Genomic DNA, 225,633 nt, shown 5'->3' on the forward strand with positions numbered 1-225,633 from the left:
TGAAGATTTCATAGGTGCCCTGGATGACGCCCTGGCTGCCGATATATTGCCAGGCGCCAGCTGTGAGCCCGCCCCAGCAGATCAGACCCTTGCGCTGTAGCTCATAGAAGACTTCGGCCTTCGCCCATTGTCCAACGATGTTGCAATTCGCCATGATCACCAGCGGTGCTTTCGCATGCGTGCGCACCAGCCCGATCGGCTTGCCGGATTGGATCAGCAGCGTCTGGTCCTCATCCATCTCGGTCAGGGCCTTGACGATGCCCTTGTGCGCAGCCCAATTGCGTGCTGCCTTGCCGAGCGCAGCATAGACCACGAGATTGTCCGGATCTTCGCCGACCGAGAGTACGTTTTCGAGCAGTCGCAGTAATGCCTCCTGCCGCCAGCCCTTGGCGCGCAGCTCAGGACCGCCCGGGATAGGGAATTTCGGATGACGTGGATTGGCTTTCGGCATGGAATTCCCTTCCCTGATTGATCGTTATTTCGGAAGCTTTTTATTTCGGAGGCAAGGCTTCGGCGAAATCCAGTGCCGCAATCAGCAGCCGCTTGCGCAGCATGTCGTTGCCATAGGCCCCAGGGCCAGCGCGCACCCAGCCCTGCATCTCACGCGCGCCGGACAGCATCCGCTTGATGTCGGGCAGCGCTAGCGCCCAGGCGTCGTTGCCCTTGCCGAGGCGCACCAGCATCCCATCCTCGCGCGCGCCGCAGAGGAGATGGCCGTTGAGAAGAAAGGCCCGGCCGCCGAACATCGCTTTTTCGCTGAGCCCCGGCCGTTGCCCGAGTTCCTCTCTCAGCAATTCCTCAAGACCTGCGTCGCGGGCCATTGCCTTCTCCCCGTGTTGTCAGCCTCTCTTGCCGGCGAGGGCGTATTTGGCGATCTCGATGCCCATCGCCTTTTCGACAGACGGATAGACGGTCGGATCCAGCACGCTCGCCGAGAGCGGGATGATGTCCATCGGCACATGCAGGATGAAGACGTGCATGCCCTCATGCAACTGGCCGACGCTCAAGGGCTCGCCCTCTGGAGACAGCGTGGTGATGACCGAGGGGAATGTCGCCAGGCGCTTACCATTGGCATCTTCGACCGCCATGTATTCGTTCATCACATGCATGGTGACGGCCTTCTCGCCGGCACCGACCGTGATGGTGCCGATGTCGAAGGCTTCCTTGGTATAGACAACGTCCTTTTTGCCGATCGTGCCTTCGGCGAGGATATGACCGCCGGTCGTCTTGCAGATCGCGTCGATGACGGCGCTGCCCCCCTTTTTCTCCGCCTCGATGATCGCTTCGCCGAGCGACAGCGCCATGGAGATGCCGCCGAGGGCCGCGTGGGTGCGCACATAGGAGGCGCGCAGCGGATTGCGGCAGGAGGCGATGAAGCCGCCGGACTGGTCGGAGGCGGCGCGCAGAATCGGCGAAATCTTCGCAGTCGCACCTTTCACCACCAATTCGATATAGCGGTTTTCGGCGCGGTTGCCGCCGACGGCGGTCTGGATCATCTGCTCGGGCGAACCGGCCATGCCGATCGAGCCCATATCGCCGGTCGGATGCGCGCGGATGTCGCCGACGGCGTCCACGACCTTGGTGCCGAGAATAGCCGAGGGTAGCCAGCCGTTCAGCGTCGACGACCGGCCGTTCTGGCCGATGATCAGGCCGGAAAGCTTCTCGCCGAGTTCGTCCTGCAGGAGCTGGACGGCCTTCACATAGTCGATGCCCTGCATCTCCCAGGGCGTGGTGGACGCCGGCGCGCCGATGGCAGCCGCCGTCGCGATCCAGTCGTTGTCGTCGAGCTCTTCGATCGACACCAGCTCCGGCTTGCCGACATTGACGGCCGCATAACCGAGCATGCGGCCGTGATCGGCCCAGCCGCCACCACCGGCCGCATAAACGGAGCCGCCTTTGACAGCCGCCTCGACATCCTTCGCAACGAGTATGCGTCCCATTTGGCTACTCCTGATCTCAGCCGGTTTTCTTCAAGGTTTTGTCCATGTCGCGCACCGCTTCAAACAGCACGGCGGCGCCCATGGCGATGTCGTCATTCTCGGCCCATTCGTCTGCTGAGTGACTGCGGCCATCCTTGCAGGGCACGAAGATCATCGCTGCCGGCGCCACCTTGGCGATCCAGGCCGTATCGTGGCCGGCGCCGGACGCCATGCGCCGATGCTTCGCCCCAACCGTTTCGCATGCTCGCTCCAGCGTTTCGAGCAGGCCGGCATCGCCCGGCGTCGGAAAATTGTCTGAGACGCGGACGGGCGGCTTGATGGTCACTCCGTAAGCCGTAGCTATCTTTTGCACAGCACCATCGATCCAGGTTAAGAAGAGTTCCATGTCCTCGCGGATCTCGGCGCGACCGTCGATCAGCAGCACGACTTTGGACGGCACCACGTTAGCGGCATTTGGCTCGATGCGGAATTCGCCCACGGTGGCGGCGAAATGGCCCGGCGTCTGCGCCTGCTCCGCCGCCCGCTGCCTGATGTCGAGTACCAGCTGCGAGGCTGCCACCAGCGCGTCCGCGCGCCGGTCCATCGGCGTGGTGCCTGCATGATCGGCACGACCTTCGACGGTGATTTCGATGCGGGTGATGCCGGCGATCGCGGTGACGATGCCGATATCCTTGTTCTCCGCTTCCAGCACCGGTCCCTGCTCGATATGCAGCTCCAGGAAGCCTGCGAGATCCGGGCGCTTCTGGGCGAGGAGCACCGAAGGGTCGCCGCCGACCTCAGCAATGCCTTGGGAAAGCGTGCGGTCGCCGCTGGTGCGGCTGAGCCATGCCTCGGGAATTTGCCCGGTCATCCCACGGCTGCCGATGCAGGAGACTCCGAAGATGCTGACTTCCTCGGCGAGGAAATCAACGATCTCCAGATCATGGTCCAGTTGAATGCCCTGATCTTTCAAGGCGCGCGCAACTTCCAGCGCCGAGATCGTGCCGGCAATGCCGTCGAAGCGGCCGCCATCGGGCACGGTGTCGGAATGCGAGCCGACCATGATCGTGCCGAGGCCGGGTTTTGCGCCGGCGCGGCGGCCGATCAGATTGCCGCTGGCATCGATGCGGGTTTCCAGCCCCGCCGCTTTCATGCGCGCCTCGATGTAAGCACGGCCTTCCAGAAACAGCGGCGAGAAAGCGCGTCGTGTCCAGGGGTGATCGGGTTCGGTGATCCCTGCCAGCGCTTCGATATCTTCGGCGATGCGATCGGCGTTGACGGGCAGATTGTGGCGTTTCGATTGGTTCATCAGGCGGTCTCTCCGGCGATAATCTGGCGAGGAAGCGGGCGGACAAATCTGCCGCTGCCCGGCTCGGCCAGCACTGTGTTTTCGTCGGTAATCCGCTTGCCTCTGAGATAGGTGGCGGATACCGACCAAGGCAGGCGGATACCGTTATAGGGACTCCAGCCGACGACATTGTTGCCGCTCGAAGCGGCGTCATAGACGGTTTCGCGCGGTTCCAACACAACGATGTCGGCATCCTTGCCCGGCGTCAGCGCGCCCTTGATATGGTCGAGGCGAAAATGTTTGGCGGGGTTCTCCGCCATGAGCTTCGCCGCCCAGGTGAGCGGCACACCGCGTTCCAACGCGCCTTTGACGAAGAGCGGCACCATGACTTCCAGGCCCGGCACGCCCGATGCATTCGCCAGCATATCCGGGTTGGTCTTGCGGTTCTCCGACCAACTGACGTGGTCGGTTGATACCAACCAGACATTGCCTTCCGCCACCTTGCGCCACAATGTCTCCACTTCGGCGCGCGGGCGGATCGGCGGATTGATCTTTGCCTTGCCGCCGAGGCGCTTCACGTCGTTTTCCTCGTCCAGCGTCAGATAGTGGATGCAGCACTCCACCGTCGCCTCGAAACCGTCGCGGCGGTAGGCGCGGGCGATATCGTAGCCGCGGCCGAGCGAACAATGCACCACATGCGCCGGGCAGCCGGTATTCGCGCCCGTTTCGAAGATCGTGTGCATGGCAAGCAGTTCGGTGATTGGCGGCCGGGACAGGCCGTGTGCGCGGTAATCTGTGATGCCGCTGGCCTTCACCTGTTCCATGTAGGTCCGAACCGCTTCATCGTCCTCATTGTGCACGCCGGCCGTCAGCCCGGTCGGTGCGATCGCCGCAAAGCAGGCGTCGAGCAGGGCAGGGGGGATGCGCGGGAAGCGCTTCGGGTCCGTGCCGAAGGTCGAGAATTTGAAGGCAGCGACGCCGGCCTCGACCATTTCGGCTATGCGCGCCACGCCTTCTTCCGGGTCGACCGTGCCGTAAAGCGCGAAGTCGACGCGGGCTTGTGGCGAGGCGTGATCGATCTTCTTCTTCACGGCTGCCGCCGAACAGACGAGATTGCCTTCGTCATAGGGCATGTCGACGATGGTGGTGACGCCGCCCGCCGCTGCCGAGCGGGTCGACCAGATGAAGTCTTCCTGGTTCTTTTGCGAGAGCGAATGCACTTGGGCGTCGATCGCGCCGGGCAAGATCAGTGCTTTTCCGAGCAAATGCCGTTCGCGCCCTCCGGGCGGGGTGCCGATGCCGATTTGGACGACCTTGCCGTCTCGCACGGCGACATAGCCCCCTTCCACGATACGCTCGGGCAGAACCACCGTGCCCTGCAAAACGAGATCGAAGTCAGCCATATCCAGTCTCTCCGTTCACCGGTTTGTTCAGATCGCGACGGCTTCGCGATAAAGCCGTTCTTCGACCCGCTCGAGCGAGCCGAGGGCGAAGAAGTCATCATAGGCGAGGATCGGCGCATGGGCGATCATCTCGGATACGAAGGCCTCGGAGGCCAGTTCCTCTTCGATCGCTTCGACTTCAGCCGAAAGTGGCCGGTCGACGACATAGAAGTCGGCATGTTTGCGCACGACGTCGTAAAGCATGCGGGCCACGCCTTCCGGCTTGTCGCCGAGAATGTCTATCGCCTGCGCCGAGAGCAGGGCTTCCAGCGCCGCAAGGCGTTTCAGTGCACGCATCTGCCGCTCGAAACGTTCGATGACCAGCGGCAGGAAAGCGGCTTCATCCTCCATGCCGGCGGCCACGACCAGCGACTGCGCCGATACCGGATTGGACATGGACAGCACCCGCGAGAAGATCTCGCCGGCAAGCTTGATGATTGGGCCGAAGCCGGTAGCGATTTTGCCCTCCGGCACGAGGTTGACAGGCAGGCCGCGCCGTTGACCGTTGCCGAGCAGGACGCAGCGATTGAAGGCATTGCGCGCCGCATGCGCCATGCAGATGACCGCAGCCTCGAGCAGGATCGTCACATCGAGCGGCAAGGAGCCACCTGACGTCATGACCCGACCGTCGACGATGACGGGATTGTCGTCCGAGCGACCGGTCGCCGCCAGGATCTTGTGGCCGGCGGTCAGGAGATTCTCGATCACCGCACCGAAGACCTGGCCGATCATGCGCAGGCTCAACGGGTCCTGTATATGCGTCGCCACGGGCCAAGGCCATTCTTCGGAGGCATTGCAGAGCCAGGAGCCGATCAGGGCCTCGCGCGCCGTGCCAACGTGGCGCACTGCGTACCAGGGATCACGCGAGGAACCGAGGGCACCGGCCGCCATCATGCCGGTCGCGAGCAGCACCCGGATGGAAGAAGCAGCATTGCGGGTCGTCTCGGCCGCAGCCGCGAAGCTCACGGCGTTGACACTGAGCGAGGCCAGGCTGTCGCGCGGCAGCATCCTCACAGGCTTGATGCCGGCCGCTGCGAACGCATCGGCTGCCTGCATGCGCCGGCCGTGATAGACGGCCTCGCCGACCCCGGTCAGCACTGCGCCGATCTGGCCCATCAGGCCGATATCGGCGCAGCCGATCGAACCGGTGCGGCGGACGACGGGAATGACATCCGAATGCAGGAGCTGGAGATAGGCGTCGATCAGCTCCGAGGAGCAGCCGACCTGGCCGGTCAGCGCCGTATTGATGCGAATCGCCATGGCATTGCGCACGACGGACATGGAAAAAGGCGCGCCGGTACCGAAATGATGGGCGCGCACGAGGCCGAGATTGAAGGTGTCGAGGTCTTCGGGCGACCACTCCACATCCTTCATCGCCCCGACGCCGGTGGTCGAGCCGTAGACGGGCATTCCGGACTGGATCGTGCTTTCGAGAACCTCGCGCGCCGCACGCACGCGAGCCAGGCCGCTTTCCGATGCCGTAGGCATCACGACCCCAGCGCCGATCCGCACCAGATCGCTGAACCCCAAGGGCTGTCCGGTGAGTTCGATGCCGGCTTTCTGACGCTCCATGTTGCTATTCTCCTTTCCTGCAAGGCTATGCGAGCATCATTGACAATGGGATATCCCAAATGGCGAACACCTGTTGTGCCGCGTATGCAAAAGCACGCGCAAAACCCGCTCAGCGCCTTCAATGACGCACTACAACCGAAAGGGGGAGGTATGCATTTCCATTAAACGGCATAGCCGTAGAAATAGGTCAGCTTAAATGCCATGCAATATAAAGCAGCGCGAGCGCGATGATCCAGAGCGCCAGGCGTCCCGAACGGCCGTGCTTCGCTTCCGCCTTGCCGATTGCTTCCGCCGTCTGCGGGTCGAAGCGCAGGCCGTTTTCGCTCATGGCGAGAAGTTCGTGATGGAATTTCTCGGTTTTCGCGGCGATTTCAGGGGCGGCCTCCGCCAGCTTCACGGCCGCTTTAAAACCGTCTCGCAGGTCGGTTACGATACGCTTGGGACCGAGATTGGTACGGATCCAGTCGCCGACGACGGGTTCCGAAGCCTTCCACATATTGAAGCGCGGATTGAGCATGCGCGACACGCCCTCGACCACGACCATGGTCTTTTGCAGCATGACCAGCTCCGGCCGCGTCTCCATATCGAAAAGTTCGGTCACTTCGAAGAGCAGCGTCAGTAGCTTGCCCATGGAGATCGTTTCCGCCGGCTGGCCGTGGATCGGCTCACCGATGGCCCGGATCGCCTGCGCGAAGCTTTCGGTATTGTGATGCGCAGGCACGTAGCCGGCCTCGAAATGCACCTCGGCGACGCGGATATAGTCGCGGGTGATGAAGCCGTAGAGAATTTCGGCAAGGAAGCGGCGTTCCTTTTTGCCGAGCCGCCCGACGATGCCCATGTCGACCGCGACGATCTCCCCTTCGGCATCGACGAAAAGATTGCCGGGATGCATATCAGCATGGAAAAAGCCGTCGCGCAGCGTATGCCGCAGGAAGGACTGGATCAGCGTGTCGGCGAGCACATTGAGGTCATGGCCGGCTGCCTTCAGCCCCTCGACATCGGACATCTTGACGCCGTCGATCCACTCCATGGTGATGACGTCGCGGCCGGTGCGCTCCCAATCGACTTTGGGGACCCGGAAGCCGGGATCCTTCTCGGTGTTTTCCGCTATTTCGGAGAGCGCTGCCGCCTCCAGGCGCAGATCCATCTCGACCTTGGTCGTCTGCTCCAATGTCCGCGTCACTTCGACGGGCCTTAGGCGGCGACTCGACGGCATGAAGCGTTCCTGCAGATGGGCGACAAGATACATCGCTTTGATATCGTTGCCGAAACGCTGTCGCACACCCGGGCGGACCACCTTGACGGCAACGCGTTTGCGGCCCTGCGGTGTCTGCACTTCCGCCGGATGCACCTGCGCAATCGAAGCTGCGGCAATCGGTTCGTCAAAGCTTACATAAAGGTCGTCGATGGGGCGGCCAAGCGAACCCTCGATCGCAGCCTTTGCCGCCGCATGCGGGAAGAAAGCCATGCGGTCCTGCAGTTGCGACAGGTCGTTGGCCATGTCGACGCCGACGACATCGGGTCGCGTCGCCAGGAACTGGCCGATCTTCACGTAGGAAGGCCCGAGCCGCTCGACGGCCTTGGCCAGGCGGTCGCTGCGCGCCTGGGTCTTGGCGCGCTTGCGGGCAAAGATGCTGACAAAGGATTTGGCCAGGCTGACGGAGGGCGGCAATCCTTCCGACGGAAGCGCAATGACCACGCCTTCGCGCACCAGCACCCAGCCGACCCTGAGGAGGCCGAAATATACGTTGAAAGCACTCATCGGGTCTCAAGGTCTCGCTTGATGCCAGCCGAAAACCGCTTCAAACTTTTCGGTGTCATGCGTCAGAGCTTCCAGCCGGAGTGCAGGGCGGCGATGCCGCCGGTATAGTTGGTAAAGCTCACGCGCGAAAAGCCGGCCTCGCGGATCATCGTCGCAAAATCCTGCTGGTTCGGGAATTTGCGGATCGATTCCACCAAATACTGATAGGGCTCGGCATCGCCGGTGATCGCCTTGCCGAATTGCGGAATGGCATTGAAGGACCAGGCGTCGTAGACGCGGTCGAGCAGCGGTAGGTCGACTTCGGAAAATTCCAGCACCAACAGCCTGCCGCCGCGCTTTAGCACGCGATAGGCCTCCTTCAGCGCCACATCGATATGCGGCACGTTGCGGATGCCGAAAGCGATCGTATAGGCGTCGAAGGAGTTCGGCTCGAAGGGCAGCTCTTCGGCATTGGCTTCGACGAAGGTGAGATTGCCGGCAAGTTTCTTCTTCTCCGCGCGCTCGGCGCCGACGCCGAGCATCGAGCCGTTGATGTCGAGCACGGTCGCATGCGCCAGCCGGTTCGAGGCTTCGACGATGCGGAAGGCAATGTCGCCCGTGCCACCGGCGACGTCGAGGACCTTATAGGCCGCGTCCTTGCGCGGGTTGAGCGCCGATATCATCGCATCCTTCCAGGCCCGGTGCAGGCCCATGGACATGACGTCGTTCATGATGTCGTAGCGCTTGGCGACCTTGTGGAACACCTCGTTGACGAGGCCTTGCTTCTCGCCATCGGCCACTTCGCGGAAGCCATAGGATGTCTCCATACCGCCATCGGCGGAGGTGCGGCTTTCTGCCATCAGCTCAACTCCGTTACACAAATCTGCGACGGACCATAGCGAAATCGCGTTTGCCACGCTATCTCATGAGCCAGGTCACCAACCGCAACGCCTTTGGGCTATAGCTCAGATCATAAGCGGTTGAAACATAAAGATGGATAGCGATGCCGGAATTACCAGAGGTCGAAACCGTCAGGCGTGGGCTTGCGCCCTCCATGGAAGGCGCGCTGCTTGCCGAACTGGAGCTGCGCCGCAACGACCTGCGCTTTCCCTTTCCGCTCGAGTTTTCGCGCCTTGTTTCCGGCCGCGGCATCACGTCGCTGTCACGACGTGCGAAATATCTTCTGATAGATCTCGATGACGGCATGACGATCATATCGCATCTCGGCATGTCCGGCTCGTTCCGCATCGAGAATGGGACGATTGCCGATATGCCAGGTGAGTTCCATCACCCGCGCTCCAAAGACGAGAAGCATGATCACGTCGTCTTCCATTTGAAGGGTGTCAACGGCGATGCGCGCGTCATTTACAATGATCCCCGCCGCTTCGGCTTCATGGACATCGCCCGGCGCGCAGATCTCGCCAGTCATCCGTCCTTCCGCGATCTCGGCCCTGAGCCGACAGGCAATGAATTGAGCGCCGACTATCTGGCCGAACGCTTCTCGGGCAGGGCGCAACCGCTGAAGAGCGCGCTGCTCGACCAGAAGAATATCGCCGGCCTCGGCAACATATATGTGTGCGAGGCGCTATGGCGTTCGCATCTGTCGCCGCTGCGCGCCGCCGGGACGCTGGTGACCGAAGCCGGCGGGCCGAAAGAGGAATTGTTTCGGCTGGTCGGCGCGATCCGCGAGGTCATCGCCGATGCGATCGCCGCCGGTGGTTCGTCCTTGCGCGACCATATCCAGACGGATGGTTCGCTGGGCTATTTCCAGCATTCCTTTTCCGTCTACGACCGTGAGGCTAAGCCTTGCGGCACGCCCGGCTGCGGCGGTACGGTCGCCCGCATCGTCCAGGCGGGGCGCTCTTCTTTTTATTGCGCCTCCTGCCAGAGCTAATGTGAAGGGAGAGAGTCATGGCCTACGAAACCCTAATCGTCGAAACGCACGGGGCTGTCGGCCTCGTCAGGCTCAACCGGCCGCAGGCGTTGAATGCGTTGAATTCGACCGTACTTGCTGAGTTGAAGGAGGCTTACGCCGCCTTTCATGCCGATGAGGCGATCGGCGCGATCGTCTTGACTGGCTCGGAAAAGGCTTTTGCAGCCGGCGCCGATATCAAGGAGATGCAGCCGCTCGATTTTGCCGATGTCTATAAAGGCGATTTCATCAGCGGCTGGGACGAGATCGCCAAGGCGCGCAAGCCCGTCATTGCCGCCGTCAGCGGCTTTGCGCTCGGCGGTGGCTGCGAGCTCGCCATGATGTGCGATTTCATCATCGCTGCGGATACCGCAAAGTTCGGCCAGCCGGAGATCACGCTCGGCATCATCCCCGGCATGGGCGGCTCGCAACGCCTGATGCGCGCAGTCGGCAAGGCAAAGGCGATGGACATGGTCTTGACGGGCCGGATGATGGATGCCGCCGAAGCGGAGCGTTCCGGCCTGGTGTCGCGCATCGTGCCGGCCGACAAGCTGATCGAAGAGGCGCTGGCCGCCGCCGCCAAGATCGCCTCGCTGTCGCGCCCCTCGGTGTTGATGGCCAAGGAGGCGGTCAACCGGGCGCTGGAAACGACGTTGGAAGAGGGCTTGCGCTTCGAGCGCCGGCTTTTCCATAGCCTGTTCGCCACCGAAGATCAGAAGGAAGGCATGGCGGCTTTCATCGAGAAGCGCAAACCCGACTTCAAGAACAGGTGACGCGAGATTCCGGAATTGCGCGGGTTCCGTGAGAATCCGCGTTGACGCCGTCGCTCATTCCGGTTATATGCCCGCCACAGTTTGGAAAGCCGATCTGGTTTTCCGCAATTGCTCCCGCATTGCTGGATGAAGAGGCCGCAAGGCCCGCACTGCATTGACGGAGTTATGTTCGAATTCTAAGAGAGGCATACATGGCCAATACCAGCTCGGCGAAAAAAGCGACCCGCAAGATCGCCCGCCGCACCGAAGTCAACAAGGCTCGTCGCTCGCGCGTTCGCACCTTCGTCCGCCAGGTTGAAGAAGCCATCGCATCGGGTGATGCGGATCGTGCGAAGGAAGCCTTCCTGGTTGCGCAGCCGGAACTGGCTCGCGCTGCCACCAAGGGTGTCATGCATGCCAACACTGCTTCCCGTAAGGTCTCGCGTCTTGCCAAGCGTGTTAAGGCGCTTTCGGCTCCGACCGCGTAAATCTTTCCTTAACGATTTAATCGTTAGACTTGAGCCCGGCCCTTGCGCCGGGCTTTTTGGATTCAACCGGAATCGACCCGTATCGTTAAAATGTAGCCGGCTGATCATGTCACTGAGGTGACAGAAAAATTTGTTTAAAAACAAATATTTATGGCAGGATGTCTTAATGTTGCATGATCTGCGTGACGGGCTGCAGGCTCGCAAGTGAGTCAAGGGATTTTTTATTTTTTTTGTTTTCAAACCTGTGTGAATCGCGCTCAACGTGAATCTCCTTGATTCAAAAGCGATTCTTTTTTGACGGGGTTGTGACAGTCAAAAACGACTTCCAGAGTCAAGGACCGCCTCTTAATTTTGTGTAAAATTCATCGTTGATCTCTGCATTCGATCCTGCCTAAATGGCTTTCAACAAGGGGCGCGGACATCATCTGAAACGGCTTCGGCGAACACTGCCACTAAAGGCAGCGGTGGTGGTTTTTTGTTCCTTGTGACGGAGCGGTTCGGTTCCGTTTTTTCAAACAGTTGACGAGTTAAGGCCGTAAGCGGTAACGCCTGCGGAACGAGGAAACTTGTCTGCTCTTTGCAGCCTTAAGTCCCAAGCGTGGCTGCGGGGAGGGGAGAAAAATTAACAGCCGTTTGGCGCAGCCGGTCGGAATACGAGGACCGAGTGACTGCGCCAGATGCAGACACCAAGACGAAGGCCGCTCGAGGAGCAGTTTTCGCCAGGGTGTTTTGCGTAAGGTCCGTTTGGCTGGACCCGGCTGATGAACCGGTATGCGGCGAAGCTCAGAACAACGAGCGCGACCGTCATGCCATGGCGTAGACCTAAGGGCGGCGGTAATCCAATTTCCGCCCTATAAAAAGAGACTGTGGAAGGCGGCATTATGCAGATGATTACGAGAACGACGGGTGCATTGGATAATGGGGACAATGCACAGCAGGCGTTCAGTACGGTTTGCCTTGAAGCGGCGGGGGAAAAGGGAGACATGAAGCATAACGTGTTGTTCGAGCGTGTCAGTGCACGCTTGAAGGCTCAGGTCGGTCCGGATGTTTATGCCAGCTGGTTTGCACGGCTTAAGCTGCACTCGGTATCGAAAAGCGTCGTCCGGCTAACTGTTCCGACGACCTTCCTGAAATCCTGGATCAACAACCGTTATCTCGATCTGATCACCAGCCTATTCCGGGCAGAAGATGCTGAAATCCTGAAGGTTGAAATTCTGGTGCGCACGGCGACTCGCCACGGTGCGAAGCCCTGCGCTGATGAACAGGCGGCTGTTCCCGACGCAGCTTCGGTGGCGCCGATCCGCCGCCCTGCGGCTCAGCCTGCCGGTCAGGTCGTTGCCCAGGCGGTCAGCGCGGCTGCTGCCGCCCGACCGGCGACGGTGGGCACGCCGCTGTTCGGCTCGCCGCTCGATTCCCGCTTCACCTTCGATACATTTGTCGAAGGCAGCTCGAACCGCGTCGGCCTCGCCGCCGCCAAGACGATTGCCGAAGCCGGCTCCGGCGCCGTGCGGTTCAATCCGCTCTTCGTCCACGCCACGGTCGGGCTCGGCAAGACGCATCTCTTGCAGGCGATCGCCAATGCCGCCGTGCAGAACCCGCGCGCCTTGCGTGTCGTCTATCTGACGGCGGAATATTTCATGTGGCGCTTCGCCACTGCCATTCGCGACAATGATGCGCTGACTCTGAAGGACTCGCTGCGCAATATCGATCTTCTGATCATCGACGACATGCAGTTCCTGCAGGGCAAGATGATCCAGCACGAGTTCTGCCACCTGCTCAATATGCTGCTCGACAGCGCCAAGCAGGTCGTCGTTGCGGCTGACCGCGCGCCCTGGGAGCTGGAATCGCTCGATCCGCGCGTGCGCTCCCGTCTTCAGGGCGGCGTTGCCATCGAGGTCGAGGCGCCGGACTACGAGATGCGTCTTGAAATCCTCAAGCGCCGGCTGGATTCCGCCCGCCTGGATGATCCATCGCTGGAAATTCCGGCCGAACTTCTCTCGCATGTTGCCCGCAATGTGACGGCGAGCGGCCGCGAGCTGGAAGGTGCTTTCAACCAGTTGATCTTCCGCCGCTCTTTCGAGCCGAACCTGACGGTCGAGCGCGTGGACGAGTTGCTTGCCCATCTGGTCGGCTCAGGCGAACCGCGTCGCGTCCGTATCGAGGATATCCAGCGTATCGTGGCACGCCATTACAATGTCTCGCGCCAGGAGCTGGTCTCCAACCGTCGCACACGCGTCATCGTCAAGCCGCGCCAGATCGCCATGTATCTGTCGAAGACGCTGACGCCGCGCTCCTTCCCGGAGATCGGTCGCCGCTTCGGTGGTCGCGATCATACGACGGTATTGCATGCGGTGCGCAAGATCGAGGAGCTGATTTCCGGTGACAGCAAGCTGTCGCATGAAATCGAGCTGTTGAAGCGTCTGATCAACGAATAATCCGCGACGCTAACTGCATTTTGTCCACGGCCGGCTTCATCGCCGGCCGTTTTCATTTATGCGGCTTTTATTCTATAGATGTCTGAAATGCTGAATCGGATGCCCGGCCGGAGGAGGCCGGGGACGCCGACGGGGGAGGATGCCTATGGGTTTTGACAGAATTGCCGTTCTCGGCCTCGGCAAGGTCGGGCGGCTCGCTGCCACATTGCTGCATGAAAGCGGTTTTGTCGTCACCGGCGTCGATGCGCGTTTGCCTGCGGAGGCCATGCCTTTCGCCTGCGAAACGGGCGATGTCTCCGATCCGGTGTTGATCGGCAATCTCTTTTCCCGCGTCGACGCCGTGCTCTCCTGTCTGCCGTTTCATCTGAACGCCGAACTGGTGCGCTTAGCCCATGGCGCCGGCATTCATTACTTCGACCTGACCGAGGATGTACCGACCACCAACGGCATCATCGAACTTGCAAAGAGTGCCGGCGCTCTGATGGCGCCGCAATGCGGCCTGGCGCCCGGTTTCGTCGGTATTGTCGGCGCAAGTCTCGCCGACGTCTTCGATCGCTGCCGCTCGATCCGCATGCGCGTGGGTGCTTTGCCGCAGAATCCGACCGGACTGTTGGGTTATGCCTTCAATTGGTCGCCGGAGGGCGTCGTCAACGAATATCTGAACGACTGCGAAGTCATCGAGGGCGGGGTGCGCAAGCTGGTCTCGCCGATGGAATGGCACGAGACGCTTTATGTGAATGGCGTCAAGCTCGAAGCCTTCACCACCTCGGGCGGCCTCGGAACCATGTGCACCACCATGCTCGGCCGGGTGGAAAACCTTGATTACAAGACCATGCGGTATCCCGGCCACATGGAGTTGATGAATTTCTTCTTCCATGAGTTGCTGATGCGCGACCGCCGCCAGCTTGCCGGGGAAATCCTGACCGAGGCGAAGCCGCCGGTCGATGACGATGTCGTCTATGTTCATGTCTCGGCCGAAGGTACGATCAACGGTAATCTGCGCCGGCGGGAGTTCGTGCGGGCCTATTATCCGATCGAGATCGCCGGAGAGAGCCGTACCGCCATTTCCTGGACCACCTCGGCTTCCGTCGTTGCCGTTATCGAGCTAGTGCGCGCCGGCCGGCTGCCTTCGACCGGCTTCCTGCATCAGGAGCATATTCCACTCGACACATTCCTCGAGACGCGGACCGGCAGCCTGTTCAAAGGCGGCATCACGCATCACGGTTGACGTGCGCCACTATGCCGGCGGCGTCCCATGCGAGACTTCGGAAAACAGCCAGGCGCGGAAGGCAGCGATGGCAGGCCGTTCCAGCGCTGCCGGGGGATAGACCAGATGGTAGGCCAGTGCGCTGGCCAGCCCCATCGGGAAGGGCGCGACAATCGTGCCGTCAGCCAATTCCTTTTCCATGAAAGAGCGGCGCATCAGTGCGATGCCGAGTCCTGCCTTCATGGCATGATAGGCACCGGTGCCGTCGGTGAAGATCGGTCCGCGCGTGGCGTCGACCTCGGTTGCGCCCGCCGCCTCCAGCCAGAGCTGCCAGTCGCGACGATACACATCATGGATCAGGATCAGGCCGGCCAGCGCGTCGGCTGCGGGTGACAGGCCAAGGGTGGCTGCGACCTCAGGCGTGCAGACCGGCACATATTCGTCGTCGAGCAGCCGCTCGCTCGCCAGCCCTTCATAGCCGCCGAGGCCATGGCGGATGGCGATGTCGATGCCATCGCGGTGGAAATCCATCATCCGGTGCGAGGCGCTGATCCGAAGATCGATCTCGGGATGCGCCTGTTCGAAATGCCTCAGCCGCGGCACCAGCCAGTGCGTGGCGAAGCCGGCTGTGCAGGTGACGGTCAACACCGTATCGCGCGTCCGCATCGTCAGCGCGGCCGTCGCCTCTCGTACCAGGCGGAAGGCAGTGCGCAGCGTCGCGAAATAATCCGCACCGTCAGTAGTCAATGCCAGGCCGCGTGCACGACGTTCGAAAAGCCGGACACCGAGTGCGGTTTCGAGGTCGCGCACCTGCAGGCTGACGGCGCCAGGGGTCACATGCAACTCCCTCGCGGCGAGCGTCATGCTCAGATGTCGCGCCGAAGCCTCGAAAGCGCGCAGCGCCGAAAGTGAAGGCAATTGATCCATGATGATTGAGTTAAACTAAACAATTGAACGAAAAAGACTCGTTTGCATGAGCCCCGTAATCGCGAGATTATTCCATCAATCTCGACTGTTGGCAAGAAAGTGCATTTTTACCACCATCGAGCACAACTCAATAATCTGGAAGGCAGGAGGATATCACCATGGCGCAGAAATCGATGGGTGCGGCGGAATGGAGCATGCTGCTGGGGTTGTCGGTCCTCTGGGGCGGCTCGTTTTTGTTCAACGGCATCTTGGTGCACGAACTGCCGCTCTTCACCATCGTCACCGCGCGTGTTGCATTGGCGGCGGTAGCGCTGCATGTCATCGTGCGGGTGACCGGGCAAGCGATGCCGCGTGATCGTCAGGCCTGGGCCGCCTTCTTCGGCATGGGTTTCCTCAACAACGTCATCCCATTCCTGCTGATCGTCTGGGGCCAGACGCATATCGCCAGCGGCCTGGCCTCCATTCTGAACGCGACGACACCGCTTTTCGCCGTCGTGGCGGCGCATTTCCTGACGACAGACGAGAAAATGACCGGCAATCGCCTGATCGGCGTTATCGTCGGCTTTGCCGGCGTTGCGCTGATGATAGGCCCGTCGGTGCTGAGCAGCCTCGGCTCGAACGTGCTGGCTCAGCTTGCCGTGCTGGGCGCCGCCTTCTCCTACTCGCTCGCCGGCATCTTCGGCCGCCGCTTCCGCCGCATGGGTCTTGCCCCCATCATTCCCGCGGCGGGGCAAGTGACTGCCTCGACCGTCCTGCTGCTGCCGGTTGCCCTTTTTGTCGACCACCCATGGACGCTCAGCATGCCTTCGACCGAGACCTGGACGGCACTGGCCGGCCTGGCGGTCCTCTCGACAGCGATCGCCTATGTCCTGTTCTTCCGTATCCTGGCAACGGCGGGCGCCACCAACCTGATGCTTGTGACCTTCCTCATCCCCGTCAGCGCCATCCTGCTTGGCGCGCTGATCCTCGGCGAACAATTGCAGCTGAAGCATTTCATCGGCATGGCGATGATCGCCGTTGGCCTTGCGGCGATCGATGGACGGCTATTCGCCTTCAGGAAGAGAAGTGTGGCGGCGGAGTAGGATAGACGGTTGCCTTCTCAGCACGCCAGATCCGCAACCACGGAATCGAGGATCAGCATGCCCGCCGGCGTGCAGCGCAAGCGGGAATTGCCGAGGCGCTCGATGAAGCCATGCTCCAACAGGAGTTGCTCGCGCTTCGGATCGGGCTCCCTGCCGGAGAGCTGTTGCCAGCGCACGAGATCGATACCCTCTTTCAGGCGCAGGCCCATTAGCAGCAACTCGTCAGCCTGCTCGTCGAAGCCGAGCATCTCCTGTTCGATCATACCGTGGCCGTCGCGCTCGACCAGCTCCAGCCAGCTTTCCGGCTTCCGCTCGGTGGACGTCGCCAATTTCTTGGGTCCGTGCGTCAGCCGGCCGTGGGCGCCCGGGCCGATGCCGGCATAGTCGCCATAGCGCCAATAGGTGAGATTGTGACGGCTCTCCGCGCCCGGGCGGGCATGATTGGAGACCTCGTAGGCCGGCATGCCCTCGCGTTCGGTGATCTCCTGTGTGGCCTCATAGAGCAGCGCGGACTGGTCGCCGTCCGGTACGATCAGCTTGCCCGCCTTGTGCAGGCCGAAAAAGGGCGTGCCTTCCTCGATGGTGAGCTGATAGAGCGACAAATGGTCGACGGCATAGGAGATCGCCTCCTTCAGCTCTCGCTCCCATTCCTCGACGGTCTGGTTCGGGCGGGCATAGATCAAGTCGAAGGACATGCGCGGAAAGATCTCGCGCGCCAGCTTGATCGCCTTCAACGCATCGGCGACATCATGCAGACGACCCAGGAATTTGAGATCGCGGTCATTCAGCGCCTGGACGCCCATCGACACACGGTTGACGCCGGCGGCGCGATAGCCGCGGAAACGCTCGGCTTCGACGCTGGAAGGGTTGGCCTCCATGGTAATCTCGATTCCGCCAGGCACATGCCAATACCTGGAAATGCCGTCGAGAACCGCGCCGACCGTCTCCGGCTTCATCAGCGAAGGCGTGCCGCCGCCGAGGAAGATGCTGGTCACCGTCTTCGGACCGCTGATCGCCCGCATCGATGCCATTTCCTTGAGGAAGGCAGCGACAAAACGCTCCTGGTCGACCGGCTGGTGGCGGACATGGCTGTTGAAATCGCAATAGGGACATTTGGCCGCGCAGAAGGGCCAATGCACATAGACGCCGAAACCAGGCTCACCGGTATCGGGCAGCAATTGCGCCTCACGCGTCATCTCTTGCGAATCCATGATGTCCACGGGTTTGAGCCTACGCCTCCAGGCAGGTTTCGACAAAGATCTTGAAGGCACGGGCCCGGTGCGACAGTGCCTGCGGTTCGCCAGGCTTCCAACCATGCTTCTGCGCGGCGCTCATCTCGCCAAAGGTCACGTCGTAACCCTTTGGCTGAAACACCGGATCGTAGCCGAAGCCCTGCGTGCCGCGCGGCGGCCAGACGACAGTGCCCTCGACTTCGCCGCGGAAAAGCTCGGTGTGCCCGTCCGGCCAGGCGAGGCAAAGCACACTGATGAAGCGAGCCGTGCGGCTCTCCGGCGACGTGGCGCCTGCGGTTTCCAGCGCGGTCTCGACCTTTTGCATCGCCATGGCGAAATCGCGGGTGCCATCCGGTCTTTCCGCCCAGTTGGCGGTATAGACGCCGGGATCGCCGCCAAGGGCATCGACCACCAGACCGGAGTCATCGGACAATGCCGGCAGGCCGGAGGCATGGGCCGAGGCCAACGCCTTGATCGTCGCGTTTTCCTCGAACGTCGTACCGGTCTCATCCGGCTCGATGAAATTGAGATCGGCGGCAGACTTGGCGGTAAAGCCGAACGGCCCGATCAGGTCCTGGATTTCACGGATCTTGCCGGCATTATGGCTGGCGACGACGATAGTCTTGGTATCGAGCTTGCGCATATCCTGTCCTGTCAGATGCCCCAGATCCGGGGTTCGGCGCATTCCAGGCTGTTGCCGGCCGGATCGCGGAAATAGATCGAGCGGCCGCCGTTCGGCCATTGAAAATCGGCCTCGATGGCGACCTCGGCAGCTCTCAGCTTTTCCGCCATCGCTTCGATATCGTTGCCGCTGACCCGAAAGCATACGTGCCCGTTGCCTTTCGTGCCATGAGGCGGCACCGGCAAGGAACTCGATTCCGGCGGCTTCAAAGTCTCATGGCTGTTGAAGATCAACAGTACGCCCGGCCCGCAGCGATAGAAGACATGGCGGTTACCGGCCCGCGTGATCTTCTGCAGTCCGAGAATGCCGCCATAGAAGGCTTCGGCCGCATCGAGGTCATCGGCATAAAGCGCAGTTTCCAGAATGCCTTCCAGCAACGGATTCATCGGTTGACCGCCTCTCCGGTCAGGCAATCGCTTGCTTCTGCAGTTCCACCAGCTCGGCAATGCCGTTCTTGGCGAGGTGCATCAGTGTGGTGAATTCTTCTTCGCTGAAGGGTGTGCCTTCCGCCGTGCCTTGAATTTCGACGATGCCGCCGGTACCGGTCATGACGAAGTTGGCGTCTGTCTCGGCGGACGAGTCCTCGAGGTAGTCGAGGTCGATCACCGGCTGGCCGGCGAAGATGCCGCAGGAAATGGCGGCGATATGATCCTTCAGGACACGGTCCGTCTTGATCATGTTGCGGCTTTCCATCCACTTCAGGCAGTCGTAAAGCGCGATCCAGCCGCCGGTGATCGAGGCCGTGCGTGTGCCGCCGTCGGCCTGGATGACGTCGCAGTCGAGGGTAATCTGACGTTCGCCGAGCGCCTGCAGGTCGACGACTGCACGCAGCGACCGGCCGATGAGGCGTTGGATCTCCTGCGTGCGACCGCCCTGCTTGCCGGCGGCGGCTTCGCGCTTCATACGTTCGCCGGTGGCGCGCGGCAGCATTCCGTATTCGGCCGTGACCCAGCCCTTGCCGCTATTGCGCAGCCATGGCGGCGTCTTTTCTTCCAGGCTTGCCGTACAGAGCACATGTGTGTCGCCGAATTTGACCAGGCACGAGCCTTCCGCATGCTTGGAAAAATTGCGCTCGAACGACACCTTGCGCATCTGGTCGGTTTTTCTGCCTGAAGGCCGCATTCTACTCTCCTGAACGGTTATCGACCGCTTCTACGATCCACCAGCGGCTTTTGCAAAGGAAAAGCAGGATGGAGGGCTTCGTTGTGGCAGCCTTGGCATTTTTCCCTTTTGCCATTGCTAACTGAATGATTATATTTTGACTAAGGCTCAACAGAACGGGTTTGACAGCGAAATGGGGTTCACGACATCGTCGGTTTCGGATGCCATTGCCGCGTTGGACGAACGCTCGAAGGAAATCTTCCGCCGTATCGTCGAAGGTTATCTTGAGAATGGCGAACCGCTCGGCTCGCGCAACCTCTCGCGCTTGTTGCCGATGTCCTTGTCGCCTGCCTCCGTGCGCAACGTCATGAGCGACCTGGAAGAGCTCGGCCTGATCTATTCGCCGCATATCAGCGCTGGCCGTTTGCCGACGCAGGTCGGTCTGCGTTTCTTCGTCGATGCCTTCATGCAGGTCGGCGATCTTTCGGCGGAAGACCGCGCCACCATCGACCGTCAGGTGCGCGGCAGCAATCGCGATCAGCCGATGGAATCGGTCATGACCGAGGCGAGCAGGATGCTTTCGGGTATTTCGCGCGGTGCCGGACTGGTGATCACCTCCAAGAGCGATCCGGTATTGAAGCACGTCGAATTCATCCGCCTGGAGCCGACCAAGGCGCTCGCCGTGCTTGTCGGCGACCACGACCAGGTGGAAAACCGCATCATCGAATTGCCGGCCGGCGTTACGTCCTCGCAGCTCACGGAAGCGGCGAATTTCCTCAACGCTCACATGACCGGCCAGACCCTGCCGGAGCTGCGTCGTCAGTTGCAGACGTTGAAGGAGAGTGTGCGCCAGGAACTCGATACGCTGTCACGCGAGCTCGTCGAACGCGGGATCGCTGTCTGGTCGGGCGATGGCGATGACAGCAAGCCGACGCAACTCATCGTGCGCGGCCGCGCCAATCTGCTGGCAGAAGTGGGCGGTGCTGAGGATCTGGACCGGCTACGCCTGTTGTTCGACGATCTGGAAAAGAAGGACAGCCTGATCGAGATCCTGAACCTGGCCGAAAGCGGGCCGGGCGTACGTATCTTCATTGGCTCGGAGAACAAGCTCTTTTCCCTCTCCGGCTCCTCGCTGATCGTTGCGCCCTATCGTGATGACGATGACCGTATCATCGGCGCCGTCGGTGTCATTGGCCCGACGCGGCTGAATTACGCCCGTATCGTGCCAATGGTGGACTATACCGCCCAACTCATTTCCAGATTGTCGCGGACGGGGATTTGACGAAAAGCGGCCGGAGCGCCGTGCGTCCGTTTAAACGCATGAAGATTGCCCTAGTCTGGAAGCAGGATACCCGATCCACCCATCTCCGCCGGCATGTCTTTTTGTTTTGGCAGGCCGTCCGTCATGTGCAGCACGGTGTTCTCGTAGTTGACATGAAGCATCGGCCGAAAGTCGAGGGTGGGAATAATGGCGGCGTAAACGTCGGTCACGCCCCATAAGGGATGCTCGGTCAACAGATGGCCGCCGCAAATCTCGCACCATTTGCGCACGCTCGTTTCGCTTCTCTGATAGCTGCGGATGTGATCGGCGCCTTTGGTGACACGGACGGCTTCCGGCGGCCAGAGCGAGAAGGCGTTGACCGGCCCCGCCGACCATTCCCGACAGGAGTCGCAATGGCAGTAACCCATCGCCGCCGGTTCGCCACTGACCGCGATCTCCACCGCGCCACAGAAACATTTGCCCGAATGGGACTCGTTGCTGGACATGGATCATACCTCACGGATGTTGAAACGGCGTCGACTATACCGGGAAAGGCTTTTGGATAGTAGAAGCCCCAACGGGGGAGGCGCTCTCACCCGATTGGTATTCGTGCAAATGCGACCGGATTGCCGGGAATTGCCTGTTCTTCGCGAGAAAGCCTTGATTTTTTCCGGCCAAACCTCGATATCGGGCACATTCAAAAAGACAAAGCAATTCGGAGACCGTCATGACCGACGAAACAACGAAAACCGGACCTGACGCCACGGCGACTGACAATCCCGCGGGCTTTGCGCAAGAGGATGCTGAAACCGTGGATACTGCCCAGCCCTCTCAGCCGGATCCGGTCGAGCTGCTTAAGGCCGAAAATAGCGATCTGCGCGACCGCTATCTGCGCCTTGCCGCCGAGATGGATAATTTGCGCCGCCGCACCGAGCGGGACGTCAAGGATGCCAAGTCCTATTCCGTCGCCAGCTTCGCCCGCGACATGCTCGCCGTGTCGGACAATCTGCGCCGCACGCTGGAGGCCATTCCGGCCGAAGCCCGCGCGGAGGCCGATGCTGGCCTGAAGACGCTGATCGAAGGCGTGGAGATGACAGAGCGTTCCATGCTGTCGGCACTGGAGCGCCATGGTGTCCGTCAGATCGAGCCTATCGGCCAGAAGTTCGATCCCAATTTCCACCAGGCGATGTTCGAGGTGCCGAATACCGAAGTGCCGAACAATACGGTCGTGCAGGTGGTGCAGGCCGGCTTCGTCATCGGCGAGCGCGTTCTGCGCCCGGCCATGGTCGGCGTAGCCAAGGGCGGCCCCAAGGTTGCCGAGATTTCCGAACCGGGCGCCAATAGCCCATTCGACGAAAAAGACGCCTGAACCTCAAGTCGTGCATAAAAACAAGAGCCGGATGACCCTTCGTCATTCGGCTCTTGTTTTATCAGCGTTTAAGTCCGGGTCGATCCCTCAGGCAGCGTTGGACGCCTGCTCTTCATTGAGGAAAGCATAGATCGCGGAGGCGGATTCCGTGGCGCGCAGCTTGGCGACGAGATCCTGGTCGCGTAGCACGCGGGCAATCCGCGACAGCGCCTTCAGATGGTCTGCGCCAGCGCCCTCGGGGGCAAGCAGCAGGAAGACGAGGTCGACGGGCTGGTCGTCCAGCGCCTCAAAATCAACGGGCACTTCCAGGCGCGCAAAAATACCGATGATGGATTTGATGCTGGTGAGCTTACCGTGCGGAATGGCGATGCCGTTGCCGACGCCGGTGGAGCCCAGGCGTTCGCGCTGCAGCACGACGTCGAAAACCTCGCGCTCGGGCAGTCCGGTCAATTTGGAGGCCTTGGCTGCCAGCTCCTGAAGCAGTTGTTTTTTGGAATTTGCCCTCAAGGCGGGGATGATCGCATCTTGGTGCAGCAAATCTGCCAATGCCATTCTCTTTATCCTTCGTGTCGCCGAGATCCGATGACGGAGGAGCGGCGGCCAGCTGATTGTATAGGGCCGCCGCTCATCTTCTTTTCTCAGCTTTTGATATTGGCTGCGTCGATCCAGCCAATGTTGCCGTCCTGACGACGGTAAACGATGTTCAAATGTTCTTTGCCGGGGCTGCGGAAAAGCAGCAGCGGCTCATCGGTCATGTCGAGCGCCATCACCGCGGTAGCGACCGACATGGTCTTTAGCTGTTTCGTGCTCTCAGCGACGATCGCCGGCGCGAAATCGGCAGGGACTTCGTCGTCGTCGTCCGGTACGCCGTCCATGACGGTATATGCGACTTCGGCGAGGCCGTTTGTGTGGTTGCCGGCCTGGTGATCCTTCAGTTTGCGTTTATAGCGGCGCAGCCGCTTTTCGATACGCTCGGATGCCGCATCGAAAGCCAACTGCGGATCCATCGCCTCCCCGGCGGCATGCAGGACGACGCCGCTATCGAGATGAACTTTGCAATCGGCTGCGAAGCGGGAGCTGGATTTCTGCACCGTCACCTGGCCCGAATACCCCCCGTCGAAGTATTTCGTCACGGCCATACCGATCTGGTCTTCAATACGTTGGCGGAAGGAGTCACCAATTTCCATATGTTTACCGGAGACACGCACACTCATGGAGTTTCCCTTCTTGTCGTGATTATTGCGCGTACCAGTTTACGCCAAGCCTCAAGCTCATCCAAGCACTTCAGGCGGTCAAAGACAAATTGCGTTTATCTGGCGCCCTGGGGATGATGGGGATAAGTTCATGGCAGTGATGTCCTGCACTGATTGCGGCGGGCTTCTAGCCCCACCACACCAGAAAGTCAACCATATCTTAACGATCTGTTAGAGGATTTGCAGGCTGGGGTTGAGGCTGAGCAATTGCTAAAAGCTGGCGACTTTTGCCAATGCGCGTTTCTCCCGGCGTCGTTGCACGGAGGAAGGGATGTTCATCGCCTCGCGGTATTTTGCAACCGTCCGGCGAGCCAGCTCGATGCCGCCCTTCTTTAGCGTATCGACGATGTCGTCGTCGGAGAGCACTGCGTCAGGGCTTTCGTGCGAGATCAGCAGGCGGATCTTATGACGCACGGCTTCGGCTGAATGGCTGTCGCCACCCTCGACGGCACTGATCGAGACAGTGAAGAAATATTTGAGCTCGAACAGGCCACGCGGCGTTAACATGTATTTGTTCGAGGTCACGCGGCTGACGGTCGACTCATGCATCTTGATGGCGTCCGCCACGGTCTTCAGATTGAGTGGGCGCAGATGATCGACGCCGTGAATCAGGAAGGCATCCTGCTGCCGGACGATCTCGCTGGCCACCTTCATGATCGTCTTGGCGCGCTGATCGAGACTGCGCGTCAGCCAATTGGCGTTCTGCAGGCATTCTGACAGAAAGGCGTGATCCTGGCTCGTCTTGGACACGGAGGTGAAATAGGACTGGCTTACCAGGACGCGCGGCAGCGTATCGGGATTGAGCTCCACCAGCCAGCTTCCGTCGGAGGATGGGCGTACCACGATGTCGGGCATGATCGCCTCGGATATGCCGGTCTCGAAGCCGCTGCCCGGCTTAGGGTTCAACTGGCGGATCTCCGCCAGCATATCGAGGAGATCTTCCTCGTCGACACCGCAGAGCCGTTTCAGCGTCGCGAAATCGCGCCGGGCGAGAAGCTCGAGATTCTGGATCAGCCGTTCCATGGCCGGATCGAAGCGGTCTTTCTGTCGAAGCTGAATCGCCAGGCAATCGCTGAGAGAACGGGCAAAGACGCCTGGAGGGTCAAGCAACTGCAACGTGCCGAGGACGCGCTCGACATCCGCAGGGCTGGCGCCGAGGCGTTCGGCGGTTTCGCTCAAATCGGCCTGCAGATAGCCGGCATCGTCGAGCTGGTCGACGAGATGCTGAGCGATCAGCCGGTCGGTCATGTTAGGCAGGGAAAAGGGGATCTGCTCGTTCAAGTGATCGCGTAGAGAAACCTGGCCGGCGACGAAGTCATCGAGATCGTAGCTTTCACCGGCTTCACCGCCGGGCATGGATTTCCACTGGCTTAGCAGTTCGGGCGCATCCGCGCGTTGCGGGCCGCTGTCGTCGGGAAAGACATTGCTGAAGTTGGTATCGAGCTCGTCGTTCAGCCGGTCGGCATGGCCGGTATTCTCGCTCTCATACCAATCGCTTGTGAGGTCGCCGCTGTTGCGATCGAAATCATCGTCGCCATGGCTCTCCTCAGAAGTATCGAATCTTTCATCCTTCGCCTCGCGGTCGCCACTGCTGCCTATATCCTCGTCATTTGACGTAAATTCGAGCAGCGGATTTTTTTCGACTTCCTGGGCAATGAATTGGGTGAGTTCAAAATGCGTCATCTGCAGCAACTGGATGGATTGCATCAGTTGCGGTGTCATCACCAGGCTTTGGCTTTGGCGCAGGAAAAGATTGGCCGATAATGCCATGGCGGACGCGAGACTCCCCTTGATCTCTTCGGGAATCCGCGTTTTCTTTTGAGAAAAATCCACAGAATTCCAACTGGCCCAAAAATTGCTTTTTTATTGGGTTTGGTCAAGCGGAACTGTGACGGGAGGATGAATTTCCGGAACGCCGCGCCTTCTAGTAAGGCACGAAAACGTCCCGGTTCAACCTAAGCTCATCAAAGGCTGAAATTGTCGCCAAGATAGAGTTTACGCACTTCCGGATTGCTGACGATGTCGTTGGCCCTGCCATGGGTCAGCACTTCGCCAGCGTGAATAATGTAGGCGCGGTCGATCAGACCGAGCGTCTCACGTACGTTATGGTCGGTGATCAGCACGCCGATGCCGCGCGCCGTCAGGTGATGCACGAGGTTCTGGATATCGGCGACCGAGATCGGGTCGACGCCGGCAAAGGGTTCATCGAGCAGCATGAAGGTCGGATCGGTGGCAAGTGCGCGGGCGATTTCCAGACGCCGCCGCTCGCCGCCCGAGAGAGCGATCGCCGGCACCGTGCGCAGATTGCGAATGTGGAATTCCTCCAACAACTCGTCGATCTTCCGCTCTCGCTTCTTCTTGTCCTTTTCATGGACTTCGAGCACGGCGCGGATGTTCTCCTCCACCGTAAGGCCACGGAAAATGGAGGCTTCCTGCGGCAGATAACCGACACCAAGGCGAGCGCGGCGGTACATCGGCATCGACGTGACATTGTTGCCATCGATCTCGATCGTGCCTTCATCGACCGGCACCAGCCCGGTGATCATGTAGAAGCAGGTCGTCTTGCCGGCGCCGTTCGGCCCAAGCAGGCCGACGGCCTCGCCACGCCGCACGACCAGCGAGACGCCGTTGACGACGCGCCGTGTGCGGTAGGTCTTTGTGAGGCCGCGCGCAATCAGGGTGCCCTGATAACGGGCTTTGTCTGCGGTCGGCGTGCCGGATGTCGCAGTCGATCCGGACGTGCCGGGCAAGATGGGTGTGGTCGATATCGTCACGAGGAGACCGGGATCAGTTCTTTTTTTGCTGTTGCTGCTGCTGCACTTGCTGCGACTTCGGATCGAGCTGTATCTGGACGCGGCCCCCGCAGGCATCCAGTTGCGCTTCGCCCGTGGCCATATGCACTGTGAGTTGGCAACCCGTGAAAACGTTAGGCCCGTCGGTCAATACGACCTTCTGGCCCTTGAGAATGGCAAGCTGATTGGCCATGTCGAACGAACCGTCATCCGCCGTCGCCGTCTGCGTGCCCGAAACCAGGTAGACTTTGTCGGTGACCAGAATGTGGTCGATGTCGGCATCGCCGGAGACCAGCGACTGGTTCTGCTGCTTGGCAGCATTTGCCACCGGATTGTCGGTTGTCGGTTTGGCATTGGCGTCGGCAGGCTGCTTCTTCTTGTAGAAGACCGTCATCTTGCCGGCTTGCATCGTCGTGGTGCCCTGGACGACTTTGACGTTGCCTGTGAACACCGCTTGGCTTTCCTGGTCGTGGATCTCCAGCTTGTCGCTTTCGATCTGGATCGGCTGATCCTTGGAAAGGGTCAGGCCGGGCATATTACTTGTGGTCGTCTGGGCGCCGGCTTCAGCCGCCGCAAAAAATGCAAGCGCGCCAAAGGCGCAGAAAAGGCCCGCCTTGCGCAGGCCAGAGTTGAAAAGAGAATGTCGCCAATCGTTTGTCATGAACCGCCCGGCTGTTGTTCGCTAGCTGAATTATGGAGTGCGGCGGGATCGATATGCATCTGAACCTGCCCGTCGAATTCGATTACGCTCCCCTTATCCGTCATCTTGAGCGACTGTGCAACAACCGACATGCCCCCTCGGTATATTGCAACCTGTTCCTGGCTGGAGAGGTCACCCTTCTTCACATCGAGGAACGCTGTCTTGAATTCGGCACGTAAACCGTTGTCCATCAGGATGGTAAAGGGTGCTGTGAGCTTCAGCGTGTCGGCCTGGCGGTCGAAATCCGCGCTCTGGGCCGTGACATGCGCGATCACCTGGTTGTTGACCGGCATGGACGCCTTGATGGTCTTGAGCGTGATCATATTGGGATTCTTGATATCCTGCAGCGCCTTTTCGGCGAGCATGGAATAATTGATGCCGTCCTTGTTGCGGCCCGCGATGGCCGGACGTTCCATCACGACCTTGCCGTCCTCGATCTTCGCGCCCTCGATCTGAATGTTTTCCGGCAGATATGCCCGCGCGACCGATACCGCGATGAAGATCAGCGAGACGATCAACGCGGCTACCGGAAGCAAGACCTTCAGTTTTCTCACGCGCGCAGAATGAAAGATCGCGTCTTTATACGCATTTCTTTCTAGCTCGGAGCCGATCACCTGGCCGGAAGTCTCGATAGTATTGAGCATGCAACAGGTCCGTCTTCTCTGATCCGGAAAAACACGTTCGAGTCATGCACAGACTGTGCCAACAAGCCTGCCAGATCGTTTCGCATTATTGCATTGGCTTGCCAATATGGATTTTTTTCTGCAACAAGCAATTTTAGCAGAAAAATATAATGCGTGACCGTTTCGTCCGATCGGGTATCGCCCTATTTGACGAAGCGCCGGACGGAAGGCCTCGAGCATAATCCCGAAAAATTGAAGTGGATTTTCGCGAAGGATTATGCCCGTTTCAAGGTGTTGTATATCCGGTTCTTCGTGTATCCAATTTATGACAAGGGGAGAGATAAGGCGTCATGGACAGTTCTGCAATCGCAGACCGGCGGCAATTGCGTCGCAAGCTTGGCTTCTGGCGCGTTATCGCCGTTCTCCTCTTGGTGGCGCTTGGCTTTGCGCTTTACCGTTTCATCGCCGGTGATCTGCCTGCCATTCGTGGACCGCAGATCGCCCGCGTCACGATTTCCGGGCTTATCCAGGACGACAGCGAGCTTTTGGAGCGGCTGAAGAAGATCCAGGACAACGGCCAGGTCAAGGCACTGATCGTATCGATTTCATCGACCGGCGGCACCACCTATGGCGGCGAACGCATCTTCAAGGCCATTCGCGCCGTTGCTGCGAAGAAGCCTGTCGTCTCCGATATTCGCACCGTGGCGGCGTCGGCAGGGTATATGATCGCGACGGCAGCTGACGATATTGTTGCCGGCGACACTTCGATCACCGGCTCGATCGGCGTCATCTTTCAGTATCCGCAGGCAAAAGACCTGCTCGACAAGCTCGGCGTCTCGTTGGAAGACATCAAGTCGTCACCGCTGAAGGCCGAGCCGTCGCCTTTCCATCCGGCGAGCGAAGACGCCAAGAATATGATCCGCAACATGGTCATGGACAGCTACGGCTGGTTCGTCGATCTCGTCGCCGACCGCCGCAAATTGCCGCGCGAGGACGTGCTGAAGCTCGCAGACGGCAGCATCTTTACCGGCCGACAGGCGTTGCAGAACAAGCTGATCGACACGCTCGGCGGCGAGGACGAAATCCGCGCCTATCTCGACACGCGCAAGGTCAAAAAAGACTTGCCGATCGTCGATTGGAAGGCACAGGACAAAACCTCATCCTTCTTTTGGCCAGTCGCCGCTTCCTGGTTGCTAAATCTCTTCGGTTATGATGATTTTATGAAGGGAGAGGATCTCCAGAAAATTATGACCGAGAAGTTGTTTCTTGACGGCCTGCTTTCTGTTTGGCAGGGTGCAGCCAATTGATAAATCAATGATTTAAGGGGGCAACCGTGATTAAGTCGGAATTGGTGCAGATTGTTGCGGCACGTAACCCGCATCTCTATCACCGGGACGTCGAAAATATCGTCAACGCTGTCCTCGACGAGATCACCGATGCGCTTGCCGCCGGAAATCGGGTGGAACTACGCGGTTTCGGCGCTTTTTCCGTCAAAAACAGGCCCTCGCGCTCTGGTCGCAACCCACGCACGGGCGATACGGTGTTCGTCGAAGAAAAATGGGTTCCCTTCTTCAAGACGGGCAAGGAGCTGCGCGAGCGCCTCAATCCGGGCGCAGGCGACGAAGAGGACGACAATTAATAACCGTTTTTACCGCTATCCTTCGTGGAAATAGCTGGCGGACATCGTTGCGCCGCGGCATGGCGGTACTTGAACTTCGCCCTGTCTTTCTTATTCTGCGGTTAGAGCAATCCCAGGAAGGTGCGAAGCGGTTTTCCGTCCGGAATTGCGAAAAAATGAAAAGATGGAGCGGTTCTGCGACCCCTGAAAAGCTGGACCGCTCTAGAGGCGATATCGGCGCATCGCACTGATATGCCGAGACAGAGGAGCGTGGGCAATGGCCAAGAAGATCATCAACCTGCTGATATTGCTGCCGCTCGGCGTTATCCTAATCATCTTTTGCGTCGCCAACCGGCAGTCGGTCACGCTTGCGCTCAATCCGTTCCGGCCCGAGGATCAGGTGCTGTCGCTGAACGCGCCGCTTTTCGTCCTTCTGTTTGTCGCACTGATCGTCGGCATGGTGGTCGGCGCGGCAGTCACATGGTTCAACCAGGGTAAACACCGCAAGCGCGCCCGCAGCCAGTCACGTGAAGCTGTGCGCTGGCAGACGGAAGCCGACAAGCATCGTAGCCGCGCCGAGCAGATTGCCGGCCAGCTTCCGTCAAAGTGACTAGAGCGCCGTGCGTTCATTTGAACGCACAAAGGTCGCTCTAGCTTTTTGAATCTAGAGCATCTTATCCGCTTTCCGGTAACCTGAAAGCGGGATGCTCTAGTCGCCGCTGAGCCGCATGTCCTTGTAATCGCCCTCCGGCGATGAACCGTCACCAAAAATCTCGAAACCGAGGGCGTGGTAAAAAGCCATGGCGCGCGTGTTCTTCACCAGGCACTTCAGGCGGTAGCGCCGCTTGGGCCACTCCGGCAGCGCGGCGAGCAGCGCCTTGCCGGCGCCGCGGCCCTGAAATTCAGGTAGGATATAGAGCATATGGATGAAATCATCCGGCTCCCACAGCGCCATGAACCCGGCGATTGTCCCGCGCTCGCCCTCGCAGACGAAGATGCGCTCGCCCTGTGTGTGACCGACGAAATCCTCGATATGGAATTTGCCGGGATCGACCCAGAGAAACGTCATACGGCGCACGCAGAGATAGATCTCAGCAAGTATTTCCATATCCCGCTCGCATGCCGGCCGGATGGTCCAAAGATCTGATTTTGACGTCATGAGCGGTCTTTGGGGCGTCGGGTGACGATCGCAATCAAGCGGTGGCTTGGCCATTGATGGCCGCGGTGAAATCGGCAAAGAACTGCTGCGCCAGTTTCTTGGCGCTGGAATCGACCAACCGCGAGCCGAGTTGGGCGATCTTGCCGCCGACCTGGGCCTTGGCCTCGTAATGCAGGATCGTTTCGCCGCCTTCCTCTTTCAGGGTGACATCGGCCCCGCCCTTGGCAAAGCCGGCAATGCCGCCCTTTCCTTCACCGGAGATCGTATAGCTCTCGGGCGCATTGATGTTGGAGAGCGTCACTTCGCCGTTGAACGAGGCGGAGACCGGGCCGATCTTCAATTTCACAGTTGCAGTCAGTTCGGTCGGCGAAATCTTTTCCAGGCTCTGACAGCCGGGAATGCACTGCTTGAGAATATCAGGGTCGTTCAGCGCGGCCCACACTACATCCCTCGGCGCGGCAATTCGTTCTTCGCCGGTCATGTCCATGCGCAATCCTCCCGATCTGGCTTTTGTCCGGGGATAATCGCAGATCGGAAAGCGCTTTGCCAAGTGGCGGCCAGATGCTATTTGCACGCACATATCAATTTTGAGACAAGCATGGTGAAACAGAAGGAACGCCGGCCCGGCCAGAAAGCCGCAGGCAGCCCCGGCACAAAGCCCCAAAGGGATGCCCGGCGTGACGCGCCTATCAAGACCGGCAAGCCATCGGCAAAGCCCGCACGTGATGCCGGCGTGAGGTCTGCATCGGCTGTGCGTGATCGCGGCGAGCGGACGGCGGAGCCGCGGGCTGCGGCATCTGTTTCTGTAGCGCCCGAACGCCCGCTGATCGTGCGAAGCGGCGAGCGCCCGGTGGAGCGGGTGCCCGTCATCCTCGAATCGCTGGGCGCCGGGGATTTTCACCTGATCGACAGCGGTAACGGGTTGAAGCTCGAGCAATACGGCTCCTATCGCATCGTCCGGCCGGAGGCTCAGGCGCTGTGGCAGCCCTCGCTCGCCACCCATGTCTGGGACAATGCCGATGCGATCTTCACCGGCGATACCGATGAGGACGGCATGGGGCGCTGGCGGTTTCCGCGCGAAGCGCTTGGCGAGACCTGGCCGCTGCAATTGCTCGGCGTCGATTTTCTCGGCCGCTTTACCGCCTTTCGCCATGTCGGCGTATTCCCGGAGCAGATTGTCCACTGGGCCTGGATGAAAGAGCAGGTCGAAGCCGCGAACCGGCCGATGAAGGTGCTGAACCTCTTCGGCTATACCGGTGTCGCGTCGCTGGTCGCCGCAGCCGCCGGCGCGGAAGTCACCCATGTCGACGCCTCGAAGAAGGCGATCGGCTGGGCGCGGGAGAACCAGGCGCTTGGCCGCATGGAAAAACTGCCGATCCGCTGGATCTGCGAAGACGCGATGAAATTCATCCTGCGTGAGGAACGGCGCGGCAGCAAATACGACATCATCTTGACTGATCCGCCGAAATTCGGCCGCGGCCCGAATGGCGAGGTCTGGCATCTCTTCGAACATCTGCCGTCGATGCTCGACATCTGCCGCGAGATCCTGTCCCCCAAGGCGCTTGGTCTGGTGCTAACAGCCTATTCCATCCGCGCCAGCTTCTATTCGATCCATGAGCTGATGCGCGAAACCATGTGCGGTGCCGGTGGTGTCGTCGAATCCGGCGAGCTGGTCATCCGCGAGGCGGGCCTTGACGGCAAAACGCCGGGCCGGGCGCTCTCCACATCCCTGTTCAGCCGATGGGTGCCGAAATGAACCAGGATTTCCGTAATGACGGCCCCCGCAAGGTCGGACATGTCAAGGAGGTCACCTCGCTTGCCAATCCGATCATCAAGGACATCAAGGCGCTGACCAATAAGAAGTCGCGCGAGGAGAGCGGTGCTTTTCTGGCCGAAGGCTTGAAACTGGTTATCGACGCCTTGGAGCTCGGCTGGATCATCCGCACGCTGGTCTACGCCAAGGCCGCCAAGGGCAAGCCGCTGGTCGAGCAGGTGGCCGCCAAGACCGTTGCAGCCGGTGGGCTGGTGCTCGAAGTCAGCGAAAAGGTCATCGCCTCGATCACCCGCCGCGACAATCCGCAGATGGTGGTCGGCATTTTTGACCAGCGCTGGAGGCAACTCCGGGACGTCAAGCCGAAGTCCGGCGAGACCTGGGTGGCGCTCGATCGCGTGCGTGACCCCGGCAATCTTGGCACCATCATCCGGACCTCCGATGCAGCCGGTGCCTCGGGTGTCATCCTGGTTGGCGAGACGACAGACCCGTTCTCGCTGGAAACCGTCCGGGCAACCATGGGCTCGGTCTTCGCCGTCCCCGTCGTCAAGGCGACGCCAGAGGAGTTCCTGGCGTGGAAGAGGACGGCGGGCGTATCGGTTGTCGCCACCCACCTGGCAGGCGCCGTTGATTACCGGACGATCGATTACAAGAAGAAGCCCGTCGTGCTACTGATGGGCAATGAACAGTCCGGCTTGCCGGATGCCCTGGCGAAGGAGGCCGATGCGCTTGCCCGCATCCCGCAGGCCGGCCGCGCCGACAGCCTCAATCTGGCGGTGGCAACGGCGGTGATGCTGTTCGAAGCCCGCCGCCATCTTTTGACCCTCAGCGAGACGCGATGACCGACAGCGAGATGAACGAACAGGCGCCCGCAAAACCCGCTCTGTTTTCCCGGCCCTTGCCGATCCTGATTTTCATTGTGGTCGCCGTCGTTCTCGACCAGGCCGTCAAGGTCATGGTCGACAACTGGCTGCCTTTGCAGGAGATGGTGCCGGTCATTCCGATGCTGGCGCTCTACCGGACCTATAATCTTGGCGTCGCCTTCTCGATGCTGTCGGGCATGGACGGCTGGTTCATTGTCGGCATGCGGCTCGTCATCGTCGTCTTCGTGCTCTGGCTCTGGCGGAGGACGCCCAATCACCGCTGGCTTGCCCATCTGGGCTTTGCGTTGATCATCGCCGGTGCGCTAGGCAACCTGATCGACCGGTTCCTCTATGGTCATGTGATCGACTACATCCTCTTCCATACCGAGACCTGGTCGTTCGCCGTCTTCAATCTCGCCGACAGTTTCATCACTGTCGGAGCGGGTTGCGTCATTCTGGACGAGCTGCTTCTGCCAAAAAAGGCGAAATCGTAAAATTCTAACGAATCCCTGAAGGCATCGGGAAGAGTGCGCATGTTAGCAAGACTACATGAGCACTCTGGCAAATCTGCAGGAAAAGCTTGTCGCCGCCATTGCCGACGACTACACCGAGCCACGCGAACGGCCGGTCAACGACGCGCGCCCCATAACCACTAATCCCATCGAGATTTCGCCGGCTAATATAAGGGATACGTCGCAATCCGCGCTTCCTCAATGGCTGCAACGCCATTGGCTGAATGGCGGCGGCTTGATCGCCGGCGTAGCGCTCATGTCGGTCGGCTATGCGGGTGGCCCGCTGGCGCTTGCTGCGCTGCTGGGCCTGATAGCGCTGACGATCGTCGTCGCCGGTGTCTTCCGCAGGCGGAATGCTGCCCGCAAGATTTTGGCGGATGCACTGAGCCTCAGCGAACACGAGCATGATCGTCTATGGGAGAGCAACGAAAGCACCAGCCTGCTTGCCACCATCCATGATGCGCTTGGCGATATCACCGTAACGCGCGACATCGAACGCCGCATCATCCATGCCAATGCCACTTTCCGCAAACTGACCGGAAAGTCGAACCCGGAAGGTCTGACGCTGGAGGAGGCAGGTCTTGTCTTCCGCACGGCGACAGCCCCTCAGCGTCAGGATGCCGAGATTTCCGCGCCGGAAGGCCCGCGTATCTTCGCCTGGCACGATGTCATGTTCCGCGATCCTGTCACCGGACAACTGATGATCCAGAGCGTCGCCCGCGACGTGACCGAGGAGCGGCAGGCCGCGCGCCTTCGCGAAGAGGCGCGGCTGAAGGCAGAATATAACAGCGCCGCCAAATCGCGGCTGCTCGCCACCGTCAGCCATGAGATCCGCACGCCGCTGTCGGGAATTCTCGGCATGAACCATCTGCTTGCCCAGACGCCGCTGACGCTGGAGCAAGCCAACTACCTGACCGGCATTCGCCAGTCCGGCAATGCGCTCGTTCAGTTGGTCGAAGATTTGTTGGATTTCTCGACGATCGAAGTCGGGCGCTTCCAGCTTCGCCCGCGCACCGAACATCTGCGGCCGTTGCTGGAAGGCGTTGTCGAGATGCTTGCCCATCGCGCCCATGAAAAAGGCATCGAGATCGCCGCGACTGTCGCGGCCGACGTTCCCGAGACAATGGAATTCGATCCCGCCCGGTTGCGCCAGGTATTGTTCAACGTCATCGGCAATGCCGTGAAGTTTACACAGACCGGCGGTGTCCTGATCCGCGGCGGCCTTGATGGCGATGATCTGGTGATTTCGGTCCGGGATAGCGGCCCGGGAATGACCGAGGAGGAGCAGGCGCGGATCTTCGGCGAGTTCGAACAGGCCGGCAACATGCTCGACAGAAGCGCCGGCACGGGCCTGGGGCTGGCAATCTCCGCTCGCATCCTGCGGGAGTTTGGCGGCGCATTGAGCGTCGCCAGCGAGTGGGGCAACGGCAGCGAATTCACCATCCGCTTTCCGGTTTCCGTCGTCGCCCGAGAAAACGAACATGGCAGGCGCAGTGACCTGCTCAAAGGTTCCCGCGTCCTGCTGCTGGCACCAGAGGGGGCGGCAAGCACCGCAATTGCCGAGACCATCCGCACGCTTGGCGGTCAATGCCGCTTGATCGGTCCCGACGACGTGGAAAACCTGGTACACGCCGCGCCCCATGGCAAGGATGGGCCGCTGACGGATCTCATCGTCGATCATCGCATGGCGCCGTGGTATTTCCGGGAAGGGAGCGAACTTGCCGCTCCCGGCCTGCGCAAGATCTTTCTGGTCAATCCGGAGGAGCGCAACACGCATCCGCTCGATCTTTTCGATGCCTGGCTGATCCGCCCGCTGCGCGAACAATCGCTGATCGATGTGATGAGCGGCCGGATGCAGGGCATGGAGAAGCGCGATGTGCTGAGCGACAGCCCACATGGGTTCGGTCTTATGACAACGGAAGCGACGGATATCGCTCTCAACGTCCTGCTCGGCGAAGATGATCCGGTCAACGCTATGCTGGTGCGCGCCATGCTCGCCAAAGCCGGCCACAGGGTTCGGCTCGTCGAGGATTTCGGCGGCCTGCTCGCCCGCGCCGAAAATAGCGAGAACCGCCCGGACGTCGTCGTCACCGATCTCACCATGCCAGGCGGTGACGGCGCTGCGATGCTCGCACAACTGAGGGCGCTGGAGCGCCGGTACGGCCTTTCGCCCCTGCCTGTGATCGTGTTGACCGCCGACAGCCGCGACGCCATCCGCCGTCAGGCCCTGCTGGCGGGAGCCGATGCGGTCATCGTCAAGCCGGTCGACCCCGACCGCCTGATTGCCGAGGTACAAGGCCTGTCGCGGCAGGCTCTCGAACGTGCCTAGGGCGAATAATCGGCCCTTCGAATCACCGCCTCTCGCCTTTTATTCGCCCGATGGCGGTCATGTCTGAAAGCCGATCTGTACCTTCTAAGAGTACCCCCTGGAACTCAAGGACTTCGTCCTGAATTGAAGCTTGAAACAGGCACGGTTCTTGCTTTTCGCAACGCACCATGTCACTTTCCTGTCGCACGAATTTGCTTTATGGCGCTATATCAACCCGTCGGGGGGAGAATCGCCATGTCCATCGAAATTTTGAATCGCGAAGCTCAGGGCGAAATGGTTCAGTCTTCAAAGGCAACGGTTGCGCCGGTTGCCAGCGATGTGCTCGGACGCATCGGAAATCTAGAAACGCGCCTCGCTCGCACGGCGCGGGAGATCGATGCGGCTCAGGCCGTCCGCTACCGCGTTTTTGTCGAGGAGATGAACGCCCAACTACCGGCCGACGCAATGCGCCGCCAGCGCGATATCGATAGCTGGGATTCGATTTGCGATCATCTGCTGGTGCTCGATCGCTCGTTGGAAGGTGATTCGGAAGATCAGATCGTCGGCACCTATCGCTTGCTGCGTCAGGATGTGGCGATGGCGAATGGCGGTTTCTACTCTTCTTCGGAATTCGACATCGACGCTCTACTCGTCCGTCACCCTGACAAGCGCTTCATGGAACTCGGCCGCTCCTGCGTGCTGCCGGAATACCGCAACAAACGTACGGTCGAACTGCTGTGGCAGGGCAATTGGGCCTATTCGCTAAAGCACGGCATGAACGCCATGTTCGGTTGCGCCTCCTTCCCCGGCATCCGTCCGGAGCAGCACGCACTGGCTTTGTCCTTCCTCTACCACAACGTCATTGCCAAGGACGAATGGGCCGTCAGCGCGCTGCCGTCGCTCGCCCGCACCATGGACCTGATGCCGGTCGAAGCGGTCAATTCCAAGAAGGCGCTGATGGCGCTGCCGCCGCTGATCAAGGGTTATCTGCGCCTCGGCGCCATGGTCGGCTCCACCGCGGTCGTCGATCATGCCTTCAACACGACGGACGTCTTGATCGTCCTGCCGATCGCCAGCATTTCGGACCGCTACGTGAATTACTACGGCGCGGATGCTGGTCGGTTCGCGAGCTGACTGACTCAAGCCGGTCTGGTTTGGCAGCTGCCATCCTCAGGGAATCGCAAAAATATCGATCTCATCCGTAATGCCGCGAAGCGAGACGTGATGGGACATCGGCTTCAAACCATGTGTCGTCAGCAATTCGGTGGCGCGAGGATTGTCGAGCACGGAGCCGGTGGCGAATATCTCGCGTGAGTTGGCGAGATGTTGCACGCGAGAAGCGATGTTCACCGTCTGACCAAAGTAGTCCTGCCGCTCGTTCAGACTGACCGCAATGCACGGTCCCTCGTGGATGCCGATCTTTAGAAGAAGATCGTCGTTGCCGCGCTCCTTGTTGAAGCTGAGCATTGCTTCGCGCATCCGCATTGCCGCGACCAATGCCCGGTCCGGGGTTGGAAACGTGGCCATGACTGCATCGCCGATGGTTTTCACGACAGCACCTGCCTCCCCACCGACGATCTCCTGCAGGATGCTGAAATGGGTTTTGACCAGATCGAAAGCGGCAAGGTCCCCGACCCTTTCATACAACGCCGTCGAACCGCGCAAATCGGTGAACAGAAAGGTGAGGCTCGTGATCTTCAGCCGTTGGTCCACGTCGATTGTGTCCGTGCGGTGGATGTCGCGGAAGGTTTGATTCGAAAGCAGTCGCTTGGCGGTCAGGAATGGACGTCGTTGGCCCAGCAGGTCATGAAGTACGTCGTTGGCCAAACAGATTGATGGCAGTGTGCGGATCTCTGCGTGATTTTCCATCAGAATGCGCAGGGGGCCGGGTCGCAAGGTGATGGGGTCCCGATGCCGCTGCATGCGATCGAACACCAGCGAGATGGTCTGCCGTTCCTTGGACGGTTCGCCTTTTACGTCCAGGAATTGCGCCGCGTGCGTCACTGGTTCGAAGATGATGACGTATTCAGCCGGCAACTGAAGCGAGACGACAGCTTTTTCTCCGGCAGGCAATTCCAGCGCCTCCAGAATGAATTGGTCGACCGTCGCCTCGTAACCCTCATTGGGAAGATCGACGCCCGAGCCCCAATAGATCTGACGAAAGTATTCGAGGGGTGGCAATTCGTGGGGATTGTGAGCCTCGATGTGGCGTATGCGCGGGCTGACGGTGAATGTGACCTCGACCATCTCGTCGAGGGTCGGCTCGTAGCCGGCAGCGCAAAGCGCGCAACTGTAACTGTCGCCCTGAACGGTCTTCAGTGAGGTATTGGCGTCTAGCACCCCACCGCAACCGGGGCAAAGAACGTTCCAAGATATGTCGAAGAGGCCGAGGCGAGATGCATGCAGGAACGCGTTGATAGCCTGCTCTTCATCGAAGCCGTGGTCGGTTGCGAAGGCAAGCGCATTCACGCGGTTGAGCTTGCGGTCGGGTGCCTCAAGAACGAGCCGCTCAATGGCGTCGACAATATCTGGCCGCACTGAATGGCGCAGCACTCCGAATAGGGATTGAGCTTCACTCATCTGTGCATTTTACACGGAATTGGCCCGGCAGCCATCGCCTTTCTCCGGCCGCCGGCCCAACTATGCAGGTTATCGGTTGCTATCCGGCTCCATAGGCGGCAATTGCCGCCATATTGACGATGTCGGAATCTTTTGCCCCCATCGAGGTGATCTGCACCGGCTTGTCGAGGCCGACGAGAAGTGGGCCGATGACGGTGGAGCCGCCGAGTTCTTGCAGCATCTTTGTGGAGATCGAGGCCGAATGGAAGGCCGGCATCACCAGCACGTTGGCAGGACCGGAGAGGCGGGAGAACGGATATTGGCTCTCGATGATCTTGCGGTTCAGCGCCACATCGGCGGCCATTTCGCCGTCGAATTCGAAATCGACATAGCGCTTATCGAGGATGTTCACCGCCTCGCGTACCCGTTCGGAGCGTTCGCCTGAGGGGTGGCCGAAGGTGGAATAGGCGAGCATGGCGACGCGTGGCTCGTAACCCATGCGCCGTGCGAAGCCGGCGGCCTCCTCGGCGATATCGGCGAGTTCCTGCGCCGTCGGCATGTCATGGACGGCAGTGTCGGCGACAAAGACGGTGCGGCCGCGGGCAAGCACCAGCGACACGCCGATGACGCGGTGCCCCGGCTTGGCGTCGATGCAGCGGCGCACGTCGTCGAGCGCGGTCGAATAGTTGCGCGTCACTCCCGTCACCATGCCGTCGGCATCGCCAAGCGCCACCATGCAGGCGGCGAAGTGGTTGCGGTCGTTGTGGATCAGCCGTGTCACGTCGCGGTGCAGGTAGCCTTTGCGCTGCAGCCGGGCATAGAGATAATCGATATAAGCGTCCACCCGCCTGGAAATGCGGGCATTGACGATCTCGAGGCCCTGCCGGTTGAGGTCGATCCCGGCGCGCTCGGCGGTGGCGTGGATCAGGTCCTCGCGGCCGAGCAGGACGGCGGTGCCGAGCCCCTGGTTGGCATAGGACAAAGCGGCGCGCATGACCTGCTCTTCCTCGGCCTCGGCGAAGACGATGCGCTTTGGATGCCGGCGCACGCGTTCGTAAAGCTGTGCCAGTGTCGAGGCGATCGGGTCACGCCGGGCAGAGAGTTCGCGGGCATAGGCAGCCATGTCGGGCATCGCGCGGCGAGCAACGCCGCTTTCGATCGCCGCTTGCGCAACGGCAACCGGGATCGCCGAAATCAGGCGCGGATCGAAGGGCACGGGGATGATGTATTGCGCCCCGAAACGCGGCCTCGCGCCCTGATAGGCGGCAACCACATCGTCCGGCACGTCTTCGCGCGCCAGGCTCGCCAAGGCCTTGACGGCAGCGATCTTCATTTCATCGTTGATCGTCGAAGCGCGCACATCCAGCGCGCCCCGGAAGATATAGGGGAAGCCGAGGACGTTGTTGACCTGGTTCGGATAGTCGGAACGCCCTGTCGCCATGATGGCGTCGTCGCGGATGCGGGCGACTTCCTCCGGCGTGATTTCCGGATCGGGATTGGCCATGGCGAAGATGATCGGCTTGTCGGCCATGGAGCGGATCATCTCGGCGGAAAAGGCATCCTTCTGCGACAGGCCGAAAACCACGTCGGCGCCCTTCATCGCATCTTCCAGCGTACGGCTGTCGGTTTTCACCGCATGCGCCGATTTCCACTGGTTCATGCCTTCGCTGCGGCCCTGGTAGATCACGCCCTTGGTGTCGCAGAGCACGATGTTGTCAGGGTTGAAACCCATCGCCTTGATCAGTTCGACGCAGGCGATTGCCGCAGCACCTGCGCCGTTGCAGACAAGCTTCGTTGTCTTGAGGTCACGGCCGGTCAATTCCAGTGCGTTGATCAGGCCGGCGGCGGCGATGATCGCGGTGCCGTGCTGGTCGTCGTGGAAGACGGGGATATCCATCAGCTCGCGCAGGCGCTGCTCGATAATGAAACAGTCGGGCGCCTTGATGTCCTCGAGATTGATACCGCCGAAAGAAGGGCCGAGATAGCGGACGCAGTTGATGAACTCGTCGACGTTTTCGGTGTCGATCTCGAGATCGATCGAATCGACGTCGGCAAAGCGCTTGAAGAGAACGGCCTTACCTTCCATGACCGGCTTGGAGGCCAGTGCACCCAGATTGCCGAGGCCGAGAATGGCCGTGCCGTTGGAGATGACCGCCACCATGTTGCCGCGGGAGGTATAATCATAGGCCGTCGCCGGATCGGCGGCGATCGCCTTTACGGGAACGGCGACGCCGGGCGAATAGGCAAGCGAAAGATCGCGCTGCGTCGCCATCGGTTTGGTCGGATTGATTTCGAGCTTGCCGGGGCGGCCCTGCTTGTGGAAGTCGAGCGCTTCCTGATCGGTGATCCCCGTTCCCGGACGCGACGTGCTGTTGGTGTCAGGCATATGTCCTCCAAACCTCCTGTGGGCGACCGGTCCCTCTTGCCCGATTGCTGTTGTCTTCTATAGCGGCGCACGGATAGGGTGGCACCTCATTTTTTGGGAAAAACTGCACCTCCGTGAACGAACGAATAATTGCCAGCATCGATGCTTTCTCGGCCGCCGAGCTTGCCTCGGAGGAAAGCCGCGCTTCGGCCACGCCGATGATGGAGCAGTATATCGAGATCAAGGCGAACAATCCCGGTTCGCTGCTGTTCTATCGCATGGGCGATTTCTACGAGCTGTTCTTCGAGGATGCCGTCGACGCGTCACGCGCGCTCGGCATCACGCTCACCAAGCGCGGCCAGCACATGGGCCAGGATATTCCGATGTGCGGCGTGCCGGTGCACGCCGCCGACGACTATCTGCAGAAGCTGATTTCGCTGGGTTTTCGTGTTGCTGTCTGCGAACAGGTGGAGGACCCGGCGGAGGCGAAGAAGCGCGGCGGCAAGTCGGTGGTCCGGCGCGACGTCGTGCGCCTGGTGACGCCGGGCACGATCACCGAGGAAAAGCTGCTGTCGCCCTCGGAATCCAACTATCTGATGGCGCTCGCCCGCATTCGCGGCGGCACCGAGCCGCAACTGGCGCTCGCCTGGATCGATATTTCGACCGGCGTTTTCCGATTGGCGGAGACGGAAGCCTCGCGGCTGCTCGCCGATATCCTGCGCATCGATCCGCGTGAGCTGATCCTGCCGGATACGATGTTCCACGATCAGGAGCTGAAGCCGGTTTTCGACGTACTCGGTCGCACCGCGGTGCCGCAGCCGGCCGTCCTGTTCGACAGCGCCAGTGCCGAGGGCCGCATCACCAGATATTTCGGCGTCTCGACGCTGGACGGTTTCGGCTCTTTCACCCGCGCCGAACTTGCCGCTGCGGCGGCTGCCGTCGCCTATGTCGAGAAGACCCAGATCTCCGAGCGGCCGCCGCTCGGGCTGCCGGAGCGCGAAAGCAGCGCATCGACACTGTTTATCGATCCCGCCACCCGCGGTAACCTCGAACTGGTACGTACGCTTTCCGGCGACCGCAACGGTTCGCTCTTGAAGGCGATCGACCGCACTGTGACGGGAGGCGGTGCGCGTTTGCTTGCAGAGCGCCTGATGTCGCCGCTCACCGATCCGGCGCGCATCAACGAGCGGCTGGATTCGATCGGCTTCCTCGCCGACGAGCCTTCGCTCTGCAACGATCTGCGGACGGCGCTGAAACATGTGCCGGATATGCCGCGTGCGCTGTCGCGCCTGGCGCTCGACCGCGGTGGCCCGCGCGATCTCTGGGCGATCCGCCAGGGACTCGGGGCGGCCGCCGGCGTTGCCGATCTGCTCGGCGGCGCATTGCTGCCCGAGGAATTAGGTGCCGCACTTGCCGGGCTCCGCGCCTTGCCCGCCGGTCTCGAAGCGCTGCTTGCCGGTATGCTCTCCGATGAATTGCCGCTGTTAAAACGCGATGGCGGGTTCCTGCGGCAAGGGGCGAATGCCGAGCTGGACGAGGTCCGTGCGCTGCGCGACCAGTCGCGTCGGGTCATTGCCGGATTGCAACTGCAATATGCCGAGGAAACCGGCATCAAATCGCTGAAGATCAAGCACAACAATGTGCTCGGCTATTTCATCGAGGTCACGGCCGGCAATGCCGGTCCGATGACGGATACTGCCGAAGCCAAGGCGCGCTTTATCCACCGCCAGACCATGGCAAACGCCATGCGCTTTACCACGACCGAGCTTGCCGATCTCGAAAGCCGCATCGCCAACGCCGCGGATAAGGCGCTCGCGATCGAGCTGGAAGCCTTCGACCGCATGGTCGCAGCCGTTGTCGCCGAGGCCGAAGCGATCAAGGCCGGTGCCCGCGCGCTATCGGTGATCGATGTCGCGGCCGGGCTGGCATTGCTTGCCGAGGAACAGGGCTATTGCCGGCCGGTGATCGACGATAGCCGGATGTTTGCGATCGGTGGTGGCCGCCATCCTGTGGTCGAGCAGGCATTGCGCCGGCAGGCGGGCGGCCCCTTCGTCGCCAATAATTGCGACTTGTCGCCGACGGCGGGTGGCAAGGATGGCGCGATCTGGCTGCTGACCGGCCCGAACATGGGCGGTAAATCGACCTTCCTGCGCCAGAACGCCCTGATCGCCATCCTCGCCCAAATGGGTTCCTTCGTGCCGGCTACCTCCGCTTACATCGGCATTGTCGATCGGTTATTCTCCCGCGTCGGTGCTTCGGACGATCTGGCACGTGGTCGCTCCACCTTCATGGTCGAGATGGTCGAGACGGCGGCGATCCTCAATCAGGCGACCGAGCGATCGCTGGTCATTCTCGATGAAATCGGCCGCGGTACTGCGACTTTCGATGGTCTCTCCATCGCCTGGGCGGCCGTCGAGCATTTGCACGAGGCCAATAGATGCCGCGGTCTCTTCGCTACCCATTTTCACGAGTTGACTGTGCTGTCGGAAAAGCTCGGCCGCCTTTCGAACGCCACGATGCGCGTCAAGGAGTGGGACGGCGACGTGATCTTCCTGCACGAGGTCGGACCGGGTGCGGCCGACCGTTCCTATGGCATCCAAGTGGCGCGGCTCGCCGGACTGCCGGCTTCGGTGGTAGCGCGCGCCCGCGACGTTCTGACGCGTCTGGAAGATGCCGATCGCAAAAATCCCGCGAGCCAATTGATCGACGACCTGCCACTCTTCCAGGTCGCGGTCCGCCGAGAGGAAGCAGCAGGCCGGCGTGGGCCGTCCAAGGTCGAGGAGGTCCTAAAGGCGCTCGATCTTGACGATCTGACGCCGCGCGCAGCCCTCGACGCACTTTACGAACTGAAGAAGACCCTCAACAAGGCCGGCTGACAACAGGCGATTTCCAAGGATAATCCGATGCATATCGAACATCTTCTCGCCGAGGTCCGCATTCTTGCCGAGCGTTTTTCTCCGATCGCCGCCCGTGGCAAGATCTGCGGCGAGGGCGATGCGCCGGATTGCGAATCCGATCGCGGGCTCCTCAACATCGCCCTGTCCTGCAGCCGGATTTCCGACATCAGTTCAAACATCGCCAAGGCCGGGTATTGGGAATGTGAACGCGAAATGTTGATGCAGATCGGCGCCCAATCGCGAAACATATTATATAGCATAAACGAACTCAGACGGTCGCTTGAGGTGCCGCAGCCCTAAAACTGCCGATTTCTGCATCAACAGCCGTTATTCTTCGTCAACTTTGACCCGATAGAACTCCCGAAGCCGCTGATTCGGGAAATTTGGCTCAGGCTAAATTATGAGGATTCGGGCGTAGAATGCCTGTGTCAATCGCCGGGCAAAGAGGCTATAGCGCATGCAGACGAAAAGACAGGCGCGCCGGCAATGGGCCGCGGTCAATGAACAGGATCCCGGTCGGCCGAGCATGGTGACGCATGACATCGATTTTTCCGCCATTCTCGACGTCTCCGCGCTGAGGGCGGAATGCGAGACCCTCGTTAAGCTCCATGAGGACAAGAAGGACGAGCGCTCCGCCCTTCTTGCCTTGTTGAAGAAGGCGAGCCAGGAAGGCCGCGAAAAGGCGCGCCGCCTGCTCTCCGAAGAGGGCAGCGGGCTCGATTGCGCGCATCGCATTTCCTGGCTGCAGGATCAGATCATCACAGTTCTCTACGACTTCACCGTCCGCCACGTCCATCCGAAGCAGAAGGGCAGCTTCGCGATCACCGCCGTCGGCGGTTATGGCCGCGATACGCTCGCACCGGGCTCGGATATCGACCTCCTCTTCCTGTTCAAGCCGAAGCCCGAGGAAGAGACGCACAAGGCGGTGGAGTTCATTCTCTATATGCTCTGGGACATGGGCTTCAAGGTCGGCCACGCCACGCGCACCGTCGAAGAATGCATGCGCCAGGCAAAGTCCGACATGACGGTGCGCACGGCCATTTTGGAAACGCGCTATATCTGCGGCAACGAACCCCTGGCGCGCGAGCTGGAAACGCGTTTCGACAAGGAAATCGTCACCAACACCGGCCCGGAATTCATTGCCGCCAAGCTCGCCGAGCGCGACGAGCGTCACCGCAAGGCCGGTGACACCCGCTACCTGGTCGAGCCGAACGTGAAGGAAGGCAAGGGCGGTCTGCGAGACCTGCATACGCTGTTCTGGATCTCGAAATATTATTACCACGTCCGTGATCCGGCCGAACTGGTGAAGCTCGGAGTGCTCTCGAAACAAGAGTATCGCCTCTTCCAGAAGGCCGAGGATTTCCTCTGGGCCGTGCGTTGCCATATGCACTTCCTGACCGGCAAGGCGGAGGAGCGGCTTTCCTTCGATATCCAGCGCGAGATTGCCGAGGCGCTCGGCTATCATGCCCGCCCCGGCCTTTCCGCCGTCGAACGCTTCATGAAGCACTATTTCCTTGTCGCCAAGGATGTCGGCGATCTCACCCGCATCCTCTGCGCGGCACTTGAGGACCAGCAGGCCAAGGCGACGCCGGGCCTATCAGGCGTCATCAGCCGTTTCGCTCATCGCTCGCGCAAGATCCCCGGCACCATCGAGTTCGTCGAGGATCGCGGCCGTATCGCGCTCGCCAATCCCGATGTTTTCAAACGCGATCCGGTGAGCCTGATCAGGCTGTTCTTCGTCGCCGACATCAACGGGCTGGAATTCCATCCTGACGCCCTGAAGCGCGTCACCCGTTCGCTGGGCCTGATCGACAACGACCTGCGCGAAAACGAAGAGGCGAACCGCCTGTTCCTGGCGATCCTCACCTCGAAGCGCGATCCGGCGCTGATCTTGCGCCGCATGAACGAGGCTGGCGTGCTCGGCCGCTTCATCCCGGAATTCGGCAAGATTGTCTCGATGATGCAGTTCAATATGTATCATCACTATACGGTTGATGAGCATCTGATCCGCACTGTCGACGTGCTCTCGGAGATCGACAAGGGTAGGGCCGAGGATGTCCATCCCTTGGTCAACAAGCTGATGCCCGGCATCGAAGACCGTGATGCACTCTATGTCGCAGTGCTGCTGCATGACATTGCCAAGGGCCGGGAAGAGGATCACTCGGAAGCTGGCGCCAAGGTAGCGCGCAAGCTTGGCCCCCGTTTCGGCCTGTCGCCGAAGCAGACCGAGCTGGTCGTCTGGCTGATCGAGGAACATTTGACTATGTCGATGGTCGCTCAGACCCGCGACCTCACCGACCGCAAGACCATCATCGATTTTGCCGACCGGGTACAGTCGCTCGACCGATTGAAGATGCTGCTGATCCTGACCGTGTGCGACATCCGCGCCGTCGGTCCCGGGGTGTGGAACGGCTGGAAGGGTCAGCTACTGCGCACTCTCTATTACGAGACCGAACTGCTGCTTGCCGGCGGTTTTTCCGAGGTGTCGCGCAAAGAACGGGCGGAAGCCGCAGCCAAAGCGCTCGAAAAGGCCCTGGGGGACTGGAGCCAGAAGGACCGCAAGGCCTACGTCAAGCTGCATTACCAGCCCTATCTTTTGTCCGTCCCGCTGGAAGATCAGATTCGCCATACGCAATTCATTCGCCAGACCGATAAATCGGGCCAGGTCCTGGCGACCATGGTGCGCACCGACAGTTTCCACGCCATCACGGAAATCACCGTGCTCTCACCAGACCATCCGCGCCTTTTGACCGTCATCGCCGGTGCTTGCGCTGCCGCGGGCGCCAATATCGCCGATGCGCAGATTTTCACCACGTCAGACGGTCGTGCGCTCGACACCATCCATGTCAGCCGTGAATTCGCCGACGATGCGGACGAGCTGCGGCGCGCCGGCACCATCGGCAAGATGATCGAGGATGTGCTTGCCGGCCGCAAGCGCCTGCCGGAGGTCATCGCCACCCGCACCAAGAACCGCCGCAAGAACAAGGCCTTCGTCGTCCCGCCCTCGGTGACGATCTCCAACAGTCTGTCGAACAAGTTCACCGTCATCGAGGTCGAATGCCTCGACCGCACCGGGCTTCTGTCGGAAATCACCGCGGTTCTTTCCGATCTGTCGCTCGACATCCAGTCGGCGCGCATCACCACCTTCGGCGAAAAGGTCATCGATAGCTTCTATGTGACCGATCTCGTCGGGCAGAAAATCTCCAACGAAAACAAGCGAGCCAATATCACCGCGCGTCTGAAGGCGGTGATGGCCGGCGAAGAGGATGAGGTGCGCGAGCGTATGCCGTCCGGCATCATCGCGCCCGCCTCCACACGGTCGCTCGCCGTTGAAAAGCTCGATACTGAAAAGAAAGCCGATTCAGCCGCATGAGTCTCGTCAAGAAATTCATCACCGTCGGCGGCGCGACGCTTGGCAGCCGCATCTTCGGGTTCGCCCGCGAAACGCTGATGGCCGCCGCCCTCGGCACGGGGCCGATGGCCGACGTCTTCTATGCGGCATTCCGCTTCCCGAACCTCTTCCGCCGCCTGTTTGCCGAAGGCGCCTTCAACGCCGCCTTCGTGCCGCTCTTCGCCAAGGAGATCGAAGCGCACGGGATCGACGGCGCCAAGCGCTTTTCGGAAGAGGTCTTTGGCGTTCTCTTCTCGGTCCTGCTGCTGATCACCATCGTCATGGAACTGACCATGCCGCTCCTGGTGCGTTGGGTCATCGCGCCTGGTTTCGCGGACGATGCCGAGAAATTCGACCTGACGGTCCGGTTGGCCGCCGTGATGTTCCCCTATCTCATGTCGATGTCGCTGACGGCGATGATGAGCGGCATGCTGAATTCGCTGCATCGTTTCTTCGCCGCCGCCGTGGCTCCGATCTTCCTCAACCTGGTGATGATCAGCGCGCTGTTCTACGCGATCTATTACGGCGCCGATCCGCTGACCACCGCCTGGTACCTGTCCTGGTCGGTGCTGGTGGCAGGCGTGCTGCAGCTGGCCGTCGTCTATATCGGCGTGCGCCATGCCGGCATCAATATCGGCCTGCGCTTTCCGCGCTTCACGCCCAATGTCAAGCGGCTCCTGCTTCTTGCCATCCCGGCGGCCATCACCGGCGGCGTCACCCAGATCAATCTGGTGATCGGCCAGGCGATCGCCTCGGGCAAGGAAGGCGCGATCGCCGCCCTGCAATATGCAGACCGCATCTACCAGCTGCCGCTCGGCGTCGTCGGCGTCGCGGTCGGAATCGTGCTTCTGCCGGAACTGGCCCGTTCGCTGAAGTCAGGCCATGTCAAGGAAGCCGCCAATATCCAGAACCGCTCGATCGAATTCGTGCTGTTCCTGACCCTGCCGGCCGCTGTCGCCCTCTGGCTTCTCTCCGACGATATCATCCGCGTGCTTTACGAGCGCGGCGCCTTTAACCCGAGCAATACAACGCTGGTCGGCTCCATCCTCGCCATCTTCGGCCTGGGTCTGCCGGCTTTCGTGCTGATCAAGGCGCTGCAGCCCGGCTTTTATGCCCGCGAAGATACGAAATCGCCGATGCGCTACACGGCGGTCGCCGTCTTCGTCAATTCGGCTCTGTCCATCCTGCTTTTCCCGGTGCTGGCCGAACGCGGCATTGCGCTCGCCGAGGCGGTTGCCGGATGGCTGAACGCTATGCAGCTCTTCGTCACGCTCTATCGCCGCGGACATCTCGTCTGGGAATGGTCGCTGGCGCGCCGCACCGTCATGCTGCTCGTCTCCTCCGCCGTCATGGGCGGCGTCATCGTATATTTGTCTCATCGCTGGGAGCCGCTTCTGGGGTCCAGCTCGACGCTGCTCGCCAAGACCGGCGTCCTGGGCTTGCTCATATTGATTGCGATGGTGGTGTATTTCGTTGTCGCCTTCCTGATCGGCGGCGTGGATTTGGGCATGGTGCGCCGCAACTTGAAGCGCAAGCCGGCGGAGCCCGTTTCGGACGCGGAGGTCGTGAACGGGGAGTAATCAAACTCCTTTACCCCGACCCCTTCCCGCAGACGGGCGAGGGGACGATTTTGTTAGATGTGGAGTTCCGATGTCCCAATCCCTCTTCCTCGTTGCTCTCGTCGTCGATGACTATGACCGCGCCAAGGCATTCTACTGTGATTGCCTTGGCTTCGACTGTCTGCAGGATGATGTTCAGCCGGAAGGCAAGCGTTGGATCGTGGTGCGGCCGGAGGGCATGGATGGAGCGGCGCTGCTTCTGGCCCAGGCCGCCAACGACGAACAGCGTGCTGCAATCGGCAATCAGACCGGCGGTCGTGTCGGCTTCTTCCTCAAGACCGACGATTTCGCCCGCGACTACGCGGCGATGATTGCAAAAGGCGTGCGGTTTCTGGAGCAGCCACGCTATGAGGTTTACGGCACCGTAGCGGTCTTTGCCGATCCCTATGGCAACACCTGGGACCTCATCCAGCATTCTTCCTGAGGCATGATCTCGAACCGAAGGACCGCGTCAGCGAAAAGTGTGTAGCGGTTTTCGAATAAGATCATGCCAAATCGAATCTGGTAGATATCCTCTTGATCCCTGCTTGTCCGCCGTGCATAAGCCCGGCCGAACACCAGGGGTCGAGCGCGAGCTCGCCCGGGCCCTCCACAAGCCTTTTGAGGACGACATGACTGAATTCAAGCCGCTCGTATTCTCCGGCGTCCAGCCGACCGGCAATCTCCATCTCGGCAATTATCTCGGCGCGATCCGGAAGTTCGTGGCGCTGCAGGCGAACAATGACTGCATCTATTGCGTCGTCGACATGCATGCACTGACGGCCCAGCTCGTGCATGAGGACATGCCGGGCCAGATCCGTTCGATCACCGCTGCCTTCCTCGCCGCCGGCATCGATCCGGAAAAGCATATCGTCTTCAACCAGTCTGCCGTCCCGCAGCATGCCGAACTCGCCTGGATCTTCAACTGCGTCGCCCGCATCGGCTGGATGAACCGCATGACGCAGTTCAAGGACAAGGCCGGCAAGGACCGCGAGCAGGCCTCCCTCGGCCTCTACGCCTATCCGAGCCTGATGGCTGCAGACATTCTCGTCTACCGTGCCACGCACGTGCCTGTCGGCGACGACCAGAAGCAGCATCTGGAACTCACCCGCGACATCGCCATGAAGTTCAATCTGGACTACATGGAGCACATCCGCCGCTCGGGCTACGGCATCGACATCACCGTGGGCGATGAGCCGGTGCACGCCTATTTTCCGATGGTCGAGCCGCTGATCGATGGTCCGGCCCCACGCGTCATGTCGCTTCGCGACGGCACCAAGAAGATGTCGAAGTCGGATGCCTCTGACCTGTCGCGTATCAATCTGCTCGACGATGAAGAGAACATCTCGAAGAAGATCCGCAAGGCCAAGACCGATCCGGACGGTTTGCCGAGCGAGATTGCCGGCCTCGCTGGCCGCCCGGAAGCCGATAACCTCGTCGGCATCTATGCCGCCCTTGCCGACAAGTCGAAGGCTGACGTTCTTTCGGCATTCGGCGGCCAGCAATTCTCGGTCTTCAAGCCGGCGCTGGTCGATCTCGCCGTGCATGTCCTCTCGCCGATCACTGGCGAGATGCGCCGCCTGATGGCCGATCCCGGCCATATCGATACCGTTCTGCGCGATGGCAGTGCTCGTGCCCGTGCCCGTGCCGAAGTGACGATGAAGCAGGTCCGCGACATCATCGGCTTTATTTACTGAGGCTTTTGATTTCTTATTGGTTGGCGCGCTGCCAGTGCGGCGCGCCAAGACCAACGAACGGATGGCCCGATCTTGAATATCTTGCGGATTGCTTCCTTTTCGGAAAACGGAGCCGGCGGCAATCCCGCCGGCGTCTTGATTGCCGATGTCCTGCCTGATGCCTCCGAAATGCAACGCATTGCAGCCGACGTCGGTTTCTCCGAGACCGCTTTTGCCTCCCCGGAAGGGCAGGGCTGGAGGGTGCGTTATTTCTCTCCTGAATCGGAAGTTCCCTTTTGCGGTCATGCGACGATCGCCCTTGGGGCGGCTCTTGCGTTGCAAGAGGGCGACGGGATTTTTGCGCTCGCGCTCAATCAGGCCAATATCACTGTCGAGGGGCACCGGAATGGCGATGTCCTCACGGCCGCCTTGCAGTCGCCGCCCACGAGCAGCAAGGCGCCGGCGCCTGAATTGTTATCCGAGGTGCTGGCATTGTTCGGTTATTCGACTGGCGACCTGAACCCGGCCATACCATCCGCGCTTATTAACGGCGGTGCCGACCACTTCGTGCTGGCTCTCAAATCCCGCCAGGCGCTTGCCGCCATGACCTACGATCTCGATGCGGGGCGTTCTTTGATGATCCGCGAAGGTTGGATCACGATCCTGCTCGCCTACGCCGAAACGCCGCAACTGTTCCATACCCGCAATGCCTTCGCATCGGGCGGGATTTATGAAGACCCCGCGACCGGCGCGTCAACCGCAGCCTTCGCCGGATATCTGCGCGATATTGCCTGGCCGCATGGCGGGGCCATCGACATCATCCAGGGCGAGGATATGGGAATGCGTTCACGTCTGCATGCCGATATTCCGGCCGCAGCCGGAAGCTCCGTCCGAGTGTCAGGCGAGGCAAGGCTTATGGACCTGTAAGTCGGCGGGCGACGATCGCCACCGGGTTCAAAACGGGGCTTGCCATGGCACGGATTTCGATGTCAGACTTGGCCTATGGTATCAAAACGTCTCTCACGGCTCGAAGGTCATCGCCGCAAGTTCATGGCGGTCATCGACGGCACCCCCGAATGCCAGCGTGCCGTCCACTACGCCGGTCGGCGCGCGAAAAATTCCAATGGCGGCCTTGTGCTCCTCTATGTGATCCCGGAAGGCGATTTCCAGCAATGGCTGGGTGTCGAGGAGATCATGCGGGCCGAAGCGCGCGAGGAGGCCGAGGCAGCAACCGCGAAGGCGGCGCAGATCGTGCGCGAGAATGTTGGCATCGATCCGGAGATCGTCATTCGTGAAGGGTCGGCCGCCGAACAGATCAATGCGGTGATCGAGGAAGACCGGGATATCGCGCTCCTCGTCCTTGCCGCCGGTTCGGCCAAGGAAGGGCCGGGACCGTTGGTGTCGTCGATCGCGGGACGTGCCGCAGCCTTTCCGATCCCCGTTACGGTGCTCCCGGATACGCTGACGAACGAGGAAATCGACGCCCTCAGTTGATCTGTTTCAGGCTATTTCTTGAGGATTGCTCTCTTGAATAGCACGGGCAAAAAGCCTATTTTCTTTTGAAGTATTCTAAAGTCGGAAGAGGGCTTCGGCCCGCCGTATGGAGATCAAGATGTTCATTCAGACCGAAGCGACGCCGAATCCCGCCACCCTGAAGTTTCTGCCGGGTAAGGTGGTCATGGAAAATGGCACCGCCGAATTCCGCAGCGCCGATGAAGCGGAAGTCTCGCCGCTCGCTGCGCGCATCTTCGATGTCCCCGGCGTCAGCGGCGTCTATTTCGGCTACGACTTCATCTCCGTCTCCAAGGAAGACCAGGAATGGCAGCATCTGAAGCCCGCCATCCTCGGTTCGATCATGGAGCATTTCATGTCCGGCAAGCCGGTCATGGGCGAAAGCTCGGTTCTCTCCGAAGCGCAGGATGCCGGCGGAGAGTTCTTCGATGAAGGCGACGAATCGATCGTACTGACCATCAAGGAATTGCTTGAGACTCGCGTTCGGCCGGCCGTCGCCCAGGATGGCGGCGACATCACTTTCCGCGGCTTTCGTGACGGCAAGGTCTACCTCAATATGAAGGGATCCTGCTCCGGTTGCCCGTCGTCGACGGCGACATTGAAGCATGGCATCCAGAACCTGCTGCGCCATTTCGTCCCGGAAGTGCAGGAAGTCGAAGCCGTCTAGGCATGATACCAAAAAGTGCACAGCGGTTTTTGGATAAGATCTTGCAAAAGCAGTTATTGGGGTGCAGTGACGGTTCAAAGATAAGTTACCGCGCTCCAAATATGGCCTTTTCGGATAAATTGTGATGATCGTACTGGCGCTCGACACGGCAGGTGTGGATTGCGCTGCCGCTGTGTATGATAGCGGTAGTGATTCTGTGATTGGGGAGGTCACGGAAACGATCGGGCGAGGACATGCTGAGCATTTGATGGATGTTGTCGACCGGGCGCTGGCTGAAGCCGATATAGCGCTCGCTTCGGTGGAACGTGTGGTCGTGACCGTCGGTCCGGGCTCCTTCACTGGCATCCGCATCGGCGTTGCCGCTGCCCGCGGTTTCGCGCTTTCCCTAAACATTCCCGCTATCGGCGTCACGACCCTTGAGGTTATGGCTGCCGCCGCGCGGGAAATGAATCCGGGTAAATCGGTTCTGGCTGCGATCGACGCCAAGCGCGAGGAGATTTATCTCCAGTCCTTCGATGTCGATGGCCAGCCGTTGGATGAGGCGCGCGCTGTGACGATCGATGAAGCGCGTGTGATCTCCGATGCTTTCGACGGCGTCGTCACCGGCTCGGCTGTCGCCAGGCTCAGAGACGCGCCGCCGGCGGTTCGGCCTGATGCCTTTCCGATTGCCACCGTCGCCCGGCTCGGCGCTGTCAAACCTGTCAGCGAAAAGCCGAAGCCGCTTTATCTTCGCGGACCCGACGCCAGACCGCAGGCCGGGTACGCAGTCGCCAGGGTATAACCATGCTGGAATCCTATCTCACCCTGAAAGCCGAATACGAGATCGTTCCGATGCAGCTGCAGGACTGCGCCGAAGTGGCGGCTCTGCATGGCGAACGGTTTTCCCGGGTTTGGGACGAGACCGAGTTTCAAAATCTCCTGTCGCAGGATACGACCTTCGGCTTCGTCGCCCGCCAGACCAACGCGATCCTGAAAAAGCCGCTTCCGGGGTTTGTGCTGGCACGGCATGTCGCGGGCGAGGCGGAAATCCTGACGGTTGCCGTTAGCGCCAAGCTTGGCCGCACCGGCCTCGGCTGGCGGCTGATGCAGGCGGCGTTGCGCGAGGCGCGTAACCGCGGCGGCGAAACCATGTTCTTGGAGGTCGACGGCGCCAATCAGCCGGCCCTCGGTCTCTACCGCAAGCTTGGTTTTGAGACGGTCGGCGAGCGCAAGGCCTACTATGTCGATGAAAGCGGCGCGAAATCGACGGCGCTTGTCATGCGCCGTGTTCTTCGCTAGTCCGTTGTCATAGACGAATAGACCGAAGACCGTATTTCAATGAACGATCCCGTAAAATCCCTTGAGGAGCTTTGCGCCGAGCGCGGCATGCGCATGACGGAGCAGCGGAGGGTCATTGCGCGCATCATCGAGAGTTCCGAGGATCATCCCGATGTTGAGGAACTGCACCGGCGCTCCGTCAAGGTGGATGCAAAGATCTCGATTTCGACGGTCTACCGCACGGTAAAGCTTTTCGAGGATGCCGGCATCATCGCCCGCCATGACTTCCGCGACGGGCGTTCGCGTTACGAGACTGTGTCGGAAGAGCATCATGATCACCTGATCGATCTGAAGAGCGGCGAAGTGATCGAATTCCACTCGCCGGAGATCGAGGCGCTGCAGGAGCGTATTGCCCGCGAACACGGTTTCAAGCTCGTCGACCATCGACTGGAGCTTTACGGCATCCCGCTGAAGAAGGATGAGCCGCTGAAGAAGGACGAGCGCTGAGGTGGTCGCGGTCGTGCGGGAGCGAATGATTTGGTGACCTGGCTGCGCGTCGGCTGTGCCGTCATCGCCATCTGCGTTGTCAGCCTTGTCTTGCTGCCGCTGCAGATTCTTTGCCTGCGCTTCGACTGGAAACTCAGGCGCTATCTGCCGCGCTACTGGCATCGCATCGTCTGCTATTGGCTCGGCATCCGTATCAATGTCATCGGAAAGGCCGAGCAGCGCCGGCCACTGATGCTGGCCGTAAACCATGCCTCCTGGCTTGATATTCTCGTGCTCTCGTCCATTGCCGACGTTGCTTTCATCGCCAAGGCGGAAGTGCGCGATTGGCCGGTCTTCGGCCATCTTGCTCAGTGGCAAAAGAGCGTATTCGTCGTGCGCGAACAGAAGCGCAAGACCGGCGATCAGGTGAACGAGATCGCGGAGCGCATGGCGGACGGCGAGATCATGGTCCTCTTTCCAGAGGGTACGACATCGGATGGCAACCGACTGCTGGAAGTCAAATCCTCCTTGTTCGGCGCGGCGGCGGCTGCCCTGCCGAAAGCACCGGATGCCGTCGTTCATGTCCAGCCGGTTGCGGTGGCCTATACTCGTGTCCACGGCATCGCCATGGGCCGCTACTATCGTCCGCTGGCGGCTTGGCCAGGCGATATAGAGCTGCTGCCGCATCTCAAAGGTATCTTCGCTTGTGGGGCCATCGATGTCGACGTCTGCTTCGGCGAGGCGGTGGATTATCGCGCCGACACCAACCGCAAGGAAGTCAGCGCCACCATCGCGCAACGCATCCGCACCATGTTGGCGAGCCGGTTGCTTGGCCGCGAGATCGCTTGAGATCCGGTTGATTTTAACTTTTCGATTTTCTCCAGAAGCAAAAGCCACTACATAGCGGCCATGACCAAGGACAGCTTAACTCTCGATGCCCCGGAGCCAAGTGCTTTAAAGATTGGCCTCCGCGATGGCTCCAACAGCCGCAAGGTTTTCATCAAGACCTATGGCTGCCAGATGAATGTCTACGACTCGACGCGGATGAGCGATGCGCTCGCCCGCGATGGCTATGAGCCGACCGAGGACATGGAAGAAGCCGATCTCGTCCTGTTGAACACCTGCCACATCCGCGAGAAGGCCGCCGAAAAGGTCTATTCCGCGCTCGGGCGCCTGCGCGAGATGAAGAAACGCAAGGCTGCCGACGGCCGCGACATGATGATTGGTGTCACCGGCTGCGTCGCCCAGGCCGAGGGCGAGGAGATTCTCCGCCGCGCGCCCGCCGTCGACGTCGTCATTGGGCCGCAGACCTATCACCGCCTGCCGGACGCATTGCGTCGGGCCAAGGAAGGCCAGCGGGTCGTCGATACGGAATATGCGATCGAGGATAAGTTCGAACATCTGCCGATCGCCGAGAAGTCGAAGATCCGCGCCCGTGGCGTCACGGCCTTCCTGACGGTGCAGGAAGGCTGCGACAAGTTCTGCACTTTCTGCGTCGTGCCTTATACGCGCGGTTCCGAAGTCTCGCGTCCGGTCTCCCAGATCGTCGAAGAGGCCGAGAAACTTGTGGATGGCGGCGTGCGCGAAATCACGCTTCTCGGCCAGAACGTCAACGCCTGGCACGGAACCGGACCGACGGGCGAAGCCTGGAGCCTTGGCGACTTGCTGTACCGGCTGGCAGAAATTCCTGGCCTTGCCCGGCTGCGCTATACCACCAGCCACCCACGCGACATGGACGACCGGCTGATATCGGCCCATCGTGACCTGCGCACGCTGATGCCCTATCTGCATCTGCCGGTTCAGTCCGGCTCCGACCGCATCCTCAAGGCGATGAATCGGCGACATACGGCCGCCGAATATCTCGCTTTGATCGAAAAAATCCGCACGGCGCGGCCGGATATCGCCCTTTCGGGTGATTTCATTGTCGGTTTCCCGGGGGAGACAGAGCAGGATTTTGCGGATACACTTCGTCTTGTGGAGGAGGTGAACTATGCGCAAGCCTTCTCGTTCAAATATTCGACGCGTCCGGGAACGCCCGGTGCGGAATTGAAGGGCCAAGTGCCAGAAGAGATCAAGGCGGAACGGCTGGAACGGTTGCAGGCGCTGCTTTTGAAGCAGCAGCATTTGTTTGCCGATGCCTGCGTCGGCAAGGTAGTCGATGTACTGCTGGAAAAGCCAGGCCGCATGCCGGGTCAGTTGATCGGCCGGTCCCCTTGGCTGCAATCTGTGAATGTTGATGCAAAAGCATCGCAAATCGGTGACATTATCAACGTACGAATCATCGGAACCAGCACGAACAGCCTTTTTGCTGAGTTGCTCTAGGTTCCGGACAAGGCAAAGGAGCCGGACCGCTTGAACGGACAGGAATTGGTTTCTTCTTCATCGCGCCAGCCACGCACCGCGAGCGACGCCAATCACTTCATCCTGACGTTCGAGAACAATCGGTTCGCCAGCGAACTTTTCGGACAGTTCGATCAGAATTTGAAGCTGCTCGAGGAGCGGCTTGGTATCGACGCCCGCGCTCGCGGCAATTCCGTTATCATCACCGGCGATGTGCTGGCCACAAACCAAGCGCGTCATACCCTCGATTATCTCTATGACAAGCTGCAGAAAGGTGGGAATGTGGAGCGCTCCGACGTGGAAGGGGCAATTCGCATGGCGGTTGCCGCCGATGACCAACTGACTCTGCCGACCATGGAGAAAAAAGCCAAGTTGACGATGGCGCAGATTTCGACGCGCAAGAAGACGATCATTGCCCGCACGCCGACGCAGGATGCCTATATCCGGGCGCTCGAGCGTTCCGAAATGGTTTTCGGTGTCGGCCCGGCTGGTACCGGTAAGACCTATCTTGCCGTCGCCCATGCCGCCCAGCTTCTGGAACGCGGCGCTGTCGAGAAGATCATTCTGTCGCGCCCGGCCGTCGAAGCCGGCGAGCGTCTCGGCTTCTTGCCTGGCGATATGAAGGAGAAGGTCGACCCCTATCTCCGGCCGCTTTATGACGCGCTCTACGATATGATGCCCGGCGACAAGGTCGAACGTGCCATCACTGCCGGCGTCATCGAAATCGCCCCGCTTGCCTTCATGCGCGGCCGTACGCTTGGCAACGCTGCCGTCATCCTCGATGAGGCGCAGAACACCACCTCGATGCAGATGAAGATGTTCCTGACGCGTCTCGGCGAGAATTCGCGCATGATCATCACCGGCGATCCGAGTCAGATCGATCTGCCGCGCGGCGTCAAATCCGGACTAGTGGAAGCTCTGCAACTCCTCAACGGAGTCGAGGGGATCACCATCGTCCGCTTTAAGGACACTGACGTCGTCCGCCATCCGCTGGTGGCGCGCATCGTCAGGGCTTACGACTCGAATTACGCCACGCCCGTTGAGGGCAGTGAGGCCGATCCGCAGATCTGATGGCCGATCTCGATATTCAGATCAGTGTCGAGGAGGGCGGCTGGCCCTCCGAAGACGAGTTGCAGGCTCTGGCCGAGCGCGTGTTGGGCGCGGCTGCGGCCTATCTCGAGAAACACGAGAAGCAGCCTTTTCCGAAAATGGCGTCGGAATTGTCGCTGGTCTTTACCGATGATGCTTCGATCCGAGAGATCAATGCAGAATGGCGCGAGCAGGACAAGGCGACCAACGTCCTGTCTTTCCCCGCTTTTCCGCTAGTGCCGGGCGGCAAGCCCGGCCCGATGCTGGGCGACATTATTATCGCCAAAGAGACGGTGGAGCGTGAAGCGGTCGAGCTGGAAAAGAGTTTTGATGACCATCTGACCCATTTGATTGTGCATGGTTTCTTGCATCTCTTCGGTTACGACCATATGAATAATAGGGAAGCCGAAAGAATGGAGGGGCTGGAGACTCGCATTTTGGCGGGGCTTGGCCTATCTGATCCCTATGCGGGGCAGGACCCCATTTGACTTGAACCCTGTCTGATCAGGAACAATGAGCGACTTTACGACAAGACCGGCCCCCGAGGCCAAAGACGGAGCCGAAACCGCCTCCTCCGATGAGGCAGGCAGTAGTAGCGGCAAACGATCACACTCTTCGTTCTGGGCCCGCGCTGCGCGCATTCTGCGCCCAGCTCAGGGATCGGCACGCCTGCGCGAGGATCTCGCCGACGCGTTGATGACCAACGCCACCGATGATGATGCCTTCTCGCCGGATGAGCGGGCGATGCTGCACAATATCCTCCGTTTTCGCGAGGTGCGTGTCGAAGACGTCATGGTGCCGCGCGCCGATATCGAGGCGGTCGATCAGAACATCACCATCGGCGAGCTGATGATCCTGTTCGAGGAGAGCGGCCGCTCGCGCATGCCGGTCTACGCCGAAACGCTCGATGATCCGCGCGGCATGGTGCATATCCGCGATCTCCTGTCCTATATCGCCAAGCAGGCGCGCAACAAGCGCCGCGGCAGCAACGGCAAGACGGTGGCAGCCGCCGCGGCATCAGCGTCGGCTGCGAGCCCGGCTGAGAAGCCGCCACGCTCGGTCAAGTCGAATTTCGATCTTTCGCGCGTCGATCTGCAGAAGACGCTGGCCGAAGCCGGCATCATCCGAAAGATCCTGTTCGTTCCGCCCTCCATGCTGGCGTCCGATCTTCTCCGCCGCATGCAGGTCAACCGTACGCAGATGGCGCTCGTCATCGACGAATATGGCGGCACCGACGGCCTCGCGTCGCATGAGGACATCGTCGAAATGGTCGTCGGCGACATCGACGACGAACATGATGACGAGGAAGTCATGTTCAAGCGCGTTTCCGAAGACGTCTTCGTTGCCGATGCCCGCGTGGAGCTGGAAGAGATTGCGGCCGCCATCGGCCCCGATTTCGACATCAGCGAGCAGGTGGACGAAGTGGATACGCTCGGCGGCCTGATCTTCTCCGCGCTCGGCCGTATCCCGGTGCGGGGCGAACTGGTCCAGGCGCTGCCGGGCTTCGAATTCCATATTCTCGATGCCGATCCGCGCCGCATCAAACGGGTGCGCATCACCCGCAAGCGCCATGCCTTGCGCCGCCGCCCGGCCAAGGCGGAAGGCGAGGGTGGCCTGATCGAGCGCGACCTGCCTTCACCGGATACGCTGCCGGACGAATCCTCGCCCGAACAGAACACTGCCAGCCAATAAATGGCGCTTCAGCAGGACAAGTCGCTGCTTTTTTGAAAGACTGCGGCCAATTGATTCGCAGTTTTGACGGAGCGCACGCATGGAACGGCTTTCGGGCAGGGTAATCCTCGTCTGGGGTTTCAAACGCGCACTTCTTGCCATCCTTGCCGGAGCCGTCGGTGTCCTCGCCTTGCCGCCCTTCGGCTTCTTCGCGGCGATGTTCATTTCTTTCACGCTGCTCGTCTGGCTGCTGGATGGCGCTGCAGCTGGTCCCGACAGCAGTTTCCTCGGCCGCCTCTGGCCGGCTTTCGCCATCGGCTGGCTGTTCGGTTTCGGTTATTTCGTTGCCGGTCTGTGGTGGCTCGGTCATGCGCTTCTGATCGATGCCGACGAATTTGCGTGGGCGTTGCCGCTGGCGATCCTCGGCCTGCCGGCCTTTCTTGCGATCTTTTACGGTGTGGCGACGGCGCTAGCCCGCCTGCTCTGGTCCGATGGCATGGGGCGTATCGCCGCACTCGCCTTCGCCTTCGGGCTTCTGGAATGGCTACGCAGCTTCCTCTTTACCGGCTTTCCCTGGAATGCCATCGGCTACGGCGCCATGCCCATACCGCTGATGATGCAATCCGCTCATGTGATCGGCGTGCTCGGCGTCACCATACTTGCCGTTTTTGTCTTTGCCGCTCCGGCGTTGCTCGGAACGCGTCAAGGTCGGATACCCGGGATCGGGCTTGCCGTGCTCATCGTCGCCGCGCATTTTGGCTATGGCTATTATGCGCTCAACCTGCCGGAGCCACCAGCCGGCGGCAAGACGGCTCCCGTTGTGCGCATCGTTCAGCCGGCGATCGATCAGGAAGCCAAGATGGACACGGATGCCGATCGCACCGCCATCTTCGACAAGCATCTCTCGCTCTCGGTCCAGCCGCCGGCAAATGGCGGTAAACGACCCGACATCATCGTCTGGCCGGAAACCGCTATCCCCTTTATTTTGACGGATAATCAGGACGCTCTGACCCGCATTGCCGACCAGCTCGACGACGACCAGATCCTGATCACCGGCGCCGTTCGCGTCGAGGACATGGGTCCCGGTCTGGAGCCGCGTTACTACAACTCGATCTATGTCATCGACGGTCGAGGCCAAATTATCGGTGCCTCCGACAAGACCCATCTCGTGCCTTTCGGCGAGTACGTGCCTTTCGAGAATATCCTCGGCTATCTCGGAATTCAGAATGTCATCGAGCTGCCGGGCGGCTTTTCAGCGGCCGCCAGCCGGCAGTTGCTGACGCTCCCGAGCGGTATCAAACTCTACCCTCTGATCTGCTACGAGATCATTTTTCCGAACGAAATGACACCGGAAATCCGGCAGGCCAACGCCATTTTGAACGTTACGAACGACGCTTGGTTCGGCGATACGCCGGGTCCCTATCAGCATTTCCTGCAGGCGCGGGTAAGGGCTGTGGAACAAGGGTTGCCACTGATTCGCAGCGCGAATACAGGCGTTTCGGCCTATGTCGACGCTCACGGACGTTTGATTTCCGGAATCGACTTTAATCAGCAAGGATTTGTTGACGCCACTTTGAGTAGCGCAACCGTATCGCGTATCGACGATAGCGTACGAAAAGCATACTTCTGGTTGATCATCGGGGTAGTCGGTATAATCGCTGTGATTTCACGCATGGGTTTTATTTCAAGGGCGAATTGACCCAAAAACCCTAAAATTGCATAGTGGTTGCCGTCCGCCTTTTGAACGTAAGCTAGAAGCCGGGTGGGCGTCGGCTGCAACGTGGCGTTATAGGGGTGGTTAAGGGCACCGGGTGGCAGGACCTGAATTCAACCTATGTTAGGGCAATATGATGATTGAGAACAAAAAAAAGCCGAACCCGATCGACATCCATGTCGGTAGCCGCATCCGCCTCCGCCGCACTATGCTTGGCATGAGCCAGGAGAAGCTCGGTGAGAGTCTCGGAATCACTTTCCAGCAAATTCAGAAGTATGAGAAGGGCACCAACCGCGTTGGCGCCAGCCGTCTTCAAAATATTTCAAGCATTCTTAACGTTCCGGTTTCCTTCTTCTTCGAGGATGCTCCGGGTGAACATGCGACCACCGCCGGCGGCATGGCCGAGGCCTCCAGCTCCAATTATGTGGTCGACTTCCTCTCTTCCTCCGAAGGCTTGCAGCTCAACCGCGCGTTCGTGAAGATTTCCGACGGCAAGGTCCGCCGCAAGGTGGTGGAGCTCGTCAAGGCTCTCGCAGCCGAAGCCGACGCCGAATAAGCAGTTCGAAGCACCGCCACAGCGGAAAAGTTGAAAGGCGGTCATTTTGGCCGCCTTTTTCACGTTTATGGCAAAATTTTATCACTTTTGATGAGACATAAAGATATATTTATGTCCTTCTGCGACTTGTTTTTCGAGCTCGACACGAATATCAAATGCGGAGATTTGTTCTTTGAGGGGAATCCCACATGCGCGCGAATTATCTGTTCACCAGTGAGTCAGTTGCCGAAGGTCACCCGGATAAAGTCTGTGACCGCATCTCCGACGAAATCGTCGATCTGGTCTACCGCGAGGCGGCAAAGACCGGCGTCAACCCCTGGGGCGTGCGCATTGCCTGCGAGACCCTTGCCACGACCAACCGCGTCGTCATCGCCGGTGAAGTTCGTCTGCCGCCGAGCCTGATGAAGAAAGACAAGGACGGCAAGGACGTCATCAATCCCTCGAAGTTCAAGGCCGCCGCCCGCCGCGCCATCAAGGATATCGGCTACGAGCAGGACGGTTTCCACTGGAAGAAGGCGCGCATCGACGTTCTCCTGCATTCGCAGTCCGCCGACATCGCCCAGGGCGTTGACAACGCCGCCGACCAGCAGGGTGACGAGGGAGCCGGCGACCAGGGCATCATGTTCGGCTACGCCTGCCGTGAAACGCCGGACCTCATGCCGGCGCCGATCTACTACTCGCACAAGATCCTGCAGTTGCTCGCAACCGCCCGCAAGAAGGGTGACGGCGAAGTTGCCAAGCTTGGCCCGGATGCCAAGAGCCAGGTGACCGTTCGCTATGTCGACGGCAAGCCTGCCGAAGTGACCTCGATCGTGCTTTCCACTCAGCATCTCGATGACAGCTGGGATTCGAAGAAGGTTCGCGCCGTTGTCGAACCCTATATCCGCGAAGCGCTCGGCGAGCTGAAGATCGCGGCCGACTGCAACTGGTATATCAACCCGACCGGCAAGTTCGTCATTGGTGGCCCGGATGGCGATGCGGGTCTCACCGGCCGCAAGATCATCGTCGACACCTACGGCGGTGCTGCTCCGCACGGTGGCGGCGCCTTCTCTGGCAAGGATACGACCAAGGTTGACCGTTCCGCCGCCTATGCTGCGCGCTACCTCGCGAAGAACGTCGTTGCCGCCGCTCTTGCCGACCGTTGCACGATCCAGCTCTCCTATGCCATCGGCGTTGCTCAGCCGCTGTCGATCTATGTCGACCTGCATGGCACCGGTAAGGGCGTCAGCGAAGACCAGATCGAAGCGGCGATCCGCAAGAACATGGACTTGTCGCCGACCGGCATCCGCCGCCATCTCGACCTCAACAAGCCGATCTACGCGAAGACCTCGGCTTACGGCCATTTCGGCCGCAAGGCGGGCCGCGACGGCTCGTTCTCCTGGGAGCGCACGGACCTCGTCAAGGCGCTGAAGGAAGCCGTGAAGACCCGGGAAGCTGCATGATCGACACGGAGCGCCGGTCGCGGGCGACGGAAGCATTCTTCGGCCGGCGCAAGGGAAAGGCCTTGCGCGGCCAACAGGCCGAAAGGCTGGAAGCGCTGCTGCCGCAATATCTCGTCGACCTCTCCGCACCGGCTCCGCAGCCGCCGAATGAATTGTTTCCGGTGCCGACCGAACGTCTGCGCCTGGAAATCGGTTTCGGTGGCGGCGAGCATCTGATCCATCGGGCGTTGGAATGCCAGGCGACGGGTTTCATCGGCGTCGAGCCCTTCGTCAATTCCATGCAGAAACTGCTTGCCCGCGTCGACGAGACCGGCGCGCGCAACATCCGTGTCTATAATGACGATGCCACGCAACTGCTGGACTGGCTGCCGGACGCCTGCCTCGACCAGATCGATTTGCTCTATCCTGATCCCTGGCCGAAGAAAAAGCACTGGAAGCGCCGCTTTGTCTCGCAGGTGAATCTCGACCGCTTCCACCGCGTCCTGAAACCCGGCGCCCTTTTCTGCTTCGCCTCCGACATCGATACCTATGTCAACTGGACGCTGCAGCACTGTCACGCGCATGGCGGCTTCGAATGGATGGCGGAAAACGCGGCCGACTGGCTGACGCCCTACGAGGGCTGGCCGAGCACGCGCTATGAGGCGAAAGCCCGGCGTGAAGGGCGGTCTTCGGCTTATCTGACGTTCAAGAGGATTTGAGCGGCAGCTCCTCATCCGGCCTTTCACATTTTCACGGCACGAAATCGCTCAAGTCCACCTTCTCCCGCGCGGACGGAGGAGCTACCGCCAATTGCGTATCAGCCAGTGTGGAGGTGGAGTTAAACCTTCTCAACGGCGGAGAGAACGACGCGCGTCGGCGCAGGTGGGGCATCGCACCGCAGGGGTGGGCCGGTGCGTCTGAATAGAAATGCTCCGACGCAATCGAGGTCACAGCCATAGAACCTCGTTCAGTTTCCTGGCACAGAGTCTCAATGCAAGCTGACGGTCTTCAGCTCGTCCTCGGCCGCTTTGTAAAACGTGCTGGACCGGTTATCGGTCAGAAGGATCGGGGTGCCGTCGGCGCCGAAAAGCGCCCAGAGGTCGACGCTCGGGTCGATGTCCGGGGCTTCGGGGAAGCAACGGGAAACTTCGTCCGAATGGATCTTTCTGACATAGGCAACTTCGCCGGCGCCGATATTGGCGAGCTCGGATTGGGTCAGGCGGGCAGTGGCTTCTCTCAAAAGCATATTCGTACCTCCAGTATGAGGGACCAACGGCAATCAGCCGTTGTCTTACTGTGAGACCGAAATGTTAATTTTCTTTACCATGCGGTCCGGTTCCGGCCGAATGAGATCGACAGAAAGCAGGCCGTTCTTCAAGACGGCGCCAAGCACCTGCATGCCCTCGGCCAAAACGAAGACGCGCTGAAACTGGCGGGCTGCAATGCCACGATAAAGATAGTCGCGTTCCTCATGCTCCACCTGTCGGCCGCGGATCAAAAGCTGATTTTCTTCGGTGGTGATATCGAGTTCGTCTTCCGAAAAGCCGGCAACCGCAAGTGTAATGCGTAGGCGCTCAGGCTCGCCCGACAGCCGGTCGGCGCGCATACGTTCGATATTGTAAGGGGGATAACCGTCACTGGCCTTGGAAATCCGCTCCAGCGTCTTTTCCATGGTGTCGAAGCCCAGAAGCAGCGGGCTGGCAAAGGGAGTCGTCCGGCTCATCGTCTCAAGTCCTTGGTGTCAAGCGACCTTTCCGGACCTGATCTTTCAGCACCCGGGTGTTATTAATATGGGAGCATGGGCAGGGGAGTGCAAGGAGGCGTGGTCTTCGCAATTGCGAGATTGAATTGGTGCGGGATCGTCAATTGTGGCGCCAGCGTGTGGCGCTTGACAAAGCTCAACCGGGCTCGCATCAAGACTTGCCGATCTGCACCGGAGGAAAGCCACAGATATGACCGAGCCCAGAAAGATTATCATTGACACCGATCCCGGCCAGGACGACGCCGCCGCGATCTTGCTCGCCTTCGGGAGCCGCGAGGAGATCGACGTGCTCGGCATTACCACTGTCGCGGGCAATGTGCCCCTACGGTTGACGAGCCGCAATGCCCGCATCGTCTGCGAACTCTGCAATCGCCGTGATGTGAAAGTCTTCGCCGGCGCCGATGCGCCAATCAAGCGCAAACTGGTGACGGCCGAACACGTTCACGGCAAGACCGGCCTCGACGGCCCTGACCTGCCGGAACCGACCATGGACCTTCAGCCCGGCCATGCCGTCGATTTCATCATTGAGACCCTGCGTAACGAGCCGATGGGTGCGGTCACACTCTGTACGCTCGGCCCGCTCACCAATATCGCGCTCGCCTTCCAGAAGGCGCCCGACATCGTTGCTCGCATCCGCGAGCTGGTGATGATGGGCGGCGGCTTTTTCGAGGGCGGCAACATCACACCGGCCGCTGAATTCAACATCTATGTCGACCCCGAGGCAGCCGATGTCGTCTTCCGCTCCGGCGTGCCCGTCGTTATGATGCCGCTCGACGTGACCCATCAGCTTTTGACCCGCAAGGATCGCGTGGCGCGTATCGCCGCCATCGGCTCCGCCCCGGCCAAGGCCATGGTCGAGATGCTGGAGTTCTTCGAGCGCTTCGATATCGAAAAATACGGCTCCGATGGCGGTCCGCTGCATGATCCGAGCGTCATTGCCTATCTGTTGAAGCCGGAACTGTTCAAGGGCCGCGATTGCAATGTCGAGATCGAGGTCACGTCGGAACTGACTGTTGGCATGACTGTCGTCGACTGGTGGCATGTCACGGACCGCAAGCACAACGCCAAGGTCATACGCTCTGTTGATGCCGACGGCTTCTTCGCGCTGCTGACGGAGCGTTTTGCACGTATCTGACATCGCGCTGTAGTGTGAAAATGAAAAGGCCGCCGGATTGCTCCGGCGGCCTTTTGTATTCGTAATTCGACCGCTCAGAATTCTTCCCACTCATCCTGCGCCAGCGCATTCGCGCCCTGGGTCTGCGGCCGCGCTTTGCGAGCTGGTGTCGCAGCAGGCGCGGCACGGCGGACGGGCGCCGGCGTGCGCATCTGCTGGGCGGTGGCGCGCAGTGCCGAGGCATTGTCCTGGCTGCCATGCGATGTACGGAAGCGAGCGACAAGCGCCTTCAGCGTCTGGGCCTCGTCGTTCAGCGTCACGCTGGCGGCGGTGGTTTCTTCCACCATCGCGGCGTTTTGCTGCGTCACCTGGTCCATCTGGTTCATTGCCGAGTTGATTTCCTTCAGCCCGATCGCTTGTTCGCTGGCAGAGGCCGAGATCTGGCGGATAAGGCCGTTGATCTCCATCACCTGCTCGGCGATCTTGTGCAGCGCATTGCCGGTGCGACCGACGAGATCGACGCCTTCCTTGACCTGGCCTGCCGAGGTGTTGATCAGGGTCTTGATCTCCTTGGCGGCATTGGCCGAACGCTGCGCCAGCTCACGCACTTCCTGCGCCACGACGGCAAAGCCCTTGCCGGCTTCGCCTGCGCGGGCGGCTTCGACGCCGGCGTTCAGGGCGAGAAGATTGGTCTGGAAGGCGATCTCGTCGATGACGCCGATGATGCGCGAGACCTCCTGCGAGGACTGCTCGATGCCATGCATGGAGGCAATCGCCTTCTGCACGATCTCGCCGGAGCGTCCGGCATCCTCGGATGCTGCGTTGACGCTGCTGGCAGCCGTGCGGGCATTTTCGGCGCTCGAGTTGACCTGAGCCGTCAGTTGGTTGAGTGCCGCCGCGGTTTCCTCCAGGCTTGCCGCCTGCTGCTCGGTGCGGCGGGCAAGGTCGGAAGCACTGTTGCTGATCTCGCCGGTGCCGCTGCCGATATTGCCGACGCTCAGGTTCATCGTGTGCACCGTCTCTTCGAGGCTTACGAGTGCGGCATTGAAGTCCTGCTTCAACTGCGCGTATTCGCCGGGGAATTCCTCCGCGATACGGTGGCCGAGATTACCCTTGGAAAGCTCGGCAAGGCTCTGGCCGAGAATGGTGACGATGCGCCGTTGCAGCGCCACGGTTTCGCCGCGCTCCGCTTCCGAGCGGTAACGTTCGCCTTCGGCGGCGCGGCGCTGGTCGTTGGCTTCGGCTTCCAGTCGCTTGGTGTCGGCAAGGGCGAAGCGGAAGCCTTCGAGCGCCTTTGCGACCGAGCCGATTTCGTCGGCGCGCGCCTGACCTGCCACGGGCTCGGCATAGTTGCCGGCGCTGAGGCCGTTGACGCTGGCAACCAATCCGCCGAGCGGCTTCTGCACGAAGGTGCGTACGGCGGCGTACAGCGCCAGCATGACGGCCGCAAGCACGAGGACGCCGCCGATGATCATCATAAGGGTCTGATCGCGCACCGGCGCGGCAATCGCGCTGTGCGGCACATCGACGAGGACGACCCAGGTGGCGTTGAGGCCCGGCACGGTGAAGGGATAGACCACGCGGTCGAATTCCTCGGCGTTGCCGTAAGTGAGGTTCTTGATAAGGCCGGCTGTCGACGAGGTCAGCGCAGCCTTGATGACGTCGCCACCGGCGCCGTCATAATTCTTCATCAACAGATCTTTGTTCGGTGCAACCAGCCACTTGTTGTCCTGGGAAAGCAGCAGAACACGGCCGGAATCGAAGGGATGCAAATTCTGCAATTTGGTGGAAAGGGAGGCTAGGGAGATGTCGACGCCGGAGACACCGATCAGCTTGCCGCCGGACATGACCGGATAGGTAATCGAGCTCATGGTCGTCGGAACGTCGGTGCCTTCGGCCATGTAGGGCGGAGTGATCGAACCCTTGCCGCTGTCGGCAGCAAGTTTCCACCATGCGGCGGTGTAGTCGTTGTCGAAGGTGGAGAACTGGATGCCGCCATCCTTGGTCTTTGACCAATAAGGCGTGAATGCGCCCTTGTCGTTGACGCCTTCGTCCTTGTTGTTGGCAAGCTCGGTTGTCTTGCCGTCGAATGTGCCGAGTTGTTCGCAGAACCAGCTGCCAAAGGCGAAGGCGTTCTGCTCGACATTGGCCTTGAGGATATTGATGATGCCCTTGCGATCGAAGGTGTGGCCCTCGTGGCCGCGGCCGATGATGGCAGCCATGGAACGGGCGGCGCTGGCGAGCTCGCCGATATTGGCGGCGATTTCGTTCGAGATGGATTTGGCCTCGCTATTGGCCTGATCCATTGTCAGCGTCTGCACGCGATCGCGGGTCTGGGAAATCAGCAGGAAGTTGGAGACGAACAGGACGAGCGCGATCGCCAGCCCGGTGACCAGGATGAGCTTGGCCGCAAGCGACTTCATACGAAAGGTGGACATCATTTCCTCGAGAGAACGATGCGTCGGATGCACATTATCCGGATGCAAGGTCGGCACAGGATGGCCCTGTCATGGGGCCGCCGGGAGAGCGCCTGCCGCCGCGAGTGAGAGACGCGCGGCAAGCAAGAGGAGAATGATCGCGAAGCGCAAAAATTTAATTAATTTGAGCGGCCAGGAATGGCGGGTCTCAAAGACGCGCCGCGACCTCGCTTGCAACCGGGATCGATGGCTGCGCGCCTGGCTTGAGGCAGGCAAGCGAACCGGCGACGGCGGCGCGGCGGAGGGCTGCGTGGAAATCGAGACCCTGGTCGAGGCTGGCTGCCAGATAACCGCAGAAGGTGTCGCCGGCGCCGACAGTATCGACCGGTTCGATGACGAGGCCCTTGGCGCGCGACAATTCGCCGTTACGGATGGCGATGACGCCGTCGCCGCCGAGCGTGACGATAAGCGTCTGCCCCGTTTCGGCATGCAGGCGCGCGAGGGCTGCCTCGCGATCACTGGCCGACATATTGTCCTGGCCTGCCAGCCTTTCGAATTCCGTCTCGTTGGCGATGACGATATCGGCAAGGAGGCCGAGCCGTGCTGCATCGGGAATGAGCGGGGCGAGATTGAGGATCGTGCGAACACCTTTGGTCTTTGCCGCCGCAAGCGCCGTTTCTACGGCCGCAACCGGAATTTCGAATTGCAGCATGAGCGTATCGTTGGGGCTCAGCGCATTGACGGCGGCTGTCGCGTCCTCGGGCGTCATTGTGCCGTTGGCGCCGGGCACGACGGCGATCATGTTCTCGCCGTCGCCGCCGACAAGGATCAGCGCCGTGCCGGTCGGCTCGGAAACGTGGTTCACGGTGGAGAGATCGGTGCCGGCGGCATCGAGCAGGGCGAGCGCAGGCTCCGCGAAACCATCATTGCCGACGGCGCCGGTCAAACGCACAGTCGAGCCGGCGCGCCGCGCTGCCAACGCCTGGTTCGCGCCCTTGCCGCCCGCGGCTGTGGAAAAACCGTTGCCTGCCACCGTCTCGCCCGGCTTCGGCAGACGGTCGGTGGTGGCGATGAGGTCCATGTTGATGGAGCCGAAAATGGTGATCATGAGATATCCCGCCCTGCTTGTTGATGTCGCCTGATCCCATTCAGAACCGCTTTTTTTCGTTTGGGGATCATGCATTGATTTGGCGCGACACTGCCCGAAGCGATCAGTCCTCGTCAACCACCCTGAGCTTGAGTTGGCCGGTGCGGTTGTCGATGGGCTTCGGCCGGTCCTCGACGGTAGGCTTGACGGGCTCGCCGGCCGCCTCGAATTCCAGCGCTTCTATCCTCTCGCCGCGGCGTGCCAGCTTGTCCGCGGAGGTGACGATCATGTCGACATCCTTCTGCGCCATGGCGAAATGCCCCTGCAGCTTGCGCACCCGCTCGTCGAGGCGGGAGAGATCGTCCATCAGATGCGCCACTTCGCCCTGGATCACATGCGCCTGCTCACGCATGCGCTGGTCCTTCAACACCGCCTGGATAACTTGAATCGACAGCATCAGCAGCGACGGCGAGACGATGACAATACGTGAACGCTGCGCCTTCTGCACGATCGCTTCGAAATTCTCGTGGATTTCCGCAAAGATCGATTCGGACGGAACGAAGAGGAAGGCTGTGTCCTGCGTCTCCCCCTGAATGAGATATTTCTCGGCGATGTCGCGGATATGCACCTCGAGATCCCGGCGGAATTGCTGTGCGGCGATCTTGCCCTGCTCCGGGTTTGCTGCTGCAGCGTTGCGGATAGCGTTCCAGGCTTCCAGCGGAAATTTAGCGTCGATGACCAAGGGCGGCGAGCCGTTCGGCATACGCACCGTGCAATCCGGCCGCGACCCGTTGGACAGCGTCGGCTGGAAGGCATAGGCGCCCATCGGCAATCCGTCGGCGATGATCGTCTCCATGCGGGCCTGGCCGAAGGCACCGCGCGTCTGCTTGTTGGAGAGGATCGCCTGCAGGCCGACGACGTCCTTTGCCAGCGACTGAATATTGGTCTGCGCGGCGTCGATGACGGCAAGCCGCTCCTGTAGGCGGCGCAGGTTCTCATGCGTCGAGCGCGTCTGCTCGCCGATCGTCGCTGTTACCCGTTGCGACATGCCGTCGAGCCGCTGGTTGATGGCATGGTTGAGCTCCGCCTGCCGCGAGCCGAACACCTCGGCCATGGTGGCAAGCCGGCCCTGCATCTCCGCTTGTGCACGGAGGAGTGCCGCCATGTTATGTTCGGCATCCTCGGCCCGCAGCATATCCTCCTCCCACCGCCGCCCTCTGTTGTTGATGACAAGGACGATGACGGCAATCAGAAGCAGGATGACAAGGCCGGCCAGAACCGGGACGACGGGAATCTCTTGGCCGAAGAGAATAAAGGACATGATATTGGATACTCGTGAAACTCGTGCCGGCACCATAACAAAAACGCAGAGAATATCCAGATCAAAACGTGAACAAAATTTCACGAGGCTAGCTTCGACCTGAAGTCCCAAGCGTTGAAAAAACACGCTTCAGCCGCCATCTAAATAATTCCATCGCACAACAAGATGCGTTATGGGAAACTTCATGACGATCAAGCCACTCATCATTTTGCCCGATCCGCTGCTCCGCCAGGCCTCTGCACCTATAGAGCGCGTCGATACCGAAGTTCAACGCCTTGCCGACGATATGCTGGCAACCATGTATGATGCGCCTGGTATCGGCCTCGCGGCCATCCAGATCGGCGTTCCCCGCCGCATGCTGGTGATCGACGTGTCGCGCGAAGGCGAAGACAAGCAGCCGCTGGTCTTCATCAATCCCGAAATCATCACCTCGTCGGACGAGCGTTCGGTTTATGAAGAGGGTTGCCTCTCCATTCCGGATTACTATGCCGAAGTCGAGCGTCCGGCCCGTGTCACCGTTAAGCATCTCGACCGCAATGGCAAAGAACAGATCGTCGAAGCCGACGGCTTGCTTGCGACTTGCCTGCAACACGAGATCGACCACCTGAACGGCGTGCTGTTCATCGACTATATCTCGCGCCTGAAACGCGAGATGGTGATCAAGAAGTTCACCAAGGCGGCGAAGTCGAAGGCGCTCTGAGGGGGCCTAAAGGCAAGCGCAAAGCTGCGTTGATTTCAGAGTTGGAGGCGATCGAGACTGAATTTATCGGGCGTATTGTTGTTTTTTCGCCCAACGCCGCTCATCGCTACAGAACGATTTCCGCCCAACGTCACAAGATCGGGCGACGCATGGAAACCAAGGGCGCCATGATCGCTGCCATCTGCGTTGCTAATGGCGCGACGTTGGCGACGCGGAACACAAAAGATTTCGGGGGGCTTGATCTGAAGCTCGTAAACCCGTTTGAAGGCGGCCGATGCATAATCCCAAAAAGTGCGAAGCGGTTTTTGGACAAGATCATGCCAAACTAGATATCATTTAGCCGGACGGATCGCATGTCGCTCAGCATCATTTTTATGGGAACGCCCGAATTTTCCGTGCCGACTTTGCGGTCGTTGGTCGATGCCGGACATAGGATTCGCGCCGTTTATACGCAGCCGCCGCGTCCAGGCGGTCGACGTGGGCTGGACCTGCAGAAATCACCGGTGCACCAGGCGGCGGAGCTGCTCGGCCTGCCGGTGTTCACGCCCATCAATTTCAAGGATACGGAGGAGCGCCAGCGTTTCCGTGAGCTTGATGCCGATGTCGCCGTGGTCGTCGCCTATGGCCTGCTGCTGCCAGAGGCAATCCTCACGGGCACCCGGCTCGGCTGCTATAACGGCCATGCCTCGCTGCTGCCGCGCTGGCGGGGTGCAGCGCCCATCCAGCGGGCAATCATGGCCGGCGATAAGAAGACCGGCATGATGGTGATGAAGATGGATAAGGGTCTCGATACAGGCCCGGTCGCCCTGACGCGGGAAGTCGAGATCGGCGGCACCATGACGGCGGGCGAGCTGCATGACAAGCTGATGCTAGCCGGCGCCAAGGCGATGGCGGAGGCTATGAACAAGCTGGAGCATGATGAACTGCCGCTGACCGAACAGCCTGCCGAAGGTGTCGTCTACGCCGCCAAGATCGACAAGGGCGAGACCCGCATCGATTTCAGCAAGCCGGCGTTCGATGTTCACAACCATATTCGCGGTCTCTCGCCTTTTCCCGGAGCTTGGTTCGAAATGGAAATCGCCGGGCGACCGGAGCGTATCAAAGTCCTTGGCTCCGAACTTGCCAATGGCGAGGGCGCAGCCGGCGAAGTGCTGACCGATGATCTGGTCATTGCCGGCGGCTCCGGCGCGGTCCGGCTGACGAAATTGCAGAAAGCCGGCGGCAAGCCGTTGGCTGCGGCCGATTTCCTGCGCGGCACACCGATTGCGCCGGGTACGATGTTGGCGGCGGGGCCAGCCTGATGCCGCGTTACCGCATGACCGTCGAATATGACGGCATCCCCTATGTCGGCTGGCAGCGTCAGGACAACGGTCCCTCTGTACAGAGCGCAATAGAAGGCGCCATCCTGTCCCTGACAGGCGAGAAGGTCTCTATTCGCGGCGCGGGACGTACCGATTCCGGCGTGCATGCGATGGGCCAGGTTGCACATGCCGATCTTTCCAAGGAATGGAAGCTGCACACGCTGCGCAATGCGCTGAATGCCCATCTGAGGCTGGCCGGCGAGCGTGTCGCCATTCTTGATGTCGCGCAGGTCGATGCGAGCTTCGACGCCCGTTTCTCGGCGATCCGCCGGCATTATCTCTACCGGATCATTGCCCGCCGCGCGCCGCTGGCGTTGGAGGCCGGGCGTGCCTGGTGGGTGCCGAAGGATATGGACCACGAGGGCATGCACGCGGCGGCGCAGACGCTGGTCGGCCGGCATGATTTCACCACGTTTCGCTCGGCCCATTGCCAGGCGAACAGTCCGGTCAGGACGTTGGATCGGCTCGACGTAACCCGCAACGGCGAACTGATCGAAATCCGCGCCACCGCGCAAAGCTTCCTGCACAACCAAATCCGTTCCTTTGCCGGAACGCTCAAACTCGCAGGTGAAGGCAAGTGGACCCCGGATGACGTTCGTGCCGCTTTGGATGCAAAGGACCGCAAGGCGTGCGGCCCGGTCGCACCGCCGGATGGGCTTTATTTTGTGCAGGTGGATTATCGCGACGGCGTTGGGCCCGTCGACGCCAATGATGAGCAAGACGATTCATAGGCTCCGTTGGCCAGTGGCCCGCACATCGCGGCCGTCTGCCCCGGTTCACCAGTTCAGAACACCTTACGAAAAAAGATGCGCTCCCGCCCTTTCGGATAGTCTTTCAAAGCCCCAAAGCGCTCATAACCGTTCTTTTCGTAAAAGCCCGGAGCTTGGAAGCTGAACGTGTCCAGCCAGATGCCGATGCAAGTCTTCTGTCGCGCGATCTGTTCTGCCTGCGTGAGAAGCCTCGTTCCGAAATCTTCACCACGGAGGTTTTCGGGAACAAAAAGCAACTCCACGAAAAGCCAGTCGTAGTAGAGTTTAGCCCATAAGCCACCCACGGCGTTGCCTGCTTCGTTTTTAAGCATAATTGCGATCTGCTCATATCCGTCATCGCCGGTTTGGGCGTCGTTGAACGCAAGCAACGGATTGAGTATCGCCCGGTGATCTTCGTCCGACGGATTGTCGAGAATTGTGATGATGGCGCTTGGCATGCTTCATAATTCCCTTTGAAAAAGACCCTCATCCAAACATTACAATCGTATCTGCTATGTGCGGAAGTTAATTCGCGACAAGAGATCTCTTCTGAAGAGAAGACCAACCCTCAAAGCACGTGACGGCGATATATCGGCTTTCGCCTACCACTTTGTCAGCGGTGCCTATCCGGTTCAGCCAGGCGGATAGACGCCGAGGAAGCGCTGCAGAAAATCCGTCAGCAGCATGGTCGGGATCAGCAGTATCAGCGTCAGCGCGCCGACGAAAAGAGGATGCGTGCCGCAGATCATCCTGAGGATACGCGCGAGCGAGAAGACGATCGCCATCATCAACGCGAGCCATAGGATGGCCGCCAGCCCGCTGGAGCCGGGGACAAAGGCGAGCAGAGCGATCAGCAGGGAATTGAGATAGGAGGTCGGGAGGCCGAGCCAGTTCACGACAACGACGATAGGCGCGAATTTGTCGCCGAAACGAAAGATCATCAGCAACACGCCGGCAAGTATCAACGGCAGAAGCCAGCTTGCTGCCTCAACCAATGCCAGGCGAAAGAAGAAGGCTATGCCGGTCGAGGTTTCCGGCGGCATGGCGGTGAGATAGGCCTGCTGCCACCAGAGCCATGAAATGCCGATCGACGGCAGACTCCACAGAATCGCCCAGAAGGATCGCAGCATGCCGCGATCTGATATGTCGAGATATTGGAAGCCGCGCGCATCCATGCGGATCAACAGCCACAAGCCCGCCAGATAGTATTGGACTTCCCTAAAGGTCGGCATTCGCAAACCAGCGCTGGATGAAGGTCTCGTAGATCTCGGTAAGCGTTTCGAGATCTGATAGCGCCACGCGCTCATCGACCATGTGCATGGTCTGGCCGACAAGGCCGAACTCCACCACTGGGCAATAATCCTTGATGTAGCGTGCATCCGAGGTGCCGCCGGTGGTCGAAAGCTTCGGCATGCGGCCGGTGACGTTTTCGATCGCCGATGACAGCGAAGCGATCAGCGCGTTGTTGCGCGTCAGGAAGACCTGGCTCGGACGTTCGGACCACGTGATGTCATATTTAGTCGGCTCACGACCGGGTCGAAGCGATTGGTCGGCGGCGGCGGCATCAAGGCGGGCAAGGATTTCCGCTTTCAGCGTCTCGACAGTCCATGTGTCGTTGAAACGAATGTTGAAGGCAGCCGTCGCCTTGGCGGCAATGACGTTTGTGGCGGCGTTGCCGACATCGATCGTGGTCACTTCGAGGTTTGACGGCTGGAAGTTGTCGGTGCCGGTGTCGAAAGGCGGATCAAGCAGCGCCTCGGTGAGCTTGACGATGCTGCGCACCGGATTGTCAGCGAGATGCGGATAGGCGGCATGACCCTGTACGCCGTGGACGGTGATCCAGCCGGACAGCGAGCCGCGGCGGCCGATCTTGATCATGTCGCCGAGGCTCTCCGGATTGGTCGGTTCGCCGACGACGGAGGCATCCCACTGCTCACCCCGCTCGGCCGCCCATTGTAGCAGCTTGATCGTGCCGTTGATGGCCGGACCTTCCTCGTCGCCGGTGATTAGGAAGGAGATGGAGCCTGCAGGGACGCCATGCTTCTCGATATGGCGGGCAACCGCGGCGGCAAAACAGGCGATGCCGCCCTTCATGTCGACCGCGCCGCGGCCGAAGAGCTCACCATCTGCAATTTCGGCGGCAAAGGGCGGATGGCTCCAGGAGGCCGAGTCGCCGACCGGAACGACGTCCGTATGGCCGGCAAACATCAGATGCGGCCCCTCCGTGCCGAGGCGGGCATAAAGGTTCTCAATATCGGGCGTGCCCGGCGCACTGGCCGTCATACGCTCCACCTTGAAGCCGAGCGGGAGCAGGATATCGGTGAGCGCGGCAAGCGCGCCGCCTTCGGCCGGCGTCACGGACGCACAGCGGATCAGGGTTTGCAAATTGGCGACAGGATCGGTGACGGTCATCGGAGGCTACTTATCCGGCGGGAAATGGCAAAGCGATGGCAAACGGCAGGCGACAGCCCGAAAATCTCTGCCGCGGTTCTAGCCAATCATATAGGGGCTGTCACCCGATAAACGTGCGGGAGCGCTTCCCAGAAGGCGCGCTCCCGAAATCATATCAGTCGCGCAGCAGCTCGTTGATGCCGGTCTTCGAGCGGGTCTTTTCATCGACGCGCTTTACGATCACGGCACAATAGAGGCTCGGAGCCGGCTGCCCATTCGCCATCGTGTTGCCGCTTGGCAGCGCGCCGGCGACGACGACGGAGTAGGGGGGCACTTCGCCATAGGTGATCTCGCCGGTGGCGCGGTCGACGATCTTGGTCGACTTGCCGATGAAGACGCCCATGCCGAGTACCGAGCCTTCGCGAATGATGCAGCCTTCGACCACTTCCGAACGCGCGCCGATGAAGCAGTTGTCCTCGATGATCGTCGGGCCGGCCTGCATCGGCTCCAGCACGCCGCCGATGCCGACGCCGCCCGAGAGATGCACGTGCTTGCCGATCTGCGCGCAGGAACCGACGGTCGCCCAGGTGTCGACCATCGTGCCCTCGCCGACATAAGCGCCGAGATTGACAAAGGAGGGCATCAGGATGGCGTTGGGAGCGATGTAGGCCGAGCGGCGGACGACCGCGTTCGGGACGGCGCGGAAACCCGCGTCCCTGAACCGGTTTTCGCCCCAGCCTTCGAACTTCGACGGCACTTTGTCCCACCAGGTCGAGCCGCCGGGGCCGCCGTCGACGATCTGCATGTCGTTCAGACGGAAGGAGAGCAGCACCGCTTTCTTAAGCCACTGATTGACCGTCCAGTTTCCGTCGGACCCGCGTTCGGCAACACGCACCTTGCCGCTGTCTAGCAGGTTCAGCGCCGTCTCGACGGCGTCGCGAACTTCGCCGCGCGTCGATGTGTTCACGTTATCGCGATTGTCGAATGCGGCCTCGATGGTCTTTTCGAGAGAGGCAAGATCGGTAGCGCTCATGAGAATTCCTTAAACTTCAATGGCTATCGTTGCGGTCGGAAGAGTGTCCGGACATGCGGTCGATTGGTCCTACAGCATGGGCCTGAAAAATGGAATGATTTTTCGGTACAGATTAAGCTTGGATTCAAGGCGTTACAGGGGCATAGCGGTGCTCCGCCGTTCGTGCTTCTATGCATGGCGGCGCTTGAAGGACCTATTGAAAGGCATTGGAAATGAGCAAGGCGAAGAACGGCAGGCTGAGGCGTAAGGATGGGGTATGGGATCCCCTGAAGACCAGCTCGGCCGACAAGAAGCGGGCCGAATCCGTGCCGAAGACGCCGCAATCGATGTCGCCTTCCTATCGGCTCGCCTATGCCGACGAGGATTTCCTCTGCCGTGAGGAATTGCGGCCGATCCGGCTGCAGCTCGAACTGCTGAAGACCGAGATGTATCTCACTGAACGCGGTATCAAGTCGACGGTGGTCATGTTCGGCGGCGCGCGTATTCCCGCGCCCGGCACCAGCGCCTGGGCAGCGCGCAACGATGTGCAACGGGCCAATCTCGAAGCTGCGTCCATCTATTATGAGGAAGCCCGCAAATTCGCCCGGCTTTGCGCGCGCTACTCCGCCGGTTTCGATTTCCATGAATATGTGGTGGTCACCGGCGGCGGCCCCGGCGTCATGGAGGCGGGCAATCGTGGTGCTTCGGAAGAGGGTGCCCCCTCCATTGGTCTCAACATCGTGTTACCGCACGAGCAGGCGCCGAATGTCTATGTGACACCGGAACTCAGCTTCAATTTCCATTATTTCGCGATCCGCAAGATGCATTTCATGGTGCGCGCCAAGGCGATCGCGGTGTTTCCGGGTGGTTTCGGCACGCTCGACGAGCTGTTCGAATGCCTGACCCTGATCCAGACCGGCCGCATGGAACGCCTGCCGCTGATCCTGTTCGGTGAAAAGTTCTGGCGCGATATCATCAATTTCGATGCGCTCGCCGAATTCGGCACCATTGCGCCCGATGACGTCAAGCTGATCAGCTTCGTCGACACGGCTGATGAAGCCTGGAAGATCGTCGCGGATTTCTACGAACACGATAACGGGCACTGAAAACGAAAAAGCCCGCCGTCGCATCGCGAGGCGGGCCTCGATCGGTCCGTGGGAGGATCTGAGCTTAGGGCACCGTCAGCATACTCAATCGGATATTTAGAGCAGCGGGCGGTTCGGCATGTCGTCCAGCGAGATCACGCCGTCATGGTTGCGATCCATGCGGTCGAAGAACTTGTCGGCGGCCGCTTCCGCCTCCGCTTTGCTGATCTGGCCGTTGCCGTCGGTGTCGATGCGATGGAACATCAGCATGCCGCGGACGAGAGCAGCCTCGCGGACAAAGCGGGCGTGGGGATTGTGGCCGCGATGCTGGCCCTTGCCGCCCTTGTTGTCGCCGGCCTGAGCCTGATCGTTTTTGGTGTCGTCGCCCTTGGCCTTCGCGCGTTCGGCACGCCACTCCTTGATACGTTCCTGGCGATAGGCTTTGACTTCGGCCGGGGTGATCTCGCCGTCCTTGTTGGTGTCGATCTGGTCAAAAATCTTGTCGACGCCAACCTTGAGCTCGTCCTTGGAAATCTTCATGTCGCCATTGGTGTCGAATTGCTTGAGCATCCGTACATAGGCGACTTCCGGCGAAAAGCCCGGGCGATGCCAGCGGCCACCGTGGCCGCCGCCCATGCCATCATTGCCCTGCGGAGCGGCAAAGCTTGCCTGGACGGCGGCGCCGACCAGAAAGGTTGCGGAAAGGCCCGCCAGAAGAAGTTTTTTTCCGTTCATCGTTTTTCCTTTCATGCCGAGGAATGATCAAACGATACGGCTGAAGGAAAAAAACGGCCAATTAAACATCCGTAAGGCGGATGAAACTTTGGTAACCCGATCTTAAAAAACCGTTAAATCAGTGCTTTGAGAAAAGCAGTGAGATTGTCGGTTACATAGTCGATATGATCGTCGTCACCGCTCGTCTTTTCCCACCATTCGACCACCGTGCCTTCGAGATTTTGCGGCACGAGCAGCACAGTCTTCATGCCGAGCGCTTTCGGCACGGTGAGATTGCGCGGCAGGTCTTCGAACATTGCCGCCCGCTTCGTGTCCACCCGGTTGAGGCTCATGAACTTGTCATAGGTGCTGCCGGCCGGCTTCGGCACGTAGTCGGCCGCGACGATGTCGAAGATGTCATCGAAGTTATCGAGGATGCCGAGTGCTTCGGCGGTCGCCTGTGCATGCTTGACACTGCCGTTGGTGAAAATGAACTTGCGCCCCGGCAGCGCCTTGATGGCGGCAGCGAGCTCCGGCTGCGGCGTCAGCGCCGAATAATCGATCGCATGCGCCTTTTCCAGGAAGTCGTTGGGATCGATGCGGTGATGGATCATCAGCCCCTGCAACGTTGTGCCGTGGTTGAGATAATACTGTTTTTGCAGCTTTCGCGCCTCGTCCCGTTCCATCTGCAGGAGCGCCGAAACATAGGCCGTCATGTTCTTGTCGATCTGTGAGAAGAGATCGACGTGATGCGGATAGAGCGTGTTGTCGAGATCGAACACCCAGTCGCGGATATCTGAGAAATCGACGGGTTGGGGCAACGTTTTTGTCTGGGTCATGGCGGCCTTATGGCATGCGGCATCGCCTGAGGAAAAGGAAAATATGCTTGCGGCGTATATGACGAATATCACAGATATTGCCGGGAATTCCAACGCAGGCTATGGTTTTACTGATTGATTTGTGAGGTTGCGCGCTATTTGCCCGATTGAAGAAGAGCTTGTGCCTCTTCGGATACAAAGGGCAGGACATGCCCGGTCGGGTTTTTGCGGAGGGGGATAAGATGGGTCAAGTGGAAAAGGCAGAGGAGTTCGCTCGGCTGCATCGGAAGGGCGATCCGCTGATCCTCTTCAATATCTGGGACGCCGGCTCGGCCAAGGTGGTTACTGAAGCCGGGGCCAAAGCGCTGGCTACGGGGAGCTGGTCGGTCGCCGCCGCCAACGGTTTCGGCGACGGCGAAGCGATACCGCTGTCCTTGCTGGCGGTCATCACCCGTCTGATTTCCGTGACGAGCCACCTGCCGGTTTCTGTCGATTTCGAAGGTGGCTATGCCATAGAGCCGGACGCCGTCGCGGCCAATGTGGAAAAAATCATGGATCACGGCGCCATCGGCATCAATTTCGAGGATCAGGTGGTCGGCGGCCGCGGCGTTCACCCGCTAGAGGAGCAGGCGGCCCGTATCCGTGCCATCAGGCAGATGGCCGACCGCCGGGAAATCCCGCTATTCATCAACGCCCGCACCGATCTTTTCCTGCAGGAAAGCGATACAGCCCATCATCAGATCCTGCTGGACGAGGCCTACCGTCGCGCCGATGCCTTTGCCGAGGCCGGCGCGAGTGGCTTTTTCGCGCCGGGGCTTGTCGACGCAGAGTTGATCGAAGCCATCTGCGATCGCTCTCCTTTGCCGGTCAACATTATGGTGCGCCCGGCAACCCCGGATAACGTCACCATGGCCAGCCTCGGCGTCAGCCGCATAAGCTATGGCCCCGCGCCCTATAGGACGGTGATGGGAATGCTGAAGAGCGAGGCTGAGGCGCTCTATCAACAGGCCTGATCATCCTTAGCTATCTCTGCCCGCAAGCACCCGCGCTATGAAGTTCTGCACGACGGCGGAACGCTCGCCGCGGCGCGTTGCGAGCGCCAGCCGCGCCACCGGACCGTCACCGCTGATCGGTACGTAGGTGACCCCCGGCACGCGGATTTGCGCGACCGCTGACGGCACGACTGAAACGCCGAGCTCCACTGCGATGAGGTTGGCGAGCGAGGTGATCTGCGGTGCGATTTGCCCGAGGATCGGTTCGAAACCCGCATGCCGGCAGGCAGTGATGATTCCGTCGAACAGGGTAGGACCGGCCTCGCGTGGAAACAGCACGAAAGGTTCAGCCGAAAGTGCAGACAGCGGCAAGGCGGCGGCGCCGGCAAGAGGATGGCCGGACGGGAGTGCGATGACCATGGCTTCTTCACCGAGCGAATGCGTCCGGAAACCGGGCGGATCGGTGGGGCCCGGTCTGATGAAGACGGCATCCAGTTCTTCGGCATCAAGCCGCTCCAGCAGAAGCGTCGTATAGGCTTCTTGCAGTGTCAGATCGATCTCAGGGTAGGCGCGACGGAAGCTGCGCACCGCCGACGGCACGATCGGGCTGAAAGCGGACGAGCCGGTAAAGCCCAAACGCAACCGCCCGAGTTCTCCCCGCGCCGCCCGTAGTGCCACGGCCTTCGCATGCTCAGCCTTGGTCATGATCGCGCGCGCTTCGGGCAGGAAAGCCTGCCCGGCTTCCGTCAATTCGGCGCCATGCGGCAGACGGCGAAACAAAGGCGCGCCGATCTCCTCCTCCAGATCGCGGATCTGATTGCTGAGCGGTGGCTGGCCGATGCCGACGCGCCGGGCCGCACGGGTGAAATTCAGCTCCTCGGCGACGGCCAGGAAATATTTGATATGGCGCAACTCCATCGCGTTCCCCGCAGCTGACTGACAAGCGATATCTTTAGAATATGAACAAAGTCACTGCAATATATTGGACTGTCAGTCAGACCGCATCCACATAGGCAACACGTGACCGCTTGGCCGAGTGTCGAGCGCGCTGACAGCAAGGAGCTTCCCCATGAATTCGAAAGATAACAAACTTTTCCTGATCACCGGCGTCAGTTCCGGCTTCGGCCGCGCCTTTGCCGAGGCGGCCCTCGCCGCCGGCCACCGGGTTGCTGGCACAGTCCGCAACGCTGCCGGCCAACAGCAGTTCGAGGCCATGGCACCGGGCCGCGCCAAAGCCATCCTTCTGGATGTGACCGATTTTGCCGCCATCGACCCTGCCATCGCGCGCATTGAAGCAGACCTCGGTCCGATCGACGTGTTGATCAACAATGCCGGCTATGGCCACGAAGGGACGCTGGAGGAATCGCCGCTTGACGAGATGCGCCGTCAATTCGACGTCAACGTCTTCGGTGCAGTGGCGATGACCAAGGCGGTGCTGCCCTTCATGCGCCGCCGCCGTGCCGGCCACATCATCAACATTACGTCGATGGGCGGCTTCATCACCATGCCCGGCATCGCCTATTACTGCGGCAGCAAATTTGCCCTGGAAGGCATCAGCGAGGTGCTGGCAAAGGAAGTGAAGGATTTCGGTATCAAAGTCACGGCGGTTGCGCCGGGTTCGTTCCGCACGGATTGGGCCGGTCGCTCCATGGTTCGCACCGGCCGCAGCATTGCCGATTATGACGCACTGTTCGACCCCATACGCAGGGCGCGCGAGGAAAAGAGCGGCAACCAGGCAGGCGATCCCAGCAAGGCTGCCGCGGCTATATTGGCGTTGGTGGCGTCAGACGAGCCGCCGGTCCATCTCTTGCTCGGAACCGACGCCCTGAACGTGGTGCGTGGAAAAATCGCCGCCCTGAGCGAGGAGATCACCGCGTGGGAAGGCCTGACGCGCTCGACTGATTTCGGTTGAACGCACAATCGGCAATCGCGAGAGAATCGCGTCCCTTCCGGTAAGGGAGAGGGCCCATTTTTCTCAGAGGCCGCGCTGAGGCGCTACTGTCAGTCCACGGCAGATAGATTCTGACCGGGGCTGGCAGTACGCAGGCGTAGCCTCAAGTGCTGCCGTACGGCATGGTCGGTCGACAATCCAATGGCGACCCTCAACGCCTCGCAACCAGCCTCAACGTTGCCTGCACGAAGGTTCAAATGGCCAAGCGTCGCCCAGTAGGGCTGATAACCAAGGATGCGCTTGTCGTTGGAAATTCCGGACAGTTCCGCCAAAGCCGCATCCGGCCCCGCGACCTCAGCCAATGCGGCAGCCCGGTTAAGCATGGCCACTGGAGAGTTTGTCAATGATACGAGATGATCGTAAAGCGATAGAATTGCCGGCCAGCAATTGGTGCCGGTAAGCCTTTGCGCGATATGAGCCGACTGGATAGCTGCTTCCAACTGGTAGCGTCCCGTCGGTCCGGATCGATTGCAGGCGTGCAACAATTTCTCAGCGCTGGAGATTTGCGTCCTGTCCCACAGCGCAACGTCCTGCTCGTCAATCGGGACGTAGCATCCTTCGTGATCGCGACGAGCGTTGCGCCGAGCTTCGGCATACAGCATCATTGCCAATAACGCCTTGGCTTCCGGCTCCTCGGGCAGCATCTTTGCGATTAGGCTGCTAAGCCAGATTGCCTCCGGCGCGAGTTCGGATGTGCCTTCCTGGGCTTCATCCCATCCGGTGGAATATGCGGCGTATAGCGCTTCGAGCACCGCATTCAATCGCTCCGGCATTTCGTTTTGATCCGGCACGCTGAAGGGAATGCCGCTCTCCTTGATGTGCGCTTTGGCCCGTACCAGACGCTGGCTCATGCTTGCTGGCGAAACGAGGAAGGCTGATGCGATAGCCTTTGCGGTAATGCCAAGAACTGTTTGCAGGATGAGGGGCGCCCTCGCCCCCCGCTCGATCAGTGGATGTGCGCACGCAAACATGAGTACGAGACGCCGATCAGGTAGCTCTTCCGACATGCGGGTGGCTTCTTGGATCTCAGAGGCGAGCATCTGCAGATGAGGCTCACCATTCGTTTGGACCTGCCCTCTACGCAAAAGGTCCAAATGACGCCGCTGAGCAACGGTGACGAGCCAGCCATCGGGATTGGTGGGTACGCCTTGGGTCGGCCATTGCTCCAGCGCCGCCGCGAATGCTTCTGCCAGCAGGTCTTCCGCGGAGACAACGTCGCGCGTCCTCACGACGAGCAGTGCAACAAGGCGCCCATAGCTTTCGCGTGCTATCCGCTCGACAACCTGGCGCGCCTTGTCACTATTCATGGCGCCTCGCTATTGGCCCATATCCATGATCGGTCGGACCTCGATTGTGCCGTAGCGGGCGCTTGGGCACCGTTGAGCCCAGGTTGCGGCCTCTTCGAGAGTGGCTGCATCAATCGTGAAGTAGCCAGCAAACTTCTCCTTGGTGTCTGCGTATGGGCCGTCAATAACCTCGGTCTTGCCGTCGCGTATGCGAACGCTGGTTGCCGCCGAAGCAGGCTGAAGCCGCACTCCGGAACTGCCTCCGGCCTTCGCGAGCGCCTCATTGAAGGCTGCGTAATCGGCCCAGAGCTCACTCTGGTTCGCCTTGGCAAGGGCAGCATCATCGTGATGGATAAGCATCATGTACTTCATTTTGTCTCCTATCGATTTTGCAGAGCACCCAGGCTCCGACCAACCAATGTCGGGCGAGACAAGCCCATTTAGACATTCTGCGCCGTCAGAAGATACAAAAAATCCACGACATGATGGAAAGGGCGGAGCTTCATGGAAAGATCTTGTTGTAGGTGAAGGTGAGCTCGACGAAAGGGAGGTTCGCCGGGCGCAGCATCATCAATGGGGCGATCAACTCCGATTCCCGCATCGGTCAGATCGCTACCGTAACGCAGGCGATCGCGCCGATGCTAGCAACGATAATCTGCGCCTGGCCAGGGACTACGAGGTCACCAACGCTTGCGCACAGGCTTTCATCAACGCCGCATGCTCCGCACGCGGCGCTGGCGCGGTTGCTATGAGGTTCGAGTCGGGCTCTTAGGGAACGATCAGCGTACCGGCACCATGTTCGGTGAAGATTTCGAGCAGCACGGAATGGGCGGTCTTGCCGTTGAGGATGACGACGCCCTGGACACCGGCCCTGATGGCATCGATGCAGGTCTCGACCTTCGGGATCATGCCGCCGGAAATCGTGCCGTCGGCGATCAGCGCATGCGCCTGGGCGACGGAGAGTTCCTTGATCAACTGACCATGCTTGTCGAGCACGCCCGGAACGTCGGTGAGGAAGAGCAGGCGGGTAGCGCTGAGCGCGCCGGCAATAGCGCCGGCGAAGGTGTCGGCATTGATATTGTAGGTGGCGCCGTCGCGGCCGGGAGCAACCGGAGCGATGACCGGGATCATTTCCGACTTTGCCAGAAGATCGAGCAGCGTGCGGTCGACTTCGACCACTTCGCCGACGAAACCGAGATCGAGCACGCGTTCGATGTTGGAATCCGGGTCCTTGACGGTCTTATGCGCCTTTTCGGCGAAGACCATGTTGCCGTCCTTGCCGCAAAGGCCAATCGCCCATTCGCCTGTCTGGTTGATCAGCGCGACGATTTCCTTGTTGATCGAGCCCGCCAGCACCATTTCGACGATCTCGACCGTCTTGGCGTCGGTGACGCGCAGGCCGCCTTCGAATTTTGATTCGATGCCCATCTTCGTCAGCATGGCGCCAATCTGCGGGCCGCCGCCATGGACGACGATCGGGTTGACGCCCGACTGCTTCAAAAGCGCGATATCGGCCGCAAACGCCTTGCCAAGCTCGGCATTGCCCATGGCATGGCCACCGTATTTCACCACGATGGTCTTGTTTTCATAACGCTGCATGTAGGGCAGGGCTTGAGCCAGCAGGCTGGCTTGGAGTTCGCTTTGGGATTCGGACATGGGGCACCCCGTGGAATTGTTCGCGGCCTTTTATCTCAAGTTTTTGACAGAGGGAATAATGATGACAGGATTAGTTTTTCCTGCGTCAGATCGCCCCTGCGCGGCATCATCCTTTGAGTGAGCTTGCGGCCCGGCGCTTTTCCCTTAAGATAGCCGGAGGAAGCCGCGATCGGGGGATCGGATGGCGAGTGAGGAGATAGAGGCGCTCATCGGCCGGGTCGCGATGCGCGATCAGAAAGCATTTGCCGCGCTCTACAAAAAGACCAGTCCGAAACTCTATGCCGTCTGCCTGCGTATCCTCGGCAACAAGACGGATGCTGAGGAGATTTTGCAGGAGGTCTATGTGAAAATCTGGCAGCGGGCCGAGCGTTATCTCGCCTCGGAAGGGTCGGCGATGCCGTGGTTGACGACGATTGCGCGCAATCAATCGATCGATGCCATCCGCGCCCGAAAACCTGTCGCCGACGAAATTGACACCGCCTATGATCTTGCCGACACCGAACCGAGTCCCGAAGAGCAGGCAATGGTGAAGGGAGAGGGAAGGCGGATTGACAGGTGCATGGAAGAGTTGGAAGCTGATCGAGCTCAAGCTGTTCGTAGCGCCTATGTCGAGGGCCTGAGCTACCAGGAACTCGCCGAGCAATATGCGGTGCCTTTGAATACCATGCGTACCTGGCTGCGCCGAAGCCTGATTAGACTGAGAGAGTGCATGGACCGATGAGTACGCCTGATCAAAGCAAGGGAGGCCGTTCCCGTGATGAAGTCCTGGCCGGAGAATATGTGCTCGGCGTGCTGTCATTGGAGGATCGGCAGAAGGTAGAGCGGCGCATGCGCAGCGATCGGCAGTTCGCCGCTATCGTCAGCCGCTGGGAGCAGAATCTTTCAGGATTCAACGACGACTACGACACGGTCACGCCGGCAGCCTCGGTCTTTCCCAAGATCGAGAGGCGCATTTTCGGAGAAGCCGCTTCCGGCGCCAATCTCTGGAATTCGCTGTTGCTCTGGCGCTCCGTCGCCTTCGGTTCATTGTTTCTTGCAGCCGGCGTCCTGGTCTTCACCATCACCAACAACAATGTCTCGCGGCCGTCGCCGGGCAAGCAGCTCACCGCTTCTCTTTCGGGGCAAAACAGCGCCATCAATTTGCTGGCTGACTATGACGCTGCCAGCGGGCGGCTGAGGGTGACGCCGGTCGCGGCCGGCCAGCCCCAGGAAAAATCCTTGGAACTCTGGCTGATCCGTGGCAGCGATCCTGCGGAGGCGCTCGGAGTTTTGCCGCAGACCGGCGAGGGCGAGATCGTCCTGCCGCAGGAGGTTCATGGCAAACTGACGGAAGGCGCGATCATCGCCGTCAGCGTCGAACCCTTCGGCGGTTCGCCAACGGGCAAGCCCACGGGCGATGTCATCGCCTCCGGCACGATCCATCTGCCCTGAAACATCTTTCCTTCGAAAAAGAACCGAGGCTGAAACTCTTCTTCCGGTGCCTCCGTACCTTGCTCTGACCCCGCCTAATCGGGGCAAGAGAGGAAGAGGATAAGCCCATGATCAACACTGTGATCCGCATCGCCGCGGTGGCCGTAACACTTTCGGCCGCGACCGGCCTCGCCCATGCAAAGAACCCAACCGTTGGCGGCGCGCCTATGTTCGCCAACAAGAATATCATCGAAAATGCCGTGAACTCGAAGGACCACACGACGCTGGTCGCCGCCGTCAAGGCAGCCGGCCTCGTCGATACGCTGGAGAGCAAGGGCCCCTTCACCGTCTTCGCGCCCACCAACGAAGCCTTCAAGAAGCTGCCGCCCGGTACGGTCGAGACGCTGCTGAAGCCGGAGAACAAGGCGACGCTGACGAAGGTCCTGACCTGTCACGTCGTCGCCGGCGATGACATGTCCGCCGCCATCAAGAAGATGTCCATGAGCAATGGCGGCGAATACGACCTGAAGACGGTCGGCGGCTGCACGATCAAGGCCACGGAGAAGAGCGGCAAGCTGACGCTGACCGACGAAGCCGGTGGCACCGCTCACATCACCATCGCCGACGTAAAGCAGTCGAACGGCGTGATCCATGTAGTCGACAAGGTGCTATTGCCGAAAATGTAACGACCATCGGCAGCATGGCCGCCATCCTCGACGCGTCGAGGGTGGCGGTCTTTTTCAATCGTTAGACGGCAATGCCGACCGTCAGGCCGATCGCTTGACGCAAATCGTCAAGGCCCTCGCTCTTTTCCGAGGAGGTGGCGAGGATGCCGGGATAGGCGGCGGGGCGCTTGCGGATTTTTTCGGCCGTATCGGCCATCAGTTTCGGCAGGCCTGCGGCCTTGATCTTGTCGGTCTTGGTCAGCACGATCTGATAGGAAACCGCTGCCTTGTCGAGGAGGCTCAAGACCTCATCGTCGTTCTTTTTAATGCCGTGGCGGCTGTCGATCAGCAGATAGACGCGCTTCAGCGTCGCCCGGCCACGAAGATAGTCGAAGACAAGATTCGTCCAGGCGTCCACCTGCTCCTTCGGCGCTTCGGCATAGCCGTAGCCGGGCATGTCCACCAGCGCCATCGGCGGCAGGTCGCCGCCCTCGCCGGAAAAGCCGTCGGGAACGAAGTAGTTGAGTTCCTGCGTGCGGCCCGGCGTATTCGAGGTGCGCGCCAGACCCCTTTGGCCGACCAGCGCATTGATCAGCGATGACTTGCCGACATTCGAGCGTCCGGCGAAAGCCACTTCCAACGGCCCTTCCGGCGGCAGGAATTTCATCGAGGGCACGCCGCGGATGAAGATCCACGGGCGCCCGAAAAGCGGCTTGTCATCTTTTGTCGTCTGTTCTGCCATGCGCTCGCGGTCTTCTGGTTCAATTGGCTGACTGGCTTCGGGGTTTTACCCACGAAAGTCAAGTTTTGATCGGTGTGCGGCTTGGGCCGCAAAAGAAAAGCCCCGCCGAAGCGGGGCTTGCATCGTCATTTCGATGGCGCCGTTTTTCGTCGGAAGAGGCCCTTCAGATTGTCGAAGAGTTCCACCTTTACGCCATGGCGCTTCATGATGATCGACTGCTGGATCACCGATAGCGTGTTGTTCCAGGCCCAGTAGATCACGAGACCGGCCGGGAAGCTGGAAAGCATGAACATGAACACCAACGGCATCCAGGTGAAGATCATCGCCTGGGTCGGGTCCGGCGGCGTCGGGTTCATGCGCATCTGCAGGAACATGGTGATGCCCATGATCAGCGGCCAGACGCCGAGATGCAGGATGGTCGGCGCCGTGAACGGCAGCAGGCCGAAGAGATTGACGATCGAGGTCGGATCGGGAGCGGAAAGGTCCTGAATCCAGCCGAAGAACGGCGCATGGCGCATCTCGATGGTGATGTAGATCACCTTGTAAAGCGAGAAGAAGATCGGGATCTGCAGGAGCACCGGCCAGCAGCCGGCGATCGGGTTGATCTTCTCTTCCTTGTAGAGCTGCATCGTCGCCTGCTGCAGACCCATGCGGTCGTCGCCGAACTTGGCCTTCAGCTCTTCCATCTTCGGCTGCATGCGCTTCATGTTCGCCATCGAAGCATATTGCTTGCTGGCGAGCGGGAAGAACAGCGCCTTGACGACGATCGTCGTGCACAGGATGGCAACGCCGAAATTGCCGAAGAAGCGGAAGAAGAAATCCATCAGCTTGAACATCGGCTTGGTGATGAAATAGAACCAGCCCCAGTCGATCAGGCGGTCGAAACGCGGGATCGAATAGCTTGTCTCGTAGCGGTCGATGACCGGCACTTCCTTGGCGCCGGCGAAGACGCGGTTCTTCAGCTCCTGCGACTGGCCGGGCGCGACGGTGATGGCATCCTGCTTATAATCGGCCTGATAGCGCGGCTGGCCATCGGTGAAATGCGAGAAATGGGCGTCGTAAGCGGTCGACTGCGGCGGCACGATCGTTGCTGCCCAGTACTTGTCGGTGATCCCGAGCCAGCCGCCGGTCGCCTTCGCCGGATTGACGGCTTCCTTTTCGGCGGCGGTATATTTGGTCTCGATCAGGCCGTCATCGCCGATGACGCCGATGAAGCCTTCGTGCAGAACGTAGGCCGTGGGCGTGGTCGGCTTGTTGTAGCGGGTCACGCGGCCATAGCTCGACAGCGACACCGGCGCCTGACCGGCATTGGCGATCTTGTCGGTGATCGTGAACATGTAGTGATCATCGACGGAAATGGTACGGGTAAAGGTGATGCCCTTGTCGTTGGTGTAGGAAAGCGTCACCGGCGTCTTCTCGGTCAGCTTGTCGCCGCTCGAAAGCGTCCAGACCGTCGAGGGGCCGGGAACAGCGCCGGTGGCGTCGCTGCCGACATAGCCGAGTTCGGTGAAATAGCCGTCCTTGGTATCGGCCGGGCTGAACAGCGTGATGATCGGGCTGCTCTTGTCGACCGTCTCGTGATAGGTCTTGAGCTGCAAATCGTCGAGGCGGGCACCTTCCAGGTTAATGGAGCCGGCAAGCGCGGGCGTGTCGATGATGACGCGCGAAGACGACGACTTGGCAACCGACTGGTCGCGGGTGAGCGTCGTCGGTTCAGTCTGGCCGTTCGCCGGCAGCGAGCCGTTCACGGCGGCGCCTGCGGCCGGGGTCTGCGTCGTCTGAGCCTGCTGCGTCTGCTGCTGCAGCTTTGCGGCCTGGTCGGCCTTACGCTGCGCTTCGAGGTGCGGGTTCATGTAGAAAAACTGCCAGGCGAGGACAATCAGCACAGACAGGGCAATTGCTATGAAGTAATTGCGGTTGTTTTCCATCATACTTTCCTGGAGCGGTCCGTTTCCGGCCGCCGGTGTTTCGGCCTGGTTTCGATGCGACTGACGAGTTCACTCGCCAGTTTTTCGAAAGGTGCGGTCAGCACATCGCGCCGCGCGACAACCACATAGTCGTGTCCGGGCTGCATTGCAAACCCCGCATGAAGCCGCACGGCTTCTTTCAGCCTGCGCCGCATGCGGTTGCGTTCCACCGCGTTGCCATGTTTTTTGGTGACGGTAAAACCAACGCGGGGTTCGGCGTCGGAGAGCTTGCGGTCCAGCACTTCAATGAGGAAGAGACTTCCCCTGCGCTTTTCGCCTTCGCGGACTGCAAGAAACTGCGGCCGGCTTTTCAGCCGCCCGACAGTCTTTTTGGGTCGTTCATTTGTCAATTCGCCCGCCATCTTATCGGGCATTTCGGCCCTTAGGCCGAAAGACGCTTGCGACCGCGGTTACGGCGAGCGGAAAGAACCGCGCGGCCGCCCTTGGTAGCCATGCGCGCACGGAAACCGTGACGACGCTTGCGGACAAGCTTGGATGGTTGATAGGTACGCTTCATTTATTTAAACACCGCGGAGTGCGGCCCTTCTTAAGCTTTGCCTTAAAAGCAAGGAGCGTTGTTGATTATGGCGAACGGACTTGGCCGCAGATGCAGGCTCCATGACCGGACGTGCGCGGGCTTATAAGGATCAAGGCCTCGGAAGTCAATTATGCCGGCGCAGATTCCTGGAACCCGGCTTTTCTCGGCAAAATGCGCTTTACTCTGCCGATGCGCAGCAGCGATACCTGCCTCTGGCGGCCGGTTAGTCACTAATGTTCATGATTTATAATATTAGACGAGACGATTACTCGTGGCCGCCAGGCTAGCGAAAGTGTTTCTGAATTTATATTCGAAATATCGCAAGATAACATTAATGGTTTTAGTCGATATCTAACGATATGCCGGGAAAACCCTGGCTTTTTGGGGGTCTTCCGCTACTAGGGGGCGCATCGTTGAAGATTCGTGGTAAAATCAATCTGCTCGTATCCGTGATGGCCGGTGCCGCGCTTTTGATCGGCGCAACCGCTCTTTATGCCGTCAACCAATATGACCGGCAGCTCCAGGCCTACGAGCTGGCAGCGAGCCGTGCCTATATGGGCGAGCGTCTGAACCGCTACGTTACCGCGGTTGTTATGGAATCGCGCGGCATCTATGCGTCCAATTCCGCCAAGGATGCCAAGAGCTTCGCCGATGGATTGGTGAGTGATCTTGACGAAATCGACAAGGTCCTTGCGGCCTGGTCGCCGTCGGTCCCCCAAGCGTTGAAGGCCGAATTCGCCAAATTGCAGGATCGTGCGCGCGAATTTCGCACATTCCGGACCGAGACCGCTCGGCTCGGTGTGACGGACGGCCCGGATGCGGCCAACAAACAAGGTAACAACGACGCCAACCGCGCCAACCGCAAGGCCTTCCAGGCCGAGATCGATGCCGTAGTCCAGGCCGACAAGGCGGCGCTTGCCACAGTCGATGCCGATATAACGGCTTTTCGCGAAACGATCTTATGGGTCGTGCTCGGCATCATGGTGGTCGGTATCGGCGCCGGCGCCGGACTCGGCATCTATATCGGTACCGCGCATCTGAGCCGACCGATCCGCAAGGTGACGGCGACGATCAAACAGGTGGCTGAAGGCAACTTCGATATCGAGGTTCCCTTTGCCGGACGCGCAGACGAAATCGGCGAGATGGCCGCCGCCGTCGATATATTCAAGCAGAACGGCAATGCCGTGCGCCGTATGAATGCCGAGGAAACGGCGATGCGCGCCAAGAGCGACGACCTGCAATCCAGCATGTCTCTCGTCGTTGCCGCAGCCGCTTCCGGCGATTTCAGCCGCCGCATCGACAAGGATTATGGCGACGTCAACCTCAATCGCTTTGCCGGCAACATCAACGAACTCCTGGTGAGCGTCGATACCGGCGTCGGCGAGGTCCGTCGCGTCATAGCAAGCCTCGCGGATGGCGATCTGACCCAGACCATGCGCGGCGAATTCCAGGGCGCCTTCGCCGAACTCCAGCAGAACGTCAACGCTACCCTTGCGACCCTCAAGAGCACTATGCGCGAAGTGCGCGAGACGACCGGTTCGATCAACTCCAACACCTACGAGCTGCGCCACGCCAGCGACGACCTCTCAAAGCGCACCGAACAGCAGGCCGCCGCCCTGGAAGAGACTTCGGCGGCGCTCGATCAGATCACCGCCGTCGTGCAAAGCTCGACCGAGCGGGCGCAGGAGGCGAGCGTCATGGTGACGGAAGCCAAGGAAAACGCTGCTCGTTCCGGCACGGTGGTTCGCAATGCCGTCGACGCCATGGGCCGCATCGAGCAGGCTTCTGGCGAGATCAGCCAGATCATCGGCGTCATCGACGAGATCGCCTTCCAAACCAACCTGCTGGCGCTGAACGCCGGGGTCGAGGCCGCGCGTGCGGGCGAGGCGGGCAAGGGCTTTGCCGTCGTCGCCCAGGAGGTGCGCGAATTGGCACAGCGCTCCGCCACTGCCGCCAAGGACATCAAGGCGCTGATCAGCAAATCCGGCGATCAGGTGCAGGTCGGCGTCAAGCTGGTGCAGGCGACCGGTGAGGCACTGGCGTCGATCGAGGCGCGCGTGCTGAAGATCAACGATCATATCCATTCGATCGCGACGGCCGCCCGCGAACAGGCGACCGGGCTGACCGAGGTCAACAAAGCCGTCAATCAGATGGACGAGGTGACGCAGCGCAACGCCGCCATGGTCGAGGAAACCTCCGCCGCCACCCATCGCCTCTCGGCTGAGGCCGATGGTCTCGTCCGCCTCGTCGCCCGCTTCAAGGTCGACACTGGTGCGGCATCCGCTCCGGCGCCGGCACGCGCCGAAACCCATCGTCCCGTGGCTTCGCCGGCACGCCGCATGATCGGCAAGGTCGCCGGCGCCTTTGCGGGCGGAGGTGCCGCGGCAACGGCAGCGGCTGCGCAGAGTTGGGAGGAATTCTGATCCACCCCAGGCGATGAGGAGAAAGGCGCGCCGATGCGCCTTTCCCGCGTTTGATATGACCTGTCCGCCGCACTGTCATAGAACCGATTGGAAAAATCGTCACAATCTCCTATTATCTACGTTCGATATGTCATCATCAGATCGCTTTGAAACAAAGCGGGACAGCCGAAATGGATAGTGGGCAAGACAGGAACGTCGGCGAAGGCAGCAGGGCCGAGGCCCGGAGTCGCTCGCGTTTCTACCGGCCCACCGGCATTTTCGGCGGCCTTTCCGGTAAGCTTCTCATCCTCACCGTCATTTTCATTCTGCTCGCCGAAGTGCTGATCTTCGTGCCCTCCGTCGCCAATATGCGGTTGCGCTGGCTGGAAGACCGGCTGAACACGGCCGCCGCCGCCGCCATCGTCATCGATGGCCTGCAGCCGGTCGAGCTGCCGCGCGCGCTTCAGAAGGAAACGCTGATGGCGACGGGCACGCGCGCCATTGTGCTGCGCAAAGATGGCACCTCGCGGCTGTTGGCGACCGCCGAGATGCCGGCCTCCGTCGATGAACAATATGATTTGAGCGATGTCTCGCCGGCGACGGCGATCCGCGATGCGCTGGACACGCTGCTGTTCGGCGGCAACCGCATCATCCGCGTCTTCGGCCCGGTCGGTGGCGATGCCGGCACCGGCATTGAGGTGGTGTTGAAGGACACCCGGTTGCGCAGCGCCATGCTCGCCTATTCCGGCAGCGTCTTTTTCGTCTCGATCCTAATTTCGCTTTTCACCGCGACCCTGATCTTCTTCGCCATCAACCGCATGATGATCCGCCCGATCCGCCGGTTGACCGACAGCATGCAGGCCTATTCCGATGATCCGGAAGATCCCAGCCGGGTTCTGATACCGGACGAAGGGCGCGACGAGCTTGCCGTGGCCGGCCGTCATCTCGCCTCCATGCAGTCGCAATTGCAGAAGACGCTGAAGCAGCAGAAGAACCTCGCCGCTCTCGGTCTCGCCGTGTCGAAGATCAATCACGACATGCGCAACATCCTGTCGGCTGCGCAATTGATGTCCGACCGCCTGGTCGATGTCGACGACCCGATGGTCAAGCGTTTCGCGCCAAAGCTTCTGCGCACGATCGACCGCGCCGTCGGTTATACGACCGAAGTCCTGTCTTTTGGTCAGACCACCGAATCCGCCCCGCGCCGCCGCCGGATGCATCTGCTCGAGCTCGTCGACGAGGTGCGTGATATCTTGGCGATCGATCCAGAAAGCGGCATCGAATTCGTCGTGCAGATGAGCCCGGACCTGGAAGTCGACGCCGACAGCGAGCAACTGTTCCGCATCATCCACAATCTCTGCCGCAATGCCCATCAGGCACTGGTCGCCTTCGCCGAGACTGCGCCCGACAGCATCCGTCGCATCACGGTTTCGGCACGCCGCATCGGCAGTGTCGTCAGCATTACGGTCGACGACACCGGCCCGGGCATGCCGCAGAAGGCACGCGAAAACCTGTTCACCGCCTTTCGCGGCTCCGCCCGCTCCGGCGGCACCGGCTTGGGCCTGGCGATCGCCCGCGAACTGGTGCTTGCTCATGGCGGCACCATCGCGCTGGTGGAAAAACCCGCCGCCGGCACCCAGTTCCGCATCGAAATTCCCGACCGGCCCGTCTCGCTGGACGACTACCGCAGCCGCAGCTTCCACGAAAACTGAGAGTTTTCAGCCTCTTCGTGATACCGCTTGTGAAAATCGCGATCTTTTTCACAAATCCACTTGCATTCCCCAGAAGGACGCTTTAGAGAACCGCCCACGCCAACGGTTCCTTCCGTTTCGGCCACGCACCCGTAGCTCAGCTGGATAGAGCACCAGACTACGAATCTGGGGGTCAGGAGTTCGAATCTCTTCGGGTGCGCCATTTTTCTCCACAGCACACACAGCCCAAATCCTCACTTCCTTGCAGAAAAAACAATCGCCTGCAGAGGCATGCGCCCCCGTTGAAATCGGTCGCCGTCAGGGACACGCCGGAGGGTAGGGCATCGCGGAGACGACGCGTGACAATCCCGGTGCCTGCGGCAGTCTCAAGAACCCGTCCAGGCTTGAATGCAGCGGTGCGCTCTGCGATGTCGGAGGCATAGTCGGCAAAAATGATCGGCCCCAGACTGGTGTCGTAGTGCTGCGGAACATCGCCGACGAAACGGGCCGAATCCGTGTTCATGGGGCACCTCGCGATGTCGCCGGGAAATGGAGATGTTTCTCATCATACAGCGATCGCGTGGGCTTAGCCATGAACTAGAGGTCGGTGGCCCCTTGCTCCTCTACTTCAAGAAAAGGCGCAACGGCGCGGTCAGCTTTTTGAAGCCGGAGCGCAGCATGTCGTGCTTGGTCTTGGGATTCTTGTCGGCGAACATTCCGACGATGGAGGTCTTCAATTTGTCGCGCCACTGGGATTTTCCAGGCGATGTCGGCTTCAGGCCGCAGCGCCGCAGGAGATAGTTCATCTGGTAGACGGACGCCTGCCGGTCGCAATCGCGCACGCAGAAATGAATGCCAAGAGCGATCGAATAGATGTCGCCGTTCTTGAACGCATGCGGCGCTTTCGACGGGTGGTGAACGCCGGTCCCCTGGTTCAAGGCATAGACCGCCGCCTTGCTTTGTTTTTCCACGGTATATTTGGCGGCGTTGAGATCGCCGGCATAGTATTTTTCAATTTCCTTGTCGGGCAAAACCGAACGATCGTTTGCGTCCCATATATTGGCCGTTCGGTTGCCGTGAATCTGGAACAGAAATGTTGCTTCATGGTCGATGTGATAGGGCGTTACGGCATTGGGTGAGGCCAGGAATATGTAGGCGTCTTCCCAGGTGACGTCCTCTCGCGAGCAACCGGTGTCGGCAAGGATTTCGGCCATGAGCTGATCGAGTAAAGCTCGATATTCGGGATCGCGCTGAACGCTGTAGAGCAGCACCCAGGATCCCGATTCCGCCAGGTTCGAGATTGCTTCGTTGACGCTTTCCACTTTTTCGTTCAACGGCACAGCCCAGCCGGCGTCTACCGGTGCTCCACCCGCCTGCCAGCGCACGCTTCTTGTACTCGTGTCCGCAAGCAGCTTTTTCGCAAGTTCAGCGAGGCGCGGAAGCGAGAACAATCGATGTCCGACCAAGTTGTGGCTGAATTGAAATGATCTTTTGTTGAAGTCACTCCTGAAAGCGTTCGGTCCCACCTCAATATTACGTGCATCCGGGGAAGCTGTTTTAGTCGCGACTGCTGTGGGCATGATCGGAATCCTTCAGAATGACAGAGGCGTCGGGAAATCTCACGAAACTGTGATCTCCCTTCACATTTTTGTCATCTAGGCCAATGGTGGAGGGACATCCTACGATTGGATCACTTCATTCTTCAATCGGATGTAGTCCCGCGCTGACACAGCCATTTCGATTTTTTTGAAGGATATCAGGTAGGTGATCGGGCAGGGGAACGGTTCTGCCTGCGTGGCGAGGGGAACTGCTGTTCTTCCCCAATCGCATTGCCGTCTGACAACGCGTCATTGCTAGCGCACGCTCGATTGGTTGATGATCGATTTTTACTGCCTGTTCCCCGTCGTCACGCCACCGTCGCAGATGAACTCTGCGCCGGTGGAGTAAGCGGATGCGTCCGAGGCGAGAAAGAGGACCATTTCGGCGACCTCGCGCGCGGTGCCGAGGCGGTTGATCAGTTGTCGCGCCGCGAAGGCGTCGATGGCCTCTTGATCGAGAAACGGGTCGATCATCGGCGTTTCGATCAGGCCGGGATGCACGGAGTTGACGCGGATACCGTATTTGGCGAATTCGTTGGCGGCGACCTTGGTCATGCCGCGCACTGCGAATTTCGAGGCGACATAGGCGACATTGTTGGCCGGGCCGCGGATGCCGGCCGTGGACGAGATGTTGACGATGCTGCCGCCAGTATTCTTCATCAGTTTGACGGCGGCTTTCATGCCGAGGAACACGCCGGTCTGATTGACCGCGATCACCTCTTCGAACATGTCGAGCGAACAGTCCTCGATCGGTGCACGCCGCAGGATGGCGGCGTTGTTCACGAGGATCTGCAGCGCGCCGAAATTCTTCTCGATGGCAGCGATTGCGTCGTTCCAATCCGCCTCGCTCGCCACGTTGAGCGGCAGGTAAAGGCCGCCGATCTCTTTGGCGAGCTTGCGGCCCTGGTCATGGATGACATCAGCCAGGACGACCTTGGCGCCCTCCGCCGCAAAGAGGCGGGCCTCTTCCGCGCCCATCCCCCGTGCTGCGCCGGAAATCAACGCAACCTTGCCATCCAGTCTACCCATGCCATGTCCCCGCATCTGCAAGCCGCTTGTCGGTGAACAATAAGGCACGGCCTAAGGAGCTCGGGCAAGGCGATCATTGAAAAATCAATCGAGAGACTGATGGGGGAGCAGCGACTTCTCGGCGCTCTACACGGCTCCTGCCGCAATCAGGCTCTCGGCGCAATCAATCACGGTTTCCGTCGCCGGCCGGCCGTGCCAGCCCAACACGCGCTCAGCCTTCGCCGTCGTGAAGCGATGCTTTCGCCCGAGGCCCGGGGTCACCAGCCGCACCGCCGGGTCGAAGATCGAGGCGATGCGCAGAACGAAATCGGGAAGCGAGCGCGTCGGCACCTTCTTGGCACGGTCGCCAAGTTTTGCCCGCAATATTGCCGAGATTTCCGCGACCCACACGAAGTCGCCGCTGGCGAGAAATCGCTCCCCGGCCGCCTCCGGGGCAGTCATGGCGCGGATGTGCATATCGGCAACATCGCGCACGTCGACGATGCTGAAGCCGAGCCGAGGATTGCCGGGGAATTTCCCGGAGAGCAGGCGCTGGATCACCTGCACGGAACCGAGGCCTTCCGGCGTCAGGATGGGGCCGAAAACCGCACTCGGCAGGATCGTCGTCAAGGTCGTTGGGCCGGCATGCTTGGCCATGAAATCCCAGGCGGCACGTTCGGCCAGCGTTTTCGATTGCCGATAGGCATTCAGGCCTTTGGCAGTTGGGTCGGTCCAGATGGTCTCGTCGTTGAGACTTTCGGTGCTCCACGGCGGCGAAGCCGAGGCTGCGGCGGAGGAGGTCATGACCACGCGCTTCACGCCTGCTTTCGTCGCGGCCTTGAGGACACGCAACGTGCCGTCGCGGGCAGGGACGATCAGTGCGTTCGGATCTTTCGGTGCGTCGACGCCAAGCGGTGAGGCGACATGGAGCACGTAGTCGCATCCGGTAACGGCGGCGTCCCAGCCATCGTCCTTGGTCAGATCGGCGGCGAAGAAGGTCAGGCGATCGCCACGAAGCTCGGAGGAGTTGACGGCGGAAGCGATAGCTGCCTCAACCGCCGGCGCCTTCCTCAGGCTACGAACCGTGGTTCGGACATTATAACCGCGCCGCAAGAGGTCGACGATGCACCAGCCGCCGATGAATCCACTGCCGCCCGTCACCAAAACAGTTTCCGCCATTCGTACTCTTTCGATTCTCGCGGGTTTTCCGCCGCAGCATATCACGCCCGGCATATTGCATGGCAGAAATCGGAACAGTAGGCTGTGATTTGAAACTTTGGCGTTCGAGGAATGGAACAATGCGGGAAGACGTCGATCTGGTGGGCATGGCGCTTTTCGTGCGCATCGTCGAAGACGGATCGTTGAGCGCCGCGGGGCGAACGCTCGGGCTGCCAAAGGCGACCGTCAGCCGCCGTTTGGCACTGCTGGAGGCATCGATCGGTGCGCCGCTGCTTGCCCGCTCGACCCGGGCTCTCAGTTTGACAGATACCGGCCGACGCTTCTTCGAGCGTGTGCAGCCGATCGTGCGCGACGCGGAGGTGGCTCGGTCCGAGATCAGGGTTGCCAACCGCGAACCTTCGGGGCTGCTGCGAATCAGCGCGCCCGTCGCTCTCGGCCAGGGGGTCATCGCGCCGAAATTGATGGAGTTCCTCGAGCGCTACCCGCGCGTCCAGGCCGATCTCCATTTCAGTGACGAGCGCGTCAATCTGATTGCCGAGGGTTTCGATCTTGCCATCCGCATCGGCGAGTTGGCCGACAGCGATTTGATCGGGCGGAGGCTGGCGGATATCTCGATCGTACTCGTTGCCGCTCCGTCTTACCTGGCCGCGCATGGCAAACCGCAGACAGTGCGTGACCTGAAACAGCATGTGGCCGTCCTGACGCAGAAAACTGGTGATCACTGGACCATCGGCGGCGAGATGATACGCATGTCCTGGCGTGTCAGCACCGGCAGCATGTTGGTGACGCGCGATGCGGCGCGGGGCGGGCTCGGCATCGCGCAGCTACCACTTTTCTTTGTTGCGGAGGATCTTGAGGCGGGACGGCTCGCGCGGGTGCTGCCGGATCACGACTTGCCGAAATCCGCCCTCACGGCGCTTTACCCGCGTTCCGTCGTGCCGTCGCCTGCGCTCAGGACATTGCTCGATATCTTGCCGGAATGGTGCGGGTGTTGATCTGCCGGCCCGATCCTGTCAGGCGCGCATTCGCGGGCAAAGCTGAGGAATGCCTAAAGCACGGCATGACATACATAAAGTTACGCCGGCAACCCAAGGTATAGACCGTACCTCTTCGATACAGGTCCGTCATGGAAGTTTGAAAATAGGTTCATGCGCCTGAAATAATCGCACCGCACACAGCCTCCCTGAAACGCGAGGCTGTTCATGAACCGCAAGAACGTACTTCTCATTGTCGTCGACCAGTGGCGAGCCGATTTCATACCGCATCTTCTGCGCGCCGATGGGCGCGAGGCATTTCTGAAGACGCCGAACCTGGATCGACTTTGCCGCGAAGGTGTCACCTTCCGCAATCACGTGACGACCTGCGTCCCCTGCGGCCCGGCCCGCGCCAGTCTGTTGACCGGCCTCTATCTGATGAACCATCGCGCCGTGCAGAACACGGTGCCGCTCGACAGCAGGCATTTCAATCTCGCCAAGGCCCTGCGCAGCATCAGCTACGATCCGGCGCTGGTGGGCTATACCACGACCGTGCCGGACCCGCGCACGACCTCCATCAACGATCCGCGCTTTCTGGCCCTCGGCGATATGATGGATGGATTCCATTCGGTGGGCGCCTTCGAGCCGAACATGGAAGGCTATTTCGGCTGGGTGGCGCAGCAGGGCTTCGATCTGCCCGAACACCGGCCCGACATCTGGCTGCCGGAAGGCGAGGATGCGGTGAAAGGGGCAACCGACCGTCCCTCGCGCATTCCCCACGAGTATTCCGACTCTACTTATTTCACCGAGCGGGCGCTGACCTATCTCAAGGGCCGCGCCGGCAAGCCGTTCTTCCTGCATCTCGGCTATTATCGTCCGCATCCGCCTTTCGTCGCCTCTGCGCCCTATCATGAGATGTATCGTCCGGAAGACATGCCGGCGCCGGTGCGTGCCGCCAGTCCGGATGCGGAAAGCGCCCAGCATCCCCTCATGAAATTCTATATCGACAGCATCCGCCGCGGCTCTTTCTTCCAGGGTGCCGAAGGCTCGGGCGCGACGCTGGACGAGGCGGACATCCGCCAGATGCGTGCGACCTATTGCGGCCTGATCAGCGAGATCGACGATTGTCTCGGTCAGGTCTTCGCCTATCTCGATCAGACCGGCCAGTGGGACGACACGCTGATCATCTTCACCAGCGACCACGGCGAGCAACTGGGCGATCACCATCTGCTCGGCAAGATCGGCTATAACGATGAAAGCTTCCGCATTCCGCTGGTCATCAAGGATGCGGGCCCGAACGCGCGTCCCGGCACGATCGAGACCGCCTTCACCGAAAGCATCGACGTCATGCCGACCATTCTCGATTGGCTCGGCGGCGATATCCCGCGCACCTGTGACGGCGAAACGCTACTTCCCTTCCTCGCCGGCAAGCGGCCGGACAATTGGCGCACCGAGCTGCACTATGAATATGACTTCCGCGACGTGTTCTATTCGGAACCGCAGCCGGTTCTCGGCCTAGACCAGAATGACAGCAGCCTCTGCGTCGTTCAGGACGAGCGCTACAAATATGTCCATTTCGCCGCCCTGCCGCCGCTGTTCTTCGACCTCGAACGCGATCCAAACGAATTCGTCAACCTCGCCGACGATCCCGCCTATGCGAAGCTCGTCCGCGACTATGCGCAAAAAGCCCTGTCCTGGCGGCTGAAACACGCCGACCGGACATTGACCCATTATCGCTCCGGTCCCCAGGGCCTGACCGAACGCGACCGATAACGATAACCGAACCCCCAATAGTCGAACTAGAACTCAAGGAGGTATTTTCATGGTCAATATTACCCGTCGTGGCGCGCTCGGCATGGCGACTGCCGCCGCCGGCTCGCTCATCCTGCCGCGCTTCTCGATCGCTCAGGCCGATAATCGCCCGTCGATCACCATCGCCGTGCAGAAGATTTCCAACACCAACACGATGGACCCGCTGCGGGAACAGTCGAATGTCGGCCAGCGCATCTTCAATTCGTCGCTGTGGGAAGGCCTGATCGGCCTCAATTGGCTGAATGGTCTCACCGCCCGTCCGGAACTCGCCACCGAATGGCGCCGGATCGACGACAAGACCGTCGAACTCAAGCTGCGCCAGGGCGTCAAGTTTCACAACGGCCAGGAGCTGACCGCTGAAGACGTCGCCTTCTCCTTCAGCAAGGAGCGCATGTTCGCCGACACGCAGCCAAGCACCGGCAAGACGATCTACATCAACGACACCAACCCGATTCGCAACGAGGGCAAGAGCCTGCCTCCGGAAGTGCCGGCGACCGCGCGCCGCTTCTGGCCGGCGCTGGAGGGTGTCGAGATCGTCGACAAATATACCGTCCGCTTCGTCAACGGCTCGCCCGATGTCACCATGGAAGGCCGCCTCTCGACCGTTGCCAGCGCCATCGCCAGCCGCCGCGGCTGGGAAGACGCCAAGAGCTACCTCGACTGGGCACGCGCGCCTGTTACCACCGGCCCCTACCGCGTTGCCGATTTCAAGCCCGACACCTATCTCGTCTATGAAGCCCATGACGAGTATTGGGGTGGCCGCCCGCCGCTGAAGCAGATCCGCTTCGTGGAAGTTCCGGAAGTCGCCTCGCGCGTCAACGGCCTGCTCTCGGGCGAATATCAGTTCGCCTGTGACATCCCGCCGGATCAGATCAGTGGCATCGAAAAGAACGCCGCTTTCGAAGTCCAGGGCGGCACGATCACCAATCACCGCCTGACTGTGTTCGACAAGAACCATCCGCAGCTTGCAAACCCGCTGGTTCGCCGCGCTTTCACCCACGCCATCGACCGTCAGGCGATCGTCGATTCGCTCTGGTCCGGCCGCACGGTCGTTCCGGCCGGCCTGCAGTGGGATTTCTATGGCGACATGTTCGTGAAGGGCTGGACGGTTCCAGAATACAATCCTGACCTGGCTCGCCAGCTTCTGAAGGAAGCCAACTACAAGGGCGACGTCATTCCGTATCGTCTGCTGGACAACTACTACACCAACCAGACGCCGACGGGGCAGATCCTGGTGGAAATGTGGAACCAGGTCGGCCTGAACGTCGAGATCGGCATGAAGGAAAACTGGCAGGCGATCCTCGAAAAGGGCCCGACGCGCGCCGTGCGCGACTGGTCGAACTCGGCAAGCTTCAACGATCCGGTTTCCTCCATCGTCGCTCAGCATGGCCCGAACGGCCAGCAGCAGCAGGTCGGCGAATGGACCAATGCCGAGATGAATACGCTCTCGACCTTCCTGGAAACCAGCACCGACCGCGCCAAGCGTCACGACGCGTTTGCCCGCATGCTGCAGATCTGCGAACGCGAAGACCCGGCTTACACGGTCCTGCATCAGAACGCCGTGTTTACTGCAAAGCCCAAGTCGCTGAAGTGGAAGGCCGCGTCTGCCTTTGCGATGGACTTCCGTCCCGGCAACTGGGCGTAATCTGACGAAACGAGCCGGCGGCCACACCTCCGGCTCGTTTTTTATTCGTTCGTGTGGACGAAGGAGGCAGCAATGTCCCTAGTGGAAATCTCCAATTTGACGGTCGCCTTCAACGGCACGCAGGTTTTGCACGGCATCGATCTCACGATCGAAAAAGGTGAAGCCGTCGGCCTCGTCGGTGAATCCGGTTGCGGCAAATCGGTGACCTGGCTGGCGGCGCTTGGTCTTCTGCCGGGTAAGGCGACTGTTGGTGGCAGCGTTCGTCTCGGCGACCAAGAGCTCGTCGGGGCTTCGCGTCCGGCGCTCGAAAGCGTGCGCGGCCGCCGCATCGCCATGATTTTTCAGGACCCGTCCAGTTCGCTCAACCCCGTCATCCGCGCTGGCCGCCAGATTGCTGAAGCCGTCGAGCTGCATCGCGGCTTGACGGCCAAGGCGGCACGCTTTGAGACGATCCGGCTGATGGAGCTGGTGGGTATTCCCGATGCGGTCAGACGCTTTGACAATTTTCCGCACGAATTTTCCGGCGGCCAAAACCAGCGCCTGATGATCGCCATGGCGCTATCGGGCAATCCCGATCTGCTCGTCGCCGACGAGCCGACTACGGCGCTCGACGCCACCATTCAAGCTCAGATCCTCGACTTGCTGATCTCCATTCGCGCCGAGACAGGTATGGCCATCGTCTTCATCAGTCATGATCTCGGTGCCGTGTCGCAGGTCTGCGAACGCGTCTGCGTCATGTATGCCGGTCGCGTCGTCGAAAAGTGTTCGACGGAAGCGCTGTTCCGCCAGCCGCGCCATCCCTACACCCGTGGTCTGTTCGATGCTATTCCACGCCTCGATGGCGGCCGTGAGCGCATGGTGCCGATCCCCGGCACCGTACCGCAGCCCGGCCGCCTGCCTGGCGGCTGCGCCTTCGCGCCCCGCTGCGGCCATACGTCCGAACTCTGCCACAACAGCCTGCCGCAACTGGTGAGCCTTGGCGACGACCGCGCTGCGGCCTGTTTCCATCCGATTGGCGACAGCGCAATTGCGCCGGCCTCGAACACGGCGCAGGCCAAGCAGGGAGCGACGGTGGCGTGAACACAGATCCCATGATCGAGGCGAGCGACCTCACCAAGACCTATTTCTCCCGCCGCGGGTTGCTGGGCCGGCCGACCGCCGTGCATGCGGTCGACGGCGTCTCGCTGGCCGTGGCACCCGGAACGACGCTCGGGATCGTCGGCGAATCCGGCTCAGGAAAATCCACCACCGGCCGGCTGCTGCTCGGGCTGGAAGCACCATCGACAGGCCATGTCCGCTTCGACGGCGAACCTATGCCGGCGTTGGAAACGGCAGCATGGCGCAAATACCGGGCGCGTATGCAGCTTGTCTTTCAGGACCCGCTCTCCGCCCTCGACCGTCGCCTGACCATTGGTGCGCAGATCGGTGAGCCGCTGACGATCCATGATATCGGTACGGAAGCCGAGCGCCGTGAGCGTGTGACGACGCTGCTGCAGGCCGTCGGCTTGCGCCGCGACCAGCAGGACAGCTACCCGCACGAGCTTTCCGGCGGCCAGCGCCAGCGTGTCGTCATCGCCCGCGCCATCGCCAGCGATCCGCAATTGCTGGTTTGCGATGAACCGGTCTCGGCACTCGACGTCTCCATTCAGGCGCAGGTGGTCAATCTGCTGCGCGACCTGCAGGAGACGCGCGGCATCACCATGGTTTTCATCAGCCATGACCTGAAGGTGGTGCGCAACGTCTCCGATCGCGTCGCCGTCATGTATCTCGGCCGTATTGTCGAGGAAGCCTCTTCGGAAGAGATTTTCCGTACCCCGCTTCATCCGTACACCAAAGCGCTGGTGTCGAGTGTGCCGGTGCCGGGTACAGCGCTCAAGGATCGCATCGTGCTGCAGGGCGAGCCGCCGAACCCGGCCGCGCGTCCCGGCGGCTGCGCGTTCCATCCGCGCTGCGCCGTCGCCATCGCCCGTTGCCGCACGGAAACCCCGGCGCTGCTGTCGGTAGGAGTGGGACGCTCAGCCGCGTGCCATCTCGTTCAAGGCGGCCAGCCCGTTGCGGCGGTAGCGGAAACTATGCCCGAGCAAACGCCAGCGAGCCCGTGATCCCATGTTCCGCTTCTTTCTCTTCAAGCTTCTCCGGGCGCTGATGACCATCATTTTGGTGGTAACCTTCGCCTTTATCGTGCTGCGCATGTCCGGTGACCCCGCGGTCATCATTCTGGGGCCGGATGCGCCGCCACAGGCGATCGATGCCTTCCGCCATGCCTGGGGTCTCGATCAGCCGCTTTGGGACCAATATCTGCGCTATTTCGGCGCGATCGCGCGCGGGGATCTCGGCGTCTCCATGCGCGACGGCCAGTCGGCGATCACATTGGTTTCCGAGCGCATCCCGGCAACGCTGGAGCTGACCGTTCCGGCTCTGATCCTCGAATTGATCATCGGCATTTCAGCCGGCGTCTATGCGGCGCTACATCGCGAAAGCATTGTCGATCGGGCCGTGATGGCCGGCGCCGTTATCGGCTTTACGATGCCGAGCTTCGTTCTCGGCCTGGTGCTGGTGCTGATTTTCGCCGTTCAGCTCGATTGGCTGCCTTCGGGCGGTCAGGACACATGGGTGCACGCCATCCTGCCGGTCATCACCATGAGCGTCGGCGGAATCGGCATCCTGGCTCGCTTCTCGCGCAGCGCCATGATCGAGATCCTCGGTCAGCCATATATCCGCACGGCGAGCGCCAAGGGCATGCCGTGGCGGAAAGTGGTCTGGCGGCATGCGCTGCCGAATGCGGCGATCCCGATCGTCACTATCGCCGGCTTCATGGTCGGTTCGCTGATTGCCGGCGCCGTCGTGGTGGAATCGCTGTTCTCCTGGCCGGGCGTCGGTCGCCTGCTGGTGGTCTCCGTGTCCAACCGCGACCTCGCCGTCGTGCAATGCATCCTGCTGATGGTGGCGGCCTGCATGGTGCTGTCCAACTTCACCGTCGACATTCTCTACGGCTATCTCGATCCGCGTCTGCGGAACATGAATGCGAAAGGCTGAGCCATGGCGAACATCTCCATTCCGGGTATCGCGGCCGGCGAGCGCAAGAAGCGGAAGAAGTCGGGCTTTCCCATTCTAGTCGGGATAGGCCTCGTCTGGATCGCGGCGATGATTTTCATCGCGATCACCGCCGATTGGATCCGGCCCTTCAACATCACCGCCTTCGACCTGAAGAACCGTCTGGCGCTGCCCGGCAATCCCACGCACTTTCTCGGCACGGACGAGCTTGGTCGTGACGTACTCTCGCGACTGATCGACAGTATCCGCATCTCGCTGCTGATCGCTTTCGGCGCTACGTTGATTTCCGCCTTCGTCGGCACGCTGCTCGGCTTTCTCGCCGCCTATTTCCGAGGGATCGTCGAGCACATCGTCCTGATGCTTGCGGACTTTCAGGCGGCGATGCCGTTCCTGATCATGTCGCTCGCCGTCCTCGCCTTTTTCGGCAGCTCGCTGCCGCTCCTGATCTGCCTCATGGGTTTCTACGGGTGGGAGCGCTATACCCGCATCGCCCGCGGTCTCGCTATTTCCGCCAGCAAACAGGGCTATGCCGCGGCCGTGACCCAGCTCGGCGCCAGTCCGACCCGCGTTTATCTGAACCATATCCTGCCGAACATCGCCTCGACGCTGATCGTCTCAATGACGCTGACCTTCCCGGAGATCATCCTGACGGAAAGCAGCCTTTCCTTCCTTGGTCTCGGCGTGCAGCCGCCGATGACCAGCCTCGGCAACATGGTCGGCTATGGCCGCGAATACATCACCCGTGCGCCCTGGATCATGCTGACGCCGTCGGTGGTCATCATGCTGACCACGCTCTCCATCAGCATCGTCGGTGACTGGTTGCGCGACAAGCTCGATCCGACCTTGTCGTAAGAAAGCCTAGGCACTCGCCTTATTCGCTGCCTCGGACGCGGATGCATCGGAACTCGATGCACCTGCGTCTGAAGTGGCCGACGCCGACGGCCAGGTGATGTAGTAGAACTGCGATCCGACCTGGCCGAAATAGGCCTCGCTGCCGGTGGTCTTGTCGATAAAGCTGCCGTCGGGGTTCTTGACGAAGGTTCCATCGGAACCGCGTTCGAGATGGGCCTTCAGGTAGTCGTTCCAATCGCTGGTGGGGATGGTGTCGCCGGTTTTGCTCGTTGTGCCCTGCTCGCCGTCGGCATCGACATCCCATGCCTGGATCGAAACGCCTTTCGTCGGATCGGAAACTGTCAGCGTGCCGTTATCGAGGGCGTCGAGCATCGCCTGTGCCTGGCCTCCCGTGCCTTCGCTCTTGACCGCGTCTTGCAGGTTCTGTTTCAGAAGATCCATGAACGAGCTGCTGGTCATGTCCGGGTCGGGCTGCGATGCCGCCGAACTGTCGGTCTGATTTGCCGACAGGCCATTGAGCATGCTCGTAAGCGATGCCTGTGACTGTGACGGCAGGCTGGAGAGATCGCTGCTGCTGTCGCTCAACAACGGATCGCTGTTCGAATCCTGCGAAGAATCGGGCGTCTGCAGCAATTGCAGTGCCATCTGCGATGCGAGCAATCGGGTTGTGGTCAATGCGGAAACCATGGGTCGTTCCTTCCCAATTTGGCTGATGCCGGCGGTCATCATGCCGGAAGCCACCTTTGACGGTCGGTGAGCGCATGCTTGATCGGACGGCGCTCATCATCTGATGCCGTCAATTGTAGGATGAACGACTTACCTGGGGCTTGTGCGGCGGTTAGCGCGGCGGCTGAGCGCCTTCGCTGTGATGCGTTTTCAGCGGCAATTCCGGCAGGAACAGCAGCGCGATCAGCGCCAGCGCCACGATGACTGTTCCGGTGGCGAAGGTCATGGCGATGGCGTGGCGGTAAAGCGCTATTGCCGCGGCATGGGCTTCCGGCGACGTGGTGGCGAGCTGCTCGAGGCCGCCTTTGGTCAGCGACGACATGTCGAGGCCGCCGGACGAGCCCGTCGCCTGCTGTATGCGATACGCCAGGATCGCACCGGAGCCGGTAACGCCGATCAGGCCGCCGAGCGAGCGAAAGAAGGCAAGCGTTGCCGTGCCGACGCCACGATGCGCAAGGGGCAGGGCATTCTGCACTGCTACCGTCATGGTCGGCATCACCAGCCCGAGCCCCAGGCCGAGCGCGAAGATCGGGGGCTCGATGATGGCGAACCCCTTGCTGGTCGCAATGGCCCAGGCGAGTGTGGCGAAGGCGGCCGTCGCAAGGCCGAGGCCCCAAAGCTGCGCCGGCTTGTAGCGGCCGGAACGCTGTAGCAGCACGCGACCGTTGAGCATGGAGGAGATGACGAAGCCGATCATCAGCGGTCCCGTCAGGAAGCCGGAATGCGAGGGGGTGACGCCCATAACCAACTGGAAGAACAAGGGGAAGAACAGGGTCGCGCCGAGCATGCCCATGAAGGTCAGGGCCAGCACGAGGCAGGCGATGACGAACAGTCGGTTGCGAAAGAGATCGGGTGGCAGCACCGGCTCCGGCTCATGCCTGATGTGGAAGACGAAGAGAATTCCGAGGACAAGGGCCGCGACGGAAAGGCCGAGAATTTGCGGCGAGTTCCAGGCCCATTCGTTGCCGCCAAGCGCGAGTGCCAGCAGGAAGCTGGTGGTGCAGCCGGTCAGCAGCACGGCGCCGAGATAGTCGATGCGGCGGCTGCGTGCCTGATGCCGCCGCTTCAAGGCGCGGCCGATCATGACGAGCGCCACCGCGCCGATCGGCAAATTGACGTAGAAGATCCAATGCCAGGAGAGCAGGTCGGTGATGAGGCCTCCGACGATCGGGCCAATGACACTGCAGACAGCGAAGACGGCGGCGATCGAGCCTTGATTGCGGCCGCGCTTGGCCGGCGGCACGAGGTCGCCAATGATGATTTGCGCTAGTGGCAGCAGTCCGCCGGCGCCAAGCCCCTGAATGGCGCGAAAGATGATGAGCTGCAGCAGCGTCTGTGCCATGCCGCTCAACACGGAGCCGAGGAGGAAGATGAGGATCGCCGCGTAGATCATCGGCTTGCGGCCGTATTGGTCGCTGAGCTTGCCGTAAAGCGGCATGGTGCTGGTCGAGGCCAGCACATAGGCGCTGACCACCCATGAGAGATGCGTAACGCCGCCGAGATCGCTGACGATGCGCGGCAGGGCGGTCGCGACGATGCTCTGGTCGATGGCGCCGAGGCCGAGAACGATCATCAGGCCGAGGATGACGGCGCGGATTTCGCGGCGGTCGGGCGCTTCGCCATCGGTGGCCGCTGGCTGCAGAGCGGCTTGGTGAACTTGCGGGGTCATTGTCCGATGTCTCCGAGCGGGCCGATGGCGGCGCGGATGGCGGCTCGCGCGTCGGGCGATAATTTGGCGAGTTCGAAAGCGAGCCAGTCGGTTCGCCTCTGTTTTATGCCTTGAATCACAGCCCGCCCCTTGTCGGTGGCGATCAGACCGCTGCGCCGCCGGTCTTCCGGATCGGGAGCGGAGCGAGTGACGAGGCCTTCGCGCTCCATCGCCTTGATGTGTCCCGATATCGTCGGCCCGCGCAGCTTCTCCAGCCGCGCCAGCTCTGCGACGCCAATGCCCGGCTGGCGCAAGATCGCAACGAGGAGGAGAGCCTGCAGCGGCGAGATGCCGGGTTCGTCGATTTCGCGCCGCAGTTGCCGGTAGAGGCGATGCAGAACGGGACGCAACGCTTCGGCAAGCGCCGTGGCGTCTTCAAGGTCCTGGAGATGTCCGGTTTCGTGCATGTTCAAAAAAGATAGATAGGCTTCCTATCTATCTACATATCCCACGATTCCGACCTGTGCAAGCGGCCGAATCCTTCGGAGGGAGAGGGACCCGCTACGCTATAACAGGTACCGGCATTCTTAACCCAGTCAGTTGTTCCGATCTTTCCCAAAGACGCCGCCAGATGGCTTTGTTCTGCGCGTATGGCACGATCTTGGCGCGCACCGGCGGTCCCTTCAATTCATAGAACCCATCGGGACCGTACATGACGCCACCCTCTGCGCTCGGCGACGTCGCGGCGAGAAGCGTCGGCAATGCACCTGCCGCTGCAGAGTGCGCCAGGAGTGGTTCTAGCCACTTGCCGAGCCTTTCCCCTAAGCCCGGCCGGTCGCGGCCCATGCGCGGGCCGGTGCTTTGCAGGCCGGTAACGGCGTAGCCGGGATGGGCGGCCGTGCTCATCAAGTTCCAGCCCTCGGCGCGGGCGATCCGGTCGAGTTCGAGGCTGAACATCAACGTCGCCAGCTTTGACTGGCAATAGGCGCGCCAGGAGCTGTAGCTTTTTTTCCATTGCAGATCGTCGAAATTGATCTTGCCATTGCGATGCGCCAGGCTGCTGACGGTAACCACACGTGGGTTCGTAGCGGCAAAGACTTTCGGCAGTAGCCGCATGTTCAAGGCAAAATGACCGATGTAGTTGGCCCCCATCTGCATCTCGAAACCATCCTCCGTTTCATGTCTGTCCGGAATGGCCATGACACCGGCATTGTTGATGAGGAGGTCGACCCGCGGCACGGAAGCAGCGATGCGCGTGGCGGCACCGGCGACGGAATCGAGGCTGGCGAGATCGAGCGGCTCGAACGCGACGTCGGCGCCGGGCGTGGCGGCGCGGATCTTCGCCAGCGCTTCGGCACCCTTGCTTTCATTGCGGGAGGCTATGATCACCTTGGCGCCGGCACCCGCCAGTGCTTTGGCAGTTTCATAGCCGATGCCACTGGTGGCACCGGTAACGACCGCGATGCGGCCGGTCTGCGGGGGAATGTCTTTCATGGTCCAACTCGGCACGATAATCTCCTGGATAAAGGATTTCTATATCTGGTGATTTATTGCACTAAACGCAAAAATACAATAGTTAAAAAAATGCATTGAAAAAGGTCTGCAATTGTGGTTTGCATATCAGCAATATTGGCGCCGCAATTGCCTGCCGTGCCTTCGAATTGCCACGCTGCTCGGACCTGATCGCGCCATATTCGATATTTTTGCTATTGATTGGATTCCTGGGATGACGACAAAGACGACATGTGCCGATTTCGTTCAGTTCTTCCGCTCCTGGGTGAGCGACCCCATGCGCGTCGCCGCGATCGCGCCGTCCGGCGAGCGATTGGCTCGGCTGATGACGCAGGAGATCGAGCCGCTCAACGGCCCGATCCTCGAGCTCGGCCCCGGCACCGGCGTCTTCACGCGCGCGCTGCTGGCTCGCGGCATCCCCGAGAGCGACTTGACGTTGATCGAGTTCGGCGAGGAATTTGCCGTTCAGTTGCGCGGCCGTTTTCCCGAGGCGCGCGTGGTGAAAATGGATGCAGCGCAGCTCGCCCAATGCGGCCTGTTTGCCGAAGCGCCCTTCGGCGCGGTCGTCAGCGGCCTGCCGTTACTCTCCATGTCTCCGCGCAAGATCACCGCAATCGTTGGTGGCGCCTTTGCAACGATGAGGTCCGGCGGCGCTTTCTATCAGTTCACCTACGGCCCACGCTGCCCTGTGCCGCGGCCGATCCTCGATCGTCTCGGCCTGAAAGCGGCGCGCGTCGGCGGCACGGTGCGGAACATTCCGCCAGCTGGCGTCTATCGGATTTCACGCAGAAAACCGTTGGAGATCTCGATCGATCGCTCCAAATATCATAGCAGGGAAGAGGATGCCGGAATCGCAGCCTATGCTGCCGAAACCGGCACGGCCGATGTGGGACGGCCGGAAGCGGGTGCATAATAATGGGGGTAGTTCATGGCGGATGTGAAAGAGATAGACGGCGAAGTGAAGGAAGGCCGGCGCGAACGTAAACGCCGCCAGACGCGCGAGCGCATCGAGGCGGCGGCACTTGCGCTGTTCCTTGAACACGGCTTCGACGGTACGACGATCGAGGATATCACCGAAGCCGCCGACGTCTCCAAGCGCAGCTTCTTCGATTATTTTCCGAGCAAGGAAGAGGTGGTCTTCGCCTGGCAGGACAACTTCTCCGACGAACTCGTCGATGCCATCGCCGCCCAGCCCAAGGACGCATCGATCGTCGAGGTCATTGAAGGCGCTCTAACCTCGGCGCTGCTGGCCGCCTCTTCGGATCCGCAACGCCTCGCCATAGGTGCCTTGATCCGCGACACGCCGGCGCTTTGCGCCCGCGATCAGTTGAAATATGCCAAGCTGGAGGGGAAGCTGACGGACGCGCTTTATGCTCGCTCCGGCGGCGGTGAAGAGGAGCGGTTCCGCCTGCGCCTGCTGTCGGCGATTGTCGTCAGCACACTGCGCATCGGCGGCGAGCGCTGGAATGAAGGGCCGCAGGAGCTGTCGCTGCAGGATTTCGCCCATCGCGTGTTCGAACAGCTCTGGACCGCGCTCGCCGATCTCGGCACGCTGCTGCGGCAACGCAATCACGATCGCTGATTTCAAGTCAAAGCGCCGGCCGTTTGCGGCGGTTCGACCTGCCGCCGTTGGCGCAGGAAGTCGATCAAAGCCCTAAGCTTCGCCGGCACTCGGCGGCGATCGGCGTAATACAGCGTCAGGCCGGCGAGTGCCGGGCTCCAATCGGAGAGGATGCGCACCAAGCGCCCGTCGTCGAGAAAGCGGTCGATATAGCCATTGATCATATAGGCGATGCCGATCCCGTCGAGTGCCGCTTGCGTCAGCGCGGCGGAATCGTTGAGGATCAGCCGGCCGTTGACGGCAAGTTCGATCTTCTCGCCGTCCTTCTCGAATTCCCAGCGCTCGACCTGACCACTGGAGGAATGGCGGAAGCCGATACAATTATGGTTGAGCAGATCGTGCGGATGTTTTGGCATGCCGTAGCGCCCGAGATAGCTTGGTGCGACAATGATATGCGCCGATATCGCCGGCCCGATCTTCACCGCCACCATGTCGCGTTGCACCAGATCGCCGAAGCGGATGCCGGCATCGAACCCTTGGCCGACGATATCGATCAACGAGCCCTCGATGCGCACCTCGAGCTCGATTTCCGGATAGGCATCGAGGAAATCGCGCAAGATCGGTTGAAGCGCGATCATGTAGCCGGCGCGCGCCACGTTGATGCGCAGCAGCCCGGCCGGCCTGTCGACCGACTCGCCGAGTTCCTGGGCGGCCGCCGTCAGATCGTGCACGGCGGGCACGACACGTTCGAGGTAACGCAGGCCCGCCTCGGTCAGGCTGACGCTGCGGGTAGTGCGGTTGAAGAGCGCAAGCCGCATCCGGCCTTCGAGCTTGCTGATCGACTGGCTGACCGCCGAAGGTGACACGCCGAGCCGCACGGCGGCCGCCGAGAAACTCTTTTCCTCCGCGACGATGACGAAAGTCACCAGCCCGTCCAACATGTCCTGACGCATGCACGCTCTCCGAACGACTCTCTATTTTGTCAGAGATTAATCAGTTTCACTAAAAAGGTCATCTTCGATTGATGAGATTATCGAAAATGTCGCCTTGGCCTATCTTGATCTCATTCAACAGGGAGACATCGTTATGTCCGATGCAAAATCCGATCCCAAGACTTTCTTCATCACCGGCGTTTCCACCGGATTCGGCCGAGCGCTTGCCGAGGCCGCCCTTGCCGACGGCCAAAAGGTTGTCGGGACGCTGCGCAAGGAAGCCGATCGCGCCGAGTTCGAAGCGCTGAAACCGGGCTTTGCCTTCGGCAAGCTGCTCGACGTCACCGACACCGCCGCCATCGCGCCGGTCATCGCCGAGGTCGAGAACGGGATCGGCGCCATCGACGTTCTTGTCAACAATGCCGGCTATGGTCACGAGGGGCTGGTCGAGGAATCGACGATCGACGAGCTGCGCCGTCAGTTCGAGGTCAATGTCTTCGGCCCCGTTGCAGTCATTCAGGCCGTGCTGCCCTATATGCGCAAACGCCGCGCCGGCCATATCCTCAACATCACCTCGATGGGAGGCCTGATCACGCTTCCTGGCATTTCCTTCTATCATGGCAGCAAGTTCGCACTGGAGGGGATTTCCGAAAGCCTCGGGAAAGAGGTCAAGAGCTTCGGCATCCATGTGACCGCCATCGAGCCGGGTGGCTTCCGCACCGATTGGGCCGGCCGTTCGATGGTGCGTGCCGAGCGCTCGATCCCCGATTATGACGAAATCTTCGAGCCGCTGCGCCAGCGCCGCCTTGAACGCAGCGGCAAGCAGCCCGGCGACCCGAAGAAGGCGGCACAAGTTATGTTGCAGCTCATTGCATCCGAAAACCCTCCGACCCATCTTCTGTTAGGCCGCGACGCCATCAGTCTCGTTCGCGAAAAGCTCGGCCTGCTCAAGAGCGAGTTTGACGCTTGGGAACAAGTCTCGGCCTCTACGGATTTCGATTAACGCCAACCAGACTATAGGGACGAAAACCATGTCAGATTTCAACGCAGCCAAGTCCGGTCAATTCAAGATCGGCGGGGATCTCACAGTCAATCGCCTCGGCTTCGGCGCCATGCGCATCACCGGCTCCGGCATCTGGGGCGAGCCGGAGGATCACGACGAATCCGTCCGCACCCTCAAGCGCTTGCCGGAGCTCGGCATCGATTTCATCGATACTGCAGATTCCTACGGTCCCGATGTTTCCGAACGTCTGATCAAGGAAGCGCTGCACCCCTATGGCAATAAAATTGTCATCGCCACCAAGGCGGGTCTGACCCGCACCGGCCCCAACGTGTGGGTTCCTGTGGGCCGTCCGGAATATCTGATCCAGCAGGCGCATAAGAGCCTGCGCAATCTCGGTGTCGAACAGATCGATCTCTGGCAGCTTCACCGTATCGACCCCAAGGTGCCGGCAGCCGAACAGTTCGATGCCGTCAAGTCGCTGCTCGACGCCAAGATCATCCGCCATGCAGGCCTCAGCGAAGTGTCGGTTGCCGACATCGAGGCCGCTTCGAAGCATTTCAAGGTGGCGACGGTGCAGAACCGCTACAATCTCGTCGACCGCACCAGCGAAGACGTGCTCGATTATTGCGCAAAGCACAATATCGGCTTCATCCCCTGGTTCCCGCTCGCTGCCGGCGACCTCGCCAAGGAGGGTTCGCTGCTCGACATCATCGCGAAGAAGCATGGGGCTGCTCCGAGCCAGATCGCGCTCGCCTGGGTCCTGAAGCGCAGCCCGGTCATGCTGCCGATCCCCGGCACCGGCAAGGTCAAGCATCTCGAAGAGAACACGGCGGCGGTGAACATCACGCTGTCCGATGAAGAGTTCTCCGCACTGGATGCCGAAGGCAAGAAGGCATTTGCGGCTGCTTGATGGCTGCTTTGAATAGATGAATGAATGGCGGCCGCTATGAAGCGGCCGCCTTTTACGTTTTGGTCATCTCGCGAATCAGGCTCACGAACGCCTTCAGCCCGGCCGGCACATGCCGATGTCTCGGATAATAGAGGCAAACTCCGGGAAAGGGCGGTGTCCAGTCTCCCAGCAGGTGAACGAGCCTGCCATCTGCGAGACCCGGCGCAGCGGTGCGTTCGGTCATGTAGCCGATGCCCGCCCCACCGAGCACAGCTTCCAGCATCAGCTCGGCGCTCTGCAGCGTCATCGGCCCTTGAACATCCAGGCGCATTTCCTGGCCATGGCGTTCGAATTCCCAGCGATAGACCGTTCCGCTCGGCAGGCGCAGGCGGATGCAGTCATGCGCCAGCAGGTCTTGTGGCGTCTCCGGTCGCCCGCGTCTCTCGATATAGGAAGGGGCGGCCGTGACGATCAGGCGCTCTTCGGCTTTCAGCACCACCGCGACCATATCCTGCGGCACGGCATCCAGAACGCGAATACCCGCGTCGCAACCATCCGCTACGATATCAATCATTCTGCCTTCGGTGACGATATCGACATGCACATCGGGATAGCGCCGGTGAAACTGCAATATGAAGGGCATCAACAGCCCGCGCGCAGCACCTTCCGAGGTATTGATGCGAAATGTTCCAGTCGGTGTGGCGCGGAACTGATTGACGGCCTCCATCGCCTCGGAAATCTCGCGCAAAGCCGGATTGATCCTGCTCAGGAATTCTTCGCCCGCCTCCGTCAATGAGACGCTACGGGTAGTCCGGTTGAAAAGCTTGACACCCATGCGCGTTTCCAGCGTTGCGATCGCATGGCTGAGCGCGGACGCCGACATGCCGAGCTCGCGGGCGGCGATACGAAAATTCCTCGCGGCGGCCACCGCAGCGACCGCATTGAGCTCGACAAGCCCGGCCTTCTGCGCCGCTTTTCTCATTGTACGATTTCTCTCATCTCTCCATGCAAAAATATGCCGATTATTCGAATAGTTCCAGCCCACTATCTCTTGTCCGCAAAGCGAATCCTCAGCTTATAAAGGGCAAGACAATGACTAAAACCATTCTCATCACCGGCGCTTCGTCGGGCATCGGCAAGGCATCGGCCAAACTCTTCCATGAAAAAGGCTGGAACGTCGTCGCCACCATGCGTTCGCCAGACGAGGAAACAGAGTTGACCACGCTCGGCAATATACTGGTCGTCAGGCTCGATGTTTCCGATCATGACAGCATCGCGGCTGCACTCGCCGCTGGCATCGACCGCTTTGGCAGGATCGATGCGCTGGTCAACAATGCCGGCCATGGTCAATACGGCGTCTTCGAAGCCGTGCCGCCGGAAAAGATCAAGCAGCAGTTCGACGTCAATGTCTTTGGCGTCATGGATGTCACTCGCGCCATCCTGCCGCATTTCCGCGCCAACAAATCGGGCATGATCGTCAATGTCAGCTCCGGTGCCGGCCTGTTCACCCTGCCGATGATCTCGCTATATTGCGCCAGCAAATTTGCGTTGGAAGGCTTCACCGAAGCGCTCTCCTATGAACTGCTGGACCTGAATATCGGCGTCAAACTGGTGATCCCGCATGGCGGGGTCAGCGCGACGAGCTTCAACGAGCGCTCTGCTCAGGATGCTGCTGTTGCGGAAGCCCCTGCCGACTACGCGCCTTTCATGGCCAATGCAGCAAAGGCTTTCGCGGGAATGAGCGCCACTCGTACGATGTCCTCGGCCGATGTCGCCGCCGTCATCTACGAATCAGTGACCGACAACAGCAGTCGCCTACGCTATCTCATCGGCGATGATGCCCGCGGATTCGTCAGGGCGCGTCGTGAAATGACGGATCACGATTATGTGAATTTCATGCGTTCGCATTTTACGGCTGTAAAATAGGCGTCGAAATGCTGGAAATGCAGGTGATATGCGGGATTTCCGGTCTATGCAGATAAAAGCTTTGCGTCTGATGCATTGCTGCATTGCGAAAGCCGGTCTGTTAATGCCTGTCTCGCAGTTATATCTACTCCCTCGAAGGCAGCGCACCTCCTCCTCCCAGCGCTCCTTCATAGATTGGCAACACTCCTCCTCCTCCCAGTTGCCAATCCGGATCAAGAGCCCGATGCACCCTCCTCCCGCATCGGGCTCTTTTTATTTCTCCTATCTCCCCAGAGCTCTTGTCGGCTATCAACTGTGTCGTTGATTCCAACTCACCGTTGCACCTTTGCCTCGCTGCCATGAATTAGCGCTACATCACGTTGCGAAGCTGGCGAACGTTGCTTGCACCATAACCTTCCATGCGTATGTTGACGACGACATTGAAGCTGCGATGAAGAGGGTTGGCGCGGATGCAGCGCATGGAAGTTGCTGGCCAACGGGGGAAGGCCTTCTTCCGAGCCATTGCTGTTATCGCAGCGCTATCCTTGACGGCCTGCGGCGGCCGTCCGATCGGTGTCATGCAGCCGGTCGCCGAAAATGTTCCGGGCACCTCCAAGGTCGATCTGCTGGTCGCGACAACCCGTCTGCCGGACAAGGACCCGGCGATCCTCTTTTCCGGAGAGCGCGGTCCTGGTTTGAAGGTGGATGCCGTCAGCGTGTCGATTCCGCCAGAGGCCAATCGCAAGGTCGGTCAGGTTCAGTGGCCGAGCCGGTTGCCTGGCGATCCCTTAAAGAATTTCGTCACGACATCCGTCCAGCCGTCGATGGGCCCCGCCGACAATCAAGCATGGCTGCGCACACATCTGCCGAAAAACAAGCGTGTGCTGATCTTCGTGCATGGGTTTAACAATCGCTATGAGGATTCGGTCTATCGCTTTGCGCAGATTGTCCACGATTCCCATGCCGACGTCGCGCCGGTCGTTTTCACCTGGCCGTCGCGCGCCAGCGTCTTCGACTATGCGTACGACAAGGAAAGCGCCAACTATTCACGCGATGCGCTGGAAGAGCTGCTGCGCCGCGCCGCCTCGAATCCCTCTGTCGGCGATATCACCGTCATGGCTCACTCCATGGGCACCTGGCTCGCTGTCGAAGCTTTGAGGCAGATGGCGATCCGCGACGGCCGTGTCGCGCCGAAGATCAAGAACGTCATCCTCGCGTCTCCCGACCTCGACGTCGATGTCTTCGGCCAGCAGTTCGCAGCGCTCGGCAAGGACAAGCCGCATTTCACCCTGTTCGTCTCACGCGACGACCGGGCGCTGTCGCTGTCGCGCCGCATTTCCGGCAATGTCGATCGACTTGGCCAGATCGATCCGACCGCCGAGCCCTATCGCAGCGAGTTGGAAAAGCAGGGTATCACCGTGCTCGATCTCACCAAGCTTAAGACCGGCGACCGACTGAACCACGGCAAATTCGCCGAGAGCCCGGAAGTGGTCAAGCTGATTGGCGACCGCCTGATCGAGGGCCAGACGATCACCGATTCCGATGTCGGCATCGGCGAAGCAGTCGGCGCAGTCGCCATCGGTGCGGCGCAGACGGTCGGCAACGCGGCGAGTGTCGCCGTCAGTGCGCCGATCGCCATCTTCGATCCGCGCACGCGCCAGAATTACGGGGAGCAGCTCCGCCGTCTCGGCGCATCCGCCGGCAATACCGTCGGCTCCGTTGGCGATAGCGCTGAGACGACCGGCAGCAGCGTCGGGGCTGCGGTCGGCCAGTAGATCGTTGCTGAGAGCTCCGCAAAAAAGATCGTAGCCAGTCAAATCGATCTGATATATCACAGAGTCGGTCTGTCGGACCGGGCCGTTCCAGGAGTGGTCCGCGGCGGTACGGTGCTCTGCGGGTGGGTTTGAGGATGGACGAAAGTAAGCGGACGGTCATCGTTGTCGGCGCCGGTATTATTGGCGCGGCGATCGCCTTCGAATTGCAGCGGCGCGGACGACAGGTGACGTTGGTGGACAAAGGCGAGCCGGGTGAGGGCGCCTCCTTCGGCAATATGGCGAGCATCGCACTCGATTTCGCCGCCAATTCCGGCCCGTCCACCTGGCGCAGGATTCCAGGCTGGCTGCTGGACCCGGAAGGCCCAGTTTGGCTGAGGCCTTCCTATGCGCCGAAAATGCTGCCCTGGTTCCTGCGTTTCATCGCCGCCGGCCGGCCCTCTCGGCTGCGAGAGATCGAAAATGCCGGCATGAGCCTTTCCCGCCATGCACTCGGCGATTTCAGGACGATGCTCGACGCCATCGGCGCGCCCGACCTGATGACGGAGGAGGGTTGCCTTGCCATTTACGAGACCGAATCCGAGTTTACCGGCGACCGCGCCCATATCGACCTGATGCAGCGCTATGGTTTCGAGCACAAGGTTCTCTCCGGCGCGGAAATCCGCGACTACGAGCCGGCGCTGTCGCCGAAAATTGCCAAGGCGGTTCTGCTGCCGGACAACAAGTCGATCCGCAGCCCCTATCAGCTTGTCCTCAAGCTGGTGGACGCCGCAAAGGCTCTCGGCGCTACCTTTGCCTCCGGCGCGGTCCGGACCGTAGAGCGTCAGGCAAATGGCGACATGGCCGTGGTTTTCGAAGACGGAAGGCGGCTGGAGGCCAATGATGTCGTGCTCGCGGCCGGCGTCCGCACGCGCTTCATCGCCTCCGCGCTTGGCGAGCCGATCCCGCTTGAGACCGAGCGCGGCTATCACACGCAGATCATGAAACCCGGCATTACCATGCGCTATTCGATCATCTGGCCGCATCGCGCCTTCATGATGACCCCAACGGCCGGCGGCATTCGCGTCGGCGGCAATGTCGAATTGGCCGGCCTCGATGCGCCCCCGGACTTCCGCCGCCCGCGCATCCTCGTCCGTCACGCGCAGCGGGCGCTTCCCGGTCTGCAGGTGGAAGACGCCAAGGACTGGATGGGCCACCGCCCGGCGCTGCCCGACACGATCCCGATCATCTCGCCGTCCTCACGTGTTCCCGGCGTCTGGTACGCGACTGGCCACGGCCATCTGGGGCTGACTTTTTCCGCGACGACAGCAAGGTTGATGGTCGATATGATGAGCGGCGTCACGCCCGAAGTCGACATGACCCCGTTCCGCATTAATCGCTATTAGGAGGAAACAGATGTCAGAAACCGTAAAGCCCGTTGCGCTGATCACCGGCGGAGGCCGCGGCATGGGCGAAGCGATCGCTCGCGAACTCTCGGCCAATGGCTATCGTCTGGCGCTGATGTCGCCCTCCGAAAGTTGCGAAAAGCTGGCCTCTGAACTCGGCGGTGTCGCTTCCCGCGGTGTCGCCGAAAAGGCGGAGGATATCCAGGCGATCTTCGACCTGACGATGAAGAGCTACGGCCGCATTGACGCCGTGGTCAACCATACAGGCCATCCGCCGAAGGGTGATCTGCTCGACATCTCGGACGAGAGCTGGACGCTCGGATCCGACATGATGATCCTGTCGCTGGTGCGCATGGCAAGGCTGGTGACACCGGTCATGCTGAAGCAGGGCAAGGGCGCTTTCGTCAATATCACGACCTTTGCGGCCTACGAGCCGTCCCTAATTTTCCCGGTCTCCTGCACCTACCGCGCCGCGGCCGGCGCATTCACAAAGCTCTATTCGGATCGTTATGCTGCCGACAATATCCGCATGAACTGCATCCTGCCTGGCTATATCGACAGCCTGAACCATAAACCGGAAACCGCCGACAAGGTGCCGATGAAGCGTATCGGCCTGGTGAGCGAGATCGCCAAGACCGCGGCGTTCCTGCTCTCCGACGGCGCCGGCTATATCACCGGCCAGAATATCCGCGTCGACGGCGGCATCACCCGTCACGTCTGATTGGAGTTATCGACATGAGATGGAAGCGCACGATCCAGCTGCTGGACGTTCATTGCGAAGGTGAAATCGGCAAGGTCGCGATCGGCGGCGTCCCGAAAATCCCCGGCAATACAATCGCCGAGCAGCTGCACTGGCTCAACACCGATCCGAAAGGCGAAGAGCTGCGCCGCTTCCTGGTGCTGGAACCGCGCGGCGCGCCGATCGGCTCCGTCAACCTGCTGCTCCCAGCCAAACATCCCGATGCCGATGCCGGCTTCATCATCCTGCAGCCGGATCAGGCGCATGCGAGCTCCGGTTCCAATTCCATCTGCGTGACGACGGCTCTGCTCGAATCCGGCATCGTCGAGATGAAGGAGCCGGAAACGGTGGTCACGCTCGACACCGCCGCCGGCCTGGTGCGGGCGACCGCTACCTGCCGCGACGGCCGCTGCGAGAAGGTCCGGCTCACCATGGTTCCGTCCTTCGTGCATGAACTGGATGTGCAGATCGACACGCCGCATTGGGGCAAGATCAAGCTCGATCTCTGCTATGGCGGCATTTTCTACGCCCTGGTCGATGTCGGCCAGATCAACCTGACGATCGAAAAGGCCAACGCCGCTTCGCTCGTCCAGGCCGGCATGATCCTGAAGGACCTGATCAATCGCACCATTCCTGTGGTCCATCCGGAAATCCCGGCAATCTCCGGTGTCGCCTATGTGATGTTCCGGGATGTCGATGCCGATGGCGCCATCCGTACCTGCACGACGATGTGGCCCGGTCGCGTCGACCGTTCGCCCTGCGGCACCGGCAATTCCGCCAATCTGGCTACGCTGCATGCCCGCGGCAAAGCCAAGGTCGGTGATGTCTTCAAGTCCCGCTCGATCATCGGCTCTGAATTCGAGGTCGGCCTGCAGGCGGTGACGGAAGTTGCCGGCAAACCCGCGATCATCCCCACCATCACCGGCCGCGGCTTCACCTTCGGCCTGTCGCAAGTGGCGCTCGATCCCTTTGATCCGATGGGGAATGGTTTTGCCCTGACGGATGTCTGGGGACCATCGGCCGGGGATATCTGAGATTCTTGCTCCGACTAGGCGCGAACGCGGCTATCCGGATAAATCACGCCCTTGCGCAAAATGATGTTGCCATAGAGCCGCCGCTCGCTGGTTTGGACGAGCGCGTGGGCCTTTTTGACGCGCTCATAAAATTCGGCTGGGAGCAGCGGCACGACCTTTATGTCGGGCACATGCCGCGCACAAACTTCGCTCATCTCCCGATGCACCGGATCGATGGCGTCGCGGTCCTGCTTCACGGTCGCGCGAAAAATCGCTTGTGGCACGAAATCGTCGATTGGCAAGACGCTGAGTACGGCATCGAGCACCGCTACGACGCCGTGGCCGTCGAGGCGGATGAGGCGGCGGGCATGTTCGAGACCCGGATAATTGCCGTCGACGAGGGCGATTTCATCGCCGTGGCCCATGGCGCGCAATGTCGCCAGCAGCTCGGGGCTCAGCAGCGGGTCAATGCCCTTCAGCATGGTCTATCTCCTTGAAGAGGATGTTCTGGTCGATTAGGTAGCGCGCGAAGATCGGCAGGCTGGCGCCGCCAATGGCGCGTGCCTGCGGGCCTACCGCGCCTTCGATGATCTCGGGCATGACGACGCCCTGGAGGTCGAGCTCCGAGGCCGCCTTGACGGTGGCGCGCACGACACGCTCGCGCACCCAGCCTGGAAAGCCGCCGTCGATGATGGCGGCGCTGAAATCGATGATCGAGGCAGCGGCAACGATCGCCTGCGCCAGCGCCTTGGCCGTATCCTGGATCCAGATTTCGAGTGGCGCACCGAAATCGATCCAGTTGTCAGCGGAATACCAGAGGGGGCGAGGATCGAAGCCTGCCTCCCGCAAGTAATTTTCCAAAACATAGATCGAGGCGATGTCGAGCAACTGCCGCGTCTCGCCATTGCGCCCGCGCACGGGCAGGGGGCCGAGCGCTCCTGCCGTTCCGGTCCGTCCGACGAAGATCGAGGAGTTCAGCACAATGCCGCCGCCGAGGAAGGAGCCGATGAAAAGATAGACGAAATCCGGGTAGCGCGGGCCGACGCCGAAGACGAGTTCGGCCCCGCAGGCGCTGGTGGCGTCATTCTGAAGATAGACGAGATAAGGCACGCGGGCAGCAACTTCCGCCTGCAGGTCGAAGCCACGCCAGGCCTCCATCGCCCCTTCAGGCGCACCGACTTCCTCTGCCCAGTTCCAGAGTTCGAAAGGAGCGGCTATGCCCACCCCGGCAAGCCGGCGCCGCTCTTCACCGCTGAGGTGCTTTTCAAGTTCTTGAATGCCTGATGTGACGAAGGACATGATGTCCTGCGGCAGCGGGTAAGGATAAATTTGATGGAGCTGCATCCGTATGCGCCCTACGAAATCCATCAGCACGAGATCGGCACTTCGCCGGCCGATTTTGACGCCGAAGGAGAGCACCGCATCCGGGTTGAGCCGCATCGGAATGGAAGGCTGCCCCACGCGCCCGCGCACGGGCTCGCCGCGCGACAACAGCCCGTCTTTCTCCAGCGCCCGCATGATGACCGAGACCGTCTGTGCCGACAGCCCGCTGCGTCGGGCGATCTCCGCTTTCGACAGCGCGCCGTGACGGCGCACGAGCGACAGCACCAGCCGTTCATTATGCGCGCGGACGCGGATCTGATTCGCGCCGCCGCTGGGGTCGAGAATCAAGGGTGATGTTGGCGTATCCGCCGGGTCTTGCAGGGGAGACATTGGCCCGCTCCTTCCATCATGGCCATGCCCTATTTTCCAGCAAAATGCCACATCCGATTAATAATTCAATCCGATTTATTTATTGACAGGACGAAATCTTTAGGATCAGATGTGCGCGTTGGAGGACGTGCGCATGGCCTTGGAGGCGGCCCATTCGGTAGAAATCTAAGCAGACATGGCGCGTCTTAAATCCGGACTCAGTGCGAGCCGGGGCAGCCGGGAAGTTCCGGTCTATTCAAATTTTGGGAGGATTGAATGAAGAAATCTGTTGTTTCCGCAGCACTCGCCGCTCTGGCGATCGGCGTCGTCTTTGCCGCGCCGGCCAAGGCTGCCGACGTTTCCGCCTGCCTGATTACCAAAACGGACACGAACCCCTTCTTCGTCAAGATGAAGGAAGGTGCTACCGCTAAGGCCAAGGAACTCGGCGTGACGCTGAAGTCCTATGCCGGCAAGATCGATGGCGACAGCGAAAGCCAGGTCGCTGCGGTCGAGAGCTGCATCGCCGAGGGCGCCAAGGGTATTCTGATCGCTGCCTCCGATACCAAGGGCATCGTTCCGACGATCAAGAAGGCGCGTGACGCGGGCCTCCTGGTCATCGCGCTCGACACGCCGCTGGATCCGGCTGACGCCGCCGACGCGACCTTCGCCACCGACAATCTTCTCGCCGGCAAGCTGATCGGCGAATGGGCCAACAAGACGCTCGGCGACAAGGCCAAGGATGCCAAGATCGGCTTCCTCGATCTGACGCCGTCGCAGCCGACCGTTGACGTTCTGCGCGACCAGGGCTTCATGATCGGCTTCGGCATCGACCCGAAGGACCCGAACAAGATCGGCGACGAGAATGATCCGCGCATCGTTGGCCATGACGTTACCAACGGAAACGAGGAAGGCGGCCGCAAGGCGATGGAAAACCTTCTGCAGAAGGACTCCAGCATCAACGTCATCCACACGATCAACGAGCCGGCCGCTATCGGCGCCTATCAGGCACTGAAGGCTGTCGGACTGGAAAAGCAGGTCCTGATCGTCTCGGTTGACGGTGGCTGCCCGGGCGTTAAATCCGTTAAGGAAGGCGTGATCGGCGCCACGTCGCAGCAATATCCGCTGATGATGGCCGCTCTCGGCGTCGAAGCGATCAAGAAGTTCGCCGACACCGGCGAAAAGCCGAAGCCGACTGAAGGCAAGTCCTTCTTCGACACCGGCGTCTCGCTGGTGACGGACAAGCCGGTTTCCGGCCTGAAGTCGATCGACACCAAGGAAGGCACGGCGAAGTGCTGGGGTTAAGCCCCATCCTGGGTTTGGCATGATCTCATTTCGAAAACCGCTTCACACGTTTTGCTGATGCGGTTCTTCAGCACGGATCATGCAGTCGCGACATCAATGCCGGCCGGGCTTGAGCCCCGGCCGGTTTCAACCCCGGCGGTTTCCGCGTAGTTCGGCGCGGGTGCGGAGGAAAACAATGACCGGAGCACAGGAATTCGAGCGTGTTCTCGACAGCAGCGACAAGAGCGTCGCCTCGTTCGAGCACCAGGATGTCACTCTTCTCAAACGCATACAGCATTTCTTGCATTCGACGCCGGCCGCGGTGCCGTTGATCGTATTGGTGATGGCCATCATCATCTTCGGCATTGCCATTGGCGGACGCTTCTTCTCAGCCTACACGCTGACGCTCGTCCTGCAGCAGATCGCCATCGTCGGCATTCTCGGTGCGGCGCAGACGCTGGTCATCCTGACCGCCGGCATCGATCTGTCGATCGGCGTGATCATGGTCATTTCCGCTGTCATCATGGGTAATTGCGCCATAATCTATGGCATGCCGACGCCCATCGCCATTATTGCCGGCATGATCGCAGGTGGTGCATGTGGGCTGCTCAATGGTTTTCTTGTCGCCAACATGAAGCTACCGCCGTTCATTGTGACGCTCGGCACTTGGAACATCGTCATGGCGACGAATTTCATCTACTCCGCCAATGAAACCATCCGCGACACCGATGTCGATGAACAGGCGCCGCTCTTGCATTTCTTCGCCATCAGCTTCCGGCTTGGCGGCGCGGTGCTGACTCTTGGCGTCATTGCCATGGTGCTGCTGGTGGTGGGTCTATGGTATGTTCTCAATCACACGGCGTGGGGCCGGCATGTCTATGCTGTCGGCGATGATCCGGAAGCGGCAAAATTGTCTGGTATCCAGACCAAGAAAGTGCTGCTCGCCGTCTACGGTGTTTCGGGGCTGATCGCGGCATTTGCCGCATGGGTCTCGATCGGCCGCAATGGCTCGATCTCACCCTCTTCAGCCGTGACGGATTTCAATCTTCAGGCGATTACCGCGACCGTGATCGGCGGCATCTCGCTCTTCGGCGGCCGTGGCTCGATCCTTGGTACGCTGTTCGGCGCGATGATCGTCGGCGTGGTGTCCATGGGCCTCAACATGCTCGGAGCCGATCCGCAGTGGAAGGTTCTTCTGACGGGCGTGCTGATCATCGGCGCCGTCGCGATCGATCAATGGATCAGAAAGGTATCGGCATGACCACGACTGGCGAACCCCTTCTCACCGCGCGCGGCCTCGTCAAGCGTTATGGTCGCGTGACCGCCCTCGACAATGCCGATTTTGATCTTTATCCCGGCGAAATCCTCGCCGTCATCGGCGACAACGGTGCCGGCAAATCCTCGCTGATCAAGGCGATTTCGGGCGCGACTACGCCTGATGAAGGCGAGATCAAGCTGGAGGGGAAACCAGTCCACTTCAGGTCACCGATGGAGGCTCGCGAGGCCGGCATCGAAACGGTCTATCAGAACCTGGCACTGTCGCCGGCGCTCTCGATCGCGGACAATATGTTCCTCGGCCGCGAGATCCGGAAACCCGGCATCCTCGGCTCTTGGTTCCGCATGCTCGATCGGCCGGCGATGGAAAAGCGCGCCCGCGACAAGCTCACCGAACTCGGCCTGATGACGATCCAGAACATCAACCAGGCGGTGGAAACGCTCTCCGGTGGCCAGCGGCAGGGCGTGGCGGTGGCGCGAGCCGCCGCCTTCGGTTCCAAAGTGGTCATCATGGATGAACCGACGGCAGCCCTTGGTGTCAAGGAAAGCCGCAAGGTGCTGGAACTTATCCTCGACGTGCGCGCCCGAGGCTTGCCGATCGTGTTGATCTCGCACAATATGCCGCATGTCTTCGAGGTGGCGGACCGCATTCATATCCATCGCCTCGGGCGTCGCCTGACCGTGATCAATCCCAAGGAATATTCCATGTCCGATGCCGTTGCCTTCATGACCGGCGCCAAGGCGCCGCCGGTGGAGAATGTCGCTGCATGAGTCCGGTGCTTGAGGGAGTTGCCGACGAGATCATCGCGCGCGCCGGCAATGCGAAACGGTTCCTGATTGCGATAGCCGGCCCACCCGGCGCCGGCAAATCGACGCTGGCGGACAACATGGCCGAGGCGCTGAAAGCCAAGGGCGAAAGCGCTGAGGTCCTGCCGATGGACGGCTTCCACATGGACAACGCTGTGCTGATCGAAAAAGGCCTGCTGAAGCGCAAGGGCGTACCCGAAAGCTTCGACGTCCGTGCCTTCCTCGATATCGTGAGAGCGGTGAGTGCGGCCGATCAGGAGGTGCTGGTGCCGGTCTTCGATCGTTCGCGAGAGATCGCCATCGCGTCGGCTCGCATCGTCTCGCCCGATCATCGCTTCATTATCGTGGAGGGCAACTACCTGCTCTTCAATCAGGGCAAATGGGCGGAATTGGAGGGCATGTTCGACTATTCGATCATGCTGGCGCCGCCGATGGAGGTCCTGGAGCAGCGACTCTGGGAGCGTTGGAGGGGCTATAACCTCGATGACGAGGCGGCCGGCGCCAAGGTCTACGGCAACGATCTGCCGAACGGCCGGCTGATCCTCGAAAACCGTCGCACGGCCGATTTCACGATCGATATCGTGCAGGGTTAAATCTCGCTGTCATTTACACGTCCTCGCCGATTGTTTTGCGGTATCGGATGGTGCTATCGAAGCGCGACAACCTGAGACCATCCAGAGGTTCGCGCCCATGCAAAAGTTCACCATCCGCCGCCCTGACGATTGGCATCTGCATCTGCGCGACGGCGCCATGCTGGAAGGCGTGATCGGCGACACCTCCCGGCATTTCGCCCGCGCCATCATCATGCCAAACCTGGTGCCGCCCGTTGTCACCACCGCGGATGCAGCCGCCTATCGCGAACGCATCCTGAAGGCATTGCCCTCAGGCGACCGTTTCCAGCCGCTGATGACGCTTTATCTCACCGAGCATACCAGTCCCGACGATGTCGAGGAGGGCAAGAGAAGCGGTCTCATCACTGCCGTCAAACTCTATCCCGCCGGTGCGACGACCAATTCCCACGGCGGCGTACGGAACATGGACAAGGCGATGCCGGTGCTGGAGCGCATGGCCAAGATCGGCCTGCCGCTCTGCGTGCATGGCGAGGTGACGACGCCGGACGTGGATATTTTCGACCGCGAGGCCGTTTTCATTGAAACCGTGCTTGATCCGCTGCGTCAGCGCCTGCCCGAACTGAAAGTCACCATGGAGCATGTGACGACATCGGACGGCATCGACTACATCAAGTCGGCAAAGGCCAATCTCGCCGGCTCGATTACAACGCATCATCTGATCATCAACCGCAACGCCATCCTCGTCGGCGGTATCCGGCCTCACTATTACTGCCTGCCGGTCGCCAAGCGGGAGAGCCACCGTCTGGCGCTCCGCGCAGCCGCCACGAGCGGCGATCCAAGGGTTTTCCTCGGCACCGATTCCGCCCCACATGTCGATCCGCTGAAGGAATGTGCCTGCGGCTGCGCCGGCATCTACACGTCGGTCAACACCATGAGCTGCCTGGCGCACGTCTTCGAACAGGAAGGCGCGCTGGACAAACTCGAGGCCTTCGTCTCGCTGAACGGTCCGGCCTGGTACGGGCTTGCGGCGAATGAGGACCGGATTACACTGGTCCGTCGCCCGGAATCGGTGGCCTTTCCCGACAAGATCGAAACCGGGGCAGGCTCTGTTACGGTGTTCGATCCGATGTTCCCCTTGCATTGGGACGTCGAGAGCTGAGCCAAATAGCTTTGGACACCAATAAATGCATTTCTATTTAACTGGTGTTTTTATTTGAAAACTCTGAAAGTAGAGACGGCGGCATATTTCATTGAAATACATGATCTTTATCGGATGCTGTAACCAATTTGATACCCCTTGAAGGGTAGCGTGATGCTGATCCCCAACGGTGCGGAATGAAACCGTCGAAGGAAGAGCATGCAGCTTGACTATAATTCTCTTCTGCTGGCCTTGGGCGTTTCCGCATCCTGTCTTGCGGTGACACTGGTCGGAAGTTGGTTTTCCCGTCGGCCGGAGACATTCCTGCTGACCTGTTCTGCTGGCCTTGCCCCCATTGTTGCAGGCATTTTCAGCTATGGCGCTTATGTCGACAAGCCGCGGCTGACACTCGCCATCCTGACCTTCGTCCTGTTTTTCATCGGCTTTTCGACCATTTGGGCGGCGGGATATCAGTTCCGCATGCGCCGTTTTTCTATGGCCCGTGTCCTGCTGGGAAGCTTGACCGGCATTGCCGCTTCCGTGCCGGCCATGCTCGCCGGTTATGACGGCCTCGCTTTCATGGGCGACAATATCGTCATCACGGTGCTGCTCGTGCTGACCGCACGCGAATATTGGCTGAGCCGTCAGGAGGCGCCCACACCGCTCTATGGCATTACTGCGCTTTATGCTTTGACGGCCATTTCCTTTGCGCTCTGCGCGGGAGTCCTGATCTGGGACGGCAAGCTCGTGCTCGGCCACGCACCGGACAATTGGGCCGAGGATGTCAGCCTTGCCATCTGTATTGCCGGTATGACCGGCATCGGCGCCCTGTCTCTGGCGCTGCATCAATGGCGTCAGGCGGCGCATCACCGTCTGGAGGCCATCACCGATCCGTTGACCGGATTGCTTAACCGTCGCGCTCTGTTCGATCTCTACGGACAACGCTCTTTTGGGCCGTTGATGGCGGTGATCGTCTTCGACATCGACCGCTTCAAGTCCGTCAACGATCAACACGGCCATGCCACCGGTGACCTCGTGCTGAAGCTTTTTGCCCAGGAATTGTCCACCGGGCTGCGAGCCTACGACACAGTGGCTCGTCTTGGCGGCGAGGAATTCGCGCTTGTCCTCGACAATGCTCTACCGGGCCGGGCGGAGCAGATCGCCGAGCGGGTGCGCGCCGCTTTTGCTGCCCGCGAGGTCACTGTGGACGGTAAACCCTTCGCCTGCACGGTCAGCGCCGGCATCGCGCTCGGTACCGCCGAGGGCGTCGGTTTCGACAGCGTCCTCAGCGCTGCCGACAAGGCGCTTTATGCCGCCAAGCGCAACGGCCGCAACCGTGTCGAAGTCGCGGTCTATCTGCACGCCGTCTCGCCGGACGTTTCCCGCACGGCATCCTGATCGCGCCAACTAAAATAGAGCCCGAACGAAGGCGCAGGAGGCCAGCAGTGACGCCACCGTGCGCAAATGGTTCCATCTTGTCCAATCGTTGAGATAGGTGGTCCATAGCTGGGCTGCCTCCGCTGAGCGGCCATCGACCTTATCCAAGGCGTCGTTCAAAGGGACGTTGAAGACGATTGTCGAAAGGAAGGTGGTGACGATATAAAGCGTCGCGCCGGCAATCATCAGGATGCTGACGCCGCCCCGCCAATACACGATGGCCATCACCGCGATGAACACCGACAGCGCGACGGTCAGAAGAAACACCGCCATGAACGGTGAGCGCAGGATCGCCGTGTTGATCGATTGCATGGCGGCGATGCCCTGATCGGCGGGAAGCCTGGCGAAGGCCTGCATGATGAACGTCGAGAAGGCGAAAAAGATGCCGGCGATGAGACCGCTGCCGAGTGCTGCAGCGATGAGGGCGATATTTGTGATCGGGTAGATCATGGTTGGATACTCCAGATGCCGGCAGCGGCGGCTTCGTGGGCATAGTCGGAAAAATCCCTGGGTGGCCTGCCGAGCACCTGCCGGACGCCATCCATGACGCTCGAATTGCGACCGTCCAGAACCTGCGAAAAAAGCTCATGCAGGAGATCGGTCGTCTCTCGCGGCAGCCCCGCCGCAGTCAGCTCGGTGATGAACGCATCCACCGGGACCGTTTCATACTCTATGGCGCGGCCGGAAGCTGCCGCGATCTCGGAAACCGCATCGCGAAACGACAGGGAGCGGGGTCCGGTCAACTCATAGGTTTGGTTGCGATGGCGAGGATTCGTAAGAGCCTCGACGGCCACGTCGGCAAGATCGTCGGCATCGACGAAGGGTTCCGGCACATCGCCGACCGGCAATGCCAGCTTTCCCTGGCGAAGCCCGTCCACAAAGGCGCCCTCGCTGAAATTCTGGTTGAACCAACTGGCGCGGAGCACGGTGTAGTCCACGCCCACCGCCTTGAGTTCGTTCTCGCTGAGGACGGCTCCGTCCTCGCCACGGCCGGAGAGCAAGACAATGTGCCCGACACCCGCTTCAACTGCCGTGTTCGCGAAGGCTGAGATGGCTTCGGCCGCCCAGGCGACGGCAAGATCCGGCTGGAAGGTGACATAGGCGGCGGAGGAACCCTTCAGCGCTGCGTGCCAAGTGCCGCGGTCCTGCCAATCGAAGCTAGGTGTCGTCGAGCGCGAGGCAGCGCGGACATTGATGCCGCGATCTTTCAGGTGTTTGGCGACACGGCCGCCGGTTTTCCCCAATCCGCCGATGATGGCGATCGTCGAGATCTGCATGTCAAGTTCCCCCCGGTTTAAAATGTGATAAATTCTCTCATTTGCGAAATGTGATAAACTCTCTTATATCGTTTGTCAAGAATGGCGAGCGAGTGGAGACATGGTGCAGGAACCGATTGTGAAACGCAGGCGCAGCAAGGAGGAGGCGGGGACGCCGCGCCGAATCCCGAGCCAGCAGCGCGGCCGCGAGCGCGTCGAGCGGATATTGTCCGTCGCGATGGAGCTGATTGAAAAAAACGGCAGCGACGCGCTGCGCATGGGCGAGATCGTCGAAAAGGCCGGCGTATCCTTCGGTTCGCTCTATCAATATTTCCCAGATAAGACCGCGATCATTCGCGTCCTGGCCGAACGCTTCAACGAACAAGGGCGGCAATGCGTGGAAAGCGAACTGGCTCTCGTGAAAAGCACCGCTGATCTCCCCGGCGCGCTCGGCAGCATCGTCGATGGTTATTACGCGATGTTCCGTGATGAGCCGGTGATGCGGGATATCTGGCATGCGACGCAGGCGGACAAGCTTCTCCAGGAGATCGATGCCGACGATATGGAATGGCACTCCCAGGCGTTTCTGGCTGTTCTCCATGGTCTGTGGCCGGAGCGCGATTCCGAAGAACTGGTACGGATCGCACGATTGACCATGCAACTGGTCGCCGCCGCTGTTCGCTACGCGATTTCGATTGAGAAAGATGAGGGCGACAGGGCGATTGCCCTGTTCAAGGCAATGCTGCCCGCCGATATCGGCGCTGTTTCAGAGAGGCTGTCGATGCCGCAATCGATGAAATAGCAGCATTGAAAAACGGGCGCTTACAAATCCCTCCATCCGGCTGGAAACCTCGGCCACTTGCTGCTATTGCCGCAGGAATGTCCTAAGAGCGAAGGAGGCTCCGCATGACCACCCAGATGACATTTTCCGATCGCGCCGTGATGGCCGAACTGGTGGCGAAGATGCTTTGGGAGATCAAGGCGGTGCATTTCAGCGCCGACAAGCCCTACAAATTCGCCTCCGGCATGGCGAGCCCGGTGTATATCGATTGCCGCAAGCTGATTTCCTACCCGCGCATCCGCTCGACGGTGATGGATTTCGCCGCCAGCATCGTCATGCGCGATGCCGGTTTCGAGCAGTTCGATTGCATCGCCGGTGGCGAGACGGCGGGCATCCCCTTCGCGGCCTTCCTCGCCGAGCGCCTCGATCTGCCGATGATCTATGTCCGCAAGCAACCGAAGGGCCACGGCCGCAATGCGCAGATCGAGGGCCATATGCCGGATGGCGCCCGCGTGTTGGTCATCGAGGATCTGACGACGGCGGGCGGCAGCATGTTCACCTTCATCGACGCCATCCGTGCCGCCGGCGGCATCGTCGACCACGGCATCGCGCTATTTTACTACGGCATCTTCCCGGAAGCCGAGGAGCGGTTTGCCAACGGCAAGGTTCGGCTGCACCATATCGCCACCTGGCGCGACGTGCTCGCCGTCGCCAAGGCGCAAAAGCTGTTCGACGATAAGACGCTTGAGGAAGTCGAAGCTTTCCTTAACGCGCCGCTCGCCTGGTCAGGCTGGAACGGCGGCATTTCGGAACTACCGAAAAAGTGACGCTTTGCTTTTCTCGCGAATTTATCTAATCGATTGCTAAGTTTGGAAATGAGAGATGCTCTCTCTGGGAGGCCGGAATGATATTGTGCTGTGGCGAAGCTCTGATCGACATGCTGCCGCGAGACACCACGCTGGGTGAAAAGGGTTTCGCACCCTATGCCGGCGGCGCGATCTTCAACACCGCCATCGCGCTTGGCCGTCTGGGCGTGCCCACGGCCTTCTTCACCGGCATCGCCGACGACATGATGGGCGACATCCTGCGCGAGACGCTTTCGGCCGCAAAGGTGGATTACAGCTATTGCGCCATCGCTCCTCGCCCAAGCACGATTGCTTTCGTCAAGCTGGTCAACGGCCAGGCGACCTATGCCTTCTACGACGAAGGCTCCGCCGGCCGCATGATCACCGAGGCCGACCTGCCGACGCTTGGCGATGATTGCGAAGCCCTGCATTTCGGCGCCATCAGCTTGATCCCGAACCCTTGCGGCGAGACCTACGAGGCGCTGATGAAGCGCGAACATCAAAGCCGTGTGATCTCGCTCGATCCGAACATCCGCCCCGGCTTCATCAAGGACAAGCCCGCGCATATGGGTCGCATCAGCCGCATGGCCGCCATGTCCGACATCCTGAAATTCTCCGATGAAGACCTGGAATGGTTCGGTATTGCCGGAAACCACGACGAACTCGCCGCCCACTGGCTCAACCAGGGCGCCAAGCTGGTCGTGATCACCAAGGGTGCCGAAGGCGCGACGGGTTACACGAAGTCGTTGAAGGTCACAGTCCCTAGCGAACGGGTCACGGTCGTCGACACCGTGGGGGCAGGGGACACGTTTGACGCCGGCATCCTGGCATCGCTGAAAATGAACGATCTGCTGACCAAGGCGCAGGTCGCCAGCCTCGACGAAAAGGCGCTGCGGGACGCACTGGCGCTCGGCGCCAAGGCCGCCGCCGTGACGGTTTCCCGCGCTGGCGCCAACCCGCCTTGGGCGCATGAGATTGGACTTTAAGAAATTCTCGATCCCGCTCTTGGCGGGCGAGATAACCCGGCGTTTGACGGGTCAAATTCCATCACAAAAAAGCCCCGCCTGATGCAACAGACGGGGCTCTTTTATTTTTGGTCAATGAGACTTACTTCGCGCGGCTTGCCAGTGCAGCCACCAGGCCCTGCGTCGAAGAATCGTGGCCGGCAGCACTTTCCTTGCCTTCGATGACCGGCAGCAGGCCCGTTGCCAGTTCCTTGCCGAGCTCGACGCCCCACTGGTCGAAGGAATTGATGCGGAAGAGTACACCCTCGACGAAGACGCGATGTTCATAAAGCGCGATCAGGCGGCCGAGTGCGTAAGGCGTCAGCTTGTCGTAGACAAAGGTGATCGACGGACGGTTGCCGGTGAAGACGCGGTGCGGCGCGATGAAATCGGCCTTCTTGTCGTCCATGCCCTTGGCGGTGAGTTGGGCCTTGGCTTCCGCGAAGGTGCGGCCCTTCATCAGGGCTTCGGACTGTGCCACGCAGTTGGCCATCAACAACTGGTGCTGGTGTCGCAGGTCAGGCTCGAAGGCATTGGCGGCGATCATGAATTCGGCCGGGATGACGCTCGTGCCCTGGTGGATGAGCTGGTAGAAGGCATGCTGGCCGTTGGTGCCGGGTTCGCCCCAGACGACCGGGCCGGAATTACCCTCGACCGGCGTGCCGTCGATGGTGACGCCCTTGCCGTTCGATTCCATGTCGAGCTGCTGCAGATAGGCCGGGAAGCGCGACAGGCGCTGGTCATAGGGCAGGATGGCGCGGGTCGCGTAACCCAGGACGTTGCGATGATAGAAGCCGATGAGGCCGAGCAGCATCGGCAGGTTTTCTTTGAACGGCGCCTTACGGAAATGGTTGTCCATCGCATGCGCACCGTCGAGGAACTTGCCGAAATTCTCCGGGCCAACGGCAATCATCAGCGGCAGGCCGATGGCCGACCAGATCGAGTAGCGGCCGCCAACCCAATCCCAAAAGCCGAAGACGCGCTCGCTGTCGATGCCGAAGGCGGCGACCTTGTCGAGCGCCGTCGAAACGGCGGCGAAATGATGCTGAACGGCAGCTTCGCCGAGCGCCTTGGCGACGAAGTTGCGCGCCGTCTGGGCGTTCGTCATCGTCTCGATGGTGGTGAAGGTCTTCGACGCGATGATGAACAGCGTCGTTTCCGGGGACACGAGCTTCAGGATATCGGCGATATGGGCGCCGTCGATGTTGGAGACGAAATGCGCGCGCGGGCCGTCATGGAAAGGTGCGAGCGCCAGCGTCGCCATGACCGGGCCGAGATCGGAGCCGCCGATGCCGATATTGATGACGTCGGTGATCGCCTTGCCGGTCGCACCCTTCAGCGCGCCCGAGCGAATGCCGTCCGCGAACTTGCCCATGGCGGCGAGAACGCCGTTGACGTCGGGCATGACATCCTTGCCGTCGACGAGGACGGGCGTGTTGGAACGGTTGCGCAGCGCGGTGTGCAGAACGGCGCGATTTTCGGTGAAGTTGATGGCAACGCCCGAGAACATCTCGTCGCGCTTGGCTGCGACGCCGCCTTCGGTTGCGAGCTTCTCGAGAAGTGCGAAGATCTCGTCGTTCACCGCGGTCTTGGAATAGTCCATCAGCAGATCGTCGAGCGAAGCGTTGAAGCGTGAGAAACGTTTGGAGTCGGCGGCGAAGGCGGCACGGATATCGGTGGCCTTGGTGGCCGCTGCGGTGCTCTTCAGTTGTTCGACGAGGGCGTTCATTGGGGGCTCCTTGCGGTTCGCGCCGCTGGCCGTCTGATAAGGTCAGGGCACTCTGAGTTGGTCGCGGAAACTATTCGCTTTGTAAGGGGTAAATCAAGTTCGCGCACCGGTAAAAGCGAAAAAAGCCGCCCGCGCTGAAAGGCGGGCGGCTTTCCGAATGACATAGAATTATGTCAGCTACGCAATTCCTTTCGCAGGATCTTGCCGACATTTGACTTCGGTAGTTCACTGCGGAATTCGATGAAGCGTGGCCGCTTGTAATTGGTGAGGTTTGCGGTGCAATGCGCCTTGACGTCCGCCTCGGTCAGAGCCTGGTCCTTCTTGACGATGAAAAGCTTGACGGCCTCGCCCGAATGCTGGTCCGGCACGCCGATTGCCGCAGCTTCCAGAATACCAGGATGCATGGCTGCGACTTCCTCGATCTCATTCGGATAGACGTTGAAGCCGGAGACTAGGATCATGTCCTTCTTGCGGTCGACGATCTTGGTGTAGCCGCGCTCGTTCATGAAGCCCATGTCGCCGGTTCGGAAGAAGCCGTCCGCCGTCATCACCTTCGCGGTTTCGGCCGGTTGCCTCCAATAGCCGGCCATGACCTGCGGCCCGCGAATGCAGATTTCGCCCACCTCGCCGAGCGGCAGCGAGGTACCCGCCTCGTCGCGAATATCGAAATCGGTACCCGTGATCGGCAGACCGATCGTGCCGGTGAAGTCGGGGCTGTCGAAGCGGTTGGCACTTGCGACCGGCGAGGTCTCGGAAAGGCCGTAACCTTCGGTGATCCACGAGCCTGTCATCTTCTGCCAGCGCTCGGCGACCGGCCGCTGCACGGCCATGCCGCCGGCAAGCGTTGCAGTGTTGGAAAGGTCGAGCTTGGTGAAATCGGGGTTGTTCATCAGCGCATTGAACAGCGTGTTGAGGCCGGGGAACATGTCAAACTTGTATTTGCCGAGCTCCTTGATGAAGGCCGGTATGTCGCGCGGGTTGGCAATCAGCACATTATGTCCGCCGAGCGACATGCCCATCAGCGAATTCACCGTAAGCGCGAAGATGTGATAGAGCGGCAAGGCGCAAACGAAGGTCAGTTGCTCGGGGCGCGGCTTGTTGATGTAGCCGGCAGCCAGCCACAGCAGCAACTGCGACTGATTGGCGAGGAGGTTGGCATGGGTCAAGATCGCGCCCTTGGCGACGCCGGTCGTGCCGCCGGTATATTGCAGGAAGGCGATATCGCTGCCGGTAAGACCGACCGGCTTTAGCGGCAGCCGCGCCCCTTCGGAAAGTACCGCCATGAAACTGCGATGACCGGGGATGGACCAGGCCGGCACCAGCTTCTTCACCTTGCGGACAATGAAATTGACGATGTGGCCCTTCAGCCCAAGCATGTCGCCGAGCGAGGTGACGATGACGTGGCGCACATCGGTATGTGCCAGCACCTGTTCGACCGTATGTGCGAAATTTTCCAGCACGAAAATCGCTCGCGCGCCGCAATCGCGCAATTGGTGCTCGAGTTCGCGCGGCGTGTAGAGCGGGTTGACATTGACGACGACGAAGCCGGCACGGAGGATGCCGTAGACGGCGATCGGGTTCTGCAAGACATTCGGCATCATCACGGCGACGCGGTCGCCCTTTTGCAGGCCGAGGCTCTGCAACCAGGCGCCGATCTTGCGCGTCTGTGTGTCGAGATCGCGATAGGTGATCGACTTGCCCATGCTGGTGAAAGCGAGCCGGTTCGCATAGCGCGTGCAGCTTTCCTCCAGCAATTCGGCAAGCGACGCGTGCTCCAGCGGCGGCAATTCGGCCGGCACGCTGTCCGGGTAGGAGGCGAGCCAGATCTTGTTGACTGACGATCCGTCCGAAGGAGCGGAAACTGAATTCATGCGTACTTCCTCCTTGACGCATCATCACGCCCCACCTTCGGCGAGCCGCGGTTTTGTAGCGTGGCACTGCTCGGCTGAAAAGTCTCCCGCTTTTCACATCACAGTCATCGTTGCCCTCACCTAAAGACTTATAGCAACACCGAAAGCTATACTAACTTTGACGTAAACGTCAATAATCCAAGGGCGTTAACCATTTTTTAATAACTTTGAAAAAAGTACTGGAACTTTTTCCATGACGGCGCGTTAATGGGCCCGTGGGTGAGAACCCATCGGAGCATCGTGCCGCCCGTGTAAGCACTAGGCGGATCGGACGCTCCAGAATTTTATGTGAAGCGTATCCAAAAGGAGGTGCGCACATGCATAAAGAGAGTGCCGAGACGATCAGCCGCGATCTCTATGTCAAGGACATGTCGATGCTGGTTGCCTGCGATCGGGTCGAGGGGTCGAAGGTCTTTGGGTCTGACGGCAAGCAGATTGGTCATATCGAGCGCCTGATGCTGGAAAAAAGCGATGGACGCATCGCTTTCATCATCCTGAGCTTCGGCGGCTTTTTCGGCATCGGGCAGGATCACTACCGACTGCCCTGGGAGAAGCTGCGCTATGATGCCCGCATCGATGGCTACTGCGTCAACATGACCAAGAACGACATCGAAAAAGCTCGTCGTTTCGCCAGCAAGGACGATACCCTCGTCCACAAGGACCATGGCCATAAGAGCCACGACTATTTCGGCGTGCCGCCCTACTGGATGTAGGCACACAATAGTCAAGCAGACGGCGGGACTGCGGTTTGCGTAGCTTTTATTGAAACCGTCCATTCCTTTGCATCACCTCGATCTTGTAACCATCGGGATCGGTGACAAAGAAGAAGAGTGCGAAAAGTTTTCCATCGCGATTGAGTTCAACGATACCGCCGGGGTTCAGGCCAAGCCCGGTTAGGCGCTCGTGCACGTCCCGAAGTTCGTCGACTGAAACAGCTAAGTGGCCATAACCTTCCCCGAGCGCATAAGGCTCGGTGCGGCCCTGGTTGATGGTCAATTCCAGTTCGAACCCGGTCTCGGGATTACTGAGATAGATCAGCGTAAAGGTCGGGAAGTCGACGCGGTCAGCGACTGTGAGCCCGAAAGCCTTGCCATAAAAATCGATCGAGCGTGCTTCATCGAGGACGCGGATCATCGAGTGGATCATTTTCGCCATACACACCTCCCTGTCGCCAAGCGTGGCTAAAATGCTTAAAGCACGATCCTTAAAAGGGCGAAGCGGTTTTTGGGCAAGATCGTGCCTGGAAGCTGTCAGCGCAAAATCAGTGCGGCTGCAAGCCGATTTTGCGGGTGACGGTGGTTTCGATCAGTTCCATGCCGTCGTAGATCAGCACCGCCATCAAGCCGACGATCAAGCCGCCCTGCAGGATGAAAGCAGTATTGTCGTTGATGAGGCCGGCGATGATGACTTCGCCGAGCCCCTTTGCCGCAACGGTCGAGCCGATCGTCGCCGTGCCGATATTGATGACGGTGGCGATCTTCAATCCTTCAAGGATCAACGGCAGAGCGAGCGGCAACTCAACTCGAAATAGCCGCTGCCGGCCATTCATGCCCATGCCGTCGGCGGCATCGAGCACGGAGGCGGGCACCTGCTGCAGGCCGGCGACGGTATTCTCGAAGATCGGCAGCAGCGCGTAGAGGAAAAGCGCAATCAGCGTCGGCACTGCGCCGAAACCGGTTGTGGAGATGGCAAGCGCCAGTACCGCAACCGGGGGAAAGGTCTGGCCGGCATTGGCGATCGCCCGCGACAGCGGCAGGAAATCGGCGCCGCTCTTGCGGGTGACGAAAATGCCGCCGAGCACGGCGAGTATGCCGCTGGCCGCGATCGAGACGAGGATCAGCTCCATATGGCTGATGGCGAGACCTACTAGGCTGTTTTGCGTATAGATCGGCGATGCTCCGAACTTGGTGAGCGGTGCCAGGATCGGTATCAACCATTCCGGCCGGAACAGCAGCACCAGGAGCAGCGCCAACGCCAGCAAACGAAAGAGATTGGCGGTTAGAAACTTCATGCTTTGCGGCCCAGCTCGATCAAGTGCCGCATGGAGATCGAGCCGACCGGCACCTTGCTGTCGTCTTCGACGGCCGCCTCGTCGGCACCCTGCCATATCATCTCGGCCAGCGCATCGCGCAGATTGAGCGTCTGCGGCAGGCTATAGCCGAGGCCGGGTCGCAGCGGTTGCATGCTCTCCTTCAGCGGCAGCAGCGACATCAGCTTCAGCGCCCGGTCTGAGGTGCCCGTCAGTTGCTGAACGAAGGGATCGGCCGGCTCGGTCAGGATCTTCCCCGGTTCCGAACATTGCAGCAGCTTGCCTTCGCTCATGACGGCGATCTTGTCGCCAAGATGGAAGGCTTCGTCCATGTCGTGGGTGACGAGGATGATGGTCGTGCCGAACTGTTTCTGGATCGCTAGCAGATCGTCCTGCGCCTTGCCGCGGATCACGGGATCGAGGGCGCCGAAGGGTTCGTCCATCAGCAGCACTTCCGGCTCGGCCGCGAGCGCCCGCGCCACGCCGACACGCTGTTGCTGGCCGCCGGAGAGTTGGCTCGGATATTTCGCAGCGAAGGTGCCGGGATCGAGATGAAAGAGATCGAGCAGTTCCTCGACGCGCCGGTCGGTGCGCGCCTTGTCCCAGCCGAGCAGTTGCGGCACCGTTGCGATGTTCTGCGCCACGGTGCGGTGCGGAAACAGGCCATGGCCCTGGATGGCATAGCCGATGCCGCGACGAAGCTCGGTCGCCGGCAAGCTCATGACATCCTGGCCATTGACTGAAATCTGGCCGGCGGAGATCGGTACGAGCCGGTTGATCATGCGCATCAGCGTCGACTTGCCGGAGCCGGAGGTCCCGACGATGACGGTGATGGTGCCCTTTTCCATGCTCATGCTTACATTGTCGACCACGGTGGCGTTGCCGTAGCGCTTGGTTACGCCCTTCAGCTCGATCATGGTGGTCATGCGCTTTGTCCCCGGATGCTGTCGATGACCGCATCGAGGATGACGGCCGATGAGAAGGCAAGAAAGACCGTCGGCACGGCGCCGAGCAGCACAAGGTCATTGGCGGTCTGGCCGATGCCCTGGAAGATGAAGAGACCGAAACCACCGCCGCCGATCAGCGCCGCGACGGTGACGAGGCCAATTGCCTGCACCAGCACGATGCGGATACCGGTCAGGATAACGGGGAAGGCGAGCGGCAGGTCTATGCCGGTGAGGATCTGCCGGCGCGTCAGCCCCATGCCTGCGGCGGCATCGCGCACGGAGGGATCGACTCCGGTGAGCCCAACGACAGTATTCGCAACGATCGGCAGCAGCGAATAGATTACCAGCGCCACCAGAGCCGGCGCAATGCCGATGCCTTGAATGCCGATCGCGGCTGCGAAGGGGACGTGCGTGGCGATATAGCCGAGCGGCAGCATCAAAATGCCGAACAACGCCAGGCTCGGAATGGTCTGCACCAGGCTCAAGCCGCGCAGCACGACGGCGCGAAGCCTCGGCTGCCAGTAGCAGAAGATGCCGAGCGGCAGGGCGAGCAGGATGGCTATGGCCACCGAGCCGAGCGAGAGAATTACATGGCCAAGCGCTTCGTTCCAGAATTTGTCGGCGTTGTTGGAGTACTCCTTCATGATCGACAGATTGTCGAGCAGACCGGATCTGAGGATGACGCCGAGGATCGCTGCATAGAGGGCGAGCGATGCGACGCGCAGCCATGGCGTCAGTTGCAGCTTCACCAATGCATCCGAGATCACCAGGCCGATGACCGCAAGCAGCGCCCAGAAGGCACCGCCGGGCGTAATGCGCGCCACGGTACTGCCTACGGGCGTTGCCGTTGTCGAGACGAGGCCGAGCGTGACGATCAGAAGGGCGATTGCGAGCGTCGCAATGCCGAGGCGAACGATCTGGTTGCGCAGGAACAAGGCGGCGAGGGCGGTGGCGACGAGAAGGGCGAGAAGCGCCAGCGCGGCCGGCTGGGCGAGGAGCTGTGTCAGCAATTGCGGCTTGCCGGCGGCGATGCGGTTTGCCTTGACGATGATGAACGGCATCAATGCCGCCGCCAGGATGCCACCGGCCACCAGCACCATACCGAGACGGTCCACCCTGCGGACCGCAAGCGCATCTTCCATCAAGCAAGCTCCGTCAGCGCATGATCCCAAAAACCTGAAGCGGCTTTTGGACAAGATCATGCCTAGTCAAATATCCATGCGGCTCCACCTTATCAAAGCGGAGCCGCGAGGGTAGTCGATAAAGCCTTACTTCAGGAAACCGTTGTCCTTGAGGTAGGATTCGGCAACCGACTTCGCCGGCTCGCCATCGACCTGGATACGGCCGTTCAGCTTGCGCAGTACGTCGGCGGTCAGGCCCTTGAAGATCGGGGCCAGAACCTCCTCGATCTTCGGATTGGCCTTCAGTACGGCTTCGCGGATGATCGGTGTCGGCGCATAGACCGGTTGCACGCTCTTGTCGTCTTCGAGAACTGTCAGTTCAGCCGCCTCGATGGCGCCGTCGGTGCCGTAGACCATGGCGGTGTTGACGCCGTTGGTCTGGTCGGCCGCAGCCTTGATTGTCGCTGCGGTGTCGCCGCCGGACAGCACGACTTCCTGGTCGGGCTTGATCTGGAAGCTATAGGTCGTCTGGAAGGCCGGCAGAGCCGCCGGCGAGTTGACGAACTCGGAAGAAGCCGCGAGCTTTACGGGGCCGCCGCCGGCAACCCACTTGCCGAAATCGGACATGGTCTTGAGTTTGGCCGGACCGGCAACGTCGTTGCGAACGCCAATCGCCCAGGTGTTGTTTGCGGGCGAGGGCGTCAGCCAGACGATCTTGTTGGCGTCGTAGTCGAGCTTCTTCGCCAGGTCATAGCCCTGCTGCAGGTTCTTCCAGGCCGGATCGTCTGATTTGTTGAAGAAGAAGCCGGCATTGCCGGTATACTCGGCATAGATATCGATTTCACCTGCAGTGATCGCCTTGCGCAAAACGGGCGTCGTGCCGAGCGCAATGCGGTCCTGCGCCTTGATGCCGTTGGCGTTGAGCGCGGCGAAGATGATGTTGCCGAGCAGCGTGCCTTCCGTGTCGATCTTCGACGAAACCACGACATCGGCAGCGCTGGCGCCGCTGGCGACGGAAGCCGCCAGTGCGGCGGCGAGTGCGAACTTCTTGAACATGATGTTTCCCTTTGTACCCCGTTGAACCGTTTGTCTGGCGTATCCGTTCGGTCACAGGGCCGGTCCCCGGGCACGCCACATATATCTGCGGGCCGAAGAACCCACAGGCGAAGTCCTATCTGCGTCTGGGAGATAGCGCTCGCCATCAAAAAATCGATGACACGCCAGTCCGCCACCTGCAGTCGCCGCGCGATTATGACGAGGGTGCCCGGCATAAGCGCGAAAATAGATTTCTTTTTTCGGGGGCAAGTGCGTTTGTTTTTGTTCCCCTTACCCGTTTGACGCTGTTCCGATCTCTTGTTGGTGGCAGGATCAGTTAGGCGACAATCGAACGATAGCCTGACTTTTCAGGTTTGGGATATCTTTTTTTGAGAACACATCATATCGTCACGGCGTCTGGGGTGGCGGCATGCAAGGGGGTATGCGGCAGGCTTGAAAGGAAGCTCATTTGTATCTCGGGGCATTGTTCATCGCGGACACGGTTTTCTCGATCGGCTCTGTCAGGGAGACCGCCCGCAGGCTGTCCTTTTCGGCCTCGACCGTGTCGAGCGCGCTGCGGCGGCTGGAGACGGAGCTGGCGATGAAGCTCGTCGAACGAGCATCCGGAGAACTTGCCACCTTGCTCGCCAGCTCGAAGGTGCAGAAGAGCCTGCAGCCAATCCTGTCCGCCATGCGGCAGCTCTCGGCGTTGACGAAGGAGCCGCCCGCGCCGGAGGACTATGCTCAATGGGCGGCCCGCCTGTCGCTGAAGATCGCCACTATCGAGCGTTTCCTTGAGGTTGCCGATCAGGGCAGCATCAATCGCGCAGCCCGCCGTCTGCGTCTCGGGCAGCCGCAGCTTTCGCTTCAAATCGCCAATCTGGAAGAATTGTTCGGCTGCCGCCTGCTTGAACGCCAGGCTCAGGGTTCTGTACTGACCGACGCGGGCCGCGAGGTCTATGCCATTCTCGCCAGTATCGCCCAGGCATGGGATGAGATGAAGGCGGCGGCGGACGAGCGATTTCAGCGGGCGGCGCGCGCCGTGCGCATCGGATCGATCATCCCCACGGGCTCCGAAAGTTGGGTGGCCCGGTCGCTTGCCAGCCTCGTGGCGCGCTGGAACAGCAGCGGCAACCGCAATACGCTATCCCTGATGCTGATGACCGCCGACGATTTGCGCGAGGCGCTGAGGTCCGGCCGCATCGACGTCGCCATCGTCGATTCCGTCTTCGGCCTCGACGCCTTCGTGCACACGGAGCTGGTGGCGACCGACATGGTGGCGATCGCGCCGCCTGACAGCACGGAGCAGACGGTGACGGCACTGGTCGAAAATCATCCGCTCTGCGTGCCGAGCCCGCGCACCGGCATCGGCAATGCCGCCATGGCTTTCGGTTATGACAGCGGCGACCGCCGTCGGTTTCGCGGCCGCGACATTACCTCGGCCGACTCGCTGCCCGTCATCGTCGACCTTGTCGCCAATCACGGCTACGTTTCATTTCTCGGCCGCGTTAGTGCCGCGCCGATCGCCGACAAGGTCAGGATCGTCAATCCGGACCAGGTGCTGCCGCTGTCCTATCACCTTGCCCACAATGGCCGCCGCGCTTCGGTGGACGCCGGTCGGCTGATCCAGGAGGCAGTGCGCGAGCTGGTAGACAGAACGGGAGCCGCCTGAAGACACTCTCCATCTTAAGGCGACATGGAACCAACTGGCTCGCGACCGCATTACCCAACGTTACGTTCGTTCGAACGTACGCATATTGATCCCATCCTGGTCGGGTGTTTTATCCGGCAATCAAGGAGACAAAAAATGAAAATTCTGGCAACAGCGCTTGTCGCGCTGGGCGTTATCACTTTGCCCGCAACCTATGCCGAAGCCCGTGAGTATCACCATCGGCATCACGTTGGCCCGGCGGTTATCGTTCATCCTACCCATTATTATCATCATCCCTATGCCTGGCATCACCATCGGCCAGTCCATCATCATTGGGACCGGGCTTACAGCCGCAAGCCGCATTTCTCGCACAACTGATAGCTCCCAGCTATCTGGAACCATGCCTTCCCCTTGAGCGTTATTTTAACGCCCCCGCTTGTGCGGGGATGATGGCATCCGGGCCGGCGCAGGTGTCGCCGGCCTTACGGGATGCATTCAAGGAGAAGAGAAATGAGGATTATCGCAACGGCGTTAGTGGCGCTGGGTATCCTCGCTTTGCCAGTGACCAATGCTGATGCTCATCGTCGTTACTATCATCATTGGCATCACTACAACGGCCCCAACGTGTTGATCTCGCCAGGCTTCTTCGGCCTCTATGTCGGCCCAAGCTACGGCTACAATCGCTATTACTATCGCGACCGCTACTATGGGCGCGGTGGGGATTATTGGGGGTACCGCCATTGGCATCGCCCTTACTGGCGTGACCGCTACTACGATCCCTGGTACTGAGCAGGCGGACGGCCAGCCCAGGCAGGCGGGATAAGATGAAAACGGCGCCGAAAGGGCGCCGTCGAAGGGATGATTGTTTGGTTCTTGAAAGGTACGATCAGACTGGGTTCAGCACATGCACGGCGCGCGCGGCCATCAGGTCCTTCACTTTCTCCCCATAAGCAGCCATATGCGCGGAAGCGGCATGAGCCTTCAGTGCTGCCATGCTTTCCCATTTTTCGACCACCACGAATGTATCGGGACCGAATGCCGGGTCGGCGCCCTCGACATCCACCACGGCGGTATATTCGATGCAGCCGTCTTCGGCGTGCACGGCCGGCACATTCGCCTGGAAGGCTTCGAGCACGGCGGCACGCTTGCCAGGTTTAGCGGTGAGGATGGCGAGAACGTGGATCATGATGATTCCCTTGAAAAAATTGGACGTAAGATGCCAGGTAGGGCCGATTCCGCGACCGGTTTCGACAAATATCATAAATCGTCAAAGGCCAAACGCTTGACTTCATTTTTGCGTGGACGCAATTCTCTATCATAGCGTGAATTTTATGCGACGATCTATTATGGCGCGAGATAATCTTGTGTCGAAAAATCATCTGAGAGGAAAAAATGGGACTTTCTACGCAAGAGCAGATACTGATCGAACAGCGCGTGACCAATGAGGCGAAATCCGCTGGTGCGGCCTATTTGCTTTGGTTCTTTCTCGGCACTTTGGGTGCGCATCGATTTTATCTCGGCAAAACCGGCAGCGGTGTGGCGCAGTTGATTCTGTTCGTACTGGGCTGGATCACAATGTCCGTCGGTGTCGGCTTTGTCCTCCTGATTGCTCTTGGCATCTGGTGGATTGTCGACGCCTTCCTTATTCCTGGAATAATTGCCAACCAAAAGGAAGAGGTACGGGGGCGTCTGACCGAGCAGACGCTCTTGATGAATGAGCCGACGGAGCCCGTAAAACGCACCGTGATTTCAGCACATGGGGAAAAGTCATAGTCGTGTAAGAGGATGCATCGGCGGTAGCAACGCCGAAATGGGTAAGGGCGCGGTCAAAGTAGTTACATGACAATCGGCAAACATTAGTGCTTCCATATATTTATAAAAACGGGAGGAAGCCAATGTCAGCCGAATGGCCAATGTTCATATTGCAGTCGATCGTGGTTTTTGGCTTGGTTGGAGCCCTGTTCGTCAGGGCGTAGTTGCCCAAAATCTCTACCGCCTGAACCGCGGTTTTCCAGCCGTCAGCAGATTGACGGACGCTTGCGCGCGTCTATGTGAAGACGAATATTCATTTCTCGAGCCTCACACGTGGGCCGCCGTAGCTGAAGCCGGGTTTGGTGGATAGGCAGATGGGATCGGTTTCCAGCAGTGCCAGAGAACGCACCATGTTCGCGGTCAGTGTCTTGTACTTCAGGAAATGCGGAGTGCCCAAATGGCTTTCATAAGCCGCCTGATCAGCATATGCCTCAAGTATCCGGATCGTCTCCCCGCTTCCCTTGATCGAAACAGCGTGGAGCATTAGCACGCCAGGTTCCAAAGCAATCGACGCCTCGATCTCTTCAGACAGCAGGGCTGTGTACTCGCGCAGGTACTGAGGATCTATTTCCAGTTCAGCTATGCGTACAATCATCTCGCCGACCTCACACCTTGGCCGCCCGCGACCTCGGCTATTGCCAGTCGCAATGCGAAAGCCGCGATTTCCGGGGGAACCTTGAACCACTCGCCGAACACTCTGACATCCTAAGCAGTTCTATCACCTTGCAAGCGGTGTCGGCATCTGCTTTGGTTATGTGCTTGAAAGTTATGGTGCCGCTTACGTGACTCGAACACGTGACCCCATCATTACGAATGATGTGCTCTACCGACTGAGCTAAAGCGGCATTCCGGGCCGTTCGGTATGGCCCCGCGATTTGCATGGCGCTGATACAGTCTATGCGGCGAGATTTCAAGCGCTCAAATTGCCGAACGGCAAAAAAGCGATGGGCTTGCGAAAAATCGGCCACGGCTCCCGGCATTCTCAGAGTGCCAGCCGGGCACGTGCCTGATGGTATTCCGCCTCCAGCCGATTGACGAGCGCGGCGACCGGTTCGATAGCTTTGACGGCGCCGATCCCCTGGCCGGAGCCCCATATATCCTTCCAGGCCTTGGCGCCGGTCGTCGCCGCTTCGAAATCCATTTTCGAAGGATCGGCTTCGGGCAGGTTGTCTGGGTCCATGCCTGCGGCGCGGATCGAAGGTTTCAGGTAGTTGCCGTGCACGCCGGTGAAGAAGTTGGAATAGACGATATCGACGGCAGCGCCGTCTACGATCGCCTGCTTGTAGGCTTCAGCCGCGCGCGCCTCTTCGGTGGCGATGAAGGGCGAGCCGATATAGGCCATGTCGGCGCCCATCGCTTGTGCCGCCAGGATCGCGCCGCCATTGGCAATCGCGCCGGCAAGCAGCAACGGCCCGTCGAACCATTCGCGGATTTCCTGGACGAGCGCGAAGGGGGAGAGCTGGCCGGCATGGCCGCCCGCGCCCGCCGCCACCGCAATCAGCCCGTCCGCACCCTTGCGGATCGCCGAATTGGCGTGACGATTGTTGATGATATCGTGCAGCACGATGCCGCCATAGGAATGGACAGCGGCATTGACCTCCGGCACAGCGCCGAGCGAGGAGATGACGATCGGCACCTTGTATTTCACGCAGAGCATCAGATCGTGTTCCAGCCGTTTGTTGGACGTATGGACGATCTGATTGACGGCGAAAGAGGCGGATGGCCGTTCCGGATGCGCTGCGTCATGCTTGGCGAGATCCTCGGTGATCATCGCCAGCCATTCATCCAATTGGCTTTCCGGCCGGGCGTTGAGCGCCGGAAACGCCCCGACGACGCCGGCCTTGCACTGCGCCAGTGTCAATGCCGGATGCGAGATGATGAAGAGGGGCGAGGCCACGACCGGCAGCCGCAGGCGTTCGGTCAGGACAGAGGGAAGAGCCATGAACATCATCCATCGTTGACGTTTACGAAAACGTCAAAAGAGATAACAGATGGATGTCGGGAAAGGAAGATGACGGAAAAGGAAGGGAATAGGCAATGGGCAATCGGTGATCGACCGCAATCCGAGATTGGAGCTCCTGCTTGCTGCCACCCCATTTGTGTCGTCTTTGCCATTTATCCCCGCCGGAGTGTCCGCGGTCATTTTGAGAGACTTGCACATTGCAAGGCGGGGCGTTACCGAATTTGGTTAGCGAATGGTAAAGAAATGGTTGTCTTGCCGATAGAGTGTGTGGGCGCATTGCGAGTGAGAGTAAAGGACCTGATGTGAGCGGATTAGAAACGGCTATCAGAAGCGCGTTGGAGCGATCCGATCGTGCCAATCCGGAAATCCGGGCCCGTATCTACCAGTCGGCGCGACAGGCGCTCGAAGCCGGACTTCGCAAGCAGGACATTACCGACGTCGGCATCATTTCGGCTCAACGCCAGCGCCTGGAGGCGACCATCAGGGCGATCGAGGGCGAAGAGCGCGCCCGCCCGCCGGAACCGCGCGTGCCGCCCGAGGTGGAAGCACCCTACGTCCCTCCCGCGGCGCAGCAGCAAGCTCCGCAGCCGATACAGCAACGGCAGGAGCAGGAGCCTGTCATGAGCATTCGCGGCGAGACGCGCGACCGCCCCGCTGCCGCTCAAGCCTCCGTTCCCGTCGAGTCTTCCGCGCGGGAAAGCGATTTTGGCGACATGCGCGCCGGCTCCGCCGATCATCTCGGCGCCGACAGCGATCAGCGCCAGGCCGCTGCGCCGACCGCAACGCGGTCGATGAATTTCAAACCGGAACGCGCCGCGGTTCGCCGCAAGCCGCGCAAGTTTTTCTCGCGCCTGCTGGTTTTCTGCATCCTGCTCGCCTTCCTCGGCGTCGGCGCCTGGTGGATCAAGACCTCGGGTGTGTTCATGACGGCGGCGCAGCGCGATACCAGCGTCCCCAATCCGCCTGCGCATGTCGATTCACAGGATTTCAAGGGCAACGCCAGTGACGACGACACGTCTGATGACGATGACAATAGCGGTCCCGCCAATCCGGGATTGGCGACGATCGATCCGCAGAACAGCTTCTCTGAGGAGTGGATCGAGATATTCAAGCCGACAGACGGAGCGAAAGTTGTAAGCGGCACACAGGCCAAAGCCGAGAACGTCTCGGAAAACGAGGGTCCGGCAGTCCGGCTGACCTCTCAGACCAGCGGTCCGGACGGCAACGCGTCAGTCGAAGTGCCGGTCAATGTGCTGCAGCAATTGGCCGGCAAATCGTCAACCGTCGCGCTCACGCTGCAGTCCACCTCCGACACGCCGACGCAGATCACCGTGGAATGCGATTTCGGCTCGCTCGGCAGTTGCGGCCGCCATCGCTTCGACGTCACTCGCCAGAAGACCGATGCTCTGTTCCAGGTCCGTTACGATCGTTCGCTGGCGCCGACTGCACCCGGCCATCTGATCATCAACAGCGATGTCGACGGCAAGGCGCGAGGCATCAACATCTACGCCATCCGCGTCCTGCCTGGGCAATAAGGCTGGGCGGTCCGCGATCTATTTGAGGATATGCGGCCCTACGCCAAGGATCTTGTCGTCGATCTCGCCGATCGCCTTCTCGTCCTTGCCGTTATAGTCGAGCGTCAGCAGCATGTGGCGGATGAGATTGAGGCGCGCTCGGCGCTTGTCGTTGGCGTGGAGCACAGTCCATGGTGCGTAATCCATGTGCGTCTCCTTCAGCATGCGGTCGCGCTTCTCGCTGTAGTCCTTCCATTTGGTCAGCGCCGCGATGTCCATGGAGGAAAGCTTCCACACGGCGCGTGGATCGTGGCGTCGTTCGTGAAAGCGCTTGAGCTGCATTTCCCGGCCGATGTCGAGATAGAACTTGAAGAAGAAAATGCCGTCCTGGACGATGAGCTTTTCCATATGCGGGGTCTGCTTCAGGAATTGCTCGTATTGTTCCTGTGTACAGAAGCCCATGACCGGTTCGACACCGGCGCGGTTATACCAGGAGCGGTCGAACAGGACGAATTCGCCCGCCGTCGGAAACTGGGCGACATAGCGCTGGAAATACCATTGCCCAGCTTCGCGGTCGGTCGGCTTGGTCAGCGCCACGACGCGCGCGAGGCGGGGGTTCATATGCGCCGAAGTCGCCGCGATCGAACCGCCCTTGCCGGCGGCGTCGCGCCCCTCGAAGAGCGCCATCACCCGCTTGCCGGTCGCCTGCAGCCAGAACTGCACTTTGATGAGTTCGATCTGCAGCTTTTCCAGCTCTTCCAGGTACTCTTCGTCTTTCAGCTTCTTCTTGTAGGGGTAGCCGCCGGAAGCGAGCGCCTCTTCCTCGATCCAGTCCGGCAGCACGGGATCATCGACATCGAATATGCGGGTCTTGCCATGGATATCCAACTCCACCGCGCGGCTTTCCACTTCCTCTCCCATGTGTTCTGCTCCTTCGCAATTTACGTCGTCTTAACGATATCCGCCGGGTGCGGCAAAAAAACCTTCAAGCAAGTTGGGGCATTTATCCAGTATTTTCAAGCTCTTTGCAGGCTGCGTCCTTCGCCGGCTACATTTATTGTTGTAAGCCGCCGGCTTCTGTGGATAGAGCCGAAAACTTCTGTCATGAATCCCCGCTAAGACGCGGAGTCTTGGATTCCGCGAAGGCAGGCGAAGGGACGGGTGCACTTGGAAGACGAATGGTCATTTCTCAGGAAGCTGGCTGCACGACTGCGGCAGGAGACCGCCATCCTGCTTCTGGCGACGCTGATCGCCATTCTCGCGCTCATCGAGGGTATCAACACCGGTGCCGTCTTCTGGATCTGGGTCGTCGTGATGATCGTGGCGCTGATCCGGCGGCCGCTGGTGGAACAGGCTGTCCCGCCACCGCCAGTCGTGCCGGCGCCGGCCGATCCGGAAACCTTGCTGCGCACCGTCTTCTCCGGCCTTGCTGCGCTCGACGTGCCGGTGCTGATTATCGACCGCGAGGCATCCGTCCTGGTGCAGAATGCAGCCGCCGAGAAGGCGTTCGGCGCTTTTCCGCTCGGTGCCCATATCTCCGCCAAGCTGCGCTCCCCCGGCGTGCTCGACATGGTGCGTGAGACGATCACCACCAACACGCCGAACCAGATCGAACATTCCGAACGCCTGCCGTCCGAGCGCGTCTATATTGTCCGCATAGCGCCGATCGATCTGCCTGCAACCGACGTTGAGCCCGGTACCTTCTTCGTGCTGTCGTTCCGCGATATCTCCGAACTCCGCCATATCGATCGCATGCGCTCCGATTTCGTCGCCAATGCCAGTCATGAGCTGCGCACACCGCTCGCCTCGCTGCGCGGTTTCATCGAAACCATCCAGGGCCCGGCCAAGGCGGACCCGAAGGCGCAACAGCGTTTCCTCGGCATCATGTTTGATCAGACGACACGCATGAGCCGACTGGTCGATGATCTCCTGTCGCTGTCGCGGCTGGAGCTGAAGTCGCACATCGCGCCGGATCAGAAGGTCGATCTCGTGCCGTTGCTCGGCCATGTCCGCGATGCACTGCTGCCGCTCGCCGGCGATCTTGACGTCACCATCAATCTGCATTTGCCCCCCGGCAAGGTGGAGGTGCTCGGGGATCGCGACGAACTGGTGCAGGTCTTCGAAAACCTCATCGAAAATGCCTGCAAATACGGTCAGGAAGGCAAGGTCGTCGAGGTTTCGCTCTTGAACGAGCCGGGCCAGGCCGTCGAGGTCATCATCTCAGACAGGGGACCGGGCATTCCGGCGGAGCACGTGCCGCGCCTGACCGAGCGCTTCTATCGCGTCAATGTCGAGGACAGCCGCTCGAAAAAAGGCACCGGCCTCGGGCTTGCCATCGTCAAGCACATTCTCACCCGCCACCGCGCACGGCTGATCGTCAAGTCGGAAGTCGGAAAAGGAACGGACTTTACCGTCCGGTTCTGAGCGCCTCTGTGAATCGCTCATTTCGAGCGCGATTTAATTCATAAATTTCAAATAGTTGAAATGTCATAATTGTTTCACTCGCCTGACATAAAAGGGCGGTGCTTTGACCGCTAAAAAAGAGATGCTGAACAGGCGGATGTTCCGTTCGCCGTCGCGCTCTTCAAAGCCCGTCAGGGAGGGTTCACCATGAACACGTTGAAACTGTCTATCATAGCGTTGGTCGCATCCGCCGCTTTCGCTGGGGTCGCTGCGGCCCGCGATCAGATTCAGATTTCCGGTTCTTCTACCGTATTCCCCTATGCCAAGATTGTTGCCGAGACTTTCGGCGAAACCTTCACGGACTTCAAAACGCCGGTCGTCGAATCCGGCGGTTCCGGTGCCGGCCTGAAGGAATTCTGCAAGGGCGTCGGCCCCGATTCCATCGATATCGCCAATTCTTCGCGCCCGATCAAGGATAGCGAAGTCGAGGCCTGCAAGGCTGCCGGCGTCGCCGATATCCAGCAAATCAAGATCGGTTATGACGGCATCGTCTTCGCCTTCGACAAGAGCAACCCGGACATAAAGTTCGTGCCCACCGATCTCTATAAGGCGCTGGCCGCCGAAGTCGTGGTGAACGGCAAACTGGTTCCCAATCCCTATAAGAAATGGTCCGAGATCAATCCGGCCCTGCCGGACATCGAGATCGCAGCCTACATTCCTGGCGAGAAGCATGGCACGCGCGAGGTCTTCGAAGAGAAGGTGCTCGCCGCCGGCTGCAAGGATTCCGGCGCTCTCGACATCATCAAGGCGACCGTTTCCAATCCCGATCAGCAGACCGAGAAGTGCATTGCGGTGCGCAAGGACGGTGCGGCGGTCGATATCGACGGCGATTATCCCGAGACGTTGGCCCGCATCGACGCCAACAAGCATGGTATCGGCGTCTTCGGCCTCTACTTCTATCAGAACAATGCCGACAAGCTGAAGGTCGCGACCGTGAGCGGCATCGTGCCGTCGGGTGAGACCATCGCCGACGGCACCTATCCGGTATCGCGGCCGCTGTTCTTCTACGTCAAGAAGGCGCATCTCGGCGTCATTCCGGGCCTGAAGGAATATGTCGATTTCTTTACGAGCGATCAGATGATCGGACCGGACAGCCCCCTGGCCGAATATGGCCTGGTGCCGGCGCCGGATGCTGAGCGCGACCAGATCCGCAAGGATTTCGCGGACGGGAAGATCATGTGATTGCATAAGGACTGCCCGCCGGTGCGGTTGCCCGCGCCGGCGTTCGCCGGGGAATGGGAATGAGTTTGTCGCTGCTGCTGTTGTGTCTGTCGATCATCGGCGCCTCTGCCTTCGTGCTGGGGCGGACGAGAGCGGCTGCGCTTTCGGGCGGCAGGTCCTCGGCAATGCACTCGCGGCTCGGCTATCACGGCGGGTATGCCGCCATCTGGGCGGTCTTGCCGGCGCTGGCGCTGATCTGCGCCTGGCTGACGATCAGCCCGGAGGTTATCGACCATTTCGTGGTCAAATCCTTTCCGGAGGAGGTGAAATCCCTGCCGCAAGCCGAGCTCAACCTGAGCTACGGCATGGTGCGCAGCATCGCCCACGGCATGCGCCTGCTTGATGATCGGGAACTTGCCACTGTCGCCGGCGGCTCGGCCGATCTTCAGTTGGTCCTGGCGCAGAAGGGTGTCCCGCTCGCGGTCCGGCCCACCGGTTATATGATTGAGGCCGCCAACAAATATAACGGCATGCGATATGTGAGCCGCATCGTCATGTCGGTGGTGGCCATCATTCTTTCGGTGCTCTGCGCCATTCATGGCCTGCGTGCCATCGCGCCGCGCTTTCGCGCCCGCAACCGGGTGGAGCAGGTCATTCTCGGCGGCCTGATCGTCGCCTCATCGATTGCCGTGCTGACGACGGTCGGCATCGCCGCTTCGATGCTGTCGGAAGCTGCCCGTTTCTTCAACATGGTTCCTGCCGCCGAATTCTTCTTCGGCACCGTCTGGGATCCGCGTTTTACTGGCGCCGGTTCGCAAACGTCTGGCACGTTCGGCCTCATCCCGTTGCTGGCTGGCACGCTCTACATCGGCCTCGTCGCCATGCTGGTCGCAGTCCCAGTGGGACTGTTTGCCGCCATCTACATGGCCGAATATGCGTCGGCGCGCGTGCGCTCCGTCGCCAAACCGATGCTCGAAGTGCTGGCCGGTATTCCGACCATCGTCTACGGCTTTTTCGCCCTGGTGACCGTCGGACCGTTCCTGCGCGACATTTCCGCCGACATCAACGGCCTGTTGACGGGCAACTATGCGAGCTTCATCGAGGCGCAGAGCGTTTTGACCGCCGGCTTCGTCATGGGTGTCATGCTCATCCCCTATGTCTCCTCGCTTTCAGACGACATCATCATGGCCGTGCCGCGTTCGCTGCGCGACGGTTCGCTCGGCCTCGGCGCCACGCGATCGGAAACGGTGAAGCGCGTCCTCCTCCCGGCTGCATTGCCGGGCATCGTCGGCGCCCTGCTGATGACGGCGTCGCGGGCGATCGGCGAGACGATGATCGTTGTGCTGGCTGCCGGCGTCGCCGCCCGCATGCAGCTCGATCCCTTCGAACCGATGACGACGGTCACAGTCAAGATCGTCAACCAGTTGACCGGCGACCTCGAATTCACCTCGCCGCAGACATTGGTCGCCTTCGCGCTCGGCATTACGCTCTTCTGCCTGACCCTGTGCCTGAATGTCTACGCGCTCTACATCGTCCGCCGGTATAGGGAGCAATACGAATGATCGACGTCGTATCTTCCGCACCATCGCCGATGCCGTGTGGGCTGACGCCCGGCGCGCCTTTGCGGCGCGATATCGGCATCAAGCGCCGTTACGCCGCCGAACGCCGGTTTCGCGCCTATGGCATCGCCGCCGTCACCTTCGGTCTTGTCTTCCTCATCATCCTGGTCTCGACCGTAGTGCGCCACGGCTACACCGCCTTCGTGCAGACCTCGATCACCTTGCCGATCGAGTTCACCGAGAAGGTGATCGATCCCGCCGGCAAACGCGGCAGCGATGCGAAGGTGCTGATCGCTGCCAACTATCCGGTTCTCATCCGCGATGCCCTGATAAAGGTGCTGGGCATCGATCCTTCCAATCGGGTGCTCGTCCGCGAAGCGACGGAAATGGTGTCGGACGGTGCGCGGATTGCACTGCGCGACAAGGTAGTGGCCGATCCCTCCGTCATCGGGAAGACCGTAAACGTTACCTTCCTCGCCGGCGCCAATATCGACTCCGCCAACAAGGGACAGATTGACCTGACGGCGGACGAGAAGGACCGCAAGGTCTCCGACCAGCAACTCGCGTGGATGCGGCAGCTCGCCGCCGATGGTGCGTTGCATGAGGCGTTCAACACCGGCCTGTTCTTGTCCGGCAATTCCAGTCGCCCGGAGGCGGCGGGCCTCGGTGTCGCGCTGATCGGTTCGCTCTATCTGATGCTGACCGTGCTGGTCCTGGCATTGCCGGTCGGCGTTGCCGCCTCGATCTACCTGGAGGAGTTCGCGCCGAAGAATCGGCTGACGGATCTGATCGAGGTCAATATCAACAATCTCGCTGCGGTGCCGTCGATCGTCTACGGCCTGCTCGGCCTTTCGGTCTTCATCAATTTCATGGGCCTGCCGCGTTCCGCTTCGCTGGTCGGCGGGCTGGTGCTGAGCCTGATGACGCTGCCGATGATCATCATCGCGACGCGCTCGGCGCTGCGGGCCGTGCCACCCTCGATCCGCAGTGCGGCCCTTGGCCTTGGTGCTTCACGCATGCAGGTGGTGTTCCACCACGTCCTGCCGCTCGCCATGCCCGGCATCCTGACGGGCACGATCCTCGGGCTGGCGCATGCGCTCGGCGAAACCGCGCCGCTGCTTTTGATCGGCATGGTCGCCTTCGTTGCCAACTATCCAGCGGGGCCACTGGATCCGTCGACGGCTCTGCCGGTGCAGATCTACATGTGGGCGAGCGAAGCCGAGCGCGCCTTTGTTGAAAGAACCTCCGGGGCCATTATCGTCCTGCTCTTCTTCCTTGTTGCGATGAACATCGGGGCCATCCTGCTCCGCCGTCGTTTTGAGCGGCGCTGGTGACAGGAGACGATGGAATGAACATGATGACGGAAGCCGCGAGCGAAAAAGCACTGGCCAGGAAGATGATGACGATCCCCTACAAGATGATCGGCCAGGACGTCTCGGTCTATTATGGCGACAAGCGCGCGCTGTTCGACGTGAACCTGAACATCCGCGCCAATACGGTCACCGCGCTGATCGGCCCGTCCGGCTGCGGCAAGTCCACCTTCCTTCGCTGCCTCAATCGCATGAACGATACGATCGACACCTGCCGCGTTACCGGCAAGATCACGCTCGACGATCAGGATGTCTATGACAACGCCATCGATGTCGTTGAGCTGCGCGCCCGCGTCGGCATGGTGTTCCAAAAGCCTAATCCGTTCCCGAAGTCGATCTACGAGAACGTGGCCTATGGGCCCCGTATCCACGGGCTGCACCGTTCCAAGGCTGATCTCGATCATATCGTCGAAACCAGCCTGCACAAGGCTGGCCTTTGGGGTGAGGTGAAGGATCGGCTGTATGATGCCGGCACCAGCCTTTCCGGCGGCCAGCAGCAGCGCCTCTGCATTGCCCGCGCCGTCGCTGTCAGTCCGGAGGTCATCCTCATGGACGAGCCGTGCTCGGCGCTCGATCCGATCGCCACGGCCAAAGTCGAGGAACTCATACATGAGCTGCGGGAAAACTTTACGATCGTCATCGTGACGCATTCCATGCAGCAAGCAGCCCGCGTTTCGCAGCGCACCGCGATGTTTCACCTCGGCCATCTGGTCGAGGAGAACGATACCGATAAGATGTTCACCAATCCCGATGATTTCCGCACGCAGGATTACATCATGGGCCGTTTTGGCTGATGATGCTCCCCGCGCGGCTCCCTTCACATCTTTCACCTTGAGGATAGCAAAATGGTCTCAACACACATTCTCTCTGCCTATGACGAAGACCTGAAGTTCCTGACGCGCCGCATTGCGGAAATGGGCGGCCTGGCGGAGCAGATGGTCAGTGACAGTGTCCGCGCTCTGGTAAACGGCGACACCGGCCTTGCGCAGAAGGTCATCTCCGATGACGTCATTCTCGACCACGCCGAACGCGAAGTCGGTGACAAGGCGATCGTCACCATCGCTCGCCGTCAGCCGATGGCGGCCGACCTTCGCGAGATCATGGGCTCGATCCGCATCGCATCCGATCTGGAGCGCGTTGGCGATCTCGGCAAGAATACCGCCAAGCGCGTCATCGCCGTGCAGGGCACCGGCGTTCCGCGTCGTCTCGCCCGTGGCATCGAGCACCTTTCCGAACTGGCGCTGAGCCAGCTCAAGGAAGTCCTGGACGTCTACGCGACCCGTTCGCCCGACAAGGCCGTGTCGATCCGCGAACGCGACGAGGAAATCGACGCCATGTACACCTCGCTCTTCCGCGAGATGCTGACCTACATGATGGAAGATCCGCGCAACATCACCACCTGCACGCATCTTCTCTTCTGCGCCAAGAACATCGAGCGCATCGGCGACCATGCCACCAACATCGCCGAGACGATCTATTACATGGCGACCGGCGCCCAGCCCGAAGGCGAGCGCCCGAAAGACGATACCGCCAACACCGTCGGTGCAGTGACGGAATAACGTAGACGCCAAGAGAAGGAGACCAGAGGCGCATGGTTCCGAGAGTAGCTGTTGTAGAAGACGAGGAAGCGCTAAGCGTTCTGCTGCGCTATAATCTCGAGGCTGAGGGCTTCGAGGTCGACACCATTCTGAGAGGCGACGAAGCCGAGCTGCGCCTCCAGGAGCGCATCCCCGATCTTCTGATCCTCGATTGGATGCTTCCCGGCGTGTCCGGCATCGAGCTCTGCCGCCGGCTGCGTATGCGGCCGGAGACGGAGCGCCTGCCGATCATCATGCTCACCGCTCGCGGCGAGGAAAGCGAGCGCGTGCGCGGCCTTTCCACCGGCGCGGACGATTATGTCGTCAAGCCGTTCTCGACGCCGGAGCTGATGGCTCGCGTCAAGGCGATGCTGCGCCGAGCCCGCCCGGAGGTTCTCTCCACGGTACTGCGCTGTGGCGATATCGAACTGGACCGCGAGACCCATCGCGTCCACCGCAAGAGCCGCGAAGTGCGGTTGGGACCGACGGAATTCCGCCTGCTGGAATTCCTGATGTCCTCGCCGGGCCGCGTCTTCTCGCGGTCTCAGTTGCTAGACGGCGTATGGGGGCATGATATCTATGTCGACGAACGCACCGTCGATGTGCATGTCGGTCGCCTGCGCAAGGCGCTGAATTTCTCCAATATGCAGGACGTCATCCGCACTGTTCGCGGCGCGGGTTATTCCATGGAAGCCTGATCGGACAGATCTGATCAGGTTTTTGTAGAGCGGCGGAAACAGAAAACGGGCCTTTCGGCCCGTTTCTTTTATCTCAGTTGCGGGGCATCTCAAGCGCGCGGTTGAGCCGCCGGCCGGCGCCGTTCATGTACTGGCTGGTAGGCCAGGCGCTGATGGTAGCCGCAATAAGGCGACGCATCCGGGCTGTCGTTACCGCAGAAGTGAAAATCGTCCTTCAGCGGATCGCCGACCGGCCACTTGCAGGTGCGTTCGGTGAGCTCCGTCAGGCCGAGGCGGCGCGAGATCGGAACGACCACATTTGCGGCCGGACGGTATTCGATCTCATGGACCGTATCGATCTCGATCTCTTCCTTAAGCATCGTCGCACCCTGCTGGCGGGTAACCGTGCGGGTTGCAACGCGCGAGGCGTAGTTCGGCGCGCGCGGTGCCGAGGTATTGCGCTTCGGCGCTCGAGCTGTGGTTGCCGTACCACCGGCCTTCGCTCGGCCCGGCAGGCTCAAGCGATGCACTTTGCCGATGACGGCATTGCGACTGACACCACCGAGCTGTGCCGCGATCTGGCTGGCGCTCAAACCTTCGGACCACAGCTTCTTCAGCTTCTCGACGCGTTCGTCTGTCCAATTCATGCCCTGTCTCCGCTATCGCGTTTCTTATGGCAGAATCCCTCACCATTGCCTCGAATTGGGTCGAGGCGCGAAACGCTTTAAAATTGTGGTGACTAGTTCCGCCGCATGCAGTCTAGTAATTAGTTTTTAACCTAGTGTGAGGCTGACTCCGTGACAAGAGTCGCGGGAATCTTGGGGAATCGATTTCGAGGTTTTCCCCAACTTGCTATTCCGGCGTGGCATTTATGCAATATGAGCGGTTGAAGAGGTACCCTCTATCCAGAGGCGCTCTGCCGCACCTGCTAAATCGCCAGTTTTGTTGACATCGCGGTGCAAAACATCAATAGTGCCCACGCCGCCGCAAGGCGGCATTTTGATTTTTCCGGGCCCGTTTCACTCGAATGAAACGATTGGCCCTAAAGGTTGTGATCGAGGAGATATGGGCCATGGCTGAAACCGCGCCGCTTTATGACACCTATATGCGCGCTCCGCTGCGGTTCGAGCGAGGCGAGGGCGTATGGTTGATCACTGAGACCGGCGAGCGTTATCTCGATTTCGCTGCGGGCGTCGCGGTGAATTCGCTTGGCCATGCCCATCCCCATCTGGTTGCAGAACTGAAGTCGCAGGCCGATAAGGTTTGGCACCTGTCCAACCTCTATGAAGTGCCGGGCCAGGAGAAGCTGTCGAAGCGCCTGACGGAAGCCACCTTCGCCGACAAGGTGTTTTTCACCAATTCCGGGGCCGAGGCGCTGGAATGTGCCATCAAAACGGCGCGGCGCTACCAGTTCTCCAAGGGGCATCCCGAGAGATACCACATCATCACCTTCGAAGGCGCCTTCCATGGCCGCACGATCGCGACGATCGCCGCCGGAGGCCAGGAGAAATATCTCGAAGGTTTCGGCCCAAAGGCGCCTGGCTTCGACCAGGTGCCCTTCGGTGATCTCGACGCGGTGCGTGCTGCCATTACCAATGCGACGGCCGCGATCCTGATCGAGCCTGTGCAGGGCGAGGGCGGTATCCGCCCGGCGACGAATGAGTTCCTGCGAGGGCTGCGTCAGCTCTGCGACGAGCACGGCCTGCTTCTGGTTCTGGATGAGGTTCAGACCGGCGTCGGCCGTACCGGCAAGCTCTTCGCCCACGAATGGGCCGGTATCACGCCTGATATCATGGCCGTCGCCAAAGGCATCGGCGGTGGCTTTCCGCTCGGTGCCTGCCTGGCAACAGCCGAAGCGGCCTCGGGTATGAAGGCCGGTACGCATGGCTCGACCTATGGCGGCAACCCGCTCGCCATGGCTGTCGGCAATGCCGTGCTCGACGTCGTGCTATCGGACGGTTTCCTGCAGCACGTGCGCGATGTTGCATTGGTCTTCCGCCAAGGCCTCGCCTCGCTCAAGGATCGTTTTCCGGATATTGTCGAGGATATCCGGGGCGAGGGGCTGTTGCTCGGCATCAAGGCTGCCGTTCCCCAGTCGGAGCTGCTGCAGGCGATCCGCGCCGAGCATCTGCTGGGTGTGCCGGCCGGCGACAACGTCATCCGCCTGTTGCCGCCGCTGGTGGTCACGGCCGAGGAAGCACGCGAAGGCATTGCTCGCATCGAACGTGCCGCCGAAAGCCTGCGTGCCGCCCGCGTCAAGAAGTCGGCTTGAGTTCAACGCCCGCTGATCGGGGCGTTATTGCCCCCAGCGGGCGTTATCTTTTTTGGAGTACAGGTAGGGACATGGCTTCACCGAAACACTTTCTCGATCTCTCGGCCGTCGCGGCGACCGATCTGCGCAGCATCATCGACGATGCCATCGTGCGAAAGCAGGCGCTGAAGGCGGGCGCCGCCGACAAGCCGCTGGCCGGCAAGATGCTGGCGATGATCTTCGAGAAGCCGTCCACCCGCACGCGCGTCTCCTTCGACGTCGGCATGCGCCAGCTCGGCGGCGAGACGCTGTTCCTGTCGGGTACGGAAATGCAGCTCGGCCGCGCCGAGACGATCGGCGATACGGCTAAGGTGCTGTCGCGCTATGTCGACGCGATCATGATCCGCACGACAGAACATTCGCGCATGCTGGAACTCGCTGAACACGCGACGGTGCCGGTCATCAACGCGCTGACGGATGACACCCATCCCTGCCAGATCATGGCCGACATCATGACCTTCGAGGAGCATCGCGGGCCGATCAAGGGCAAGACGATTGCCTGGACCGGCGACGGCAACAACGTGCTGCATTCGCTGGTCGAAGGGGCTGCCCGTTTCGGCTATCGCATGAACATGGCCGTGCCCCTTGGTTCCGAGCCAAAGGATCACTATTTGAACTGGGCCCGCAACGAGGGCGCCGAAATCCTGCTCTCGCATGATGCCGACCGTGCGGTCGCCGGCGCCGATTGTGTGGTAACCGATACCTGGGTTTCCATGAATCAGGAGCACCGGGCCCGCGGTCACAACGTCTTCCAGCCCTATCAGGTCAACGCGGCTTTGATGGCACAGGCCGGCAAGGACGCGTTGTTCATGCATTGCCTGCCCGCCCATCGCGGGGAGGAAGTGACGGACGAAGTGATCGATGGTCCGCAATCCGTTGTTTTCGATGAGGCGGAAAATCGCCTTCATGCGCAAAAATCGATTCTTGCTTGGTGCCTGGGCGCGATCTGAGGATATAGAACCGCGTTGATGTCGCGGGCGCAGTAGGAGTAGAGCAATGGCGGAAAGTGCAGCCTCGCTGGGTCAATTCGATTTTGCCGGCGACGATCATGTCGTTCCCTTCCAGGTAGAGGGTCTTGATGTCCGCGGCCGCGCGGTGCAGCTCGGGCCGCTGCTGGATGCAATTCTTGCCCGGCACAATTATCCCGCCCCCGTTGCCCGGCTGTTGGCCGAGGCCGTGGTGTTGACCGTATTGCTCGGCACCTCGCTGAAGTTCGAGGGCAAGTTCACCGTGCAGACGAAGAGCGACGGGCCGGTCGATCTTCTGGTCGCCGATTTCGCGACGCCGGAGAACGTCCGCGCCTATGCCCGCTTCGATGACGAAGCGCTGGCCGAGGCCGTGGCTGCCGGCAAGACCGAGCCGGAGCAACTGCTCGGCAACGGCGTCCTTGCCTTCACCATCGATCAGGGTCGCTTCAGCCAGCCCTATCAGGGGATCGTGGCGCTTGACGGCGCGTCGCTCGAAGAGATCGCCGGCACCTATTTTCGCCAGTCGGAGCAGATCCCGACGCGCGTTCGTCTCGGCGCTGCCGAGCTGTTCGACCGTGACGAGGCCGGCAAGCCGCGCCATCGCTGGCGCGCAGGCGGCCTCATTGCGCAGTTCCTGCCGGAAGCACCGGAGCGCATGCGCCTGCCGGATCTCCACGGCGGCGACGGCGACACCAGCCTGCGCGAACATGTCGAGGATGACGCCTGGGCGGAAGCGCGCACGCTGGTCGAGACGATCGATGCCGACGAACTGACCGACCCGCAGGTCGGCACCGAGCGTTTGCTGTTCCGCCTCTTCCATGAGCGCGGCGTGCGCGTCTATGGACCGAAGGCGGTCTTTGACCGCTGCACCTGTTCGCGCGACAAGCTGAAGGGCGTGCTGCAGGGCTTTTCCGCTGAGGAAATCGAGGCGAGCCAGGAGAACGGCGAAATTGCCGTCACCTGCGAGTTCTGCTCGACCACCTATCGCTTCGACGTGTCTGAGGTGAATGACGCCTGAGCAACTCCAGGAAAACTGCGCAGCAGTTTTCCGTCCGGAATTGCGAAGTAACAAAAAGATAGAGCGGTTTTACGGTCTCGTGAAAAGCTGAACCGCTCTGAGCAGGGGTCAGTTCAGCGTCCGCAGCAGGTTGGGCGTGTCCAGCGAAAAGGCGGGGATCTTGACGTGAAAGAGCTCCCCGTCATCCGTCTCCATCTGATAGTGGCCGAACATCATGCCCGAGGGCGTGTCGAGCGGGCAGCCTGAGGAATATTCATAGGTATCGCCGGGCTGCAGCCTCGGCTGCTCTCCGACGACGCCGGGTCCGGTCACCTCGTCCACCAGGCCGTTCTGATCGGTGATATGCCAATAGCGCGTCACCAGCCGGACGGAGACGGTAGAGTGGTTGGAAATGACGATGCGGTAGCCCCAGACATAACGATCGTCCTCCGGATCGGATTGCTCCTCCAGATAAAAGGGTTCGACGACAACTTCGATGTCGCGTGTTAGAGCGCGATACATGCCTGACACCTTGGTCACTCTCCGAAACGTCGCGCGTTCATACGAACACACACAGGACGCTCCAGCATTTTAAGTCTAGGGCATCTTATCCGCTTTCTATGATCCCACGGAAAGCGGGATACCTAGGGGTATCCTATAAAGCGACCTGTTCCGTCAAGGAACGGATTGGTGAAAATTCCTCTAACGGATAAACCATTCGGGTTTTCAAATGTTAGGACTAATTCTAAAGGTTAATCGCCCGTTGTTGAAAGTATAGGCGCACATCCTGTTTTCAAGATGCGTAAGCCCGCCCGAACGATCTTCGGGCGGGGGTGGTAGAAAAGTCAGGCGGAAACCTGCTCCAGCGCGCGGGCAAAGTCCTCGACCAGATCCTCGCTGTCTTCGATACCGGCGGAAAAGCGCACCGTTCCGGGCGAAATGCCGAGCTCGGCACGGGCCTCGTCGGTGAGGTTCTTATGCGTGGTCGTGGCCGGATGCGTAATCAGGCTCTTCGAGTCGCCGAGATTGTTGGAAATCTTCACGATCTCCAGCGCGTTCTGCAGCTTGAACGCCGCTTCCTTGCCGCCCTTCATTTCGAAGGCCACCAGTGTCGAGCCGCCTGTCATCTGCTTGGCAATGATGTCGGCCTGCGGATGGTCCTTGCGGCCGGGATAGATCACCTTGCCGATCTTGCTCTGTTCGGCGAGGAAGTCGGCCACTTTGGCGGCGTTCTGCGTCTGTTGCTTGACGCGCAGCGGCAGTGTTTCGATGCCCTTCAGCAGCGTCCAGGCTGTGAACGGCGACATGGCCGGGCCGGTGTGACGGAAATAATCGTGCAGGTTCTCGTCGATCCACTGCTTGTCGGAGAGGATGACGCCGCCGAGCGACCGGCCCTGGCCATCGATGTGCTTGGTGGCCGAGTAGACGACGATATGGGCGCCGAGCTCCAAGGGCTTCTGAAACAGCGGTGTTGCGAAGACGTTGTCGACTACGACCTTGGCGCCGATCTGATTGGCGAGCTTGGAGACGGCGGCGATGTCAACCACTTCCAGCGTCGGGTTGGTCGGGCTTTCAAGGAAGAACACCTTGGTGTTCGGACGAACGGCCTTTTCCCAGTTCTCGATGAAGCGACCGTCGACCAGCGTGCATTCGATGCCGTATTTCGGCGCCAGCGTCTCGACAACCCAGCGGCAGGAACCGAAGAGGGCGCGGGCAGCGACGATATGATCGCCTGCCTTCAACTGGCAGAGGATTGCGGCGGAAACGGCCGCCATGCCGGAAGCGGTGGCACGGGCGTCTTCCGCGCCTTCCAGCATGCACATGCGCTTTTCGAACATGTCGTTCGTCGGGCTGCCGTAGCGGGCGTAGATGAAGCCGTCTGTCTCACCCTTGAAGCGCGCCTCGGCCGCTTCCGAGGTGTCATAGACAAAACCCTGGGTCAGATAGATTGCTTCGGATGTCTCGCCGAATTGCGAGCGGAGCGTTCCGCCGTGAACGAGCTGAGTTGCGGGGCGCCAAGTCTTGCTCATGCCATCACCACTTTCAAAACAAAAAAACCGGCCGCAAAAGCAGACCGGTTTAACCCCGGTCCTTTTAGCCATTTATTTAACGTGGCTGCAAGCCGACCGGCCAAATCACCACGGGATAAGTTGCAATACTGCCGTTGACCGCTTGCGTCAATTCCCCGAGTTTGGTTTTGTCTGCGGCAAATTACTGTGCTGCGCGTCCGTAAGGCGCGCAAAGGTGACAGTAACACTTAGGATCTGCGCATAACCTGCGCTGGGAATGAGGCATGATGGCTCGCAATACAGGAATTTTGGCCGATCGCGCCATTTCAGCGCTCTTCGAAGCAGGACGGCTGACGAGCGAAAAAGAACTGGATGTCGATCAGATCCAGCCGGCGAGCCTCGACCTGAGGCTCAGCGCGCATGCCTTCCGTGTCCGGGCCAGCTTTATGCCCGGCCCGTCGCATCTCGTGGCCGACAAGCTCGACCGGCTGAAGTTGCACGTCGTCGATCTTTCCGAAGGCGCAGTGCTGGAAACCGGCTGCGTCTATATCGTGCCGCTGATGGAGCGGCTCGACCTGCCGGCCGACATGTCAGCTTCCGCCAATCCGAAAAGCTCGACCGGCCGCCTCGATATCTTCACCCGCGTCATCACTGACCGTGCGCAGGAATTCGACAAGATCCCTGCCGGCTATTCCGGTCCGCTCTACCTCGAGATCAGCCCGCGCACCTTCCCGATCGTGGTGCGCCGCGGCTCACGCCTGTCGCAGGTCCGGTTCCGCGTCGGCCAAGCACTGCTGAGCGAACCGGAGTTGATGGCGCTGCACGCCAGCGAAACGCTGGTCGCCAGCAAACAGCCGAACGTGACAGGCGGCGGCATAGCGCTCTCGATCGATCTTGCCGGCGACAAGGAGGGCCTGATCGGCTATCGCGGCAAACATCACACGGCAGTCGTTGATGTCGACAAGAAGGCGCAGCACGATATCTTCGATTTCTGGGAGCCGCTTTACAGCCGCGGCCGCACCGAATTGATCCTTGATCCGGACGAGTTCTACATCCTCGTCTCGCGCGAAGCGGTGCATGTGCCACCACATTATGCCGCCGAGATGACACCCTTCGATCCCCTGGTCGGCGAATTCCGCGTCCACTACGCCGGCTTCTTCGACCCTGGCTTCGGACACGCGCCCGCCGGCGGCCGCGGCAGCCGCGCCGTCTTGGAAGTGCGCAGCCATGAAGTTCCCTTCATCCTCGAAGACGGCCAGATCGTTGGCCGCCTGGTCTACGAACACATGCTGGAACAACCGAGCAGCCTCTACGGCTCCGGCCTCGGCTCCAACTATCAAGCGCAGGGCCTGAAGCTTTCGAAGCATTTCCGGCTGTGATCGTTTTAGCTGCCGGCCTTGACACGGGGCGGTAACTGTTGAACATCTTCTGACGTCAAGCGGGTGTAGCTCAATGGTAGAGCAGCAGCTTCCCAAGCTGAATACGAGGGTTCGATTCCCTTCACCCGCTCCAGCTTTCTTTCATAGTTATTGATCTCCGGGATACGCTTAACGTGATTGATCACATAACCATTGAAGTGAGTGATCTGCAGATAAGTAAGTCGTTCTACGAAAGAGCCTTCGAACCTCTGGGATATCGCCTTTCCTTTGGAAAGGAGGGCGTGTTCTGGGCATTCGACGTCGGCGACGGCAGCTTGTTCGAAATCCAACACACCGGCAGCAAGCCGCCTTTGACGCATTTGCATGTTGCCTTTCGCGTTCAGAGCAGGACAGAGGTAGACTCTTTCTATCACGCCGCACTTCAGGCCGGTGCCAAGGACAATGGTGCGCCCGGTCTACGGACGGAATATGCCGCGAACTACTATGCGTGTTTCGTCCTCGATCCCGATGGCTACAACATCGAAGCGATGATCAACAAGCCTGCGACGTGAGAGCAGGCAGTCCCTGTCGCGCCGGCGTCCGGCATATCGTCATCACGTCAAAAACGGCATCTCCGTCTTCAAGGCTTCCCTCAATGCTTCGCTGAAGGCTGCGATCGGGCGGGCCAGCCGTCCGGCCGGCGGGCGATGCAGGACCCAGGAGACGACTTTAGGACGGAAATCCGGCACGTCTATGATCTCGACCTCATCGCGCCAACGGCTGCCTGCTAGCGCCGCCGGTGTGACGATGCCGACGCCGAGGCCGCGGGCGATGAGCGACATCCTGAGATCGGCGCTCATAGCTTCGACGCCAACGTTGAACGGCAGGCGTTCGACCTCGAAACGATGATGGATGAAGGCGCGGAAACCGCAGCCGGTCTGGTTCATGATCCAGGGAAACCTCGAAAGCTCGTCGAGCCTCGGCATCTTGGGAACGTCGAGCGATGGAGCTGCCACCAGAAGCACGCCATGCGTTCCCAGGTTGTCTCCGACGACATCCTCGGGTGGGTGGACGCCCTCCGGCAGGCAGACCGCCGCTGCGTCGACCTGGCTATGCGCAACCTGATCGACAAGCTGCGGCGACCAGCCGGAGACGATGCGTAGCGTCAATTGCGGGAACTGGCTGCGCAGCCGGTCGAGCGGCAGCGATAGGGCTGTTTCCGAAAGGTACGGCATGATGCCAAGACGGAACTCGCCACCGATCGCACCGCCCGGTGAGACGCCGGCCTTGAGATCGTCCAGCGAGCGGAGCACGCGGCGGCCATGCTCGTAGGCCTCGCGTCCGGCCGCCGTCGGCTTGAGCGGCTTGGACTGCCGGTCGAGGAGGGCAATGCCGAGACTGTCCTCAAGGTTCTGCACGCGACGGGTAATGCCCGGTTGCGTCAGGTTGATCCGTGCCGAAGCGGCGACGATCGATCCTGTTTCCACCACGGCGACGAATGCTTCGAGATCATGGATGTTCATAAGAAACCCGCATAATCATTATCAGTTCATTTCATTTGTCGCATTATGCAAGAAAACGATAAACATGGCTATCAATATTACCAAAAATTATTGGAGAGCCCATGTCACCCATCCCCGAACGCATCCCGAATGAACTTGAGGAGGAGGCACCGGAGACTGCTGCCGGTCCCTCCACATTGCTTTTCGCTATCGCCACCGGCGTTATCATCCTCAATCTCTTCGCACCACAAACCCTGGTCGGCGTCATCGGTCCGTCGCTCGGCTTTTCGGAAAACGGCGCCGGCCTTGTCGCTATGGCGTCATTGCTGGGTTATGCCGCCGGCCTGTTCTTCCTCGTGCCGCTCGCCGATCTTGTCGAGAACCGCCGGCTCGTCCTGCGCATGCTCGTCTCGGCACTGGTCATGGCGGTCGCCGCCGTCTTCGCGCCGAACGGCTGGAGCCTGCTTGTCTTCCTCTTCCTTCTTGGTGCTGCCTGTTCGGCCATTCAGATCCTGGTGCCGATCGCTGCGGCCATGACGCCGCCGGAACATCGCGGCCGGGTTATCGGCAACGTCATGAGCGGTCTGATGGTCGGCATTTTGTTGTCACGGCCCTTGGCGAGTCTGGTCGCCGACATCTGGGGCTGGCGCAGCTTCTACGCGGTCAGCGCCGCGGCACTCGCCCTGCTGACTGCCGTTCTTGCGCTGCGATTGCCGGAGCGCCGGCCGCTGGTGAGCACCGGCTACGTCGCCCTGATCGCCTCGCTCTGGCAACTCCTGCGTGATGAACCGGTGTTGCGGGTACGGGCCTTCACGGCTGCGCTGGTGATGGCGAGTTTCAGCCTTTTCTGGACTGCGGTCGCGCTGCGACTGGCGCAGTCGCCATTCTCCCTCGACCAAGCCGGCATCGCCATTTTTGCGCTAGTCGGAGCAGGCGGCGCGGCGGCGACCTCTCCCTTTGGACGGATGGGTGACCGGGGCTGGACGCGGGTGGCGACAACCGTCTCGCATCTAATTTTGCTCGGCGCCATGGCGCTGTCCGCGTGGGCAGGCGAGGCTAAGACCGGCCATTCCGTGATCTCCCTCGTTGTGCTCGGCGCAGGCGCCGTGATGCTTGATGTCGGCGTCACCGGCGATCAGACATTGGGGCGCAGGGCAATCAATCTGCTGCGGCCGGAGGCGCGCGGTCGCATCAACGGCCTGTTCGTCGGAATCTTCTTTCTGGGCGGCGCCGTCGGTTCGGCCCTGGCAGGGACGGCCTGGAGCTGGGGCGGCTGGACCGCGGTGTGTGCCGCCGGCGCAGTTTTCGGGACTGCGGCATTCCTGACCGGCCTTGCTGCGAGATCATGAAGCGCCCTGAGTCACGGCATTCGTAGCGATTAAATGGCGGCGGCATTATCGTGCGCCGCCTTAATAAAACCTTTCTTCCTTCAGGTTGATGCCAGACATTCGTGCCATTGGATCATCCTGTAATTGGAATGTATGCTGATGCTCAATGTCGCGTTGTTTTACAGGTTGAGGGCGATCTTCACGCGCGGCGTGTTGAAGATTTCCCGCCGCACCAAGGTGCCACGCGGCGCGACGATCATCTGGAAGGATGGCAGCGTCAGGATCGGACAAAAGGCCTTTCTCCGAAGGGGGATCGTCATCGACGCCCAACGCGGCAGCATCGATATTGGCCGGAACGTTTCCCTCAACGACTATGCCATTCTGCTGGGACGCGGCGGCATCACGATCGGCAACGACGTGCGGATCGCCGGCCATGCCATGGTGGTATCGTTCGACCACAATTTCGATGACCCCACGCAACCGATTCGCCTGCAGGGCGTCACCAAGAAACCGATCGTCATCGAGGACGATGTCTGGATCGGCGCCGGGGCGAAGATTCTGGGCGGTTCCCATATATCCGAAGGATGCGTCATCGGCGCGAATGCCGTCGTCAAGGGGAGGACCGAACCCTATGGCATCTATGTCGGCGCTCCCGCGAGGCTGATCAAACGGCGAGGTGAAGCGGGCACCGTCAGACACGCAAATTTCGAACGGCTTCCTTTCGCCAAGAGGAAAGCGGATCGATAGGTTCCTCAAAAGTAGACAGGCGGGACGCGTTGAACGCGTCCCGCCTGTTTTCGTGTCGAGTATCGCACCAAGCTTCGCCGAGGCTCAGAACTCCGTCCAGTCCGCATCTTTCGCCGGCGCTGACGCTGCCTGGCTGCTGCCGCCGAAGGCGCTCATCAGCTTTTGGCCGAGTGCGCGGGCCGGTGAAGGAGCCGGTCGTGCCTTCGCTCCCTCGACGGCGCGGACCGGCGCTGCGGCTGGCCGCGGCGCAGGGCGGCTGGAGGCGCGCGGCGCGTAGTTCGACGAAGCCGCAGAAGCGTGGCCGCCTTCGGTTCCGGTCATGCGGAATTGCCCGAGCAGGGACGTCAGCGAGGCGGCTTCGGTTGCCAGGCTATGACTGGCGGCGGTGCTTTCTTCGACCATGGCGGCATTCTGCTGCGTGCCGTGATCCATGGCGTTGACTGCGGTATTGATCTCCTGCAGGCCGGCCGATTGCTCGCGCGACGCTTCTGCGATCGCATGCACATGCCGGTTGATCTCCTGCACTTCCGAGACGATGGCATCGAGCGCCTTGCCGGTTTCGCCGACCAGGTTGACGCCTGTCTGTACGTGTGTGCCGGATGCGGTGATCAGCGATTTGATCTCCTTGGCGGCGTTGGCCGAACGCTGCGCCAGTTCGCGCACTTCCTGCGCAACGACCGCAAAGCCCTTGCCGGCTTCACCGGCGCGGGCTGCTTCGACACCGGCATTCAGGGCGAGAAGGTTGGTCTGGAATGCGATGTCGTCGATCACGCCGATGATGTTGCCGATCTCGGACGAGGATTTCTCGATCTGCTGCATGGCGCTGACGGCATTGCGGACGATTTCGCCGGATCGTTCGGCACCGGCGCGGGTGTGGGCGACAAGCTGGCTTGCTTCTTCCGCCCGCTTGGCGGCGTCCTTGACCGTCGTGGTGATCTGTTCGAGGGCGGCAGCCGTCTCTTCGACGGATGCGGCCTGCTGTTCAGTGCGCTTGGAAAGTTCGTCGGCGGAGCCGCGGATTTCGTTGGCGCCGGCATTGATGGCGCGCGCATTGGCGCCAACCGCCTGCATGGCTTCGTTCAGCTTGACAAGCGAATTGTTGAAATCCTGCCGCAACTGGTCGAGATGGGCGACAAACTGCGTGTCGATATGGGTGACAAGATCACCGTCCGCAAGACGCTTCAGGCCGTCGCCGAGCGCCTGCACCGCCTTCTGCAGGTGCGCGGCTTCGGCCACCCGCAGCGCTTCGTGTTCGGCACGCTCGTTGTCGCTGAGATTGCGATCGGCTTCGGCTTGCGCTTCCAGTCGGGCACGTTCGATGGCGTTGTCGCGGAAAACGGAAACCGCTGAAGCCATTTGACCGATCTCGTCGCGGCGGTCGAGGCCGTCGATCTCGCTCGTCGTATCGCCGCTGGCAAGCGTTACCATGCGGCGATGCAGCCGCGTCAACGGCGTCGCAATGCCCGTTTGCGCGACATAGACGCCAAGGGCAATGCCCGCAAGCGTCAGAGCAGCCAGAATGGCGAGCGTATAGTCGATCGTGGTGTTGATGTGGGCTGACAAGGCGTCGGCGCCATTATTCATCCGGTCGGTCAGCGCATTGTTGTTGGCCTGCATCTTGGCGACAAGAGTGGTCAACTTGTCGGCGACCACGGCCATGCTTGCGGTGGCACCCTTGACGTCGCCGCTCTTGCGTTGGTCGATCACCTTGTTCGTCAGCGCTTCCAGCTCGTCCATGCCGGCCAGGATCTCATCCATTTGCGGCTTTTGCGAAGGAACCTGGCTTTCAGCCTGCTTCAATCGGTCCTTGGCCTCGCCAAAGCGGCTTTTGCCGGCGGCAACCGTCTTGAAGGCATCGCTGTCGGGATCGAAATTCAGCATCATGCTCGCCTGCAGCACCGAGGTCAGAACGGATGTGCTGGAGCGAGTGCCTTTGGTCGCGGCGACGGCTTCGTTGTCGAGGAAGGCGCTGTAGGCTTGGTCCGCCTTGCGGAATTCGCTGACGATGTAAAGCAGCCCGGCGAAGGAGATGATCCCGAGAAACAGGATCACGGTGAGCATCTTGGTTTTGATTTTCAGGTTCCTGAACATGACGATCCGCCCGAGGGATATCGCGCAGCATCGGACCGTAGCGCGCAATAGCCCGCTCGCCCCGGAGAGGCGGCGGACTTAACGCTTGGCCTGATGCACGCAGGTGAAGCCGAATTCTTTGGATACCTTGCGAAGAAGGTTCGGACGACCTGCGTCATGCGATCAGCTTCGGAGCCGACGTCGTCGATGCTACAAATAGAATCGATAGAGCTTAATCGACCGCTAACGCCGACAGCTTTCGGAGCCGAAATCTACCGTGTGACCGTGCTTTTTCGGTGCACTGCAACCCGTCTGGTGTGATCATCGCCAAAGCTCAGTCCGAGCAAGTCTCGCGGCCGTCAGGACAGGGCGTGATATTCTCCCGTCGGCCCGACTCTGCTACACCGGTTTCGACATCAGAAATCTGCACATCCGACCGGAGGCTTGATCATCCTAATGCCTGTTTGCCTTTCGTTGTTGGGATCCGTGGCAAGGCGTGCGGCAGGCGCAGTGCTGATTGCCGCGTCCTGTGCCATGCCTCTTGTCGCGCAAGAGGCGCCGCCGCCCGGCCTGCCGATCCTGTTCGATTCGCGCGAGCGGCTGCCGAAGCCGGATCTTTCTTCGCTGGTCAGGCTGCGTTTCCTGACATCCGTCGACTTCCCGCCCTTTAATTTCGCCGATCAGAACGGCAAGCTCGCCGGCTTCCATGTCGATCTTGCCCGCGAGATCTGCGACGAGCTTGGCATATCGGACAAATGTCAGATCCAGGCGCTACCGTTCGATGAATTGCAGGGCGCGCTTGCCGCTTCGCAAGGCGACGCAGTAATCGCCGGCGTCGCGGTGACGCCCGAGCTGCGCAAGAACTTTGCCTTCTCACGCCCTTTTCTGATGCTGCCCGCCCGCTTCGTCCGCAATCTCAAGGCGTCGATCGACGGCGGGACGGCGGCCGCGCTTGCCGGTCATCCGGTCGGTGTGGTCAAGGGCACGGCGCATGAGGCAATGCTCGCCGCCTTTTTCCCCGCCGTTAAGCAGGTCCCCTTCGGCGACAAGGACGCGCTCCTGGCGGCAGTCAAGGACGGCAAGGTCGACGCCGCTTTTGCCGATGGGCTCCAACTGTCCTTCTGGGTATCCTCGCCATCAGCCGAAAAATGCTGCGTGCTGTTCGACGGACCCTATCTTTCGCAGCAATTTCTCGGCGAGGGCATGACCATCATGTTGCGCCAGCAGGACGCCGATCTGACAGCCGCGATCAATCATGCGCTGGCGACATTGTCACGCGACGGCCGGCTACAGGAAATCTATCTGCGGTATTTCCCTTACGGGCTCTACTGATAAAGTTTTCAGCCCTTGCGGTAGCGAGCAATGGCGCTGCGCTCGATGGCGGCGCAGGTGAGCTTGTCGAGACCGAGACGATCGCGCAGCAGGCTGAGCAGGCGCAGTTCCTCGGCCTTGACCGAGAAATCGGCGGAGGCGACCTCGACGGCAAGCGCATAGGCGGTGTCATAGAGCCGCACCGGCAAGGTGTCGCGCACCGTTTCCAGCACGATATCGAGCCCTTCACGGCCGGCAAGAAGCTTGGCGCAATCGCGCGACACGGAGATCAGTTTCTCGTCATCGAAACCATCGAAAACCGGAAGCGCATGGATCAGCTCGCCGATCCGTCCCAATTCCTTGTCGTTCATCGTCCGATCAACGGCGGACGCCATTACCATGACGTAGATCAGGGCCTCATGGGCGGAAAGCGGCTTATTCATTGTGGGCGAAATCCTCCGGTTTGGCAGCAGACTAGAAAGTCGAGCCTCTCATGACAAGAGCTGGTGTCGGAAGCGTGACGTCAGATTGGATTAAGTGGATCTTCCTTAGGCAGCGCCGGCGCGAGTGTTGATTTTCCGGCCGGGCGCGGATCGTCGCCGTAGATGCCGCGCTTCTGCTGCTTTGCCTGTTCGGCGAGGGCGACCAGCGGCGATCCGGCCTCCGGTTCGGCCCAGCCGAAGCGCACCAGCCATTCGCTGAGATCGATGCGAACATACCGGCAGGCGCCGGTCACCGTACCTTGCCAGGTCGGGCTCGGCAGGTCGCAGTCGATGGTGCGGCCGCGCAGATACATGCGGAAGGCTGTACGCGCCGCGGCCCCGCAGGGCCAGGTCTTGCCATTCGGCCCGGTGCACATCCGGTCGACATCGGTGGGAATGATGCCGGGAAGCTGCACCCTTTTGCCGGCAATGGTCAGTACACCGGCGCGATCAGAAAACGGCCGCACCAGTTCCACCGGCTTTGCTGGCTCGTTCGGCTTTTGACCGCCGTCGAGCGACGCTTGCTGCGATGCCGGTTCGGTAGGCGCAGTCCGGTGGGCTGAAGCCGCGAGCTCCCGGTCTGCTTGATCGGCCGGCCCCTGGCTCACCGGCGTCTGGCCTACATTGGTTTGGTCGGAAGTTTCCGGCTTCAGGGCAGCCTTGTCCGGCTTTGTTTTTTTCGCCTCTGCCGTCTGGGCCTGCGTCGTATTCGTCTTTGTCGGAGTTGCCTGCGCCGATTGCGTCGCGCCCGGATTCGCTGGAGTCGTCTTCGGTTGCGCCGACTCTGTCGACGTTTTGCTTTCAGCTTGCGTTGGCGACTGCGCTGCAGCGCCCGCTGTGCCTTTGTCGATTTGATCCGCGCCGGTGGCGAGAAGCGCTTTCGCCGTGTCTTCCGGCGTCGATGTCGTTGCCGCGGCGGAGGGTGTCGTCGCAGGTGTTTGATTGCCTTTGTCGGTCGTCCCTGGAGCTGCGGTGCTGGGTGCAATCGTTGCGGCATGCGTCGTTTGCTCGGCAACGGCGGCCGGCTGCACCGAGGTCTTGTCGTCCGGCTTCGTCTCGGCCGCGGGCGCTACCTCCTGCTTGGCCGTCTCGGCCGTCTGGACAGGAGTGGTCGTTGCCGGGATGGGGGTGGCCTTTGCCGTTTCCGTTGGCGCCGGTGCGGTCACCGCCGGGCGGCTTTCCGCTTCGGCCTCGATGTTGGCTTTGTTCGGCAACCCGAGACCATACTCCTCGACCTGTACGGCAATCAATGTCAGCCATGAACCGACGACCACACCTGCCAAACTTGCGAGCCAGATATCACGACGCATAACGAGAAAACTTTCCTATTGGCTGGCCCAAATGATCCGTGCAACCCATTCCACATCCGCAAGGTCGAAGCTGCGGTTCGGATGTTCCGGGTTGAGCGACAGTAGTTCGATCGACCGAGCGCTCTGTCTCAGCAGCACCTTGGCCATAACTTCACCCTCGCGGGTCTTGACCACCACCCGATCATTGCGCCTAATCTGCGCGCCCGGTTCGACGATCAGCACGTCGCCGTCACGATAGAGCGGCAACATGCTCTCGCCCTGCACTTCAAGGGCATAGACACCGCCCCTTTGCCCGGGAGCCACCGGAAACTCCACCATGTCCCAGCCCTGGCCGACCGGAAAGCCGCCATCGTCGAAAAAGCCTCCGGCGCCGGCCTGTGCAAAGCCAAGCAGCGGTATGGAGCTTGCCGGCGGGGAAAAAGCGCGATCGGAAGTGCCGCTGGCTCCATCCACCGAGCGCATGAAGCCGAGAAACTGCTCCATGCTGGCCCCGGTCGCATCCAGTACTTTGGCGATCGATTCCGTCGACGGCCAGCGCAGGCGTCCATCCTGGCTCAGCCGCTTCGATTTGTTGAATGAGGTGGGATCGAGGCCGGCGCGCCGGGCAAGACCGGACGCTGTCAGGGCATGCCGTTCGGCAAGCCTGTCGATCGCGCTCCATATCTGCTCATGTGACAGCATCGCCGTTCAGCACTCGGAAGCCGGAATATCCGGCGTTTGACCTTAAAGAAAGGTTAACTGAGGCTCTTTTGCGAGTAAAGGGCGACGTAGGAATAAGGTCCTTTATCCCCTTGCTTTCACTGTTAATTCCAGCAGCTTCAGGTTTTCTGCGGCTGCGCCTTGTCGTCGGGCACCTGCTTCTGGAATTCCTTCGCCATGTCCATGAAGCCGCGCATGAATTTCTGCATGATGCCGAGGGTGCGGTCGATGTCGGCGTCGCTCGGCAGGCTTGATCCGCTGCCAGAGGCCACGGTCTTCTCCAGCTTCGAGACGCGCTCGGAGAGGCGGTCGAGTTCGTCTTCATAGGCCGCGCGTTCATCCGCAGCCATGCGGCAGACCAGATTACCATTCTGATCCTGGCAGATCGACATGGCGCCCGTCTGTTTGTCCAGGCGGACAAAATGATCGCCGCTACGCTCGAGTTGGAAGCGCGTCACATCAGCCTCGGCTGCGTGGCCTGGCGCGGCGAGAAGAAGAGCGGCGGGCAGGATGAGGGCTGCAAGGCCTGATGCCATTTCCTTCGTCATGTCATCCTCCGGATTTTCTGCGTTTTAATCCCAAATAATCTGCGGTAGCCGTGGACATCTGCAGCGGTTTTCGTGCAAAGCCCTATCAGGGATAAACGTTTACACAGGAATGATGACCGCGATGCCAGTGGTTTACAAGATCGTGCCGGATACGCTGTGGCAGCAAGCCAGACAAACCGGGGTTTTTAATGGCGCAGCGATCGATCTGACCGACGGTTTCATCCATTTCTCGACCGCTAAGCAAGCCAGGGAAACGGCGGCGCGGCATTTCGCCGGCCAGACCGGCCTGCTGTTGGTGGCGATCGATGGCGGCACGCTCGGTGATAAGCTGGTGTTCGAGCCCTCGCGCGGCGGCGATCTCTTCCCGCATCTCTATGCGCCGCTACCGCTTTCGGCCGTGCTCTGGGAAAAGCCGCTGACGCTCGGTTCCGACGGCGCGCATGTCTTTCCGGAGATGCCGGAATGATCGGCGCCCTCCGCGATTTCGGCCGGCGCGGCCTGTTCATGTTCGATCCGGAAACGGCGCATGGCATGTCGATTGCGGCGCTGAGGTCCGGCCTCGTTCCGGCCTGCCGGATCAGCAACGATTCCCGTCTGCGTCAGACCGTAGCCGGACTGGATTTCGCCAATCCGCTCGGCATGGCCGCGGGCTATGACAAGAATGCCGAAGTGCCGGAGGCGCTGTTGAAGCTCGGTTTCGGCTTTACCGAGATCGGCACGGTGACCCCAAAGCCGCAAACCGGCAATCCGCGTCCGCGCATCTTCCGCCTGGTCGAAGACGAGGGTGTCATAAACCGCCTCGGCTTCAACAATGACGGCCACGAGGCGGCTTTCCGGCGTCTTCAGCCGATCCGCGGCAAGGGCATCATCGGCGTCAACATCGGCGCCAACAAGGATAGTGCCGACCGCATCGCCGATTACGTCGCCGGCATCCGCCGTTTCTATTCCGTCGCTCGCTATTTCACCGCCAATATCTCTTCGCCCAACACGCCGGGCCTGCGAGACCTGCAGGCGCGCGAGAGCCTTTCGGCGCTGTTGTCGGCTGTGCTTGCCGCCCGCGACGAGGAGGCGGAGAAGGCAGGCAAGAAAATTCCGGTCTTCCTGAAGATCGCGCCGGACCTGACCGAGGAGGGCATGGACGACATCGCCGCCGAAGTTTTGGCGCATGCGCTGGACGGTCTGATCGTCTCAAACACGACGCTTGCACGCGATGGCTTGAGGGATCAGGCCCAGGCGAAAGAAGCCGGCGGCCTCTCTGGCAAGCCGCTCTTCGAAAAATCCACGGTCGTGCTCGCAAAGATGCGCCGGCGCGTCGGCGCTGCTTTGCCGATCATCGGTGTTGGCGGCGTTTCATCGTCCGAAACGGCGCTGGAGAAGATCAAGGCTGGCGCCGATCTCGTGCAGCTCTATTCGTGCATGGTCTATGAAGGCCCAGGCCTGCCGGGCCGAATCGTTACCGGCCTGTCGAAGCTGCTCGACCGCGACCGTGTCGGCTCGATCCGCGAGCTGCGCGACAGCAGGCTCGATCATTGGGCCAGCCGAAACGTCTGATCGGCCCGCTTTTTCAGCCCCATAACGAGGAAAATGCCGCGGAACAGCAGGAAGGCGTTCATGGCCAACCAAAGGCCGTGATTGCCTAGGGTCGGTACGAAGACCGCAAGCGCCACAAGGTAGCCGGCAAACGACATCAGCATGCGGTTGCGCATGTCGCGCGACCACGTGGCACCGATGAAGACGCCGTCCATCAGGAAGGCGAGCGCGCCGGTCAGCCCGGTGACGGCGGCCCAAGGCAGGTAGGTTTCGGCAGCTACACGCACCTCTTCCGAGGTCGTCAGCAGGCGGATCAGTGCCGGGCCGATGGTGAAGAAGAAAAGGGCAGCGGCAAGCGCCAGTCCAAAGGACCAAAGCCCGGTCAGCTTCAACCCGCGCTCGAAGGCGGGGCGATAATTGGCGCCGATCGATCGGCCGGTAATCTGCTCGGCGGCGTTCGCCAACCCGTCGAGATAGTAGCCGGACAGCAGGAAGAAGTTCATCAATACCGCATTGGCTGCGAGCGTCACCGCGCCGAATGTGTTGCCGATGCGGGTCATCAGCGTGAAGGCGCCGATCAGCACGAAGGTGCGGATGAGGATGTCGCGGTTGAGCGCGAAGAGTTGCGTAAGCTTGGCGCGTGACAGGAGTTCGGCGCGGGCAGGCCGCTGTTCGCCGGAGAAACTGCGCAACACTATGGCAAGACCCGTGAGTGCGCCGACCGCCTCGCCGATCAACGTACCCCAGGCAACACCCGCGACACCCCAGCCGAGCCAGAGGCCGAGGAGGATGGCGAGGATGATGTTGACGCCATTGATCAATGTCTGCAGCAGAAGCCCGATGCGGCCCTGGCCACGCCCGAGCACGAAACCGAGGATGGCGTAGTTGGCAAGCGCTGCCGGGCCGGAGAGCATGCGGATCGAGAAATAGGTGCGTGTCGCGTCGGCAATGCCACCCTCAGGCCCCATCAATTTGACGCCGAGCCAGAGCAATAGGGGCGACAACAAGAGAAGCAGCAGGCCGCATCCAAGCGCCGAAAGCAGTGCTCGCCAAAAAACCGCCTGCTGCTCATGTCGGTCGTGGCGGCCATAGGCTTGCGCCGTCAGGCCGGTCGTTGAAGAGCGCAGGAAGTTGAAGCTCGCGAAAATGAGATCGAAGAGCACCGCGCCGATCGCCAGCCCCGCCAGCGCATCCGGCTGGCCGAGACGCCCGACGACGGCGGTATCGGCGAGGCCGAGCAACGGTGTCGTCATGAAGCCGAGCGTCATCGGAATGGCGATGGACAGCACCAGCCGGTGCGTCACGTCGAAGGGCAGAACCCTTCCACTATGCTCTTGATGATCCATGTCCAATCAGCCCCTCCTCAATTCGAGGAGAGCACCATGGACCAATAGGGCTTGTCACTGGAAGAGGGAGCATAGGCGAGAGCGACGCCTAGGCCGTTATATTTGCCGAGCATGTTGTGCAAATGCTTCGGCGAATTGATCCAGGCCGTCACCGCGGCATTCACATCGCGCTGGCCTTCGGCAATATTTTCGGCGGCCGGCAGCTTGACGCCGCTCGCCTTGACGCGCGTGCCGAAGTTGTCGCCGATACCCATCAGATGTTCCATCCTGTCGGCATCGGCCATGCGCTTGGCCTGGTAGATTGCTGCTGCGCTGGCCGCCGGATCGACCTTGAGCGGCGGCAGCCCGTTCTTGGCACGCAAGGAGTTGACGAGCGGCAGCGCGGAAGCGGTCTCGTCGTTGGCCGGCGTGTTGGAGACATGGGTGGGTGGTGTGGCGCAACTCGCGACGATGGCAGCCAGGGCAAGGCCGGTGAGACGCAGTGCGTGACGTCGCGTAAAAAGTGAAACTTCGGGGATCATATCAGCGGCGAAAGTTGAAGAGGCGGAGGATGACGAAGAGCGGAATGACGATCGTGGCGCCGAGCAGCAGATAATCGCCAAACTCGCCGAGCGCGGCAAAACCGCTATGCCAGAGATCGACAACGAAGCGACGAAAGCCGTACAGAAAATCCAGCGGCCGCCAGCCGAAGAACTTCATCACGAAGCCGACGATCAGCGACACGACAATAAGCTTCACGAGCGTGCGGCCGGGCGAGTCGCCGAGGAACCTATTCACCTGATCGGACATGCGGCTGTCTCCATAATGCCTGTCGAGCGGTTTTGAAATAAGGCTGCGACCTGCGACTCGCAAGCGCTTTCGCCCAGTGTTTCCTGAAACAAGTGCTTACCTGAAACAGGTGCTTGCCTGAATTAGGACTTGAGTTTTTTTGTGGCCGCGTCCAAAGGCGGATACCAAACAGGATCGAGATCATGCTGCCGAGCCAGCTTTCCTCAGGTGACGTCATCGCCGACCGTCGCGCAGACTATGCGAAGATGCTTGCCGAAAGCGGCGAGCCGGCAAGCGCTGCCGAATTGATGGAGCAAACTCTGGAGCTGACGCCGGGCTGGGCGGCCGGCTGGTTCACTCTTGCGACCTATCGTGAAAAAGCGGGGAATACACAAGGTGCCATCGAGGCGCTGAATGAAGTCCTGACCCTCGATGCAGGCGATGTCTTCGGCGCCCGGCTGAAGCTCGCGGTTCTCGGAGCCGCCGATATGCCCGATCAGCCGCCGAGCCGCTACGTCGAGCGGCTGTTCGACGACTATGCCGACCGGTTCGAGACATCGCTGGTCGAAAAACTCGGCTACAGCGTGCCGCAGAAGCTTGCGGCTCTGATAGCTGGCACGGTCGGCATGCCCGCGCATTTCCGTCTTGCCGTCGATCTCGGCTGCGGTACCGGCCTGTTCGGCCCGGAAATCCGTACGCGGGTCGATCGGCTGGAAGGATTCGATCTGTCGAAAGGCATGCTCGCGAAAGCAGCGGACAAGGGCGTCTATGATCATCTCGGCCAAGCCGATCTGTCACTGCCTCCACCGTTGTCCGGCATTTTCGATGACGGGCTCGCGCCGGGACGCGCCGATTTGATCACCGCAGCCGACGTGCTGATGTATCTCGGCAATCTCCAGAGCGTCATGACGATCGTGGGGGGACTGGCCGCTTTCGGGGCTGTGTTCGCCTTTTCGGTCGAGGATGCGGAAGAGGAGGGGGGGTATCTTCTGCGCGACTCACTGCGCTTCGCTCATTCGGAAGCCTACGTCAGGGCGATATTGGCCGCCGATGGCTTTGTTGTCCGTAATCTCGCCCGCAGCGTCATTCGCATGGATGCCGGGAAACCGGTGCACGGCATTTTGTTCGTTACACAGAAATCCACGTGACCGGCCGAATGTTGCCGACCGTTCGTAGCCATTTGCTCAGTGTTGGACCAATCGCGCTCAACTTCTCCATCGCGATCAACCATCGGTCCGATCGCTACACCGTGCTCTGAGCTGAGCGGAAGCCTTACTGCTTGCGGGTCTGGTCGGATTCCGCGATCGCCGCCTCGTGATACCAGCTATCGAAGGCGGCAGTGCAGATGCTTGGGCCAATGTCGGGAGTAAGGTTTACTTTCTCACGTTGTCCGGCGGGTACGGGGCGAGCCGTGATGGGAAACCGGTAAATCTTTGCCGTTTCATGTTGAGGACTAATCGCCATTGCAACGTCTCTCCCTTTTTGGTGTTCAAGCGGGAGCGCTTCAAGAGACTTCTTATATATAGCAGAGTCCGTCCCCATTTTTGAGAGTCTTGCTTAAAAAAAATGCAAAAGGTTGAAATTATAGGCAATTTTGAGGTTTTGATATTAAAAACCGTAGCCCATGGAAGTCTGATTGCTGCGCTGCTTCGAATCTGCCGCACTGCGACAAGTTGGCAGCACTTTTCAGCCAAGTTGCTCACGATTTTGAAGGAATCGGAGGCCAGGCGAGGCAAAATCAACCAAAATTGACTCCAATTTGCGCGTTTTTCTTTCGCTGGGCTCACATGTCGCGCAGTTTGGCATGTCAAATGCATGTCACATGGTCAGCCGTAGGTGGCGAAGATTTGCGGGCGGGCGCGCCTTTGAATTTTTTCTACTTCGGGTAGTTAACCCTGATTGAGGTGCGTAATGACTAAATACAAGCTCGAGTATATTTGGCTCGACGGGTACACCCCTGTACCGAACCTGCGCGGCAAGACGCAGATCAAGGAATTTGCTGATTTTCCGAAGCTTGAAGAGCTCCCGCTCTGGGGCTTCGATGGCTCATCGACGATGCAGGCCGAAGGCCGCAGCTCGGATTGCGTGCTGAAGCCTGTTGCCGTTTACCCGGACCCGGCCCGCACCAACGGCGCACTCGTCATGTGCGAAGTCATGATGCCGGATGGCGTCACGCCCCACGAATCCAACAGCCGCGCCACCATCCTTGACGACGAGGACGCCTGGTTCGGTTTCGAGCAGGAATACTTCTTCTACAAGGACGGCCGTCCGCTCGGCTTCCCGGAATCCGGCTACCCGGCTCCGCAGGGTCCTTACTACACCGGCGTTGGCTATAAGAATGTCGGCAACGTCGCCCGCCAGATCGTCGAAGAGCATCTCGATCTTTGCCTGGCTGCCGGCATCAACCATGAAGGCATCAACGCCGAAGTGGCGAAGGGCCAGTGGGAATTCCAGATTTTCGGCAAGGGCTCCAAGCGCGCTGCCGACCAGATCTGGATGGCCCGCTACCTGCTGCTGCGTCTCTGCGAAAAGTACGGCATCGACATCGAGTTCCACTGCAAGCCGCTCGGCGACACTGACTGGAACGGCTCGGGCATGCATTGCAACTTCTCGACCAAGTTCATGCGCGAAGTCGGCGGCAAGGCCTACTTCGAAGCGCTTATGGCTCAGTTCGACAAGAACCTTCAGGACCACATCGCCGTCTACGGCCCGGACAACCACATGCGTCTGACCGGCAAGCACGAAACGGCTCCGTGGAACAAGTTCAGCTACGGCGTTGCCGACCGAGGCGCTTCCATCCGCGTTCCGCATTCCTTCATCAAGAACGACTACAAGGGCTACCTCGAAGATCGTCGTCCTAACTCGCAAGGCGACCCCTACCAGATCGCTTCGCAGGTTCTGAAGACCATCTCGGAAGTTCCGACCTCGGCTGCTTCGGCTGCTGCTTGATCGTTATCGGTCTCGGTCCCCGAGACAAAGACAAAATAAAAAAGCGCGGGATTTCGGTCCCGCGCTTTTTTGTTCTTGCAATCGTGCTTACGCTGCCTTCGCGTCCTTATCGATCGGATGCTGCGAGCGAAAACCAACGGCCAGCCGGTTCCAGATATTGATCGCGCCGATCGCGACGGTGATCTTGACGATCTCTTCCTCGCCGAAATGCGGCTTCAGCGCTTCGAAATCCGCATCCGGTATGCCTGTTTCCGCTATCTTCGTCACCGCATCGACCCAGCCGAGCAGAGCCCGTTCGCGGGCGTCGTAAACCGGCGATTCCCGCCAGACGCACATTAGGTTGATCCACTGTTCGCTGAGGCCGTCGTGCCGGGCTTCCTTGACGTGCATGTCGACGCAATAGGCGCAGCCGTTGATCTGCGACGCTCTGAGCTTGATCAGGTGAATGAAACGGCGCTCCAGGCCTGAGGTCTGCACGAAGTTTTCCAGCGCCGTGACGGCCTTGTAGGACTCCGGCGAAGCCTTGGCGAAGTTAAAGCGAGGTTGCATGGGTCTCTCCTTGGATTTTCGATTTATCGAATGGTTCTGCGTTCATTGAGGGCAAGGAAGGCGCAGCCTCTTGCCGCGATGGCGCCGTCGTCGCTCTCCGCAAGATCGGCGAGGACATCGGCGATGGTGGTCTTGGCAAGCTCGGCGCGGTACACCCGCTCGGCCGCCAGCATCGCCGCGCTGATGCCGCACGGCTTTGCGAAGTATTTTCCGGGCAGCGAGTTCGGCCCGCGCTGGCGGATTTCGGCGCAGCGAAAGGCAGGTGCCGGCCCTTCAACGGCAAGCACGATATCGAGAAGGGTGATTTTAGCCGGCAAACGCGCCAATCGGTAGCCGCCTTTGGGGCCGGGCACGGTGTCAAGAATGCCAGCGCCGGAGAGCGCCTGCAGATGTTTCAGCAGATAGCTCACCGATACTCCGTGAAACTCGGCAATCGCCGCCGCCGAAAGCACACCGCCGTCCGACAATCCTGCCAGCATTGCGACGCTGTGTATGGCCTGCTCAACGCCTTCCCCAAGTTTCATGGTTTGTCCTTTTCATATCGTGGATGGTTTTTGTCCATGATTATCTTAAAAGTCAACAGGAGATGCCGGGTATGCGACGGATCAACTCGGCGCTGTTGTGCCACCCCGGCCATCCATCGGACTGCGTCATCCTCCACCCCGCTTCCTATCCTCCGCATTTCGACTACATTTGCCCCGTGGACCAGATCGATTCCGAGCGCCGCCTTGCCTTGCCTGCCCCCTTCATCCGCTGGTTCGCGGAAAAGGGCTGGCAGCCGCGCGCCCATCAGCTCGAACTGTTGGCCCGCGCCGAGGCTGGCGAGAGCACGCTGCTGATCGCGCCAACCGGGGCAGGCAAGACGTTGGCCGGATTTCTTCCTTCGCTCACCGACCTGACGCGCCGCGGTAAAATCCCGGCCGGTTCGGCCTTCACCGGCATTCACACGCTCTACATCTCGCCGCTAAAGGCGCTGGCCGTCGATATCGAGCGTAACCTGATGAAGCCGGTCACGGAAATGGGGCTGCCGGTCTCTGTCGAAAACCGTACCGGCGATACGCCTGCTGGTAAGCGGCAACGCCAGAAACTCAATCCGCCGGACATCCTGCTGACGACGCCGGAACAAGTGGCGCTGCTGCTCGCCAATCGCGAGGCGGAGCGTTTCTTCAAGGATTTGAAATACATCGTCCTCGACGAACTGCATTCGCTGGTGACGTCGAAGCGCGGCCACATGCTTTCACTCGGCCTCGCTCGCCTCCGCAAGCTTGCGCCCAATCTGCAAACCACCGGTCTGTCGGCAACGGTAGCCGAGCCGATGGACCTGCAGAAATGGCTGGTGGGGCAGGAGGAGGGGGCGGAGCAGCATGCGGGCCTGGTGATGGTCGACGGTGGCGCCAAGCCCGACATTTCGATCCTTAAGACAGACGAGCATATCCCCTGGTCCGGCCACTCCGCCAAATACGCCATCCCCGATATCTATCGCGAGCTGAAAGAGCATCGGACGACGCTGCTCTTCGTCAACACGCGTTCGCAGGCGGAAATGCTGTTCCAGGAGCTGTGGTCGGCAAACGACGACAATCTGCCGATCGCGCTGCATCACGGCTCGCTCGATGTCGGCCAGCGTCGCAGGGTCGAAGCCGCGATGGCCGCCAACAGGCTGCGCGCCGTCGTCGCCACCTCGACGCTCGATCTAGGTATCGATTGGGGTGATGTCGATCTCGTCATCCATGTCGGCGCGCCGAAGGGGGCATCGCGCCTTGCCCAGCGCATCGGCCGCGCCAATCACCGCATGGACGAGCCGTCCAAGGCGATCCTCGTGCCTGCCAACCGTTTCGAAGTGATGGAATGCCAGGCAGCACTCGATGCCAATTATGTCGGCGCGCAGGATACGCCGCCGGTCGGTGCCGGCGCGCTCGACGTCCTTGCCCAACATATTCTCGGCATGGCCTGCGCCGAACCCTTCGACATGCTGGAACTCTACGACGAGATTCGGAGCGCTTCGCCCTATGCCGACGTATCCTGGGAGACGTTCGAGCGCATCGTCGATTTCGTCGCCACCGGCGGTTATGCCTTGCGCACCTATGAGCGTTACGCCCGCATCCGCAAGACGCCGGAGGGCCGCTGGCGTGTCTCCAATCCGCAAGTGGCACAGCAGTACCGCCTGAATCTCGGCACCATCGTCGAAGAGGCAATGCTGAACATTCGGCTGGTCAAACGCAATGCGCTGGGTTCGCTCGGTCGCGGCGGCGCCCCTCTCGGCAAGGTCGAGGAGTATTTTCTCGAGCAGCTTTCCCCAGGGGACACGTTTCTGTTCTCCGGCAAAGTGTTGCGTTTCGAGGGCATCCGCGAGAATGAATGCCTGGCCTCGCAGGCCTTCTCCATGGATCCGAAAATCCCCTCCTACGCCGGCGGCAAGTTTCCGTTGTCCACCTATCTCGCCGATCAGGTGCGCACGATGATCTCCGATCCCGAACGCCGGCATCGATTGCCGGATCAGGTACGCGACTGGCTCGAGCTGCAGAAGGACAGGTCGTTGCTGCCGAAGCGCGATGAGTTGCTGATCGAGACGTTTCCGCGCGGCAGCCGCGCCTACATGGTCGCCTATCCCTTCGAAGGACGGTTGGCGCACCAGACGCTTGGCATGCTGTTGACGCGGCGGCTGGAGCGGGCCGGCGCAAAGCCGATGGGCTTCGTCGCCACGGACTATTCACTCGGCATTTGGGGGCTGGAGGACATGGGCCTGATGATTGCCAACGGCCGTCTCAGCCTTTCCGATCTCTTCGACGAGGATATGCTCGGCGACGATCTCGAAGCCTGGCTCGATGAATCCTTCCTCCTGAAACGCACCTTCCGCAATTGCGCGGTCATTGCCGGCTTGATCGAGCGTCGTCATCCCGGCAAGGAAAAAACCGGCCGGCAGGTGACGGTGTCGGCCGATCTGATCTATGACGTGCTGCGCAGCCACGAGCCCGATCATATCTTGATGCAGGCGACCCGACAGGATGCGGCCACGGGGCTTTTGGACATTGGCCGTCTTGGGGATATGCTGAAGCGAATCAAGGGCCATATCACCCACCGGGCGCTGGATCACATCTCGCCGCTCGCCGTGCCGGTGATGCTGGAAATCGGCAAGGTGCCCGTGCCGGGCGAGGCTCATGATGTGGTGCTGGCGGAAGCGGCTGACGATCTGATCCGCGAGGCGATGGAATAACGCATGATCCAAAAAAGTGCGAAGCCGTTTTCGGACAAGATCATGCAAAACTAATGACGAGAGTAGACTAAATTGATGAACCGCCTGGCGCTTGCGCGAGAAATGAACGGCCAATTCAGGAACGGACTGACGCCCGCATCGGGTGTCGAGACCGCCGTCCAGGGCGTCGCCGCCGTCTGCGATCCGCTTGGTGCACTCTACCTGCCGGATGCCGGCATCCTCGTCGTCTCTGATCTGCATCTGGAAAAGGGGGCGGCCTTCGCGCGGCGCGGCATGCTGTTGCCGCCCTATGATACGCTGGCGACGCTGACCGTGCTTTCCGCCGTCATTTCCCGCTACGATCCGAAACTCGTCGTTTCACTCGGAGACAATTTCCATGACCGTGTCGGCTCCGAGCATCTGCCGGAGGAATTCCGCAGCCTGATCGTCAATATGGCGCGCGGCCGGGAATGGATCTGGATCAACGGCAACCACGATCCGGATGGTACGGTCGATCTGCCCGGTCGCTCCGTCGATGAGATGCACTATGGCGGCTTGACCTTCCGCCACGAACCGAGGGCCGGCCAACAGGCCGGCGAGATCGCCGGCCACCTGCATCCCTCCGCCACTGTCCGCCGCCGCGACAGATCCGTCCGCCGCCCGTGCTTCGCCACCGACGGCGCGCGCCTGCTGATGCCCGCCTTCGGCATCATGACCGGCGGGCTGGACCTGCGCCACAAGGCCATGGCCGGCCTGTTCGACCGGGAAAGTCTGATTGCGCACGTGCTCGGGCGTGACCGCATCTATTCGGTGCGGTTCGGCAATCTCACGGCTTAAAGCATGTCGCGCAAAAGTGTGCAGCGGTCTTGCGGCAACGACATGCGAAAACTGAGGATCTAAAGCGCAAGGAGCGAATACCAGAGTTCGCGATGCGCTTTAGGTCGCTTTCGCGGGCTCGTAGCGCAGGATCACCGCGCCGGTCTTGAGGGGCGTCGATTCGAGCAGCGTCATTGGAATCTGTTCTCCCGCTGGCTTGAAATGCGGGTTGCCGCTGCCGAGGACGACCGGAACAAGGCAGATGCGGATTTCGTCCACCAGTCCCGCTTTCAGAAGCGTATCCGCCACCTCTGCGCTGCCGAAGATGAATATGGTCTTGCCGGGCTCTTCCTTCAGTTTCTTGACTTCGGCGACGATGTCGCGAATGACGCGGGTGTTGTTCCACTCCGCCCTGTCCATCGTCCGCGAGGCGGCGATCTTGGCGATGCCGTTCATATAGGTGGCGATCTCGGGGGTTTCCGTCGCGGTCGGCCAATAGGCGGCCATGCCTTCATAGGTCTTGCGGCCGAAGATCAGCAGATCGCCCTCGTTCCCGAGATCCTTCGCGTAACGCTCGAGCTCGTCGCCCCAGGCGAGCATATGGAAGTCCAGGTCCCAGGGTTTCGTTCCCTCGAAATAGCCATCCAGGGTCATGAGATTCCAGACAACAAGCTTTCTCATCGGTCTCCTCCTCTGTGATAACCGTATCATAATCAAAACTGGTTGCTAAAAGCAAGTGGTTGAAAGTTAGCGTGACTGGTGGCAAAGTGCAAGCAGTTTTTGGAGATCCCTATGGACGCGCTTAATCGCTCCGGCTGCCCGATCAATCTCACCCTGGAAATCCTCGGTGACCGCTGGAGCCTGATCATCATCAGGGATATCATGTTCGGCAGTCGCCGGCATTTTCGCGAGCTTTTGCAGAACTCGGAGGAGGGGATTGCCTCCAACATCCTCGCCGATCGGCTGAAGCGGCTGGTGGAGCGCGGGCTTTTGACCCGCGACGACGATCCGACTCATAAGCAGAAGGCCGTCTACAGCCTCACCGAAATGGCGATCGACCTTGTGCCGCTCTTTGCCCATATGGGCGCCTGGGGCCGCAAGCATCTGCCGGTCTCCGAAGAACTTTCGATCCGGGCGGAGTTGCTGGAAGATGGCGGGCCGAAGCTCTGGGAAGATTTTATGGATGAGCTGAGGGCGAAGCACCTGGGCAAGGTGTTGCCGCCGGGCACGCCGTCGGTGCTCGGCCGGCTGACGGAAGCCTACCTGGACGTAGTGGAACGAAAGAAGAGCGCTTGATCAGCTCTTCCGGAACACGAAGCTCGCCGTCCATCCCGTAATTAGTGCAAGAAGCACCGACAATGCACCGTAAGCGATCGGCTGGTTATGAGCAGCATCGGTGATGGTCTGTTCGATACCGGTCTTGATGACGCGCAGCGGCAGAGATTTTTCGGTCAGGAATTTGCCGCTCTTGAAGAGATAGGCCCGCACCGTATGCACGCCGTTGGGCACGTCGGCCGGGAGCCGCAGTGTCGCCCTGAACAGGCTGGAGCTGACGAAGCGCACGCCGGCCGGATCGCTTTCATAGAGGCCGCCGACCTCCTGCAGCCGCCGGAATGCCTGTCGAAATTCCGGCACATCGGCGCCGTTGCCGACGAAACCAACCGGGGTCAGCGGAATATGGTCCATGCCGATGCCGCGGTCGTTCAGCTCGAGCGGTGCGGTAATGTTGTCGACGGCACGCGTGCTCGACAACGAATAGGCCTGCGGCACATGCTCGAAAGTCATCGAGCGGGTGTTGACCCAGATGCCGAAGACCCGTTCCTTCCTGCGCACGGTGGCATTTTCGCGCGGTCCCTCCAGCACGACGACGATGTCGTATTGGCCGATCGCCAGGAGCAGTTGGTCGGTGTTGGCAAGTGCGCCGAAGATCGTCAGATCCGCGCCGGTGAAGTCGGAGGTGATGGCGATCTCGCTGGTCGAGGTGCCGATCTCCATCGTCTCGCGTGCTGTTGTGGAGGTCGTCGGCTGATCCAGCAGCACCTGCGCCTCAGCGCTCAATGGCGCAAGCAGGAGCCCTGCAGCGAGGATCAGGCTGAAACCTCTCACCGGCCCGCTCCTTCGAGCACGACCGAATAGATATCGGCCGGGGTGACCACCAATGCGATCGCCAGGCGCAAGCCGACGGCAAGCACGAGGAGGCCGAGCAAGGCGCGAAGCTGTTCGCCGCGCAGCTTCTGGCCGACGCGCACTCCATATTGCGCGCCGATAACGCCCGCCACCATCAGCAGGAAGGCCAGCACGATATCGACGGAATAGTTGGTTGCGGCCTGGACAACGGTCGTGTAGGCGGTGACGAAGATGATCTGGAATAGCGAGGTGCCGACGACGACATTGGTCGGGATGCGCAGCAGATAGATCATCGCCGGCACCATGATGAAGCCGCCGCCGACACCCATGACCGACGTCAGGATGCCGATGCCGAAGCCAAGGCCGATCACGGGAATGACGCTCAGATAGATCTTCGATTTCTTGAAGCGCATCTTCAGCGGCAGGCGATGCACCCAGCTGTGATGACCCGGCTTGCGGGGCATGGCGGGCTCATTGCGGGCGGCGCGGCGCATCGCGTTCAGGCTCTCCCACAGCATCAACCCGCCGATCGTGCCGAGAAAGACGACGTAAAGCAATGAAATGAAGAGGTCGAGCTGACCGATGCGCCTCAGCAGCGAGAAGATCCAGATGCCGAGGGTGGCACCTGTAAGACCACCGATCAGCAGTACCGAACCGAGCTTCATGTCGAGCGTGCCGCGGCGAAAATGCGTGATGGCGCCGGAGATCGACGAGGCGACGACCTGGTTGGCGCCGGTGGCGACAGCGACAACCGGCGGGATATTGTAGAAGATCAGAAGCGGGGTGATCAGAAAGCCGCCGCCGACGCCGAACATGCCGGAGAGAAACCCAACGGCCGCGCCCATGCCGAGAATAATGAAGATATTCACCGATAGTTCTGCGATCGGCAGATAGATCGTCACGGTCTGATCCCAGTTGCAGGTATCCGAGCGCAAACGACCGGACGCCTTGAACAATTTCCCCTTTAAACAGACGATTCTAATCTGAAATGATTGCCAGAGCCTTAGGAAAAGCGATGGCGTCATTCAGCTATCGAATTCTTCAATCCAATGTAACGCGGCATTTTCCGCGATTGTGTGACGGTTTTCGGCGCATGGCGCGAGATCGCGGCTTACCGTCAGTCGGGGCGATCAAATATGCTGACGACTTGATCGTGCGAATGGCAGCCGCAAGGGGAAACGGCGTCAAGGGCAAACGCTCCTTCGCCTCGAACACGCGGCTCGAGATCGTGCATCGCGACGACAGCGCGTTCGAAGGCTTCATCGATCGGAAATGAAGCCCTCGGTTTATTTGTTGCGGGCCAGAAGTTCCTTGACGACCTGATCGGTCACCCGGCCGTCTTGCGGGAGGCCGACGGATTTCTGGAAGCTCTTCAGCGCAGCGACGGTTTTGCCGCCCATGTTGCCATCCGGCGTGCCGGCGTCGAAGCCGTTGTTGTTGAGGATCGCCTGGATGTTGCGGATCGCCTTCTTCATGTCGATCGAGGCGGTGTTGACGCCCTTGCCGGTCGTCCACTCGTCGGGGATAGTCGTGCCGTTCGCCTTGGCGTCTAGCGGCTGCGGCTTCCAGAGGTCGACCTTGGCGCGGGCGCTTTCGAGCTCATCCTGTTTCATGGCGTTGGCCACTTCGTCGCGCTTCTGCGCAGCGTCCTTGTCGCCGCCCTTGGCAGCGATCGCGAACCATTTGTAGGATTCCTGCAGGTCCTGCTTCACCCCGTTGCCGCGCGCATAGAGGATGGCGAGGTTGAACTGACTGTCGGACACGCCAAGATTGGCCGCCTTGATGAACCAGTTTGCCGCGGTCGGGTAGTCCTGTGCGCCGGCGGCGCCCGAGGCGTAGAGGACGGCAAGGTTGTGCATGGCGCTGGCATTGCCCTGATTGGCGGCCTGCTCGTAATATTGCTTGGCCTTGGCGAGATCGCGGTCGAGGCCATTGCCCTTCTCGTACATGCTGGCGAGCCGGTACTGCGCCGGTGCGAAACCCTTGTCGGCGGAAAGCTGATACCAGCTTGCTGCCTGTTTGAGGTCGGTCGCAACGCCGCGGCCATCCGTGTAGCGCGCGCCGATTTCGAATAATGCGACGGGATCGCCGGACTTGGCGGCGGAAACGAGCGTCGGCGGCTGGATGCCGTCAGGTACCGTGATCGCGGTGGCGGGCGCTGACGCCGGGGCGACCGGTGCTGCAGTCGTCGTGGTATTGGCAGGTACGAAGGCTGCGGTTTGCTGAACAGGAGCGGCGTCTCCGGCCGGCGTCAGCGTTTCACTGGCCTGGTTGCCGTCGAGGGGTGCTGCAGTCGTCAGATGATCGTTCGCCGTGGCGACGGCCGGATTGGCTGGCACCGGAGAGATTTGCGCGGCCCCTCCGCCATCAGTGGCCGAAGCTTGCGCTGTCGGTTCCTGGCTGGCCGGCGCATTCGTTGCCGCCTGAGCCTCCGGTGCCGGCGCCTGAGCTGCATTGGCGACGGCGCTGTTTGCGGTGGCACCTTCGGCGGCTGAGGTCAGCACCGAGACTTCGGCCGGCGGCGGCGCCTTTTGGCCACGCGTCAGCGTGTTGACCAAGGGGAAAGCCATGATCGCAAGTAGTGCTGCGCCGATAGCGAGCAGGATCGGCCGGCGGAAGCGCGAGAACGCGCCGCGCTTCTTCTCGCCGTTCTTGGCCGCAGGAGCCGAGCGCTGCGTCTGGTCCACTTCCATTGCGGCTGCCTGCGCGGCGCGGCGGGCGGCGGCGATATAGTCGGCGCGCTCGTTATCGCTCGGCTGTTTGACAGTGCCGCTGCGCGCGGCATTCTGGCTGGCGCGTACGCGCTCCAGGATCTTCTTGATATCAGGTGCGCCGGAGCCTGGCTCGAGCAGCTCATTCGCCTCCTCGGCAGGCATCATGTCGACTGGATCGATCGACGGCGCCTGCTCGATCACCGGCCGGTCGGGCAGGAAGATCGGTTCGGCCTTTTCGGGCATGAAAAAACGTCTGCCGAGGTTGGCGAGCAGACCCGATTTCGCCCCGTCCTTCTTCGCTGCGGCCTTGATCTCCGCCTTGGTGACCGCATCGACCGCTTGCGCGACGGCGGCTTCCGGCGATGCCGTGGATTCGGCAGGCGCAACGGTGCGGATGACTGGTCCGGCCTTGTGCGGTGCAGCCAAGGGCGGCTTCACGGCCGCGTCGGTATGGGCGAAAACATCGTTCTCGAATTTGGCGGCCGGCATGGCAGGCGCCGGCTGGCGATGTTCCATATGATCCAGCCGGTCGGCGATCTGGAGCAGCGTGTCGTGCAGCGCCTCGAAGGTGCGGTGGGTGCGCTCGTCGCTGCTGCGGCTGAGGTCTTCGAGATGGCGAAGATCTTCAGCCAGCGCCGTCATCGCCGACATGTCGACAGCTGGCACGCCATGGCCAAGGATGCCTTCGCGCGAGTAGGCCTCGACGACGGCTTCTGCCGCGTGCCGGGCCGCCTCGATGATATACTCGTCATTGGTCGTCATATAATCTTCGATCGCACTCATGCGGCGATCGAAATCGGCGGGAATGTGGTCTGCAACCGCCCGAGGCTCGCTCATCAGCAGCGTCGAAAGATGAGCGATCTGTTCTTCGAGATGGCGTAGCGCCTGCGTGTCGGTCGGCGGCGCGGCGGTGCTCGCCTCCAGCCGCATGGCGATATCGGAAAGACGGCCTTCCAGCCGACGGACCGCGCCATCATCGAGGTTTGCGACTGGATGCGGCGGATGGAAATCCATCTCGTCGATGCGTCGCGCCAGATAGTCCAGCCGTTCGGCCAGCACGTGGTCGACCGAGCCGTGTTCCAGCGCATCGATCTTGCGAGAGATATCGGCGAGATGGTTGACAAGTTCCGGCTGCGGCGTCGCCTTCTGCGAGCGTTCCATCAGATAGGAGAGCTGATCCAGGCGCTCTTCCAGGCGGGCGGCCGCCTTGGCGCTGCCGAGCTCGTCGATGCGCATGGTCAGCGCTTCGAGGCGGCCGGAAAGATCGTCGGCAGGTTGGCGGCGCGCCGCATCGCGGCTCATCACATCAATTTGGTCGGCGAGTCCGCTGATGCGGCCTTCGATCCGCTGCATGGCCTGATCGTGCGGCTGCATCATGCCGCCGAGGCTTTCCATGGCTGTGGCGATCGACAGCAGCTTGTTTTCAAGCGCATGCACGGCGGGGCTGTCGCTCAGGCCGCCCAGATGCTGCTTGATATCGTCCAGGCGATAGGCGAGTGACACTAGTTCTTCCTGCAGACCGACAGTGTCGATTGCCTGAACCTGGCGCTCGACATGGTGCAGCGAATCCTCACGGGCGAGCCCGTCCATCAGCGAGCGCAATTCATCGAATTCCGCCTTCAGACCAGCAGTTTCCGGCTGGCCGGGATGACCGGCAAGCTGGCTGATGCTGTCGGCAAGCCGCGCCATGTCCTCGCGCACATCAGCGGCGAAATGCTTGTCTTCGGCATTGCTGCGAATGTCGCGGATTTCAGCGCGCAACGCACTGACTTCGCGGGTAATGCTCTCGGCGATATCGCGTTTCAGGTCTTGCCGCAGGTTGACCAGCGCTTGCGCGATATCGACGGAACTTTCGGCGGCAGGGCGCAGCGCGGAAGGTAGTGGTTGCCGTGAAGCCGGATTTTCACCGACGCGCCTGCCAAGTGGCGGCTGCTCGGCAATCGGGGCTTCCTCACGACGGGCATGCAGGCGCTCGCGGCTCGCCTCCAGCGCGCGCTGGCGCTGGCGGATTTCAGCAAGGGGATCGGGCCGCAATTCGGCTTCCGCGCGTTCCCGACGTTCGGCATGGAGAGGGCGCTCGTAGGGGCGGCCGGGATACGCTTCGCGCTCAATGCGCGGTGTGCGTTCCGGAAGGGGAGTACGTTCCGGCCTAGGCGTCCGCTCGGGCGCTGCGGCATAACCGCTTGCGACACGCTGATGCGTGTCCCGGACGGCAGCCGTGCCCATCAGGCCTTCGATGCGCGCCTCCAGCCCCTCGATGGTGCGGCTCAACGCATCCAGCGACGTCCAGTCGCCCGTGCCGGTAGGATTTGATCGCGATCCGCTCATCTTTTTGCTCGCTTCGACATATGGACCACTCAAGGCCACCTTGCTTGTGGGAAGACGGCTTCGCGGCATTCGCGCGCAGACCGCATCCCACCGTTCGGAAAGAGATAGTTTATTAGGCTTTCCTCAGGCTGAACCGCGAAACGGCGCTCCATCAAAGCTAAATATGAAAGGAACGCGAAGCATCGCTGCTCATCCCGCACAATTCACGAAACGTAGTAAACAACCCGTTAAGTTTTGCCGAAATCTTAACCTTTTATTTTGGTCTTGTTATTGAATATGCTCATGTTCTTATGGATGTGACGAATGTTGCCACTATCGAAGGAGAGGAATTGAACCTCCATCGTTCCCTCTGTTTTGCTTTGCTTGGACGGATAGAAATGCGGGTCCTTCGAATTGAGCGGCGGTTATAATTTTCTCAATTAAGTTGTGAAATAATCGGACGACTTGAATATCTTTTGGGAGTCGAGTTCGTGCCGCCATCCATCGCCCGTGAATCGGACCAGGCGCATCATGTATTGGCCCTGGATGGATGGCGTGGGCTGGCGGTCATCGTGGTGCTGATGGGCCATTTCGGAGCCGACAGATATGTGCCGAACGTCAGCTCTTTTGGTGTGGATCTGTTCTTCGTGCTGTCGGGGCGATTGATGGCGGATATTCTGTTCGTCAAACAGATGCCGCTTCCGATGTTCTTCGCCAGACGGTTTGCGCGCATTTATCCGACATTGTTCGTTTTCGTATTGATCACCGGCCTGGCGTTTCATGGCACGGTTGGTGAATATGGCCTGAAGGTCGCCGCTTTTGCGCTGACGTTCACCATGAACTATGCCTTGGTCTATGGACTCCCATTTTCCCTGCTGGATCATATCTGGTCCCTATGCGTCGAGGAGCACAGTTATATCCTCCTGGGTCTGATCGCCTTCGCGACCCGCTCTCGGAGTAAATCCATCACTTCGGGCATCATTCTCGCGGCGGGAGTGATAGCCATGATCAATGGTGTAGTCCGGATCGATACGTCGGTGGGAGACCCCGGATTGGTGACGTGGCGCACCGATGTCGCCATGGCAGGGATATTCATCTCCGCAGCTCTCTTCATTATTTTCAGGCCGGGACTGCATCGTGACGCTTGGACATGGATCGCGCCATGCGGCTTAGCGAGCGCGATCTTGGCGCGGATGTTCGGCCTGGACGCTACGGTCTTTTTCGGAGTCAAGACGATCCTGCTGGCAATGGCGGTCATCGGGATCGAATATTCTGCACCATGGTTCCGCAGGAATTTCGAAGGCGACGCACTCCGCTTTTTCGGTCGGTGCTCCTTTTCGATCTATCTGTGGCAAGAGCCTTTTTACAAACTGACCGGCTTAGGTGTCGTACCGCCCGTTTTCCTGCTTATCCTGGGGGTTGCCTGCGGCGTGGCAAGTTATTACCTCATCGAGCGTCCTCTGCGCGCAACGCTCAATGCCATGTTCAGCCGACAGGCTGTCGGGCAAACTCTGGCTGGATAACTCGGGAGCGTGGAAGTCGCGAGCTCACCGACCGACAGATGCCCGTGAGATCGACGGTCGTCTTTTCGATAAGCCCGCTGCCATATGGCATGCGGCTCTCCGTCGCCTGCCATATCATTTCCATTGCTCGCCAGGTCGGTCGCCCTACCTAAAAATCCGGCTCGTCACATAAATTTGACGTTTACGCAAACGTCAATATTTTGTAAGACTCCGTGGGAAGCCGGAGTGCGAGTCCGGCGGCGAATTGGAGGAATTCGAAAGATGCCAGTCTACAAGGCCCCGGTGAACGATACGCTTTTCGTCCTGAATGATGTGCTCGGGCTGGAACGCTACAACAATCTGCCGGGTTTCGCTGAGGCCAGCCCTGACATGATCGAGGCGATCGTCGGCGAGGCTGCCAAGATGGCGGAAGAGGTGCTTTTCCCGCTGAACTACTCCGGCGATCAGGAAGGCTGCGTCCGTCAAGACGACGGTACGGTCTCGACGCCGAAGGGCTTCAAGGAGGCATACCGGGCCTATCGTGAAGGCGGTTGGCTGGGCTTGGCGGTGCCGGAAGAATTCGGCGGGCAGGGGCTGCCTTACACGCTGCATTGCGCAGTCGGTGAATATACCTCCGCCGCCAATATGTCGCTGATGATGTATCCCGGCCTGACGCAAGGCGCCATCGCCGCGATCCTGGTGCATGGCTCCGAAGCGCAGAAACAGACCTACCTGCCGAAGATGGTCGAGGGCACATGGTCCGGCACCATGAACCTCACCGAGCCGCATTGCGGCACCGATCTCGGCTTGCTGCGCACCAAGGCCGTCCCACAGGCCGATGGCAGCTACAAGATTTCCGGCCAGAAGATTTTCATCTCCGCCGGCGAGCACGACATGACGGACAATATCGTGCATCTGGTGCTCGCCCGCATCGAAGGTGCGCCTGAGGGCACCAAGGGCATTTCGCTGTTTATCGTGCCGAAGTTCATGGTTGGGGCCGACGGCTCTCTTGGCAGCCGCAACCCGGTCTCCTGCGGCGCGATCGAGCACAAGATGGGCATCCACGGCAATGCCACCTGCGTGATGAACTATGACGAGGCGACCGGCGTTCTCATCGGTGCGGAGAACAAGGGCCTCAACGCCATGTTCGTGATGATGAACGAGGCGCGCCTCGGTGTCGGTCTGCAGGGTCTATCGATTGCCGAGATCGCCTATCAGAACGCCGCCGCCTATGCCCGTGAGCGCATCCAGGGCCGGTCGCTTTCCGGCCCGAAGGCGCCGGACAGACAAGCCGATCCGATCATCGTTCACCCCGATATCCGCCGCTCGCTGATGACGATCCGTGCGTTCAACGAGGCAGGCCGCGCCTTCCTGCTCTGGACAGCGCTGAAGTCGGACATCGCCCACCGCTCGGCGGACGAGAAGGAGCGGCAGGCGGCCGACGACATCCTCGGCCTCGCAACGCCGATCCTGAAGGGCGTCATGACCGACAAGGGTTTCGAACATGCCGTCATGGCCCAGCAGGTCTTCGGTGGCCATGGCTATATCGAAGAGCATGGCATGAGCCAGTATGTCCGCGATGCCCGCATCACCATGATCTACGAAGGCGCCAACGGCATCCAGGCGCTCGATCTCGTCGGTCGCAAGCTGGCGCTGAACGGCGGCCGCGCGGTGATGGCCCTGTTCAAGGAGATCGGCGATTTCTGCGAGGAGCATCGCAACGACGGTGAAATGGCCTTCTTCACAAAGCATCTGAAAAAGGGCTTGAACGACGTCCAGGCCGCGACCATGTGGTTCATGCAGAATGCTATGGCCAAGCCCGACAATGCTGGCGCCGGCTCCACAGACTACATGCACCTCTTCGGCCTCGTCGTCCTCGGCTATATGTGGGCGAAGATGGCTAAGGCGGCGCAAGCCGGCCTTGCCGGCGGCGACAGCGCGCGCGAGGATTATCTGAAGAACAAGCTCGTCACGGCGCGGTTCTACATGGAGCGCATCATGCCGGAAACGGCGCTGCGCCAGGCCCGCATCGAAACCGGCGCCGACACGATGATGGAATTGGCGGCGGAAGCCTTCTGAATAGAACGGCGCTTGCCGCCGCAGGGAGATGAGACATGACCGAGGTTTTCATTTACGACCATGTGCGCACGCCGCGCGGGCGCGGCAAGAAGGATGGGGCGTTGCATGAGGTGCCGTCCGTCCGCCTTGCGGCCAAGACGTTGGAGGCAATTCGCGACCGCAATGGCCTCGACACAAAGACGGTTGACGACATCATCATGGGCTGCGTCGATCCGGTGATGGATGCCGGCGCCGTCATTCCGAAGGCTGCGGCCTTCGAAGCGGGCTATTCGACGACGGTGCCCGGCATGCAAATCTCGCGCTTCTGCGCTTCCGGCCTCGATGCGGTGAATTTCGGCGCCGCCAAAATTGCGCAAGGGGCCGACGATATCGTCATCGCCGGCGGCGTAGAGAGCATGTCGCGCGTCGGCCTTGGCATGTCCGGCGGCGCCTGGTTCATGGACCCTTCGGTGAACTTTCCGGCCTATTTCATGCCGCAGGGTGTCTCAGCCGATCTGATCGCCACCAAATACGGCTTCTCCCGCGACGACGTCGATGCCTATGCCGTCGAGAGCCAAAAGCGTGCGGCCAACGCCTGGGACAAAGGCTATTTCAAGAATTCGGTCATTCCGGTGAAGGATATCAATGGACTAACGATCCTTGCAAAGGATGAGCATATGCGCCCGGGCACTGACATGCAGGCGCTGGCCTCGCTCAACCCGTCTTTCCAGATGCAGGGCGAGATGGGCGGCTTCGAAGCCGTCGGCATCCAGGCGCATCCGGAAATCGAACGCATCAACTATGTGCATCATGCCGGCAATTCCTCCGGTATCGTCGACGGCGCAGCGGCCGTGCTGCTCGGCTCCAAGGCGGGCGGGGAAAGCATGGGGCTGAAGCCGCGGGGCCGCATCAAGGCTTTCGCCAATATCGGTTCCGATCCGGCGCTGATGCTGACCGGCCCGGTCGACGTCACCGAAAAGCTGCTGAAGCGCAGCGGCATGACCCTTGCCGATATCGATCTTTTCGAGCTCAACGAGGCCTTCGCCGCCGTCGTGCTGCGCTACATGCAGGCCTTCGAGATCGAGCATGACAAGATCAACGTCAATGGCGGTGCCATCGCCATGGGCCATCCACTGGGGGCCACCGGCGCGATGATCCTCGGCACCGTGCTGGACGAGCTGGAGCGCCGCGATCTCAACACCGCGCTGGTGACACTCTGCATCGGCGCCGGCATGGGCACGGCCACGATCGTCGAACGCGTCTGAGGGGAGGGAAAGCAATGGCTTACACAAATTTCACCGTCGAGACCGACGCGGATGGCATCGCACTCGCCACTTGGGACATGCCTGGCAAATCCATGAACGTCTTCACCACCGAGGTGATGGACGAACTGAACGCCATCATCGATGCGACGGTTGCCGACAAAGCCGTCAAGGGCGTGGTCATCACCTCGGGCAAGTCTTCCTTTTCCGGTGGTGCCGATCTGTCGATGATCAAATCGATATTCTCCTTCTATCAGGACGAGAAGGCAAAGGACCCGGCGGCTGCGGCGCAGAAGCTCTTCGATCTTGTCGGCCGCATGACTGGCCTTTTCCGCAAGCTCGAGACCTGCGGCAAGCCGTGGGTTTCGGCCATCAATGGCACCTGCATGGGTGGCGCGTTCGAAATGTCGCTCGCCTGCCATGGCCGCGTCGCCTCGAACGCCAAGAGCGTCAAGATCGCTTTGCCGGAAGTCAAGGTCGGCATCTTCCCGGGGGCTGGCGGTACGCAGCGCATCTCGCGGCTGACCGATGCGCAGTCGGCGCTGCAGATGATGACGACAGGCCAATCGCTGACGGCGGCTCGCGCCAAGGCGATGAACCTGGTGCATCAGGTGGTCGAGCCGGATCAGCTGATCCCAACCGCCAAGCAGATGATCAAGGATGGGCTGAAACCTGTCGCTCCCTGGGACGAAAAGGGCTTCAAGGTGCCGGGCGGCGGTATATGGACGCCGGCTGCAGCCCAGCTCTGGCCGGCTGCGCCCGCAATCCTTCGCCGCGAGACATCGGGCAACTATCCGGCCGCGCTCGCCATCCTTAAATGTGTCTATGAAGGCCTGCAGGTGCCCTTCGACACCGGCCTCAAGATCGAGCAGCGCTATTTCACCCAGGTGCTGCAGACGACCGAAGCCTATTCGATGATCCGCTCGCTGTTCGTCTCCATGCAGGAACTCGGCAAGGGCGCCCGCCGCCCGGCCGGGCAGCCGAAGACTGAGCTGAAGAAAGTCGGCGTCGTCGGCGCCGGTTTCATGGGCGCTTCGATCGCCTATGTCACCGCCGCCGCGGGCATTTCGGTCACGCTGATCGACCGCGACATGGAGGCTGCGGGTAAGGGCAAGACTGTTTCCGAGGGGCTGGTCAAGGATTCCATAGGTAAGGGGCGGTTTACGCAGGACGAAGGTGCGGCATTGCTTGCCCGCATCACGCCTTCGGCTGATTATGCCGACCTCAGCGATGCCGATCTCGTCATCGAGGCGGTGTTCGAGGATCGTGAGGTGAAGAAAGCCGTCATCGAGGCCGTCGAAGCCGTGCTGCCCGCGGGCGCCGTCTTTGCCTCCAACACTTCGACGCTGCCAATCACCGGCCTTGCCAAGAATTCCAAACGGCCAGCTGATTTCATCGGCATCCATTTCTTCTCGCCGGTCGAGAAGATGATGCTGACAGAAGTCATCCTCGGCAAGGAGACGGGCGACCGCGCCCTTGCCGTCGCGCTCGATTATGTCGCCGCCATCAAGAAGACGCCGATCGTCGTCAACGACACCCGCGGCTTTTTCGTCAATCGTTGCGTGCTGCGCTACATGTCGGAAGCCTATGACATGCTGATCGAAGGCGTGCCGCCGGCGATGATAGAAAATGCCGCCAAGATGGCCGGCATGCCGGTCGGACCTTTGGCTCTCAACGACGAAGTCGCCATCGACCTGTCGTTGAAGATCCTCAAGGCCGCCGTCGCCGATCTCGGAGACAGGGCCGTTGATGTCAGACACATGCAGTTGGTTACACGTCTCGTGGAAGGCGAAGGCCGCTTCGGTCGCAAGAATTCCAAGGGCTTTTACGACTATCCGCCGAAACCGGCCAAGAAGTCGCTTTGGCCGGGCTTGAAGGATCTGTATCCGCAGAAGAAGGCTGAGGAGATCGACATCAACATCCTGAAGCAACGCTTCCTGGTTACCATCGCTCTGGAAGCCGCGCGTGCTATGGAAGAGGGCATCGTCACCGACCCGCGCGAAGCCGATGTCGGCTCCATCCTCGGTTTCGGTTTCGCACCCTACACCGGCGGTGCGCTCTCCTATATCGACGGCATGGGCGTCAAAGCCTTTGTCAATCTTTGTGAAACGTTGGCGACGACTTACGGATCGCATTTCGCGCCGACGGACTTGTTGAAGGATATGGCGGCGAAGGACGAGACGTTCTATGGGCGGTTTGATCCCTATGGCGTGCAAAGGGCGGCCTGAGGAACATAGCCACAGATCAAGAAAATAAGGTCGCTCCTGTCAGGGGCGGCTCTTAACCAATGTGGAATCAAAGTAGATGGTAGTGCAGGCCTCGCTTCTAGCTCAGGCGTGGCAAACAGCTTTTCTCCATGAAAATATCTGCGTGAAGCATTTTAAACGCTCAACGGTAACAAAGTGCCCATTTCGCGATGTCATAAAATTCCATCGCATGCGGTGGCCCTTGATCGTTTGTTCGGATGTAATTTCGGGGGTGGCCAAGCATGTCATCAATAACCGCCGGCAATGCAGAGCAATATGGTAACAGCCGAAAACTCGCGGCGCGCGCTCGGCTCAACAGCCAATACACGATTGCTGAAATTGGCTGGTTTCCATGGGTCGCAAGACAGTTACCCTTGAAATCCGGGTATCGTGTTCTTGATGTTGGTTGCGGCCCCGGCTGGTTCTGGGCAGCAGCGGGGGAACTGCCGGAAAAGCTGGACCTTACACTTTCCGATTTCTCCCCAGGGATGGTTCAGGAAGCCGTTGAACGATGTCAGCCATTGCCTTTTGCGTCGGTAACAGGGCAGCAGGCTGATGCGTCCGCCTTGCCCTTTGAAGACGGTTCCTTTGATGCTGTCATAGCGATGCACATGCTCTATCACCTGCCCGATCCGTCGGGGGGAATTGCAGAAATGTATCGCGTGCTGAAACCGGGCGGTTTCCTTGCGGTGACGACCAACGGAGCCGGAAACATGCGGGCGCTTTATGCCCTGACAACCGTGTTCGGCAGTCCGCCTTTTGACCCGGCCGGCGCTGCCTTCGGCTACGACGCCGCCGAACGGATCATGCGGGCCCAGTTCGGGAGTGTCACCATGACTAAACATCCGGCCCGCCTGCGGGTGACAGAACCGGAAGACGTCTTCCTGGCCCTAACGTCCTATCCGCCCGGTGAAACAGCGGATGAGGCACAGCTTGCGGCATTTCAGGATGCGATCAACGCAGCGTTTCAGGCCGGGAACGGCGTGCTGGAGGTTAGTAAGGAAAGCGGCCTGTTCATCGGCAGGAAGGCACCATGAGTTGCCGCGAAGATCCTGAATCTTGCGACGAGATCGACTACACTGATTTTCAATCGCGCCTTTATCGCAAAAGTAGTTTGCGAAGATCAAAGTACACTACTGATTTTGTAGAATTAGGCAGTCCACATTTAAGCTAGGGTGGCCTGTCGGGATCAGCCCTTTTCATTCGTCCTCTGCTCAGTTCCAACAAATAGAGGAGACGAACGATGGCCGAAATTATCGGAAACCGCGAAGAAGCTGACGCCATCAATGCCATGCTTGTGGCTTGGGCGACGGCGTTAGGAGAAAAGAACGCCGCCGGCGTCCTGTCGCATGTGACTGACGACATCGTGGAATTCACCCTTGCCGCGCCGCTGCAATATAAGGGCAAGGATCAAGCTGGCCTGCAGAGCTGGTTCGATACCTGGCAAGGGCCGATCGAAGGTGATGTCGAAGACCAGAAGCTGACGATCGGCGGGGATGTCGCTTTCTGGAGCGGCCTGACGCACATGCTGGGCACCAAGACCGACGGCACGAAGGTCGACCTCTGGTTCCGCGAGACGCTCGGCCTCAGAAAGGAAGCCGGTGTCTGGAAGATCGCTCACGATCACGCATCGGTCCCCTTTGCCATGGACGGCAGTGGTCTGGCGGAGTTGGGGCTAAAGCCATAATTGAAGTTTACGCAGTCGCGGCTCTCTCCCGGCCCGCTCGCAGCGCCACTACGCCACCGCCCACCAGGACCAGGATAGCGGCGGCATAGATATCCGTCGTTGCCGTAAATCCAACTGTCTTCGACAGGAACCCGGCCAAAATGGCGGGCAGGCTGAAGGCGAGGTAGCTTTGGATGTAGAAGGCCGAGAGCAGGCCGGCACGTTCATCGGGCTTGGCCAATGGCATGATGCTGCGCACGGCACCCAGGAAATTGGCGCCGAAGCCGGCGCCCGCAATCAGCGTGCCGGCGATAAGGACCGGCACCTCGGCCGAATGCACGCCCGCGACAACGGCAAGAATGCCGAGCGTCATGGTCGATATGCCGAAGGTCAGTGCGGTAGCCGCAGGCCTTTTGCGCAATAAAAACACGGAAGCAGCACCACTGACTGTCAGTGCGGCGACGACTGAGCCCCCGACAAGGGGCGCGGTGCTGCCGGTAGTGGCGCTGATCAATGATGGAACCAGCGAGAGATAGAAGCCGCCGAGCGCCCAGACCGCGACATTGATCGGTGTCAGTGCAAAGAGTGTCCGGCGCACCTGCGGCGGGATAGCCACCTCGGGCCTCAGCGAGGCTATCAGGCCGGCCCTGCGGCGGGTCGTTTCGGGCGTCGTCCAAATCAGGGTGGCTTGTACCACGAGAAGAACAAGCACGATCGCATAGACGAGAAGTGTCGGCGCCGGCGCATATTGCACCAAAGCACTGGTTCCAAGGGCACCGATCGCCATGCCGGCCAGCGGCGCGACGCTATTGGTCGCCGAACCCTTGGCGGGATCGAGATCGACGAGGGCGGCGCCGATCGAGGCTGCCGCGGCCCCCGTGGCGAAGCCTTGCACGATGCGTGCGGCAATCAGCCAATTCGGTCCATCGGCGGTTAAAAACAGCGCCGTCGCCACCATATTGAGGAGCAGCGAGACAAAGATCACTGGCCGTCGTCCGAGATGATCGGAGATGGAGCCGAAGATCAACAGGGAAATGAGGAGAGCGAAGGCATGGACGGCGAAGATCACCGTGATCAGCACCGGCGAGAAGGCGAAGGCCTGCTGGTAGATCCGATAGAGCGGCGTCGGCGCGGAGGAGGCGGCAAAGAAAGTGGCGCTGGTGGCGGCATGGTAGAAAGGCGCCAGCCGGCGGCTAAGCGGCAGCACTGAATTGGTGGTGGATTCGATCGTGGTCATCGACTATATCCTGGCTTAAAGCAAAAATGTTGCGTTAAGCACATGTAGCGCGCCGCATGGCTAAAAGCAAATAATTTGCGTTAGCGAGAGTCGCTGCTCCCGATGCGATATCGGCAACAAAGGGAAAGATTGGCATAAGATTATGGTTTCAAAGGAAAATCCGCGTCCAGGCGGACGCAGCGCCAGGGTCCAGGCCGCAGTGCATCATGCGGTTCGCGAGATGTTGACAGGGATGGATCGCGCCGACGTGACGATCCCACTCATCGCGCAGCGCGCCAATGTGACGCCATCGACGATCTACCGCCGCTGGGGTGATCTGCAGGAATTGCTCGCCGCCGTTGCCGCCTCGCGGCTGCAGCCGGAAACGGAACCGCAGAGGACCGGCAGCGCCAGGACCGACCTGCAGGCCTGGGCCGAGCAATATGCCGACGAAATGTCCTCTGGCGCAGGCCGGCAGATGATCCGCGATGTCCTGGCGGTATCAGACACGGCGAACGCGGAAAAATGCTGCAGCTATACGCAGCAGCAATTGCGCCTCATCGTCGCCCGGGCGGAAGAGCAGGGCGAGGCATTCCCGACGCTCACCGAACTGATGGACTTCGTTGTCTCTCCGATCATGTACCGCATCCTCTTCGATCAGGTGCCGAGCAGGGACTATGTTCGCGGCCTGATCTCTCGGGTGATGCCGGAAGGTGCGGCCAAGTCGTGAAATTGATGCGTTCGGGCCGTTGCTCTCGATCGTGGCTCGTTTTCTTCTGACGGCCAGGCTGCGTTGCATGTAACCGACCAACAACCAACCTGCGGCGATCGCACTTGAAAAAGTGCGGCCGTAAAGAAATCCCTTGGGATAGACAGCATCAACTTCTCCATGGCGCTATTTCGCTATTGAAGAATAGACACAAAGATGATGCTAATGGTTGTCGAATAGATTCAACGGCAACGCAAAGGGGATCATTCGATGCTCAATGAGTTCAAGGCTTTCATTGCCCGCGGCAATGTCATGGATCTCGCGGTCGGCGTCATCATCGGCGGCGCCTTTGGCGGTATCGTCAAGTCGCTGGTTGACGATATCATCATGCCGATCGTAGGCGCGATTTTTGGCGGCTTCGATTTTTCGAACTATTTCCTTCCGCTGTCGTCGACGGTCAATGCGCCGTCGCTCGCCGCTGCTCGCGCGCAAGGCGCAGTGTTCGCCTACGGCAGTTTCATCACCGTCCTCATCAATTTCCTTATCCTCGCCTGGATCATATTCCTGATGGTGAAGGGCGTGAACGCGCTGCGCAAGCAGGTCGAACGCAAGGAAGAGAAGGCGGCGGAGGCAGCGCCACCGCCGGCCGATGTCCAGTTGCTCACCGAAATCCGTGATCTCTTGGCCAAGCGCCCCGCCGTCTGAGGCGCTTTTTCAGGCCCTCGTCTTCAAGCCTCGACCTATCAGCGGTCGGGGCTTCATTTATCACGAAAATCGATTGGTCGCTCAGGCAAAGTCATAGGATTTGTGCGCCGAATTGCTCTAAGAAGGCGAAAACCGGAGACTTTGCATGTCGATATTGAATAGCCTCAGCCCGCGTGCGCTGGCCGCACCAGAAAGCGGGATCGTAGAAGTCGTCAATTATGCCCGTGGCCGCGACGGCCTGCTGCCGCTCTGGGTCGGCGAAGGCGATCTGCCGACGCCGGATTTCATCAATCGCGCCGCCATGGCCTCGCTTAGTGCCGGCGAAACCTTCTATACTTGGCAGCGCGGCATTCCGGAGCTGCGCCAGGCTCTGTCGGATTACTATAGCCGCCACTTCGGCGTGTCCCTGCCGATGGAGCATTTTTACGCCACCGGTTCCGGCATGCAGGCGATCCAGCTCTCGGTGCAGGCAATCACCTCGCCCGGCGACGAGATGATCTATCTGTCGCCCGCATGGCCGAATATCGCGGCCGCGCTGGAGATCGCCGGCGCGCGGTCGATCGGCGTTCCTCTGCAATTCGAAAACGGCAGGTGGACACTCGATCTCGAACGGCTGAAAGCGGCGATCACGCCGAAGACCAAGGGCTTGTTCATCAACACGCCGTCGAACCCGACCGGCTGGACGGCGACGCACGAGGATCTGGCAGACATCCTGGCGTTGGCTCGCCAGCATGGCCTTTGGATCATGGCCGACGAGATCTACGCACTTTATTATTACGCCGGCGGCCGGGCACCCTCCTTCCTCGACGTCAAGGAGGCTGGCGACAGGATCATGTTCGTCAATTCCTTCTCGAAGAACTGGTCGATGACAGGCTGGCGGGTCGGCTGGATCGTGGCGCCCGCCGAGCTTGGCCAGGTAATCGAAAACCTGGTGCAGTACTCGACCTCCGGCGTGGCGCAGTTCATGCAGAAGGGCGCCGTTGCCGCGTTGAACGAAGGCGACGATTTCCTCCGCGCAAACATTGCCAAGGCGGCGCGCTCGCGTGACATCCTCTGCGACGCGCTGATCGCTACCAACCGCGTTCACACGCTGAAGCCCGATGGCGCCCTCTATTCATTCCTGAAGATCGACGGCGTCACCGACAGCCGCAGGGCCGCCCTCGATATCGTCGACAAGACCGGCGTCGGCCTGGCGCCCGGAACAGCCTTCGGCAAAGGCGGCGAGCTCTTCATGCGCGCCTGTTTCCTGCGCGATCCTGCGCAGGTGGCGGATGCCGCTGAGCGGCTGAGTCGGTATATCTTGAGTTTATAACGGCCCGGCTTCCTTGCTGACATATTGACAAAACCCGGCTGTAGCGCCGGGTTTTTCGTCTGCCGGATCGAGATCGATAAAATCCAACCGATCCTGGAAAAACCCACCTAACCATAGGAACAATCTTCCCTTCCCGGCGGCCCGACAGACCCCCGCTTTTAATCAAATCCGTAAGAAAGCGAGCCGCATATGTTGCCTGTATGACTTTGCAGGGGCGCGAAGAATGACAGTGTTGGTAACGGGCGGTGCCGGGTATATCGGCAGCCATATGGTCTGGAAATTGCTGGACGCAGGTGAGGATGTGGTCGTCATCGACCGTCTTTCCACCGGCTTTCGCTGGGCGGTCGCGCCAGCGGCACGCTTCTATCTCGGCGATGTCGCCGATGAAACGTTGCTGCAGAAGATCTTCGCGGAAAATGATATCGACGCCATCATTCATTTCGCCGGCTCCGCCGTCGTGCCGGCTTCGATCGAAGATCCGCTGGCTTATTATGACAACAACACCGGTAAGACCCGCATCCTGGTGAGCGCGGCGATCAACGCCGGCATTCGCCACTTCGTCTTCTCCTCAACCGCCGCCGTCTACGGCCCACAGCCGTCCAGCGAACCGGTGCAGGAAGGCGCGCCGCTTCGGCCGGAAACGCCCTACGGCCAGTCCAAGCTGATGTCTGAGCTGATGCTGCGCGATGCCGCCGCCGCTTACGATTTCAGCTATGTGGCGCTACGCTATTTCAACGTCGCCGGCGCCGATCCGAAGGGGCGGGCCGGTCAATCGACCGACGGCGCAACCCATTTAATCAAGGTTGCCTGCGAAGCGGCCCTCGGCCGCCGCCGTCAGGTGGATATCTACGGCACCGACTATCCGACACATGACGGCACCGGCGTGCGCGACTACATCCATGTCTCAGACCTCGTCGACGCGCATCTGATGGCGCTGCAGCATCTGAGAAACGGCGGCCGACCGATTGTCGCCAATTGCGGTTATGGCATGGGTTATTCGGTGCTCGACGTCCTGAACATGGTCATGCGCGTCTATGGCCGCGCTTTCCGGATTCACATGGCGCCACGCCGGCCGGGCGACGCCGCCAGCGTCGTCGCCGACGCGACGCTCGCCCATCGCGAGTTGGGTTGGGCGCCGAAATATAATTGCATGGAGACGATCGTGCGTTCGTCGCTGGAGTGGGAAATCTACCTTGCCCATAGATCCGGTTTTGACGCCAGTGGCTTGCGTAAGGTGTTCGCAGCACCCAGCATCTGAGATCTCTGGCGCTGAGATCATATAAGAAAATCTCTATACCTGAACGCAAATGCACAAATGTGCGGTATACTTAGCAATATTTCCAAATAAAAATAACTGAAAATCAAGTTTTTTGTGGTTTTTTATGCGTTGGGGGAAGGAAACCATGAGAAACTTGCTTTCAGGCCTGCGCCTGCAGAAAGAGAATCCGACGTTTCTGGTGGCGCAATACAAAGCGCTGTCGTCACAGATACCTGTCCTTTATATTCTTTTGGTCATCAACGCCCTGGCCGTGGCGATCACCCATATCCACACCGCGCCGATGTGGCTGGCGCTTTATGTGCCGGTCGGCCTGAGCGTCCTCTGTGTTTTCCGTATCGTCTGGTGGCAGATACACGGCCAGGACTGCATCAGCGGGGATCGGGCCTATAGGGTCATGCGTCGAACAATCGTCCTCGCCGGCGTGCTGACCTTTGCTTTCGGCGCTTGGGCCGTCGCACTTTATCAATATGGCAATGCCTATCAGCAGGGTCAGGTCGCCTATTTCCTAGTCGTGACGGGCATCTCCTGTGTCCTTTGCCTGATGCATCTGCCGGCCGCAGCACTGCTGACGACGGCGATCACCTTTTCTTTCATGGTCGTCACCTTCATGTTCTCCGGCAATTCCGTGTTCGTGGCGACGGCGACCAGCGTCATTTTCCTCTCCTTTCCCTTCATCCGCGTCATCAACAGCTATTTCCAGAACTTTGCGGGTCTGGTGCGACTGACGAAGGAACTTGGCGACAAGCAGACGGAAGCCGAACGGCTGAACCTCATCAACAGCCGCAATGCGCTGCAGGATCAATTGACCGGCCTTGCCAATCGCCGCAGCTTCTTTCGCGAACTGCAGGATTTGTTGCAGCAACGGCCGGAGGAGCCGCCGATCATCGGTCTTGTCGATCTCGACGGTTTCAAGCCGGTCAACGACGTCTTTGGCCATGCCGCCGGCGATCTCGTGTTGAAGCAGACCGCCGAACGTTTCGTGGCGCTTATGGGCGGCAAAGGCACCATTGCGCGCCTTGGCGGCGACGAATTCGGCGTGATTTTTCCGAGCGATCTCAGCCGCAGTTGTGTCTCCGAGATGGGACAGGCTTTCTGCGCGGCACTGCGCGAACCCTACGATGTGCCCGGTGGCTCCATCCGTATTTCCGGCTCCTGCGGCATCGTCGTTCCGGAGGGCGGCGGCCACACGGCCGAACAGCTGTATGAAAAGGCGGACTTCGCCCTCTATCAAGTCAAGAGCCGCCGTAACGGCAGTGTCGAGTTCTTCTCCCACGATCTCGAAGAGATCCTCCAGCAACGGCACCTGATCGAGCTGGAATTGCAGAGCGACAATTTCGCCCGGGAATTGTCGTTGGAATACCAGCCGATTATCGATCTCGATGACGGCCATGTCGTCGGCTTCGAAGCCTTGGCGCGCTGGAACAGCGCCCGCCTCGGCCGCGTCAGCCCTGACGCCTTCATTCCCGCTGCCGAGCGCACGGCGATGATCGGCAAGATGACCCGCATTCTTTTCGCCGAGGCGCTAAAGGCATTGTCGATCATGCCGCCGCCGTTGCGCATGTCTTTCAACCTCTCAGCGCGCGATATCTGCGACCATGAGACTTCGATGGCCCTGCTCGGCATGATCCATGGCGCCAAGATCGATCCGCGCCGCATCGAATTCGAGATCACCGAAACGGCTTTGTTGTCGGATTTCGACACGGCCTATGAGGTTATCGGCCTGCTGCGCGCCGCCGGCATCACCATTGCGCTCGACGACTTCGGCACCGGTTTTTCCAGCCTCAGCCATGTCCACCGGCTGGAGTTCGACAAGATCAAGATCGACAAGAGCTTCGTCATGCAGTTCGACCGCGACGTTCGCTGCATGAACATCACCCGCTCGGTTGCCAATCTCTGCCGCAATCTCGGCATTGCTTCGGTCGCTGAAGGCGTCGAGAGTCTTGCTATTGCCGAGGCGCTGCATGCTTTCGGGGTGCGGTTGGCGCAGGGCTATCATTTTTCCAGGCCGCTGCGCCTGCATGACGCGATCGCTTTTGCCGAGGCGAGTGAGACCGGCGTCGAGGCGCGGCGCTTGGCGAGTGCCTAAGCTGACGCTTGCCCTTGCCCAAGAAAGGCCGGCGCGTTGCGGCGTACCGCATCCATGAGGAAATCGATGACCGTGCGCACGCGCGGCGATTGCCTGAGATCGCGATGGCAGGTGATCCAGTAGTGGCGCTTCAGGTCGACTTCGTCAGGCAGCACCATCTGCAGATCCGGATGCCGGCTGGCGATGAAGAAAGGCAGCACGCAGAGCCCAAGCCCGTTCTTCGTGGCCGACAACTGCGCAAAGATGCTGGAACTCTGGAACTGCGGCTTGATGCGCGGATGGATGTCGCCGAGATAATCGAGGCCGGGCGCGAAGATCATGTCTTCGATGTAGCCGATGAAGGCATGCTCCGGCAGATCATCGCGGCTCTCGACCGGCGGGTGGCTGGCTAGGTACTCCCGTGACCCATAGACCTGCAGATGGTAATCGGTCAGTTTCTCGGTGAAATAAGGGCCGGCTTTCGGCGGGTCGAGCACGACGACGATATCGGCTTCCTTGCGCGATAGCGACATGATCTGTTGGATCGTCACCAACTCCAGCGAAATGTTCGGGTACCGCGCGGTGAACTCCGGCAGCATGGTGGTGAAGAAGAAATTGGAGAAACCTTCCGGCGCGCTGATGCGCACCACGCCGCGCTGCGCCGCCGACCCGGCCGTCAGGTCTGAGCGCAGCCGCTCGGTTTCCTGCTCCATCCGCTCGGCCGTGTCGACGAACCGCTGACCCATGCCTGTCAGCATATAGCCGCGCGGATTGCGCTCGAAGAGTTTGACCTGAAGTGAAAATTCCAGCCGGTCGATACGGCGCGAGACGGTGGCGTGGCTGGTCCGCAATTGCCGGGCGGCGGTCGAGAGCTGTCCGGTCCGTGCCACGGCCAGAAAGAACTGCAGGTCGTCCCAGGTGAAATGCGGCGTGCTCTTCATGCCTCCCTTTCTGTTCAAAAATGAACAGACACTGTTTGGAATTAATTGTAAACTTCACTTGCGTCAACGGACGATTTCAATGATCTTGAAGGACAGGAAAGTCGTTTTGAGGAGAACGGCTGGCCAATTTTGAACAGATTCATTTTTGCCAAATCTCTGGGAGGAGAGGATATGCGAAAGAGTCTCATTGCGTCCCTGGCACTTCTACTGGCAACCAGCACTGCGGCGTTTGCCGCTGGCGCGTCCGACGGTGTGGTGAAGATCGGGATTCTAAACGACCAATCGGGCGTCTACGCCGACTTCGGCGGCAAGTCCTCTGTGGAGGCAGCCAAGATGGCGGTCGAGGATTTCGGCGGCAAGGTGCTGGGCGTACCGATCGAGATCGTCGATGCCGACCATCAGAACAAGCCCGATATCGCCTCGAACATCGCCCGCCAATGGTATGACACCGACAAGGTCGACGCTATCATGGAGCTGACGACCTCGTCGGTGGCGTTGGCGGTGCAGGCGATCGCCAAGGAAAAGAAGAAAATCGATATCGTCACCGGTGCAGCCACGACCGATCTCACTGGCAAGCAATGCTCGCCCTATGGTTTCCATTGGGCCTATGACACGCATGCACTCGCAGTCGGTACAGGCGGCGCGCTGGTCAAGCAGGGCGGCGATACCTGGTTCTTCCTGACCGCCGACTATGCCTTCGGTTATTCGCTGGAGCAGCAGACCGGCGATTTCGTCAAGGCGAACGGCGGCAAGATCCTGGGTTCGGTGCGCCATCCGCTGTCGACTAACGATTTCTCGTCCTTCCTGCTGCAAGCACAATCGTCCGGCGCCAAGGTCATCGGCCTTGCCAATGCCGGTCTCGACACCTCGAACGCCATCAAGCAGGCGTCCGAATTCGGCATCACCCAGGGCGGCCAGCATCTGGCGGCGCTGCTCTTCACGCTCGCCGAAGTCCATGGTCTCGGCCTGCAGGCGGCTCAAGGCCTGACGCTGACCGAGGGCTACTATTGGAATCGCGATGACGAAAGCCGCAAGTTCGGCAAGCGCTTCTTCGATCGCACCGGCAAAATGCCGAACATGATCCACACCGGCACCTATTCCGCCGTGCTCCAATATCTGAAGGCCGTGCAGAAGGCCGGCACCGACGATACCGAAGCGGTCGCGAAGGAACTGCACGAAATGCCGGTGGATGACGTCTTCGGTCGCGGCGGCACGGTCGCCCCCAACGGCCGCATGATCCACGACATGTACCTGCTCCAGGTCAAGAAACCGGAGGAGAGCAAGGGCGACTGGGACTACTATAACGTGCTGGCGACGATTCCCGGCAAGGAAGCCTATATCGATCCGGCCAAGAGCGGCTGCGATCTCGTCAAACAGTAAGGTTGCGATCAGCCGATGGCGGTCTCTGCGACAGAGCAACAGGAAGAGCCACGGGTGGTTTTATCCGCCCGCGGCCTCCGTCGCGATTTCGGCGGCTTCACGGCCGTCAAGAATGTCGATCTCGATGTGCGCCATGCCTGTGTGCACGCGCTGATCGGCCCGAACGGTGCCGGCAAGACGACGGTGTTCAACCTGTTGACCAAGTTCCTGCAGCCGACGCATGGGACGATCACGCTGCTCGGCACCGATATTACCAAGACGAAGCCGGACAAGGTGGCGCGCATGGGGCTGGTGCGCTCCTTCCAGATTTCGGCCGTCTTTCCGCATCTCTCCGTGCTCGACAATGTCCGCGTCGCCCTGCAGCGGCCGAACAATCTGGCGCATCAATTCTGGCGGCCGATCTCGGCGCTGGCGAGTCTCGACGATCGTGCCGAGCAACTGCTTGCAGCGGTCGGCCTGACGAAGGAGCGCAATGCCATCGCCGCCGATCTCTCCTATGGCCGCAAGCGCGTGCTGGAGATCGCGACGACCTTGGCACTTGATCCCAAGGTGCTGCTGCTCGACGAGCCGATGGCCGGCATGGGGCTGGAGGATGTCAATACCGTCTCCGCCATCATCCGCAATGTGGCGCGTGACCGGGCGGTGCTGATGGTGGAGCACAATCTCTCCGTCGTCGCAGATATCTGCCACCATGTCACCGTACTCCAGCGCGGCGAGATTCTCGCCGAGGGCAACTATGCCACGGTCAGCCAGGACCCGCGCGTCCGAGAGGCCTATATGGGCACGGAGGAGGGATAGGATGGCGGCACTGCTCGAAGTCCAGGGTCTCAATGCCTGGTATGGCGAAAGCCACATATTGCATGGCGTCGACATGAAGGTCGGCGAGGGCGAGACCATTACCATTCTCGGCCGCAATGGCGTCGGCAAGACGACGACGCTGCGGACGATCGTTGGCATCGTCCGGGCGCGCAAGGGCAAGATCGCCTTTGCCGGCGCCGACATGATGCAGGTGCCGCTGCACAAAACGGCGCATAGAGGCATCGGTTTCGTGCCGGAGGAGCGTGGCATTTTCTCGACGCTCAGTGTTCATGAAAACCTGATGCTGCCACCCGTGGTCGCCCAAGGCGGGATGACGGTCGATGAGATTTTCGAGCTGTTTCCCAATCTACACGAGCGCCGCAACAGCCCAGGCACGAAACTCTCCGGCGGCGAGCAGCAGATGCTTGCCATGGCCCGCATCCTGCGTACCGGCGTGCGCATGTTGCTGCTCGACGAGCCGACGGAGGGTCTGGCGCCGGTGATCGTCCAGCGCATCGGCGAGGTGCTGAAGAAGCTGAAGGAACGCGGCATGACAATTCTGCTGGTCGAGCAGAATTTCCGCTTTGCCAGCCGCATTGCCGATCGCTTCTATCTGATGGATCATGGCCAGATGGTCGCGGAATTTCCGGTCGGCGAATTGCCGGAGCGGATGGGTATGCTGCACAAGGTTCTGGGGGTCTGACGCCATGACCATGATATTCGGTATCCCGGTGCAGGCGCTCCTCGGACAATTGCTGATCGGGCTGATCAACGGTTCCTTCTATGCGCTCTTGAGCCTCGGGCTCGCGATCATCTTCGGCATGCTGCGGGTGATCAATTTCGCCCACGGTGCAATTTATATGCTTGGCGCCTTCACCGCCTATCTGCTGCTCGCTTATGCCGGCATCGGCTATTGGCCGTCACTTGTGCTGGCGCCGCTGATTGTCGGTCTGTTCGGTGCTGTCGTCGAGCGGTTGTGCCTGCGCCGGCTCTACAAGGTCGATCCGCTCTACGGCCTGCTCTTCACCTTCGGCATGGCGCTGACCATCGAAGGCACGTTCCGCTATCTCTACGGTTCTTCGGGCCAGCCCTATGCCGTGCCGACGGCGCTGGCGGGAGGCGTCAATCTCGGCTTCATGTTCCTGCCGATCTATCGCGGCTGGGTAATTGTCGTGTCGCTTGTTGTCTGCATTGGCACCTGGCTGCTGATCGAGAAGACCAAGCTTGGCGCCTATCTGCGTGCCGCAACGGAAAATTCGGTGCTCGTGCAGGTCTTCGGCGTCAACGTGCCGGTGCTTCTGACGCTGACCTATGCCTTCGGTGTCGCGCTCGCCGCCCTTGCAGGCGTGCTGGCCGCGCCGATCTATCAGGTCTCGCCGCTGATGGGATCGAACATAATCATCATCGTCTTTGCCGTGGTTGTCGTCGGCGGCATGGGCTCGATCATGGGCGCCATCGTCACAGGCTATTTGCTCGGCGTGGCGGAAGGCCTGACAAAGGTCTTTTATCCTGAGGCGTCCAACATCGTCATCTTCGTGATCATGGCGATAGTGCTGCTCCTCAGGCCCGCGGGCCTTTTTGGCCGGGATGCGTGACATGGCTGATATGACCGATACGCTGAAATCCAAAAGTCGCCGCCCGTCGTCGTCAGTCCAGAAGGGCTTTCTGGTGGTCGGCCTGGTTCTGTTGATCTGGGCGCCGTTTTTCATCTATCCCATCTTCGTCATGAAGGTGCTTTGCTTCGCGCTGTTCGCTTGTGCCTTTAATCTGCTGCTCGGCTATACCGGCCTTCTGTCCTTTGGCCACGCCACCTTCTTCGGCGGAGCGGCCTACTTCACGGCGCATGCGGTGAAGGAGTGGGGCGTACCACCGGAACTCGGCATCCTGATCGGGGTTGCGGGCGCGGCGCTGCTGGGCCTGATCATGGGCTTCGTCGCCATCCGCCGTCAGGGCATCTATTTCGCCATGATCACGCTGGCGTTGTCCTACATGTTCTATTTCTTCTGCCTTCAGGCGAAGTTCACCCAGGGCGAAGACGGCATTCAGTCGGTGCCGCGCGGCTATCTTTTCGGCGTCATCGATCTCAACAACTCCTTCAACATGTACTATTTCGTGCTGGCGGTGTTCATCATCGGCGTGCTGATCATCTGGCGCTTCATCAATTCGCCCTTTGGCATGATCCTTAAATCGATCCGGGAAAACGAGCAGCGGGCGATTTCGCTTGGCTATTCCGTGGCTCGTTACAAACTCGGCGCCTTCGTCATGTCGGCGGCACTTGCTGGGCTTGCCGGCGCGGTAAAGGCGCTGGTCTTCCAGTTCGCCACCTTGACCGATGTTGCCTGGCAGATGTCCGGCGAAGTGATCCTGATGACCTTGCTTGGTGGCATCGGCACCTTGATCGGCCCAATTTTCGGCGCAGGCTTCGTGGCAACGCTGGAAAACTATCTCGCGACCTCGGAATTCCCGGTGACCATCATCACCGGCATTGTCTTCATGGTCTGCGTCCTGCTCTTCCGCCGCGGCGTCATCGGCGAGTTCTACGCCTCGCGGCTGGGGCGGAAGCTGGGATTTGAGTATCGCCGCTGACAGGCGGCCGGATGGCAGGATATGGATCGCTTCGACTACATCATCATTGGGGCCGGCAGTGCCGGCTGTGTGCTCGCCAACCGGCTATCGGCGGATCGCAATAACAAGGTGCTGCTGTTGGAAGCGGGAGGCAGCGACAATTATCACTGGATCCACATCCCGGTCGGCTATCTCTATTGCATCAACAATCCCCGCACCGACTGGTGTTTCACCACCGCGCCTGAAGCCGGGCTGAATGGCCGCTCGCTGAACTATCCACGCGGCAAGGTGCTCGGCGGCAGCTCCTCGATCAATGGCATGATCTATATGCGTGGCCAGGCGCGCGATTACGATCTCTGGCGGCAACTCGGCTGCGCCGGCTGGGGCTGGGACGATGTGCTGCCTTACTTCGTAAAGTCTGAGGATCACTACAAAGGCAAGGACGAGATGCATGGCGCTGGCGGCGAATGGCGGGTCGAGAAGGCCCGCGTGCGGTGGGCCGTGCTCGACGCCTTCCAGGCGGCCGCACGCGAAGCCGGCATTCCGGAGACGGCAGATTTCAATCGCGGCAACAATGAGGGTTCCGGCTATTTCGACGTCAACCAACGATCCGGTATCCGCTGGAATACTGCGAAGGCCTTCCTGCGGCCGGCGCTGAAGCAGGGCAATCTCACCGTCTTCACCAAAGCGCAGGTGTGCCGCTTGCTCATCGAGGACAATGCCGTCACCGGTGTCGAATTCCAGCATGACGGCATGACGAAGCGCGCCTACGCCGACAAGGAGACGGTTCTGTCCGCCGGCGCGATCGGCTCGCCGCAGATTTTGGAACTCTCCGGCATCGGCCGCGGCGACGTATTGAGCCAGGCCGGCATCGAGGTGGTGCGCGAAGTCAAGGCGGTCGGCGAGAACCTGCAGGATCACTTGCAATTGCGCATGGCCTACAAGGTTACGGGCGTCCCGACCTTGAACGAGAAGGCGACCAAATTGCTCGGCAAAGCGGCGATCGGGCTGGAATATCTAGTGCGCCGCTCCGGGCCGATGGCGATGGCGCCGAGCCAGCTCGGCATCTTCACTCGCTCCGGCCCCGACAAGGAAACGCCGGACCTGCAGTATCATGTGCAACCGGTCTCGCTCGATAAGTTCGGCGATCCCATCCATCCCTTTCCGGCGATCACCGCCAGCGTCTGCAATCTGAGGCCGGAGAGCCGCGGTTCTGTACACATCCAGAGCCCTGAATTCACCGCCCAGCCAAAGATCAGCCCAAACTATCTTTCGGCATTGCGCGACCGCGAGATCGCTGTGCGCTCTATCCGCTTGACGCGACGGATCGTGGCGCAGCCGTCTTTCGCCAAATTCAAGCCTGAGGAATTCAAGCCCGGTCCCTCCTACGAGACCGACGCCGATCTCGAGCGCGCCGCCGGCGATATCGGCACGACGATTTTTCACCCGGTGGGCACTTGCCGCATGGGCAGCGATCCGCAAAGCGTGGTCGATCCGCGCCTGCGGTTTCGAGCGCTAGCAAGGCTTCGGATCGCCGACGCCTCGGTCATGCCGTCGATTACCTCGGGCAATACCAACTCGCCGACCATCATGATCGCCGAGAAAGCCGCGGAGATGATCCTTGCCGACAACCGCTGAGCGTCTATTGATGGGTGGAGGCAGGGATACGGAGTTTCGAATGCACGGGATAGACGAGGTCATCATCCAGCGTCAGGGATCGGCGGGTCTCATTCGTCTCAATCGGCCGCAGGCGCTGAACAGCCTGACATTGCCGATGATCCGGGCGATTGCATCGGCTCTTGGTGATTTCGCAGCCGATCCCTCGATCGCCAGCGTCATCGTCAAGGGGGAGGGCGAGCGCGCCTTTTGTGCCGGCGGCGATATCCGCCTGTTGCATGAAAGCGGCAAACGGGGCTCCGCGGAAGCCGAGACATTCTGGCGCGAGGAATTTCACCTCAACCATGCCATTGCCCACTATCCCAAACCCTATGTGGCGCTGATGGACGGCATCACCATGGGTGGTGGTGTCGGGCTATCCGCTCATGGCAGCCATCGTGTCGTCACCGAGCGCACCCGGCTAGCCATGCCGGAAACCGGTATCGGCTATTTCCCCGACGTCGGCGCCACCTGGCTGCTGCCGCGGGCGCCTGGCGAAGCCGGTACCTGGATGGGCCTGACCGGCCTCGCCATCAATGCCGCCGACGCGATTCACGCACGGTTGGCCGATCACTGTATTGCGTCTTCCGATCTACCGGCACTGATCGAGGCGATCGGTGCGTTATCAGCCGCCACATCGCCGGCCGACGTGCATGGGGTGATTCAGGGCATGGCGATCGTTCCCGGCGAAAATCGCCTGCTCGGCAACCGCGAAACAGTCGACCGCGCTTTCGCACAGGATACGGTCGAGGATATCCTGGGAGCATTGGGGCGGGAACCCGGCGATTTTGCCGCTGAAACCTTGCAAATGATCACCACCCGCTCGCCGACCAGCCTGAAGTTGACCCTGAGGCTCTTGCGTGCCGGGCGCAACAGCGTGAGCCTCGCTGAATGCTTGAACCGCGAACTCGGCGCCTGCCTGGGGATACTGTATAATCCCGACTTTTATGAAGGCGTCCGCGCCGCTGTCATCGACAAGGATCGCAACCCGAAATGGTCGCCGGCAAGCCTTGCCGAGGTCGAGGATATCGCCATCGATCGCTTCTTCATGCCGGCGCAGCCGCCGCTTTTCGCGGCGTGAAAATAATGGGAGGAAAGCATCATGACACGGATCGCATTCATCGGGCTCGGTAATATGGGCGGTCCCATGGCCGCCAATCTCGTCAAGGCCGGCCATGACGTTTTTGGCTTCGATCTGGCGCATGATGTGCTGAAGGCTGCGGAGGCGACGGGCGTCAAGGCCGCAAACGTGCTGACGGAGGCGTTGGCCGATGCTGAAGCTGTTATCACCATGCTCCCGAAGGGTCAGCATGTGCTGACGGTTTGGACCGATATCCTGCGTTCCGTACCGAAGGGTACCTTGCTGATCGACAGCTCGACCATCGATGTCGATAGCGCTCGCAAGGCCCATGCCATGGCTGATGATGCCGGTTGCCTGTCGCTCGACGCTCCGGTCTCGGGCGGTACGGGCGGCGCTGCAGCCGGAACGCTCACCTTCATGGCCGGCGGTTCGCCGGAAAGTTTTGAAGGCGCCAGACCGCTGCTCGAAGTCATGGGCCGAAAGATCGTCCATTGTGGCGATGCCGGCGCTGGCCAGGCAGCGAAGATCTGCAACAACATGATCCTCGGCATTTCCATGATCGGTGTCTGCGAAGCCTTCGTGCTCGGCGAAAAACTTGGCCTGTCGCACCAAGCCCTGTTCGACGTTGCTTCGACGTCCTCAGGCCAATGCTGGTCGATCAACACCTATTGCCCGGTGCCCGGGCCCGTGCCGACCTCGCCCGCCAACAACGACTATAAGCCCGGCTTCTCGGCAGCCTTGATGCTGAAGGACCTGCGTCTGTCGCAGGAGGCGGCTCTGTCGAGCGGCGCGTCGACGCCTCTGGGTGCTGAAGCGGCACAGCTCTACGGGCTCTTCGAGAAACAGGGCAATGGCGGCCGCGATTTCTCAGCGATCATCGAGATGTTCCGGGAGCTGGCCTGAAACTACCGCCACATGCCGCGCATCCGCGCCCCGACATCGACGCGTACTTGCCGCGCCTGGATCGCTGCCGCGCTTTCCGCCCGCGCCTGCGGCCAACCACAGACCTCGAAGAATTGCAGGAGCGTCACCGGAATGAAGCGGGTGCGCGAGGCGAAGACGTGCCGATCGCCCTGTGCATGTTGGCCGTGGGTGAAGAAACGCTGCGGGATGATGAGATCGAGGCCGTCCTTGGCGCGAGTCATGGCGACATAAAGCAGCCGCCGTTCCTCCTCGATCTCGGAGGATGATCCGACGGCGAGATCGGCCGGGATGCAGCCATCCACAGCGTTGAGGATGAACACTTTCGTCCATTCCTGGCCCTTGGCGGAATGTATGGTCGAGAGGATGAGGTAATCCTCGTCGAGCAGCGGCACGCCGGCCTGGTCGCTGGTGGCATCAGGCGGATCGAGCGTCAATTCGGTGAGGAAGCGCTCGCGCGAGCCGTAGCCGCCGGCGATCTGCTCGAGCTGGATGAGGTCAGCCTGACGCGTTGCCGCATCCTCGTGCGCCCGCTCCAGATGCGGTTCGTACCATTGTCGCACGAGGCCGATTTCCGCCGGCCATCCCGCCTTGCCACCCTTCAGCTCCTGCATGGTCGCAACGAAACTAGTCCAGTCCTCCCCCGAGCGCGGCGGCGCCGGAAAATCGGCAAGCGCCGCCATCGGACTGGCATGCTCCCCGATATGGTCGAGCACGCGTTGCGCGGTCGAGGGGCCTACGCCCGGAAGGAGTTGCATCAGCCGGAAGCCGGCAACGCGATCGCGCGGGTTCTGGGCAAAGCGAAGGGCGGCCAGCATATCCTTGACATGGGCGCTATCGAGAAACTTCAATCCGCCGAATTTGACGAAGGGAATGTTGCGGCGGGTAAGTTCCACCTCCAGCGGTCCGCTGTGATGCGAGGCGCGGAAAAGCACGGCCTGCTGCTTGAGCTTTGCGCCGCTCTCGCGATTTTCCAACACCTGGTCGGCAACATATCGCGCCTGATCGCTTTCGTCGCGCACCGTTACCAGCCGCGGGCGTTGCGCGCTTTGCCGCTCAGTGCGCAAGTTCTTCGTGAAACGCTCGGAGGCAAGGTCGATCACCGCATTGGCGGCGGCCAGAATCGGTTGCGTCGAGCGGTAATTGCGATCGAGCGTGACGATGTTGGCGGCGGGAGTAAAAGAGGTCGGGAAGTCGAGGATATTGCGCACCGTGGCCGCGCGGAAGGAATAGATCGACTGTGCATCGTCGCCGACGACGGTCAACCCTTGACCGTCAGGTTTCAGCGCCATCAGGATCGACGACTGCAGCCGGTTGGTATCTTGATATTCGTCGACGAGCACGTGGTCGAAGTGGCCGCCGATATCTTCGGCGATCAGCGGTTCGTGCAGCATATGCGCCCAATAGAGCAGCAGATCGTCGTAATCGAGCACATTCTGCGTCTGCTTGGCTTCGACATAGGCCGCGAAGAGGTCGCGCAACTGCTTGTCCCAGGCCGCGCACCAGGGGAAGAAATCGCGCAGCATCTCTTCGAGCGGCGTTTCCGAATTGACGGCGCGGGAATAGATGGCGAGACAAGTCGCCTTGGTCGGAAAGCGGCTTTCCAGCTTGGAGAAACCGAGCTCGTGGCGCACGAGGTTCATCAGGTCGGCGCTGTCTTCGCGGTCATGGATCGTGAAGGCCGGGTCGAGGCCGATCTGTTCGGCGTAATCGCGCAAAAGTCTCGCACCGATGCCGTGGAACGTGCCGGTCCAGGCAAGCGCATCGGCCATGATGCCGGCATTGGCGCCAAGCACCTCACGACAGATGCGCTCGACGCGCCGACCCATTTCGGCCGCGGCGCGGCGAGAAAAGGTCATCAGCAGGATGCGGCGGGGATCGGCGCCTTTGACGATCAGATGTGCAACGCGATGAGCAAGCGTATTGGTCTTGCCGGAACCGGCACCGGCGATCACCAACAGCGGCCCGGCGATATGGCTGCCTTCGACAGTCGTGCCGTGCTCCACCGCCAGCCGCTGCTCCGGGTTCAGCTTTTCCAGATAGGCAGCGGTCATGGTCTCTCCTGAAGGCTTCGGACGGCAGGCGGCGAAAACGGAATCGGTGACGAATCACGTTCGCAATAATATCCGAATGTTCGATGAATGTTCCGAATTGGCTGAAACTGTCAAGATCGGCTGGATCTGCACGGAGATGTGACCATCCCGTCATGAATTTGGTTCAGATTTAACGAACACGGGCTCGAAAAAGGCCCTTGAGGTACTTATTTACCGGATTGACACATGATTTTGGGGTTTCGGTGCGCTGGGTAGGGTTCCCGAATATGAATGAGACGATGGCCACCGGATTGCGCCAACCTGAGGGGCCGGTTGCCCTGACGGATGGACGCGTCGCGCTTGTGGAGACCGATGACAGTCGTCGTTGCCTGACGATGATCGCGGCTGGTGGCATCCGCCATGAAATCTGTCGACCCGGCGGCCGGCCGACGGGACTTGCGGTCGATGGCGATAATTGTTTCTGGGTGGCGGGCGGCCCGGAAAACTCCCTTGTTCGGCTCTCTCCGGAAGGCCGCACTTTGCAGGTTATCGAAGGCGGCAAGGACGGCCCGTTTCTTTACCCGAACGATCTGGCCTTCGGTCCTGATGGCTTGCTTTACATGACGGATACCGGCGTTCGCATCTCCGATCTGCTCGAAGGTGCCGATCTCAATCCCGATTTCTTCCGCGCGCCCTATAACGGCCGTGTCTATCAGATCGATCCGGCGGATGGCCAAGTGCTGCGCGTGCTGGCGACCGGTTTGTTCTATGCCAACGGTATTGCATTCGGACCTGACGGGCTGCTTTATTATAGCGAGACACTGACCGGGAAAATCTATCGCCAGATCGTCGGCGGACGGCAGGAGCTGTTTGCGCAGGTGATGTCGGTGCCCGCCGTCAAGGCGTTGCGCGGACCGGCCGGCATGGCCTTTGATCGCAATGGCATGCTTTATTGCACGATGTACGGACAGGGCGAGATCTGTCTGGTCGATTCTGTGGGAAAGATAGTCGGCCATATCCGCACCAATGGCACGCGGCCGGGCAACATCGCGTTCACCCTCGATGGCAAATATGCGCTCATTACCGAGCAGGAAAATGGTGTTTTGGAGAAAATAACGGCACCGCGTCCTGGGCTGCCGTTGCACATGCCGTCCATCTGATCCGGAGGCCAGTGGACATGCCCGGAAGCCGGGCATGTCTTGCTCATGTCCATCCGCTGCTTATTCGGCGGCGGGGATCTGCTTGTTGTCCTTGCCGGACTTGTCGTCCGCCGGTGTTGCATCGTTGGCAACTGCCTTGGCATGGCGGCGACGCCAGTCCCCGAGGAACAGCAGGATTGGTGCTGCGATGAAGACCGACGAGGCACCAGCGACGAGGATGCCGAACACCATGGGGATCGCGAAGCTGGAGACGGCGCTGCCGCCCCAGATCGCCATCGGCACCAGCGCCAGGAAGGCGGTGGCATTGGTGTAGAGGCTTCGCGCCAGGGTCTCGTTGATCGACTTGTCGATGATGTCGCGCAGGGGCATCGATTTGTAGAGCCGCATGTTTTCACGCATGCGGTCATAGACCACAACCTTGTCGTTCACCGAATAACCGACCAGCGTCAGGATCGCGGCGATGGCCGTCAGGTTGAAATCGAGGCCGGTGATCGCGAAGAAGCCGATCGCCTTGGTGACGTCGAGCACCAGCGTGACGATGGCGCCGACCGCGAACGGCCATTCGAAACGAAACCAGATGTAGAACAGCATCGCCAGGCTGGCGATCAAGACCGACAGGATGCCGGCCCAGGCAAGCTCGCCCGAAACCTTCGGCCCGATGACATCGGTGCCTTCAATAGTCGCGGTTGGGTCGATCTTGACGATTTCTGCCTTGAGCTTGGTCACCGCGGCCGTCTGCGCCTCTTCACCGCCGTCCTGGCGCTGGGCGCGGACAAGGATGCTGTTGTTGTCGCCGAAGGACTGCAGTGCGATTTCGCCGAGGCCGAGCGTGTTCAGGCCCCCGCGGAACGTCGCCAAATCGGCCGCGTCCTTGGTCTTGACCGACATCTGGATGCCGCCGCGGAAATCGACGCCGTAGTTGAGGCCCGGATGGATGAACAGGACCACCGAGGCGATCGACAGGATCGCCGAGACGGTGACACCAAAGAAGCGGGCCTTCATGAACTGGATGTGCTTGTCATAGGGGCTGAAGGGGATCAGCGGCCTGATGTTGAGCACTTTTAGCTTGCGGCGACGGGTGATCGCGATCATCACGACGCGCACGAAGGCGACGGAGGTGAACATCGAGATAATGAGGCCGAGACCCATGGTCACGGCAAAGCCGCGAACCGGGCCGGAGCCGAAGTAGAAGAGGATGGCGGCGGCGATCAGGGCCGTCATGTTGCCGTCGATAATCGTGGAATAAGCTTTCCTGAAGCCGTTATCGATGGCGGCAAAGGCGCCGCGACCCTTGCGGGTTTCTTCGCGGATGCGCTCGTTGATGAGAACGTTGGCATCAACCGCAAGGCCGATACCGAGAACGACGCCGGCGATGCCGGGCAGCGTCAGCGTGGCGCCGACCAGCGTCAGGGCCGAGAAGGTCAGGATCGTGTGAATGAGCAGTGCAACATTGGCGAGAATCCCCCAGGCGCCATAGAGCACGAAGATGAAGGCGGCAACCAAGACGAAGCCAACCAGGCCGCTATAGATGCCCTTCTGGATCGCGTCCGCGCCGAGGTCGGCACCCACGGTGCGTTCCTCGATGACGGTCAGCTTGGCCGGCAGGGCGCCGGCGCGCAGCAGTGCGGCGAGCGTCGTTGCGCTGTCAGCAGTGAAGTTGCCGGAGATCTGGCCCGAACCTCCGGTGATCGGTTCGCGGATGTTCGGCGCGCTCAGCACCTTGTTGTCCAGTACGATGGCGAAGGGCTTGCCGACGTTTTCGCGGGTGATTTCCGCGAAACGGTTGGCGCCGGCGTTGTCGAAGCGGAAGGTGACGAGCGGCTCATGCGTGTTCGGATCGAAGCTGACGCGCGCATCGGTCAGGCGGTCGCCCGAGAGTTCGATACGGTCGAGAACCGGGTAGCTGTTGCCTTGATCGTCCTTCAAGATGGTGACGCCGGGGCCGGGATTGTTCGGATCGGCATTGTCGGCGAGCAGATGGAAGGACATCTTCGCGGTCGAGCCGAGAAGTTCGCGCAGATGCGACGGGTCCTGGGCGCCGGGAAGCTGCACGAGGACACGGTTCGGGCCGACGCGTTGGATGGTGGGTTCTGCGACACCGACCTGGTCAACGCGCTTGCGGATGACTTCCAAGCTCTGTTGAACGGCGGAATCGACGTTGCTGGCGATGCCGGCCGGCGAGAAGGACATCGTGATCGTGCCGCCGTTCGGAGCGATGGTGAGATCGGATTGACCTGCGGAGAGACCGGACGAGATTGTGTTGGCGAGCGTCTGAAGCTGAGTAACGGCA

General features: G+C 60.5%; 215 protein-coding genes, 3 tRNA genes and 1 riboswitch (2 of these 219 cut by a window edge). Of the genes, 126 read left to right on the forward strand and 92 right to left on the reverse strand.

Annotated features, from left to right (window positions below; translation table 11 throughout):
- The 8 genes from FHT86_RS18060 to ubiE form a co-directional block, all read right to left on the reverse strand.
- A protein-coding gene (locus FHT86_RS18060) for a urocanate hydratase (protein ID WP_133708204.1) crosses the window boundary here: on the reverse strand, positions 1-451 show its 5' portion. It extends 1,211 nt beyond the left edge of the window; 451 of the gene's 1,662 nt are visible here — the first part of the coding sequence; the start codon lies at positions 449-451; the stop codon falls past the left edge of the window.
- 40 nt (positions 452-491) lie between these two features.
- Positions 492-821: a TfoX/Sxy family protein gene (locus FHT86_RS18065; RefSeq protein WP_133708205.1), complete on the reverse strand. Its 330-nt coding sequence runs from the start codon at positions 819-821 to the stop codon at positions 492-494.
- Positions 822-839: 18 nt separating this feature from the next.
- Complete coding sequence (locus tag FHT86_RS18070; protein WP_133708206.1) at positions 840-1,940, reverse strand: DUF917 domain-containing protein; 1,101 nt, start codon at positions 1,938-1,940, stop codon at positions 840-842.
- A gap of 16 nt (positions 1,941-1,956) precedes the next feature.
- Positions 1,957-3,228, reverse strand: coding sequence for a Zn-dependent hydrolase (locus FHT86_RS18075; protein ID WP_133708207.1), 1,272 nt, complete (start codon positions 3,226-3,228; stop codon positions 1,957-1,959).
- Entirely contained in the window at positions 3,228-4,610 is a 1,383-nt protein-coding gene (locus FHT86_RS18080; protein WP_133708208.1) for a dihydroorotase family protein, read from the reverse strand. The genes FHT86_RS18075 and FHT86_RS18080 overlap by 1 nt, the downstream gene beginning before the upstream one ends.
- A gap of 27 nt (positions 4,611-4,637) precedes the next feature.
- Positions 4,638-6,221 carry an aromatic amino acid lyase gene (locus FHT86_RS18085; protein ID WP_133708209.1) on the reverse strand — a complete coding sequence of 528 codons (1,584 nt, stop codon included), beginning with the start codon at positions 6,219-6,221 and terminating at the stop codon, positions 4,638-4,640.
- 187 nt (positions 6,222-6,408) lie between these two features.
- Positions 6,409-7,983 carry a 2-polyprenylphenol 6-hydroxylase gene (ubiB, locus tag FHT86_RS18090; RefSeq protein ID WP_133708210.1) on the reverse strand — a complete coding sequence of 525 codons (1,575 nt, stop codon included), beginning with the start codon at positions 7,981-7,983 and terminating at the stop codon, positions 6,409-6,411.
- 62 nt (positions 7,984-8,045) lie between these two features.
- Complete coding sequence (ubiE, locus tag FHT86_RS18095) at positions 8,046-8,822, reverse strand: bifunctional demethylmenaquinone methyltransferase/2-methoxy-6-polyprenyl-1,4-benzoquinol methylase UbiE (protein ID WP_133708211.1); 777 nt, start codon at positions 8,820-8,822, stop codon at positions 8,046-8,048.
- Between the two features lie 143 nt (positions 8,823-8,965).
- On the opposite strand from ubiE, the gene mutM reads away from it, so the two are divergent.
- The 5 genes from mutM (at position 8,966) to FHT86_RS18120 (ending at position 14,777) form a co-directional block, all read left to right on the forward strand.
- Positions 8,966-9,856, forward strand: coding sequence for a bifunctional DNA-formamidopyrimidine glycosylase/DNA-(apurinic or apyrimidinic site) lyase (gene mutM, locus FHT86_RS18100; RefSeq protein WP_133708212.1), 891 nt, complete (start codon positions 8,966-8,968; stop codon positions 9,854-9,856).
- A gap of 17 nt (positions 9,857-9,873) precedes the next feature.
- Positions 9,874-10,647, forward strand: coding sequence for an enoyl-CoA hydratase (locus tag FHT86_RS18105; RefSeq protein WP_133708213.1), 774 nt, complete (start codon positions 9,874-9,876; stop codon positions 10,645-10,647).
- A 191-nt stretch (positions 10,648-10,838) separates the two neighbouring features.
- Positions 10,839-11,114 carry a 30S ribosomal protein S20 gene (rpsT, locus tag FHT86_RS18110; RefSeq protein WP_133708214.1) on the forward strand — a complete coding sequence of 92 codons (276 nt, stop codon included), beginning with the start codon at positions 10,839-10,841 and terminating at the stop codon, positions 11,112-11,114.
- Between the two features lie 881 nt (positions 11,115-11,995).
- Complete coding sequence (gene dnaA / locus FHT86_RS18115) at positions 11,996-13,549, forward strand: chromosomal replication initiator protein DnaA (RefSeq protein WP_133708215.1); 1,554 nt, start codon at positions 11,996-11,998, stop codon at positions 13,547-13,549.
- A 145-nt stretch (positions 13,550-13,694) separates the two neighbouring features.
- The gene (locus FHT86_RS18120; protein ID WP_133708216.1) at positions 13,695-14,777 is read left to right on the forward strand and encodes a saccharopine dehydrogenase family protein; all 1,083 of its coding nucleotides are present in this window, start codon (positions 13,695-13,697) and stop codon (positions 14,775-14,777) included.
- 9 nt (positions 14,778-14,786) lie between these two features.
- On the opposite strand, the gene gcvA is transcribed toward FHT86_RS18120, so the two are convergent.
- Positions 14,787-15,683: a transcriptional regulator GcvA gene (gcvA, locus tag FHT86_RS18125; RefSeq protein WP_183868836.1), complete on the reverse strand. Its 897-nt coding sequence runs from the start codon at positions 15,681-15,683 to the stop codon at positions 14,787-14,789.
- Positions 15,684-15,841: 158 nt separating this feature from the next.
- On the opposite strand from gcvA, the gene FHT86_RS18130 reads away from it, so the two are divergent.
- Entirely contained in the window at positions 15,842-16,765 is a 924-nt protein-coding gene (locus FHT86_RS18130; RefSeq protein WP_133708218.1) for a DMT family transporter, read from the forward strand.
- A gap of 17 nt (positions 16,766-16,782) precedes the next feature.
- Here the strand turns inward: FHT86_RS18130 and hemW are convergent, their stop codons facing one another.
- The 4 genes from hemW to rph are packed head-to-tail and all read right to left on the reverse strand — an operon-like array spanning position 16,783 to position 19,801.
- On the reverse strand, positions 16,783-17,976 hold the full coding sequence (gene hemW / locus FHT86_RS18135) for a radical SAM family heme chaperone HemW (RefSeq protein ID WP_246779574.1): 1,194 nt from the start codon (positions 17,974-17,976) through the stop codon (positions 16,783-16,785).
- A 19-nt stretch (positions 17,977-17,995) separates the two neighbouring features.
- Entirely contained in the window at positions 17,996-18,640 is a 645-nt protein-coding gene (rdgB, locus tag FHT86_RS18140) for an RdgB/HAM1 family non-canonical purine NTP pyrophosphatase (RefSeq protein ID WP_133708219.1), read from the reverse strand.
- An 11-nt stretch (positions 18,641-18,651) separates the two neighbouring features.
- Positions 18,652-19,065, reverse strand: coding sequence for a VOC family protein (locus FHT86_RS18145; protein WP_133708220.1), 414 nt, complete (start codon positions 19,063-19,065; stop codon positions 18,652-18,654).
- A gap of 19 nt (positions 19,066-19,084) precedes the next feature.
- On the reverse strand, positions 19,085-19,801 hold the full coding sequence (gene rph / locus FHT86_RS18150; protein WP_133708221.1) for a ribonuclease PH: 717 nt from the start codon (positions 19,799-19,801) through the stop codon (positions 19,085-19,087).
- Positions 19,802-19,973: 172 nt separating this feature from the next.
- On the opposite strand from rph, the gene hrcA reads away from it, so the two are divergent.
- Positions 19,974-21,062, forward strand: coding sequence for a heat-inducible transcriptional repressor HrcA (gene hrcA, locus FHT86_RS18155; protein ID WP_133708222.1), 1,089 nt, complete (start codon positions 19,974-19,976; stop codon positions 21,060-21,062).
- Between the two features lie 50 nt (positions 21,063-21,112).
- Here hrcA and FHT86_RS18160 read toward each other — a convergent pair whose 3' ends face one another.
- The gene (locus FHT86_RS18160) at positions 21,113-21,547 is read right to left on the reverse strand and encodes a GFA family protein (protein WP_133708223.1); all 435 of its coding nucleotides are present in this window, start codon (positions 21,545-21,547) and stop codon (positions 21,113-21,115) included.
- A gap of 221 nt (positions 21,548-21,768) precedes the next feature.
- On the opposite strand from FHT86_RS18160, the gene grpE reads away from it, so the two are divergent.
- The gene (gene grpE / locus FHT86_RS18165) at positions 21,769-22,410 is read left to right on the forward strand and encodes a nucleotide exchange factor GrpE (protein WP_133708224.1); all 642 of its coding nucleotides are present in this window, start codon (positions 21,769-21,771) and stop codon (positions 22,408-22,410) included.
- Positions 22,411-22,497: 87 nt separating this feature from the next.
- Here grpE and ptsN read toward each other — a convergent pair whose 3' ends face one another.
- From ptsN to lptC, 6 genes are all read right to left on the reverse strand, one after another.
- Entirely contained in the window at positions 22,498-22,962 is a 465-nt protein-coding gene (gene ptsN / locus FHT86_RS18170) for a PTS IIA-like nitrogen regulatory protein PtsN (protein WP_133708225.1), read from the reverse strand.
- Between the two features lie 86 nt (positions 22,963-23,048).
- Positions 23,049-23,624, reverse strand: coding sequence for a ribosome hibernation-promoting factor, HPF/YfiA family (gene hpf, locus FHT86_RS18175; protein WP_133708226.1), 576 nt, complete (start codon positions 23,622-23,624; stop codon positions 23,049-23,051).
- A gap of 249 nt (positions 23,625-23,873) precedes the next feature.
- Positions 23,874-25,433, reverse strand: coding sequence for an RNA polymerase factor sigma-54 (gene rpoN, locus FHT86_RS18180; RefSeq protein ID WP_133708227.1), 1,560 nt, complete (start codon positions 25,431-25,433; stop codon positions 23,874-23,876).
- A gap of 194 nt (positions 25,434-25,627) precedes the next feature.
- Positions 25,628-26,413, reverse strand: coding sequence for an LPS export ABC transporter ATP-binding protein (gene lptB, locus FHT86_RS18185; protein WP_166656862.1), 786 nt, complete (start codon positions 26,411-26,413; stop codon positions 25,628-25,630).
- 37 nt (positions 26,414-26,450) lie between these two features.
- Entirely contained in the window at positions 26,451-27,116 is a 666-nt protein-coding gene (locus FHT86_RS18190) for an LptA/OstA family protein (RefSeq protein WP_133708228.1), read from the reverse strand.
- Entirely contained in the window at positions 27,113-27,799 is a 687-nt protein-coding gene (gene lptC, locus FHT86_RS18195; protein WP_133708229.1) for an LPS export ABC transporter periplasmic protein LptC, read from the reverse strand. Before lptC ends, FHT86_RS18190 begins: the two co-directional genes overlap by 4 nt.
- Before the next feature lie 329 nt (positions 27,800-28,128).
- On the opposite strand from lptC, the gene sppA reads away from it, so the two are divergent.
- The 3 genes from sppA (at position 28,129) to FHT86_RS18210 (ending at position 30,006) form a co-directional block, all read left to right on the forward strand.
- Positions 28,129-29,085 carry a signal peptide peptidase SppA gene (gene sppA, locus FHT86_RS18200; RefSeq protein ID WP_133708230.1) on the forward strand — a complete coding sequence of 319 codons (957 nt, stop codon included), beginning with the start codon at positions 28,129-28,131 and terminating at the stop codon, positions 29,083-29,085.
- Between the two features lie 26 nt (positions 29,086-29,111).
- The gene (locus FHT86_RS18205) at positions 29,112-29,417 is read left to right on the forward strand and encodes an integration host factor subunit beta (protein ID WP_004120746.1); all 306 of its coding nucleotides are present in this window, start codon (positions 29,112-29,114) and stop codon (positions 29,415-29,417) included.
- Positions 29,418-29,673: 256 nt separating this feature from the next.
- Positions 29,674-30,006, forward strand: a complete 333-nt coding sequence (locus FHT86_RS18210; protein WP_133708231.1) for a LapA family protein — start codon at positions 29,674-29,676, stop codon at positions 30,004-30,006.
- A 99-nt stretch (positions 30,007-30,105) separates the two neighbouring features.
- On the opposite strand, the gene FHT86_RS18215 is transcribed toward FHT86_RS18210, so the two are convergent.
- Positions 30,106-30,555 (reverse strand): GNAT family N-acetyltransferase, encoded by a 450-nt coding sequence (locus FHT86_RS18215; protein ID WP_133708232.1) that lies wholly within the window; start codon positions 30,553-30,555, stop codon positions 30,106-30,108.
- Between the two features lie 34 nt (positions 30,556-30,589).
- On the reverse strand, positions 30,590-31,042 hold the full coding sequence (locus tag FHT86_RS18220; protein WP_133708233.1) for an SRPBCC family protein: 453 nt from the start codon (positions 31,040-31,042) through the stop codon (positions 30,590-30,592).
- Positions 31,043-31,156: 114 nt separating this feature from the next.
- Here FHT86_RS18220 and FHT86_RS18225 point away from each other — a divergent pair, with 114 nt between their 5' ends.
- From FHT86_RS18225 to FHT86_RS18245, 5 genes are all read left to right on the forward strand, one after another.
- Positions 31,157-32,311 (forward strand): class I SAM-dependent methyltransferase, encoded by a 1,155-nt coding sequence (locus tag FHT86_RS18225; protein ID WP_409527607.1) that lies wholly within the window; start codon positions 31,157-31,159, stop codon positions 32,309-32,311.
- On the forward strand, positions 32,308-33,168 hold the full coding sequence (locus FHT86_RS18230) for an RNA methyltransferase (protein WP_133708235.1): 861 nt from the start codon (positions 32,308-32,310) through the stop codon (positions 33,166-33,168). Before FHT86_RS18225 ends, FHT86_RS18230 begins: the two co-directional genes overlap by 4 nt.
- Positions 33,169-33,179: 11 nt before the next feature.
- Positions 33,180-33,683 carry a signal peptidase II gene (gene lspA, locus FHT86_RS18235; protein ID WP_183868858.1) on the forward strand — a complete coding sequence of 168 codons (504 nt, stop codon included), beginning with the start codon at positions 33,180-33,182 and terminating at the stop codon, positions 33,681-33,683.
- A gap of 55 nt (positions 33,684-33,738) precedes the next feature.
- Positions 33,739-36,030, forward strand: a complete 2,292-nt coding sequence (locus FHT86_RS18240) for an ATP-binding protein (protein ID WP_133708237.1) — start codon at positions 33,739-33,741, stop codon at positions 36,028-36,030.
- 234 nt (positions 36,031-36,264) lie between these two features.
- A complete protein-coding gene (locus FHT86_RS18245) occupies positions 36,265-37,143 on the forward strand; it encodes a GNAT family N-acetyltransferase (RefSeq protein WP_133708238.1) in 879 nt (292 codons plus the stop codon).
- Between the two features lie 36 nt (positions 37,144-37,179).
- Here the strand turns inward: FHT86_RS18245 and FHT86_RS18250 are convergent, their stop codons facing one another.
- Both FHT86_RS18250 and FHT86_RS18255 read right to left on the reverse strand, forming a co-directional pair.
- Positions 37,180-38,589 carry an adenylate/guanylate cyclase domain-containing protein gene (locus tag FHT86_RS18250; RefSeq protein ID WP_133708239.1) on the reverse strand — a complete coding sequence of 470 codons (1,410 nt, stop codon included), beginning with the start codon at positions 38,587-38,589 and terminating at the stop codon, positions 37,180-37,182.
- 79 nt (positions 38,590-38,668) lie between these two features.
- Complete coding sequence (locus FHT86_RS18255) at positions 38,669-40,954, reverse strand: NADP-dependent malic enzyme (RefSeq protein ID WP_133708240.1); 2,286 nt, start codon at positions 40,952-40,954, stop codon at positions 38,669-38,671.
- A 197-nt stretch (positions 40,955-41,151) separates the two neighbouring features.
- On the opposite strand from FHT86_RS18255, the gene mutS reads away from it, so the two are divergent.
- From mutS to FHT86_RS18360, 21 genes are all read left to right on the forward strand, one after another.
- Positions 41,152-43,809, forward strand: coding sequence for a DNA mismatch repair protein MutS (gene mutS / locus FHT86_RS18260; protein ID WP_210297726.1), 2,658 nt, complete (start codon positions 41,152-41,154; stop codon positions 43,807-43,809).
- Between the two features lie 27 nt (positions 43,810-43,836).
- Complete coding sequence (locus FHT86_RS18265; RefSeq protein WP_133708242.1) at positions 43,837-44,130, forward strand: hypothetical protein; 294 nt, start codon at positions 43,837-43,839, stop codon at positions 44,128-44,130.
- A 157-nt stretch (positions 44,131-44,287) separates the two neighbouring features.
- The gene (locus FHT86_RS18270; protein ID WP_133708243.1) at positions 44,288-47,203 is read left to right on the forward strand and encodes a [protein-PII] uridylyltransferase; all 2,916 of its coding nucleotides are present in this window, start codon (positions 44,288-44,290) and stop codon (positions 47,201-47,203) included.
- A complete protein-coding gene (gene murJ, locus FHT86_RS18275; protein ID WP_133708244.1) occupies positions 47,200-48,801 on the forward strand; it encodes a murein biosynthesis integral membrane protein MurJ in 1,602 nt (533 codons plus the stop codon). Before FHT86_RS18270 ends, murJ begins: the two co-directional genes overlap by 4 nt.
- A 70-nt stretch (positions 48,802-48,871) precedes the next feature.
- Entirely contained in the window at positions 48,872-49,264 is a 393-nt protein-coding gene (locus FHT86_RS18280; protein WP_133708245.1) for a VOC family protein, read from the forward strand.
- A 187-nt stretch (positions 49,265-49,451) separates the two neighbouring features.
- Positions 49,452-50,516: a tryptophan--tRNA ligase gene (gene trpS / locus FHT86_RS18285; RefSeq protein WP_133708246.1), complete on the forward strand. Its 1,065-nt coding sequence runs from the start codon at positions 49,452-49,454 to the stop codon at positions 50,514-50,516.
- A gap of 72 nt (positions 50,517-50,588) precedes the next feature.
- On the forward strand, positions 50,589-51,422 hold the full coding sequence (locus FHT86_RS18290; protein ID WP_133708247.1) for a PhzF family phenazine biosynthesis protein: 834 nt from the start codon (positions 50,589-50,591) through the stop codon (positions 51,420-51,422).
- Between the two features lie 75 nt (positions 51,423-51,497).
- Positions 51,498-51,989, forward strand: a complete 492-nt coding sequence (locus FHT86_RS18295; protein ID WP_133708248.1) for a universal stress protein — start codon at positions 51,498-51,500, stop codon at positions 51,987-51,989.
- Positions 51,990-52,107: 118 nt separating this feature from the next.
- Positions 52,108-52,674 carry a NifU family protein gene (locus FHT86_RS18300; protein WP_133708249.1) on the forward strand — a complete coding sequence of 189 codons (567 nt, stop codon included), beginning with the start codon at positions 52,108-52,110 and terminating at the stop codon, positions 52,672-52,674.
- Positions 52,675-52,798: 124 nt separating this feature from the next.
- Positions 52,799-53,455 carry a tRNA (adenosine(37)-N6)-threonylcarbamoyltransferase complex dimerization subunit type 1 TsaB gene (gene tsaB, locus FHT86_RS18305; RefSeq protein ID WP_133708250.1) on the forward strand — a complete coding sequence of 219 codons (657 nt, stop codon included), beginning with the start codon at positions 52,799-52,801 and terminating at the stop codon, positions 53,453-53,455.
- Between the two features lie 2 nt (positions 53,456-53,457).
- Positions 53,458-53,952: a GNAT family N-acetyltransferase gene (locus FHT86_RS18310; RefSeq protein WP_133708251.1), complete on the forward strand. Its 495-nt coding sequence runs from the start codon at positions 53,458-53,460 to the stop codon at positions 53,950-53,952.
- 39 nt (positions 53,953-53,991) lie between these two features.
- Positions 53,992-54,438 (forward strand): Fur family transcriptional regulator, encoded by a 447-nt coding sequence (locus tag FHT86_RS18315; protein WP_133708252.1) that lies wholly within the window; start codon positions 53,992-53,994, stop codon positions 54,436-54,438.
- Positions 54,439-54,468: 30 nt separating this feature from the next.
- Positions 54,469-55,266 (forward strand): 1-acyl-sn-glycerol-3-phosphate acyltransferase, encoded by a 798-nt coding sequence (locus tag FHT86_RS18320; RefSeq protein ID WP_133708253.1) that lies wholly within the window; start codon positions 54,469-54,471, stop codon positions 55,264-55,266.
- A 60-nt stretch (positions 55,267-55,326) separates the two neighbouring features.
- Entirely contained in the window at positions 55,327-56,739 is a 1,413-nt protein-coding gene (gene miaB / locus FHT86_RS18325) for a tRNA (N6-isopentenyl adenosine(37)-C2)-methylthiotransferase MiaB (RefSeq protein ID WP_133708254.1), read from the forward strand.
- Positions 56,740-56,769: 30 nt separating this feature from the next.
- On the forward strand, positions 56,770-57,828 hold the full coding sequence (locus tag FHT86_RS18330) for a PhoH family protein (protein WP_133708255.1): 1,059 nt from the start codon (positions 56,770-56,772) through the stop codon (positions 57,826-57,828).
- Entirely contained in the window at positions 57,828-58,334 is a 507-nt protein-coding gene (gene ybeY / locus FHT86_RS18335; protein WP_133708256.1) for an rRNA maturation RNase YbeY, read from the forward strand. The genes FHT86_RS18330 and ybeY overlap by 1 nt, the downstream gene beginning before the upstream one ends.
- A 25-nt stretch (positions 58,335-58,359) precedes the next feature.
- The gene (locus FHT86_RS18340) at positions 58,360-59,538 is read left to right on the forward strand and encodes a hemolysin family protein (protein ID WP_133708257.1); all 1,179 of its coding nucleotides are present in this window, start codon (positions 58,360-58,362) and stop codon (positions 59,536-59,538) included.
- 79 nt (positions 59,539-59,617) lie between these two features.
- A complete protein-coding gene (gene lnt, locus FHT86_RS18345; protein WP_133708258.1) occupies positions 59,618-61,216 on the forward strand; it encodes an apolipoprotein N-acyltransferase in 1,599 nt (532 codons plus the stop codon).
- A gap of 151 nt (positions 61,217-61,367) precedes the next feature.
- A complete protein-coding gene (locus FHT86_RS18350) occupies positions 61,368-61,787 on the forward strand; it encodes a helix-turn-helix domain-containing protein (RefSeq protein WP_120706223.1) in 420 nt (139 codons plus the stop codon).
- 188 nt (positions 61,788-61,975) lie between these two features.
- The gene (gene metK / locus FHT86_RS18355) at positions 61,976-63,229 is read left to right on the forward strand and encodes a methionine adenosyltransferase (protein ID WP_133708259.1); all 1,254 of its coding nucleotides are present in this window, start codon (positions 61,976-61,978) and stop codon (positions 63,227-63,229) included.
- Positions 63,226-63,927, forward strand: coding sequence for a tRNA (guanosine(46)-N(7))-methyltransferase TrmB (locus FHT86_RS18360; RefSeq protein ID WP_133708260.1), 702 nt, complete (start codon positions 63,226-63,228; stop codon positions 63,925-63,927). Before metK ends, FHT86_RS18360 begins: the two co-directional genes overlap by 4 nt.
- 269 nt (positions 63,928-64,196) lie before the next feature.
- Here FHT86_RS18360 and FHT86_RS18365 read toward each other — a convergent pair whose 3' ends face one another.
- Positions 64,197-64,454, reverse strand: coding sequence for a DUF1150 family protein (locus tag FHT86_RS18365; protein ID WP_133708261.1), 258 nt, complete (start codon positions 64,452-64,454; stop codon positions 64,197-64,199).
- Between the two features lie 45 nt (positions 64,455-64,499).
- On the reverse strand, positions 64,500-64,931 hold the full coding sequence (locus FHT86_RS18370; protein WP_133708262.1) for an Hsp20 family protein: 432 nt from the start codon (positions 64,929-64,931) through the stop codon (positions 64,500-64,502).
- 229 nt (positions 64,932-65,160) lie between these two features.
- Between FHT86_RS18370 and FHT86_RS18375 the strand changes: the two genes are divergently transcribed.
- A complete protein-coding gene (locus FHT86_RS18375; protein ID WP_133708263.1) occupies positions 65,161-66,105 on the forward strand; it encodes a nucleoside hydrolase in 945 nt (314 codons plus the stop codon).
- A gap of 74 nt (positions 66,106-66,179) precedes the next feature.
- Here the strand turns inward: FHT86_RS18375 and FHT86_RS18380 are convergent, their stop codons facing one another.
- From FHT86_RS18380 to FHT86_RS18390, 3 genes are all read right to left on the reverse strand, one after another.
- The gene (locus FHT86_RS18380; RefSeq protein WP_133708264.1) at positions 66,180-68,522 is read right to left on the reverse strand and encodes a methyl-accepting chemotaxis protein; all 2,343 of its coding nucleotides are present in this window, start codon (positions 68,520-68,522) and stop codon (positions 66,180-66,182) included.
- A 187-nt stretch (positions 68,523-68,709) separates the two neighbouring features.
- Positions 68,710-69,609 carry a ribokinase gene (locus FHT86_RS18385; protein ID WP_133708265.1) on the reverse strand — a complete coding sequence of 300 codons (900 nt, stop codon included), beginning with the start codon at positions 69,607-69,609 and terminating at the stop codon, positions 68,710-68,712.
- A 103-nt stretch (positions 69,610-69,712) separates the two neighbouring features.
- On the reverse strand, positions 69,713-70,909 hold the full coding sequence (locus FHT86_RS18390) for a DNA recombination protein RmuC (RefSeq protein ID WP_133708266.1): 1,197 nt from the start codon (positions 70,907-70,909) through the stop codon (positions 69,713-69,715).
- A gap of 184 nt (positions 70,910-71,093) precedes the next feature.
- Between FHT86_RS18390 and def the strand changes: the two genes are divergently transcribed.
- From def to truA, 4 genes are read left to right on the forward strand one after another with little or no spacing between them, the layout of a single operon-like run.
- Positions 71,094-71,609 (forward strand): peptide deformylase, encoded by a 516-nt coding sequence (def, locus tag FHT86_RS18395; protein WP_133708267.1) that lies wholly within the window; start codon positions 71,094-71,096, stop codon positions 71,607-71,609.
- A 41-nt stretch (positions 71,610-71,650) separates the two neighbouring features.
- The gene (locus FHT86_RS18400) at positions 71,651-71,938 is read left to right on the forward strand and encodes a hypothetical protein (RefSeq protein WP_409527610.1); all 288 of its coding nucleotides are present in this window, start codon (positions 71,651-71,653) and stop codon (positions 71,936-71,938) included.
- Between the two features lie 24 nt (positions 71,939-71,962).
- Positions 71,963-72,910, forward strand: a complete 948-nt coding sequence (gene fmt, locus FHT86_RS18405) for a methionyl-tRNA formyltransferase (protein WP_133708268.1) — start codon at positions 71,963-71,965, stop codon at positions 72,908-72,910.
- The gene (gene truA, locus FHT86_RS18410) at positions 72,910-73,701 is read left to right on the forward strand and encodes a tRNA pseudouridine(38-40) synthase TruA (protein WP_133708269.1); all 792 of its coding nucleotides are present in this window, start codon (positions 72,910-72,912) and stop codon (positions 73,699-73,701) included. Before fmt ends, truA begins: the two co-directional genes overlap by 1 nt.
- 53 nt (positions 73,702-73,754) lie before the next feature.
- On the opposite strand, the gene FHT86_RS18415 is transcribed toward truA, so the two are convergent.
- The 4 genes from FHT86_RS18415 to dapD all read right to left on the reverse strand — a co-directional run bounded on the left by FHT86_RS18415 (position 73,755) and on the right by dapD (position 77,143).
- Positions 73,755-74,177, reverse strand: a complete 423-nt coding sequence (locus FHT86_RS18415; RefSeq protein ID WP_133708270.1) for a GNAT family N-acetyltransferase — start codon at positions 74,175-74,177, stop codon at positions 73,755-73,757.
- Positions 74,178-74,351: 174 nt separating this feature from the next.
- Positions 74,352-74,951 carry a hypothetical protein gene (locus FHT86_RS18420; protein ID WP_133708271.1) on the reverse strand — a complete coding sequence of 200 codons (600 nt, stop codon included), beginning with the start codon at positions 74,949-74,951 and terminating at the stop codon, positions 74,352-74,354.
- Complete coding sequence (gene dapE, locus FHT86_RS18425; RefSeq protein WP_133708272.1) at positions 74,938-76,131, reverse strand: succinyl-diaminopimelate desuccinylase; 1,194 nt, start codon at positions 76,129-76,131, stop codon at positions 74,938-74,940. The genes FHT86_RS18420 and dapE overlap by 14 nt, the downstream gene beginning before the upstream one ends.
- Before the next feature lie 154 nt (positions 76,132-76,285).
- The gene (dapD, locus tag FHT86_RS18430) at positions 76,286-77,143 is read right to left on the reverse strand and encodes a 2,3,4,5-tetrahydropyridine-2,6-dicarboxylate N-succinyltransferase (RefSeq protein WP_133708273.1); all 858 of its coding nucleotides are present in this window, start codon (positions 77,141-77,143) and stop codon (positions 76,286-76,288) included.
- A 212-nt stretch (positions 77,144-77,355) separates the two neighbouring features.
- Between dapD and FHT86_RS18435 the strand changes: the two genes are divergently transcribed.
- Positions 77,356-78,228, forward strand: a complete 873-nt coding sequence (locus tag FHT86_RS18435; RefSeq protein ID WP_133708274.1) for an LOG family protein — start codon at positions 77,356-77,358, stop codon at positions 78,226-78,228.
- A gap of 96 nt (positions 78,229-78,324) precedes the next feature.
- On the opposite strand, the gene FHT86_RS18440 is transcribed toward FHT86_RS18435, so the two are convergent.
- Both FHT86_RS18440 and FHT86_RS18445 read right to left on the reverse strand, forming a co-directional pair.
- Positions 78,325-78,942 carry an EF-hand domain-containing protein gene (locus tag FHT86_RS18440; protein ID WP_133708275.1) on the reverse strand — a complete coding sequence of 206 codons (618 nt, stop codon included), beginning with the start codon at positions 78,940-78,942 and terminating at the stop codon, positions 78,325-78,327.
- A gap of 113 nt (positions 78,943-79,055) precedes the next feature.
- Positions 79,056-79,760 carry a pyrimidine 5'-nucleotidase gene (locus FHT86_RS18445; protein ID WP_133708276.1) on the reverse strand — a complete coding sequence of 235 codons (705 nt, stop codon included), beginning with the start codon at positions 79,758-79,760 and terminating at the stop codon, positions 79,056-79,058.
- Positions 79,761-79,981: 221 nt separating this feature from the next.
- Between FHT86_RS18445 and FHT86_RS18450 the strand changes: the two genes are divergently transcribed.
- On the forward strand, positions 79,982-80,752 hold the full coding sequence (locus FHT86_RS18450) for an isocitrate lyase/phosphoenolpyruvate mutase family protein (protein ID WP_133708277.1): 771 nt from the start codon (positions 79,982-79,984) through the stop codon (positions 80,750-80,752).
- 6 nt (positions 80,753-80,758) lie between these two features.
- Here the strand turns inward: FHT86_RS18450 and FHT86_RS18455 are convergent, their stop codons facing one another.
- The gene (locus tag FHT86_RS18455; protein WP_133708278.1) at positions 80,759-81,649 is read right to left on the reverse strand and encodes a LysR family transcriptional regulator; all 891 of its coding nucleotides are present in this window, start codon (positions 81,647-81,649) and stop codon (positions 80,759-80,761) included.
- A gap of 151 nt (positions 81,650-81,800) precedes the next feature.
- On the opposite strand from FHT86_RS18455, the gene FHT86_RS18460 reads away from it, so the two are divergent.
- On the forward strand, positions 81,801-82,643 hold the full coding sequence (locus FHT86_RS18460) for an oxidoreductase (protein WP_133708279.1): 843 nt from the start codon (positions 81,801-81,803) through the stop codon (positions 82,641-82,643).
- Positions 82,644-82,732: 89 nt separating this feature from the next.
- Here FHT86_RS18460 and FHT86_RS18465 read toward each other — a convergent pair whose 3' ends face one another.
- From FHT86_RS18465 to argB, 3 genes are all read right to left on the reverse strand, one after another.
- Positions 82,733-83,989 (reverse strand): RNA polymerase sigma factor, encoded by a 1,257-nt coding sequence (locus tag FHT86_RS18465; protein WP_133708280.1) that lies wholly within the window; start codon positions 83,987-83,989, stop codon positions 82,733-82,735.
- Positions 83,990-83,998: 9 nt separating this feature from the next.
- Positions 83,999-84,340 (reverse strand): YciI family protein, encoded by a 342-nt coding sequence (locus FHT86_RS18470; protein ID WP_133708281.1) that lies wholly within the window; start codon positions 84,338-84,340, stop codon positions 83,999-84,001.
- Between the two features lie 396 nt (positions 84,341-84,736).
- Positions 84,737-85,624: an acetylglutamate kinase gene (gene argB, locus FHT86_RS18475; RefSeq protein WP_133708282.1), complete on the reverse strand. Its 888-nt coding sequence runs from the start codon at positions 85,622-85,624 to the stop codon at positions 84,737-84,739.
- 181 nt (positions 85,625-85,805) lie between these two features.
- On the opposite strand from argB, the gene FHT86_RS18480 reads away from it, so the two are divergent.
- From FHT86_RS18480 to FHT86_RS18490, 3 genes are all read left to right on the forward strand, one after another.
- Positions 85,806-86,345 (forward strand): sigma-70 family RNA polymerase sigma factor, encoded by a 540-nt coding sequence (locus FHT86_RS18480; protein WP_133708283.1) that lies wholly within the window; start codon positions 85,806-85,808, stop codon positions 86,343-86,345.
- The gene (locus FHT86_RS18485; protein WP_133708284.1) at positions 86,342-87,055 is read left to right on the forward strand and encodes an anti-sigma factor domain-containing protein; all 714 of its coding nucleotides are present in this window, start codon (positions 86,342-86,344) and stop codon (positions 87,053-87,055) included. The genes FHT86_RS18480 and FHT86_RS18485 overlap by 4 nt, the downstream gene beginning before the upstream one ends.
- Before the next feature lie 107 nt (positions 87,056-87,162).
- Entirely contained in the window at positions 87,163-87,720 is a 558-nt protein-coding gene (locus tag FHT86_RS18490; RefSeq protein ID WP_133708285.1) for a fasciclin domain-containing protein, read from the forward strand.
- Positions 87,721-87,781: 61 nt separating this feature from the next.
- Here the strand turns inward: FHT86_RS18490 and yihA are convergent, their stop codons facing one another.
- The 4 genes from yihA to rpmH form a co-directional block, all read right to left on the reverse strand.
- The gene (gene yihA / locus FHT86_RS18495) at positions 87,782-88,441 is read right to left on the reverse strand and encodes a ribosome biogenesis GTP-binding protein YihA/YsxC (RefSeq protein ID WP_133708286.1); all 660 of its coding nucleotides are present in this window, start codon (positions 88,439-88,441) and stop codon (positions 87,782-87,784) included.
- Positions 88,442-88,566: 125 nt separating this feature from the next.
- On the reverse strand, positions 88,567-90,369 hold the full coding sequence (yidC, locus tag FHT86_RS18500; protein ID WP_133708287.1) for a membrane protein insertase YidC: 1,803 nt from the start codon (positions 90,367-90,369) through the stop codon (positions 88,567-88,569).
- Positions 90,369-90,770, reverse strand: a complete 402-nt coding sequence (rnpA, locus tag FHT86_RS18505) for a ribonuclease P protein component (RefSeq protein ID WP_120703030.1) — start codon at positions 90,768-90,770, stop codon at positions 90,369-90,371. The genes yidC and rnpA overlap by 1 nt, the downstream gene beginning before the upstream one ends.
- Before the next feature lie 20 nt (positions 90,771-90,790).
- Positions 90,791-90,925, reverse strand: coding sequence for a 50S ribosomal protein L34 (rpmH, locus tag FHT86_RS18510; RefSeq protein ID WP_041677194.1), 135 nt, complete (start codon positions 90,923-90,925; stop codon positions 90,791-90,793).
- A 434-nt stretch (positions 90,926-91,359) separates the two neighbouring features.
- Here rpmH and FHT86_RS18515 point away from each other — a divergent pair, with 434 nt between their 5' ends.
- From FHT86_RS18515 to FHT86_RS18525, 3 genes are all read left to right on the forward strand, one after another.
- Complete coding sequence (locus FHT86_RS18515) at positions 91,360-93,369, forward strand: methyl-accepting chemotaxis protein (protein WP_133708288.1); 2,010 nt, start codon at positions 91,360-91,362, stop codon at positions 93,367-93,369.
- A 170-nt stretch (positions 93,370-93,539) separates the two neighbouring features.
- Entirely contained in the window at positions 93,540-95,060 is a 1,521-nt protein-coding gene (locus FHT86_RS18520; RefSeq protein ID WP_133708289.1) for a HAMP domain-containing sensor histidine kinase, read from the forward strand.
- A gap of 125 nt (positions 95,061-95,185) precedes the next feature.
- Positions 95,186-95,262, forward strand: a tRNA-Arg gene (locus FHT86_RS18525).
- Here FHT86_RS18525 and FHT86_RS18530 read toward each other — a convergent pair.
- From FHT86_RS18530 to FHT86_RS18545, 4 genes are all read right to left on the reverse strand, one after another.
- On the reverse strand, positions 95,233-95,562 hold the full coding sequence (locus tag FHT86_RS18530) for a hypothetical protein (RefSeq protein WP_183868837.1): 330 nt from the start codon (positions 95,560-95,562) through the stop codon (positions 95,233-95,235). The two genes, FHT86_RS18525 and FHT86_RS18530, sit on opposite strands and share 30 nt — an antisense overlap.
- A gap of 100 nt (positions 95,563-95,662) precedes the next feature.
- On the reverse strand, positions 95,663-96,490 hold the full coding sequence (locus tag FHT86_RS18535; protein ID WP_133708290.1) for a transcription factor: 828 nt from the start codon (positions 96,488-96,490) through the stop codon (positions 95,663-95,665).
- Positions 96,491-96,925: 435 nt separating this feature from the next.
- Entirely contained in the window at positions 96,926-97,666 is a 741-nt protein-coding gene (locus tag FHT86_RS18540; protein ID WP_133708291.1) for an SDR family oxidoreductase, read from the reverse strand.
- A 126-nt stretch (positions 97,667-97,792) separates the two neighbouring features.
- On the reverse strand, positions 97,793-98,824 hold the full coding sequence (locus FHT86_RS18545; protein ID WP_133708292.1) for an aldehyde reductase: 1,032 nt from the start codon (positions 98,822-98,824) through the stop codon (positions 97,793-97,795).
- Between the two features lie 119 nt (positions 98,825-98,943).
- Between FHT86_RS18545 and FHT86_RS18550 the strand changes: the two genes are divergently transcribed.
- The 7 genes from FHT86_RS18550 to FHT86_RS18580 all read left to right on the forward strand — a co-directional run bounded on the left by FHT86_RS18550 (position 98,944) and on the right by FHT86_RS18580 (position 107,161).
- A complete protein-coding gene (locus FHT86_RS18550; RefSeq protein ID WP_133708293.1) occupies positions 98,944-99,819 on the forward strand; it encodes a LysR family transcriptional regulator in 876 nt (291 codons plus the stop codon).
- Positions 99,820-100,026: 207 nt separating this feature from the next.
- The gene (gene pehA / locus FHT86_RS18555; protein WP_133708294.1) at positions 100,027-101,571 is read left to right on the forward strand and encodes a phosphoric/sulfuric ester hydrolase PehA; all 1,545 of its coding nucleotides are present in this window, start codon (positions 100,027-100,029) and stop codon (positions 101,569-101,571) included.
- A gap of 49 nt (positions 101,572-101,620) precedes the next feature.
- Positions 101,621-103,255, forward strand: a complete 1,635-nt coding sequence (locus FHT86_RS18560) for an ABC transporter substrate-binding protein (RefSeq protein ID WP_133708295.1) — start codon at positions 101,621-101,623, stop codon at positions 103,253-103,255.
- A gap of 72 nt (positions 103,256-103,327) precedes the next feature.
- Positions 103,328-104,335, forward strand: coding sequence for an ABC transporter ATP-binding protein (locus FHT86_RS18565; RefSeq protein WP_133708296.1), 1,008 nt, complete (start codon positions 103,328-103,330; stop codon positions 104,333-104,335).
- An 11-nt stretch (positions 104,336-104,346) separates the two neighbouring features.
- Complete coding sequence (locus FHT86_RS18570) at positions 104,347-105,357, forward strand: ABC transporter ATP-binding protein (protein ID WP_133708629.1); 1,011 nt, start codon at positions 104,347-104,349, stop codon at positions 105,355-105,357.
- Positions 105,358-105,361: 4 nt separating this feature from the next.
- Positions 105,362-106,291, forward strand: coding sequence for an ABC transporter permease (locus tag FHT86_RS18575; protein WP_133708297.1), 930 nt, complete (start codon positions 105,362-105,364; stop codon positions 106,289-106,291).
- A gap of 3 nt (positions 106,292-106,294) precedes the next feature.
- Positions 106,295-107,161: an ABC transporter permease gene (locus FHT86_RS18580; RefSeq protein ID WP_133708298.1), complete on the forward strand. Its 867-nt coding sequence runs from the start codon at positions 106,295-106,297 to the stop codon at positions 107,159-107,161.
- A gap of 6 nt (positions 107,162-107,167) precedes the next feature.
- On the opposite strand, the gene FHT86_RS18585 is transcribed toward FHT86_RS18580, so the two are convergent.
- The 4 genes from FHT86_RS18585 to FHT86_RS18600 all read right to left on the reverse strand — a co-directional run bounded on the left by FHT86_RS18585 (position 107,168) and on the right by FHT86_RS18600 (position 111,044).
- The gene (locus FHT86_RS18585; RefSeq protein ID WP_246779575.1) at positions 107,168-107,848 is read right to left on the reverse strand and encodes a hypothetical protein; all 681 of its coding nucleotides are present in this window, start codon (positions 107,846-107,848) and stop codon (positions 107,168-107,170) included.
- 151 nt (positions 107,849-107,999) lie between these two features.
- Positions 108,000-109,556: an MDR family MFS transporter gene (locus tag FHT86_RS18590; RefSeq protein WP_133708299.1), complete on the reverse strand. Its 1,557-nt coding sequence runs from the start codon at positions 109,554-109,556 to the stop codon at positions 108,000-108,002.
- Positions 109,553-110,002 (reverse strand): MarR family winged helix-turn-helix transcriptional regulator, encoded by a 450-nt coding sequence (locus FHT86_RS18595; RefSeq protein ID WP_133708630.1) that lies wholly within the window; start codon positions 110,000-110,002, stop codon positions 109,553-109,555. Before FHT86_RS18595 ends, FHT86_RS18590 begins: the two co-directional genes overlap by 4 nt.
- 94 nt (positions 110,003-110,096) lie before the next feature.
- On the reverse strand, positions 110,097-111,044 hold the full coding sequence (locus FHT86_RS18600; protein WP_133708300.1) for an SDR family oxidoreductase: 948 nt from the start codon (positions 111,042-111,044) through the stop codon (positions 110,097-110,099).
- Between the two features lie 217 nt (positions 111,045-111,261).
- Here FHT86_RS18600 and FHT86_RS18605 point away from each other — a divergent pair, with 217 nt between their 5' ends.
- Positions 111,262-111,960 carry a class I SAM-dependent methyltransferase gene (locus FHT86_RS18605; protein WP_133708301.1) on the forward strand — a complete coding sequence of 233 codons (699 nt, stop codon included), beginning with the start codon at positions 111,262-111,264 and terminating at the stop codon, positions 111,958-111,960.
- A gap of 15 nt (positions 111,961-111,975) precedes the next feature.
- A complete protein-coding gene (locus FHT86_RS18610) occupies positions 111,976-112,629 on the forward strand; it encodes a TetR family transcriptional regulator (protein ID WP_133708302.1) in 654 nt (217 codons plus the stop codon).
- A gap of 2 nt (positions 112,630-112,631) precedes the next feature.
- On the opposite strand, the gene FHT86_RS18615 is transcribed toward FHT86_RS18610, so the two are convergent.
- Complete coding sequence (locus FHT86_RS18615; RefSeq protein ID WP_133708303.1) at positions 112,632-113,561, reverse strand: LysR family transcriptional regulator; 930 nt, start codon at positions 113,559-113,561, stop codon at positions 112,632-112,634.
- A gap of 133 nt (positions 113,562-113,694) precedes the next feature.
- Between FHT86_RS18615 and FHT86_RS18620 the strand changes: the two genes are divergently transcribed.
- A complete protein-coding gene (locus FHT86_RS18620; protein ID WP_133708304.1) occupies positions 113,695-114,543 on the forward strand; it encodes an oxidoreductase in 849 nt (282 codons plus the stop codon).
- A 28-nt stretch (positions 114,544-114,571) separates the two neighbouring features.
- Entirely contained in the window at positions 114,572-115,453 is an 882-nt protein-coding gene (locus tag FHT86_RS18625; RefSeq protein ID WP_133708305.1) for an aldo/keto reductase, read from the forward strand.
- A gap of 52 nt (positions 115,454-115,505) precedes the next feature.
- Here the strand turns inward: FHT86_RS18625 and FHT86_RS18630 are convergent, their stop codons facing one another.
- The gene (locus FHT86_RS18630) at positions 115,506-116,414 is read right to left on the reverse strand and encodes a LysR family transcriptional regulator (protein WP_133708306.1); all 909 of its coding nucleotides are present in this window, start codon (positions 116,412-116,414) and stop codon (positions 115,506-115,508) included.
- A 110-nt stretch (positions 116,415-116,524) separates the two neighbouring features.
- Between FHT86_RS18630 and FHT86_RS18635 the strand changes: the two genes are divergently transcribed.
- From FHT86_RS18635 to FHT86_RS18655, 5 genes are all read left to right on the forward strand, one after another.
- A complete protein-coding gene (locus FHT86_RS18635; protein ID WP_133708307.1) occupies positions 116,525-117,358 on the forward strand; it encodes an SDR family oxidoreductase in 834 nt (277 codons plus the stop codon).
- Positions 117,359-117,807: 449 nt separating this feature from the next.
- The gene (locus FHT86_RS18640) at positions 117,808-119,112 is read left to right on the forward strand and encodes an alpha/beta hydrolase (RefSeq protein WP_133708308.1); all 1,305 of its coding nucleotides are present in this window, start codon (positions 117,808-117,810) and stop codon (positions 119,110-119,112) included.
- 134 nt (positions 119,113-119,246) lie between these two features.
- Complete coding sequence (locus FHT86_RS18645) at positions 119,247-120,494, forward strand: NAD(P)/FAD-dependent oxidoreductase (protein ID WP_133708309.1); 1,248 nt, start codon at positions 119,247-119,249, stop codon at positions 120,492-120,494.
- A 10-nt stretch (positions 120,495-120,504) separates the two neighbouring features.
- Entirely contained in the window at positions 120,505-121,215 is a 711-nt protein-coding gene (locus tag FHT86_RS18650; protein WP_133708310.1) for an SDR family oxidoreductase, read from the forward strand.
- Positions 121,216-121,229: 14 nt separating this feature from the next.
- Positions 121,230-122,267 (forward strand): 4-hydroxyproline epimerase, encoded by a 1,038-nt coding sequence (locus tag FHT86_RS18655; protein WP_133708311.1) that lies wholly within the window; start codon positions 121,230-121,232, stop codon positions 122,265-122,267.
- Between the two features lie 14 nt (positions 122,268-122,281).
- Here FHT86_RS18655 and FHT86_RS18660 read toward each other — a convergent pair whose 3' ends face one another.
- Both FHT86_RS18660 and FHT86_RS18665 read right to left on the reverse strand, forming a co-directional pair.
- Positions 122,282-122,728 (reverse strand): RbsD/FucU family protein, encoded by a 447-nt coding sequence (locus FHT86_RS18660; RefSeq protein ID WP_133708312.1) that lies wholly within the window; start codon positions 122,726-122,728, stop codon positions 122,282-122,284.
- Positions 122,712-123,959, reverse strand: coding sequence for an ROK family transcriptional regulator (locus tag FHT86_RS18665; RefSeq protein WP_133708313.1), 1,248 nt, complete (start codon positions 123,957-123,959; stop codon positions 122,712-122,714). The genes FHT86_RS18660 and FHT86_RS18665 overlap by 17 nt, the downstream gene beginning before the upstream one ends.
- A 255-nt stretch (positions 123,960-124,214) precedes the next feature.
- Here FHT86_RS18665 and FHT86_RS18670 point away from each other — a divergent pair, with 255 nt between their 5' ends.
- The 6 genes from FHT86_RS18670 (at position 124,215) to FHT86_RS18695 (ending at position 130,409) form a co-directional block, all read left to right on the forward strand.
- Positions 124,215-125,240 carry a sugar ABC transporter substrate-binding protein gene (locus tag FHT86_RS18670; protein ID WP_133708314.1) on the forward strand — a complete coding sequence of 342 codons (1,026 nt, stop codon included), beginning with the start codon at positions 124,215-124,217 and terminating at the stop codon, positions 125,238-125,240.
- 175 nt (positions 125,241-125,415) lie between these two features.
- Positions 125,416-126,480 carry an ABC transporter permease gene (locus FHT86_RS18675; protein WP_133708315.1) on the forward strand — a complete coding sequence of 355 codons (1,065 nt, stop codon included), beginning with the start codon at positions 125,416-125,418 and terminating at the stop codon, positions 126,478-126,480.
- The gene (locus tag FHT86_RS18680; RefSeq protein WP_183868839.1) at positions 126,456-127,265 is read left to right on the forward strand and encodes an ATP-binding cassette domain-containing protein; all 810 of its coding nucleotides are present in this window, start codon (positions 126,456-126,458) and stop codon (positions 127,263-127,265) included. Before FHT86_RS18675 ends, FHT86_RS18680 begins: the two co-directional genes overlap by 25 nt.
- Positions 127,262-127,894: a nucleoside triphosphate hydrolase gene (locus FHT86_RS18685; RefSeq protein ID WP_133708316.1), complete on the forward strand. Its 633-nt coding sequence runs from the start codon at positions 127,262-127,264 to the stop codon at positions 127,892-127,894. Before FHT86_RS18680 ends, FHT86_RS18685 begins: the two co-directional genes overlap by 4 nt.
- 97 nt (positions 127,895-127,991) lie before the next feature.
- Positions 127,992-129,032: a dihydroorotase gene (gene pyrC / locus FHT86_RS18690; RefSeq protein WP_133708317.1), complete on the forward strand. Its 1,041-nt coding sequence runs from the start codon at positions 127,992-127,994 to the stop codon at positions 129,030-129,032.
- A gap of 198 nt (positions 129,033-129,230) precedes the next feature.
- Positions 129,231-130,409: a GGDEF domain-containing protein gene (locus FHT86_RS18695; RefSeq protein WP_133708318.1), complete on the forward strand. Its 1,179-nt coding sequence runs from the start codon at positions 129,231-129,233 to the stop codon at positions 130,407-130,409.
- A gap of 9 nt (positions 130,410-130,418) precedes the next feature.
- Here the strand turns inward: FHT86_RS18695 and FHT86_RS18700 are convergent, their stop codons facing one another.
- Positions 130,419-130,898, reverse strand: coding sequence for a DUF1772 domain-containing protein (locus FHT86_RS18700; protein WP_183868841.1), 480 nt, complete (start codon positions 130,896-130,898; stop codon positions 130,419-130,421).
- A complete protein-coding gene (locus tag FHT86_RS18705) occupies positions 130,895-131,725 on the reverse strand; it encodes an NmrA family NAD(P)-binding protein (RefSeq protein ID WP_133708319.1) in 831 nt (276 codons plus the stop codon). Before FHT86_RS18705 ends, FHT86_RS18700 begins: the two co-directional genes overlap by 4 nt.
- Before the next feature lie 100 nt (positions 131,726-131,825).
- Between FHT86_RS18705 and FHT86_RS18710 the strand changes: the two genes are divergently transcribed.
- The 3 genes from FHT86_RS18710 to FHT86_RS18720 all read left to right on the forward strand — a co-directional run bounded on the left by FHT86_RS18710 (position 131,826) and on the right by FHT86_RS18720 (position 134,316).
- Positions 131,826-132,506 (forward strand): TetR family transcriptional regulator, encoded by a 681-nt coding sequence (locus FHT86_RS18710; protein ID WP_133708320.1) that lies wholly within the window; start codon positions 131,826-131,828, stop codon positions 132,504-132,506.
- Between the two features lie 104 nt (positions 132,507-132,610).
- Entirely contained in the window at positions 132,611-133,312 is a 702-nt protein-coding gene (locus tag FHT86_RS18715) for an orotate phosphoribosyltransferase (RefSeq protein WP_133708321.1), read from the forward strand.
- Between the two features lie 77 nt (positions 133,313-133,389).
- A complete protein-coding gene (locus FHT86_RS18720) occupies positions 133,390-134,316 on the forward strand; it encodes a carbohydrate kinase (protein ID WP_133708322.1) in 927 nt (308 codons plus the stop codon).
- 121 nt (positions 134,317-134,437) lie between these two features.
- On the opposite strand, the gene pgi is transcribed toward FHT86_RS18720, so the two are convergent.
- The gene (gene pgi, locus FHT86_RS18725) at positions 134,438-136,063 is read right to left on the reverse strand and encodes a glucose-6-phosphate isomerase (RefSeq protein WP_133708323.1); all 1,626 of its coding nucleotides are present in this window, start codon (positions 136,061-136,063) and stop codon (positions 134,438-134,440) included.
- A 173-nt stretch (positions 136,064-136,236) separates the two neighbouring features.
- The gene (locus tag FHT86_RS18730; protein WP_133708324.1) at positions 136,237-137,934 is read right to left on the reverse strand and encodes a long-chain fatty acid--CoA ligase; all 1,698 of its coding nucleotides are present in this window, start codon (positions 137,932-137,934) and stop codon (positions 136,237-136,239) included.
- A 356-nt stretch (positions 137,935-138,290) separates the two neighbouring features.
- Here FHT86_RS18730 and FHT86_RS18735 point away from each other — a divergent pair, with 356 nt between their 5' ends.
- The gene (locus FHT86_RS18735; RefSeq protein ID WP_133708325.1) at positions 138,291-138,686 is read left to right on the forward strand and encodes a PRC-barrel domain-containing protein; all 396 of its coding nucleotides are present in this window, start codon (positions 138,291-138,293) and stop codon (positions 138,684-138,686) included.
- Between the two features lie 46 nt (positions 138,687-138,732).
- Here FHT86_RS18735 and FHT86_RS18740 read toward each other — a convergent pair whose 3' ends face one another.
- The 5 genes from FHT86_RS18740 to FHT86_RS18760 form a co-directional block, all read right to left on the reverse strand.
- Positions 138,733-139,128, reverse strand: a complete 396-nt coding sequence (locus tag FHT86_RS18740) for a VOC family protein (protein ID WP_133708326.1) — start codon at positions 139,126-139,128, stop codon at positions 138,733-138,735.
- Positions 139,129-139,234: 106 nt separating this feature from the next.
- Complete coding sequence (locus FHT86_RS18745; RefSeq protein WP_133708327.1) at positions 139,235-139,984, reverse strand: ABC transporter permease; 750 nt, start codon at positions 139,982-139,984, stop codon at positions 139,235-139,237.
- Positions 139,981-140,928, reverse strand: a complete 948-nt coding sequence (locus FHT86_RS18750; protein WP_133708328.1) for an ABC transporter ATP-binding protein — start codon at positions 140,926-140,928, stop codon at positions 139,981-139,983. The genes FHT86_RS18745 and FHT86_RS18750 overlap by 4 nt, the downstream gene beginning before the upstream one ends.
- Positions 140,925-142,091, reverse strand: a complete 1,167-nt coding sequence (locus FHT86_RS18755; protein ID WP_133708329.1) for an ABC transporter permease — start codon at positions 142,089-142,091, stop codon at positions 140,925-140,927. Before FHT86_RS18755 ends, FHT86_RS18750 begins: the two co-directional genes overlap by 4 nt.
- 126 nt (positions 142,092-142,217) lie before the next feature.
- Positions 142,218-143,126 carry an ABC transporter substrate-binding protein gene (locus FHT86_RS18760; RefSeq protein ID WP_133708330.1) on the reverse strand — a complete coding sequence of 303 codons (909 nt, stop codon included), beginning with the start codon at positions 143,124-143,126 and terminating at the stop codon, positions 142,218-142,220.
- Positions 143,127-143,574: 448 nt separating this feature from the next.
- Here FHT86_RS18760 and FHT86_RS18765 point away from each other — a divergent pair, with 448 nt between their 5' ends.
- The 3 genes from FHT86_RS18765 to FHT86_RS18775 all read left to right on the forward strand — a co-directional run bounded on the left by FHT86_RS18765 (position 143,575) and on the right by FHT86_RS18775 (position 145,545).
- A complete protein-coding gene (locus tag FHT86_RS18765) occupies positions 143,575-144,777 on the forward strand; it encodes a LysR family transcriptional regulator (protein ID WP_133708331.1) in 1,203 nt (400 codons plus the stop codon).
- Between the two features lie 135 nt (positions 144,778-144,912).
- Positions 144,913-145,134: a hypothetical protein gene (locus FHT86_RS18770; RefSeq protein ID WP_133708332.1), complete on the forward strand. Its 222-nt coding sequence runs from the start codon at positions 144,913-144,915 to the stop codon at positions 145,132-145,134.
- 132 nt (positions 145,135-145,266) lie between these two features.
- Positions 145,267-145,545, forward strand: coding sequence for a hypothetical protein (locus tag FHT86_RS18775; RefSeq protein WP_133708333.1), 279 nt, complete (start codon positions 145,267-145,269; stop codon positions 145,543-145,545).
- Between the two features lie 97 nt (positions 145,546-145,642).
- On the opposite strand, the gene FHT86_RS18780 is transcribed toward FHT86_RS18775, so the two are convergent.
- Entirely contained in the window at positions 145,643-145,942 is a 300-nt protein-coding gene (locus FHT86_RS18780; RefSeq protein WP_133708334.1) for a putative quinol monooxygenase, read from the reverse strand.
- Positions 145,943-146,148: 206 nt separating this feature from the next.
- On the opposite strand from FHT86_RS18780, the gene FHT86_RS18785 reads away from it, so the two are divergent.
- Positions 146,149-146,529, forward strand: a complete 381-nt coding sequence (locus FHT86_RS18785; protein WP_133708335.1) for a TM2 domain-containing protein — start codon at positions 146,149-146,151, stop codon at positions 146,527-146,529.
- Between the two features lie 292 nt (positions 146,530-146,821).
- On the opposite strand, the gene FHT86_RS18790 is transcribed toward FHT86_RS18785, so the two are convergent.
- From FHT86_RS18790 to FHT86_RS18800, 3 genes are all read right to left on the reverse strand, one after another.
- Positions 146,822-147,163: a putative quinol monooxygenase gene (locus FHT86_RS18790; protein WP_133708336.1), complete on the reverse strand. Its 342-nt coding sequence runs from the start codon at positions 147,161-147,163 to the stop codon at positions 146,822-146,824.
- 174 nt (positions 147,164-147,337) lie between these two features.
- Positions 147,338-147,413 (reverse strand) — tRNA-Thr (locus tag FHT86_RS18795).
- Positions 147,414-147,550: 137 nt separating this feature from the next.
- Entirely contained in the window at positions 147,551-148,510 is a 960-nt protein-coding gene (locus FHT86_RS18800) for an NAD(P)H-dependent flavin oxidoreductase (RefSeq protein WP_133708337.1), read from the reverse strand.
- A 323-nt stretch (positions 148,511-148,833) separates the two neighbouring features.
- On the opposite strand from FHT86_RS18800, the gene FHT86_RS18805 reads away from it, so the two are divergent.
- The gene (locus FHT86_RS18805; protein WP_133708338.1) at positions 148,834-150,066 is read left to right on the forward strand and encodes a hypothetical protein; all 1,233 of its coding nucleotides are present in this window, start codon (positions 148,834-148,836) and stop codon (positions 150,064-150,066) included.
- A gap of 18 nt (positions 150,067-150,084) precedes the next feature.
- Here FHT86_RS18805 and ppk2 read toward each other — a convergent pair whose 3' ends face one another.
- Entirely contained in the window at positions 150,085-150,966 is an 882-nt protein-coding gene (gene ppk2 / locus FHT86_RS18810; protein ID WP_133708339.1) for a polyphosphate kinase 2, read from the reverse strand.
- Between the two features lie 246 nt (positions 150,967-151,212).
- Here ppk2 and phoR point away from each other — a divergent pair, with 246 nt between their 5' ends.
- The 7 genes from phoR (at position 151,213) to phoB (ending at position 158,873) form a co-directional block, all read left to right on the forward strand.
- The gene (phoR, locus tag FHT86_RS18815; RefSeq protein ID WP_246779576.1) at positions 151,213-152,469 is read left to right on the forward strand and encodes a phosphate regulon sensor histidine kinase PhoR; all 1,257 of its coding nucleotides are present in this window, start codon (positions 151,213-151,215) and stop codon (positions 152,467-152,469) included.
- A gap of 186 nt (positions 152,470-152,655) precedes the next feature.
- Positions 152,656-153,690 carry a substrate-binding domain-containing protein gene (locus tag FHT86_RS18820; protein ID WP_133708340.1) on the forward strand — a complete coding sequence of 345 codons (1,035 nt, stop codon included), beginning with the start codon at positions 152,656-152,658 and terminating at the stop codon, positions 153,688-153,690.
- Positions 153,691-153,749: 59 nt separating this feature from the next.
- Positions 153,750-155,231, forward strand: a complete 1,482-nt coding sequence (pstC, locus tag FHT86_RS18825; protein WP_133708341.1) for a phosphate ABC transporter permease subunit PstC — start codon at positions 153,750-153,752, stop codon at positions 155,229-155,231.
- Positions 155,228-156,562, forward strand: a complete 1,335-nt coding sequence (pstA, locus tag FHT86_RS18830) for a phosphate ABC transporter permease PstA (protein WP_133708342.1) — start codon at positions 155,228-155,230, stop codon at positions 156,560-156,562. Before pstC ends, pstA begins: the two co-directional genes overlap by 4 nt.
- Before the next feature lie 14 nt (positions 156,563-156,576).
- Positions 156,577-157,392 (forward strand): phosphate ABC transporter ATP-binding protein PstB, encoded by an 816-nt coding sequence (pstB, locus tag FHT86_RS18835; RefSeq protein ID WP_133708343.1) that lies wholly within the window; start codon positions 156,577-156,579, stop codon positions 157,390-157,392.
- Between the two features lie 51 nt (positions 157,393-157,443).
- Positions 157,444-158,157, forward strand: a complete 714-nt coding sequence (phoU, locus tag FHT86_RS18840) for a phosphate signaling complex protein PhoU (protein ID WP_133708344.1) — start codon at positions 157,444-157,446, stop codon at positions 158,155-158,157.
- 32 nt (positions 158,158-158,189) lie between these two features.
- Complete coding sequence (gene phoB / locus FHT86_RS18845; protein WP_004128368.1) at positions 158,190-158,873, forward strand: phosphate regulon transcriptional regulator PhoB; 684 nt, start codon at positions 158,190-158,192, stop codon at positions 158,871-158,873.
- An 89-nt stretch (positions 158,874-158,962) separates the two neighbouring features.
- Here phoB and FHT86_RS18850 read toward each other — a convergent pair whose 3' ends face one another.
- Positions 158,963-159,499, reverse strand: coding sequence for a GcrA family cell cycle regulator (locus tag FHT86_RS18850; protein ID WP_133708345.1), 537 nt, complete (start codon positions 159,497-159,499; stop codon positions 158,963-158,965).
- A 425-nt stretch (positions 159,500-159,924) separates the two neighbouring features.
- Here FHT86_RS18850 and FHT86_RS18855 point away from each other — a divergent pair, with 425 nt between their 5' ends.
- The 3 genes from FHT86_RS18855 (at position 159,925) to FHT86_RS18865 (ending at position 163,149) form a co-directional block, all read left to right on the forward strand.
- Positions 159,925-161,124, forward strand: a complete 1,200-nt coding sequence (locus FHT86_RS18855; RefSeq protein ID WP_133708346.1) for an aspartate aminotransferase family protein — start codon at positions 159,925-159,927, stop codon at positions 161,122-161,124.
- Positions 161,125-161,195: 71 nt separating this feature from the next.
- Entirely contained in the window at positions 161,196-162,113 is a 918-nt protein-coding gene (gene argF / locus FHT86_RS18860; protein ID WP_133708347.1) for an ornithine carbamoyltransferase, read from the forward strand.
- A gap of 46 nt (positions 162,114-162,159) precedes the next feature.
- Entirely contained in the window at positions 162,160-163,149 is a 990-nt protein-coding gene (locus FHT86_RS18865) for an Hsp33 family molecular chaperone (protein ID WP_133708348.1), read from the forward strand.
- A gap of 108 nt (positions 163,150-163,257) precedes the next feature.
- Here FHT86_RS18865 and apaG read toward each other — a convergent pair whose 3' ends face one another.
- Positions 163,258-163,650 (reverse strand): Co2+/Mg2+ efflux protein ApaG, encoded by a 393-nt coding sequence (apaG, locus tag FHT86_RS18870; RefSeq protein WP_133708349.1) that lies wholly within the window; start codon positions 163,648-163,650, stop codon positions 163,258-163,260.
- Positions 163,651-163,973: 323 nt separating this feature from the next.
- Positions 163,974-165,158, reverse strand: a complete 1,185-nt coding sequence (locus FHT86_RS18875; RefSeq protein WP_133708350.1) for an O-succinylhomoserine sulfhydrylase — start codon at positions 165,156-165,158, stop codon at positions 163,974-163,976.
- Positions 165,159-165,201: 43 nt separating this feature from the next.
- Positions 165,202-165,280: riboswitch (SAM riboswitch) on the reverse strand.
- A gap of 141 nt (positions 165,281-165,421) precedes the next feature.
- Between FHT86_RS18875 and FHT86_RS18880 the strand changes: the two genes are divergently transcribed.
- The 3 genes from FHT86_RS18880 to FHT86_RS18890 all read left to right on the forward strand — a co-directional run bounded on the left by FHT86_RS18880 (position 165,422) and on the right by FHT86_RS18890 (position 167,067).
- Positions 165,422-166,516 (forward strand): 2'-deoxycytidine 5'-triphosphate deaminase, encoded by a 1,095-nt coding sequence (locus FHT86_RS18880; protein ID WP_166656856.1) that lies wholly within the window; start codon positions 165,422-165,424, stop codon positions 166,514-166,516.
- A 59-nt stretch (positions 166,517-166,575) separates the two neighbouring features.
- Positions 166,576-166,649 (forward strand) — tRNA-Gly (locus tag FHT86_RS18885).
- Between the two features lie 40 nt (positions 166,650-166,689).
- Entirely contained in the window at positions 166,690-167,067 is a 378-nt protein-coding gene (locus FHT86_RS18890; protein WP_133708352.1) for a VOC family protein, read from the forward strand.
- Between the two features lie 42 nt (positions 167,068-167,109).
- On the opposite strand, the gene FHT86_RS18895 is transcribed toward FHT86_RS18890, so the two are convergent.
- Positions 167,110-168,018: a LysR family transcriptional regulator gene (locus tag FHT86_RS18895; RefSeq protein ID WP_133708353.1), complete on the reverse strand. Its 909-nt coding sequence runs from the start codon at positions 168,016-168,018 to the stop codon at positions 167,110-167,112.
- A gap of 101 nt (positions 168,019-168,119) precedes the next feature.
- Between FHT86_RS18895 and FHT86_RS18900 the strand changes: the two genes are divergently transcribed.
- The gene (locus tag FHT86_RS18900) at positions 168,120-169,346 is read left to right on the forward strand and encodes an MFS transporter (protein ID WP_133708354.1); all 1,227 of its coding nucleotides are present in this window, start codon (positions 168,120-168,122) and stop codon (positions 169,344-169,346) included.
- A 138-nt stretch (positions 169,347-169,484) separates the two neighbouring features.
- Positions 169,485-170,072: an acyltransferase gene (locus tag FHT86_RS18905; RefSeq protein WP_133708355.1), complete on the forward strand. Its 588-nt coding sequence runs from the start codon at positions 169,485-169,487 to the stop codon at positions 170,070-170,072.
- Between the two features lie 84 nt (positions 170,073-170,156).
- On the opposite strand, the gene FHT86_RS18910 is transcribed toward FHT86_RS18905, so the two are convergent.
- Positions 170,157-172,163, reverse strand: a complete 2,007-nt coding sequence (locus tag FHT86_RS18910) for a methyl-accepting chemotaxis protein (protein WP_133708356.1) — start codon at positions 172,161-172,163, stop codon at positions 170,157-170,159.
- A gap of 513 nt (positions 172,164-172,676) precedes the next feature.
- Here FHT86_RS18910 and FHT86_RS18915 point away from each other — a divergent pair.
- Positions 172,677-173,474: a transporter substrate-binding domain-containing protein gene (locus FHT86_RS18915; RefSeq protein WP_246779589.1), complete on the forward strand. Its 798-nt coding sequence runs from the start codon at positions 172,677-172,679 to the stop codon at positions 173,472-173,474.
- An 8-nt stretch (positions 173,475-173,482) separates the two neighbouring features.
- On the opposite strand, the gene FHT86_RS18920 is transcribed toward FHT86_RS18915, so the two are convergent.
- From FHT86_RS18920 to FHT86_RS18935, 4 genes are all read right to left on the reverse strand, one after another.
- Positions 173,483-173,896 (reverse strand): tellurite resistance TerB family protein, encoded by a 414-nt coding sequence (locus FHT86_RS18920; protein ID WP_133708358.1) that lies wholly within the window; start codon positions 173,894-173,896, stop codon positions 173,483-173,485.
- A gap of 80 nt (positions 173,897-173,976) precedes the next feature.
- Positions 173,977-175,245 (reverse strand): hypothetical protein, encoded by a 1,269-nt coding sequence (locus tag FHT86_RS18925; RefSeq protein ID WP_133708359.1) that lies wholly within the window; start codon positions 175,243-175,245, stop codon positions 173,977-173,979.
- Between the two features lie 15 nt (positions 175,246-175,260).
- The gene (locus FHT86_RS18930) at positions 175,261-175,926 is read right to left on the reverse strand and encodes a helix-turn-helix transcriptional regulator (protein ID WP_133708360.1); all 666 of its coding nucleotides are present in this window, start codon (positions 175,924-175,926) and stop codon (positions 175,261-175,263) included.
- Between the two features lie 137 nt (positions 175,927-176,063).
- On the reverse strand, positions 176,064-176,492 hold the full coding sequence (locus tag FHT86_RS18935) for a hypothetical protein (protein WP_133708361.1): 429 nt from the start codon (positions 176,490-176,492) through the stop codon (positions 176,064-176,066).
- Between the two features lie 109 nt (positions 176,493-176,601).
- Between FHT86_RS18935 and FHT86_RS18940 the strand changes: the two genes are divergently transcribed.
- Together FHT86_RS18940 and FHT86_RS18945 are read left to right on the forward strand one after the other, a co-directional pair.
- Entirely contained in the window at positions 176,602-176,958 is a 357-nt protein-coding gene (locus tag FHT86_RS18940) for a DUF952 domain-containing protein (protein WP_133708362.1), read from the forward strand.
- Complete coding sequence (locus tag FHT86_RS18945; RefSeq protein ID WP_133708363.1) at positions 176,955-178,043, forward strand: quinone-dependent dihydroorotate dehydrogenase; 1,089 nt, start codon at positions 176,955-176,957, stop codon at positions 178,041-178,043. Before FHT86_RS18940 ends, FHT86_RS18945 begins: the two co-directional genes overlap by 4 nt.
- On the opposite strand, the gene FHT86_RS18950 is transcribed toward FHT86_RS18945, so the two are convergent.
- Genes FHT86_RS18950 through FHT86_RS18960 form a run of 3 tightly spaced genes read right to left on the reverse strand, consistent with a single transcriptional unit; the run spans position 178,019 to position 180,157 of the window.
- Complete coding sequence (locus FHT86_RS18950) at positions 178,019-179,368, reverse strand: MATE family efflux transporter (RefSeq protein ID WP_133708364.1); 1,350 nt, start codon at positions 179,366-179,368, stop codon at positions 178,019-178,021. The two genes, FHT86_RS18945 and FHT86_RS18950, sit on opposite strands and share 25 nt — an antisense overlap.
- Positions 179,369-179,385: 17 nt before the next feature.
- Complete coding sequence (locus tag FHT86_RS18955) at positions 179,386-179,889, reverse strand: CAP domain-containing protein (protein WP_133708365.1); 504 nt, start codon at positions 179,887-179,889, stop codon at positions 179,386-179,388.
- Between the two features lies 1 nt (position 179,890).
- On the reverse strand, positions 179,891-180,157 hold the full coding sequence (locus FHT86_RS18960) for a DUF6460 domain-containing protein (RefSeq protein ID WP_133708366.1): 267 nt from the start codon (positions 180,155-180,157) through the stop codon (positions 179,891-179,893).
- 182 nt (positions 180,158-180,339) lie between these two features.
- Between FHT86_RS18960 and FHT86_RS18965 the strand changes: the two genes are divergently transcribed.
- Positions 180,340-181,284 (forward strand): methyltransferase domain-containing protein, encoded by a 945-nt coding sequence (locus FHT86_RS18965; RefSeq protein ID WP_133708367.1) that lies wholly within the window; start codon positions 180,340-180,342, stop codon positions 181,282-181,284.
- A gap of 124 nt (positions 181,285-181,408) precedes the next feature.
- Here FHT86_RS18965 and FHT86_RS18970 read toward each other — a convergent pair whose 3' ends face one another.
- Positions 181,409-181,600, reverse strand: a complete 192-nt coding sequence (locus tag FHT86_RS18970) for a DUF2735 domain-containing protein (protein ID WP_133708368.1) — start codon at positions 181,598-181,600, stop codon at positions 181,409-181,411.
- A gap of 447 nt (positions 181,601-182,047) precedes the next feature.
- On the opposite strand from FHT86_RS18970, the gene FHT86_RS18975 reads away from it, so the two are divergent.
- A complete protein-coding gene (locus tag FHT86_RS18975) occupies positions 182,048-183,085 on the forward strand; it encodes a glutamine synthetase beta-grasp domain-containing protein (protein WP_133708369.1) in 1,038 nt (345 codons plus the stop codon).
- Positions 183,086-183,172: 87 nt separating this feature from the next.
- Here the strand turns inward: FHT86_RS18975 and FHT86_RS18980 are convergent, their stop codons facing one another.
- Together FHT86_RS18980 and FHT86_RS18985 are read right to left on the reverse strand one after the other, a co-directional pair.
- On the reverse strand, positions 183,173-183,634 hold the full coding sequence (locus tag FHT86_RS18980; RefSeq protein ID WP_133708370.1) for a carboxymuconolactone decarboxylase family protein: 462 nt from the start codon (positions 183,632-183,634) through the stop codon (positions 183,173-183,175).
- A 23-nt stretch (positions 183,635-183,657) separates the two neighbouring features.
- On the reverse strand, positions 183,658-184,158 hold the full coding sequence (locus tag FHT86_RS18985; protein WP_133708371.1) for an Rrf2 family transcriptional regulator: 501 nt from the start codon (positions 184,156-184,158) through the stop codon (positions 183,658-183,660).
- Positions 184,159-184,334: 176 nt separating this feature from the next.
- Between FHT86_RS18985 and FHT86_RS18990 the strand changes: the two genes are divergently transcribed.
- Both FHT86_RS18990 and pdeM read left to right on the forward strand, forming a co-directional pair.
- Positions 184,335-186,845, forward strand: a complete 2,511-nt coding sequence (locus FHT86_RS18990) for a ligase-associated DNA damage response DEXH box helicase (RefSeq protein ID WP_133708635.1) — start codon at positions 184,335-184,337, stop codon at positions 186,843-186,845.
- A 75-nt stretch (positions 186,846-186,920) separates the two neighbouring features.
- Positions 186,921-187,661, forward strand: a complete 741-nt coding sequence (pdeM, locus tag FHT86_RS18995) for a ligase-associated DNA damage response endonuclease PdeM (RefSeq protein WP_133708372.1) — start codon at positions 186,921-186,923, stop codon at positions 187,659-187,661.
- 99 nt (positions 187,662-187,760) lie between these two features.
- Here the strand turns inward: pdeM and FHT86_RS19000 are convergent, their stop codons facing one another.
- Positions 187,761-188,321 (reverse strand): dihydrofolate reductase family protein, encoded by a 561-nt coding sequence (locus FHT86_RS19000; RefSeq protein WP_133708373.1) that lies wholly within the window; start codon positions 188,319-188,321, stop codon positions 187,761-187,763.
- A 111-nt stretch (positions 188,322-188,432) separates the two neighbouring features.
- Here FHT86_RS19000 and FHT86_RS19005 point away from each other — a divergent pair, with 111 nt between their 5' ends.
- A complete protein-coding gene (locus FHT86_RS19005; RefSeq protein WP_133708374.1) occupies positions 188,433-188,936 on the forward strand; it encodes a winged helix-turn-helix transcriptional regulator in 504 nt (167 codons plus the stop codon).
- Here the strand turns inward: FHT86_RS19005 and FHT86_RS19010 are convergent, their stop codons facing one another.
- A complete protein-coding gene (locus tag FHT86_RS19010) occupies positions 188,937-189,746 on the reverse strand; it encodes a TIGR02186 family protein (protein ID WP_133708375.1) in 810 nt (269 codons plus the stop codon). It abuts the gene before it with no gap.
- Positions 189,743-190,669, reverse strand: a complete 927-nt coding sequence (locus FHT86_RS19015; protein ID WP_133708376.1) for a sulfite exporter TauE/SafE family protein — start codon at positions 190,667-190,669, stop codon at positions 189,743-189,745. Before FHT86_RS19015 ends, FHT86_RS19010 begins: the two co-directional genes overlap by 4 nt.
- Before the next feature lie 113 nt (positions 190,670-190,782).
- On the opposite strand from FHT86_RS19015, the gene FHT86_RS19020 reads away from it, so the two are divergent.
- Entirely contained in the window at positions 190,783-191,043 is a 261-nt protein-coding gene (locus FHT86_RS19020; protein ID WP_133708377.1) for a hypothetical protein, read from the forward strand.
- A gap of 10 nt (positions 191,044-191,053) precedes the next feature.
- On the opposite strand, the gene FHT86_RS19025 is transcribed toward FHT86_RS19020, so the two are convergent.
- Complete coding sequence (locus FHT86_RS19025) at positions 191,054-194,809, reverse strand: peptidoglycan-binding protein (RefSeq protein WP_133708378.1); 3,756 nt, start codon at positions 194,807-194,809, stop codon at positions 191,054-191,056.
- 470 nt (positions 194,810-195,279) lie between these two features.
- Between FHT86_RS19025 and FHT86_RS19030 the strand changes: the two genes are divergently transcribed.
- The 6 genes from FHT86_RS19030 (at position 195,280) to FHT86_RS19055 (ending at position 203,543) form a co-directional block, all read left to right on the forward strand.
- On the forward strand, positions 195,280-196,311 hold the full coding sequence (locus FHT86_RS19030; protein WP_312862398.1) for an acyltransferase: 1,032 nt from the start codon (positions 195,280-195,282) through the stop codon (positions 196,309-196,311).
- A gap of 261 nt (positions 196,312-196,572) precedes the next feature.
- Complete coding sequence (locus tag FHT86_RS19035) at positions 196,573-198,369, forward strand: acyl-CoA dehydrogenase C-terminal domain-containing protein (RefSeq protein ID WP_133708379.1); 1,797 nt, start codon at positions 196,573-196,575, stop codon at positions 198,367-198,369.
- Positions 198,370-198,404: 35 nt separating this feature from the next.
- The gene (locus tag FHT86_RS19040; protein WP_133708380.1) at positions 198,405-199,613 is read left to right on the forward strand and encodes an acetyl-CoA C-acetyltransferase; all 1,209 of its coding nucleotides are present in this window, start codon (positions 198,405-198,407) and stop codon (positions 199,611-199,613) included.
- Positions 199,614-199,627: 14 nt separating this feature from the next.
- Positions 199,628-201,838, forward strand: coding sequence for an FAD-dependent oxidoreductase (locus tag FHT86_RS19045; protein WP_133708381.1), 2,211 nt, complete (start codon positions 199,628-199,630; stop codon positions 201,836-201,838).
- Between the two features lie 260 nt (positions 201,839-202,098).
- Entirely contained in the window at positions 202,099-202,893 is a 795-nt protein-coding gene (locus tag FHT86_RS19050; RefSeq protein ID WP_133708382.1) for a class I SAM-dependent methyltransferase, read from the forward strand.
- Positions 202,894-203,099: 206 nt separating this feature from the next.
- Complete coding sequence (locus FHT86_RS19055; RefSeq protein WP_133708383.1) at positions 203,100-203,543, forward strand: YybH family protein; 444 nt, start codon at positions 203,100-203,102, stop codon at positions 203,541-203,543.
- Between the two features lie 7 nt (positions 203,544-203,550).
- Here the strand turns inward: FHT86_RS19055 and FHT86_RS19060 are convergent, their stop codons facing one another.
- Positions 203,551-204,759 carry an MFS transporter gene (locus FHT86_RS19060; protein ID WP_133708384.1) on the reverse strand — a complete coding sequence of 403 codons (1,209 nt, stop codon included), beginning with the start codon at positions 204,757-204,759 and terminating at the stop codon, positions 203,551-203,553.
- Between the two features lie 142 nt (positions 204,760-204,901).
- Between FHT86_RS19060 and FHT86_RS19065 the strand changes: the two genes are divergently transcribed.
- From FHT86_RS19065 to FHT86_RS19085, 5 genes are all read left to right on the forward strand, one after another.
- Entirely contained in the window at positions 204,902-205,468 is a 567-nt protein-coding gene (locus FHT86_RS19065; protein WP_133708385.1) for a TetR/AcrR family transcriptional regulator, read from the forward strand.
- Positions 205,469-205,717: 249 nt separating this feature from the next.
- Complete coding sequence (gene mscL / locus FHT86_RS19070; protein WP_133708386.1) at positions 205,718-206,152, forward strand: large conductance mechanosensitive channel protein MscL; 435 nt, start codon at positions 205,718-205,720, stop codon at positions 206,150-206,152.
- Positions 206,153-206,297: 145 nt separating this feature from the next.
- Positions 206,298-207,464: a pyridoxal phosphate-dependent aminotransferase gene (locus tag FHT86_RS19075; protein ID WP_133708387.1), complete on the forward strand. Its 1,167-nt coding sequence runs from the start codon at positions 206,298-206,300 to the stop codon at positions 207,462-207,464.
- A gap of 223 nt (positions 207,465-207,687) precedes the next feature.
- Positions 207,688-208,722 (forward strand): UDP-glucose 4-epimerase GalE, encoded by a 1,035-nt coding sequence (galE, locus tag FHT86_RS19080; protein WP_133708388.1) that lies wholly within the window; start codon positions 207,688-207,690, stop codon positions 208,720-208,722.
- Between the two features lie 145 nt (positions 208,723-208,867).
- Positions 208,868-210,829: a putative bifunctional diguanylate cyclase/phosphodiesterase gene (locus FHT86_RS19085; RefSeq protein ID WP_133708389.1), complete on the forward strand. Its 1,962-nt coding sequence runs from the start codon at positions 208,868-208,870 to the stop codon at positions 210,827-210,829.
- Here the strand turns inward: FHT86_RS19085 and FHT86_RS19090 are convergent.
- Positions 210,826-211,749 carry a LysR family transcriptional regulator gene (locus FHT86_RS19090; RefSeq protein ID WP_133708390.1) on the reverse strand — a complete coding sequence of 308 codons (924 nt, stop codon included), beginning with the start codon at positions 211,747-211,749 and terminating at the stop codon, positions 210,826-210,828. The genes FHT86_RS19085 and FHT86_RS19090 overlap by 4 nt on opposite strands.
- Positions 211,750-211,920: 171 nt before the next feature.
- Between FHT86_RS19090 and FHT86_RS19095 the strand changes: the two genes are divergently transcribed.
- The 8 genes from FHT86_RS19095 to mmsB are packed head-to-tail and all read left to right on the forward strand — an operon-like array spanning position 211,921 to position 220,132.
- The gene (locus FHT86_RS19095) at positions 211,921-213,129 is read left to right on the forward strand and encodes an ABC transporter substrate-binding protein (protein ID WP_133708391.1); all 1,209 of its coding nucleotides are present in this window, start codon (positions 211,921-211,923) and stop codon (positions 213,127-213,129) included.
- Positions 213,130-213,144: 15 nt separating this feature from the next.
- Entirely contained in the window at positions 213,145-213,927 is a 783-nt protein-coding gene (locus tag FHT86_RS19100) for an ABC transporter ATP-binding protein (protein ID WP_133708392.1), read from the forward strand.
- Position 213,928: 1 nt separating this feature from the next.
- Positions 213,929-214,630 (forward strand): ABC transporter ATP-binding protein, encoded by a 702-nt coding sequence (locus tag FHT86_RS19105; RefSeq protein ID WP_133708393.1) that lies wholly within the window; start codon positions 213,929-213,931, stop codon positions 214,628-214,630.
- Between the two features lie 4 nt (positions 214,631-214,634).
- A complete protein-coding gene (locus tag FHT86_RS19110; protein ID WP_133708394.1) occupies positions 214,635-215,522 on the forward strand; it encodes a branched-chain amino acid ABC transporter permease in 888 nt (295 codons plus the stop codon).
- A 1-nt stretch (position 215,523) separates the two neighbouring features.
- Positions 215,524-216,513, forward strand: a complete 990-nt coding sequence (locus FHT86_RS19115; protein ID WP_133708395.1) for a branched-chain amino acid ABC transporter permease — start codon at positions 215,524-215,526, stop codon at positions 216,511-216,513.
- Between the two features lie 21 nt (positions 216,514-216,534).
- On the forward strand, positions 216,535-218,130 hold the full coding sequence (locus FHT86_RS19120; RefSeq protein ID WP_133708396.1) for a GMC family oxidoreductase: 1,596 nt from the start codon (positions 216,535-216,537) through the stop codon (positions 218,128-218,130).
- A 40-nt stretch (positions 218,131-218,170) separates the two neighbouring features.
- A complete protein-coding gene (locus FHT86_RS19125; RefSeq protein ID WP_133708397.1) occupies positions 218,171-219,229 on the forward strand; it encodes an enoyl-CoA hydratase/isomerase family protein in 1,059 nt (352 codons plus the stop codon).
- 21 nt (positions 219,230-219,250) lie between these two features.
- Entirely contained in the window at positions 219,251-220,132 is an 882-nt protein-coding gene (gene mmsB, locus FHT86_RS19130) for a 3-hydroxyisobutyrate dehydrogenase (protein ID WP_133708398.1), read from the forward strand.
- A gap of 2 nt (positions 220,133-220,134) precedes the next feature.
- Here mmsB and FHT86_RS19135 read toward each other — a convergent pair whose 3' ends face one another.
- A complete protein-coding gene (locus FHT86_RS19135) occupies positions 220,135-222,204 on the reverse strand; it encodes an ATP-dependent helicase (protein ID WP_133708399.1) in 2,070 nt (689 codons plus the stop codon).
- 266 nt (positions 222,205-222,470) lie between these two features.
- On the opposite strand from FHT86_RS19135, the gene FHT86_RS19140 reads away from it, so the two are divergent.
- Positions 222,471-223,343 carry an SMP-30/gluconolactonase/LRE family protein gene (locus FHT86_RS19140; protein WP_133708400.1) on the forward strand — a complete coding sequence of 291 codons (873 nt, stop codon included), beginning with the start codon at positions 222,471-222,473 and terminating at the stop codon, positions 223,341-223,343.
- Positions 223,344-223,403: 60 nt separating this feature from the next.
- Here FHT86_RS19140 and secD read toward each other — a convergent pair whose 3' ends face one another.
- On the reverse strand, positions 223,404-225,633 hold the 3' portion of the coding sequence (gene secD / locus FHT86_RS19145) for a protein translocase subunit SecD (protein WP_133708401.1). 329 nt of this gene lie beyond the right edge of the window; 2,230 of the gene's 2,559 nt are visible here — the last part of the coding sequence; the start codon falls outside the window, past its right edge; the stop codon is at positions 223,404-223,406.

The organism is Rhizobium sp. BK313, from assembly GCF_014193655.1.
Taxonomy (GTDB): domain Bacteria; phylum Pseudomonadota; class Alphaproteobacteria; order Rhizobiales; family Rhizobiaceae; genus Rhizobium.

Bases quoted from the DNA above. Each gene is read 5' to 3' on its own strand.
- FHT86_RS18065 (WP_133708205.1), bottom strand. From the start codon at position 821: ATGGCCCGCGACGCAGGTCTTGAGGAATTGCTGAGAGAGGAACTCGGG.
- FHT86_RS18070 (WP_133708206.1), bottom strand. From the start codon at position 1,940: ATGGGACGCATACTCGTTGCGAAGGATGTCGAGGCGGCTGTCAAAGGC.
- FHT86_RS18075 (WP_133708207.1), bottom strand. From the start codon at position 3,228: ATGAACCAATCGAAACGCCACAATCTGCCCGTCAACGCCGATCGCATC.
- FHT86_RS18080 (WP_133708208.1), bottom strand. From the start codon at position 4,610: ATGGCTGACTTCGATCTCGTTTTGCAGGGCACGGTGGTTCTGCCCGAG.
- FHT86_RS18085 (WP_133708209.1), bottom strand. From the start codon at position 6,221: ATGGAGCGTCAGAAAGCCGGCATCGAACTCACCGGACAGCCCTTGGGG.
- ubiB (WP_133708210.1), bottom strand. From the start codon at position 7,983: ATGAGTGCTTTCAACGTATATTTCGGCCTCCTCAGGGTCGGCTGGGTG.
- ubiE (WP_133708211.1), bottom strand. From the start codon at position 8,822: ATGGCAGAAAGCCGCACCTCCGCCGATGGCGGTATGGAGACATCCTAT.
- mutM (WP_133708212.1), top strand. From the start codon at position 8,966: ATGCCGGAATTACCAGAGGTCGAAACCGTCAGGCGTGGGCTTGCGCCC.
- FHT86_RS18105 (WP_133708213.1), top strand. From the start codon at position 9,874: ATGGCCTACGAAACCCTAATCGTCGAAACGCACGGGGCTGTCGGCCTC.
- rpsT (WP_133708214.1), top strand. From the start codon at position 10,839: ATGGCCAATACCAGCTCGGCGAAAAAAGCGACCCGCAAGATCGCCCGC.
- dnaA (WP_133708215.1), top strand. From the start codon at position 11,996: ATGCAGATGATTACGAGAACGACGGGTGCATTGGATAATGGGGACAAT.
- FHT86_RS18120 (WP_133708216.1), top strand. From the start codon at position 13,695: ATGGGTTTTGACAGAATTGCCGTTCTCGGCCTCGGCAAGGTCGGGCGG.
- gcvA (WP_183868836.1), bottom strand. From the start codon at position 15,683: ATGGATCAATTGCCTTCACTTTCGGCGCTGCGCGCTTTCGAGGCTTCG.
- FHT86_RS18130 (WP_133708218.1), top strand. From the start codon at position 15,842: ATGGCGCAGAAATCGATGGGTGCGGCGGAATGGAGCATGCTGCTGGGG.
- hemW (WP_246779574.1), bottom strand. From the start codon at position 17,976: ATGGATTCGCAAGAGATGACGCGTGAGGCGCAATTGCTGCCCGATACC.
- rdgB (WP_133708219.1), bottom strand. From the start codon at position 18,640: ATGCGCAAGCTCGATACCAAGACTATCGTCGTCGCCAGCCATAATGCC.
- FHT86_RS18145 (WP_133708220.1), bottom strand. From the start codon at position 19,065: ATGAATCCGTTGCTGGAAGGCATTCTGGAAACTGCGCTTTATGCCGAT.
- rph (WP_133708221.1), bottom strand. From the start codon at position 19,801: ATGCGGCCTTCAGGCAGAAAAACCGACCAGATGCGCAAGGTGTCGTTC.
- hrcA (WP_133708222.1), top strand. From the start codon at position 19,974: ATGGGGTTCACGACATCGTCGGTTTCGGATGCCATTGCCGCGTTGGAC.
- FHT86_RS18160 (WP_133708223.1), bottom strand. From the start codon at position 21,547: ATGTCCAGCAACGAGTCCCATTCGGGCAAATGTTTCTGTGGCGCGGTG.
- grpE (WP_133708224.1), top strand. From the start codon at position 21,769: ATGACCGACGAAACAACGAAAACCGGACCTGACGCCACGGCGACTGAC.
- ptsN (WP_133708225.1), bottom strand. From the start codon at position 22,962: ATGGCATTGGCAGATTTGCTGCACCAAGATGCGATCATCCCCGCCTTG.
- hpf (WP_133708226.1), bottom strand. From the start codon at position 23,624: ATGAGTGTGCGTGTCTCCGGTAAACATATGGAAATTGGTGACTCCTTC.
- rpoN (WP_133708227.1), bottom strand. From the start codon at position 25,433: ATGGCATTATCGGCCAATCTTTTCCTGCGCCAAAGCCAAAGCCTGGTG.
- FHT86_RS18190 (WP_133708228.1), bottom strand. From the start codon at position 27,116: ATGACAAACGATTGGCGACATTCTCTTTTCAACTCTGGCCTGCGCAAG.
- lptC (WP_133708229.1), bottom strand. From the start codon at position 27,799: ATGCTCAATACTATCGAGACTTCCGGCCAGGTGATCGGCTCCGAGCTA.
- sppA (WP_133708230.1), top strand. From the start codon at position 28,129: ATGGACAGTTCTGCAATCGCAGACCGGCGGCAATTGCGTCGCAAGCTT.
- FHT86_RS18210 (WP_133708231.1), top strand. From the start codon at position 29,674: ATGGCCAAGAAGATCATCAACCTGCTGATATTGCTGCCGCTCGGCGTT.
- FHT86_RS18215 (WP_133708232.1), bottom strand. From the start codon at position 30,555: ATGACGTCAAAATCAGATCTTTGGACCATCCGGCCGGCATGCGAGCGG.
- FHT86_RS18220 (WP_133708233.1), bottom strand. From the start codon at position 31,042: ATGGACATGACCGGCGAAGAACGAATTGCCGCGCCGAGGGATGTAGTG.
- FHT86_RS18230 (WP_133708235.1), top strand. From the start codon at position 32,308: ATGAACCAGGATTTCCGTAATGACGGCCCCCGCAAGGTCGGACATGTC.
- lspA (WP_183868858.1), top strand. From the start codon at position 33,180: ATGAACGAACAGGCGCCCGCAAAACCCGCTCTGTTTTCCCGGCCCTTG.
- FHT86_RS18240 (WP_133708237.1), top strand. From the start codon at position 33,739: ATGAGCACTCTGGCAAATCTGCAGGAAAAGCTTGTCGCCGCCATTGCC.
- FHT86_RS18245 (WP_133708238.1), top strand. From the start codon at position 36,265: ATGTCCATCGAAATTTTGAATCGCGAAGCTCAGGGCGAAATGGTTCAG.
- FHT86_RS18250 (WP_133708239.1), bottom strand. From the start codon at position 38,589: ATGAGTGAAGCTCAATCCCTATTCGGAGTGCTGCGCCATTCAGTGCGG.
- FHT86_RS18255 (WP_133708240.1), bottom strand. From the start codon at position 40,954: ATGCCTGACACCAACAGCACGTCGCGTCCGGGAACGGGGATCACCGAT.
- mutS (WP_210297726.1), top strand. From the start codon at position 41,152: ATGATGGAGCAGTATATCGAGATCAAGGCGAACAATCCCGGTTCGCTG.
- FHT86_RS18265 (WP_133708242.1), top strand. From the start codon at position 43,837: ATGCATATCGAACATCTTCTCGCCGAGGTCCGCATTCTTGCCGAGCGT.
- FHT86_RS18270 (WP_133708243.1), top strand. From the start codon at position 44,288: ATGCAGACGAAAAGACAGGCGCGCCGGCAATGGGCCGCGGTCAATGAA.
- murJ (WP_133708244.1), top strand. From the start codon at position 47,200: ATGAGTCTCGTCAAGAAATTCATCACCGTCGGCGGCGCGACGCTTGGC.
- FHT86_RS18280 (WP_133708245.1), top strand. From the start codon at position 48,872: ATGTCCCAATCCCTCTTCCTCGTTGCTCTCGTCGTCGATGACTATGAC.
- trpS (WP_133708246.1), top strand. From the start codon at position 49,452: ATGACTGAATTCAAGCCGCTCGTATTCTCCGGCGTCCAGCCGACCGGC.
- FHT86_RS18295 (WP_133708248.1), top strand. From the start codon at position 51,498: ATGGTATCAAAACGTCTCTCACGGCTCGAAGGTCATCGCCGCAAGTTC.
- FHT86_RS18300 (WP_133708249.1), top strand. From the start codon at position 52,108: ATGTTCATTCAGACCGAAGCGACGCCGAATCCCGCCACCCTGAAGTTT.
- tsaB (WP_133708250.1), top strand. From the start codon at position 52,799: ATGATCGTACTGGCGCTCGACACGGCAGGTGTGGATTGCGCTGCCGCT.
- FHT86_RS18310 (WP_133708251.1), top strand. From the start codon at position 53,458: ATGCTGGAATCCTATCTCACCCTGAAAGCCGAATACGAGATCGTTCCG.
- FHT86_RS18315 (WP_133708252.1), top strand. From the start codon at position 53,992: ATGAACGATCCCGTAAAATCCCTTGAGGAGCTTTGCGCCGAGCGCGGC.
- miaB (WP_133708254.1), top strand. From the start codon at position 55,327: ATGACCAAGGACAGCTTAACTCTCGATGCCCCGGAGCCAAGTGCTTTA.
- ybeY (WP_133708256.1), top strand. From the start codon at position 57,828: ATGGCCGATCTCGATATTCAGATCAGTGTCGAGGAGGGCGGCTGGCCC.
- FHT86_RS18340 (WP_133708257.1), top strand. From the start codon at position 58,360: ATGAGCGACTTTACGACAAGACCGGCCCCCGAGGCCAAAGACGGAGCC.
- lnt (WP_133708258.1), top strand. From the start codon at position 59,618: ATGGAACGGCTTTCGGGCAGGGTAATCCTCGTCTGGGGTTTCAAACGC.
- FHT86_RS18350 (WP_120706223.1), top strand. From the start codon at position 61,368: ATGATTGAGAACAAAAAAAAGCCGAACCCGATCGACATCCATGTCGGT.
- metK (WP_133708259.1), top strand. From the start codon at position 61,976: ATGCGCGCGAATTATCTGTTCACCAGTGAGTCAGTTGCCGAAGGTCAC.
- FHT86_RS18360 (WP_133708260.1), top strand. From the start codon at position 63,226: ATGATCGACACGGAGCGCCGGTCGCGGGCGACGGAAGCATTCTTCGGC.
- FHT86_RS18365 (WP_133708261.1), bottom strand. From the start codon at position 64,454: ATGCTTTTGAGAGAAGCCACTGCCCGCCTGACCCAATCCGAGCTCGCC.
- FHT86_RS18370 (WP_133708262.1), bottom strand. From the start codon at position 64,931: ATGAGCCGGACGACTCCCTTTGCCAGCCCGCTGCTTCTGGGCTTCGAC.
- FHT86_RS18375 (WP_133708263.1), top strand. From the start codon at position 65,161: ATGACCGAGCCCAGAAAGATTATCATTGACACCGATCCCGGCCAGGAC.
- FHT86_RS18380 (WP_133708264.1), bottom strand. From the start codon at position 68,522: ATGTCCACCTTTCGTATGAAGTCGCTTGCGGCCAAGCTCATCCTGGTC.
- FHT86_RS18385 (WP_133708265.1), bottom strand. From the start codon at position 69,609: ATGATCACCATTTTCGGCTCCATCAACATGGACCTCATCGCCACCACC.
- FHT86_RS18390 (WP_133708266.1), bottom strand. From the start codon at position 70,909: ATGTCCTTTATTCTCTTCGGCCAAGAGATTCCCGTCGTCCCGGTTCTG.
- def (WP_133708267.1), top strand. From the start codon at position 71,094: ATGACGATCAAGCCACTCATCATTTTGCCCGATCCGCTGCTCCGCCAG.
- fmt (WP_133708268.1), top strand. From the start codon at position 71,963: ATGTCGCTCAGCATCATTTTTATGGGAACGCCCGAATTTTCCGTGCCG.
- truA (WP_133708269.1), top strand. From the start codon at position 72,910: ATGCCGCGTTACCGCATGACCGTCGAATATGACGGCATCCCCTATGTC.
- FHT86_RS18415 (WP_133708270.1), bottom strand. From the start codon at position 74,177: ATGCCAAGCGCCATCATCACAATTCTCGACAATCCGTCGGACGAAGAT.
- FHT86_RS18420 (WP_133708271.1), bottom strand. From the start codon at position 74,951: ATGCCGACCTTTAGGGAAGTCCAATACTATCTGGCGGGCTTGTGGCTG.
- dapE (WP_133708272.1), bottom strand. From the start codon at position 76,131: ATGACCGTCACCGATCCTGTCGCCAATTTGCAAACCCTGATCCGCTGT.
- dapD (WP_133708273.1), bottom strand. From the start codon at position 77,143: ATGAGCGCTACCGATCTTGCCTCTCTCGAAAAGACCATCGAGGCCGCA.
- FHT86_RS18435 (WP_133708274.1), top strand. From the start codon at position 77,356: ATGAGCAAGGCGAAGAACGGCAGGCTGAGGCGTAAGGATGGGGTATGG.
- FHT86_RS18440 (WP_133708275.1), bottom strand. From the start codon at position 78,942: ATGAACGGAAAAAAACTTCTTCTGGCGGGCCTTTCCGCAACCTTTCTG.
- FHT86_RS18445 (WP_133708276.1), bottom strand. From the start codon at position 79,760: ATGACCCAGACAAAAACGTTGCCCCAACCCGTCGATTTCTCAGATATC.
- FHT86_RS18450 (WP_133708277.1), top strand. From the start codon at position 79,982: ATGGGTCAAGTGGAAAAGGCAGAGGAGTTCGCTCGGCTGCATCGGAAG.
- FHT86_RS18455 (WP_133708278.1), bottom strand. From the start codon at position 81,649: ATGGAGTTGCGCCATATCAAATATTTCCTGGCCGTCGCCGAGGAGCTG.
- FHT86_RS18460 (WP_133708279.1), top strand. From the start codon at position 81,801: ATGAATTCGAAAGATAACAAACTTTTCCTGATCACCGGCGTCAGTTCC.
- FHT86_RS18465 (WP_133708280.1), bottom strand. From the start codon at position 83,989: ATGAATAGTGACAAGGCGCGCCAGGTTGTCGAGCGGATAGCACGCGAA.
- FHT86_RS18470 (WP_133708281.1), bottom strand. From the start codon at position 84,340: ATGAAGTACATGATGCTTATCCATCACGATGATGCTGCCCTTGCCAAG.
- argB (WP_133708282.1), bottom strand. From the start codon at position 85,624: ATGTCCGAATCCCAAAGCGAACTCCAAGCCAGCCTGCTGGCTCAAGCC.
- FHT86_RS18480 (WP_133708283.1), top strand. From the start codon at position 85,806: ATGGCGAGTGAGGAGATAGAGGCGCTCATCGGCCGGGTCGCGATGCGC.
- FHT86_RS18485 (WP_133708284.1), top strand. From the start codon at position 86,342: ATGAGTACGCCTGATCAAAGCAAGGGAGGCCGTTCCCGTGATGAAGTC.
- FHT86_RS18490 (WP_133708285.1), top strand. From the start codon at position 87,163: ATGATCAACACTGTGATCCGCATCGCCGCGGTGGCCGTAACACTTTCG.
- yihA (WP_133708286.1), bottom strand. From the start codon at position 88,441: ATGGCAGAACAGACGACAAAAGATGACAAGCCGCTTTTCGGGCGCCCG.
- yidC (WP_133708287.1), bottom strand. From the start codon at position 90,369: ATGGAAAACAACCGCAATTACTTCATAGCAATTGCCCTGTCTGTGCTG.
- rnpA (WP_120703030.1), bottom strand. From the start codon at position 90,770: ATGGCGGGCGAATTGACAAATGAACGACCCAAAAAGACTGTCGGGCGG.
- rpmH (WP_041677194.1), bottom strand. From the start codon at position 90,925: ATGAAGCGTACCTATCAACCATCCAAGCTTGTCCGCAAGCGTCGTCAC.
- FHT86_RS18520 (WP_133708289.1), top strand. From the start codon at position 93,540: ATGGATAGTGGGCAAGACAGGAACGTCGGCGAAGGCAGCAGGGCCGAG.
- FHT86_RS18530 (WP_183868837.1), bottom strand. From the start codon at position 95,562: ATGAACACGGATTCGGCCCGTTTCGTCGGCGATGTTCCGCAGCACTAC.
- FHT86_RS18540 (WP_133708291.1), bottom strand. From the start codon at position 97,666: ATGGGTAGACTGGATGGCAAGGTTGCGTTGATTTCCGGCGCAGCACGG.
- FHT86_RS18545 (WP_133708292.1), bottom strand. From the start codon at position 98,824: ATGGCGGAAACTGTTTTGGTGACGGGCGGCAGTGGATTCATCGGCGGC.
- FHT86_RS18550 (WP_133708293.1), top strand. From the start codon at position 98,944: ATGCGGGAAGACGTCGATCTGGTGGGCATGGCGCTTTTCGTGCGCATC.
- pehA (WP_133708294.1), top strand. From the start codon at position 100,027: ATGAACCGCAAGAACGTACTTCTCATTGTCGTCGACCAGTGGCGAGCC.
- FHT86_RS18560 (WP_133708295.1), top strand. From the start codon at position 101,621: ATGGTCAATATTACCCGTCGTGGCGCGCTCGGCATGGCGACTGCCGCC.
- FHT86_RS18565 (WP_133708296.1), top strand. From the start codon at position 103,328: ATGTCCCTAGTGGAAATCTCCAATTTGACGGTCGCCTTCAACGGCACG.
- FHT86_RS18570 (WP_133708629.1), top strand. From the start codon at position 104,347: ATGATCGAGGCGAGCGACCTCACCAAGACCTATTTCTCCCGCCGCGGG.
- FHT86_RS18575 (WP_133708297.1), top strand. From the start codon at position 105,362: ATGTTCCGCTTCTTTCTCTTCAAGCTTCTCCGGGCGCTGATGACCATC.
- FHT86_RS18580 (WP_133708298.1), top strand. From the start codon at position 106,295: ATGGCGAACATCTCCATTCCGGGTATCGCGGCCGGCGAGCGCAAGAAG.
- FHT86_RS18585 (WP_246779575.1), bottom strand. From the start codon at position 107,848: ATGGTTTCCGCATTGACCACAACCCGATTGCTCGCATCGCAGATGGCA.
- FHT86_RS18590 (WP_133708299.1), bottom strand. From the start codon at position 109,556: ATGACCCCGCAAGTTCACCAAGCCGCTCTGCAGCCAGCGGCCACCGAT.
- FHT86_RS18595 (WP_133708630.1), bottom strand. From the start codon at position 110,002: ATGCACGAAACCGGACATCTCCAGGACCTTGAAGACGCCACGGCGCTT.
- FHT86_RS18605 (WP_133708301.1), top strand. From the start codon at position 111,262: ATGACGACAAAGACGACATGTGCCGATTTCGTTCAGTTCTTCCGCTCC.
- FHT86_RS18610 (WP_133708302.1), top strand. From the start codon at position 111,976: ATGGCGGATGTGAAAGAGATAGACGGCGAAGTGAAGGAAGGCCGGCGC.
- FHT86_RS18615 (WP_133708303.1), bottom strand. From the start codon at position 113,561: ATGCGTCAGGACATGTTGGACGGGCTGGTGACTTTCGTCATCGTCGCG.
- FHT86_RS18620 (WP_133708304.1), top strand. From the start codon at position 113,695: ATGTCCGATGCAAAATCCGATCCCAAGACTTTCTTCATCACCGGCGTT.
- FHT86_RS18625 (WP_133708305.1), top strand. From the start codon at position 114,572: ATGTCAGATTTCAACGCAGCCAAGTCCGGTCAATTCAAGATCGGCGGG.
- FHT86_RS18630 (WP_133708306.1), bottom strand. From the start codon at position 116,414: ATGAGAAAAGCGGCGCAGAAGGCCGGGCTTGTCGAGCTCAATGCGGTC.
- FHT86_RS18635 (WP_133708307.1), top strand. From the start codon at position 116,525: ATGACTAAAACCATTCTCATCACCGGCGCTTCGTCGGGCATCGGCAAG.
- FHT86_RS18640 (WP_133708308.1), top strand. From the start codon at position 117,808: ATGCAGCGCATGGAAGTTGCTGGCCAACGGGGGAAGGCCTTCTTCCGA.
- FHT86_RS18645 (WP_133708309.1), top strand. From the start codon at position 119,247: ATGGACGAAAGTAAGCGGACGGTCATCGTTGTCGGCGCCGGTATTATT.
- FHT86_RS18650 (WP_133708310.1), top strand. From the start codon at position 120,505: ATGTCAGAAACCGTAAAGCCCGTTGCGCTGATCACCGGCGGAGGCCGC.
- FHT86_RS18655 (WP_133708311.1), top strand. From the start codon at position 121,230: ATGAGATGGAAGCGCACGATCCAGCTGCTGGACGTTCATTGCGAAGGT.
- FHT86_RS18660 (WP_133708312.1), bottom strand. From the start codon at position 122,728: ATGCTGAAGGGCATTGACCCGCTGCTGAGCCCCGAGCTGCTGGCGACA.
- FHT86_RS18665 (WP_133708313.1), bottom strand. From the start codon at position 123,959: ATGTCTCCCCTGCAAGACCCGGCGGATACGCCAACATCACCCTTGATT.
- FHT86_RS18670 (WP_133708314.1), top strand. From the start codon at position 124,215: ATGAAGAAATCTGTTGTTTCCGCAGCACTCGCCGCTCTGGCGATCGGC.
- FHT86_RS18675 (WP_133708315.1), top strand. From the start codon at position 125,416: ATGACCGGAGCACAGGAATTCGAGCGTGTTCTCGACAGCAGCGACAAG.
- FHT86_RS18680 (WP_183868839.1), top strand. From the start codon at position 126,456: ATGGATCAGAAAGGTATCGGCATGACCACGACTGGCGAACCCCTTCTC.
- FHT86_RS18685 (WP_133708316.1), top strand. From the start codon at position 127,262: ATGAGTCCGGTGCTTGAGGGAGTTGCCGACGAGATCATCGCGCGCGCC.
- pyrC (WP_133708317.1), top strand. From the start codon at position 127,992: ATGCAAAAGTTCACCATCCGCCGCCCTGACGATTGGCATCTGCATCTG.
- FHT86_RS18695 (WP_133708318.1), top strand. From the start codon at position 129,231: ATGCAGCTTGACTATAATTCTCTTCTGCTGGCCTTGGGCGTTTCCGCA.
- FHT86_RS18700 (WP_183868841.1), bottom strand. From the start codon at position 130,898: ATGATCTACCCGATCACAAATATCGCCCTCATCGCTGCAGCACTCGGC.
- FHT86_RS18705 (WP_133708319.1), bottom strand. From the start codon at position 131,725: ATGCAGATCTCGACGATCGCCATCATCGGCGGATTGGGGAAAACCGGC.
- FHT86_RS18710 (WP_133708320.1), top strand. From the start codon at position 131,826: ATGGTGCAGGAACCGATTGTGAAACGCAGGCGCAGCAAGGAGGAGGCG.
- FHT86_RS18715 (WP_133708321.1), top strand. From the start codon at position 132,611: ATGACCACCCAGATGACATTTTCCGATCGCGCCGTGATGGCCGAACTG.
- FHT86_RS18720 (WP_133708322.1), top strand. From the start codon at position 133,390: ATGATATTGTGCTGTGGCGAAGCTCTGATCGACATGCTGCCGCGAGAC.
- pgi (WP_133708323.1), bottom strand. From the start codon at position 136,063: ATGAACGCCCTCGTCGAACAACTGAAGAGCACCGCAGCGGCCACCAAG.
- FHT86_RS18730 (WP_133708324.1), bottom strand. From the start codon at position 137,934: ATGAATTCAGTTTCCGCTCCTTCGGACGGATCGTCAGTCAACAAGATC.
- FHT86_RS18735 (WP_133708325.1), top strand. From the start codon at position 138,291: ATGCATAAAGAGAGTGCCGAGACGATCAGCCGCGATCTCTATGTCAAG.
- FHT86_RS18740 (WP_133708326.1), bottom strand. From the start codon at position 139,128: ATGGCGAAAATGATCCACTCGATGATCCGCGTCCTCGATGAAGCACGC.
- FHT86_RS18745 (WP_133708327.1), bottom strand. From the start codon at position 139,984: ATGAAGTTTCTAACCGCCAATCTCTTTCGTTTGCTGGCGTTGGCGCTG.
- FHT86_RS18750 (WP_133708328.1), bottom strand. From the start codon at position 140,928: ATGACCACCATGATCGAGCTGAAGGGCGTAACCAAGCGCTACGGCAAC.
- FHT86_RS18755 (WP_133708329.1), bottom strand. From the start codon at position 142,091: ATGGAAGATGCGCTTGCGGTCCGCAGGGTGGACCGTCTCGGTATGGTG.
- FHT86_RS18760 (WP_133708330.1), bottom strand. From the start codon at position 143,126: ATGTTCAAGAAGTTCGCACTCGCCGCCGCACTGGCGGCTTCCGTCGCC.
- FHT86_RS18770 (WP_133708332.1), top strand. From the start codon at position 144,913: ATGAAAATTCTGGCAACAGCGCTTGTCGCGCTGGGCGTTATCACTTTG.
- FHT86_RS18775 (WP_133708333.1), top strand. From the start codon at position 145,267: ATGAGGATTATCGCAACGGCGTTAGTGGCGCTGGGTATCCTCGCTTTG.
- FHT86_RS18780 (WP_133708334.1), bottom strand. From the start codon at position 145,942: ATGATCCACGTTCTCGCCATCCTCACCGCTAAACCTGGCAAGCGTGCC.
- FHT86_RS18785 (WP_133708335.1), top strand. From the start codon at position 146,149: ATGGGACTTTCTACGCAAGAGCAGATACTGATCGAACAGCGCGTGACC.
- FHT86_RS18790 (WP_133708336.1), bottom strand. From the start codon at position 147,163: ATGATTGTACGCATAGCTGAACTGGAAATAGATCCTCAGTACCTGCGC.
- FHT86_RS18800 (WP_133708337.1), bottom strand. From the start codon at position 148,510: ATGGCTCTTCCCTCTGTCCTGACCGAACGCCTGCGGCTGCCGGTCGTG.
- ppk2 (WP_133708339.1), bottom strand. From the start codon at position 150,966: ATGGGAGAGGAAGTGGAAAGCCGCGCGGTGGAGTTGGATATCCATGGC.
- FHT86_RS18820 (WP_133708340.1), top strand. From the start codon at position 152,656: ATGAACACGTTGAAACTGTCTATCATAGCGTTGGTCGCATCCGCCGCT.
- pstC (WP_133708341.1), top strand. From the start codon at position 153,750: ATGAGTTTGTCGCTGCTGCTGTTGTGTCTGTCGATCATCGGCGCCTCT.
- pstA (WP_133708342.1), top strand. From the start codon at position 155,228: ATGATCGACGTCGTATCTTCCGCACCATCGCCGATGCCGTGTGGGCTG.
- pstB (WP_133708343.1), top strand. From the start codon at position 156,577: ATGAACATGATGACGGAAGCCGCGAGCGAAAAAGCACTGGCCAGGAAG.
- phoU (WP_133708344.1), top strand. From the start codon at position 157,444: ATGGTCTCAACACACATTCTCTCTGCCTATGACGAAGACCTGAAGTTC.
- phoB (WP_004128368.1), top strand. From the start codon at position 158,190: ATGGTTCCGAGAGTAGCTGTTGTAGAAGACGAGGAAGCGCTAAGCGTT.
- FHT86_RS18850 (WP_133708345.1), bottom strand. From the start codon at position 159,499: ATGAATTGGACAGACGAACGCGTCGAGAAGCTGAAGAAGCTGTGGTCC.
- FHT86_RS18855 (WP_133708346.1), top strand. From the start codon at position 159,925: ATGGCTGAAACCGCGCCGCTTTATGACACCTATATGCGCGCTCCGCTG.
- argF (WP_133708347.1), top strand. From the start codon at position 161,196: ATGGCTTCACCGAAACACTTTCTCGATCTCTCGGCCGTCGCGGCGACC.
- FHT86_RS18865 (WP_133708348.1), top strand. From the start codon at position 162,160: ATGGCGGAAAGTGCAGCCTCGCTGGGTCAATTCGATTTTGCCGGCGAC.
- apaG (WP_133708349.1), bottom strand. From the start codon at position 163,650: ATGTATCGCGCTCTAACACGCGACATCGAAGTTGTCGTCGAACCCTTT.
- FHT86_RS18875 (WP_133708350.1), bottom strand. From the start codon at position 165,158: ATGAGCAAGACTTGGCGCCCCGCAACTCAGCTCGTTCACGGCGGAACG.
- FHT86_RS18880 (WP_166656856.1), top strand. From the start codon at position 165,422: ATGATGGCTCGCAATACAGGAATTTTGGCCGATCGCGCCATTTCAGCG.
- FHT86_RS18895 (WP_133708353.1), bottom strand. From the start codon at position 168,018: ATGAACATCCATGATCTCGAAGCATTCGTCGCCGTGGTGGAAACAGGA.
- FHT86_RS18900 (WP_133708354.1), top strand. From the start codon at position 168,120: ATGTCACCCATCCCCGAACGCATCCCGAATGAACTTGAGGAGGAGGCA.
- FHT86_RS18905 (WP_133708355.1), top strand. From the start codon at position 169,485: ATGCTCAATGTCGCGTTGTTTTACAGGTTGAGGGCGATCTTCACGCGC.
- FHT86_RS18910 (WP_133708356.1), bottom strand. From the start codon at position 172,163: ATGTTCAGGAACCTGAAAATCAAAACCAAGATGCTCACCGTGATCCTG.
- FHT86_RS18915 (WP_246779589.1), top strand. From the start codon at position 172,677: ATGCCTCTTGTCGCGCAAGAGGCGCCGCCGCCCGGCCTGCCGATCCTG.
- FHT86_RS18920 (WP_133708358.1), bottom strand. From the start codon at position 173,896: ATGAATAAGCCGCTTTCCGCCCATGAGGCCCTGATCTACGTCATGGTA.
- FHT86_RS18925 (WP_133708359.1), bottom strand. From the start codon at position 175,245: ATGCGTCGTGATATCTGGCTCGCAAGTTTGGCAGGTGTGGTCGTCGGT.
- FHT86_RS18930 (WP_133708360.1), bottom strand. From the start codon at position 175,926: ATGCTGTCACATGAGCAGATATGGAGCGCGATCGACAGGCTTGCCGAA.
- FHT86_RS18935 (WP_133708361.1), bottom strand. From the start codon at position 176,492: ATGACGAAGGAAATGGCATCAGGCCTTGCAGCCCTCATCCTGCCCGCC.
- FHT86_RS18940 (WP_133708362.1), top strand. From the start codon at position 176,602: ATGATGACCGCGATGCCAGTGGTTTACAAGATCGTGCCGGATACGCTG.
- FHT86_RS18945 (WP_133708363.1), top strand. From the start codon at position 176,955: ATGATCGGCGCCCTCCGCGATTTCGGCCGGCGCGGCCTGTTCATGTTC.
- FHT86_RS18950 (WP_133708364.1), bottom strand. From the start codon at position 179,368: ATGGATCATCAAGAGCATAGTGGAAGGGTTCTGCCCTTCGACGTGACG.
- FHT86_RS18955 (WP_133708365.1), bottom strand. From the start codon at position 179,889: ATGATCCCCGAAGTTTCACTTTTTACGCGACGTCACGCACTGCGTCTC.
- FHT86_RS18960 (WP_133708366.1), bottom strand. From the start codon at position 180,157: ATGTCCGATCAGGTGAATAGGTTCCTCGGCGACTCGCCCGGCCGCACG.
- FHT86_RS18965 (WP_133708367.1), top strand. From the start codon at position 180,340: ATGCTGCCGAGCCAGCTTTCCTCAGGTGACGTCATCGCCGACCGTCGC.
- FHT86_RS18970 (WP_133708368.1), bottom strand. From the start codon at position 181,600: ATGGCGATTAGTCCTCAACATGAAACGGCAAAGATTTACCGGTTTCCC.
- FHT86_RS18975 (WP_133708369.1), top strand. From the start codon at position 182,048: ATGACTAAATACAAGCTCGAGTATATTTGGCTCGACGGGTACACCCCT.
- FHT86_RS18980 (WP_133708370.1), bottom strand. From the start codon at position 183,634: ATGCAACCTCGCTTTAACTTCGCCAAGGCTTCGCCGGAGTCCTACAAG.
- FHT86_RS18985 (WP_133708371.1), bottom strand. From the start codon at position 184,158: ATGAAACTTGGGGAAGGCGTTGAGCAGGCCATACACAGCGTCGCAATG.
- pdeM (WP_133708372.1), top strand. From the start codon at position 186,921: ATGAACCGCCTGGCGCTTGCGCGAGAAATGAACGGCCAATTCAGGAAC.
- FHT86_RS19000 (WP_133708373.1), bottom strand. From the start codon at position 188,321: ATGAGAAAGCTTGTTGTCTGGAATCTCATGACCCTGGATGGCTATTTC.
- FHT86_RS19005 (WP_133708374.1), top strand. From the start codon at position 188,433: ATGGACGCGCTTAATCGCTCCGGCTGCCCGATCAATCTCACCCTGGAA.
- FHT86_RS19020 (WP_133708377.1), top strand. From the start codon at position 190,783: ATGGCGTCATTCAGCTATCGAATTCTTCAATCCAATGTAACGCGGCAT.
- FHT86_RS19025 (WP_133708378.1), bottom strand. From the start codon at position 194,809: ATGAGCGGATCGCGATCAAATCCTACCGGCACGGGCGACTGGACGTCG.
- FHT86_RS19035 (WP_133708379.1), top strand. From the start codon at position 196,573: ATGCCAGTCTACAAGGCCCCGGTGAACGATACGCTTTTCGTCCTGAAT.
- FHT86_RS19040 (WP_133708380.1), top strand. From the start codon at position 198,405: ATGACCGAGGTTTTCATTTACGACCATGTGCGCACGCCGCGCGGGCGC.
- FHT86_RS19045 (WP_133708381.1), top strand. From the start codon at position 199,628: ATGGCTTACACAAATTTCACCGTCGAGACCGACGCGGATGGCATCGCA.
- FHT86_RS19050 (WP_133708382.1), top strand. From the start codon at position 202,099: ATGTCATCAATAACCGCCGGCAATGCAGAGCAATATGGTAACAGCCGA.
- FHT86_RS19055 (WP_133708383.1), top strand. From the start codon at position 203,100: ATGGCCGAAATTATCGGAAACCGCGAAGAAGCTGACGCCATCAATGCC.
- FHT86_RS19060 (WP_133708384.1), bottom strand. From the start codon at position 204,759: ATGACCACGATCGAATCCACCACCAATTCAGTGCTGCCGCTTAGCCGC.
- FHT86_RS19065 (WP_133708385.1), top strand. From the start codon at position 204,902: ATGGTTTCAAAGGAAAATCCGCGTCCAGGCGGACGCAGCGCCAGGGTC.
- mscL (WP_133708386.1), top strand. From the start codon at position 205,718: ATGCTCAATGAGTTCAAGGCTTTCATTGCCCGCGGCAATGTCATGGAT.
- FHT86_RS19075 (WP_133708387.1), top strand. From the start codon at position 206,298: ATGTCGATATTGAATAGCCTCAGCCCGCGTGCGCTGGCCGCACCAGAA.
- galE (WP_133708388.1), top strand. From the start codon at position 207,688: ATGACAGTGTTGGTAACGGGCGGTGCCGGGTATATCGGCAGCCATATG.
- FHT86_RS19085 (WP_133708389.1), top strand. From the start codon at position 208,868: ATGAGAAACTTGCTTTCAGGCCTGCGCCTGCAGAAAGAGAATCCGACG.
- FHT86_RS19090 (WP_133708390.1), bottom strand. From the start codon at position 211,749: ATGAAGAGCACGCCGCATTTCACCTGGGACGACCTGCAGTTCTTTCTG.
- FHT86_RS19095 (WP_133708391.1), top strand. From the start codon at position 211,921: ATGCGAAAGAGTCTCATTGCGTCCCTGGCACTTCTACTGGCAACCAGC.
- FHT86_RS19100 (WP_133708392.1), top strand. From the start codon at position 213,145: ATGGCGGTCTCTGCGACAGAGCAACAGGAAGAGCCACGGGTGGTTTTA.
- FHT86_RS19105 (WP_133708393.1), top strand. From the start codon at position 213,929: ATGGCGGCACTGCTCGAAGTCCAGGGTCTCAATGCCTGGTATGGCGAA.
- FHT86_RS19110 (WP_133708394.1), top strand. From the start codon at position 214,635: ATGACCATGATATTCGGTATCCCGGTGCAGGCGCTCCTCGGACAATTG.
- FHT86_RS19115 (WP_133708395.1), top strand. From the start codon at position 215,524: ATGGCTGATATGACCGATACGCTGAAATCCAAAAGTCGCCGCCCGTCG.
- FHT86_RS19120 (WP_133708396.1), top strand. From the start codon at position 216,535: ATGGATCGCTTCGACTACATCATCATTGGGGCCGGCAGTGCCGGCTGT.
- FHT86_RS19125 (WP_133708397.1), top strand. From the start codon at position 218,171: ATGCACGGGATAGACGAGGTCATCATCCAGCGTCAGGGATCGGCGGGT.
- mmsB (WP_133708398.1), top strand. From the start codon at position 219,251: ATGACACGGATCGCATTCATCGGGCTCGGTAATATGGGCGGTCCCATG.
- FHT86_RS19135 (WP_133708399.1), bottom strand. From the start codon at position 222,204: ATGACCGCTGCCTATCTGGAAAAGCTGAACCCGGAGCAGCGGCTGGCG.
- FHT86_RS19140 (WP_133708400.1), top strand. From the start codon at position 222,471: ATGAATGAGACGATGGCCACCGGATTGCGCCAACCTGAGGGGCCGGTT.